Origin of the sequence: Bradyrhizobium sp. 26S5, from assembly GCF_036923295.1 — a bacterium.
Taxonomy (GTDB): Bacteria; Pseudomonadota; Alphaproteobacteria; order Rhizobiales; family Xanthobacteraceae; genus Bradyrhizobium; species Bradyrhizobium septentrionale.
Window position 1 is genome coordinate 9,199,923 of the sequence record NZ_CP145948.1, and the last position, 228,875, is coordinate 9,428,797.

General features: G+C 63.3%; 201 protein-coding genes, 2 tRNA genes and 6 pseudogenes (2 of these 209 cut by a window edge). 121 read left to right on the forward strand and 88 right to left on the reverse strand.

Annotation, left to right across the window (positions count from 1 at the left end; translation table 11 throughout):
* The 10 genes from V5279_RS43370 to V5279_RS43415 form a co-directional block, all read left to right on the forward strand.
* On the forward strand, positions 1-61 hold the final stretch of the coding sequence (locus V5279_RS43370) for an AAA domain-containing protein (protein ID WP_338693210.1). The gene continues 6,191 nt to the left of window position 1, outside the view; only the last 61 of its 6,252 coding nucleotides appear in the window; the start codon falls outside the window, past its left edge; it ends in the stop codon at positions 59-61.
* The gene (locus tag V5279_RS43375; protein WP_338693212.1) at positions 58-1,410 is read left to right on the forward strand and encodes a hypothetical protein; all 1,353 of its coding nucleotides are present in this window, start codon (positions 58-60) and stop codon (positions 1,408-1,410) included. Before V5279_RS43370 ends, V5279_RS43375 begins: the two co-directional genes overlap by 4 nt.
* An 800-nt stretch (positions 1,411-2,210) precedes the next feature.
* Positions 2,211-2,558 carry a helix-turn-helix transcriptional regulator gene (locus V5279_RS43380; RefSeq protein ID WP_338693214.1) on the forward strand — a complete coding sequence of 116 codons (348 nt, stop codon included), beginning with the start codon at positions 2,211-2,213 and terminating at the stop codon, positions 2,556-2,558.
* A complete protein-coding gene (locus tag V5279_RS43385; protein WP_338693216.1) occupies positions 2,555-3,490 on the forward strand; it encodes a PD-(D/E)XK nuclease family protein in 936 nt (311 codons plus the stop codon). Before V5279_RS43380 ends, V5279_RS43385 begins: the two co-directional genes overlap by 4 nt.
* 5 nt (positions 3,491-3,495) lie before the next feature.
* On the forward strand, positions 3,496-5,859 hold the full coding sequence (locus V5279_RS43390) for a hypothetical protein (RefSeq protein ID WP_338693218.1): 2,364 nt from the start codon (positions 3,496-3,498) through the stop codon (positions 5,857-5,859).
* On the forward strand, positions 5,856-6,200 hold the full coding sequence (locus V5279_RS43395) for a hypothetical protein (RefSeq protein ID WP_338693220.1): 345 nt from the start codon (positions 5,856-5,858) through the stop codon (positions 6,198-6,200). Before V5279_RS43390 ends, V5279_RS43395 begins: the two co-directional genes overlap by 4 nt.
* On the forward strand, positions 6,181-7,317 hold the full coding sequence (locus tag V5279_RS43400; RefSeq protein WP_338693222.1) for a hypothetical protein: 1,137 nt from the start codon (positions 6,181-6,183) through the stop codon (positions 7,315-7,317). Before V5279_RS43395 ends, V5279_RS43400 begins: the two co-directional genes overlap by 20 nt.
* Positions 7,318-7,477: 160 nt before the next feature.
* Positions 7,478-8,137, forward strand: coding sequence for a hypothetical protein (locus V5279_RS43405; protein WP_338693224.1), 660 nt, complete (start codon positions 7,478-7,480; stop codon positions 8,135-8,137).
* Positions 8,116-9,096, forward strand: a complete 981-nt coding sequence (locus V5279_RS43410) for a DNA-processing protein DprA (RefSeq protein ID WP_338693226.1) — start codon at positions 8,116-8,118, stop codon at positions 9,094-9,096. Before V5279_RS43405 ends, V5279_RS43410 begins: the two co-directional genes overlap by 22 nt.
* A gap of 1 nt (position 9,097) precedes the next feature.
* Positions 9,098-9,604 carry an HAD-IA family hydrolase gene (locus V5279_RS43415; RefSeq protein ID WP_338693228.1) on the forward strand — a complete coding sequence of 169 codons (507 nt, stop codon included), beginning with the start codon at positions 9,098-9,100 and terminating at the stop codon, positions 9,602-9,604.
* Between the two features lie 57 nt (positions 9,605-9,661).
* Here V5279_RS43415 and V5279_RS43420 read toward each other — a convergent pair whose 3' ends face one another.
* From V5279_RS43420 to V5279_RS43435, 4 genes are read right to left on the reverse strand one after another with little or no spacing between them, the layout of a single operon-like run.
* Complete coding sequence (locus tag V5279_RS43420) at positions 9,662-10,990, reverse strand: hypothetical protein (protein WP_338693230.1); 1,329 nt, start codon at positions 10,988-10,990, stop codon at positions 9,662-9,664.
* Positions 10,987-11,430, reverse strand: a complete 444-nt coding sequence (locus tag V5279_RS43425) for a Mov34/MPN/PAD-1 family protein (RefSeq protein WP_338693232.1) — start codon at positions 11,428-11,430, stop codon at positions 10,987-10,989. The genes V5279_RS43420 and V5279_RS43425 overlap by 4 nt, the downstream gene beginning before the upstream one ends.
* Positions 11,399-11,914, reverse strand: a complete 516-nt coding sequence (locus V5279_RS43430) for a DUF7665 family protein (RefSeq protein WP_338693234.1) — start codon at positions 11,912-11,914, stop codon at positions 11,399-11,401. The genes V5279_RS43425 and V5279_RS43430 overlap by 32 nt, the downstream gene beginning before the upstream one ends.
* 2 nt (positions 11,915-11,916) lie before the next feature.
* The gene (locus tag V5279_RS43435) at positions 11,917-12,420 is read right to left on the reverse strand and encodes a hypothetical protein (protein WP_338693236.1); all 504 of its coding nucleotides are present in this window, start codon (positions 12,418-12,420) and stop codon (positions 11,917-11,919) included.
* 162 nt (positions 12,421-12,582) lie between these two features.
* Between V5279_RS43435 and V5279_RS43440 the strand changes: the two genes are divergently transcribed.
* The 4 genes from V5279_RS43440 to V5279_RS43455 are packed head-to-tail and all read left to right on the forward strand — an operon-like array spanning position 12,583 to position 14,887.
* Positions 12,583-12,795 carry a ribbon-helix-helix protein, CopG family gene (locus tag V5279_RS43440; protein ID WP_338693238.1) on the forward strand — a complete coding sequence of 71 codons (213 nt, stop codon included), beginning with the start codon at positions 12,583-12,585 and terminating at the stop codon, positions 12,793-12,795.
* Entirely contained in the window at positions 12,792-13,433 is a 642-nt protein-coding gene (locus V5279_RS43445; protein ID WP_338693240.1) for a hypothetical protein, read from the forward strand. Before V5279_RS43440 ends, V5279_RS43445 begins: the two co-directional genes overlap by 4 nt.
* A 1-nt stretch (position 13,434) precedes the next feature.
* Positions 13,435-13,974 (forward strand): hypothetical protein, encoded by a 540-nt coding sequence (locus V5279_RS43450; RefSeq protein WP_338693242.1) that lies wholly within the window; start codon positions 13,435-13,437, stop codon positions 13,972-13,974.
* Positions 13,943-14,887, forward strand: a complete 945-nt coding sequence (locus tag V5279_RS43455) for a hypothetical protein (RefSeq protein WP_338693244.1) — start codon at positions 13,943-13,945, stop codon at positions 14,885-14,887. Before V5279_RS43450 ends, V5279_RS43455 begins: the two co-directional genes overlap by 32 nt.
* A gap of 15 nt (positions 14,888-14,902) precedes the next feature.
* Here V5279_RS43455 and V5279_RS43460 read toward each other — a convergent pair whose 3' ends face one another.
* Entirely contained in the window at positions 14,903-15,385 is a 483-nt protein-coding gene (locus V5279_RS43460) for a hypothetical protein (RefSeq protein WP_338693246.1), read from the reverse strand.
* Between the two features lie 287 nt (positions 15,386-15,672).
* Here V5279_RS43460 and V5279_RS43465 point away from each other — a divergent pair, with 287 nt between their 5' ends.
* The 6 genes and pseudogenes from V5279_RS43465 to V5279_RS43490 all read left to right on the forward strand — a co-directional run bounded on the left by V5279_RS43465 (position 15,673) and on the right by V5279_RS43490 (position 22,222).
* Positions 15,673-16,284, forward strand: a complete 612-nt coding sequence (locus V5279_RS43465; RefSeq protein WP_338693248.1) for a hypothetical protein — start codon at positions 15,673-15,675, stop codon at positions 16,282-16,284.
* 105 nt (positions 16,285-16,389) lie between these two features.
* Positions 16,390-16,653, forward strand: a pseudogene (locus V5279_RS43470) (IS21 family transposase); the annotation flags it as partial.
* 30 nt (positions 16,654-16,683) lie between these two features.
* Positions 16,684-16,824: pseudogene (locus V5279_RS43475) on the forward strand (IS21-like element helper ATPase IstB); the annotation flags it as partial.
* Positions 16,825-17,050: 226 nt separating this feature from the next.
* Positions 17,051-18,835, forward strand: a complete 1,785-nt coding sequence (locus tag V5279_RS43480) for a hypothetical protein (protein WP_338693250.1) — start codon at positions 17,051-17,053, stop codon at positions 18,833-18,835.
* Entirely contained in the window at positions 18,835-19,596 is a 762-nt protein-coding gene (locus V5279_RS43485) for a hypothetical protein (protein ID WP_338693252.1), read from the forward strand. Before V5279_RS43480 ends, V5279_RS43485 begins: the two co-directional genes overlap by 1 nt.
* A gap of 118 nt (positions 19,597-19,714) precedes the next feature.
* Entirely contained in the window at positions 19,715-22,222 is a 2,508-nt protein-coding gene (locus V5279_RS43490; RefSeq protein ID WP_338693254.1) for a hypothetical protein, read from the forward strand.
* 123 nt (positions 22,223-22,345) lie between these two features.
* On the opposite strand, the gene V5279_RS43495 is transcribed toward V5279_RS43490, so the two are convergent.
* Genes V5279_RS43495 through V5279_RS43505 form a run of 3 tightly spaced genes read right to left on the reverse strand, consistent with a single transcriptional unit; the run spans position 22,346 to position 28,860 of the window.
* A complete protein-coding gene (locus V5279_RS43495; RefSeq protein WP_338693256.1) occupies positions 22,346-23,890 on the reverse strand; it encodes a flavin monoamine oxidase family protein in 1,545 nt (514 codons plus the stop codon).
* 31 nt (positions 23,891-23,921) lie between these two features.
* Positions 23,922-27,467, reverse strand: coding sequence for a hypothetical protein (locus V5279_RS43500; RefSeq protein ID WP_338693258.1), 3,546 nt, complete (start codon positions 27,465-27,467; stop codon positions 23,922-23,924).
* Positions 27,460-28,860: a hypothetical protein gene (locus tag V5279_RS43505; protein WP_338693260.1), complete on the reverse strand. Its 1,401-nt coding sequence runs from the start codon at positions 28,858-28,860 to the stop codon at positions 27,460-27,462. Before V5279_RS43505 ends, V5279_RS43500 begins: the two co-directional genes overlap by 8 nt.
* Positions 28,861-29,422: 562 nt before the next feature.
* On the opposite strand from V5279_RS43505, the gene V5279_RS43510 reads away from it, so the two are divergent.
* From V5279_RS43510 to V5279_RS43520, 3 genes are read left to right on the forward strand one after another with little or no spacing between them, the layout of a single operon-like run.
* Positions 29,423-30,733, forward strand: a complete 1,311-nt coding sequence (locus V5279_RS43510; protein ID WP_338693262.1) for a radical SAM/SPASM domain-containing protein — start codon at positions 29,423-29,425, stop codon at positions 30,731-30,733.
* Positions 30,726-31,451, forward strand: a complete 726-nt coding sequence (locus V5279_RS43515) for an arginase family protein (protein ID WP_338693264.1) — start codon at positions 30,726-30,728, stop codon at positions 31,449-31,451. The genes V5279_RS43510 and V5279_RS43515 overlap by 8 nt, the downstream gene beginning before the upstream one ends.
* Entirely contained in the window at positions 31,448-32,383 is a 936-nt protein-coding gene (locus V5279_RS43520) for a hypothetical protein (RefSeq protein WP_338693266.1), read from the forward strand. The genes V5279_RS43515 and V5279_RS43520 overlap by 4 nt, the downstream gene beginning before the upstream one ends.
* Here the strand turns inward: V5279_RS43520 and V5279_RS43525 are convergent.
* The 3 genes from V5279_RS43525 to V5279_RS43535 form a co-directional block, all read right to left on the reverse strand.
* Entirely contained in the window at positions 32,356-32,970 is a 615-nt protein-coding gene (locus tag V5279_RS43525) for a class I SAM-dependent methyltransferase (protein WP_338693268.1), read from the reverse strand. The genes V5279_RS43520 and V5279_RS43525 overlap by 28 nt on opposite strands.
* Before the next feature lie 237 nt (positions 32,971-33,207).
* Complete coding sequence (locus V5279_RS43530; RefSeq protein WP_338693270.1) at positions 33,208-33,798, reverse strand: hypothetical protein; 591 nt, start codon at positions 33,796-33,798, stop codon at positions 33,208-33,210.
* A gap of 26 nt (positions 33,799-33,824) precedes the next feature.
* Positions 33,825-34,358 carry an aspartyl/asparaginyl beta-hydroxylase domain-containing protein gene (locus tag V5279_RS43535; protein WP_338693272.1) on the reverse strand — a complete coding sequence of 178 codons (534 nt, stop codon included), beginning with the start codon at positions 34,356-34,358 and terminating at the stop codon, positions 33,825-33,827.
* Positions 34,359-34,591: 233 nt separating this feature from the next.
* Between V5279_RS43535 and V5279_RS43540 the strand changes: the two genes are divergently transcribed.
* From V5279_RS43540 to V5279_RS43555, 4 genes are all read left to right on the forward strand, one after another.
* Entirely contained in the window at positions 34,592-35,452 is an 861-nt protein-coding gene (locus V5279_RS43540) for a hypothetical protein (protein ID WP_338693275.1), read from the forward strand.
* Between the two features lie 208 nt (positions 35,453-35,660).
* Positions 35,661-35,945 (forward strand): hypothetical protein, encoded by a 285-nt coding sequence (locus V5279_RS43545; protein ID WP_338693277.1) that lies wholly within the window; start codon positions 35,661-35,663, stop codon positions 35,943-35,945.
* A gap of 36 nt (positions 35,946-35,981) precedes the next feature.
* Positions 35,982-37,877 carry a LodA/GoxA family CTQ-dependent oxidase gene (locus V5279_RS43550; protein ID WP_338693279.1) on the forward strand — a complete coding sequence of 632 codons (1,896 nt, stop codon included), beginning with the start codon at positions 35,982-35,984 and terminating at the stop codon, positions 37,875-37,877.
* Complete coding sequence (locus V5279_RS43555; RefSeq protein ID WP_338693281.1) at positions 37,874-38,986, forward strand: NAD(P)/FAD-dependent oxidoreductase; 1,113 nt, start codon at positions 37,874-37,876, stop codon at positions 38,984-38,986. The genes V5279_RS43550 and V5279_RS43555 overlap by 4 nt, the downstream gene beginning before the upstream one ends.
* 132 nt (positions 38,987-39,118) lie before the next feature.
* On the opposite strand, the gene V5279_RS47145 is transcribed toward V5279_RS43555, so the two are convergent.
* The 7 genes and pseudogenes from V5279_RS47145 to V5279_RS43585 all read right to left on the reverse strand — a co-directional run bounded on the left by V5279_RS47145 (position 39,119) and on the right by V5279_RS43585 (position 48,505).
* Complete coding sequence (locus V5279_RS47145; RefSeq protein ID WP_414645879.1) at positions 39,119-39,232, reverse strand: FAD-dependent oxidoreductase; 114 nt, start codon at positions 39,230-39,232, stop codon at positions 39,119-39,121.
* A 1,205-nt stretch (positions 39,233-40,437) separates the two neighbouring features.
* Complete coding sequence (locus V5279_RS43560) at positions 40,438-40,761, reverse strand: DUF3240 family protein (RefSeq protein WP_338693283.1); 324 nt, start codon at positions 40,759-40,761, stop codon at positions 40,438-40,440.
* Positions 40,758-43,834, reverse strand: a pseudogene (locus V5279_RS43565) (efflux RND transporter permease subunit). Before V5279_RS43565 ends, V5279_RS43560 begins: the two are co-directional and overlap by 4 nt.
* Before the next feature lie 2 nt (positions 43,835-43,836).
* On the reverse strand, positions 43,837-44,961 hold the full coding sequence (locus V5279_RS43570) for an efflux RND transporter periplasmic adaptor subunit (RefSeq protein WP_338693285.1): 1,125 nt from the start codon (positions 44,959-44,961) through the stop codon (positions 43,837-43,839).
* A gap of 1,185 nt (positions 44,962-46,146) precedes the next feature.
* Entirely contained in the window at positions 46,147-47,565 is a 1,419-nt protein-coding gene (locus V5279_RS43575; RefSeq protein WP_338693287.1) for a HAMP domain-containing sensor histidine kinase, read from the reverse strand.
* The gene (locus V5279_RS43580; RefSeq protein ID WP_338693289.1) at positions 47,562-48,227 is read right to left on the reverse strand and encodes a response regulator transcription factor; all 666 of its coding nucleotides are present in this window, start codon (positions 48,225-48,227) and stop codon (positions 47,562-47,564) included. Before V5279_RS43580 ends, V5279_RS43575 begins: the two co-directional genes overlap by 4 nt.
* Entirely contained in the window at positions 48,227-48,505 is a 279-nt protein-coding gene (locus V5279_RS43585) for a PepSY domain-containing protein (RefSeq protein WP_338693291.1), read from the reverse strand. The genes V5279_RS43580 and V5279_RS43585 overlap by 1 nt, the downstream gene beginning before the upstream one ends.
* 182 nt (positions 48,506-48,687) lie before the next feature.
* Between V5279_RS43585 and V5279_RS43590 the strand changes: the two genes are divergently transcribed.
* From V5279_RS43590 to V5279_RS43600, 3 genes are read left to right on the forward strand one after another with little or no spacing between them, the layout of a single operon-like run.
* A complete protein-coding gene (locus tag V5279_RS43590; protein WP_338693293.1) occupies positions 48,688-48,960 on the forward strand; it encodes a PepSY domain-containing protein in 273 nt (90 codons plus the stop codon).
* 10 nt (positions 48,961-48,970) lie between these two features.
* Positions 48,971-49,537 carry a cytochrome b/b6 domain-containing protein gene (locus tag V5279_RS43595; RefSeq protein WP_338693295.1) on the forward strand — a complete coding sequence of 189 codons (567 nt, stop codon included), beginning with the start codon at positions 48,971-48,973 and terminating at the stop codon, positions 49,535-49,537.
* Between the two features lie 40 nt (positions 49,538-49,577).
* Positions 49,578-50,273: a VIT1/CCC1 transporter family protein gene (locus V5279_RS43600; protein ID WP_338693297.1), complete on the forward strand. Its 696-nt coding sequence runs from the start codon at positions 49,578-49,580 to the stop codon at positions 50,271-50,273.
* A gap of 323 nt (positions 50,274-50,596) precedes the next feature.
* Here the strand turns inward: V5279_RS43600 and V5279_RS43605 are convergent, their stop codons facing one another.
* Positions 50,597-53,191: a cation-transporting P-type ATPase gene (locus tag V5279_RS43605; RefSeq protein ID WP_338693299.1), complete on the reverse strand. Its 2,595-nt coding sequence runs from the start codon at positions 53,189-53,191 to the stop codon at positions 50,597-50,599.
* A 197-nt stretch (positions 53,192-53,388) separates the two neighbouring features.
* Here V5279_RS43605 and V5279_RS43610 point away from each other — a divergent pair, with 197 nt between their 5' ends.
* On the forward strand, positions 53,389-53,976 hold the full coding sequence (locus V5279_RS43610) for a hypothetical protein (protein WP_338701711.1): 588 nt from the start codon (positions 53,389-53,391) through the stop codon (positions 53,974-53,976).
* 26 nt (positions 53,977-54,002) lie between these two features.
* On the opposite strand, the gene V5279_RS43615 is transcribed toward V5279_RS43610, so the two are convergent.
* The 6 genes from V5279_RS43615 to V5279_RS43640 all read right to left on the reverse strand — a co-directional run bounded on the left by V5279_RS43615 (position 54,003) and on the right by V5279_RS43640 (position 62,952).
* On the reverse strand, positions 54,003-56,288 hold the full coding sequence (locus tag V5279_RS43615; protein ID WP_338693301.1) for a heavy metal translocating P-type ATPase: 2,286 nt from the start codon (positions 56,286-56,288) through the stop codon (positions 54,003-54,005).
* A gap of 498 nt (positions 56,289-56,786) precedes the next feature.
* Positions 56,787-57,986, reverse strand: a complete 1,200-nt coding sequence (locus V5279_RS43620; RefSeq protein WP_166106109.1) for an efflux RND transporter periplasmic adaptor subunit — start codon at positions 57,984-57,986, stop codon at positions 56,787-56,789.
* 2 nt (positions 57,987-57,988) lie between these two features.
* Positions 57,989-60,310, reverse strand: a complete 2,322-nt coding sequence (locus V5279_RS43625) for an ABC transporter permease (RefSeq protein ID WP_338701714.1) — start codon at positions 60,308-60,310, stop codon at positions 57,989-57,991.
* A gap of 38 nt (positions 60,311-60,348) precedes the next feature.
* Entirely contained in the window at positions 60,349-61,086 is a 738-nt protein-coding gene (locus V5279_RS43630; RefSeq protein WP_338693306.1) for an ABC transporter ATP-binding protein, read from the reverse strand.
* Positions 61,087-61,146: 60 nt separating this feature from the next.
* Positions 61,147-61,983: a universal stress protein gene (locus V5279_RS43635; RefSeq protein ID WP_338693307.1), complete on the reverse strand. Its 837-nt coding sequence runs from the start codon at positions 61,981-61,983 to the stop codon at positions 61,147-61,149.
* A 147-nt stretch (positions 61,984-62,130) separates the two neighbouring features.
* On the reverse strand, positions 62,131-62,952 hold the full coding sequence (locus tag V5279_RS43640; protein ID WP_338693309.1) for a universal stress protein: 822 nt from the start codon (positions 62,950-62,952) through the stop codon (positions 62,131-62,133).
* A 322-nt stretch (positions 62,953-63,274) separates the two neighbouring features.
* Between V5279_RS43640 and V5279_RS43645 the strand changes: the two genes are divergently transcribed.
* The 4 genes from V5279_RS43645 (at position 63,275) to V5279_RS43660 (ending at position 67,666) form a co-directional block, all read left to right on the forward strand.
* Positions 63,275-64,297, forward strand: a complete 1,023-nt coding sequence (locus tag V5279_RS43645) for an APC family permease (protein ID WP_338693311.1) — start codon at positions 63,275-63,277, stop codon at positions 64,295-64,297.
* A 37-nt stretch (positions 64,298-64,334) separates the two neighbouring features.
* Positions 64,335-65,441: an AI-2E family transporter gene (locus tag V5279_RS43650; RefSeq protein ID WP_338693313.1), complete on the forward strand. Its 1,107-nt coding sequence runs from the start codon at positions 64,335-64,337 to the stop codon at positions 65,439-65,441.
* Complete coding sequence (locus V5279_RS43655) at positions 65,438-66,697, forward strand: MgtC/SapB family protein (RefSeq protein WP_338693315.1); 1,260 nt, start codon at positions 65,438-65,440, stop codon at positions 66,695-66,697. Before V5279_RS43650 ends, V5279_RS43655 begins: the two co-directional genes overlap by 4 nt.
* A gap of 390 nt (positions 66,698-67,087) precedes the next feature.
* Positions 67,088-67,666, forward strand: a complete 579-nt coding sequence (locus V5279_RS43660; protein WP_338693317.1) for a hypothetical protein — start codon at positions 67,088-67,090, stop codon at positions 67,664-67,666.
* Positions 67,667-68,815: 1,149 nt separating this feature from the next.
* On the opposite strand, the gene ppk2 is transcribed toward V5279_RS43660, so the two are convergent.
* The gene (gene ppk2, locus V5279_RS43665) at positions 68,816-69,652 is read right to left on the reverse strand and encodes a polyphosphate kinase 2 (RefSeq protein ID WP_338693319.1); all 837 of its coding nucleotides are present in this window, start codon (positions 69,650-69,652) and stop codon (positions 68,816-68,818) included.
* Positions 69,653-69,715: 63 nt separating this feature from the next.
* Between ppk2 and V5279_RS43670 the strand changes: the two genes are divergently transcribed.
* A complete protein-coding gene (locus tag V5279_RS43670; protein ID WP_338701716.1) occupies positions 69,716-70,600 on the forward strand; it encodes a transglutaminase family protein in 885 nt (294 codons plus the stop codon).
* Between the two features lie 27 nt (positions 70,601-70,627).
* Here V5279_RS43670 and V5279_RS43675 read toward each other — a convergent pair whose 3' ends face one another.
* Positions 70,628-70,810 carry a hypothetical protein gene (locus V5279_RS43675; RefSeq protein WP_338693321.1) on the reverse strand — a complete coding sequence of 61 codons (183 nt, stop codon included), beginning with the start codon at positions 70,808-70,810 and terminating at the stop codon, positions 70,628-70,630.
* Between the two features lie 256 nt (positions 70,811-71,066).
* Between V5279_RS43675 and V5279_RS43680 the strand changes: the two genes are divergently transcribed.
* From V5279_RS43680 to V5279_RS43705, 6 genes are all read left to right on the forward strand, one after another.
* A complete protein-coding gene (locus tag V5279_RS43680; RefSeq protein WP_338693323.1) occupies positions 71,067-71,480 on the forward strand; it encodes a BA14K family protein in 414 nt (137 codons plus the stop codon).
* 67 nt (positions 71,481-71,547) lie between these two features.
* Positions 71,548-71,913 carry a hypothetical protein gene (locus V5279_RS43685; RefSeq protein ID WP_338693325.1) on the forward strand — a complete coding sequence of 122 codons (366 nt, stop codon included), beginning with the start codon at positions 71,548-71,550 and terminating at the stop codon, positions 71,911-71,913.
* 173 nt (positions 71,914-72,086) lie between these two features.
* Entirely contained in the window at positions 72,087-72,464 is a 378-nt protein-coding gene (locus V5279_RS43690) for a hypothetical protein (protein WP_414645981.1), read from the forward strand.
* Positions 72,465-72,571: 107 nt separating this feature from the next.
* Positions 72,572-72,772, forward strand: a complete 201-nt coding sequence (locus V5279_RS43695; RefSeq protein WP_094973892.1) for a CsbD family protein — start codon at positions 72,572-72,574, stop codon at positions 72,770-72,772.
* Positions 72,773-72,861: 89 nt separating this feature from the next.
* Positions 72,862-73,311 (forward strand): Spy/CpxP family protein refolding chaperone, encoded by a 450-nt coding sequence (locus tag V5279_RS43700; RefSeq protein ID WP_338693332.1) that lies wholly within the window; start codon positions 72,862-72,864, stop codon positions 73,309-73,311.
* Between the two features lie 516 nt (positions 73,312-73,827).
* Positions 73,828-74,619 carry a sensor histidine kinase gene (locus V5279_RS43705; protein WP_338693334.1) on the forward strand — a complete coding sequence of 264 codons (792 nt, stop codon included), beginning with the start codon at positions 73,828-73,830 and terminating at the stop codon, positions 74,617-74,619.
* A gap of 74 nt (positions 74,620-74,693) precedes the next feature.
* On the opposite strand, the gene V5279_RS43710 is transcribed toward V5279_RS43705, so the two are convergent.
* The 3 genes from V5279_RS43710 to V5279_RS43720 all read right to left on the reverse strand — a co-directional run bounded on the left by V5279_RS43710 (position 74,694) and on the right by V5279_RS43720 (position 77,060).
* Positions 74,694-75,410: a Crp/Fnr family transcriptional regulator gene (locus V5279_RS43710; RefSeq protein ID WP_338693336.1), complete on the reverse strand. Its 717-nt coding sequence runs from the start codon at positions 75,408-75,410 to the stop codon at positions 74,694-74,696.
* A gap of 368 nt (positions 75,411-75,778) precedes the next feature.
* Positions 75,779-75,964 carry a hypothetical protein gene (locus V5279_RS43715; RefSeq protein ID WP_338693338.1) on the reverse strand — a complete coding sequence of 62 codons (186 nt, stop codon included), beginning with the start codon at positions 75,962-75,964 and terminating at the stop codon, positions 75,779-75,781.
* A gap of 418 nt (positions 75,965-76,382) precedes the next feature.
* Positions 76,383-77,060 (reverse strand): Crp/Fnr family transcriptional regulator, encoded by a 678-nt coding sequence (locus tag V5279_RS43720; RefSeq protein ID WP_338693340.1) that lies wholly within the window; start codon positions 77,058-77,060, stop codon positions 76,383-76,385.
* 403 nt (positions 77,061-77,463) lie between these two features.
* Here V5279_RS43720 and V5279_RS43725 point away from each other — a divergent pair, with 403 nt between their 5' ends.
* The 6 genes from V5279_RS43725 (at position 77,464) to V5279_RS43750 (ending at position 81,662) form a co-directional block, all read left to right on the forward strand.
* Positions 77,464-77,637 (forward strand): CsbD family protein, encoded by a 174-nt coding sequence (locus V5279_RS43725; protein WP_338693342.1) that lies wholly within the window; start codon positions 77,464-77,466, stop codon positions 77,635-77,637.
* Between the two features lie 67 nt (positions 77,638-77,704).
* Positions 77,705-78,064 (forward strand): septal ring lytic transglycosylase RlpA family protein, encoded by a 360-nt coding sequence (locus tag V5279_RS43730; protein WP_338693344.1) that lies wholly within the window; start codon positions 77,705-77,707, stop codon positions 78,062-78,064.
* A gap of 217 nt (positions 78,065-78,281) precedes the next feature.
* Entirely contained in the window at positions 78,282-80,234 is a 1,953-nt protein-coding gene (locus V5279_RS43735) for an ABC transporter ATP-binding protein/permease (RefSeq protein ID WP_338693346.1), read from the forward strand.
* Between the two features lie 287 nt (positions 80,235-80,521).
* A complete protein-coding gene (locus tag V5279_RS43740; protein ID WP_338693348.1) occupies positions 80,522-80,968 on the forward strand; it encodes an Hsp20/alpha crystallin family protein in 447 nt (148 codons plus the stop codon).
* Positions 80,969-81,092: 124 nt separating this feature from the next.
* Entirely contained in the window at positions 81,093-81,338 is a 246-nt protein-coding gene (locus V5279_RS43745; protein ID WP_338693350.1) for a hypothetical protein, read from the forward strand.
* Positions 81,339-81,368: 30 nt separating this feature from the next.
* Positions 81,369-81,662, forward strand: coding sequence for a hypothetical protein (locus V5279_RS43750; protein ID WP_338693352.1), 294 nt, complete (start codon positions 81,369-81,371; stop codon positions 81,660-81,662).
* Between the two features lie 90 nt (positions 81,663-81,752).
* Here the strand turns inward: V5279_RS43750 and V5279_RS43755 are convergent, their stop codons facing one another.
* A complete protein-coding gene (locus tag V5279_RS43755) occupies positions 81,753-81,977 on the reverse strand; it encodes a hypothetical protein (RefSeq protein ID WP_338693354.1) in 225 nt (74 codons plus the stop codon).
* A 203-nt stretch (positions 81,978-82,180) separates the two neighbouring features.
* On the opposite strand from V5279_RS43755, the gene V5279_RS43760 reads away from it, so the two are divergent.
* The 5 genes from V5279_RS43760 (at position 82,181) to V5279_RS43780 (ending at position 87,410) form a co-directional block, all read left to right on the forward strand.
* Positions 82,181-82,327: a hypothetical protein gene (locus V5279_RS43760; protein WP_338693356.1), complete on the forward strand. Its 147-nt coding sequence runs from the start codon at positions 82,181-82,183 to the stop codon at positions 82,325-82,327.
* 115 nt (positions 82,328-82,442) lie between these two features.
* Positions 82,443-82,607, forward strand: coding sequence for a DUF3309 family protein (locus V5279_RS43765; protein ID WP_338693358.1), 165 nt, complete (start codon positions 82,443-82,445; stop codon positions 82,605-82,607).
* A gap of 204 nt (positions 82,608-82,811) precedes the next feature.
* Positions 82,812-83,879, forward strand: coding sequence for an AI-2E family transporter (locus V5279_RS43770; RefSeq protein WP_338693360.1), 1,068 nt, complete (start codon positions 82,812-82,814; stop codon positions 83,877-83,879).
* Between the two features lie 131 nt (positions 83,880-84,010).
* Entirely contained in the window at positions 84,011-85,279 is a 1,269-nt protein-coding gene (locus V5279_RS43775) for an efflux RND transporter periplasmic adaptor subunit (protein ID WP_338693362.1), read from the forward strand.
* A 58-nt stretch (positions 85,280-85,337) separates the two neighbouring features.
* A complete protein-coding gene (locus V5279_RS43780; RefSeq protein ID WP_338693364.1) occupies positions 85,338-87,410 on the forward strand; it encodes an ABC transporter permease in 2,073 nt (690 codons plus the stop codon).
* Between the two features lie 402 nt (positions 87,411-87,812).
* Here the strand turns inward: V5279_RS43780 and V5279_RS43785 are convergent, their stop codons facing one another.
* A complete protein-coding gene (locus tag V5279_RS43785) occupies positions 87,813-88,115 on the reverse strand; it encodes a c-type cytochrome (RefSeq protein WP_338693366.1) in 303 nt (100 codons plus the stop codon).
* A 58-nt stretch (positions 88,116-88,173) separates the two neighbouring features.
* The gene (locus V5279_RS43790; RefSeq protein ID WP_338693367.1) at positions 88,174-88,869 is read right to left on the reverse strand and encodes a VIT family protein; all 696 of its coding nucleotides are present in this window, start codon (positions 88,867-88,869) and stop codon (positions 88,174-88,176) included.
* Between the two features lie 420 nt (positions 88,870-89,289).
* Between V5279_RS43790 and V5279_RS43795 the strand changes: the two genes are divergently transcribed.
* Positions 89,290-90,534: an APC family permease gene (locus tag V5279_RS43795; protein WP_338693369.1), complete on the forward strand. Its 1,245-nt coding sequence runs from the start codon at positions 89,290-89,292 to the stop codon at positions 90,532-90,534.
* 67 nt (positions 90,535-90,601) lie between these two features.
* On the forward strand, positions 90,602-92,230 hold the full coding sequence (locus tag V5279_RS43800; protein ID WP_338693371.1) for a hypothetical protein: 1,629 nt from the start codon (positions 90,602-90,604) through the stop codon (positions 92,228-92,230).
* An 863-nt stretch (positions 92,231-93,093) separates the two neighbouring features.
* Here V5279_RS43800 and V5279_RS43805 read toward each other — a convergent pair.
* A complete protein-coding gene (locus V5279_RS43805) occupies positions 93,094-93,726 on the reverse strand; it encodes a hypothetical protein (RefSeq protein ID WP_338693373.1) in 633 nt (210 codons plus the stop codon).
* Between the two features lie 129 nt (positions 93,727-93,855).
* On the opposite strand from V5279_RS43805, the gene V5279_RS43810 reads away from it, so the two are divergent.
* Positions 93,856-94,467, forward strand: coding sequence for a hypothetical protein (locus tag V5279_RS43810; RefSeq protein WP_338693375.1), 612 nt, complete (start codon positions 93,856-93,858; stop codon positions 94,465-94,467).
* 81 nt (positions 94,468-94,548) lie between these two features.
* Entirely contained in the window at positions 94,549-94,893 is a 345-nt protein-coding gene (locus tag V5279_RS43815; RefSeq protein WP_338693377.1) for a hypothetical protein, read from the forward strand.
* Between the two features lie 238 nt (positions 94,894-95,131).
* Here the strand turns inward: V5279_RS43815 and V5279_RS43820 are convergent.
* From V5279_RS43820 to V5279_RS43840, 5 genes are all read right to left on the reverse strand, one after another.
* Positions 95,132-95,221, reverse strand: a tRNA-Ser gene (locus tag V5279_RS43820).
* A gap of 1,052 nt (positions 95,222-96,273) precedes the next feature.
* Positions 96,274-97,725 (reverse strand): alpha,alpha-trehalose-phosphate synthase (UDP-forming), encoded by a 1,452-nt coding sequence (gene otsA, locus V5279_RS43825; protein ID WP_338693379.1) that lies wholly within the window; start codon positions 97,723-97,725, stop codon positions 96,274-96,276.
* 213 nt (positions 97,726-97,938) lie between these two features.
* Positions 97,939-98,775 (reverse strand): trehalose-phosphatase, encoded by an 837-nt coding sequence (gene otsB / locus V5279_RS43830; RefSeq protein ID WP_338693381.1) that lies wholly within the window; start codon positions 98,773-98,775, stop codon positions 97,939-97,941.
* Between the two features lie 6 nt (positions 98,776-98,781).
* On the reverse strand, positions 98,782-100,275 hold the full coding sequence (locus V5279_RS43835) for an MFS transporter (RefSeq protein WP_338693384.1): 1,494 nt from the start codon (positions 100,273-100,275) through the stop codon (positions 98,782-98,784).
* A gap of 314 nt (positions 100,276-100,589) precedes the next feature.
* Positions 100,590-102,623, reverse strand: coding sequence for a methyl-accepting chemotaxis protein (locus V5279_RS43840; protein WP_338693387.1), 2,034 nt, complete (start codon positions 102,621-102,623; stop codon positions 100,590-100,592).
* A 462-nt stretch (positions 102,624-103,085) separates the two neighbouring features.
* Between V5279_RS43840 and V5279_RS43845 the strand changes: the two genes are divergently transcribed.
* Both V5279_RS43845 and V5279_RS43850 read left to right on the forward strand, forming a co-directional pair.
* Positions 103,086-104,258 (forward strand): FIST N-terminal domain-containing protein, encoded by a 1,173-nt coding sequence (locus V5279_RS43845; protein ID WP_414645982.1) that lies wholly within the window; start codon positions 103,086-103,088, stop codon positions 104,256-104,258.
* A complete protein-coding gene (locus V5279_RS43850; RefSeq protein WP_338693389.1) occupies positions 104,255-105,628 on the forward strand; it encodes a hybrid sensor histidine kinase/response regulator in 1,374 nt (457 codons plus the stop codon). Before V5279_RS43845 ends, V5279_RS43850 begins: the two co-directional genes overlap by 4 nt.
* Here the strand turns inward: V5279_RS43850 and V5279_RS43855 are convergent.
* The 4 genes from V5279_RS43855 to V5279_RS43870 all read right to left on the reverse strand — a co-directional run bounded on the left by V5279_RS43855 (position 105,623) and on the right by V5279_RS43870 (position 110,204).
* Positions 105,623-106,405 (reverse strand): response regulator transcription factor, encoded by a 783-nt coding sequence (locus tag V5279_RS43855; protein WP_338693391.1) that lies wholly within the window; start codon positions 106,403-106,405, stop codon positions 105,623-105,625. The two genes, V5279_RS43850 and V5279_RS43855, sit on opposite strands and share 6 nt — an antisense overlap.
* 81 nt (positions 106,406-106,486) lie before the next feature.
* A complete protein-coding gene (locus V5279_RS43860) occupies positions 106,487-107,167 on the reverse strand; it encodes a response regulator transcription factor (protein WP_338693393.1) in 681 nt (226 codons plus the stop codon).
* Positions 107,168-107,305: 138 nt separating this feature from the next.
* Complete coding sequence (locus V5279_RS43865; protein ID WP_338701720.1) at positions 107,306-108,508, reverse strand: c-type cytochrome; 1,203 nt, start codon at positions 108,506-108,508, stop codon at positions 107,306-107,308.
* 28 nt (positions 108,509-108,536) lie between these two features.
* A complete protein-coding gene (locus tag V5279_RS43870) occupies positions 108,537-110,204 on the reverse strand; it encodes a PQQ-dependent dehydrogenase, methanol/ethanol family (protein WP_338693395.1) in 1,668 nt (555 codons plus the stop codon).
* On the opposite strand from V5279_RS43870, the gene V5279_RS43875 reads away from it, so the two are divergent.
* The 5 genes from V5279_RS43875 to V5279_RS43895 all read left to right on the forward strand — a co-directional run bounded on the left by V5279_RS43875 (position 110,188) and on the right by V5279_RS43895 (position 115,747).
* Complete coding sequence (locus V5279_RS43875) at positions 110,188-110,523, forward strand: hypothetical protein (RefSeq protein WP_338693397.1); 336 nt, start codon at positions 110,188-110,190, stop codon at positions 110,521-110,523. The genes V5279_RS43870 and V5279_RS43875 overlap by 17 nt on opposite strands.
* 133 nt (positions 110,524-110,656) lie before the next feature.
* Positions 110,657-111,142, forward strand: a complete 486-nt coding sequence (locus V5279_RS43880) for a (2Fe-2S)-binding protein (RefSeq protein ID WP_338693399.1) — start codon at positions 110,657-110,659, stop codon at positions 111,140-111,142.
* Between the two features lie 91 nt (positions 111,143-111,233).
* Positions 111,234-113,573 (forward strand): xanthine dehydrogenase family protein molybdopterin-binding subunit, encoded by a 2,340-nt coding sequence (locus V5279_RS43885; protein ID WP_338693401.1) that lies wholly within the window; start codon positions 111,234-111,236, stop codon positions 113,571-113,573.
* Between the two features lie 13 nt (positions 113,574-113,586).
* The gene (locus tag V5279_RS43890; protein WP_338693403.1) at positions 113,587-114,387 is read left to right on the forward strand and encodes a xanthine dehydrogenase family protein subunit M; all 801 of its coding nucleotides are present in this window, start codon (positions 113,587-113,589) and stop codon (positions 114,385-114,387) included.
* Positions 114,388-114,634: 247 nt separating this feature from the next.
* On the forward strand, positions 114,635-115,747 hold the full coding sequence (locus V5279_RS43895) for a CaiB/BaiF CoA-transferase family protein (protein ID WP_338693405.1): 1,113 nt from the start codon (positions 114,635-114,637) through the stop codon (positions 115,745-115,747).
* Positions 115,748-115,942: 195 nt separating this feature from the next.
* Here the strand turns inward: V5279_RS43895 and hppD are convergent, their stop codons facing one another.
* Positions 115,943-117,061: a 4-hydroxyphenylpyruvate dioxygenase gene (gene hppD / locus V5279_RS43900; protein WP_166299902.1), complete on the reverse strand. Its 1,119-nt coding sequence runs from the start codon at positions 117,059-117,061 to the stop codon at positions 115,943-115,945.
* A 122-nt stretch (positions 117,062-117,183) separates the two neighbouring features.
* Between hppD and V5279_RS43905 the strand changes: the two genes are divergently transcribed.
* Positions 117,184-117,660: an Lrp/AsnC family transcriptional regulator gene (locus V5279_RS43905; protein ID WP_166213366.1), complete on the forward strand. Its 477-nt coding sequence runs from the start codon at positions 117,184-117,186 to the stop codon at positions 117,658-117,660.
* Positions 117,661-117,744: 84 nt separating this feature from the next.
* Positions 117,745-118,058: pseudogene (locus tag V5279_RS43910) on the forward strand (DUF1272 domain-containing protein).
* Between the two features lie 161 nt (positions 118,059-118,219).
* On the opposite strand, the gene fahA reads toward V5279_RS43910, so the two are convergent.
* The 5 genes from fahA to V5279_RS43935 form a co-directional block, all read right to left on the reverse strand.
* Positions 118,220-119,491 carry a fumarylacetoacetase gene (gene fahA / locus V5279_RS43915; RefSeq protein WP_338693409.1) on the reverse strand — a complete coding sequence of 424 codons (1,272 nt, stop codon included), beginning with the start codon at positions 119,489-119,491 and terminating at the stop codon, positions 118,220-118,222.
* Positions 119,492-119,664: 173 nt separating this feature from the next.
* Positions 119,665-121,011 (reverse strand): homogentisate 1,2-dioxygenase, encoded by a 1,347-nt coding sequence (hmgA, locus tag V5279_RS43920; protein WP_338693411.1) that lies wholly within the window; start codon positions 121,009-121,011, stop codon positions 119,665-119,667.
* A gap of 2 nt (positions 121,012-121,013) precedes the next feature.
* Positions 121,014-121,970 carry an MBL fold metallo-hydrolase gene (locus V5279_RS43925; protein WP_338693413.1) on the reverse strand — a complete coding sequence of 319 codons (957 nt, stop codon included), beginning with the start codon at positions 121,968-121,970 and terminating at the stop codon, positions 121,014-121,016.
* 27 nt (positions 121,971-121,997) lie between these two features.
* Positions 121,998-122,225 carry a DUF2783 domain-containing protein gene (locus V5279_RS43930; RefSeq protein ID WP_338693415.1) on the reverse strand — a complete coding sequence of 76 codons (228 nt, stop codon included), beginning with the start codon at positions 122,223-122,225 and terminating at the stop codon, positions 121,998-122,000.
* 9 nt (positions 122,226-122,234) lie between these two features.
* Complete coding sequence (locus V5279_RS43935; RefSeq protein WP_338693417.1) at positions 122,235-123,863, reverse strand: FAD-dependent oxidoreductase; 1,629 nt, start codon at positions 123,861-123,863, stop codon at positions 122,235-122,237.
* Between the two features lie 168 nt (positions 123,864-124,031).
* Between V5279_RS43935 and V5279_RS43940 the strand changes: the two genes are divergently transcribed.
* Entirely contained in the window at positions 124,032-124,592 is a 561-nt protein-coding gene (locus V5279_RS43940; RefSeq protein ID WP_414645880.1) for a MarR family winged helix-turn-helix transcriptional regulator, read from the forward strand.
* A gap of 258 nt (positions 124,593-124,850) precedes the next feature.
* Here the strand turns inward: V5279_RS43940 and V5279_RS43945 are convergent, their stop codons facing one another.
* Entirely contained in the window at positions 124,851-125,732 is an 882-nt protein-coding gene (locus V5279_RS43945; protein WP_338693419.1) for an NAD(P)-dependent oxidoreductase, read from the reverse strand.
* A gap of 63 nt (positions 125,733-125,795) precedes the next feature.
* Entirely contained in the window at positions 125,796-126,602 is an 807-nt protein-coding gene (locus tag V5279_RS43950) for an N-acyl homoserine lactonase family protein (RefSeq protein WP_338693421.1), read from the reverse strand.
* Between the two features lie 497 nt (positions 126,603-127,099).
* Here V5279_RS43950 and V5279_RS43955 point away from each other — a divergent pair, with 497 nt between their 5' ends.
* The 4 genes and pseudogenes from V5279_RS43955 (at position 127,100) to V5279_RS43970 (ending at position 133,829) form a co-directional block, all read left to right on the forward strand.
* Positions 127,100-128,677, forward strand: a complete 1,578-nt coding sequence (locus V5279_RS43955; protein ID WP_338693423.1) for a caspase family protein — start codon at positions 127,100-127,102, stop codon at positions 128,675-128,677.
* 136 nt (positions 128,678-128,813) lie between these two features.
* Positions 128,814-129,466: pseudogene (locus V5279_RS43960) on the forward strand (OmpA family protein).
* 283 nt (positions 129,467-129,749) lie between these two features.
* The gene (locus tag V5279_RS43965; protein WP_338701724.1) at positions 129,750-130,667 is read left to right on the forward strand and encodes an efflux RND transporter periplasmic adaptor subunit; all 918 of its coding nucleotides are present in this window, start codon (positions 129,750-129,752) and stop codon (positions 130,665-130,667) included.
* Between the two features lie 12 nt (positions 130,668-130,679).
* Positions 130,680-133,829 (forward strand): efflux RND transporter permease subunit, encoded by a 3,150-nt coding sequence (locus V5279_RS43970; protein ID WP_338693425.1) that lies wholly within the window; start codon positions 130,680-130,682, stop codon positions 133,827-133,829.
* Positions 133,830-133,863: 34 nt separating this feature from the next.
* On the opposite strand, the gene V5279_RS43975 is transcribed toward V5279_RS43970, so the two are convergent.
* Both V5279_RS43975 and V5279_RS43980 read right to left on the reverse strand, forming a co-directional pair.
* A complete protein-coding gene (locus tag V5279_RS43975; RefSeq protein ID WP_338693427.1) occupies positions 133,864-134,499 on the reverse strand; it encodes a pyridoxamine 5'-phosphate oxidase family protein in 636 nt (211 codons plus the stop codon).
* 342 nt (positions 134,500-134,841) lie between these two features.
* Positions 134,842-135,516 carry a Crp/Fnr family transcriptional regulator gene (locus V5279_RS43980; RefSeq protein WP_166299930.1) on the reverse strand — a complete coding sequence of 225 codons (675 nt, stop codon included), beginning with the start codon at positions 135,514-135,516 and terminating at the stop codon, positions 134,842-134,844.
* 211 nt (positions 135,517-135,727) lie between these two features.
* Between V5279_RS43980 and V5279_RS43985 the strand changes: the two genes are divergently transcribed.
* The 6 genes from V5279_RS43985 (at position 135,728) to V5279_RS44010 (ending at position 144,497) form a co-directional block, all read left to right on the forward strand.
* The gene (locus V5279_RS43985) at positions 135,728-137,791 is read left to right on the forward strand and encodes an AsmA family protein (protein ID WP_338693430.1); all 2,064 of its coding nucleotides are present in this window, start codon (positions 135,728-135,730) and stop codon (positions 137,789-137,791) included.
* A gap of 133 nt (positions 137,792-137,924) precedes the next feature.
* Positions 137,925-140,360: an adenylate/guanylate cyclase domain-containing protein gene (locus tag V5279_RS43990; protein ID WP_338693432.1), complete on the forward strand. Its 2,436-nt coding sequence runs from the start codon at positions 137,925-137,927 to the stop codon at positions 140,358-140,360.
* Positions 140,361-140,755: 395 nt separating this feature from the next.
* Complete coding sequence (locus tag V5279_RS43995; RefSeq protein WP_029084280.1) at positions 140,756-140,965, forward strand: cold-shock protein; 210 nt, start codon at positions 140,756-140,758, stop codon at positions 140,963-140,965.
* Between the two features lie 254 nt (positions 140,966-141,219).
* Positions 141,220-141,465: a hypothetical protein gene (locus V5279_RS44000; protein ID WP_029084279.1), complete on the forward strand. Its 246-nt coding sequence runs from the start codon at positions 141,220-141,222 to the stop codon at positions 141,463-141,465.
* Positions 141,466-142,441: 976 nt separating this feature from the next.
* Positions 142,442-143,545 carry an alpha/beta fold hydrolase gene (locus V5279_RS44005; RefSeq protein ID WP_338693441.1) on the forward strand — a complete coding sequence of 368 codons (1,104 nt, stop codon included), beginning with the start codon at positions 142,442-142,444 and terminating at the stop codon, positions 143,543-143,545.
* Positions 143,546-143,645: 100 nt separating this feature from the next.
* On the forward strand, positions 143,646-144,497 hold the full coding sequence (locus V5279_RS44010; RefSeq protein ID WP_338701726.1) for an efflux RND transporter periplasmic adaptor subunit: 852 nt from the start codon (positions 143,646-143,648) through the stop codon (positions 144,495-144,497).
* 168 nt (positions 144,498-144,665) lie between these two features.
* Here V5279_RS44010 and V5279_RS44015 read toward each other — a convergent pair whose 3' ends face one another.
* Positions 144,666-145,517: a caspase family protein gene (locus V5279_RS44015; protein ID WP_338693443.1), complete on the reverse strand. Its 852-nt coding sequence runs from the start codon at positions 145,515-145,517 to the stop codon at positions 144,666-144,668.
* Between the two features lie 359 nt (positions 145,518-145,876).
* On the opposite strand from V5279_RS44015, the gene V5279_RS44020 reads away from it, so the two are divergent.
* The 10 genes from V5279_RS44020 to V5279_RS44065 all read left to right on the forward strand — a co-directional run bounded on the left by V5279_RS44020 (position 145,877) and on the right by V5279_RS44065 (position 158,031).
* Positions 145,877-147,604, forward strand: a complete 1,728-nt coding sequence (locus tag V5279_RS44020; protein ID WP_414645983.1) for a hypothetical protein — start codon at positions 145,877-145,879, stop codon at positions 147,602-147,604.
* A gap of 116 nt (positions 147,605-147,720) precedes the next feature.
* Positions 147,721-148,446: a thermonuclease family protein gene (locus V5279_RS44025; RefSeq protein ID WP_338693447.1), complete on the forward strand. Its 726-nt coding sequence runs from the start codon at positions 147,721-147,723 to the stop codon at positions 148,444-148,446.
* A 175-nt stretch (positions 148,447-148,621) separates the two neighbouring features.
* Positions 148,622-149,452: an LssY C-terminal domain-containing protein gene (locus tag V5279_RS44030; protein ID WP_338693449.1), complete on the forward strand. Its 831-nt coding sequence runs from the start codon at positions 148,622-148,624 to the stop codon at positions 149,450-149,452.
* A gap of 133 nt (positions 149,453-149,585) precedes the next feature.
* Positions 149,586-150,770: a pyridoxal-phosphate-dependent aminotransferase family protein gene (locus tag V5279_RS44035; RefSeq protein ID WP_338693451.1), complete on the forward strand. Its 1,185-nt coding sequence runs from the start codon at positions 149,586-149,588 to the stop codon at positions 150,768-150,770.
* A 282-nt stretch (positions 150,771-151,052) separates the two neighbouring features.
* The gene (locus tag V5279_RS44040) at positions 151,053-151,388 is read left to right on the forward strand and encodes a GIY-YIG nuclease family protein (protein WP_166300878.1); all 336 of its coding nucleotides are present in this window, start codon (positions 151,053-151,055) and stop codon (positions 151,386-151,388) included.
* A gap of 265 nt (positions 151,389-151,653) precedes the next feature.
* A complete protein-coding gene (locus tag V5279_RS44045; RefSeq protein WP_338701728.1) occupies positions 151,654-152,706 on the forward strand; it encodes an ABC transporter ATP-binding protein in 1,053 nt (350 codons plus the stop codon).
* Positions 152,707-152,729: 23 nt separating this feature from the next.
* A complete protein-coding gene (locus V5279_RS44050) occupies positions 152,730-153,794 on the forward strand; it encodes an ABC transporter substrate-binding protein (RefSeq protein WP_338693457.1) in 1,065 nt (354 codons plus the stop codon).
* Between the two features lie 245 nt (positions 153,795-154,039).
* The gene (locus V5279_RS44055) at positions 154,040-155,248 is read left to right on the forward strand and encodes an ABC transporter permease (protein ID WP_338693459.1); all 1,209 of its coding nucleotides are present in this window, start codon (positions 154,040-154,042) and stop codon (positions 155,246-155,248) included.
* The gene (locus V5279_RS44060) at positions 155,224-155,700 is read left to right on the forward strand and encodes an ABC transporter permease (RefSeq protein ID WP_338693461.1); all 477 of its coding nucleotides are present in this window, start codon (positions 155,224-155,226) and stop codon (positions 155,698-155,700) included. Before V5279_RS44055 ends, V5279_RS44060 begins: the two co-directional genes overlap by 25 nt.
* A gap of 213 nt (positions 155,701-155,913) precedes the next feature.
* Complete coding sequence (locus tag V5279_RS44065; protein WP_338693463.1) at positions 155,914-158,031, forward strand: S9 family peptidase; 2,118 nt, start codon at positions 155,914-155,916, stop codon at positions 158,029-158,031.
* Positions 158,032-158,321: 290 nt separating this feature from the next.
* Here the strand turns inward: V5279_RS44065 and V5279_RS44070 are convergent, their stop codons facing one another.
* From V5279_RS44070 to V5279_RS44080, 3 genes are all read right to left on the reverse strand, one after another.
* Positions 158,322-159,041, reverse strand: a complete 720-nt coding sequence (locus tag V5279_RS44070) for a ribonuclease activity regulator RraA (RefSeq protein WP_166300863.1) — start codon at positions 159,039-159,041, stop codon at positions 158,322-158,324.
* 117 nt (positions 159,042-159,158) lie between these two features.
* Positions 159,159-160,898, reverse strand: a complete 1,740-nt coding sequence (araD, locus tag V5279_RS44075) for an L-arabinonate dehydratase (RefSeq protein WP_338693465.1) — start codon at positions 160,896-160,898, stop codon at positions 159,159-159,161.
* A gap of 220 nt (positions 160,899-161,118) precedes the next feature.
* Positions 161,119-161,754 carry a response regulator transcription factor gene (locus V5279_RS44080; RefSeq protein WP_029084264.1) on the reverse strand — a complete coding sequence of 212 codons (636 nt, stop codon included), beginning with the start codon at positions 161,752-161,754 and terminating at the stop codon, positions 161,119-161,121.
* Between the two features lie 154 nt (positions 161,755-161,908).
* Between V5279_RS44080 and V5279_RS44085 the strand changes: the two genes are divergently transcribed.
* Positions 161,909-162,217: a hypothetical protein gene (locus V5279_RS44085; RefSeq protein ID WP_338693468.1), complete on the forward strand. Its 309-nt coding sequence runs from the start codon at positions 161,909-161,911 to the stop codon at positions 162,215-162,217.
* Between the two features lie 132 nt (positions 162,218-162,349).
* Here the strand turns inward: V5279_RS44085 and V5279_RS44090 are convergent, their stop codons facing one another.
* The 6 genes from V5279_RS44090 to V5279_RS44115 form a co-directional block, all read right to left on the reverse strand.
* Complete coding sequence (locus V5279_RS44090; RefSeq protein ID WP_166300857.1) at positions 162,350-162,667, reverse strand: PilZ domain-containing protein; 318 nt, start codon at positions 162,665-162,667, stop codon at positions 162,350-162,352.
* A gap of 3 nt (positions 162,668-162,670) precedes the next feature.
* Entirely contained in the window at positions 162,671-163,528 is an 858-nt protein-coding gene (locus tag V5279_RS44095) for a protein-glutamate O-methyltransferase CheR (protein WP_338693471.1), read from the reverse strand.
* A gap of 36 nt (positions 163,529-163,564) precedes the next feature.
* Complete coding sequence (locus V5279_RS44100; protein ID WP_338693473.1) at positions 163,565-163,954, reverse strand: response regulator; 390 nt, start codon at positions 163,952-163,954, stop codon at positions 163,565-163,567.
* 43 nt (positions 163,955-163,997) lie between these two features.
* Positions 163,998-164,471: a chemotaxis protein CheW gene (locus tag V5279_RS44105; RefSeq protein ID WP_338693475.1), complete on the reverse strand. Its 474-nt coding sequence runs from the start codon at positions 164,469-164,471 to the stop codon at positions 163,998-164,000.
* 12 nt (positions 164,472-164,483) lie between these two features.
* Complete coding sequence (locus tag V5279_RS44110; protein ID WP_338693477.1) at positions 164,484-167,228, reverse strand: hybrid sensor histidine kinase/response regulator; 2,745 nt, start codon at positions 167,226-167,228, stop codon at positions 164,484-164,486.
* Between the two features lie 391 nt (positions 167,229-167,619).
* Entirely contained in the window at positions 167,620-169,218 is a 1,599-nt protein-coding gene (locus V5279_RS44115; protein ID WP_166300851.1) for a flagellin, read from the reverse strand.
* 551 nt (positions 169,219-169,769) lie between these two features.
* Here V5279_RS44115 and V5279_RS44120 point away from each other — a divergent pair.
* The 3 genes from V5279_RS44120 to V5279_RS44130 all read left to right on the forward strand — a co-directional run bounded on the left by V5279_RS44120 (position 169,770) and on the right by V5279_RS44130 (position 171,817).
* Positions 169,770-170,480 carry a Crp/Fnr family transcriptional regulator gene (locus V5279_RS44120; protein WP_224741266.1) on the forward strand — a complete coding sequence of 237 codons (711 nt, stop codon included), beginning with the start codon at positions 169,770-169,772 and terminating at the stop codon, positions 170,478-170,480.
* Positions 170,481-170,660: 180 nt separating this feature from the next.
* On the forward strand, positions 170,661-171,380 hold the full coding sequence (locus V5279_RS44125; RefSeq protein WP_338693481.1) for a Crp/Fnr family transcriptional regulator: 720 nt from the start codon (positions 170,661-170,663) through the stop codon (positions 171,378-171,380).
* Positions 171,381-171,427: 47 nt separating this feature from the next.
* Entirely contained in the window at positions 171,428-171,817 is a 390-nt protein-coding gene (locus V5279_RS44130) for a hypothetical protein (RefSeq protein ID WP_338693483.1), read from the forward strand.
* Between the two features lie 14 nt (positions 171,818-171,831).
* Here the strand turns inward: V5279_RS44130 and V5279_RS44135 are convergent, their stop codons facing one another.
* The gene (locus V5279_RS44135; RefSeq protein ID WP_166300842.1) at positions 171,832-172,440 is read right to left on the reverse strand and encodes a helix-turn-helix domain-containing protein; all 609 of its coding nucleotides are present in this window, start codon (positions 172,438-172,440) and stop codon (positions 171,832-171,834) included.
* 580 nt (positions 172,441-173,020) lie between these two features.
* On the opposite strand from V5279_RS44135, the gene V5279_RS44140 reads away from it, so the two are divergent.
* Complete coding sequence (locus tag V5279_RS44140; RefSeq protein WP_338693486.1) at positions 173,021-173,416, forward strand: hypothetical protein; 396 nt, start codon at positions 173,021-173,023, stop codon at positions 173,414-173,416.
* A gap of 89 nt (positions 173,417-173,505) precedes the next feature.
* Here the strand turns inward: V5279_RS44140 and V5279_RS44145 are convergent, their stop codons facing one another.
* Both V5279_RS44145 and V5279_RS44150 read right to left on the reverse strand, forming a co-directional pair.
* A complete protein-coding gene (locus tag V5279_RS44145) occupies positions 173,506-173,688 on the reverse strand; it encodes a hypothetical protein (RefSeq protein WP_166300840.1) in 183 nt (60 codons plus the stop codon).
* Between the two features lie 96 nt (positions 173,689-173,784).
* Positions 173,785-174,786, reverse strand: coding sequence for a glycoside hydrolase family 3 N-terminal domain-containing protein (locus V5279_RS44150; protein WP_338693488.1), 1,002 nt, complete (start codon positions 174,784-174,786; stop codon positions 173,785-173,787).
* A 186-nt stretch (positions 174,787-174,972) separates the two neighbouring features.
* Here V5279_RS44150 and V5279_RS44155 point away from each other — a divergent pair, with 186 nt between their 5' ends.
* A complete protein-coding gene (locus V5279_RS44155; RefSeq protein WP_338693490.1) occupies positions 174,973-177,018 on the forward strand; it encodes an acetoacetate--CoA ligase in 2,046 nt (681 codons plus the stop codon).
* 10 nt (positions 177,019-177,028) lie between these two features.
* Here the strand turns inward: V5279_RS44155 and V5279_RS44160 are convergent, their stop codons facing one another.
* Positions 177,029-178,051, reverse strand: a complete 1,023-nt coding sequence (locus V5279_RS44160) for a LysR substrate-binding domain-containing protein (RefSeq protein WP_338693492.1) — start codon at positions 178,049-178,051, stop codon at positions 177,029-177,031.
* On the opposite strand from V5279_RS44160, the gene V5279_RS44165 reads away from it, so the two are divergent.
* Genes V5279_RS44165 through V5279_RS44175 form a run of 3 tightly spaced genes read left to right on the forward strand, consistent with a single transcriptional unit; the run spans position 178,024 to position 181,003 of the window.
* Positions 178,024-179,184 carry a DSD1 family PLP-dependent enzyme gene (locus V5279_RS44165; RefSeq protein ID WP_414645881.1) on the forward strand — a complete coding sequence of 387 codons (1,161 nt, stop codon included), beginning with the start codon at positions 178,024-178,026 and terminating at the stop codon, positions 179,182-179,184. The two genes, V5279_RS44160 and V5279_RS44165, sit on opposite strands and share 28 nt — an antisense overlap.
* A gap of 17 nt (positions 179,185-179,201) precedes the next feature.
* The gene (locus V5279_RS44170) at positions 179,202-179,858 is read left to right on the forward strand and encodes an HAD-IA family hydrolase (RefSeq protein WP_338693496.1); all 657 of its coding nucleotides are present in this window, start codon (positions 179,202-179,204) and stop codon (positions 179,856-179,858) included.
* Positions 179,859-179,869: 11 nt separating this feature from the next.
* The gene (locus tag V5279_RS44175) at positions 179,870-181,003 is read left to right on the forward strand and encodes a threonine synthase (protein ID WP_338693498.1); all 1,134 of its coding nucleotides are present in this window, start codon (positions 179,870-179,872) and stop codon (positions 181,001-181,003) included.
* 39 nt (positions 181,004-181,042) lie between these two features.
* Here V5279_RS44175 and V5279_RS44180 read toward each other — a convergent pair whose 3' ends face one another.
* Complete coding sequence (locus V5279_RS44180; RefSeq protein WP_338693501.1) at positions 181,043-182,236, reverse strand: serine hydrolase domain-containing protein; 1,194 nt, start codon at positions 182,234-182,236, stop codon at positions 181,043-181,045.
* 89 nt (positions 182,237-182,325) lie between these two features.
* A complete protein-coding gene (locus tag V5279_RS44185) occupies positions 182,326-183,966 on the reverse strand; it encodes an NAD(P)/FAD-dependent oxidoreductase (protein WP_338693503.1) in 1,641 nt (546 codons plus the stop codon).
* 310 nt (positions 183,967-184,276) lie between these two features.
* Here V5279_RS44185 and V5279_RS44190 point away from each other — a divergent pair, with 310 nt between their 5' ends.
* Positions 184,277-185,179, forward strand: a complete 903-nt coding sequence (locus V5279_RS44190) for a helix-turn-helix transcriptional regulator (RefSeq protein ID WP_166300817.1) — start codon at positions 184,277-184,279, stop codon at positions 185,177-185,179.
* Positions 185,180-185,212: 33 nt separating this feature from the next.
* On the opposite strand, the pseudogene V5279_RS44195 reads toward V5279_RS44190, so the two are convergent.
* Positions 185,213-185,302, reverse strand: a pseudogene (locus V5279_RS44195) (aldo/keto reductase); the annotation flags it as partial.
* Positions 185,299-186,474 carry an MFS transporter gene (locus V5279_RS44200; protein WP_338693506.1) on the reverse strand — a complete coding sequence of 392 codons (1,176 nt, stop codon included), beginning with the start codon at positions 186,472-186,474 and terminating at the stop codon, positions 185,299-185,301. The pseudogene V5279_RS44195 and the gene V5279_RS44200, both read right to left, overlap by 4 nt.
* A 98-nt stretch (positions 186,475-186,572) precedes the next feature.
* On the opposite strand from V5279_RS44200, the gene V5279_RS44205 reads away from it, so the two are divergent.
* Positions 186,573-187,529 (forward strand): LysR family transcriptional regulator, encoded by a 957-nt coding sequence (locus tag V5279_RS44205; RefSeq protein WP_338693508.1) that lies wholly within the window; start codon positions 186,573-186,575, stop codon positions 187,527-187,529.
* Positions 187,530-187,558: 29 nt separating this feature from the next.
* Here the strand turns inward: V5279_RS44205 and V5279_RS44210 are convergent, their stop codons facing one another.
* On the reverse strand, positions 187,559-188,308 hold the full coding sequence (locus V5279_RS44210) for a class I SAM-dependent methyltransferase (protein WP_338693510.1): 750 nt from the start codon (positions 188,306-188,308) through the stop codon (positions 187,559-187,561).
* Positions 188,309-188,555: 247 nt separating this feature from the next.
* Here V5279_RS44210 and V5279_RS44215 point away from each other — a divergent pair, with 247 nt between their 5' ends.
* The 3 genes from V5279_RS44215 to V5279_RS44225 all read left to right on the forward strand — a co-directional run bounded on the left by V5279_RS44215 (position 188,556) and on the right by V5279_RS44225 (position 192,257).
* Entirely contained in the window at positions 188,556-189,875 is a 1,320-nt protein-coding gene (locus tag V5279_RS44215) for an Hsp70 family protein (RefSeq protein ID WP_338693512.1), read from the forward strand.
* A gap of 138 nt (positions 189,876-190,013) precedes the next feature.
* Positions 190,014-191,606, forward strand: a complete 1,593-nt coding sequence (locus V5279_RS44220; protein ID WP_338693514.1) for an ABC-F family ATP-binding cassette domain-containing protein — start codon at positions 190,014-190,016, stop codon at positions 191,604-191,606.
* 261 nt (positions 191,607-191,867) lie between these two features.
* Positions 191,868-192,257, forward strand: a complete 390-nt coding sequence (locus V5279_RS44225; protein WP_338693516.1) for a hypothetical protein — start codon at positions 191,868-191,870, stop codon at positions 192,255-192,257.
* Positions 192,258-192,565: 308 nt separating this feature from the next.
* Here the strand turns inward: V5279_RS44225 and V5279_RS44230 are convergent.
* Positions 192,566-192,655: transfer RNA gene (locus tag V5279_RS44230), tRNA-Ser, on the reverse strand.
* A gap of 214 nt (positions 192,656-192,869) precedes the next feature.
* On the opposite strand from V5279_RS44230, the gene V5279_RS44235 reads away from it, so the two are divergent.
* Positions 192,870-193,733: an alpha/beta hydrolase gene (locus V5279_RS44235; RefSeq protein ID WP_338693518.1), complete on the forward strand. Its 864-nt coding sequence runs from the start codon at positions 192,870-192,872 to the stop codon at positions 193,731-193,733.
* Between the two features lie 215 nt (positions 193,734-193,948).
* Here V5279_RS44235 and V5279_RS44240 read toward each other — a convergent pair whose 3' ends face one another.
* Together V5279_RS44240 and V5279_RS44245 are read right to left on the reverse strand one after the other, a co-directional pair.
* Positions 193,949-195,106, reverse strand: coding sequence for an ROK family protein (locus tag V5279_RS44240; protein WP_338693520.1), 1,158 nt, complete (start codon positions 195,104-195,106; stop codon positions 193,949-193,951).
* Positions 195,107-195,208: 102 nt separating this feature from the next.
* Positions 195,209-196,012, reverse strand: coding sequence for an SDR family oxidoreductase (locus tag V5279_RS44245; RefSeq protein ID WP_338693522.1), 804 nt, complete (start codon positions 196,010-196,012; stop codon positions 195,209-195,211).
* A gap of 124 nt (positions 196,013-196,136) precedes the next feature.
* On the opposite strand from V5279_RS44245, the gene V5279_RS44250 reads away from it, so the two are divergent.
* The 4 genes from V5279_RS44250 to V5279_RS44265 all read left to right on the forward strand — a co-directional run bounded on the left by V5279_RS44250 (position 196,137) and on the right by V5279_RS44265 (position 198,952).
* On the forward strand, positions 196,137-197,087 hold the full coding sequence (locus tag V5279_RS44250) for a GlxA family transcriptional regulator (protein ID WP_338693524.1): 951 nt from the start codon (positions 196,137-196,139) through the stop codon (positions 197,085-197,087).
* A 256-nt stretch (positions 197,088-197,343) separates the two neighbouring features.
* Positions 197,344-197,814 (forward strand): 50S ribosomal protein L21, encoded by a 471-nt coding sequence (rplU, locus tag V5279_RS44255; protein ID WP_166213308.1) that lies wholly within the window; start codon positions 197,344-197,346, stop codon positions 197,812-197,814.
* Positions 197,815-197,916: 102 nt separating this feature from the next.
* The gene (rpmA, locus tag V5279_RS44260; RefSeq protein ID WP_166300640.1) at positions 197,917-198,186 is read left to right on the forward strand and encodes a 50S ribosomal protein L27; all 270 of its coding nucleotides are present in this window, start codon (positions 197,917-197,919) and stop codon (positions 198,184-198,186) included.
* A gap of 169 nt (positions 198,187-198,355) precedes the next feature.
* Positions 198,356-198,952: a GNAT family N-acetyltransferase gene (locus V5279_RS44265; RefSeq protein WP_166300638.1), complete on the forward strand. Its 597-nt coding sequence runs from the start codon at positions 198,356-198,358 to the stop codon at positions 198,950-198,952.
* 32 nt (positions 198,953-198,984) lie between these two features.
* On the opposite strand, the gene V5279_RS44270 is transcribed toward V5279_RS44265, so the two are convergent.
* The gene (locus tag V5279_RS44270; protein ID WP_166300636.1) at positions 198,985-199,899 is read right to left on the reverse strand and encodes a DMT family transporter; all 915 of its coding nucleotides are present in this window, start codon (positions 199,897-199,899) and stop codon (positions 198,985-198,987) included.
* 167 nt (positions 199,900-200,066) lie between these two features.
* Here V5279_RS44270 and V5279_RS44275 point away from each other — a divergent pair, with 167 nt between their 5' ends.
* The 12 genes from V5279_RS44275 to V5279_RS44330 all read left to right on the forward strand — a co-directional run bounded on the left by V5279_RS44275 (position 200,067) and on the right by V5279_RS44330 (position 211,461).
* Complete coding sequence (locus V5279_RS44275) at positions 200,067-200,570, forward strand: MaoC family dehydratase (RefSeq protein WP_338693532.1); 504 nt, start codon at positions 200,067-200,069, stop codon at positions 200,568-200,570.
* Positions 200,571-200,744: 174 nt separating this feature from the next.
* The gene (obgE, locus tag V5279_RS44280; RefSeq protein WP_338693534.1) at positions 200,745-201,794 is read left to right on the forward strand and encodes a GTPase ObgE; all 1,050 of its coding nucleotides are present in this window, start codon (positions 200,745-200,747) and stop codon (positions 201,792-201,794) included.
* 81 nt (positions 201,795-201,875) lie between these two features.
* On the forward strand, positions 201,876-203,018 hold the full coding sequence (gene proB, locus V5279_RS44285; RefSeq protein WP_166213303.1) for a glutamate 5-kinase: 1,143 nt from the start codon (positions 201,876-201,878) through the stop codon (positions 203,016-203,018).
* A gap of 112 nt (positions 203,019-203,130) precedes the next feature.
* A complete protein-coding gene (locus V5279_RS44290; RefSeq protein ID WP_338693537.1) occupies positions 203,131-204,423 on the forward strand; it encodes a glutamate-5-semialdehyde dehydrogenase in 1,293 nt (430 codons plus the stop codon).
* Positions 204,424-204,513: 90 nt separating this feature from the next.
* Positions 204,514-205,092, forward strand: coding sequence for a nicotinate-nucleotide adenylyltransferase (locus V5279_RS44295; RefSeq protein WP_234583960.1), 579 nt, complete (start codon positions 204,514-204,516; stop codon positions 205,090-205,092).
* 186 nt (positions 205,093-205,278) lie between these two features.
* Positions 205,279-205,647 (forward strand): ribosome silencing factor, encoded by a 369-nt coding sequence (gene rsfS, locus V5279_RS44300; protein WP_029081351.1) that lies wholly within the window; start codon positions 205,279-205,281, stop codon positions 205,645-205,647.
* A 50-nt stretch (positions 205,648-205,697) separates the two neighbouring features.
* On the forward strand, positions 205,698-206,180 hold the full coding sequence (gene rlmH, locus V5279_RS44305; protein ID WP_166300628.1) for a 23S rRNA (pseudouridine(1915)-N(3))-methyltransferase RlmH: 483 nt from the start codon (positions 205,698-205,700) through the stop codon (positions 206,178-206,180).
* Between the two features lie 40 nt (positions 206,181-206,220).
* Positions 206,221-207,627 (forward strand): murein hydrolase activator EnvC family protein, encoded by a 1,407-nt coding sequence (locus tag V5279_RS44310; RefSeq protein ID WP_338693541.1) that lies wholly within the window; start codon positions 206,221-206,223, stop codon positions 207,625-207,627.
* A complete protein-coding gene (locus V5279_RS44315; protein ID WP_029081348.1) occupies positions 207,624-208,994 on the forward strand; it encodes a S41 family peptidase in 1,371 nt (456 codons plus the stop codon). Before V5279_RS44310 ends, V5279_RS44315 begins: the two co-directional genes overlap by 4 nt.
* Positions 208,995-209,132: 138 nt before the next feature.
* Positions 209,133-210,350: a divergent polysaccharide deacetylase family protein gene (locus V5279_RS44320; RefSeq protein ID WP_338693544.1), complete on the forward strand. Its 1,218-nt coding sequence runs from the start codon at positions 209,133-209,135 to the stop codon at positions 210,348-210,350.
* Positions 210,351-210,431: 81 nt separating this feature from the next.
* Positions 210,432-210,938 (forward strand): RNA pyrophosphohydrolase, encoded by a 507-nt coding sequence (locus V5279_RS44325; protein ID WP_029081346.1) that lies wholly within the window; start codon positions 210,432-210,434, stop codon positions 210,936-210,938.
* Positions 210,939-210,960: 22 nt separating this feature from the next.
* Positions 210,961-211,461, forward strand: a complete 501-nt coding sequence (locus tag V5279_RS44330) for an RNA pyrophosphohydrolase (RefSeq protein ID WP_166300623.1) — start codon at positions 210,961-210,963, stop codon at positions 211,459-211,461.
* Here the strand turns inward: V5279_RS44330 and V5279_RS44335 are convergent.
* The 7 genes from V5279_RS44335 to V5279_RS44365 all read right to left on the reverse strand — a co-directional run bounded on the left by V5279_RS44335 (position 211,419) and on the right by V5279_RS44365 (position 219,483).
* Positions 211,419-212,414 (reverse strand): AraC family transcriptional regulator, encoded by a 996-nt coding sequence (locus V5279_RS44335; protein ID WP_338693550.1) that lies wholly within the window; start codon positions 212,412-212,414, stop codon positions 211,419-211,421. The two genes, V5279_RS44330 and V5279_RS44335, sit on opposite strands and share 43 nt — an antisense overlap.
* A gap of 125 nt (positions 212,415-212,539) precedes the next feature.
* Positions 212,540-214,228 (reverse strand): adenylate/guanylate cyclase domain-containing protein, encoded by a 1,689-nt coding sequence (locus tag V5279_RS44340; protein WP_338693552.1) that lies wholly within the window; start codon positions 214,226-214,228, stop codon positions 212,540-212,542.
* Between the two features lie 203 nt (positions 214,229-214,431).
* Positions 214,432-214,839 (reverse strand): F0F1 ATP synthase subunit epsilon, encoded by a 408-nt coding sequence (locus tag V5279_RS44345; RefSeq protein WP_166300619.1) that lies wholly within the window; start codon positions 214,837-214,839, stop codon positions 214,432-214,434.
* Positions 214,840-214,955: 116 nt separating this feature from the next.
* On the reverse strand, positions 214,956-216,398 hold the full coding sequence (gene atpD, locus V5279_RS44350) for a F0F1 ATP synthase subunit beta (RefSeq protein ID WP_029081341.1): 1,443 nt from the start codon (positions 216,396-216,398) through the stop codon (positions 214,956-214,958).
* A 25-nt stretch (positions 216,399-216,423) separates the two neighbouring features.
* Entirely contained in the window at positions 216,424-217,302 is an 879-nt protein-coding gene (locus V5279_RS44355; RefSeq protein WP_338693555.1) for a F0F1 ATP synthase subunit gamma, read from the reverse strand.
* Positions 217,303-217,393: 91 nt separating this feature from the next.
* Entirely contained in the window at positions 217,394-218,923 is a 1,530-nt protein-coding gene (atpA, locus tag V5279_RS44360) for a F0F1 ATP synthase subunit alpha (protein ID WP_338693557.1), read from the reverse strand.
* Entirely contained in the window at positions 218,923-219,483 is a 561-nt protein-coding gene (locus V5279_RS44365; RefSeq protein WP_166300615.1) for a F0F1 ATP synthase subunit delta, read from the reverse strand. Before V5279_RS44365 ends, atpA begins: the two co-directional genes overlap by 1 nt.
* A gap of 632 nt (positions 219,484-220,115) precedes the next feature.
* On the opposite strand from V5279_RS44365, the gene V5279_RS44370 reads away from it, so the two are divergent.
* Positions 220,116-220,607: a septal ring lytic transglycosylase RlpA family protein gene (locus V5279_RS44370; protein ID WP_166300613.1), complete on the forward strand. Its 492-nt coding sequence runs from the start codon at positions 220,116-220,118 to the stop codon at positions 220,605-220,607.
* Positions 220,608-220,708: 101 nt separating this feature from the next.
* Here V5279_RS44370 and V5279_RS44375 read toward each other — a convergent pair whose 3' ends face one another.
* Positions 220,709-222,919 carry a primosomal protein N' gene (locus V5279_RS44375; RefSeq protein ID WP_338693562.1) on the reverse strand — a complete coding sequence of 737 codons (2,211 nt, stop codon included), beginning with the start codon at positions 222,917-222,919 and terminating at the stop codon, positions 220,709-220,711.
* A gap of 249 nt (positions 222,920-223,168) precedes the next feature.
* On the opposite strand from V5279_RS44375, the gene V5279_RS44380 reads away from it, so the two are divergent.
* Together V5279_RS44380 and V5279_RS44385 are read left to right on the forward strand one after the other, a co-directional pair.
* Complete coding sequence (locus V5279_RS44380; protein WP_338701731.1) at positions 223,169-224,140, forward strand: tyrosine recombinase XerC; 972 nt, start codon at positions 223,169-223,171, stop codon at positions 224,138-224,140.
* Between the two features lie 160 nt (positions 224,141-224,300).
* Positions 224,301-224,891: a DUF4337 domain-containing protein gene (locus V5279_RS44385; RefSeq protein ID WP_029081334.1), complete on the forward strand. Its 591-nt coding sequence runs from the start codon at positions 224,301-224,303 to the stop codon at positions 224,889-224,891.
* Between the two features lie 145 nt (positions 224,892-225,036).
* Here the strand turns inward: V5279_RS44385 and V5279_RS44390 are convergent, their stop codons facing one another.
* The 4 genes from V5279_RS44390 to odhB all read right to left on the reverse strand — a co-directional run.
* The gene (locus tag V5279_RS44390; protein ID WP_166213288.1) at positions 225,037-225,576 is read right to left on the reverse strand and encodes a hypothetical protein; all 540 of its coding nucleotides are present in this window, start codon (positions 225,574-225,576) and stop codon (positions 225,037-225,039) included.
* A gap of 39 nt (positions 225,577-225,615) precedes the next feature.
* The gene (gene lpdA, locus V5279_RS44395) at positions 225,616-227,016 is read right to left on the reverse strand and encodes a dihydrolipoyl dehydrogenase (protein ID WP_166300608.1); all 1,401 of its coding nucleotides are present in this window, start codon (positions 227,014-227,016) and stop codon (positions 225,616-225,618) included.
* Positions 227,017-227,198: 182 nt separating this feature from the next.
* Positions 227,199-227,948, reverse strand: coding sequence for an SDR family oxidoreductase (locus tag V5279_RS44400; RefSeq protein WP_166300606.1), 750 nt, complete (start codon positions 227,946-227,948; stop codon positions 227,199-227,201).
* A 71-nt stretch (positions 227,949-228,019) separates the two neighbouring features.
* Positions 228,020-228,875 carry the 3' portion of a 2-oxoglutarate dehydrogenase complex dihydrolipoyllysine-residue succinyltransferase gene (gene odhB, locus V5279_RS44405; RefSeq protein WP_338693570.1) on the reverse strand. It continues 389 nt past the right edge of the window, so the window shows 856 of its 1,245 coding nt (coding positions 390-1,245); the start codon falls outside the window, past its right edge; its stop codon occupies positions 228,020-228,022.

Sequence of the window (228,875 nt, forward strand, 5' to 3'; positions counted from 1 at the left end):
GCGCCAACGCCTCAAGGAAGCTGTCGAGAATGCTCTTCACAACGGAGGAGGATACCAATGAGTGGTCCGAAAGCCTTCCGAATAGTCACTCGTGCGGAAATCATCTCAATTTGCCGCCGCAGCTTGGCGCGCTTGGATGCGGCCGTCGAATTTTGGACTTCGACCTGCCAACGCAACGGGACGGTCGATCAATCCGATGTCGACCGGGTCATCGCTCGACGCGACGAAATTCGCCGTATGCTGGACGCGGACAGGTTCACAGACCTTCAGAAGCAGGTCATAGCCGAGATCTCATATTTGAACGCCGATGCCGAGCTACGCGCGGAAAAGGCCGCAGAATCTGAAGCGAAGCGCAAGGGCGATCTGAGACGTGCCAAGTCTGCCGCCCAGGCACTGCTCGTGAAATTCGAAACTTCTCGCATCGAGATTCCGGTCGATCTTCGACGCGAGCTTACGACCCCGGCGACGTCCGCCGAGAGCCTCAACAAAGCTGTCAGCAAGGGGCTGATGCTGCTTCAGCCAACGGACCGCGCCGAAGGCATCTCCGAGCGTCAGCGGGCGCTCGCTGACCGGCTCGGTGCCGGCGACCGCCGTATCACTCTTGAGGAGTGGACTTCCCGGCAAACCGGCGCAAACGACGATCAGGCGCTTTTGAAGGTGGATAAACTCCTTGGCGAACTTGCTGGCCTAGGGATCGATCCTAGTCCCTTTTCCGCCCGCATCGCGGCTCTCGAGGCGGAGCCGCGCGCGCGGCAGGCGCTTGTTGCTGACAGCCTGCTACTCGATCTCACCTCTGCGATCAAGAGCGGACGCGAGCGCGCGCGCCTTGAACGGGATCTTGCTGAGCGGCATGCCGAACTGTCGGAAATGAAATCGGCCGAAGCGGCCGCGCTGCGCGTCGAGATCGAGAAGGCCATCGCGAGGTCCGGCGCCAATGATCAGGAACTCGTCAAACGTGCCGATTTATTGATCGAGGCCGAGGTCCGCTCCATGGCTGCGGAGGAGCGGCGACGCGCCGTCTTGGAAGGGCTCGCGAGCCTCGGTTATGAGGTCTCCGAGGGTATGATGACGGCTTGGGTCTCGGGCGGCCGGGTCGTTCTCCGAAAGCCAGCCAATCCAGGATATGGGGTCGAACTTTCTGCCGGATCGCAGGCGGACATTATGCAGGTGAGAGCGGTCGGCATTGGAGATCCCACCGAGGCTCGTGACGCCGGACGGGATCGGGACATGGAAACTATTTGGTGCAGCGAATTCGAACGCCTGCAGTCTCTGGTCGCGAAGGCGGGAGGAAGCGTCTCAATCGAAAGCGCCCGTCCAGTTGGTCAATTTCCACTCAAAGTAGTGGCCGAACTTGGTGTAGTTTCAGCCGGCGAAGAAATCGAAGTTGCTCGGTATCGTACGCGTCAATAGGTTCAAACCTTCTCGTGGATGCCCTGTCCGAACTTCGTTCCTATGTAGTACTTCGAATCGAACGACCGTTGCTCGGGCGGATACGTCGACTGGGAACATCGCCGAAAGACTTTGCGCGGCTCGCTCAACGCGGCCGCGCGCCGGGTCTTCAGACCACCAGCTTGGCTCTCTCCTTTTCGGGATCGGACAGCACCGTCCGACCGTCTATCTTCACCATCAAGCGTCCGCCTGACACGAGTTCTTCCACGTCGCGCAAGAACCGGCGAATGCGGAAGGTCCTGCCGACCTCAAATGTGTGCCACCGCCCTGCGGCCGCTGCGGCATCCGTGAAGCCGAGAAGCGCACGGAAGGAGGCGGGGCCCGTGCGACGGCGAATTGCGCCCTCCAGCGGGCATCCTCAGGCCGCAAGTGATCGAGAACACGGATTGACACATCGTGGCGCCGGCCCGTGCGAACTCGGACCGGCCGAAGAAACATGTCTGGAAATTTGAGAATTTTCGTCATCGTCTATCTCCACGGTCGTTGGGAGAGGGACGAGGGGCCGGAGACCGCATAGCCGACGACCTCGCCCACGGATACGTCGCTCCGTGAGTTCGGCCAGCGGCTGCTCGTTCGGCGAGCAATTCAGCCCGGGTTACCCCGGACGGCTCTTGTCGCATGTCTCGCGACGGCCCTGACAACTAGCACATAGGCATCGGCCTCCAGTGTTCCAGGCCCGTAGCCAACAATATTCCCGCGAAAGCCACTATTGCTTGACAAACTTAGCAGACGCTTGCTATCCATTGCAGAGAGTATTCCGCATGACTAAACTTGGCAAAGCGCTGACATCGGCGAGGGAGCGGGAGGGCCTGACACTCCGCGACGTCGAACGTGCGACCGGCGTCTCCAACGCCTATCTGTCGCAGCTCGAAAATGACCGAATCAAGTCGCCTTCTCCGAATGTTCTCCACACGCTCGCCCAACTATATGGAGTGCCATATTCGGCATTCATGATCGCGGCGGGTTATCCTGTGCCTGAGTCGGGCGCCATGCCGTCCGACGCTATCCGACTGGCAGCGCGCTTGGGTCCCACGAGCCCCGAAGAAGAAGACGCGCTGGCGGACTATCTGGAATTCATCAGAAAGAGAACATCCAGGACGCCACGATGAAGTGGTCGTATTCGAAATCGAAGACTTTCCGCCGCTGCCAGAGGCAGTGGTTCTACGCGAACTGCGTGGCCAGCGGTACCGCGAAGGATTCACTGCGACGGAAAGTCTACCTTCTTGGGAAACTTCAGACCATTGCGGGATGGCGAGGCTCGATCGTCGATCGCGTCATCGAGACCGACGTCATTCCTCTGCTGCAGAGGCGCCGATATCCCGATCCTGAAGCGCTGGTCGCACGAGCCCGACGACTCTACGACATGCAGCTTGCGACGGCGCTCGAACATCCGCTCAAGCAACCGGACCGGAGCGTGAAGTCCTTTGGAGAAGCGTACGCCGCCTTCCACTGCGTCGAATACGGCGAACCTCCCTCCCAGACCGAACTCGACGCGGCTTGGAGCGAGATAGAAGCGGCCCTGCGCAACCTGTGCTCCATGGGCGGTCTTCTGAAGCGGTTATGCGGTGCGGGACGGCTTATCGCCCAGCGCCCGCTCTCGTTCGAGCGCTTCGACGGCGTCAACGTGGTCGCGGTGCCAGATCTCATCGCCTTCTACCCCGACGAGCCGCCGGCCATCATCGACTGGAAGGCTCACGCGGTCGGTACGATGGACGCATCGACGCAACTGGGTATCTATTCGATCGCACTCGCCGGCACCGAACCGCACAAGGACTTTCCCACTTCCGTAAAGTGGCCCGCCGGCGAAATCCGGCTCGTCGAGGTTCAGCTGCTCCTGAACAGGACACGGCGACACGAACTCGACGATGCCGACCGTGCCTCAATCGAGGCATATATCGCCGAAAGCTCGAACTCCATGCTCATGGCGATGGGGGGACGGACGGGCACCGACCTCGATGTCGCCGATTTTCCGACCGCTTCCTACGACCGCGTCTGCGAGCGGTGTTCCTTTAGGAAGGCCTGCTGGGAGACGTTTCAATGAACCGCATGGAAGCCAACATCTTTCCGATCGCCAATCTCAAGGACTTGGCGACACGGTACCGCAGCTATCGGGTACGAGGCCTCAGTCCGTCGTCACCCGACTTCTTCAAGAACAGGGATTTCATCATCCGGCGGCTCTCGTCCTCGCTCAAAGCGCCGGTCGACATCTACGAGATGGGCGGCGATGTGTTTCTCGTAGTGCCCGAAGACGCACCGGATCTGCCGACCGATCTCATGATGGTACGCGCCGGCGTGCGCCTCGATCCGATCCCTGGCATCCAAATCCTTGATTACACGAACCGCAATCCCGACACCGATCGGATCTGCACCCGCTTCATCAATTTCCTCGTGCAGGGTCCGCTGCATTCCAAGCTGTCGCTGTGGCAGCCACACTCGGGCGGCGCATTCTTCGAAAAATCTCCTGCCGAGGTGATAAACGGAATCGGCAGGTACGAAGGCTTCACGGTCCGCGCCCTCATAATGGGCGACGGCGGCATCGGTCTCTGCGTCGACATGACGAGCTGCTTCGTGGACGAGAAGCCGCTGCCCGCGCGCATCGGCCGTCAGGAATTCCGCAAGTACAAGGGACGTCACGCGGTCTATCGGTTCGGGCACCAGTGGTACGACATCGCTCTGTTCGAACGGCACGACTTCAAGGTGAACGAATACAGCTTTCCCGACGAAGGGAAGATGGTTTCGCTCGCCGAATACATCGAAGCGAAGTCGCGGAAGCCGATCCCGCCGGAGTTGGCGCAGTTGGATCCCGAAGGCGCAGTGGTGGTCTATCTCGATAGGCAGAGCAATGAGCGCGGCGTACCCGCCGCCTTGTGCTATCTCACGCACGACACGGAATCCAAGGAGGTGCGCGATTCACATCGGCGCACCATCATGCGCCCGGACATCCGGCACGCGAAAATCACGGAGATGTGCAAGCGCCACCTCCAAGCGATCAAGTTGGGAAGCACGGCAATCCGACTCTCGCCGACGCCGGTCGAGATCCCGCGTCAGGTATTCCCGATGCCTGACCTGCTTTTCGGCAACGATGTTCGTCTCTCGGCGACAGGCACGAAGGGCGCACGCAACGTCTCGCTCCAGGATTTCGGCAAGGCGCGTGCGGACAGCCTGAGCGATCCGAATGCGGGCTTCTTCTCGCAGTCCCGTCTCGATCGCCAATATCTATTCCTACCGAAGACCGTCGCCGATAGCTGGGGCGCGCGGTTCATCGGAGACCTCGTGAACGCTGTCGAGGCGCTCTATCCCCATGGCGGCTATGAGCCGGACCCTGTTATTTACAACGACGTCGGTGTTGGCCGGACGTTTCCCGACCAGGCGAACGCGATCCTCGCCGCGGCCAGGGCGGCATGCTTGCAGCCGGGTTTCGCGACGGTCATGGTCCACGACGTGCAACGCCATGGACGCGGCGCCCATGACGAGCTCGAAGCGGCGGTGCTCCGCGAGTTCTGGAAGCTTACACCGGCGATCCGCGCCTCGGTGCTCCACACCAAGACGGGTACGGCATCCTACGAACAGTACGCGGACCGCTCGGGAGACCCGGCATATCGCGTCCGCGCCGACCGTCGCTCGAAGTTCTCGGGCTACATCCGCAACGTGGCTCTTTCCAAGGTGCTGCTCACGAACGAGAAATGGCCTTTCGTGCTTACCGACCCGCTTCACGCGGATCTGACCATCGGCATCGACGTGAAGAACCACACCGTAGGTTACGCTGTCGTTTCGGAAGGCGGCCGCACCGTTCGGCTGCATTGCGAAGCTTCGCGACAGCGCGAGAAGCTGTTGAGCTCCCAGATCAAGTCCCAACTGGAGCAAATCATCCGGGCCGAGTTCAACGACCTGGGCCGCTCGATCGGATCAATCGTGATCCACCGCGACGGCAGGGCCTTCCCCGAGGAGTGCGCCGGCGCCGCGGAAGCCATCGAGGCACTGCGCATCGAAGGCGTGCTGCGGGCAGACGCCACGCTGACGATCCTGAACATCTCGAAGACCGAACGTTCGATGCTGCGGATGTTCGACGTCAAGGATCATGGCGGCCGCGCAGCACGGATCGACAATCCTCCGGTCGGACAATACTACATCAGCGGCTCGGATGCCTACCTTTCGACAACAGGTCTCCCTTTCGCGCGGCCTGGGACTTCGAAGCCTCTGCACGTCGGCTACGTCCTTGGCGGAATTACCTTCAAGGATTGCCTCGAAGACGTCTACCGCCTGTCCGTTCTCGCCTGGGGCCGACCGGACGACTGCTCCCGGCTTCCCATCACGATCAAACTGGTGGATCGCGCACTGGGCGACGAAGCGACCGAATACGACGAGGACGCGCTCAAATACGGCACCTCGCCGGGAAGGGAACGCGCATGAGCGACATTGGGCTGCACGCGGGACTCTACGGAGAGATCAGGGAATTCGCGGAACTCGTCGACTCCGTCATTTCCGACATCGCGTCGGGGACGCGCGAGCCACAATGTCTGCACAAGCTTGTCGGCCGACTCGACGACATGGGATCGGCGGACTCCCGCGGCCTCGTGATGCGATATCTCGGCCCGACGGCCACGCATCATAATTGGGCCGAGCTGGCGAAGGCGCTTCGGACCGACCCGCGACCACAAGACACCATCGATCGGCTGGAGGCGCTCGCTCGGCTGCTCGACACCCGCCGTTCCGCGGCGCTCGCGAGAATTCATGGCATCGACGCTCGATGATTTCCTGGAGGTGACCGCAGGGCAGATGGCGGAACGCGGCCGCATCCTGCTGTCCAAGATTCCGCGCTCGCTCTCATCCGAATATCAGGGCCTCGTTGCAACGACCAGGGATCGCCTGAAAACGAACATCACGCGCTTCTCGGAATTCGCTGGCGGATCGGCCAGAAATTTTTCGGCCTCGGTGCGGCAGCGGCTGTTCCGGCGCCACGTCGACGACCTGGACCTGATCGAGTACATCGCCCTGCCTGCTCTGCACCGTGCGACCGAGGACGATCGACGGTTGACATCCCTAGTCGCGAGGATCTGCCGGGAGATATCCTACCCGCTGCCAGCGCCGGTCGTGACGGCACTATCCATGAGTTACTTCGGCATCGATCCGATGTTCCACGTCATGCGAGTGCCGCTGACGGAGGGAAATTTCCTGCTGCACCTACCGGACCTCTATCATGAGCTCGCGCACCCGCTTCTGGCCGACGAGCATGACCCGACCCTCGAACCGTTCAGAAAGAGATTCAGGCGGGTCATCGATGCTTCGACGCGGCATTTCGCGGGCGATGTATCCGCCGTGATGCGCGGCAAAATTCCTCCCGACCTTGCTAAGCTGTCCGTAACGGCCGAATACTGTTGGGCAGAGTCCTGGACGACTGAATTCTTCTGCGACGTATTCGCCGCCGCCACGCTCGGGCCGGCCTTCGCGTGGGCCCACTTGCACCTGCACTCCAAACGACCAAGACAGCCGTTTGGATTCCCGGGACTTGGGCCGACCTCTCACCCCGCCGACTCCGCGCGGATGACCGCGATCGCATTGACGCTGCGGAAGCTCGGCCACGAACAAGATGCAGTCGCGGTGGAGGCGCGCTGGACGGAGCTCGTCAACAGAGGGGCGGACCCTCAGTGTCCACCGGAATACCACCGGTGTTATCCGGAACAGTTGGTCGAGGCGTGCGTGACCGAGGCGTTCGAAGCAACCCGAGAGATCGGCTGCAGTCTGGCCGTTCCGGAAGCTGCCGGCACCGTGCGCGCCACGTTGAACCAGGCCTGGGTCGAAATGTGGCGCGAACCGGCTCGGTATCTGGACTGGGAAAGAGAAGCTGTCGGGCGCCTGCACGCGCCCTAACGCGGTCGGACGGGTTTAGACGAAACGGCTAATTGAAATCGATCTACCAATGGACGAGAGTTCCCCTAACTATAACCGAAGGTAGGGCCGGGCAAGGCGCGCGGGTTCAGCCGCGAAATGGGGGGAAGACATGCCAGGATGGACCGCGTGCGGAAAATGGATGCATTTCGCGCATCTCGATGGAGGCAACGATCTGGATGGGGCGTACACGTTCGGCTATCGTATCACGGACGACGGGTCCGATCCTTGGACGGCACGTTTCAACCGTTTCAAGGCTAAGGATGGAGCGGCGATTGCCGGCGGCGTCGTCGCGATCAAGGGATCGATGTCCGAACTGTTGGGAGCACTCGGAGTGAAGGCAGCCGATGCGACCTTCGTGCCGGCTCTTGGATCGAAAGAGACCAAGGCGGCTGCGGGTGGCCCGCTTGCCATTCTCGCTGGCGAAGCGGCCAAGGCGACCGGAGCGCAGTTCACCTGCGATGCGCTCAGCAAGAAAGTCCATCAGCCGATCCACGGGATATTCGATGCCAGCGCACGTGAAGCGGAATTGGACAAGGCCGAATACGTGTCGGGCAAGATCTCCACGAAGACCGTGTTCGTTTTCGACGATCTGATAACTCGAGGGAGCACTATCAACCGCATCGCGCGAGCCATCAAAGCCGCGAACCCCGGCACCAAGGTGTACGGCGTCGCGCTCGCAAAAACGGAGCGGCGTGCGTTTTGGGGAACGCTAACGAATGATCACGTGGCGGGCACCTGGAACGACGCATGGTCGAGAGGCGAGCAGAAGTTCCAAGAATGGCAGAAGGCGAAAAAATGAGCGAATCCAGCACGACGGCCACGGCGCTGGTGGCACTGATGAAGCTGCGCGGAGTAGGCAGAAGAGGTGCACTTCGTATCGTCGACGCGCGTTCCGAAGAAACGGACGTGCGCCGGTATCGCGACTTCATCGTCGCCCGTCTGGCGAAAGCCAAGCTCCCCGAGAATCAATTGGTGGATGCCTGGCAGAGCGCCGAGGAAGAGATACGGAAGGGAGATGAGGCCGGCATCCGCGCATACTCTCTTCATGACACAGACTACCCCGCTCGGCTCCGACGGATTCCCGATCCCCCAGCCGTCCTTTTCGTGAAGGGAAGCATCCAGGCGCTGCATCGGACGAAGGCTGTCGCGATCGTGGGCACACGCGAACCTACGAATTACGGAGAAAAGGTCGCTCGGCGCTCTGGCGAGACCGCTGCGAAGGAGAGCTTTGCGGTCGTGAGCGGTCTGGCTCACGGCTGCGATACGTTTGCGCACGAAGGCTGCCTCGATGCGGCCGGCGTCGGCGTGGCCGTCATGGCGCACGGGCTGGACAAGGTATATCCGGCCGCGAACCGCGATCTTGCCGCGCGCCTGCTAGATCACGGAGGTGCTCTCGTGAGCGAATATCCCGTGGGCACTGCAGCCGCACGGGCCGCCTTCGCCGAGCGGGATCGGATCCAGAGTGGTCTTTCGGACGGCGTGTTGGTCATCGAGACCGACGTGAAGGGCGGAACGATGCATACCGTGCGGTTCGCGCGCGAGCAGCGACGGGCGCTCGCCTGCATTTCTCATCCGGAGAAGTGGCTGATGGAAGACAAGACCAAGGGCAATCAGATGATGATAGCCGAGAAATGGGCGACGCCCATTTCCGACGGCGATGGTCTCCTCCGATTCCTGAACGATGTGGGCGGTGCCGCGCTTCCTCCGGACAGCGCCGACCGGCAGAAGCCGCCTTCGCAAGGCTCTCTGGCGCTTTGACATGCTGATCTTCGATTTCGACCAGACGCTCGTGGACACGAGTCCCGTAGAAGCGTTGCGGGCCGCCCGGCGCTGGAAGGATGTGATGGCGCGCGCGTCCGACCTGAAGGTCTACGATGGGGTGCACGGGTTGCTCGGCGAGTTGCACGAGCGCGGACAGAAGCTCGCCATCGTGACGAAGAGTCCCGACATGGTCCCGAGATCTTTCATTCGTGCTCACCGATGGCCTATCGATATCGTCGTCGGATATCATCATGTGAAGAAGCGCAAGCCGGATCCCGAGGGGCTGCTTCTGGCGATGTCGCAGGCTGGAGAAACGCCGAACAGCTGTTTCCACATCGGAGATCAGCCAGAGGATACCGAGGCATCGAGAGCGGCTGGAATGATGGCGATCGGAGCCGCATGGGGCCTCAACGACCCCGCCAGCCTCGAGGCGTCGAAGCCAGACATGATCTTCAAAACCGTAGCGGAATGCCGAAAATTCCTCTTTGAAAAGTTCGGTCGATAACAGCCTGCACCTCCAGGGCTAACCGCATGCGCGCCGACTTTCGGATTCCGGTCTCGTTCAGCGCTCCATCCTCGGCTGCACAAACGGCAGAATTCCGGGGCGCTCGAGTACCCGAAGCCGGCTGCTGACGCGCCGACAGTTCACGAGGGTGACGTCGACCATGTCCATGTACCCACCGTCGACAACGGCGCGGCATGCCTGAGCGACCTGAATGGCCGCCGCCGCCACTGCGGTCGACGGCACGCCGAGACTGCGGCCCGCGATCGTGACGGCGCCGCACCGGTCGATGCGGCCCGCCTCCACGAGCTCTCGAAGGATGGGATCCAGGGGCGCCTCCGCCTGACGCTCCGGCTCGGGCCACGCCTGATCCGGCGAGCGCGAGCCGGGAAACCCGTGGAGACGGATATCGAATATCTCCGTCGGAGTGGCACCGAGACCGGCGTCGAGCACGAGATCGAAGTTGGCGCCGGCCGCAGCGCGGCGCGCTTCGAGATTGTCCACGCCGACCAGCGCCAACCCGGGCTCTTCCGCCGAGCGCTTGTTGCCGACGTCGAAGCGACTCTCGACGATGCTGGTGCGGAAGCCGAGACCCTCGATCCAAGCGGCCGCGTTGCGGGCCTTCTTGCGGTCAAGCCAGCTTGGCTTGGTCAGAATCTGAATGGGCAGATTCCCGGCCTCCGACACATCGGTGTCCTGAAGGAAGAGGGATACCGCGCGAGGGTCGGCATAAGGAAGAAGTCCGATCGTCCAGAGCGCCGCCTGTCCGAGATTCCCGAGTCCGAGCAGCCAATAGGAGGCCGGGAGATAGCCGAGGTCCAGCTCGGCCGGCTCTTCAAGCCCGGGGGCCAGGGCCGAGAGTTTCGACGTCCTGCGGCAGGCGAGCTTGTCGCCGAGGACTGTGCTTCGAAAGACCTCACCGACGCCGAGCGCGCCGGCCAGCACGCCTCCGATCTCGTTTCCGGCGGACGGTGTCGCTGGAGCCTCGACGCCGACGAAACCGGTCCAACCGTTCGCCCAGCAGCGCGCTCCGCGATCTAGTTGACCACCTTCCACGCCGACGTGCAGTACGGCGGCATGGTCTGGCGCGGCGGTCGATCTGCAGCCGACCAGCTCGAGATGCCGACGCAGTGGCCACCTCCCGAACTGCCCGACGACGGTCGGCGCGCCGAAGCCGGCACCGAGAAATACTCCGCCGGGGAACATACGCACCGCGCACTCGGCCGCGGTCAGGAGTGCGGCCTGGATCCAAGGAGGCGATGCGTTCGCATCGGTCGTGAGCAGAAGAGCCGCGCGGTCGAGGCGGCGCCGGGCTTCGTCGTAGCCGGCATGCGCCTCTCCCCTCATGAGCAAATGCGCGAGACGATCGTCCTCAATGGATGGGTTCATGCGAATCTCCTCACGGCGAAGTAGCGCCCGCCATCGCGGCTGTGGTCGATCCACCGGCGCCGTCCTTGATATTCGTAGATGCCGATGTCTCCCGGAAAATACGGCCGGTCGGCGAAGTTCGGCACGATCAGCGCGACGTGACCGACCTCGGGGATCATGGGATTGTCGCGGTCTGTCTGGCTCTGTCCGGCACCGCCGGGATGCGTGTGGATGTCAGCGATCACCTCCAGGCCGTCCCGACGGCAGCGCTCCCACACGGTATCCATCCTCGAGCCATCGAACAGGATCGCGCCCGTCAACGAGTTCGGGTCGACGTCATCGTATGGCAGGAACGCTTCGACCGTCCTCGCCCCGTCAACGCGGCGGCCGAGCAGAAAACCACCGCTTTCGCGATGGCCGCGGCCGCGCTCACGCAGCAGCGCCAGCGTGTCGAGCCACAAACTCCGGCGGCAGTTCAAGTGCCTCGGCGGGAAGACGAGCTCCCGCATAGTCCGTAGAATCGAGAATGGCATGTACGGTCTCCAGAAGAAAAACGATCGTCTTGTCCGCTGTCCAGCACAGGTCCGGATGCTGACCGGGCCAGTGGTCCCGAGCCAAGCGATCGATTGGGTGGTAGAGGCACGCTCCCCACATGGCGAAGGCGACCAACGTGCCGCCCTGCTTGTTTTTCGGACGATGTTCGTCCGCGAGCGGCTGGTTGTTGCGGCCGTGCCAAAGCTGCGAGTTCGGTGCCGCTGCCGGATATCCGGAGAAGTCGGATCTCAGCAGGAAGCCGGTCGGACCGCCTAGCCGAACCGGCGCTGCGATGAAGAACATCGCGAGCGGAAACCTGACGCCGAGCGCAGCCCAGCGACCACGGCGTTCGCCGACCTTGAAGGTCGGCGACGCCAGATCGCGCAGAAGAGCGTTCTCATCGGGTTTCATGATCAGCCCTGCGGTTTGACCTTGAAGACGAGATCGAGAACGATCGACTTCTCTCCGTGGGCCGCCTGGCCCAGATGCGAATCCGGCGGTAGCACCTTTCCGTCGTGCTTGAGCTGGAAGTCGCTCGGGTCCTCGGTCGGAGCGAGCTCCTTGACGGCCCACTTCGTCACCTTGGCGATGCTCGCCGCCGGACGGAACGCGCGCTCGACGCGGCGGTCGCCCTGATAGCGGACCGTCGTCTCGATCTTGCCCGGCTTAGCGACGTGAAGCGGAGCGAACTCGATCGACAGTTGTTCGATCAGCACCAGGTCGTGGCGCAGCGGCTCCTCGGCGTCCTCGACGTAGACCTCAAGCAAGCCCTCGATGCCCGTCTTTGACACCGCGATGTCGATGAATTCCTTCACCGTGGTGCCGGAGCCGATGTCGACGTCGTGGTGTCCGGGCTGCCCCTCCACCGCGAAGACGACCTCGAGCCGCTCGGCGACAACTTCAACCTGTTCGTTCATTTTCAGACCTCGTCTGTTCGAAGGATCGGGCACCGGCCCGTCCGCCCATCGCAGCTCCATATTTAATAGCTATTTTTTAGCTAGTCAATAGCTGTTGGTTAGCCGTTTTTCATTGACATTTTGAGGATCGTGGCTAGATTTGGAGCCGATCAGGAGTATCCCGTGGCCGATAAGAAGACGATGACGCTGAATTTGAGCGAGCCGGAAATGGCCGCCCTCGAAACTCTTTGCGAGCGCAAGGGAATGTCGAAGACCACGCTGCTTCGTCAGGCGCTGCGGCTCTATCAGTCGATGGACGAGCGACTTGAGCGCGGTGAAAAGGTCTATTTCGAAGACCCGCGTAGCAAGGAAAAGGCGGAGCTCATGGTGTTATGAAGGCGCTGCTCGGCACGTACGATCTCCAGAACAGGCTCACGGGGCGCTTCGAGCCTGCGGGCCTGTTCGAAGGGATCGACGAGTCGAACTTGCGCTCGTACGAGCAGGACTGGAAGATCGCCTTCGAGACCCGCTTGCCGAGCGACGCGACGACCGCCGAACGCTTGGCCGCGAATGCGCAGGACGCGCGTTGGGATTGGCGCCGTTTGGCGGAGATCCGCGGAAATCCGCTGCTCTACCAGATGTACGCCGTCGAATGCGCGGGCCGAACCCAGGGCATCATGCTCGTGAAGAAGGGCGGCAGCTTCAGCCGCCATCCCGACCACCCGAAGGCGGACCTGATCTACGTCGACCGACTCGCGACCGCGCCCTGGAACAGGCGTGGTTTCGTGGGCGAACCGATCTACAAAGGCGTCGGTCAGCTGCTGCTTTCCGCCGCAGTGAACCTCGGCCTCGAGGAAGATCTCGACGGCCGCATCGGGCTGCATTCACTTTCGGGCGCCGACGCCTTCTACCGCGACATCATCGGAATGACCGATTTCGGTCCCGACGACGACAACTACGGAATGCGTTATTTCGAAATGTCATCCGAACAGGCACGAGCCTTCTTTGCGCAACAGGAAGGCGACGGAGCGTAACATGAAGATGCGATTCACAAACGAATGGCTGAGACGAAGGATCGAGCGGGACGCCGACCTCGACAGCGACGCGGGTCTGCCCATCACGAAGATCGACGTGTTGAAGGCGTTTCTACCGGAGGCTCCGGCCGTCCGCGCGCCCGTGGCGGCCGCCGCTCCGCAGGTGCGCCAGTCGGCCGCCGTACTCGGTCATCTCGTGCGCCAGTTGCGCCGCCGCGACAGACTCGAATTGGCGCGTCTCTCGGCCGAGGTTCGCGTACCCGAGCAGGAGCTTCGTGAGATCGAAGACGGCACAGTGACGGCGTTGCGTCCGCGCACGCTTCATCAACTCGCAACGTTCTTCAAGATCCCGGCCCAAGCTCTCGTCGCGCTCTCGCCCGCTGCCGTGCGCCGCGATCCCGAACTTGATCGGGCTGCGGTGAGGTTCGCCACCGACTCCGACGACATCTCCAAACTCTCTCCGGACGAGAGGAAGAGCCTGAACGACTTCGTGAAGTTCCTCAGCGATTATGGAGCGCGCGGCCCCGATGGGAAACGATGAAGGTGATGTCGGAGAACAGGAGGCGGCGGATATCCGCGCCCAGGTCGAGCGCGTTCTGCGTGACCTCGGCGACCCAGAGCCGCCGCTGAACCTGGATGTCGTGATCGAGCAGCTCAAGCTCGATTTCAAGTACTACAGCAGCACCGATCTCTCGACCTTCGACGAGATCGCGCACCGGATCAAGGTCGCCGGCAAGCTGATCATCCGCGAACCCGGCCGGATCATCGACGTCATCCGAAAGGCCAAGCTGAACGCGCTCTGGCTTCCCGACGGGCGCAAGATATTGATGGACGAGAGCGTGCCGACGCCGAAGCAGCGGCACATCAGCGCACACGAGATCGTCCACAGCATCATTCCCTGGCACAAGACCTTTCTGCTCGGCGACAACGAGCTCACTATACCGTACTGCCAGGCGATCATCGAGGCCGAGGCGAACTACGGCGCCGGCCAGCTGCTATTCCTTCAAGGCCGTTTCGTCGGTGATGCGAGGGACTGCGAACTGACCTGGAAAAACATCCAGGCATTGAAGGATCGCTACAAGAACACCCTGACGACCACGCTATGGCATGCAGTGGAGGAACGCGATTCAGACGCTCCTGTGCTCGGACTCATCAGTCGACACCCACGGCATCCGACGATCGGCGGAAGTTCCGATGGCGGCAACGTCAAACACTTTATCCGCTCGCGGGCGTTCAAGCGGTTCTTCCCTCACGTAACCGGCGACGACGTCTACGCGGTCATCCGCGGCTACATGAGCTTCGCGAAGCGAGGCCCTTGCGGCGAGGGCACGTACCCCCTGATTGACGCCAACGGCGACCGCTGGGAGTTCACGCTGAAGAGCTTCTGCAACAGCTACGATCTCCTCACCTTCGGAACGATCAAGCGTCGGATGCCCATCCTGCTCGTCGGGTGAAATCAGCGTTTCGCTTCACCCCGCATCGATCACCTCCGACTTGCCGCCGCCCGCTCCCGTCGATCGCAGGGCCTGCGATATTTCGCGCATCGCGTCTTGCCGGCAGCGACGAATCTGTTCGTTGCGAACCTCGTTTTTGCGTCCATAGGTCCACGTCTCCCAGAATTTGTTGCGCACGCCGACCGTGATGAACGCGTAATGCAGCGGGTACTCCACCTCGAACAGAACATGGAGTTCTGAATCGTACAGGTGAAATCTCCTGATGATCTCCTGTTCGTCGTCGAGGAATCTCAACACGACGGCGAGCGCTTCGATCACGTTGTGCTCTCGTCGAATGCCGGTATTGAAGGGGGCGATCCCGTTGCGCAGCATGCTGCCACGCAACCCCTGGAAATTCGCCTCGAGCTTTCGCATCGCTTCGACCGTCTTGACGCTGTCCTGCACGTTCTCGGATCCCAGTATCGCGCAGAGCAATGCGGCGGCGTCTTCGTGCGTCATGGTCGGAGCGTTCCGACCCCGCCCGCCGGCGCTCAATAGCGGCCCATCCTTCGAGCCTTTCGTTTCCCGTAGATTGCGTGCGTGCTGAAGGGTTGCCGTATAGGGACGGCCCAGCGAGCGGGCGACAACCTCCGAAAGTTGACGGGAATTAACCACCTATCGTCGTCCCGGTTGACTCTAACGAACTTAATTTAGTTCAGTAGAACACAGGAAGGGAGCAATCAAGCCCTTTCCGGTGAAAAGGAACAGGAAAAATGCCTACCGAAGCGAGTGAGATGAGGCGTCGGATGTACCAGACGGCGGAGTTTCGCGCCGAGATGGTGGAACGGCTGAATTTCGGAACCAACCGGGTCACGCTGCCTCTCGACGCGTTGCTCCAGGCCAACGTCATTCCGAGTGACCTTGACGATCATACGGAAGCGCTTGCCGTGGAAGGGACCAAGATCCTGCTCTCGATCTGCAGCCAGGTGCGCAAGTCGTCCGCGATGGCAATGGTCGCTGAGCGCATCGGCGCCATGACGCTGCAGACCGAGCTCGGTACGCCGAAGAAGCAATGGTCCACCGCCGGCTTCTTCGCGGCCGACGTGGCCAGGCTGCTCCAGAACTTCTGGGAAGTGGGGCGCACCGGCGCCGCGATCCCCACTGTCGGCATGAGCGTGTTCTGGAGCGACCCGCAGGGTCGCGTGCTGTTCGGCACGATCGACGAATGGCACCGGGGCAAGCGGCGGCAGAAGAAGATCTACTCTTCGGAGACGCTTCGCCTTCCGTCCGCGCCTGGCGGCGAGTGGGACTACATCCGGTTGCCGGCCGTGGGCGGCACGTCCGTTTCGCCGCTGCCGCTTCTGGGATTCAGCGAACTCCTCCGCGAGGGTGTCGAAGACACCGCCGCGGACCTGTAGCGTCGATGGGACTCTCCGTCGAGACGCGCGGCGATCGCAAGCCTGGCATCCGATCTGACAAACGCAACAAGGGAGAAGAGAATGAACTTCACTGATTTTAAGAGCGGCACCACGGTGATGGTGAAAGTCGCCCACGTCCGGCTCTGTCACAGCCGCATGCTGTTCGCGCGGGCCTATCCGCGGGAGACGCAGGAGATGGTGTTCGACGCCCACGTCCGGGCGTTCGCCCTGTTCAAGGGCACCTGCAGCCGCGGCATCTAGGACAACACGAAGACCGCGGTTGATACCATCTTCGTTGGTAAGGTTCGCCTCTACAATCGCCGCTTCTTGCAGATAGGCAGCCATTACCTAGTCGATCTCCGATTGTGCCCGTCACGACAGCCTCCGGAGGATCAACTGATGGAACGAACTCAAATCTTCGACCTCATGAGCTAACCCAAGCTCTACGGCATGAAGGCCGCCTTCGACGAGATCATGGCGACCGCTGTCACGCGAAAGCATGAACCTGAGCGCATCGTCGGCGACCTGCTCTCTGTCGAGAAGCGCGCGGTGACGCGCGTCCGGCCCCGGGCCCAGCAACCACCCCCTACGCATCGGGTTGCATTTCGTTCCGGCTTCAGAATATGCTTGCAACGCGCGCGCCGTTCAACCTAGAATTTCCAACCATTGATTATGACCTCCCTTTCTCCTCGTTTATATTTGCCAGCGCATATGGACCATTACCGAAAACGGCCGATTGGCTCCGCGGTCGAAAGGGTCACCCCTTATGGTTGACTCGATCGAAATCGCGCCGGAGATCGTCGAACTCATTCTGCGAACTTCACGTGTGAAGGGATGTAGCGAGGTCTACTCGCTCGCGCCGCGCGGACATCGAGTTGCCTTCTACTTCCAACAGCGTCGGGCGACGTTGCTCGCGGCCGCCATCACAAACCGCATCGGACGCGACGCTCTGAAGACCCGCAAAATCTGCATAATCGGCGGGGGAGCCTCGGGCCTCACGTTCCTTCTTGCCATAAGCAACGAGGGAGCAGAGAACGTGTCGTTGTACGAAGCCGGGAAAAAAATCGTCACGAGAGGGGCTCGCGCAAAACACAGGCTCGTACATCCGAACTACAACCGATGGCCCCTGCTCGGATCCATGGACGTCTTCACCAGCCTCCCTGTTTTGAACTGGTACGCCGAATCGGCCGAGCATGTCGTCAAACAACTTCAAGAGCGCATAGCGACGGATTACGACGATCTGATATCGAACAGCGTAAAGACGAAACACAAGGCAAAACGAGTCACTCAAGGCGACGCCTCTCTTGCACATCGACTGAATGTAACCTTCGACGTCGAAGGAAGCGAGGTCCGGGAAGATTTCCAGATCGTCGTGATTGCCGCCGGCTTCGGGGACGAGAACGGCATGGCCTGGGGTTTCAAGGATTATTGGACGAAAGAAGAGGACTTCGACGAGGACACTCACTCGCGCCCTTGCACCGTATACGGAGTCGGCGACGGCGCGCTCATCGACATCGTCCGCTGCTGCGCCAAAAAGCCCGACGACGCCTGGCGGATTCCCTTGGGAACGATCGCTAGGCTCCGACCGCAGCACGCGACCACCCTATTCCGGGACAATCGCGAGGTCAAAGTCAGACCACCGATATTCGAGCCCATGGAAAAGAAGATACAGGCTCATGAAGAAAGCATCCGCAGCGTCGCCTGGGCGATGTCGCGAAGCAGCGAAAAGACTTCCAACTCCTACGCGGAAGATGAAGAGAGCTTCTATCTCAGCTGCGTCTCCGACCTGCAAAGGGACAAGCGTACGCTCATCCGTTTTCTGGACGACAGTTTCAAGCCGATCGCGCCGGACCATCTCAAACCGGTCCTGGTCGGTACGCTTCAGAGCGCCTTCGAGCCGACCTCGGCGCCGATCAACAAGCTGCTGCTGGCCTATCTCATAGCCGCCAAGAGAATCATCTATTCCCCTCGAGACAGAGCTCAGCAGAGTTCCGAACTCGACCTATGGAAATCTGAAGATCCGACCGTTAAGCGGGAGAAGATCACTATCTGCAGATTCGGGGCCGCCAAGAACTTTCCCGCAAAGAAGCCCGGGAAAGGGCGCAAAACGAAGAGCAAGGCCGCATTTCCGGCGAAGGGCATCGAAGTAGCGATCGGTCCGAAGATTATCTTCGCCGAGACGGATACCGAAGCCAATCTGATCGACGCCCTCTCGGGGGTCACCGGCGGCGAGTATGTTCTCTTCGACGCGATGCCACATCGTCTAACTTTGGCTCGCTACGGAGAAGATAAAGACGAAGTCACCCGCGACACCATGGAGAAGAACAAACCTATTCTCATGAGTTTCGCGCGAGACAACCTTGATGCCGAAACCGTAACATTCCATCCGCGCAGCGACAAACAAAGCGCCAAGTGGGTCATCTTCACCGCCCTCACCGACGAGGAGGTCAGACAACGGCTCTTGCCCCTCGGAGGATTGGACGGCAACTTCTTCGGTGCTCCGATCGTCCTCAATTCGCCAGCTTTGCGAGACAAAGGAACGAGCTTCTGATGCTCAATTCGACGTCCCTACTGAAGATCAACGACGCAAACCATTCGGTTCGGCTTTCCTATGTCTTCGAGGACTACGGAGGGGCGAGAAAGGGGTTGACGACGGCTCAACTCGTCTCGACAAAAGACCCACTGTCGTTCAGCGCCGGCTGGCCGCTTCGTGAACGACGAAAAGTCTTCGTCCAAGAGGCCGATGTCGGCATACTGGACGCTTATCGCGATCTTGGCACGGACGATCTCGAAAGCCCGGACGTCCTGTGTGGGGGCGCACTCACGTGCGCCTTCACCGTGTCCGACAACGTAAGGGTCGATGCATCGGTCGGTTCACCGAACGTGCAGGTCGTGGAATGGGACGACTGTGCGGGACAGACTGCGTACGTCCTGGGAGAAGGCGCCGTGGGAACGCTGCTCGACGAGCTCACTCACCTGCGATGGGGCGGTCGAAACATCTACCCTTTGATCCAACTTCGGCGTTTTGATCAGGACATGCGCGAAAACCGTTCGATCCGCAACGGCGCCATGGTAACCACGGCCAACTCCTCACTCGTCGGCGTCATAGTCGCGATCTACGGCGAAGGGACGCGTTACGCCGTTGCTCCCATCACGGATATCCTGGATTGGCATCACTTTCGATTGCCTCAGGCTCCCGATGAGCTGGTCTCGCCGCCCGAAGAACCGACGACCAAACCGTCGACCTGGCGCTTCAAACAGAAGCTAGATCCCAAACTGGCGAACCTCATAGCCGCGGAAGAGCCCGGCTGAGATGGAGTATACCCCTCGACCGCGGCCTTCCGGAACGAACGAGCTAAAAGCAGAACTCGTTCGAAACGCCGCGTTCGTCGCCCACGAGGGGCGCAAGGCAAAGGAGCTCTCGAATTGGTTGGGCGCAGACAACAAGCGCCGCGTCCTATACGTCTTCGACACCGACGTGATCGTGGCGCATTGCGCTCCCTGGCGAAGCGGCCCCGCCGATGACGTCTTTCTTGGGCGAGGATACGGACAGGTTCTTCCACAAAAGCCCTACGAAAGCTACCCGCCCGGACGACGGCAAGCGGCTTTGTTCGAAGAGCGCCGCCGTGCCGAAGCAGTGTGCTGGTTGTTGGCCGACAAGGCTCTGCGCAACGCCCTTGAGCATCAACCGATATTGCAGATGGGTCCGCATTTCGCCGAGACGCTACGCGTCTACGAGGCCGTTAAATTGGACGCGAAGTCCGAACCTGCCTACGTACGCTCGACGGCCGAGGCGCGGCAGGATCACATCCTGAATCAGACTCTGCAGTTCATAAGAATCAACGTGCAATCCGAGAAATGGCCATTGGAAATCAATCCGGGCCATTTTTTGAGCAACGTTCTAAGCCGAATGCAGGTTCGCGACCTTCAAAGGACGAGCCCGTTCGTCAGAGAGTGGGACGGCTTTCTGGATCTGGTCCGGCGCGGAGGAGGAATCTTCGAACTGACGGAATTCCGTCCCAGGGACGCCTCCATGACGGAGCACCAAGCGGAAGCATGGACAAAGATCTGCTCGAGACTTAAGCGGCAGCGTAACTCGCCTGAATGGAACAACCTGTACCCCGTCTTTCAGGCTATCGTTGCGCCAGACCGATATCAGCGCTCCCGCGATAGATTGGAGGTGGATACTGAAACGCTCACGGACCTCGCTCTCGCAAACAAGTGGCTGTCGGAGACCGAGGACTCGCTGCGCATCGTATTCGTTACCGGCGACCGGAAAATGGTACTTGCTCTCGCGGCCGCCCGGGACATCTTGCGAGGCTCGGAGGGCGAAATGGCATCCCGCTTCGCCTTCGACCACGTCCATCATCTCTGGTCGCTCGTCGACAGCATCGGTGCGGATATCACTCTCCCATCCCGCAACGGCGGTCGCCGCTCGGAGCTGTTCTCGGGCTTCCTCGCATTCGACGAAAACGAACAGTCCGCGGCGGAGGTCGATCGCCTGGCCAGATACGCGATCAGAGCGGAGCCTGCGCTGACCTTTCGCTTGCTTCATCAAGACATCGAGCAAGCGTACGCCCGGTGGGACGATTTTTCCGAGGGCGCAGCCAATCTGCACCGCTATTTCCTGAGCGGTAACACGGAGGAAATATCCGAGATTCTCATCGAGAAGCTGAAGTTCGGCGACCCCAACTGGAACCTGGAGAAGCTTCGGGCAGTCGTGCAGGAGACGATGGCCAGGGCTCGCGACCGATCCAACGTGGAGTTTTCGGGCATCGGCGCGAATTCGATATTGGACGCGCACAGGCACGGAGTCCGAAATCCTCCCGATCTGATGTTCGACAGCCTGAAGGTGACTCATAGGATCTTCAAGGATCTCGCGCTTCCTAGACGGATCTTTCTCGATGCCGACGATTTCGCTCGTCGGTTCGAGCGCATCGTTGACGACTGCTACCAGCCTCCGCTCGGCAGCACCGTCGACGACGATCACCGGCAGGAATGCTATCTGAAGTATCTCGTGCTGGGCGCGCTCTTCGCCAGCGCGAATCGCTGGCTAGTGGCCGAGCAACACGCCGAGAGCGCAGCGAGGATCATAGAACGAGCAAAGGATCTAAGGGATCCGATACGTACGCGCTCGCCGCGAGACGAACTTCGATCCCACATGAGCGGACGCGAGGCTTACTATCTTCTGGCCGTGTCCACCCGCGTACGAGCCCGGGACGAACGGGGCTTCGACGAGTCCGAGCGGTGGTTGCGCGAGGCGCGGATCCGCCTGCAGGAAGACAGAAAAGAGCGAACCGGCCAGGGCGTACCCTACATCCGCTTCGATTGCGAGGCTCTCGCTCTCTCGCTTTCGCGTTACTATCACGCGCGATCGCAGTCGGGCGAGCCTCGAGCCGATCGCTTCGCGGACGCCGTCTTTCGTCAAGCACGGGCGGTGCTGAACGAAAGGGAGGCGATGGCTCGACGCAACGCAAGCACCGACGTACCGCCCGGCGACAAGCTCGACAACCTTCCGGCAAGCACGCGAGCGAGTATCGCGACGAATATCCTGCAGGTCGCGGCGATCACCTGCTTCCGCGATCGCAAGGAATATTGCGGCAACGAAACATCCCCCGTCGGAAGAGCGCTGATTTCCGACGAGTTGGGTACTCTAATCGACAGCACGAGTCTTTTAGCGGAACTCGAGCGGGTCTCCGTCGAAGAAGCGACCGGGCCGGCAACCGCCAGCGCGGAAATCATTTGTTCGCCGCTGATGATGCGCTACGCGGTCGTAGCGGCCATGATGATCGGCGACTCCCGCATCTGGCGTCCGCAAAACTTGCAGGAAGTCGATGAACTGTTCCAAAGCCGGGAAATCGTGGTGACGTCCTACGATCGCTGGCGGTTCGACATGCTACGAAACCTGGCGAGGGAATTGCTGTCGCAAGGTGGATAGCGTCGACGAAGGTCGACGGTCCGCCCCGGGCGACACTTGCTGGAACCGACATCCTTAGCGGCTGCAAGACCGCAGACGGCTACTTGCTTCCCGAGTAGGACGCTGCGAAAGTCCGACGCCCGATCAAACGAGGCCCTCGTTGCGGACGACGGCGGACGCCGCAGCCAATCCCGACTGTAGTGCGCCCTCCATGTAGCCGAAGAACGGAAGACAGCAGTGTTCACCCGCGAACACGAGTCGCTCGTTGAAGGGACGATTCAGGAATGGCCCGATCCGCGTGACTTCGCCGGGAGCCGGACAGGAATAGCCGGCCTTCGTCCATTGTTCGTCGGGCCAGGAGACGAACTTGGGGTCGCCGACCACATTGCCCGAGTATCCCGCGAAGAGCTTGTCCAATTCGCCGGCGTAGTATGCATTCAGTCGGCGCTCGTCGGACTTCTCCAGCAGTTCGATCGCGGCTTGCGCGGCATGCCCGCCCGCGAACAGACTGAGCTCCACGGTCTGATCAGCCAGTTGAATCTGGTTGTCCGTCCCGTCCCATGTCAATCCGATCGTCTCCGAGGTGCCGTTCGGAGATAGGCCGGCGCCGAACCAGAAGCGGCTTTTGAGTTCGCTCAGATACTTGATGGCGACGCCCATCGAGACGCGAAATTCGGGCGAAATGGGTGGATCGATCCTTATCTCTCCGGGAGAAGACGCATTCGGCCACAGGCTCGGCGGAATCGCGAGCACGACGTAGTCGAAGTCTGTTTCCCCGCCGACGGCGGACGTGAGGACGACCTTGTCCGCGCGGATGTCCACCAGCGAAATCGGCGTTTCAGTCGCAACCTTGCCGCCGGCCGCGACGATGCTCTCGGCCAATTTGATCGCAAGCGTCTGATTGCCCTGTTCGCACTTCACCGTTTCCGATTGGGTGAAGTAGTCGTCCGGCTTGCCGTGAAGTCCACCTCCGCGAATCGCCGCCAGATTGGCCAACAAGCTCTGCCGGTCGGTGGGCGCGCCGTTCGTATTGGCGAACTGAGCTTCCAGCGCCCGCTTCGCCAAATCGCTGCAATCCTGCCTTTTGATCCAGGCCGCCAAGCTCGTGTTATCGAGGTGGTGCGCGTTGGGCGCCTCCCAGCATTTGTAGGGATCCGACAGCTTCCTCGCTTCCGCGCAGATATTCGCGATCGCCGGCTCCATCTCGTCGTAGACTTGCTTCGTCTCCCTGGGCGACAGCAGCCTCCCGTCCAGCGACAACGGCATCTCCATATCCATCGACGTGAAGGCGTCCTCGGTCGTGAGCACCGTCAACCCCAGATCGAACTGCTTCGCGAGCATCAACCAGGTGGGATGGTTGTATCCGATCAATTCGGCGCCGGCTTCGATCGCGCGGTGCGTCGAAGCATGGAATTGGGTCCAAACTCTACCGCCCACGCGATCGCGCGCCTCGAAGACGTGAACCTCGCATGTCCGCGAAAGGTTATGACCGGCCATGAGGCCGGCGAGGCCCGCGCCGACGACGGCAACGCGCGTCTTCTTTTCCGCCCTTGCCGGGGCAAACATGATGTCCGCGTCGAATCGCTGGGAGAAGTTGGCGATACGGTTCTGGAGATCGCGCTGTCGTTGGAAGGCCGGCTGCTTGGTGCCGAACCGCTGGTCCAGACGCGCGTAGAGAGAACGAACCATGACGAGACCTCAGAAAACTCCGAATCAAGCGCTAGGGGACCGGATCAATTCGACGACGAGGATGGAACGCGGGCGCAGCCTCGATCGAGACGTCCGGACGGAGCGCGCGCAAGGATTCCAATCCGGCAGTCGAGAGTTCGTCGCCAAGCCGCAAGGCACGCAGCCTCGACATACCAGCCAGCGTGGGGACCGATTCATCGTTTATGCCCGTGTCTACCAGCGAAAGGTCACGGATCGGAACTCCCTCCAAACGGCGGAGCGTGGTGTTGTCGACTTGGTCGCCATAAAGGTACAGTTCCAGGAGCCGCGGATGGCGAGCGAGAGCGCCCGCGCTCGAGGCATCGACCTGGCTCGCATCCACCGCGAGCGATTGCAGATTTCTCGCATGCTCGACCAGCCCGGTGATGCCTATCGAAGTGACGCCCGTAAAAGGCAGATCTAAACAGTGAAGACGGGGCAATCGCCCCAGAGCGGCGATCGCCCGATCGTCCACCCGCGTGTGACGCAGTTCCAACGTGTGGATGAACTTGCCGTCGATGCCGTTCACGGCTTCTCCGACCGGATTGCCACTTATGTAAAGAGCCTCGATGCCCGCCGTCTTGAGTAGTCCGGAGAGTGCAGCGTCGTCCAGCTGCGCGTTTTCGGCCCGGAAATCCCGCAACGCCGGGAAACTTCCTTCGAAGCGCGCGCCGACCACGTCGCCGTCGATCGCGATCGAGTTCAGGGACGGCCCGGCCGCGAGTCTGCGCGCCGACGATTCATCGAGCCGACCGCGGCACCAAAGGGTACGCAGCCGTTCGGGAACGATTCCTTCCACTTCGGCCGGCGCCTCGAGATCGACGAGAGCAGCGATCTGCGACAGGCCGTCCCATTTGTCGACGGTGAGCTTCAGATCCCTTAGGTCGGGTGAAGCCGCCAACCGCCTCAACGCGTCGCCGTCGGTCGGCAGCCCCCGTAGATCGAGTTCGGCAACGCGGCAGGCCGCCAGCCGGCGGACGCCCGCCACGGAGATCCTCGTTCGCGCGACGTTCAGGCGGTCCAAGAACCGCACGGCGGTGATGGCGCTCGCCGTTTCGTCGGCGACCGTAGTTCGGGAAAGGTCGACATCCCTCAGCGCCCCGAGGCGCCTCACCACGTTTCCGAAGCCGTCGTCCACGGCCGTCCCCGCCAGATCCAATCTGACGATGCGTTCGTTCAGGCTACCCCCGAAGCAAGCCGTCGAAATCCGCGTTTCCGCGAGCGAGATGCTTGCTATCGCACCGGAGATCAAGGCCTTCGCGCCGACATCGGTGAGCAGCGTGCGATCGAGCTCGACTCTGCGCAACGTGGGCGAGCGCGCCAACCTGAGGGCGGTCGCATCGGAAATCTCGGTCTCGCCGAGATCGACCCGTTCCACCCGATCCCAGAGATCCGATCCGGCCGCTGCGGCGTCCGAGATCTTCGTTCCGCGGAGACCGATGCTGCGGAGCGCGGTAAAGGTTTCCAGACTTCTCAAGAGACCCGCGCCGATGCGTGGCGCGCCGAATCGGTGGCCGAGCCGAGCCGGCGCGAGGCCGACCGATATCTCTTGGATCGAAGGACGCGCATGCGCGATGGTCGCCACGTCGGCATCGTCGATGTCACATCCTGCGAGATCGAGGCTGGTGAGCCTGGCCAAGCTGCCGATCAACCTCGCGAGCGTCGCCCCGTCGAGCGTGATGCCGTCGACGGCAAGGCTACGCAGCTCCGGCAGTTCCGCCAACGACGCAGAGTCCTGCGCGGTCAACGCATCGACCGGAAAATGTTCTCCGGACAGGTCGAGAGATTCGATGGCTGCGCCACTGAGGCCGTCCGCCGCCGCGGCCATCATGGCTGTCGTGCGCCAAGCCGCATCGATCAGCACTTCTCGTCCGCCGACGCTACGTCTCGTCGTCACTCCGTCATGCGGCGCGATGCTGGCGCGCGCGGCGTCAAAGCTTACCGACAGCGTGTTGGCGACATGCCTTTCCAACGCGATGGCGCGAAGTTCGGAGGCCGAAGCGACGACAGGCGGGGCGGCAAGCGCCCGGATGAGGCTGAGAGAAGGTGCGAACAGATAGGCCCCTCCGGTCGGGGTAACCCATGTGGAGGGTACGGTCACCTCGCGCCCCGGTGCCGGAGAGGGAGACTTATATAGCGTAGCCGTCTTCGCGAGATAGACGCCCGTTTCCGGATCGACCCTTTGCCCGACAAGGAGGTCGAAACCGCCAGGGCCCGGACCCTTCTCGGTGTTCATCCAGTCGCGATTGAGTTGATCGAAGCCCAAGGAGATAGAGCGCTGATACGCCAGAAAAAGCAGCCCGCGCTGCTTGCCGTTGTCTGCGTTGCCGGGATTCGCCCGATCGTACCGCGGACCGAAAGGAAAGCCGCGCCGAAGCATCTGAAAGCTGCGCGTCCGCGCCGCATCGCCCTTATCGGTCGGCAGGTCCCTGGGATTGACCTTTCTGATGTGCGCAAACGCCGGACAGTTCAGCCCGCGCACGGGAGCCGCATCGGCGACCGCGCCGTCGACGTGCCCGTCCACGAGGTCCAGATCGGGCGAGGCGATGCCGAAATCGAAATAGTTGGCGGCGAGGGGTGGGTCACCGGATCCCGGGTCGTGCGCATGGCGCATCAGAGCCGCCCCGGACCGCCAGCGTCCGATGATCATCGCACGCAAGGACTCGGCGGCAACGGGCGTACCGGCGGCGGAAAGGGACTGTGAAAGTCGTTGAGTTTCCTCGTCGAACGCGCGCACGTCCTGCGCCAGGCGTCGAAACACCAGAAAGGCACCATTCTTGTATTTCGCCGGGGCCGGATCGACTTCGGTTTCGCCCGTGGGCGCGCCGACGAAGAATTGGCCTGGCCAGACCAGCACCTGACCCGGCCTGCCGAACTCCAGACCGTCCCGTGGAGGGACGCCGTAGCGGGTCGTCAAGAGACGTTCTTCGTCCCTGATTCTGACCACCCCACGGACGCCTACCTCGGAAATACCGTCTGCAAATCCGAAATGCTCCGAGTCGTTATCCAACCGAACGCCCGAATCCCGACGGATCTCGACGAGGCCCGCTGCCTCGACGCTTCTCAGCAGATCCTCGCCTCCCGCAGCATCCCAGTCATCGAAACCGAGAATAAGCAGCAAGTCGAGGGGATCCGATGGCCGGCCGATCACCCAATTGGCCGGGCAAGCTGGATTCGGGTTGCCGTGCGCATCGGTCACCTTCCACGGATCGCCGGTCCTGATGGGCCGCATTCCGACATCGAAAGCCTCGTCGAGCGCTCGAACGGCCTTCTCACCCAGCCGGTCCAACGCGCTCGCGCCCAAGGCGAGGTTGGTCCATAACTCGGGCATCTGAGGAGCCGGACCGCCGGCAATAAAGGCGTTCTTTCGTCCATCACGGTGGTCCAGGACGGGCGGCAGCGGGGTCACGCGCGGCGCGAGAACCGCCAATGCGGCTCGCAACTCATGCTCGGAGGGCGCGCGGTAGCCGACGAGCATGCGACCCTGACGTTGAAATCCCGGGAAGATGTTGCCCTGGATATCGTCGCCATCGAGCAGCGGATTCCTCGGGTCAGCCATCGCGCGTCATGGACTTACGGACGACGCCGCCAGCGAAGGAGGAAACGTGGAGAGCTTCCACGGCCGCGAGCGGCGCCCCTTGCGGCGCAGGGTAGAGGCCGGGATACGCTTCATCGATATCGAACGGTGGGTTTCCGACGGGCCCTTGCGCCCTGCAAGTCTGGTCCGCGCTGAAGCCCGGCAAGATGTTTACATTCGTCAGATCGGACACGTCCGTGCCGACAGGGACACATGCGCGAAGGAACGGCGGGTGAAGCGGCGACATCGGGGCACCAAGGTCGGCCGTCGCGGCGTATACGATCATCTGGATGTGTCGGGCAATCTGACCGCCGCTCGTGAGTTTCTTGCCGTCGACGAAGACATCTTCCAAGGTGCGAGCGTCGCCGGCCGGCGGCTCAAAGACGGCCATGAGGCCGTGCCCCTTGGCGCCGCGGACGAAGTTGAACCATCCGTTCAGCGGCTGATCGTCCTTGTCGGCTATGCTGTTTGGCGCGATCAAGTCGTCCATATAAAGTCCGACGGGATTGGCCAATGTAATCGAAAGCGGTTTATTGGACCCCGCCGGCACGGCGGTGATGTTCACCCCGTGTCCGATATTGGGGTCGCTGCTTCGATTTACGCTGCCGTAGCCGGAGGAGGCGATCAGGCGCCTCGAATCCGAGATCCTGGCGCCGGTCCCATCGCGACGAAGCACGGTTGCGCGCGCCGCGAGATTGATCTCCGCACCCAAGGTATTGGCGTAGTGAGTGAGATGCATCACTCCCTTATCGGTGTTCCACACGTTGAAGGGATCGTACGAACCGGCCTTCAGCACGCCTATGCCATCATATCGCATGTCCCGCTGAAGCCTCAGGTCGTCCTTCTTCACGTCGGGCGACACCCAGTGCTGATAGAGCTCGACTACCTTGTCGAAATCGTATGCAGCCAGTTTGATCCAGTATTCCGGGCCTTCCGCCGTGAAGACGATACGCGGACCGAGCGGACCGTCCTTGTAGAAATGCCATTCGCAGTATTCGTCCTGACGGCGATACTTGGGAGTCACCAACGGGGCGCCCTCGGGCGTGTAGGTATCGTCGGAGATCGCGTCCAACTCGTCGACCCAAGCGAGGCCCGCGTCCGGATTCTGTCGGTATTTGCGGCTTACCGCCAAGGGAAAACCGTTCCAAGGGACTCCCGCGGTGTCGCTCGATTGATGGTCGACTTCACAGAAGAAGAGCGGGTGCGGTACCGGGTGGTCTCGCCTTCCGTCTTTACCCTTGGGCGGATGCACGACTCCTTGAATCTCATCGCGTACGCGACCTTCGATCCAATTGTGCCAATCGTCGAGGAAATCCTTTTGGTTTTTGCGACCAGCAAGATCGTCGATATCGCCGGGTGGGCGGTACCTGAACATCGCAGCCTCCTCCGAAATTCTCCTTCGCCCAACTGAAAGATAATCTAAGGGTGCTGTCAATGGCTTCCGCAACCATATCGTGGCGCCGCGGCCGCTCGCTACGGTCGTCGTTGGGCGCCGCCCTCGCACAACTGCCGCCGTCATGGCGCACTCGCCCGAGAACGCGACCAACGACGACATCAAGGCCGTCGACGCGACGCACCCGGGTAGGATCTCACGCGACACCGACGTCGCTGCTCAAGCGGCAAGGGAAAGATGAAAGGCTCCGATGTCGGACGAACCTGACAACACTCTAACCTGAGTGCGCCGCTTTCATCAACGGGCGCCCAAATCCTCGAGACGTCATGAGTCATGCGCGATCATGACCACAACGCGCTTTACAGACCGGCAGCCAAACGACCATTCTGCGCGGACCCAACTTGTATCGGACGTCGGACACGTACCGTTTGCGTGGATACGCGATGCTCGCTAGACTATTGCAACCTTTAAGTGACGCAAGAATGTTTTCGCATATTTTCCGAGCCGGAGGTCTCTTCGGCGATACGCATTAGGCAGGGCAACCATGTCAGGCACCCATCGAATCGTCTGGAATAAGGACGAGGGCGTATGCTTCATCATGTGTTCGGGCGACGCCGGTAACGACGGCACAGTCGATGATGTGGCTGCCAGATGGCTTCTCGCAGTGCAGGAAGATAGATCCATCGCGAACAAGATGCGCTCGGAAGTGCCCGACTTCATGAGCAGGTGCCAGATGCTGGGTTGGCTCGATGCGGAAGGTCGGCCGCGGGGTCCCATTCATGTGATCCAGGGAACGCCTCACCTTAAGCGCGTCCAAATCGAGTTGACGACCAGATGCAATCTTCGTTGTGCCTACTGCTACTCGGAGTCGGGCCCGCTCAAGAGCAGCAAACTCGAGCTTCGACAGGTCATCGACGTACTAGACGAAGCGCACTCGCTCGGTTGCCTGTACGTCGACTTCACAGGGGGAGAATTCGTCCTTTACCCCAACTGGCGCGAAGCCTTGTCCCACGCGACCGACCTCGGATTGGCAGTCACCATCCACTCCAACGGCACTGGGCTGTCGGAAGCCAACTTGGCTTGTATCGAACGCAGTCGGGTCAGACGCTTGCAGATATCCTTCGATTCTCACGTCGCGGAGGTACATGATCGAATTCGCGGATTGGACGGCGCCTTCGACAAGAGTGTCCGAGCGGCTCGTCGAGCCCGCGAGTTGGGTATCAAGCTGCGCTGCAGCCTGATGGTGCATCGCGACAACAAGAACGACGTCGGAGACATGGTGCGCTGGTTCAGCAAGGAGATCGGCGGCCCGATCAATCTGGATCGCGTCGTTCTCGCCGGCGGCGAAAAGCTCGCTGGGATGGGAATTTCGGAACGCGAATTCTTCGAAGCCGTCGCGCCGCACATGTCTCGGCAAGTCGAGCAAGGGCGCATATGCGAAAGTCCGGACGTCGCGCGCAAGCTGAACCCGATCGAGCCGCACTGCGGTGTCGCGCAGAGCTTCGTCTACGTCACCGCGGACGGAGAGATGGCATTGTGCCCCACGATGACTTCGCGAGATCATCCCGACTTTCGCGGTCCAAATCTGTCGCAAATGGGACTGCGGTCCGCCTGGTTGGAAAGCGCTTATTTCAAACGTTTTCGTTTCGCGAATTGCGCGAACGTCACCACGTGCCCGAGCGGAACATCGTGCCGAGGCGGCTGCCGCTCGAATGCGTACGTAGCGACGGGGAAGATCGATTCTCCCGACTACGTCGCGTGTAACATGCACAAGAACGGCACGCAGAAGTTCATCGACTTCGCCGAGCGATATGCTTCAGGCAACTTCGCGCTACCGCACGCCTTCAATGCTTGACCCGGGCGATCTCACCGGCACGAGTTGGGAGGCAACCACCTTCCCGTTCGATGCGAACGCCCGGAACGGCGGCCCGGCCGACGTCACGTCGGCCTGGAAGCAGGTATTTCGAGGCGCGCGGACATTCGGGAGAGAAAGGGGAAACTTGCTTCCGCACCTCCTTGAGGACCAAGTGAGGCGACAACTGAGCGGGGGACGGCGCCCCTTGACCCTCGGAGGCGACCACAGTTTGACCTGGTACGCACTAAAGGCCCTAACTTCGCGATACGGCTCCCGGATTACGGTCGTACATTTCGATGCCCATCATGACGCCTATCCCGGCGCCGAACTGAACCACTACACCGTCATGAGGCACGTGCGCGAGCGGCTTCGCCTTCGGACGATCGGGCTGGGATACCGCCATGACGTCGATGAGAAGGCCGCAAGCGTGCTAGATCATCCTATAGACGGCCTCTTGTACCTCTCCATCGACGTCGACTATTTCGATCCGTCTCTAGTGCCTTCGGTTGGGCATTCCGTCGCTTGCACCAAGCAGGCCTTCTGCGATCTCGAGTCGTTCTCCGAGAGCTTGCGGCAAATCTCGCCGGCACAAGTGATTGGCCTCGATATCGTCGAGTGGTGCGGAAGCCGGGCTGGAGCGACAGAACGCCAGTTCGTGTCCCGGGTCGTTGCGTGTCTCGCAAGCCGATTTTCGATCGAAACATCGACGCAACCATGATCAGACGCATAGCCGTTGCCAATGGCAGGACCTTTCTGCTGGGTCCGACCACCAGCGCCTCGTGGCACGAGACGGCCTATCTTCTCGGAAATGAGGCAGGAAACGTACTGGTGGCCAGCGACTTCGAAGGTTCCGTTGCATATGCAGATGCCGCAGAACTAGTCCGCCTCGGCTATGGCACGATCGATCGCGAGGGCATTTTCAGCGACGCCCGCCTTGCCAAGGCCATCTTCAACTGGGATGCGACGAAGGAGATCGAAGGGTTGAGCGATCTTCTAAGCCCATTCCGAATGCGCCGAGGGTTGGATGTGGGCTGTGGTTACGGCAGGTTGTTCGTTCCGATGTTGGCGAACGGATTCATGCTCGATGGCCTCGACGAAAGCGGCGCATTGCTTTCCTCTTTGGCTCGGGAGATCGATCGTAGCGATTGCGCGCTCTTCGAAGGAGCGATGGAGAGCTTTCGTTCTCCGGGTCGATACGGATTCGCTTATGCTGCGATGAACTCGATGCGATACATCGAGACCGAGGTCGGGGTGCATCAGCATCTTCGTTCGATGGCCATCAACGTCGAGCCCGGGGGGCTTTACGCGTTCCAGATCACAATCGCTCCCGATCCGGAAATCGGCTATCGACGGTCCTGGCAATTCCCATGGTCCGGAAGCGCCCACGAAATACAGTGGACGCAGACCGCCTATTGTCACGTCAGACAGCTGATAATCGAAACAGTGACGATCCGGCGGATCGCCGACGGCAGGCTCGTGCATTCGGAAAAGCAGGCACAGCGCTTCTATTCGGCATCCTACTTGCGTGACCTGATCGCGCTCCATTCAGGCGACTGGGGGCTCACCGCGTGTTTCGATTCCAGCTTCTTTCCGGTCACTCCGTCGGACCACATCGCGGGCAACTATTGGTTCGTCCTCCGTCGCCTGTAATCACCGATCCTTCGCAGCACGAAGATCATCCTCCAAGAACTCCTGTCAAAAACGCTCTGCTCGCTGAAGTCACCCAGGACCGCAGCGACTTCAAACGCCTGCGTCCGCGACACGGCGTTCTGGATGGCGCGCTTCGACCACGATCTTAGAAGCATTTCTTCGAACACCACGACCTTGCGCGATCGCAGAGTACCGCTTATTTCCACTTGGCTGAGATATCTCGGCGGCGCCACGGCAGAACGCCGCGTCGACCGCCAGGCGACCGAAAGGTCGACACCCCGTCCATGGATCTTCCAACGTTCCTGAGTTTTGGATTGCGATTTCGGACTGGAAGGGTAGGCGAACTCCAAAATGTAGAGCCCCCCTCGTCTGACGTGAAAGGCCACGTTCTCGAGATGGCGGTCCATATCTTCGGACGTCAAAAGATGACTTCCGGAGTCCAACATCAAGATTGCGAGATCGAACCTCGTTCGGAGGCGGAACTGCCGAATATCCGAGACCGATGTGGAGATGTCGACGCCCTGTCGCATCGCGCGATCTTGCGCATAGGCGCACATCTCGGGTGATAGGTCGACCGCCCAAACCATTTTGTTCCGCTTAGCAAATTCGCGAGCGTGCGCGGCTGGGCCTGCGGCCAACTCCAGTACCGCTCTCGGCGTAACCCTGCGTTGTCCATTCCAGCGGCCGTACCATGAGAGCAGGACATCGACCTCACGCGAGATATCACGGTAGGAAAATGCCGCCTCATAGGCCTTCGGTGTCTCATATACCCCTCGATCGATGACCAGCGGAACCTCCGAATCAGCACCGATACGATTTCGGCTTCATTTGTCCTTATTTACAGGCCTGACGGATAGAATCCCGGGCTTCGGTCCCGTACCTGGAGCGGATTCCTCTTCCTCGCCGGGTGGACAACGTCCGGCCTCAACCGAAGCCCCTGGCTTGGGGGGACACCTTCCTGACTCAACTTCTCCCACAAACTCCTCTTCTTCGCCCGGAGGACAGCGACCAGCTTCCACCAATCCGCCCGGCTTCGGCGGACACCTGCCGGCCTCGACTTCCGCGACCAGCTCTTCCTCTGACGGCGGGCATCGGCCCGCTTCGACAAGGGCGGCGCCTGGCTTCGGTGGGCATCGACCGGATTCAAGCGAAGCAAATACCTCTTCCTCCTCGCTGGGGGGACAGCGCCCGGCCTCTACCGACATTTCAGCGGGCTCCCCGGACCTGCGGGTCGCCGCTGCTGCATTTGGATCCCCCGCAGCACCAACCAACTGATCCAAAAGATCACGCGCGATCCGGTCGCCAAGTTCGCTACCGATGAAGAACCCGAAGCGGCGGCCGATTTCCTCGCCGACGCTTCGACCGATCTTGGAACCGATATCCTTAACCTGCTTCTCGTCGAATGTTTTCGCCATTCTATCCTCCGCGCTGCGATGCAAAGTCAGTGAACCAAAAGAGCATCCAACTTTGGGTTTGGATCGACGTCGATCACAAGGTGCCAACGGTGATTGGTCCCGAGATTCGAAGCGCCGTGAGGCACCGTGCCGTCGAGATACCAGTATTCTCCGGGCCTCATATGGATCGATCGTCCTTCGGCCGGTTCGCCTTCGAAGTTGACGCAATCGTCGTTGGTGATGATCGCGACGTGAACCTTCCGGACCTCTCGCCAATCCCGCTCGACGTAGAACTCACCCGCATCGACATGCGTCTGAACGACATGGCCAGGAGACAGCCGAAACAGACGAACCGCGTGCTTCTTCCCGGGGATCTTCTCGATGATGGCATTTGCCTCAGGCAGATCGATCTTGGGTAGCGATGCCATCGACATCCTATAGCCGAGCACGAAGCCCCCTCGGACCAACTGCTCGCAGCCGTTGATGCACCAACCGGTCCAGCGTTCGCCGTGAAAATTGACGCGGCCATCACGAGATTCTGCCCAGCGCCGCTGAAGGATCGCGTTGGCGACAGGCCTCACGTCCGCCTCCGGAAGTCGAATTCGATAGTGCGCCCGATCAACAGACATGCTCGCAACGAATGTATTGCGGACGGGGCCCGCCAAATGAATAGTTCTCAAACTGACGACAAGTATGCCCTTTATGACGGACTACTACAAGTGGTACCAAGCGCGAAGGCGTCGGGGTCGTTCGAAGGCCTATCTGCGCCCGCGGCCATGCGCGCGCCGCTTCTCTCCGTCGAAGAAGATGGGACATGGGATACAATCTCGAAAAGCTCTGCGAAATCGGCATGCCGATAGCAATGATCGCGTTGGTCAATGCCGCCAGTCGACGCACACCCATAAACTACAAGGACATCGGAGAGATAATCGAAGGCCGGTTAAGGTGCACCATCGCCACCGAGCATATCGGAAGCGTCGTCGGCAGCATGATGGACGAGATCCTGGAGGTCGAACCCAAAGCTCCTCCGCTCAATGCCTTGTGCGTCAACAAGGCGACGAGGCTGCCCGGCGACGGGGCGCACGCCTACATCAAATGGCACGATCCCTCGATCGACTACAAGAATCTTACTCCATCCGAAAAGCGGGAGGTCCTCCTCCCCGTCTACGAGGATATCTTCAAGTTCGAAGGCTGGCCTCGCTTGGCCCGGCAGGTGTTCGGAATCACGCTCGCCAAGCCGGCTCCGCCCGTCGGCGGCGAGAACGACGGCAAAGCGCGGCGGCGCGGATACGGCGGCCCTGCCGAGAGCGAACAACATATCCGGCTGAAGAATTACGTCGCGCGCAATCCCAGACTCTTCGGGGCGCCAAGAGGTTGTAAACGGGGCGTGGTGGAGAGGCTGTTGAGAAGTCTCGACGAAATCGACGTCTGGTTCGTCGCCCCCGGCGAGCAACTGGCGATCGAAGTCAAGTCGAGGATTTCACTCGACGGGGACATCGAACGCGGTATCTACCAATGCATCAAATACAATGCGCTGCTGGAGGCCGAGAATAAGGTAGAGCAGATAAATTCCAGGGTACGAGCCTGCCTGGTGACTGAGCGCAAGCTCCCGGTCCACTTGACCAAATTGGCCAACGCGCTCGGGATCGAGGCGCGCTTGGCAAAGATCGACTAAGCGCGGATCAGAGGCGGCTCATATCGAAATGTCCGGCGCGGGATATTCGCGTCATTCCAGCGGGGTGCAATCGTCGTCGGTAATTGAAGTTTCGACGAGCAGCTAACCGAATCAAGCCGGTCTATTGACAAGAAGCCGGGCTTCAATGATCATCCTTCGCGCGATTATTTTTTTATTTCATCCCTGAGTTGATTGACGGAGTCCCCCGATGTTGAACCGGCGAGACTATCTGCTCGGCAGCGCCCTCCGCAAATTGCACGGCGGCGATTTGAAATTCGCCTTCTTGTCGCACGAATACAACGGCCTCAATCGCGGACCGACCGGCGACACGAGACCTCACGTCGAGCGCACTTTCCAAAGTTTCACCGACGCCGAAAAGGAAAACGGCCGCAGCCGGATTTGGCTCGGTTGGCAATTCGACGCCGACGCTGGCATCAAGCAGGGCAATTCCGTCGCCGACCACATCCTCGGCAACGCTCTTCAAAAGATCTGACGTCGCAACGGCGCCTCGCGGACGGAGAAGCTTCGCATGGCAAAAGCAGACAAGCTGCCCGCCGGGATCGTCCGCGTGGCGATCCATCCGTCGATCGGCATAGCGCGCGTCGGCAACAGCCACGACGGCAGCTTCTACGGACCGGAGGTCACGGACCCCGAGCCGCATCCCAAAGGCTTCTACCGCGACGGGACCGGAGCGTTGAAGCGGCAAGCCGCGCGCTTCCGCGTCTACGGCCTCGACGCGGACGGCAAACCGCTGGCCGAGTTGACGACCGGCAACGCGACCATCGACTGGACCGTCCACCTCGCCAACAAGAAGGCCTCCTGGTACGAATTCCAATTGGCGCAGGACATCCCGGAAGCGCTGTCGGCACCGGTGCAGATGCTGCGGAACATCACGGTCGGCGACCGTGCGAGCCTGTCGATCGACCCGGGTCCTCGCAGCATCCGCGGGCCGAACGTCGAGGGAGGGCCGAAACATACTTTCGATACCGGCAACTTCATGGGCACTCCGGTCTATCTGGGCGAGATACGCACCGACGAGGAGGGCCGTCTCGTCGTGCTCGGCGGCCGAGGCAAATCCGCCTCGCATACGGGCGCTCGCGCGGTCACATTCGCCAACAACGACGGTTGGTACGACGACGTGTCCGACGGACCGGTCACCGCGGAGGTGACGGTCGACGGCGTCAGGCTGCCGGTCGATCCGGCCTGGGTCGTCGTCGCGCCGCCGAACTACGCTCCGATGCAGAAATCCGTGCGCACCATGTGGGATCTGATGCGCGACGTCGCGAATTCCACTCCGCGTCTGAAACCTAAGGACGCGCCGCGCGCCTCGTTCGAGCGGGACATCCGCCCGCTGTTCGAGCGCCTCGCCGGGCTGCAATGGGTCAACGAAGGATTCGCCGCCTATTTCGGGTGGCGTTCGCCGAACTACCTCGTCTCCCCGGAAGGCCTGGCTCGGCTCAACAGCCGCGACGACGCGGAAATACAATCCCGCCAGATCATCGCCAACCAGTTTCGACGCACGGATCGAGACGCATGGTCGCCCGTGCCGTGGCCGTGGATGTACGGCGACGCCATGAACATCCCGACGCCGAAGACGTCGAATGCGTTCACGACCTTGACGCCGTTGCAACTCTCGATGCTGGACGATTGGGCCGGCGGTGATTTCGACTCGGACTACGATCCCGCACGCAAGCCGCCACGGGTCATCGAAGACGTTCCGCTGGCAGAACAGCCCGACATGCTGGATCGGGCGTCCCTGGAGTTCTGCCTCGCCGACGCCTTCCATCCCGGCTGCGAGATGACGTGGCCGATGCGGCAGCCGACGATGTACATGGCGCCTTTCCGCCTCCGCCACGCCGCCGACATGAACGCCGATCCATCCTACGGCGCGGCCTTCACGCCCGACATGGTGACGCTCCCCGATGGTCCACTCTATGGACAGTTACCGGGTGGAGTGACGCGTTGGATGGCGGTGCCGTGGCAGGCCGACACGGCCAGCTGCCGCTCCGGCTATCCGTACGATCCGCCGATCTACGCGCCTCACCTGCCCACGTTCTGGCCGGCGCGTGTCCCGAACCAGGTCCTCGAGTCGGCGAAGTACGACGTCGTGATGAAAGGCAAGTCGCTGGACGAGCGGTTGAAGGCGTTCGCCACGCGGTCGGACTGGCTGGCGCCGATCATGCACGGCGGGTATCTCGACCAGATCAACTCCTTCATCGGCAACATCAGCCAGATGGGCATCGTGGAAATGAGGGACGGACCGAAAGGCGACCCGGCCTTTCCGGCGACGATCGGCGTGCAGGACGTGCCGCCGCAGCCGGCTGCGGTCGCGGCGGCACGTCCTACAGCGCCGGCGACGAGGATGGAGCTCGCCCGGATCGATAAGGTAAGGCGCTTCCCGTTCGGGCTGAAAACACTGACGTGATCGAGGCCGATGTCATCGTCGTCGGCGCTGGGCCGGCCGGTTCGACGGTGGCACTCAATCTCGCACCGACCCGGCGCGTGATCATGATCGAGCGCTTGCCCGACATCCCGCCGCGGATCGGAGAATCGCTCGTGCCAGCGGCCCGCCGGCTGTTCGCCGACATGGGTTTGTGGCGCTCGTTCGAGGCGGAGCCTCATTCACCTTGCTATGGCAATCGATCCGTCTGGGGCAGCAACGAAGCCGTCGACAACGATTTCCTGCGCGATCTCGACGGTCACGGCTGGCATCTCGACCGCGGACGCTTCGATGCCTGGCTGCGGGTCGCCGCCGTCAGCCGCGGAGCGCGACTGTTCGCACCGGCGCAGTTGGCCGACATCGAACGATCCGGCGAAACCTGGCGTGTGTCGGTGACGACGCCGACGGGAATGGTCGGCATGACCGCCCGCTTCCTGATCGATGCCGGAGGCCGAGCAGCACCCATCGCGCGTCGTCTTGGTGCACGACGGCGCAGGCACGACCGTCTCGTATGCGGCTGGATCCACGGTGCGGCGTCCGGCAGCAAGGGCTTGACGTTCATCGAGGCGGTCGAAGACGGATGGTGGTACAGCGCTCCGCTGCCGAACGAGCGACGCGTCGTCGCCTTTCACACCGACGCGGATCTCGCGAGCGCGCATATCGCGCGCGACCGTCAAGAGATGCTTCGTCGCGCGACCTCCGCCGCCCATCTGAGCGAACTGCTGGAGTCGGTAGCGTTCGCGCCCGACCAGGTTTCCGGCTTCACCGCCGCACACAGTTCGCACCTTGCCCCTTGCATGGGCGACGGTTGGCTCGCAGCCGGCGACGCGGCGATAAACTTCGATCCGCTGTCGTCCCAGGGGTTGTTCAACGCCATGTATACCGGCCTCGCCGCAGCGGAAGCCGCCGACAGATATCTATCGGAATCGATCGACGGGCTGTCGGACTACGAGCGGTCGATCACCGGGATCCGAACCGCCTACGCCGAACGGCTCGCCTTCTGGTACGGCACCGAGACGAGGTGGAAGGAAGGCGCGTTCTGGCGCCGCCGCGTCGACGAAAGCGCACGCGCCACTCACGCTCCGCGACGATGAGCACGTCGAGCCGGCCGGACCCCGGTGCTGCGAGCGAGGCCACCGGACCACTCCGAGCTGCCCGCACGCCGAAACATCGCGATCAAAGCTGCTACCGCGGGGATGGTTGTAACCGATCAGTTCAGCGACGGCTTATATCGCGCGGTGCGACGACGCGTGAAATTGCGTCCACACTCTGCCGCCGACCCGATCGCGCGCCTCGAGCACGTGCACCTTGCACGTCCGTGAAAGGTTATGACCGGCCATGAGCCCCGCGAAGCCTGCAGGGCCTCGACGCGATCTGCGAGCTCTCAGGCGGGCCCAAGGATCGGTTCGTCCGGATGTATCTTCACGACAGCTGCTGGCTGTTCTTAGATCAGCTGTTCTATCTGTGCCGGCGCTCTTCGGATCTGCGCCGGTGCGATCGATCACGTTCGGGAGGCGACATTGATGGCCGAACTGGCGGCCTACGATCGGATGCGCAAGACCGCATGAAGAACGACCATCTCGACGTTTGAGCGCCGGATCCTACCGCCCCGCCTACACGGGTGAAGCCATGACGGCTTTCGTCACGGCTGCGAGCATCGAGAGCGTTTGCCGATATTCCAGTCGAGAAATGCGGACAGACATGATAAAAGGGGGTTCGCGAGTGCTCCACCGGAGTGCTCCACCACGCAAATGCCGCGGTTCGAGAAACGCTGATATTTGAAGGACTTCTGCGCGACCGGACAACGGTGGCGGAGAGAGTGGGCTTCGCACCCTCCTTCGAACGTTCCGACGTGTGCGCTAACACCCAGACAGCGAGCGCTCGCTACCCTACATGCACATTGATTGACTGCTTTGCGCCGCGTGTCGGCCGGTTTATTCCGGCCGGATCCCCGAGCCTGTGGATACCCACGACGACCTACGGATTAGGAAACCTTTTTCAGTTCAGCAACGTCAATAGCTTAAGTCCCCCGTGTTGCAAATGTGTTGCATCGGACGCCAGTTGGCCCCAGACCACGACCGGCTACTTTGCGCCAAAAAGCTGCCTTCGAGAATCTGTGCACAGCGCAACTGAGACCTCAGCCGCAGTCGTCCCGTCGAGCTTCGGAAACTAGCTCTTGGGGAGGGGCCTAGCGCGACGCTTCATGGCCTGCTTCAACCCGGCCCTCGACGATCTGCAGAGGTGAAGTGTTGCCATTGGGATCAGCACCGTGGCAGATTACACGCGCCCTCGGGGCTACACCGGCCAACCGGGCCGTGCAAAAAGTCCTTATTTTACGGGGCTTTCTCAAAGCCGTTTTATTATGGCGGAGAGGGAGGGATTCTCGCTAAAATTGACTAAATACGTTTAATACCAACAACTTATAAGCAGATACTCTCGCCCCCCGCCATTGGCAAAAGGGATACCGAAGTTCATGCTCGGGGCATTGGTCGATTTATCGCCGATGCAGTAAGCAACCCAGCTTAGATGCCGGCTTGGCGAAACCTCATCCGTTAGGGACATCGATCACGCCAAATTCCAAGACAGGCATGATCCAATAGACGATCCTGGATCCAGCGAAGGTCGCCTTCAGCCGTTCGAGCAACTGCGCGGCCTCTTGCACCCTAAGGATCGTCCGCACCATCAGTTCGTCGGCATGTCCTTTGACCCGCTCGGCCGATGTCTGCAATCGGACGTCGGGACCGTGTCCCGCGGCGTCCGAGGCCGTGAACCCGGAAACGAGATCGCGCTGTTCGCTGAGATAGTCAAACAATTCGTCGCGGAGCGATCGGCCGGCGATCAGCGTGAGGCAGACGAATTCGGCACTCATTTGGCCCCCTTCACTACGCCGCCAAAGCGGCGATAGAGGATCGGCAGAAGGATCAGCGTCAAAGCGGTCGAGGAGAGCAGGCCGCCAATCACCACGATGGCGAGCGGACGCTGTATCTCTGATCCTGGACCGGTCGCAAACAAGAGGGGGATCAAGCCCAAGGCTGTGATGCTCGCCGTCATCAGGACCGGTCTGAGCCTACGCTGGGCGCCGTCAACGACAATGCGCCCCTCCGGCACGCCGTGGGCGCGGAGCTGGTTGAAGTAGGTGACCAGTACGACACCATTGAGCACCGCGATTCCGAGCAGTGCAATGAATCCGACGGAGGCCGGAACCGAAAGGTATTCCCCGGTAAGAACCAGAGCAAAGACGCCGCCAATCACGGCGAACGGAATATTGACCAGGACCAACAGCGCTTGTCGGATCGAACCGAAGGTCGTGAACAGCAGCACAAAGATGAGTCCAATCGCCACTGGTACCACGATCGAGAGGCGCGCGGCCGCGCGTTGCTGATTTTCGAATTGGCCGCCCCAGGTTAGCCTGTAGCCTTCCGGCAAAGGCAACTCCGCGGCGACCTTCTGTCGAGCCGCCTCGACGTATCCGACCATGTCGCGGCCGCGGACGTTGGCGCGCACCACGCTCATCCGATTTCCGTTCTCGCGATTGACCACAACGGGACCGTCTACCCGTTGAATGCGGGCCACTTGCGAGAGCGCCACATGCTGCCCCGAGGCGAGAGTCAGCGGCAAGCTCGCGAGCAGTGTAGGAGCCTCGCGGGTCGTTTCGCCGCGCGAACGAGGATGGGCGTGCGGCGCCCTTCTTCGAGCACCGTACCGATCGTGCGGCCCTCGATCTGGGTGCGTAACGAATTGGAGATGGCGTCCACCGTCAGGCCGAGGCGTCCTGCCTCCATTCGGTTCACAGCAACCGTGTAATATTGCGCGCCCTCGTTGAGAGTGGTGTAGACGTCCTCGGCGCCGTCGATGCTCGACAAAATGGCGGAGAGCTTGCTCGCAATGTCATTGAGCTTGGCGATATCAGGTCCAAAGATCTTCACTGCGACATCGCCGCGTACGCCGCTGATCATTTCCTGGACGCGCATGTCGATCGGTTGTGTAAAGCTGAGCGATAGTCCCGGGAAGTTGCTGAGGACCTGCCGCAGCTCTTCAATCAGGGCAGGTTTGTCGACCGTCTTCCGCTCCTCTGCGGGCTTCAGAACCAGGAACGTATCGGTCTGGTTGGGTCCCATTGGGTCAAGCCCCAGCTCGTCGGAGCCAGTCCGGGCCACGATGCTTTTGATGTCGGGAACCTTCGCGAGGATGGCCGACTGGAGCCTGGCATTGATAGCGATCATTTCGTCAAGGTTGATTGATGGCAGTGCCTCAACGCTGACGATGATGTCGCCTTCGTCCATGGTCGGCATAAAAGTCTTGCCGAGCTGTGTGTAGGCATAGCCGGCAGCGACGAGGGCCGTAATTGCCGCGATGATCACCTTACGCTCGTTGTTCAGAGCCCAATCAAGTGCCGGTGCATAAAGCCGGGACGCAATTCGGATCAACCATGGTTCGTGGTGCGGCGTATTCTTGAGCAGAAACGAAGTTGCCGCGGGGATGACCGTGAGCGCCAAGAGCAGCGAGCCGCCGAGCGCGAATATGATCGCGAGTGCCACGGGGATGAATAACTTCCCTTCAAGCCCCTCCAGCGTCAACAGCGGCACGAATACGATCATGATGATCAGTACGCCTGATGCGACCGGCTGGAGCACCTCGCACACCGAGCGGTAGATGGTATGAACGAGCGGCGCAGCCTTCCCTTGTTCTTCCTTGCTGAGATTTCCTACGACGTTTTCGACCACTACCACCAGCGCGTCGATCAGCATGCCAATAGCGATGGCAAGGCCGCCCAGGCTCATCAGGTTTGCCGACATGCCGACGATGCGCATCACGATCAGCGCGATGACGATCGCGAGTGGCAGGCTCAGGGCGATCACCAGGGAGGCTCGCCAGTTGCCGAGAAACAGCAGGAGGAGCACGACCACCAGGACTGTTGCTTCGCCTAGCGCGCGAACAACGGTACCGACCGCGCGGTCAACCAGCCGGCCGCGGTCGTAAAAGACTTGGATACTGACGCTTCGAGGGAGCGATTGCTTGACCTCGTCCAGGCGAGCTTGGACGTCGGCCACGAGTTGGCGCGCATTGGCACCTCTCAAACCAAGGACAAGGCCTTCGACGGTTTCGCCGTGACCATCCGCGGTGACAGCGCCGTACCGCGTCAGCGAGCCCAACTGGACACGGGCAATATCCTTGACCCGGATCGGAACGCCGTCCTTGGTATCGACGACGATTTGCCTGATGTCGTCGATGGTTCGAATGCTGCCTTCGATGCGCACAAGAGCGCTGTCCTCGCCCTGATTGACACGACCGGCGCCGTCATTGCGGCTGTTCGTCTCGATGGCGCGACGAAACATCTCATAGGAAATGCCGCGCGCTGCAAGCGCATCGTTGAGCGGAACGATCTCAAACGCCCGAACATGGCCCCCGAGCGCGTTGACGTCGGCCACTCCTGGCACTGTCCGCAGCGCCGGGCGGATCACCCAATCAAGCAGACTTCGTCGCTCGGCCAGCGAGAGATCCGCACTTTCGATGGTGAACATGAACATTTCGCCGAGCGGACTCGTGATCGGCGCCAGTCCGCCGGCAACCCCTTCTGGCAGGTCGCGACTAATGTTGGCCAGGCGTTCGGACACTTGGTTGCGTGCCCAGTAGATGTCGGTGCCATCCTCAAAATCGACTGTGACGTCGGCGAGCGCGTATTTGGTGGTGGAGCGCAGGATTTTCTTGTTTGGCAACCCGAGAAGTTCGAGCTCGATCGGCACGGTGACTCGCTGTTCCACCTCCTCTGGCGTGAGACCCGGCGCCTTCATGATGACCTTGACTTGGACGGGCGAGACGTCCGGGAAAGCGTCGATCGGTAGGCTAGGCAACACAACCAGTCCGGCGCCGATCAATAGAAGCACGCCAAGAATAACGAACAGCCGCTGGGAAAGTGCAAATGCGACAAGGCGTTCGAGCATGACTAACCTGCGCCCAGCTTCAGCAAGATTCCGCGAAGCGCGGAGATTCCGCTGACCACCACTTCGTCCTTATCCGTGAGAGCGCCAGAGACCACGACATGGTCCTGGTCCTCCTCAAGCAGCGTGACCGGCATCAGACGGAAGCCGCCCTGAGTTGACACGAATACAGACGCTTGTTCACCACGCCGGATCAGCGCGCTGTAAGGGACTTCCCAAGCGCTTTCCCGTTTGGATGCGAAGGAGATTCGAGCGGCAGCGGTCTGGCCCGGTCGCAGGTCGCCGGAGTTCGGTACCTCTGCCCGGATCAATACGGTCTGTGTAGCCGGATCTGTTGTTTCAGACACCAGCACCACCTGGCCTGGCGTTTCGTAACCGTCGACCTCCACCTTCGCGCCTTGTCGAATCGCCCTGATGTTCGAGGCCGGAACTGCGATCTCGACCCATAGCGGAGAAAGCTGTGCGACCTTGATCAGTGGTGCCGATTGCTCCACGCGTTGGCCGGGAGAAACGGCAATATCGATGACAGTTGCCGGCCGCGGCGTGGCAACGGTAAGGGTCCCGCTAATCGCTGCCTCGCTGCTCAGTTTTGAGATTGCCTCATCGGAAAGGCCACTGAGGCGGAGCACCTGCCGGCGCTCCGCGACTGCAATGTTTGCCTGCCGCGCCTCCGCCTGGCTTGCCTCGAGAACGCGCTGTGCCACCGCATTGCCTTGGAACAGTTGGGTGTTGCGGTTGAGTTGTTGGGCAGCCAGGACTTCCTGCGCAACGGCATGCAGATATTCGCGCTGCTGCGACACGAAACTTGGGCTCTCCATCGTGGCGAGCGGCTGTCCAGCGACGACACGGTCACCCCGCGCCACCGAAAGATTGGTCACCATGCCGGCCACGGGAGCGCTAACGACCCACAATTGCGGAGTTGGGATGACGATCTGGGCGGGATAGGGCAGCGTCTTGTCGGTCGGGCTGGCGACGGGATGAACGACGCGGATTCCCATGCTCGTTGCCTGCTCAGGGCTGAGTTTTAATTGGTCCTCGGCCATCGATTTGGACGACAGGGCCAGGAACGCCAGTGCGATCAGGATGCGCGTCCAGTTCAGCCATGCGGGCGCTGGTGAACTCAGATACATGGCAAAGATCCCATTGCAGCGACCGAAACTGAGGATTTTGACGGATGTGGCCGATCAGTGCCGCTCCGCAGGTCAGAGGTTGTTGAAGCTAATCAATCCCTCACCCCTCTGACGCAGACGGGTGACACAGAGCAGAGCGCTGCTTCTCCGCACGGAATAATGATGCACCCTCGCTGACCGGAACCTGTTGATCCATGTCAGCCGTTTGTCAGGTCAGATCTGCGATGCTGTTAGTCGCGCCTGCACTGCTGCCGGCCAGAAGCCAAGGGAGGCACCGCGATGCTGCCGAAGCACTATGCTCTTGCAGCAGCCGCAATCGCTCTCTGCGTCATGGGTCTGCCTCAATCCGCGTCCTCGTACGGAGGAAGAGCCCACAACCCGTGGAATCCCGCGCACCTAATCAACCTACCCCCGGAGATGCGAACCCAGGCGGAAAAATGGGAGGCTGCCTGTGGCGCCCCGGTAGCCGCTGCGCAGCAATTTGCGCTCTACCTCACGACTCCCAGCGCTCAATTCGCTGCTCTTCACTTTGACGATTTTCAGTGCGTCAACAGAGGTGTCGTTTGCGACACATCAGGATGTCTGCACGAGGTGTACGTCAAAGCGGGAGGACGATACCGGAAGGTGCTTACTCTGCGCGCTCAGGATGTCCGCTTGGTGCGTGAGCAAGACGCCGCCTTTCTGGAGATACAGGACCGTTCGGGTGGAGTGCCACGGCTCCTGCGCTGGAATGGGTCGCGCTTCGTAGCCCAGGCTGGGGCTGAGAACCGGTGAGCTCGATTACCCATGCTCGGTGAAGTGGCTATGAAGCCGAAGTGGTACATCTCCTTTGAACCTGCCAGCCCAGGAAAAGACCGCATTTATCGACGCGAAACGAAGACCTTCCCTAACGAAGCTGAAGCGAAGGCATTTGCGCGGATGATCCTCGATCGTGCCCTTCGTATTTCCGCTGGGACAATAAATCCCGTTCAGCCAAAACAGGTGATTGGATCTAAGCGAGGACTTTCTGAGTGGCTTTCTCGGACTTGATCAAATCGCCGGTGCCGGTATGTGCGTATCTTGACCAGGGAGTTGACCGAAAAGCTACTTGCCGGTCTCTCGCTTTTGCGCCGCTGCGTCTACCGTACGCGCAGCCGATTCTCCGGCAGCGCTCTCGCGCCGCTGACGCCCGAGGTCTGCGAGGCGTCAGGCTCGCTGCGGCGAAGTCGAAGACGCGATCGATTCTTTTGCAGAAGGGCTCGGAAGCTTAGGGACCGCAGATCTCGGAGCGATTGTCGCCTTCAGCCCGCCGAGTTCCGACTTCGAGAGTTCCAGTTCCCACTCGTACGCATCCAGAACATCCTTGACAATGGCAAGACCCAGACCGGCCGCTCCTCCCCGCTCGTCCAAGCGGGTGCCGCGCTCGAGCACGCGTAACAGGTGGGTCGGTTCGATGCCTTCGCCGTCGTCTTCGACGACAAGGGATGGCCGATTTTCATCGGCGGTGATGCGGACGTATCCTGCGGCATGGCGCGCAGCGTTTTCGATCAGATTACCGAGGACTTCCGCAAGGTCGCTCCTGTCGAGCGAAACGCAGAGATCGTCGGCCACAAGGTTCTCGAAGCTGACTTGCGCGCCCTCGGGAGTGCGCGACAGAGTCGCGAGGATAGACCCCACGAGCGGCTTCACGGAAGCGGATGTTGCTGCGCCGCCTCTGGCGCGCCCGCGAACCCTGGCGCGCGCGAGTTCGCGGTCGACGTGGCGGCCCATGGCTTCGCCGACGGCCTCAATGTCCCGAGCGATGTCGCGCTCGCCCCGCTCCCGGAGGCGCGAGGCATCGGCCGCAAGGGCAGCAAGCGGCGTCTTCAGCCCATGTGCTAAGTCCGCAGCGCGACCGCGAGACCGTTCGATTTCATGTTCCTGCGCATCAATGAGTGCGTTGACTTCCTCGACGAGCGGGTGGACTTCGGTCGGCACCGAGGACGGCAGATATCTTGTTCGCCCCGCTCTGATATCGGCCACTCCGCGGCGAAGTGCGACCAGCGGGCGCAAGCCGACGCCGACCTGGATCCAGGTCGCAAGCGCCAATACACAGCCGAGAAGGACGAGCGCGATCGAGAGATCCTTGGCGAACGCCGAGCTCGCCTCCGACACCCTCGCCAGGTCCTCGGCGACAGCAAGGCGGACGGTCACCGGCTTCCCGTCCGCGGAAAGCATGACCGCGCGCTCGGCTACCAGCACGCGCTGGCCACCGGGGCCGGAAGCTTCGTGCTGGTGCGTTTCACCAGGGCTCAACCGATCCGCCGGGAGCTCCATGGCGGAATCCCAAAGGGAGCGCGAGCGAAGCAACTGCCCGTGATCATCGCCGACCTGCCAGTAGAGTCCGGAAAGAGGATCCGCGAACCGCGGATCGACGGGGATTTGCGTCAACACCAATTTACCATGAGGGTCGACGTCGATATTCGCGAGAAGCTGCTTCAGATGGACGTCGAGATCTTGAGCCAGGGTGCGCGAGACATGGCGCTCGAAGACGACGACGAGCGCGCCGCCGGCGATCCCAAGCGCGATCAGGATCGCGACGATGCCGCCGGCGACGAGTCGTAGTCTGAGCGAATGCCGTTTCATTCGGGGGCCTCCGGCATCAGATAGCCGAACCCGCGCCGCGTCTCGATTGCGTCGGCGCCCAGCTTCTTGCGCACGCGGCCGATCAGCACCTCAAGGGTGTTCGAGTCGTGCTCTTCGCCGTGGCCGTAAACGTTCTCATCGAGCTCATGCGAGGACACGACCCGCCCGCGGTTCCGGAGGAGATGGGCGACCAACCTGTACTCTAGCGGTGTGAGCGTGATCGGCACGCCGCGGCGGGTCACTTTCATCTGCCGCTCGTCAACCGTGATCTCACCCGCTGTGATGAGCGAGGAGCCGTGGCCCGCCGAACGCCGCACGATGGATCGCAGCCGGGCCAGCAGCTCCTCGATCCGGAACGGCTTCGGCAGGTAGTCGTCCGCGCCGGCATCGATGCCGTCCACGCGCTCGGCCCAGCTTCCCCTTGCGGTGAGGATGAGAACGGGCATGTGGCGGCCGTTGGCGCGCCAGCGCTTTAGGACCGCAAGACCATCCATGCCCGGCAGACCCAGGTCGAGAATGACGGCGCCGTAGTCCTCGGTGTCACCAAGGAACCAGGCGTCCTCGCCGTTCGCAACGGTTTCGACCACGTACCCGGACGCTTCGAGCGCGCGGGAGACATCCGACGCAATCCGCTGGTCGTCCTCGACAACAAGCAAGCGCATTACTTCTCCTTGGCCCGTTCGACTTCGCCGCTGCGGGCATCGATGTGGATCTCGAACAAACGACCCTTCTCGTCGACGACCCGGAATTCGTACAGCCAGGCACCGGCCTCTCGTTCGAGCTTGACGCCGACGACCTCGCCCGGAAGCTTGCCTTTGACCGTGTTCAAAATGTCGGCAAGCGGGCGTATCTCGCCGGCCTCCACGGCCCGTCGCGCGTCGTCATGATCGCGGGCGAGCGCGGGCGCGCCGCCCGCGATCAGTAGGGCGGCGGCAAGCATCAGGGCGCGAAATCGGTGCGGGCGTAAGTTCATGAAACAACTCGTCATCCGGAAGATATGGAATGCCAGATATCACCTGACAAATAGCTGACCTGGCTCAACAGGCGTCAGTCAGGCCACTTCTGACAGGTTGCCCCGCATCGCCGGCGCGTGGTGCGGCCGGCCACCGTCAGGAGATACCTATGCGCATGATCGTCATTCTTACCGTCGCCGCCGTCATTCTCGGAGCGGCGTCCGCCCAGGCCGGCAGCCTCGGCAAGCCGTGCACCTCGGCCCCCGAGGCCCAGTGGCTGCCGATGGCGCAGTTGCAGGCCAAGGTCGAGGCCCAGGGCTACAAGGTCCAGAAGGCCAAGCTCAAGAACGCCTGCGGCGAGCTCTACACGCTCGACAAGAACGGCAACCGGGTCGAGCTGTTCGTGGACCCGACCAACGGCCAGATCGTCGGCCAGATGTGACGGTGCGCAAATGAGACCTTCGAGCAACACGATTGGAGCCGGCGGCGCGATGCCGCCGGCCACGGTCAAGGTCTGGGATCCGTTCGTCCGGATCTTCCATTGGTCGCTGGTAGCCACCTTCGTGATCGCCTACGCGACCGGCGACGAGATCGAACGGGTGCACGTCGCGGCCGGCTACACGATCGCCGGCCTCCTCGCGATCCGCATGGTCTGGGGCTTCGTCGGCCCGCGACATGCGCGCTTTTCGAGCTTCGTCCGGCCGCCGCGCGAGGTGCTGGCCTATATCCGCGACGTCACGCTGCTCAGAGCTCCGCGCTACATCGGGCACAACCCGGCGGGCGGTGCCATGATCATCGCGCTCCTCGTCGCGCTGGCCGGCACGTGCGCTACGGGCTACATGATCACCACGAATGCCTACTGGGGCTCCAAGCTGATCGAACACGTCCACGAATTCCTGGCCAACCTGACCGTCGGCTTGGTCGTGGCGCATGTCCTCGGCGTGTTGATCGCGAGCTTCGAGCATCGCGAGAACCTGGTCGCGTCCATGATCTCCGGCCGCAAGAGGGCTGCTGACTAGGCCGCCCTCTTCGAACCTTAACCGCAAACAGGAGCGTCCTGTGCCCGCCACCCCACACGTCGAAAAGCACTTCACCTCCTCCGAAAGCGTCCGGGACGTCGTAATCGGGATGGCCGACGGCTTGACGGTCCCGTTCGCGCTGGCAGCCGGTCTTTCCGCGGCCGTCTCCAGCACGGACGTGATCGTCACCGCCGGGCTCGCCGAGGTCGTCGCCGGCGCCATCGCGATGGGACTCGGCGGATATCTCGCGGCGCGCACGGATGCGGAGCACTACGCCGCCAAAGAGCAGCGCGAGCATCACGAAATCGATCACCTGCGCGAAAGGGAGGTCGAAGAAGTGGAGCAGATCTTCCGCGAGTACGGCCTCGAAGGAGACGTGCTGAAGTCCGTCGTTGGTGCGATCGCTTCGAATAGGCAGCGATGGGTCGATTTCATGATGCGCTTCGAACTGGGATTGGAGCGTCCGGATCCGAAACGGGCGCCGATCAGCGCCGCGACGATCGGAGGCTCTTATGTGATCGGTGGTCTGATCCCACTCGTGCCCTACATGTTCACGAAAGACATCGGGACAGCCCTACAGATCTCCGTGGCTGCGACCGGCATGGCCCTGATCTGCTTCGGAGCCGTCAAAGGGCACTTCACAGGCGTCAACAAGATCAAGTCAGCGCTGCAAACGTTGCTGGTTGGCGGATTGGCAGCCGGGGCAGCGTATTGGCTCGCGCATTTGTTCGGATAAGGCGTGTGCCCATACCCCCCTCTCGGAGGTCAGTCATGCTGCGCCTCTGCACCTTATCAGTGGCTTATGAGCCAGAGGATAGCGCCGATGCAGATGATGCCAATGATGTAAGGCAGCATATATGTTAGTAACATCATCACCTCAACCTCCCCGACCGTTTCTGTTTTTGCCGCTTCGGCTGCCAACTGGCACGGGGGGCCGCATCAGGGTTAAACCTTGACCGTGCGGCCCCGCCTCAGTGGGATGCATGCGGCGAGGAATTGAACGCCTCCGAACGGCAGAAGAAGCTCCGAGAACAAGAAAGACAATAGCTGCCCTCGTCGTCATCGCACCCTCGCATGCCATACTCTGACGACAGCGCTGACTACCTGCGTGACGATGATCGGCGCCAAACTAAAGAGAAGGACGACTGACCACATGTCCGCGGTGGGGGGAGCAAGGTTCAATAGAAGCGCTGCCGGCGGCAGATAAGGCGGCACTGCGAGGAGTGTTGCACAAAGCAATAGCGCGCTCCAAAGCCATCCATTTCGAGTGATTTCGTTGACGATGAGCGGTGATTGCGAATCGCGCATGTTGAACGTGTGCCAGAGCTGCGCGAACCCAAGAGTGAGGAACGTGACAGTCACTGTTGCCTTGGCGTCGAGACCGAGCCAAGACGACGCAGCCAGCGCTCCGAACGTGCCGGCGGTCAACGCACCGGCATGCAGGATTATCGTGATCCATTGCCAACGGCCCAAAATGGGCTCTCTTGGATCGCGTGGCGGAAGCTTGAGGATACCGGCTTCACCTTCGCCCATTGCTAGTGCGAAGGCCGGAAACACGTCTGTCACAAGATTGAGATACAGAATTTGTAGCGGCAGGAGCGGCAAGGGGAGCGCCGACAAAACGGCTAATCCAACCACCATCACCTCGCTGAGATTGCAGGACAAGAGGTAGGCGACGAAACGGCGGATATTGGCGAAGATGATCCGGCCTTCGCGTATCGCCCCAACGATGGTTGGAAACGCGTCGTCAAGCAGGATCATGGCGGCCGCTTCGCGCGCGACATCTGTGCCCCGCAGGCCCATCGCCACGCCGATATCGGCCTGCCGCAGGGCGGGCGCGTCGTTGACCCCGTCCCCCGTCATGGCGACGATCTCGCCGGCGGCCTGATAGGCCCTGACGAGGGCAAGCTTCTCGTCGGGGTTCACTCTTGCGAAAATTCCGACGTCGCGGAGTGCAGGCTGCCCGGTCTCGATCACCTGCGCGATCCTCTTGCCCTCCACGACATTCGCAATGTTCTGACCGAGACCGACCGCGCGACCGATGCTTCGAGCGGTCACGACGTGGTCGCCCGTAACCATGACGACCCGAATTCCCGCCTTTTGGCAGTCCTGAATCGCCTGCGGCACGTCGGCACGCGCGGGGTCTTCCAGGCCAATGAGACCGACCAGAACCAATCCCTCGTATGGCTGGGCATCGGCCAGCTCGTCCATTTTCATCGCGCAGGCCAGCACGCGCAGTCCGCTATGGCCGAGCTGATTGGCCCGGCCCAGCCACTCCGCTCGCACCTGGTCGTCAAGGGCGATCTCGCCAAGCCCGGTTTTTGCGAGCGTCGCCACCGCCAGGACCGCCTCCGGCGCTCCCTTCACCGCCACCAGCACGGCGTCCCCCCATTCGTGAACCGTCGCCATCATCTTGGTGGCAGGATCGAAAGCGTGCTTGCGAACGATGCGGTGCCCATCCAGCAAGGCCGTCCGCCTCAAGCCCGCATGCAATCCGGCACGCAAGAGTGCGACTTCCATCGGGTCGCCGCTGCCGCCTTCGTCCGCGCGGTCGAGATGGGCGTCGTTGCAAAGAACGGCAATGCGGAGCAATTCGGCTGTCGGTCGGTCGCCGGCGAGCGGCAGACGCTTACCCTCCTTTGGAGCTTCCGTCTCGAGCGCGATCTCACCAAAGGCCGTGCAGAGCCGTCGCACCGTCATCCGGTTTTCGGTCAAGGTCCCGGTCTTATCGGTGAGGATGACAGTGGTGGCCCCGAGCGTCTCGACCGCGGAAAGACGCTCGATCAGCGCATTCTGCCGCGCCATGCGCCACATGCCACGGGCGAGTGCGAGCGTCGCGACGACCGGAAGGCCCTCGGGAATCGCGGCCACGGCGAGCGCGATAGCCGCCTCGACCATCACAAGGGGATCTTCACCTCCGATGAGGCCGGCGACGCCAATTGCAACGGCGACGGCGATGGTCGCCAGGACGAGCTGCGTCGACAGACGCCCGAGCTTGCGTTCGAGAGGCGAGCTGCCCGGGTCGGCTTCGAGAACGAGCCGCGTCACCCGGCCGAGTTGCGTGCCGAGGCCGGTCGCCACGACGACCCCGGTGCCCGTCCCCCGCGTGATGGCGGTGCCTTTGAACGCCATGGACGCGCGATCGCCGAGACGCGTGTCTGCGCTGACCGGGCGCGTCTGCTTGTCGACAGCGACCGATTCGCCGGTCAGCGTCGATTCGTCTGCGGACAGGCTGGACGTCTCGATGAGGCGGAGGTCGGCCGATACGGCGTCGCCGGCGTCCAGAATGACGATATCGCCCGGAACGAGTTCCTCGGCCGGCACGACACGAACGCGACCCTCGCGTCGGACGCGGGCGCTGCGCGTTCCGAGCGCTCGCAAAGCCTCAATTGATCGCGCCGCCTTCAGCTCGGTCACGAAGCCGATCATCGCGTTGATGGCGAGGACCGCAAGGATGGCGCTGCCTTCCTCCAGTTCGCCGAAATAGAACGCCAGCCCCGCTGCAAAACTCAAGAGATAGACGACCGAACTCTTGAACTGGTGCAATAGCAGGCTCATCACCCGGGTGGCACGGCGCGAGGTAATCGTGTTCGCACCGAAGCGCTTTCGGCGGGCATTGACCTCAGCATCGGAGAGACCCTCGAAAGCGGACACGTGCAACTGCTGAAGCAGCTCAGCAACAGGCAGGCCATGCGGAGTTTCCGGCAGGATTATCTGTTTGGCGACTGCGTGCCTTTCGATGGCGAGCCTCCTTTACGCCGGAAAACAGACTCTTAAGGTAGACGAGGCTCGATAACGGGTATTGACTTGGAACAAGCGAGGGTCACGAAACTCCGGAGCAATGAAAGTTGATGATTGCCCAAGCATCCGAAGAGACGATTGAGCTTCGGGTCGACGACATCGCCCAGCTCTTTCACACCCTCGACCCTTTCCCGTTTCGCGAGCGTGACCTCGACAGAGAGGCGGAAGAATACATTGTCGGCTGGGCGCGAGAACTCTCGGGCAGGCAAGCGATCCGGATTCGAGTTCATCATCCCGATACTGATGCGCAATCGAAGGCGGCACTGGTGCTCCGGGAAGCCTTTGGTCACTATTTTGCGGATCGAGCGAACGCAACTCAAAGAGATATCAACGAGCTGTTCAGGATCGGTCGCTGGTCGCTGGCCATCGGCCTCGCCATTCTGATCACGTGTCTGCTCTTTGCGCACATAGTTGTTGGCGCGCTATTCACCGACCCCTTGCGGCGTCTCCTGGAGGAGAGCCTCTTGATCTTAGGGTGGGTTGCAAACTGGCGCCCCTTGGAGATCTTTCTGTATGATTGGTGGCCGCTCGTTCGCCGGCGAGATCTGTATCGACGCCTTTCAAAGGCCGTCATCGAAACTCGGCCACATTCAGTAGTTCAGAGCGAAGCCGGCGTAGGAGCCTGCCTAGACAGATAGCCGGACGAAAATGCCCGAGCTGCTGCCTATGCAGCCACGGCTTCGTAGATATCCTCCTCCTGGGCTGTATGCATGCGCACCAGCGTTTCAATCGCTTCGATCACGCGCTGGGCGTCTCGTATGAGATAGCGGTCGACCTTCTCTGACGGCAGATCCTCCACGATCCGGGCGAGCAGCCGAGCAAGGTGCAGGATCTCCCGATGGGCACGGCTCATCGCAGAAAGGCCGTGGCGGTCGCGCAGCACCTCCGCAAGCTTCGGATAGACGCTGTCCTCATCCTCGCGCTCATGCATCACGACGCTACTTTGGACCAGGCTGTGGGCTTCCCCAATCAACCCTGCGGCGGATTCTGGCATCACGTCGTCCAGCGCATCGACGATCTTGCGCAAGCGGTCGAGGTCCTTGAAAAGGGCCTGATGATCGTGATGCAATGTCAGCCCCTGCTCTGCTGTGATGCGCGATCCGCTCCTGACGAGAGCCGGAGTAAGTGCCCGCAGCGAGTTCAGGATGACCGCGACATCGATCACCTCCTGCACGATGGCCGCCGGCACGGGATCAAGCCAACCGAGCATGGCAGCCACCATGGCGGCTAACGACAATCCCATGCCAACAATGATGCTTTGAAGGGCAATACGCCGCGCGCGCTGCGCAATTATGATCGCTTCGCCGACGCGATCAAGCCGATCGGTCAGGATCACCACATCGGCCGCTTCGGACGAGGCGCTGGCGCCGCGCGCGCCCAGCGCAACTCCGATATCGGCGACGGCCAACGCCGGAGCGTCATTGATGCCGTCGCCGACCATGATGGTGGGATGCAGCCGCTGTTCGGTGCGCACGGCCTCGACCTTGTCCGAAGGGACGCGGTCGGCCAGCACGGCGTCGAGGTCGAGCGCCGCTCCGATCGCCTGCGCCGCTGCGGCGCGATCGCCTGTGACCATCACCATTCGGGCGATGCCGGCATCGCGCAGCAGCCGGATCGCTCGCGGCGTATCGGCGCGCAACTCGTCGGCCAGCAACAAGGCGCCGATAGGCCGGCGTTCCACGGCGATGAACACGATCAGCGCCGAGCGCCATGAGGCTCGCCGGATCGCCCGCAGCTCCCACGACGACAGCTCGGCACGAGACAGAATCATCTCCCGCGAACCGGCGGTGACCTGGCGGCCATCGATCAGACCGCTCAGGCCAGAACCCATGGCCTCTTTGACATGTTCCGGCGGTTTCAGCTTGAGGCCGCGATCGATGGCTGCAGCGACGACTGCCTTCGCGAGCACGTGATGCGAAGCTTGCTCAAGAGAGGCCCCCAGCGTGAGGACCTCATCCGGGTCCTCTCCTGGAGCGACCTCAACCGAAAGCAACCGCGCCCCTCCCACCGTCAGGGTGCCGGTCTTGTCGAACAGCACGGTATGCGCCCGAGCCAACGCCTCTAGAGCTCCTCCGCCTTTGGCCAGAATCCCGCGGCGGGCCGCCTGCGCCACGCCGGCGATGAACGCGACGGGCGCGGCCAGGATCAGGGGACAAGGCGTCGCCGCCACCAGCACAGCGAGGCTACGGGTCAAATCACCGGAGATCCGCCACGCCACGAAGGCGACGACGAGCGTGACCGGCAGAAGGATCAGCGCAAAGCGGTCAGCCAGCCGCACGAAGGGAGCCTTCGCTGTTTGCGCCGCGGTCACCATGCGGACGATACCGGCATAGGTGCTCTCGCCGGCCGGCGCGGTCACGGTCAACTCGAAGGTCTCACCGGCATTCAGCGACCCGGAAAGAACTGCGCTGCCGCGCGACTTCTCGACCGGAATGGGTTCGCCGGTCACCGCGGACTCGTCGATGGTGGCCGAGGCCGATCCAACGATACCATCGACCGGCACGATCTCGCCGGCCCTGACCAGAAGCTCTTCGCCGACTGACACTGCCTCGATCGGAATCTCTTCTATCCGCTCGCCAGTCTTGCGATGTGCCCGCCGCGGTGCCCGATCAACCAGCGATCGCAGGTCACGCTCAGCTCGAGCGATCGCGATGTCCTCCAGTACATTGCCGCCGGAATACATCAACGCGACCACCGCCCCGGCAAGCGGTTGGCCAAGCGCCAACGCCGCGCTCATCGACAGCAGCGCAATCGCGTCCACTCCCAGGCGGCCGCTCAGAAGATCCCTGACGATCGAGACCGCCAGTCCTCCGATCACGGGCGCCGTGCCGAGCTCCCAAGCAAGATCGGCCAGATCAGGCCGGCCTGCGGCTCGCGCCAAAATGCCCGCCGTCAAGCCGGCGATCGCAATTAGAATAAGCGTCCATCGCAGGACCCGCTCAAACGACATGTTTGGTTCCACTGCTGCTTAGGCGTCACTGTCCTCCGAAATCAGCCTTGTTGTTTGAGCAAAATCAACGGCCGAGACGAAGACGCCGATCCAGAGGGGGTCCCTAGCCGCTATGACCTGGATCAATATCTTTCTGGCCATTGGGCGGATACTTGACCCGAAGGAGGCTGTCATGCGTGCTCTTGCTCAAGCCTTGACAGCGATTTTTCTGCTGTCATCCCTCATGCCATGCTTCGCCAAGGACGAGGGGAAGACCGAACACTCCTCGCCAGCTCTGACCACACAATCGCAGGAGCCTGGCGAAGGTCAGCCAAGGGTGACGAACCAACGGCGAAAGGACACTCATCGCCTAAACCATATGATGGACCAACGGGACTGGGATCACCGCAAAGCAGGCCGCGACTGGCGGATGCGGAGCAACAGCGAGAATCTAGGTCACTAAAGGACCGCAACGCCTAGGTTCTTCGGCATAGCGCACTGGACGAAATATTTGCGGTCTCAACGCGATCGTTGCGCAACCCGTATACCCGGCGCAACTCGGTCGCTGGGATAGATAATCACCTGTTCCCCGGGAGCGAGGCCGGAAGTGATGGCTGCAAGGCGGCCGGACCGGCGTAGGAGTTCGATCTGGCGCAATTCGGCACGTCCATCCTTAACGGCATAGACGTTCCAGCTTTCTTCGCGACGGAACAGCGCGCCGGCGGGAATGATATTTGTCTCGTCGCGCGCGAAGACCGTGATCTGCACGTCCACCTGATAAGCGTCACCAAGTCGCGCCCACTGCTCCGGTGGCGACAGGATGTCGACGAGAACATTGACCCTTTGCTCCTCGACGCCGAGCGTCGAGATCTTGGTGAAAGCTGCCGGCTCGACCCGGCGAACCCGGCCCTTCAGCTTTCCCTCCCCGCCCCAATGGTCGATCGTGACATCGGCTCCAGGACGGATCTCAACGGCGTCAGTGCTCAGGACGTCGACTACGATCTCGAGATCCCTGCCGTCGCCAATATCCAGTAGCGGTGTGCCCGGCTGGACGATCGTCTCGCTTTCCTGAGCGACCTTCAGCACCACACCTGCAACCGGCGCTGTGACACCCCAGCTTTCCGGTTGCCCGCTGCTGTCATTCCCGTATCGCGCCAACAGTGCGCGCAGTTGGCTGATCTCATGCTCGGCGGCGTGATCCTGAAACTCCGCCGCACGCAGGTCTCGGTCGGCAAGGCGCGCCGCAAGTTCCGCACGTTCAAGGGCCTGCGCCGTTGCGGCCCCCTGCTGGGCCAAGGTTCGAGTCCGCGCCAAGTCGGTGTTGGCCTGATCGTTCTGAGCCCGCGCCCGCTCGACGACCGCCTTGGCGCGCTCCAGATTGGCTTCGGCCGTTCCCAGGCTTTCCTCGAGTTCGCGGCGGGTCCGGAGGTCCATCAGCGGAGCCGGGGATGGGGTGATTGTCGCGACGGCATCGTCGACCTGGACTTGATCGCCGACCTTGGATCGGATTCGGCTCAGCCGGCCCGCAAGCGGCGAGGCGACCACGTATCGCTCGCGCACCCGGGTCTTGCCGTCCTCATCCACGCTGGCGACGAACTTTCCCTTCGTCACCGCGGCAGTCTCGACCGCCACCGGCGCCGGGATCAAGAGCCAGGCCACGATTCCCGCGCCTGCCAAAAGTCCCGCAGCAATTCCCAAGTGGCGGCCCGTGATTCGCATGCTCATTCCCTGGCCTTGAGAGCTGCGACCAGATCGAGTGCATCGACACGCCATTTGACGATGTACGCACTGGCTGCGGCAGCGGCCAGCACCACGCCGGCTGCGATGAAATAAGTTTGCGGCGCGATCACTGCAGGTATCTGAAAGCTCTCGTTCGAATGAAATCTAGCGATCAGCTCGATGACCGCGTGGGACAACGGCAGGCCAATTAGAATCCCCAACGCGATCTCGATGGCGAACTCGCCGAACAGGATGCCCGCAACCTCGCCGCGGGTAAAGCCCAGCACCCGCAGGCTGGCCAATTCCCATGCGCGCTCCTGCAGGCCGATGCGCGCACTATTGTAGACGACTCCGACCGTAATGATCGTAGCGAAGGCGGCGAGGATGCCGGCCGTTACGAAGACGAGACCAGCGATCTTTTCCATGAAGGACGAGAGCGTATACGCCTTCATCGTCACGGACTCGATGGTCGGGAGGTTCTTGAACTTTCGCCCCAAGGCCGGCATCGCTGTCGGCTCGACATACAGGCTCGCAGCCGAAATTACGGCTCCCTCGTCGGTGAAGCGGTTCAGGGTTTCGATCTCCATATAGGATGCCATTCCGATCGACTCGTCGACGATGGCGCTGACCGGGAGATCACGCTTCCGCCGGCGACCCTCCATCGCCTCGACCGCAATGACGTCGCCGGCCTCCACCTCGAGCCGTTCGGCAAGGCGCCGGCTAAGCGTGATCCCGTCGGGCGCGGCCGCTATTGGGCGCAGCCTTGCATCATGCGGCCTGCGCAACTCATCCCCGACGGAGAGGCCGATCACGGACGTCAAGTAGCTGCGCTGTCCGGCGCGAAGGCGCACCGGCACGATGCGTTGCCCTTCCGCCACCAGGACGCCAGGCTCGCGCGCCAGATCGCGCATGATCGAACGATCCATGGGGTGCGGAAACGTCACCGTCGTGTTGCCACGCTCCACCAGGTTGAACTGCAGGTCGATCATCTCGTTGATGGCGTCGCGCCAAAAGATCCCCAGCACCATCATTGGGACGGCGAAGGCTACCCCGGCCACGGTCAGCAACGAACGAAACGGACGTCCCGCGGTATTCCGAAGGATCATCATCCGGCGTGATCTCGCGGCATTGTGTGGCAGGAGCGCCTCGATCCAGGAGCGTCGAAAGCCGAGCGGCGCGGCCGGCCGCATCGCGACTGCAGGCGGTAAGCGGACGACCTGCCGCAATGCGGTTAAGACGCCGAGGGAGGCCGCGACGAGGCTGATCGCAATACCCAGCGCCGCCGACCAAGGCGTGAGTTGGAACGGCAGGTCGGGCAGACGAAAGAACCCTTGATAACTTGCGATCATCGCTTCTCCAAAGCCCCAGCCGGCCGCAATTCCCAGCGCCGACCCGATCAGCACGATGACGAGGATCAGCTTCAGATAGTGCAGGATCAGAGCCGCGGTTGGAAAGCCGAGCGCCTTCAACGCAGCAATCTGCTCGCGTTGGGCCGCTACCAGCCTGGCCAATGCGCTATTGAGCAAGAACGCCGCAACGCCGAAGAAGATGAACGGAATCGTGGTCGACATTACCTTTTGCTGGTTCAGCTCATCCTCGAGAAAGCGATTGGATGGCTGATCCCGCCGTTCGACAGCGCCGACCGATCCATACGGTTCAAGCAGACGATCCAGCTCGTTGATCACCGGTTTCGGATCGATGCCTGGCGCCAACGAAATGACGGCATCGTTGAAAGCCGCTTTCATGTCGAAGGCGGCTTCCGCCGCACTGCGGTCGACCCAGAGAATGGCATACAGCCGATCGTCCGGAATGGGCAGGCCCGGCTTGACGGCGTAGACATATTCCGGCGAGAGCGCGACACCGGACACGTGAAAGGCTTCCACCTTGCCGTTGAGCAGCACGCGGATGTCGTCACCGGGGCTCACGCCGTTGGCCTCGGCAAACGCCTCGTTGATCGCCGCGCTCCTTGCCGAGCCCGGCTCGGGCGCCCTACCGCGGCGCAGATGCAGGCGAGCGAGCCTTTCATCGCCCGCCTGGTTCAGCGACACCATGCGGGCCGAGACCGGCTGCGAAGCGGCCGGCCAGTCCACGATGACCTCGCGAACGATGCGCGGCTCGACCGTGGCAACGCCGGGAATTGCGTTGAGCTGCGGAACGATCGACAGCGGCGCACGTTTGAGCGCCACGAAAACCTGCGGAAATCGCGCAGTCGCGTAGAAGCGCTCCACGGCCGTGTTGAGCGAATCGTAGGTCGAGACCGAGCCGACGAAGACAGCGACGCCGGCGGCAACGAGCAAGGCGATCGTGAGCACTTGGCCTCGCATGGCCTTGATGTCGCGCAACAGTTTGCGATCAAGCAAACTCACCAATGCACCTCGTCTGCCGAGAGCCGATGTGCATTGCGCTCCTCGCTGACGATCCGTCCGCCACCGAGCCGCAGCACGCGGTCTGCCATGCCCGCAATCGCAGCATTGTGCGTGATGATGATCGTCGTGGTGCCGAGACGCTCATTGGCTCGCGCGATCGCTTCCAGCACCACCTTGCCGGTCTCGTAATCCAGCGCCCCGGTCGGCTCGTCGCACAAGAGCACATCCGGCGACTTGACGATGGCGCGGGCGACCGCGACGCGTTGCTGCTCGCCGCCGGATAGTTGCGAGGGGAAGTGGTCGATCCGCTTTTCGAGCCCGACGAGCGCGAGCACCTCCAATGGGTCGAGCGGCCTCTCGGCGATCTCGTTCACCAGCGCAACGTTCTCCAGAACCGTGAGGCTGGGGATGAGATTGTAGAACTGGAAGACAAAGCCCACGTGTTCGCGCCGGTATCGGGTCAGTTCTGCGTCTGTCGCGCCGACCAGGTTATGGTCCCGCCAATGAGCCTGGCCCGAAGTCGGGCTATCCAGGCCTCCCAAAATGTTCAGCAGGGTCGACTTGCCCGACCCCGACGGCCCGAGGAGGACGACGAACTCGCCTTCGAAGATGTCGAGATCGACGTCGCGAAGCGCATGCACGTCGATCTCTCCCATCCGATAGGTCTTCGAAAGCCCCCGGGCGTGAAACACCGGAGCTTTCGTACGATCCTCTTTCAGTGGATTGGCGTCCATGGGCTTAAGGGCGAAGTATGACGCGGCGCTTGCGGCCTGCCGTTGTCGGCCTCCCACCGTTCAGTGGGAGAACAACACGGGAATCGGTGGCTTCGTGAGGATGCTTCGGGTTGCACCTCCCAATATGAACTCACGGAGGCGCGAATGGCCATAGGCTCCCATGACAAGAAGATCTGCTCTGCGGGACTCGATCTGCGCTGCGAGAACGTCGCCGATGGCCCGTCCGGCGGCATCTACCTCCTCGATCACCACATCGATTCCATGCCGAGAAAGATTCTTGGCGAGTTCGGATGACGATCGCTTGCTTGGAATCGCTTTCTCGTTGGTCACCGTGAGGATGCACACCTCGCGCGCCTTCTCCATGATCGGAATGGCATCGGAAACCGCGCGTGCGGCCGCGCGGCTGAAGTCCCACGCGACGACCACCTTATTCAGGTCGACCGCCTTGGACGACGGAGCTTCCGGGACCACCAAGGTTGGTCGCCCCGACCCAAAGATGATGGCTTCGGCATACCATTGATCGTAGGATTCTGGCACCGGCACGACGGTGAGGTCGTGCAACCGCGCATATTCCACCAGCAGGTCCGGCACTTCAGACGTCAGACAACGCTCGAGAACAATCTCGTGCAGCACGCCGAATTTCTGAGCGGCCGCCTCAAACGCCGCCAGCAGGTCCTGCGCGTTCTTTCTGCTCTTGTGCGCCTCGCTGGCCACGATTGACCCGAGATTACCAGCGCCGCCCAGGAAGCTGCCGGGAACCTGCACATGAGCGTCGCATGAGATCGCCGCAATGTGGGCGCCGAAAGCTGAGGCCAGCGAGACGGCGCTATCAATCACTGAAACCGGCGTCGGATCCGGATAGCTGGTGAGCGCGAGCAAAACGTCCCTGATGGCCATCGGAGTCCTCCGGAGATGCGATTTCTTCCTCGAAGGTAGCCGCGAGAGGTCTGGACCACTTGATCTAGCTCATATCCCCGCCACCAGCGCTCCTACGGACGGAAACAGACGACAAACTGGCGAGCAACGCGCTCCCAACGTAGCATCCTAGTGCGACATCATCACGCAGACTGGCGCCTCGTTCAGCAGACCGCGAGTCATACCCCCGAACATCCACTCGCCGAGCCGACTGTGGCCATAGCCTCCGGTTACGATCAGATCAGCGCCCTCGTCCTTGGCCACGCGAACAAGCTGGTGCGCATCGGGCTCGGCCATGTGCACGCGCACATCGACCTGGCATTTAACGGCATGGGCCTGCAGATACTTCGCGACATCGCGGACACGCCGCCGCGCCGCGTCCTGTTCATTCGACGTACAGATCTCGACGACCGTGACCTGCGAAGCCTTCGAGAGGAACGGCAGCGCATCTCGCACAGCAATTCTTGCTTCGCGAGTGTCTTTCCATCCGACCAGAACGTGATCGGCATTCAGCGCCGGAACGTGGTCGGGCACCAGCAACGTCGGCCTTCCCATCCGCATCATCGCCTCGGCCGGATCGATGAAATGGAATTGGTCCATTTTTTCCTGAGTGCGCCTGATCACCACCAAGTCGGCTGATCGTGCTTCGTTGGTCAGGAAGGCGGTAGGGTAGTCTACGCTGCAGCGCCACTCAACCCGTTCTTTCGGCAGTCCGGCGACGCTGCGAAACCATTGCTCCTTGTCCGCGAGCGCCGACTTCATCCGCTTCAGGTCATCCGCAGTCGTTTCCTGAATTATGACGCCCTCCGCCACAAAGGGAGGCTCGACCGCGAAGGCGGAAATGCCGATCAGCGAAGCCCCGAACTTGTTTGCAGCATCCCGCGCGATGCGTACCTGACCTTCCGCCTGCTGTTCGGGATCAACGTAGACCATCACGGTCGCGATCGTCATCGGCATTGCTCCGCCAGTTGATATGCCTTCCTTTTTCGCACCTCTGACGTGCGCCCGATTGACCCAAATCAAGAGGCTGCGCGCCAGGCTTCCTGATATAAGCTCCAGGGTATTGGCGTCGCTTGTAATGATGAAGAATGGAAGCAGTGTCGCGAGACGAAATTGTGCCTCAGGCAGGCTTGCGACGGCGGCTTGGACTGCCGCTTCTCGTCCTCTATGGGACGGGGGTCACGGTGGGTGCCGGGATCTATGTCCTGATCGGCGCGTCGCGAGCCATGCGGGAGTCTATTCCTCGTGGGCGTTTGCCCAGGCGGCTGCTGTCATGGCTTTCACGGCCGCCTCGTATGCTGAGCTCGCGACCCGCTATCCCGTTAGCGCACGGGAAGCCGCCTACGTCGGAGCCGCATTCAACTCCCGATCTCTATCCCGGGCCGTTGGCTCATTAAGGCTCGCCATCGGCATCATCTCGGCTGCCGCGGTGACCCTTGGCGGTGCCGGCTACATAAGCCAGTTGGTCGCGCTGCCTATGCCACCGCTTGCCGTGGCGATCGTCACCACCTTGGGCATCGTCGCCGCCTTGGGGAATCTGGAATCGGTCATGCTCGCGGGATTTCTGACATTGATCGAGACGGGCGGACTGGTTTGGATCATCGTGTCCGCCGCTCATTCCGGGATATCGTTCAGCCCAGCGATATCTACGCCGCCTCCACTCGACGCCAGCATCCTCTCCGGAATCACCTTTGCCGGCCTGGTCGCATTCTTTGCTTTCGTCCGCTTCGAGGATCTTGCCAACGTGGTGGAAGAGGCCAAGAGCCCGCAACGGAATATCCCGTGGGCTATGGCGCTTGCACTGCTAATCACGACCGTGCTCTACGTCCTGATCGCCGCGATTTCCGTGAGCGCCGTGCCGCCGAGCGTGCTTGCGACGTCAACGGCGCCGCTCAGTCTGATTTTCGGCGCCGTGGCGGGCATAAGTCCGACCACCTTCAGCGTGATCGCGATCGTGTCGACGCTCAACACCATTCTCGCCCAGATGACCATGACGGCGCGCGTCGCCTACGGCATGGCACAGCAAGGTGACCTGCCGGCAATAGCGGGACGCGTCCACTCGCGAACCGGGACACCGCCGATCACCACGGGGTCGGTCGTGCTGGCGGTCGCGGCTCTCGCGCTAACGATCCCGCTGGAACCGTTGGCGGAAAGCACGTCTCTCGCGACGCTGGCGCTCTTTGTCTTCGCCAATCTCTCGCTGCTTCGAATTCGATCTCGAACACCCAAACCGATGCCGCGATCGTGCGCGTGCCGCTATGGATACCGTTACTTGGTCTCGTCACATGCGTGCTGATGATGGGCACCGCGCTTTTCACGCCATAGCAAGACCGATGGAAAAGAAATCACCTCAGCCAATGCTTCAACCTCCTCTACTTGCCGGTCGAAGGCTGGCTCCGACCGCTCTCGCCGCGGTCATCGTGTTGGGCGTCGCCATCTGCGCGTTTATGGCGAAGCCATTCCTGGGCGCTCTCGTTTGGTCAACGACGCTCGCAGTCTTGTTCGCACCGCTCGATTTGGTCATGAGCAGGCGTCTCGGGTCTCGTAGTCTTTCGGCGCTGACGACCGCCGTGATGACCGCCTGTATTGTGGTCGTCCCTGCCATCCTGGTAGCGGGGACGTTGCTCAACGAAGCCGTCCGGAGCGCGGCAGTTGTCGTGCCGATGTTCGACGCGGAGGACTGGACGCGCTTTGTGGGCGAGCATCCCTGGCTTGCCCCGGCGCTGCAATGGATCCATGACAAGGTGGATTTTCCGGATGTGATGCGAACGGCGACTTCGGCTCTTGGGACGTGGAGCGGCTCCGTCCTGCGCGCCTCCTTTTCCGGAGTAGCTAATCTGCTGCTGACCTTTTATTTCCTGTTTTACCTGCTGCGCGATCGGGAAAGGATAACGGAGGCCGCGCGGATGTCTCTGCCACTGTCGGAGCCGGAGTTCTCGCAGCTCGTCCGTCGGGTGACCGATACGATCTTCGCCACTGTCCTCGGGACCGTCGCAGTTGCGGCGCTGCAGGGTGGGCTCGGAGGCTTGATGTTCTGGTGGCTGGGGTTGCCCGCCCCTGTGTTCTGGGGCGTATTGATGGCTCTCCTCGCGGTCGTTCCGTTTCTCGGTGCTTTCGTGGTTTGGGCGCCGGCGGCTGCGTTTCTCGCCCTAAGCGGCGCCTATACGTCGGCGGTCGTGCTGGCGATCTGGGGCACTCTCGTCGTTGGCATAGTGGACAACGTGGTCTATCCGATCCTGGTCGGCAACAGGCTTCGAATGCATACGATGCTGTCGTTCATCGCTGTTGTCGGCGGCCTCGTTTTGATGGGCGCGCCGGGCGTGGTGCTTGGTCCATTGCTGCTCGCGGTCACCCTGACCTTGGTGCAAATCTGGCGGGATCGGGCAGCAGCCTCGATCGACGCACCGCCACAACAGCGTGACGCGGCGCAGTGTCCATGATGGATTTCTTGAACCCGAGCTGGGGCCCCGAGGTCATTGCCATCGTCGTTGCACTCGGCATCGGGCTCCTGATCGGCCTCGAGCGAGAACGCCGCAAGGGCGAGGGACCGAAGCGCTCGCCTGCAGGGCTGCGTACCTTTGCCGCCGCATCGCTCGCTGGCGCCATCAGCGTGATGGTCGGTGGCAAGGGCCTGCTGGCGCTCGTAACCGCTGGAACCATAATCCTGACTGCGATCGCCTATCTGCGGTCCAGGAACGACGACCCCGGTTTGACTTCGGAGACCGCACTCGTCCTGACGGTTCTACTAGGCGGACTCGCCACACAACGACCCGTTTTGGCCGCAGGCGTTGCCGTCGTCCTGGCCATTCTGCTTGCAGGACGTGCGGCATTGCACGACTTCGTCCGCTCCGTGCTCACAGAGAACGAGGTCAAGGACGGCCTGATCTTTGCCGCTGCTACGCTCGTCGTCTTACCTCTGCTTCCTGATCAGGCCATCGGCCCCCTTGGCGCGCTCAATCCACGCGCAATCTGGATCATCGTCATCCTGGTGATGGCGATTGGCGCCGCTGGGCATGTTTCAATACGGCTGCTCGGCGCAAGAGGCGGGCTCGCTTTCTCCGGCTTCGCCTCGGGTTTTGTCTCCAGTACAGCCACCATCGGAGCAATGGGTGCGCGTGCTCGCAAAGCACCGGAGCTGCTCGGAGCGGCGACCGCCGGCGCAACGCTCTCGACCGTCGCAACGATCCTTCAGCTTTTCGCGGTCCTCGCAGCAACAAGTCTGCCTACGCTGCGAAGTCTGCTGATTCCGTTACTTTGCGCTTGTGCGGCGGCGGCGATCTATGGCGCGATCTTCACGGTAAAGGGCGTGCGGGAGACGGGCGTAGCCGAGGTGCAGCTCGGACGCGCTTTCAGCTTACCGTCGGCGTTGTTGCTGGCCTTGACGCTGTCTGGAGTTCTCCTGCTCTCCGCCAGCTTGCGGGAGGCGCTTGGAGAGATCGGCTTGGTGGTGAGCGCGGCTGCGGCCGGCCTCGTCGACACGCATTCGCCCGCCGTGGCCGCAGCCACGCTCGCTGCCTCAGGCAAGATCAGCTCCGCGGATGCAGTGGCTCCGGTTCTGGCGGCGCTGTCGACAAATACGCTCAGCAAGATCGTCATTGGCTGGGTCAGCGGCGGGCGCTCCTTCGCGCTGCGGCTGATCCCCGGTCTCATTTTGGTCATCGCGGCGGCGTGGGCCGGCGCAATCCTGACCTGGTGAACGGCGCAGTCGGCCAGCTTCAACTGAACGCATCTGGACTCGGAAGATTCGGCGGACCGAGCCGTGCAACGCCATGCCATAAGCGTCTTCCCGCTGGGCAAACGAAGGTTGCCAGAGGGACTCTGCATGCCAAATAGGAAGTGCCGTGGGCTACACGAGAGAGCTCTGGCGTGCAGTAGGCTTCACGTCCGAGCCAGTCACTAAATGCTGCACCGATCCAGACTGGGACCAAGTCAATGGCGCCCGGTATGAGAACCGGATCGGCGACACCGCCTGGTAGCACGCCCCCGTTGCGGTCGACGCCCGATCGCCTTGCGTCAAATCAAGGCGCGTCAAGGTCCGGTCTTATATAAATCTTTCCCAGCGAGCCTCAGCTCAGGCATAAGAATTATGAAGAGCAGATTGCTTGGACGCGAAGTCCTGCCGTTTCTTGCTGCCTTTATTGCGTTGGTCGCTGCCGCACTCCTGCTCGATGCCTTCCTGCATTTGCTGGGCGCCGTGTGGGTCGGCCGCTACCTCGGTATTCCAGGCATCCTGCTGGTCATCGCGTCTTTCGGATACTCCCTGCGCAAGCGCCAATTGATCAAGATCGGTAAACCGCTCGTCCTGTTGCGCGTGCACGAGCGCATGGCTTGGTTCGGATCCCTTCTGGTTCTGATCCATGCTGGCGTCCACTTCACCGCGATCCTGGCGTGGCTTGCCACCATAGCGATGCTCGTCAATGTCGGAAGTGGCCTGACAGGCAAGTTCCTGCTGCAGCGGGGGCGCAAGCAACTTGAGGAATCCAGGCAAGACTTCCGTGAGCAGGGCTTGTCAGCAGCCGAGATCGACGATCTCATGTACTGGGACATTCTGACCTACACAGCGATCACAAACTGGCGCGTGGTTCACCGTCCGATCGCGCTCGTTTTTGCCGTTCTGGCCTCGGCTCACATCTTGAGCATCTTCCTGTTCTGGGCCTGGCGATGACCCGCTGGATCATGATCGCAGCAACCGCCCTATTGGCAGGGATCATGGTGCTCGTCGGTGTCTACCCGAGCACAATGATCAGCCCAGGCCCTCTGGTGACCGCTCATGCTGAGCTCACGGCAGACTGCTTCGCCTGCCATGCACCGTTCCGCGGGCCATCCGCCCAGCGCTGCATGGTTTGTCACGCTCCGGCCGACATAGGACGACGGACAACCAAAGGGTTTCCGATTACCTCAGCGAGCGGCAGGCCGCCATTCCACGCGGCTTTGACTTCGCAAAACTGTATGGCCTGTCATCGTGATCATCTCGAGCCCTTTTTCAGGGCTTCCGAAATGACTCGATTCGATCATTCGCTATTGACTTCCACCGTACGCAACGAATGCACAGCATGCCATGCGGCGCCTGAGGACGCGCTCCACCGCGCTCAGACGTCCACCTGCGCCCAATGCCACAATCAGGACCGCTGGAAACCCGCAACTTTCGACCACAGCAAGTTCTTCGTCCTGGACGAACACCACAATGCGAGCTGCACCACGTGCCACAGCGGCAGCAGATACAAGAAGTATACCTGCTTCGGGTGTCACGAGCACCAGCCGGATAAGATGGGTGAAAAACACCTGAGGGAAGGGATTCGAAACATCAACAACTGCATCTCATGCCATCGAGGCGCGCATGAAGGTGGTGGTGAAGGTAAGAGGGGCAGGAAGGAAGATGATTAGATCGGGCCCGCCAAAGGATTAAAAGGGCTGAAGAAGTGTCGTCTATAGAGCGCCGGGCTGCACGCCCTTTGAAAAAGGGCCTGCAATGGCTTGCGGGTTCGCGATCCTCGTTGCTGTTGTGCTGGCATATCATAATCTGCAAGGAAGCCGGACCATTTGTGTGGCAGTGCGACCAGCGCCGAGCACGAATTGGCAGTTCTCCAGCCCCGGGCGTTCTTTCCAGATCCCTGAATGTGAATAAGCCTCCAACATTGACCCCTCTGCCGTTAGTTGGATCATACATTAGCGTGCGAATCGGCGTTGAGACCCCGCGCCGATTTACAGCAGCGTTCTTGAGGCAGCGAAACGCAAACCTATGAGCGGCATCGCCGAGTCGACGAGTTTCCAACTGCTAAGATAAGACCTGCAGTTGCCCTGATGGTAGCACTGTCTAAGCCTCGATCAGGCCGCGCTCATACCAAGCCTTATCGTAAGGAAAAACGACCGCCGGATCCGGCCTGTGGAGGCGACGGTGCTTTCCCGAATAGTTCAGCCGCCACAGCATATCGCGAATAACATTGAGCCGCGCATGTTCCTTGTCGCCGGCCCGGACCACGGTCCACGGCGAGGTGACGGTGTGCGTCCGCTCCAGCATCTTGTCCCGTGCTTCGGAATAGGCCTTCCAATACTTCTGCGCCTTGGCGTCGATGGGGCTCAGCTTCCATTGCTTCAGGGGATCCCTTTGGCGGTCGGCGAGCCGTGCCTTCTGCTCCTGTTTCGAAATATCAAGGTAGTACTTGAGCAGGGTGATACCTGAACGCTCAATCATTGCCTCGAAAGCGGGCACGGTCTCGAGGAACTCCTCTGTTTCCTCCTTGGTGCAAAAGCCCATGACACGCTCGACTCCGGCCCGGTTGTACCAACTGCGATTGAACAGCACGATCTCCCCCGCCGCGGGCAAGTGTGAAACGTGACGCTGGAAGTACCATGAACACTGTTCCCGATTGCTTGGCGGCCCCAGCGCTACGACGCGGGTATCGCGCGGGCTTAGATGTTCGACAATCGACTTGATGGTGCCATCCTTGCCAGCGGCGTCACGACCTTCGACGATGACAAGGATGCGCTGACCACGCTCAATCACGCTGCGCTGCAGCTTCACGAGCTCGATCTGCAGCCGGACCAGCAGCGCGTGATACCTAGGGCGGCTCAAATGTTTCGGAAGCGGTGGCCGGTTCTTCATGGTGCGCTCCTCCTGGTCGCCTCGGGTTTCGATCATCTGGAGCGACATTTGCATGGGCTCGTCAACTCGGCCACACTTCCCGAAGGGGACCACCAGATACCTGGCCGGAGGCTGCCCCGATCGGAGCTTTCGTCGACTACGCTGAAAGTTCTTCACACGACGACGTATCGATTCAACGAACATGTGCGCCTGTTGCCGCACCGCTTGATGCTTCGCCCACGGGAAAGCCGCGAGCTTCGCTTGATTTCGTGCAACGTCACGGTGACGCCCCCTGCGGCCTTGACCTGGGCGCACGATGTGTTTGGCAATGCGATCGCGACGGCCACGTTTCAGACGACGGCCTCCAACCTGATGATCACCAGCGTCGCGGAGCTTCAGCTCGACGCGGTTGCATGGCCGGTGTTCGACATCGCCGTTTCCGCCATGTCTTACCCATTCCACTATTCTGACGACGATTGGACCGATCTCGGCGCCCTGGCCTTCCCCCAGTTCTCGGACACGGCGGGGGTCCTGCGAAATTGGGCACGAATGTTCGTTCGAGGCAGCCAGACTGACACGCTGTCGCTGCTAAAGGACCTCAGCGTCGGCGTTTCCGAAGCTGTCCGGTATCAGAGCCGTGAGGACGAGGGCACCCAAACGCCGGTAGAAACCCTAAATCGCGGCTGGGGGTCATGCCGGGATTTCGCGGTGTTATTCACGGAAGCAACACGCATGCTGGGGTTCGGAGCCAGAATCGTCTCCGGCTATCTTTACAATCCCGAACAACGGAGCATCGGGTCGAGCGGTGCGGGATCAACCCATGCGTGGGCGGAGGTCTTCGTACCTGGAGCCGGCTGGATCACATTCGACCCGACAAATCGCAGCCTCGGCGGCTTCAATCTGATCCCGGTCGCGGTCGCGTGCGATATCCGCCAAACGATCCCGGTGTCCGGCAGCTTCGTCGGCAGCACCAGCGCCTTCGCCGGGATGTCCGTAGAAGTGTTTGTCACGTCTTAGATCGACCTTCGGCGGATTGCCGGCCGGCTAAAGCCAATTGATACCCGCCAACGGCAGCAGCCGTTGAAGGATGGCCGCCAGGCAGATCAGCACGACCAACAATTTGAGAAGACTTGCCAGACGGGATTCGTTGACGAACCTGTCGATGGCCCAGAAGCAAAGTGCCCCGACGACGCAAATGATCAGGATCCCGATGATGAGCGAAAGCATGGAAGCCCCCCTGTGCTGCCGTGGCAGTGACGCGCGTGCGCGACTGCGGATGAAAGAAAGATCGCCCCTCGCTCGCGCGCAGGGCACTGCTTCGCGAATTTCTCCGATTGGCAAGACCAAGTCTGTCCAATCGATGCGCGCTCACGTTGCGCTAAATCAATTCAGGTAAGGCTTCCTGGATCATTATCGCGCATCCTTCCGAAGACGCGGGCTGCAGACCGCCGCGCTACCCGAAAACGCATCTGGAGATGATGTTATGAGCAAATCGTCCAAAACCACGCTTGTTGCGCTCATTGCCGCCACCACGCCGTGGCTGGTCGCGCCCGTCGCTGCGGCGCCGCTCACTTCGCCGCTGATGCTGCGCGGCGCAGTGGCACCATCGGTCGAGACGGTGCAATATCGCCGCGGCTGGCGCGGCGGCTATCATGGCGGTGCAGGAATTGGAATTGGTGCGGGCATCGCCGGCGCTCTGATCGGCGGAGCGATCATTGGCGCAACGCAACCCTACGGGTACTATGGCTATGGCCCCGGCTATTATGGGCCGGCCTACGTCGCTCCGCCTCCCTATGTTGACGGCGCGGTCGGCTATTGCGCACAACGCTTCAGGTCCTATGACCCGTATTCCGGAACCTATCTCGGCTATGATGGCCTGCGGCATCCCTGCCCGTAGGACGGCAACCTCGGTCTGGGCAGTCTGATATGCTAGTCGTGCTGCCCACAGACATTCGAAGCCGTCGTTGATCCACGTCAATTCGTTCGCGAAAAACAAATCCGCCATAGGCGGGAACGCCTGTCCGCCGCTTCTATTCGTTCTTTGTCCGATCCCGGACGAACAAGAATTGGTGGATTCCATGAAACGCACCCTATTGGCGACGGTCGCAGTCCTCGCATTCGCATCGCCGCTATTCGCGGCTGAAACCGGCAAGACCGTTGGGCAATCGCCCTCGTCGTTCTACTTGGCTCAGGATACTGCGACCATGAAGTGTCAGATCGTCGAGAGCCAGCCTGCCACCGGCAGCAACATGAAGGTTGTCGGCGCCGCCCACACCACAAAGGCTTCGGCGGAAGCGGCTTTGAAAGCCGACAAGGCTTGCGCCAAGTAATCGATCAAGTCACAGCGCGGGTACAGCGGCGGGTCTATCGCTTCGCGAGAACCCCCAGGCTTTAGACCTGCCATGGACCTTGAGAGCACTCTGCGTTGAGGCTCTTCGTCAGCCGCTGCAACAGGGGCAGCCACCAGGCCCACCTGGCGATACGCAGGCCACTGACGCATGAGATGCTCCAAATTCGAGAGGAAACAGTGATGAATATGCAGACAAGGACATCGGCGATTGCCGTCGCGCTCTTCGGTGCAGCGATGCTCGGCTCAGTACTCCCTTCGGGGGCAGCTCCGATTTCGCCGAGCACGGCTCTTCTGACACAAGCGGCGCCCTCGTCCGGAATGACGGAGGTCTACTACCGGCGCCACTACCGTGGTCGCGTCTATCGGGGTGCTCCCGGCGCCGCCATCGGTCTTGGAGTTCTGGGTGCCGCGGCCGGAGTAGCCGCCTATGGGGCCTACGGGCCCTCCTACTACGGCCCGGGCTACTATGCACCAGGCTACTACGGCGGCGGCCGCTATCCCTATCGCCGTCAATACTACGCTCCGTACTGAGGGCACGCTCGACGTTGTCTGGGCCTGGCAATCTCTGTCGGAGCCGCAACGGCTCAGCAACGGCGATAACGCGGTAGCTTGTTCACACTGAAATCTGGAGACACACGATGGACTGGAATCAAATTGAAGGAAACTGGAAAGAGCTCCGAGGCAAAGTGAAGGAGCAGTGGGGCAAGCTGACTGACGACGATCTCACCGCGATCAACGGCAAGCGCGACCAGCTCGAAGGTCGGCTTCAACAGCGATATGGCTTTGCAAAGGATCAGGTTCGCAAGGACATTGACAGTTGGTTCTCTGCCCTCAAGTAAGTTGTCGTCCTTGATCTCCGGGGGTGTTGCATGATGCGGCAGCGCGACCCGGTCCATTCTCGACTCACACATCCCCGGGAGGAGAATTCATGCGGAAGACCCTTATGCTCGTCACGACTGCGGTCTTGCTGACCGGCACTGCAATGACTGGATCGGCAGTCGCGCGGAACCGTTCGGACGCCATAGAGCTGACCGCGGGCCAAATCACAGATCAGGCGGCGGCGCGCGCTGCCCAGATGAAGGCTGACCTGCGTCTCACACCGGAGCAGGAGAAAAATTGGTCTGCTTTCGAAACCGCAGCGGTGGATATGTGGAAGAAGCAGACCGAACAACAGATTGCCTGGCGAAATGCCCACGCCAGGCAACGGGGCAGCGTCGATCTCATCGATCAGATGCGCAGCGATGCTGACCAGCAGATCGACGAGGCGAATGCCCGCAAGAAGCTCGCAGACGCCGCCCAACCGCTTTACAGCAGTCTCGACGATCAGCAGAAGCGCCGCTTTACGGACGCACTTTTTCGCAGGGATCGCGCTCGCTGAGCTCGTTGAAATAAGGCCGCCCGTTGAGGCGGCCTTATCATTGGCGGAGCGCCCCTATGCGCGCGTCACGATTTCGGGGGCGCCTTCTTTTCGAAGGCCGCAGTCACCTCTTCCTTATCGATGCGAGCGCGGGGTGTACCTGGTTGGTTGAGGTTTTGCTCTTCCGTGCCGTCTCCCATCATTCCCTTGTGCTTGGGCAGAGGCTGATGGCTTATTTGTCATTGGAAGTACTCCGTGCGCAGATGCGCGGTAGCTCAACGAACCCCTCGATCAAGGGTTCCGATCGCGGCCGGGCTCATCCAGGAACTCCGAAACGAAAGCTGTCGCCGAGGCGGCAATAAACGTTCGCCCACCCAGTAGCCGGATACCGAGCGCGACCGCATCGAACTGTGCAGGCGCAAAGAGATAATGTCGGGTGCCGGACATAATTGATTTGCGTCAATCAGGCCTCCTTTTGCGGCTCTAGCCTTATTCTCTGGTTGAATGCAGTGAGAGCGTCACACGGGGGCCGATAGCATGACTGATAAAGAATCGTCAGGCGCGTCCGACCCGCCTTCGGGCGTGATCTTTCAGAATCCGGATCAATGCCTGCCCGCCGCGGAACCGACGGATTACCGGCTCATTGCGGTTCGATTGCGAAAGGCGCTTGCGAAGAGCGATGCGCTCCTCCTTCAAAAGGATGAACTGATCCACAGACAGGCACTATTGAAGGCGGAATCCGACCATCGCCTGTTGAACGATCTGCAGATGACCATTAGCCTTCTTTCGCTGCAGAGCCGTAACTCGACCAATCCCGAAGCGACCTCACAATTGATCGCGGCGGCCAATCGCGTTTCCATGATTGCGCGCATCCACCATCGGCTCCATTCCTACGAGGGTGTGGCAACAATCGAGTTCAGAAAATTCCTTCAGGATTTTGGACGAGAATTTTCCGCGATGTCGTCGTCGGACGCCTCCACGGGGAAAATCAGCGTCGAAGGCAGTGAAATCAACTTGCCTGCCCTCATCGCCATTCCGCTCGGCTTCATTGCCAACGAGTTGATCACGAACGCGGCAAAGTACGGCAAGGGCCGGATCGCCATCAGGCTGGAGCCGGATCCGAAACATGGCTACGCACTGTCGGTTTCCAATGATGGCCCGGCTTTACCCGAGGGGTTCGACCCCGGCGCCAGCAAAGGGCTTGGGATGAGAATTGTGCGATCCTTTACCGACCAGATTGGCGGTGAATTGCGGATCGGCCCCGGCGCTGACGGCAAGGGCGCGCGATTCACCGTGCTGTTTTCTGCGCCGACCGGGTCAAGGGTTTAGACGCCCTCACCGCCCCGGACAGTTGACGTCCGTGGGACTCTAAACCGCCATGACCAGGAAGAAGGGCGCCGGCCCTAGCGGATAGGCGGCAACATTGCGGACTGATCCAACAGTGTTTGGAAACACTCGCACGATCGTTTCTCCAGACCTTTGCGATCCAGTATCGTGATTATGCCTCGGGTGTACGAAATGAGGCCCAGAGCCTGAATCTTGCTGGCAATTTCAGTTACTGAAGTGCGCCGCACGCCGAGCATTTCGGCCAGGAACTCCTGCGTCAGCCCAATCTTCTCGCCACCGGCTCTGTCGGCAGACTGCAACAGCCATCGACAAAAACGCGCCTCTATGGGGTGTAACGCATTGCAGGCCGCCGTTACCCGTGCCTGCGATAGCAACACCTCATTGTAGTTGACGCAAAGATCCCGAATGACGTCGCTTCTTTGCACGGCTCTTCTAAATCTGGCCGCGGCTATCTTGGTCGCGCTCATCGGAAGCTGAACGACGACTCGTACCATTGAGATGTACAGCCCCAATCCGGCCATTGCGCCTACTACGCCTTCGCGTCCCACGGTGGCCGTTTCAACCGCTTTCCCGTCTCGCATCACCGCGAGGAGCGAGAGCATCCCGTCATGTGGGAAAAGCACTTCCGAAATTTCGTCACCAGGCTCCGAAAGCGTAGCGCCCTGCGGTAAGGACAGGGCTTCCAAATGCGGCACGAGAAGCTCAAAATGGGCACGCGGCAGCGCCGCCAACAGCTTGTTATCCAACGAACGATTCTGATGCGGAATTTTCACTGCGGTTTTCCTGCCCGGTCGGTCGGGCCGCTTTCCGCAGGGGGTGGTATGACGCTCCGAGTGGGCGTCCAACGGTACCCCTTATATAGGCTTGATCGGGATATCTTGTCAGTCCGCTACCCGTCACAGCGGTGATGGGACGGAAACCTTCTCATCGCTGGCGCAAATTGGCCGGCACCTGGGTAGGCTTGTGAGGAAGAGGCGACATCACTCGACTGCTTGCAATGAAAGTCGCCGCCGACCGCAGCTGCCAATAAGTGACCCCGCCCAGTAAGGGGGATACTGAGCGGGGCGCTTACACTGAGCTTCGGAGGGGCTCCGGGGGCATCGCCCAATGTAATCGGCTTGGAGATCGAGCCTGTACGTATTCATTGCTCCTTGAGCGGCGGTTGCTGATGCAAGCAGAGCGGCTTACGAATGTCTTTCGGCGGAAAGACTCTCGCCTCCTCGTCTATCAGCAGCTTTAAGAGGACTTCCCGCTCCGCATCTGAGTGCGGCTCCTCGAGACACTTCTTGAACAGTGCCAGGTTTTGTTCGTGAATGTACTTTTCCATGAGTAGATCCCCGATTGTGCAAAGGCTATTTTTGCGGGCGGGGAACGCCTGCAATCCAACCATTCCAAACCAACGACTTCATGGGATCTTGCGAGCTTCCTGCCGTCCCGAAGGAGTGCATCGCATTGGGGCATCCGTTGCACCCGGGCAACTCGAACGCGCATAAATCATCGCCCGGATGCGCGGCTGCTGCGGTCAACGCGAATCGGCACCGCAAACTGCAGGGCTGATGCTGGACAGGCTGAATTTCGGGCACGTGATGTATCCCCGCTTTAGTCAGGCGGGAGCAGGACACTCTCTGTCACCGATGGATGCCCAGAATAACGCGGTGATGGCAGTATTCTGCCGCAGCAAAACGCGAGCTAACGGTCAAAATAGCTCACATTCATGAAAATTTAGAGAGGCGGGATTTTGCCCGTCACTCGTCAGTTCGCAATGCTGGCTTGTCGTGCAGAACCGCATTCAGCAGCGAGTTGTGGACATGTATCTTGCCATTGTAGCTGATGAAACCCAATTTTCGAAACTTGTTCATGAAAAAGCTGACGCGAGAGCGGGTCGTCCCGATCATCTCCGCCAGCGTCGCCTGACTGATTTCAATATCGATGGGTTGGGGAACGCCTTCCTTGCCGAAATGGGCAAGAAGCAACAGAAGTCGCGCAAGCCGTCGCTCGCTGGAATTGAACAACTGATCGATCAGATCCTCTTCCACGCGACTGGTACGATGTATCAGATAAGTGACGAAACGCTGCGCGAAGTTCGGCTCATCCTTGAGCGCTTGACGCATGGCATGTTTCGATATCCCGACTATTTTGCTGTCTCCTAGCGATACCGCGGTCGCAACCCGAGCAGTATCGCCGTTGAGGCATCCCTCGCCAAAAAACTGGCCAGCTTCCATGAGAGCCACCACGGCTTCCTTGCCCTGGTCGGACACGACATGGAGCTTTACCCGTCCCCTCTGAATATAGAAAATTGTTTCAGCGGGATCGCCTTGCGAAAAAATGAGGGCGTTCTTTTTAAAGCTAAGGATCGCTTTCCCTGCGCCAGGTGTCGCAAAGTACGCCTCGAAGCCCGATAGCGAGTGCTTCGGTTCTTTCATAAGTCCTCAAACCGGACTGTAAACGGATCGTCGACGAGCGCCGTTGTGTCCGGTTTCAGACATATACACCCATTCTGGAGTCGAATGATAAACTTATGGGCCAATTGCCGCCGCCTCCGGGGTCGTGCTTCTGGCCTCCGGCAGCAACATCACTGGCTGCGCTTCATCCAGAGCCAATGTGAGGGCAACTGCGGCCCCCCGGCAGCCATTCTGACCAACCCGGACTCCGGTGGGCATCGCACACGGCTCAGATCCTCTGCATCTCGACAACTGGTCTAGCGATGAAACTGCGCTGTCATTCATGTCCATCCGAAGGTTATCGGCGACGTATTGTTGACCCAAATCAACAACGATCGTTCGCACCGCAGCTTACGTCCCGCAACCAAGCATCGGAGGACGCCCCATGGACAAGGATCGGGTCATCGGATCGGCGAAGCAAATCAAGGGCACCGTCAAGCAGGCGGTAGGCAAGGCCGTCGGCGACGCCAAGCTGGAGGCAGAAGGCAGTGCGGACAAGATCGAAGGGCAGGTTCAGAATGCCGTGGGCGGTCTCAGGGACACGCTCAAAGGAAAATAGGCCGGGAGCCCAAATTTGTTCGCTTCGCGAGCCCTTCGCGAAGCGAGCAACCGTTGCAAGGTCGCGCGTGATTGCGGCTGCGTTTCTGCAAATGGCTGCTTTCGAACCAACGCGTGCAGACGATGCAAAACCGGACGAGTGCGGTATTGCCTCGGTCTATTCAACCCTGAGCGAAGAGACGGCAAGCGGACAGGACACCAGCGTCAACGATCGAACCGCCGCGCATCGGTCACTGCCGTTTGGGACGCTCGTCCGCGTCAACAATCAGGAAAACGGGAAATCGGTGCTGGTACGAGTCACCGATCGCGGCCCTTTCGTCAGCGGAAGAATAATCGATCTATCACAAATCGCCGCACATGAGCTTGGCTTCGCCGATTTGTCGAAGGTGTGCCTCAAGATCCTGTCGACTTCGGAAAGTCCACCATAGGCGGCTTTGTCACTCAATCGGCACGAGCGCCTTATCGACCCTCGCGGCGGAGGTGATCACGGTTCTGCACGCTTCTTCCTGAAACAAGCGCTTCCATGATAGCATTTTGATTGTGACGCCGGGGGACCGTCATTGCGATGCGTCAATATCCCGATCGCCCGGTCCTGCTTAGATAATGCGGTGATTCCTGCTGATGAAACAGGGTTGATGCGGACGTATGAAGGCTGACGTTGCATCACCTGCGGCTCCCCAGGCCGTCCCCCCTCCGCTCGAGGCAATTGCGAAGCTGCCGCAGCCCGCACATCCTCTGCTGCCGACCATGCCGGACGCGGGCGCCAGACCTTCTCTCGCAAACGCGCTCATCAAAGCTGCGCCAGTACACGATTTCAATCTTGCCCGGGACCTGAGCTTGTTCGCGCGCGTGCTTCGGCAGGCTGAAGGTGGGCGACGGGTTGTGGCCATCTTCATTGCTTCGACTGTCATCACCATTGCCAATGTGTTTGGACAAGTCCAGCTCAATGACTGGAACGGCCGGTTCTTCGACGCCGTCGGCCGCAAGGACCTGTCGGGCTTCCTCCATGACCTCTGGACGTTCGCTATCATCGTCGTGATTTTGCTGGCGCTCACGGTCGCAAACACCTTTCTCCAGGAACGCCTGAAGTTTCGGCTGCGGGAATGGATTACCCGTCACCTCCTGGCCGAGTGGCTCAAGCCGTTGCGCGTCTATCAGCTCGGCTTCGCCGGCGAATATGGATACAACCCGGACCAGCGCATCCAGGAGGATACGCGCCTCTTGGGCGACTACACCGCCGACCTCGGATGCGGCATCGTCTATTCCCTGCTTCAGCTCATCGCATTCGTCGGCATGCTTTGGACCCTATCGGCGCAAGTCACGTTTCAGGTCGCGGGCTACGACATCGCCATTCCCGGTTACATGGTCTGGTGTGCGCTCGCTTACGCCTTGACCGGGTCCGCACTGACCTGGATCGTAGGGCGGCCGCTGATTGTCCTGAACGGCGAGCGATATGCGCGTGAGGCAGAATTCCGCTTCGCGCTCGTTCGGGTCAACGAATCCGGCGAGAGCATTGCGTTGCATGGCGGGGAAACGGACGAACGACGGCATCTCGAGGCCGCGCTCGCGGCCGTCGTGGACACGATGCGACGGATATCCTCCTCGCTCGCTCACCTGACGTGGATCACATCGGGCATCGGCTGGCTGTCGTTGGTCGTTCCGATACTGGTGGCAGCACCGGCCTATTTCGGCGGCAGCCTGACGCTTGGCGGCCTGATCATGGTGGCGGGAGCGTTCACCCAGGTACAGCTCGCGTTGCGATGGTTCGTCGACAATTTCTCGCGCCTTGCCGATTGGCGCGCGGCGGTCCATCGGGTCGCGCGCTTTCGCGAAGCGCTCGACAATCTCCCTGCGGTCGAACAGGGCGCGGAGGAGATCAAACGCGCTCTGCATCCGGAGGGACATCTCGCTTTCGAGGCCGTCCGCATCCTCTTGCCGGACGGACATATCGTCATCGATGACGCGACGGTGCATATCACCCCTGGCGAGCGGGTCCTGATTGTCGGCGACACCGGAAGAGGAAAATCGACACTGTTTCGCGCCGTGGCAGGTCTTTGGCCATGGGGTTCCGGGATAATCCTCACGCCTCCGCTCGAGTCGATGGCATTCCTGCCGCAACGCCCTTATCTGCCGCTGGGTACGTTGCGCAACGCCCTCAGCTATCCGAGCCCCGTCGACGCCTTCCCCGAAGCGAATGTTCGCCAAGCACTTGCCCGCTGCGATCTCGGCGTTCTCGTTCCCAAGCTCGACACGATCGAGCGCTGGGACAAGGAGCTTTCGCTCGGCGAGCAGGAGCGCCTCGCTTTTGCGCGCCTTCTCCTGCACAAGCCGGCATGGGTCTTTCTGGACGAAGCGACGGCCGCGCTCGACGAAGACAGCCAGCACCGCGTCATGGCTCTATTCGACGATGAGCTGAAGCAGACCACCGTGTTGAGCATCGGTCATCGGCCGGATCTGGCCGTCTATCACACGCGAACGCTTCAGCTTGTTCATGGCCATGACGGAGATCGCCTCAAGCTCAAGCCGCCCCCTGCCCCACCTCCACCTCGGCGCTGGCTGCAGCGGCTCGACGACTGGCTGCTGACTATCCGGCCATGATCGGGATGCGGAACCCACATCTATTCGGCCTGTCTGCCGGCTTTCGATGCAACGATGCAATCTCGTTGGGCGACACAAGGTCAACTTGGTTGACCCACTCTCATCATGGCCGCTGTTTCCGCTTCAAAATACCTGGCCAATTTGCGCTACATCAACGCCGCTATGACCGCGAAGAGCAGGCTATTTTATGTCTTCTTCTGCCAGTGGAGAGTGAGATGAGCCTTCCGAGATTGTGGACTACTAGCCCGGAGCTTGCATTCGACCCTCTTAGGGCCATGCGACGTGAAATGGAAAGCGCGCTGCGCGCTTTCGATCAGAGTTCGACTTCTCCAAGTATTGGGGCGGGCGCACCGGCAATCAGTGTGGCGGAAACCAAGGATGCTTTCGAAGTGTCAGCCGAGCTTCCCGGCGTGAACGAGAAGGATATCAACGTCAGCCTCGACGGCAACCAGTTGGTGATCTCCGGCGAGAAAAAGGCGGAGAGCACGAAAGATGAAAAGGACTGGCACGTCGAGGAGCGCAGCTACGGCTCGTTCTATCGATCGATGTCACTGCCTTTCGAGCCGGAAGAGGGAGCCGTCGAAGCTCATTTCGACAAGGGCGTGCTGCATCTCGCCATCAAGAAGCCCGCCAAGGCCGTGAAGACCACCAAGACAATCGATATCAAGACGGGCGCTCCTCCAAGCGCGAGCCCCGTACCGAACAAGGCCGCCGCACCTGGTAAAGCTGCCTAGTCGCGTGCAGTTCGTCGTAGAAATCCGGGGGCCCCAGCCAGATATGCTGGTTGCGGTCTCCAGATTTCGTCGTCGCCTGTTCGGATGTGATCGAATGAGATAGAGGTTAAGCTCCTGCGATACGATGAGAACTCCGACGAAAAAGCCAGTTCGCGCAACTGAAGAGCCTGAGCCGAAGACGCCACGTGCCGACAGGCCGCCGTCTGAAGGATTCGTGGTGGTTGTCGACGGGCACTTCAAGTCGGAGTTCGAGACGGCCGAAGCGGCTGAATCGGCGGGTCACGAGCTGAAATCGACCTATCCGATGCTCAAGATCGAGATCTACGACGCCGCCACGAGAGTCCGAACTTTATTGAGCTCGGAAGCGTAACTGTCGCACAGTCCTCATCGGGAGCGGAAAATGGCCTTCCTGAAAAGAGAGCTATATCGTCAGGTGAGAGGCCCCGAAATCACGCACGAGGATCGTTCTTTCCTTGCCTTCGATACTGACACCAAGAGCTTGTATGTCGAGCGAGAGGTGGCGCATCTGGAGACTGGCATTGGGGGCACAGTCGAATTCCAAACGGCGACAATGGATATTGCGGATTATCTGACGCTGGGCGGCCAAACCACTGGTCACCGCGAACTTTGGCGTTTGCTGAGAGCGCTCTTCAAGGAGGACAGCGACGTTACCGGCTCCTCTCGTGACACATGACTTCGCCGCGCCTCTTCACGACCATCATCTGACGAACTGCGTATCCAACTGACTGACCCGGCGGCGCGCGCACGGCGACGTGTGGCGGCGTCATGTCAGGCTTTGCTTCTCTTTTACAATTTGCGCCAACAGCTTGCGTACCCGCTCATCGTGAAACGCCATTCCGAAAAGGGCCAGAACGACCTGGCCGGGCGGCAGTTCCTCGTCACTCTTCGCCTGCCGGATGAACATTTCCATCTCACCATTTTCACGAACGACGATAGCCGCGTCGTTGGACCGGAGTTCAATGCGAGTTGGCCGTTTCAGCCCGAACATTCTCAGCTCCTGTGTGCACTTTCCGTCAACTGAAGGACCCCGATCAAAACTGATTGAGCGGCACCTCTTCTTGATTGATCCCAGCCGAACTCTCGCTTGAGTCCGTTGATTTGCATCAAAATGATCTGGTGACGGCCTAATAAGCTTCGATCGGCCACATCGTGGTTTCGGGAGCGACGCAGACAAATCAGGATTCCCGGACAATGTCTCGCAATATTCTTTACCTCGTCATCGGCGGGCTGGCCGTGGTCGCGGCAATACTCGGCTATCAGGTCTACCGGGATCGACAGAAGACTACTGGCGTCGACATCACCATCGGCGAGCGTGGCATTTCAATCGAAAAGAAGTAGCACTGGTTCCCCAACAATGCCGTCGACAGCCGTCGTCGCAGCTTGAAGATCGGGCACACAAGTCGGGCTGCCAAAAGACCCAATATCCAGAAGGTCCCACCATAGGAGTCGGACAATGTCGATCGGACTTATCCTCGTGATCATCCTCATCGTCTTCCTGCTCGGTGGCTTCAGCGGCCGCTTTGGCGGCTACGGTTACGGCTTCGGCCACGGTGGAATGGGTGTCATTGGTATCATCTTGGTCATCCTGCTCGTATTGCTGCTACTGGGCCGGCTCTGATCCTGTCGATGTCGACTGCGTCGACCGCGCCCGATCCCCGAACATCCTGTCATCAGCGTAACGGGTCCCGGTCAGCCCCGACCAGACATCTGGTCGTGGCGCTCCGTCCACTGTCCTCATGTGTGGTTGGAGTTTTTCAGGGCAGCCGCATGGCGGAGCACGGGACTGGCTTGGACGGCTCCGCTTACCCGATGGAATGGCGGCATGCGTACCATTGAAAACAACTCGTTTTTGCTGCTGACGATTGGGATATCGCTGGCGTTCGCGTGGATCTTGCTGCCGTTTTACGGAGCGGTTCTCTGGGGAACCGTCACAGCCGTATTGTTTGCGCCATTGCATCGATGGCTGTTGAAATCAATGGGGCAGCGGCGCTCCCTTGCCGCCCTGTCTACTGTCATGATCATCATAGCGATCGTGATCCTGCCAATGACGCTGATCGCCGCGGCATTGACGCAGGAAGCGTTGGGCTTCTATGGAAAAGTCCAGTCGGGCGAGCTAGATCTCGGTCGATTCTTTCAGCAGGTCCATGACATCTTGCCCGCATGGACAATCAATCTCCTGGACCGCTTCGGCCTGGCGAGCCTCGGCGCGGTGCAGCAAAAGCTTTCCGCCGCCCTCATGGCCGGCAGCCAGTACATCGCCGCACAGGCTCTCAACATTGGTCAGAGCACGTTCGACTTCATCGCGAACCTGTTCGTCATGCTGTATCTATTGTTCTTCCTGCTCCGTGACGAGGACGCGCTGTCCAAACGGATCAGAGATGCTATTCCGCTACGCGCCGAACAGCAGAGCGCCTTCGTCCTCAAATTCGCAATCGTCATCCGCGCCACGGTCAAGGGCGACATGCTTGTGGCCCTGCTGCAGGGAGCGCTCGGCGGCCTAATATTCTGGTTACTTGGGATCAACGCCCCACTGCTCTGGGCTGTTGTGATGGCCGTCTTTTCATTGTTGCCGGCGATAGGCGCCGGCCTCATCTGGATCCCGGTCGCGGTCTATCTTCTCGTGACCGGTGCAATGTGGCAGGGCATTGTCTTGATCGCCTTCGGCGCGCTCATCATCGGACTCGTGGATAATTTCTTGCGCCCTATCCTGGTGGGCAACGACACGAAGATGCCCGACTATGTCGTTCTCATCTCCACGCTGGGCGGAATCGCCACTTTCGGTCTCAACGGATTTGTCATCGGTCCGGTGATCGCGGCCATGTTCATCGCTGCCTGGGATATCTTCTCGGCATCGAGGCAAGTCGCCGAGAAGGACGGCACCATTCGTTAGTGGTCACCGCCCGTCGGGCGAGCGCGTGAATGGCTTGCCAGGCTCCCAGACCTTGATCCCAATCAACCATTCGGCCCAGCGGTAGCCTATGGTGGCAACAGCCATCATCCGACGCCTGGAGCCAAGGCGAAATGAACCCGCATCTCGGCATTGGTGCCGCGGCCGAAAACAGGGACGCTCTGCCTTACGTGCCGCCGCCGGCCGGGCGCCCGGTCAGAGAGCCGCTCGCGCAGCCGCGATTTGCGACGAAGTACCGGATTGCCGCGACGATCGCCCTGCTGCTCTCCGCTGCATCTCTGGGCATCTGGTGGTCTCTCAGCGGCGACGCGTCGGTCCGATATGAGACGGCGCCTGTTGCGATCGGTGACGTCGCGCGCGACGTAAATGCCACGGGCTCTGTCAATCCGGAATTGACGATCATTGTCGGGACCTATGTATCCGGCGTGATCCAGGAATTGAGTTGCGACTACAACACGCAGGTCAAGCGCGGACAAACCTGCGCCAGGATTGATCCCCGCCCCTATCAGAGCATCGTCGATCAGGCGAAGGCCAGTCTCGCCATCGCGAAAGCGCAGCTGGATAAGGACAAGGCGTCGCTCATCTATGCCAAGGCCAACCTCGAGCGCCTCGCCACGCTCGTCAAGACAAGCGCCGTGTCGGAGGACGCCTATGACAATGCGAAGAACGTGTACGATCAGGCTCTGGCGCAAATCACGTTTGACGAAGCCACCATCCAGCACCGCGAAGCCGTGCTCGCCGCGGCGCAGGTCAATCTCGACTATACCAACATCATCTCGCCGGTCGATGGCACGGTCGTTTCGCGCGCCGTCACCATGGGACAGACGGTGGCGGCGAGTTTCCAAACTCCCACGCTGTTCCTGATCGCGACCGACCTCACCAGGATGCAGGTGGACGCCAATGTCAGCGAGAGCGATATCGGCGGCATCAAGAATGGCGACAAGGCGACGTTCACGGTCGACGCATATCCGAAACGTCTGTTCGAGGGAACGGTGACCCAGGTCCGCCAGTCCCCGCAAACCGTGCAGAACGTCATCACTTACGATGTCGTCGTCAGCGTCAACAACCCCGATCTGGCGCTCAAACCCGGCCTGACGGCGGCGACAAGGATCATCATCGATCGGCGCAGCGGCGTGCTCCGCGTTCCGAACCAGGCGTTGCGTTATGTCCCGACCGGGACCGCCCTTGGCAACACGAAACAAGCGCGCGTTTGGGTGTTGCGGGACGGATCGCCGGTGCCGGTTCAGGTTGCGGTCGGGCTCGATGACGACGAGTTTACGGAGATCGTACAAGGCGACCTGAAAGTCAACGACAGGGTGATCGTCGCGGAGGCGCGGAATTCAGCGAAGGCACGTTCCGGCGTGCCGCCGCCACGACTCTGATCGCAACAGCCGCAACGATTGAAGGCACATGGCGGAGCCGGTCATCAGGATCGAGGGAGTGTCGCGGACATATCATGTCGGCGACATCGACGTTCGCGCGCTTTCGGACGTCAGCCTGGTCGTCGAACACGGCGAGTTCATCGCCATCATGGGCGCATCCGGATCGGGCAAGTCGACGCTGATGTCGATCCTTGGTTGCCTCGACCGGCCGACCGCCGGTCATTACTGGTTCGACGGCATCGACGTCGCGCAGCTTGCGGAGCCGGATCTTGCCGGCCTTCGCAGCGAGCGGCTTGGATTCGTATTCCAGAGCTTCAATCTGTTGCCGCGTACCAGCGCCATCGACAATGTCGCCCTGCCGCTTCTGTACGCGATGTCCGGCCAGAGCCATGCGAGCGCGCGCTTCGAGCGGGCGCGCGCGGTTCTGGACAAGCTCGGGCTGCGCGACCGGGAGCGCAACACGCCGGGCCAACTGTCAGGCGGGCAGCAGCAGCGGGTTGCGATCGCGCGGGCCCTGATCAATCAACCGAGCCTGCTGCTGGCGGATGAGCCGACCGGCAATCTCGATACCCGCAACTCCAACGAGATCATGCAGACGCTCAGCTCGCTCAATCGCGAGCAAGGCGTCACCATCATCGTGGTGACCCACGAGCCGGATGTCGCGGCCTTTGCGGATCGCGTGCTGACCATGCGCGACGGCCAGATCATCACGGATGTGAAGAAGACGCAGCGCGCCAAGGCGCCCCGGCCGGCAGGCGGCGCGGCGGACAAATTGGTCCAGCCCCGGGAACGGTCGGCCTACGTCGCCATGTCGGGCGCATCATGGCCCTTTGCCTGGATGGTGATGACGGCAGCCGCCGAGGCGATCTGGCGCAACAAGATGCGTTCGGCGCTGACGATGCTCGGGGTCTTCATCGGCGTCGCCGCATTGATCGTCATGGTGTCGGTCGGCCAGGGCGCCAACGAGGCTGTCCGAAAGGAGATCGCAAGGCTCGGAACGAACCTCGTGGTCATCCTGCCGGGTGCAGCCACGAGCGGCGGCGCGCGCGGCGGCTCCGGAAGCGCATCGACGCTGACCGTGGCCGACGTCCGGGCAATCCGGCAGGAGGCGCCTGCCGCCGGAGCCGTGAGCTATCTGATCCGCCAGCCGGGACTGATCCGCTTTGCGAACCAGAACTGGACCACCGGCATTCAGGGCGTAAGCGCCAACTATCCTCCGATGACAAACTGGCAGATCGCCGCAGGGCGGGCGATCACTCCGGAGGACGAGCGAAGCTCGGCGCTGGTCGCGGTCCTCGGCGAGACCGTGCGCCGGCAACTCTTCGGCTCCTCCCAGAATCCGATCGGGGCGACGGTGCAGGCCAAGGGTGTGTCGTTGCGGGTCGTCGGAATTCTTGACCAGAAGGGACAGACGTCCTTTGGACAGGACCAGGACGATCTGATCATGGTTCCGTTCACGACGGCCGAGCGCAAGATCATCGGCGTCGCGGCGCCAAGCCAGCAGCAAACGGCCATCAACTGGATCTATCCGACGCCGCCGAATCCGTATGGGCTTCAGCCGCGGATGACCGGATATGTGAATCAGATCTACGTGCAGGCGGTGGATCAGACCGGCATCCAGGCGGCGATTGGTCAGGCCACCGAAATCCTGGCGCGGCGTCACCACATCAGGCCAGGCACGACCAACGATTTTTCCGTGCGAAACCTCAGTCAGATCGCAGAGACCGCAGAAGGCAGCAGCCGCATCATGGCGCTCCTCCTGGCCGCGGTGGCGTCCATTTCGCTTGTGGTCGGCGGCATCGGCATCATGAACATCCTGCTCGTCTCGGTGACGGAGCGAACGCGGGAGATCGGACTCCGGATGGCGATTGGCGCCCGAAGACTACACGTGCTGCTGCAGTTTCTTGCCGAAGCGATCTTCATCAGCGTCAGCGGCGGCATCGTGGGAATTGTCATCGGCGCGGTGTTTTCCGTCGCCATCTCCGCCCTCACCGGCTGGCCGGCGCCGATATCCCTGGCCGCGATCGCCGGCGGGTTCCTGTTCTCGGCAGCCGTCGGCATCTTCTTCGGCTACTACCCCGCGCGAAAGGCCGCCCGCCTCGATCCGATCGAAGCGCTGCGCTATGAATAGGCAACGTTGGCCAGGCGGCTCGGCTTGAGGTAACCTCGAAAGCACAGAGGGAATCCGCTTGAGCCGCTTGGTGGTCGTCTCCAACCGTGTCGCCTTGTCGGAAGAACCGGCGTAGCGCAGCGGCGGGCTTGTGACCGGCCTCGTCGACGCTCTGCATCAGGCTGGAGGCTTATGGTTCGGGTGGAGAAAGCTAAGAGAAACGACGCCGGAGCCGAATGACGTACGTTTACGCCGTCGCGCTGCATTCCGGCGGCCGGCACGAGGAAGCCACGACCGTCTTTAACGAAACCCTGTGCAACCGTCTCGCGACATTTCAGGCGTTCGCCTCGTTCAGCCGGATGGCAGGAGATGCCGTTGCGGCGCTCGCGGGCCCAGGTTCGGGCGAAACTGGTTGCGGTGGCTCTACCGGGTGCGGCCTGACCGCAGTGTTGAAATATAGGCCGCGATATCTGCCGCCTCCCTGCGAGTAAGCTGCAAGTTCGGCATCTTCGGATGCGGATCAAGCAGGAAGAAAGCCAACTTTGCTTCGTCGAAACCGGTTCGTTTTGCGATCGTCGCAAAGGGGGTTGCTTCGGTGATAGAGCCTTTCTGACCACGCTCGACCAAGTGGCAGTTCGAACACCAACGGTTTACGACGTCATGGCCGTTGTTTGGATCCGCGGCCCGCGCCGTATTGGCGCCGATAATCATCAAGGCCACCGACATGTACTCAACGAGCCTATTTCCCTTCCCTCAACCCTTCACTTGATACTTTCTTGGAGGGCTAGACCACCTTTCCGAAGACAGCGCCGATACCGGCCGTCAAGCCCATCGCAAACGCACCCCAAAACGTCACTCGGACCGTCGGCTTCAATAAACCAGCGCCTCCGGCTCTTGCGCCCACCGCACCGAGAATGGCCAGGAAAAACAGCGATCCCACAGCGACACCCGGGATCAACACGCCAGATGGCGAGACAAGAACAAGCACAAGAGGAGCGGCGGCCCCGACCGAGAATGTCGCGGCCGATGCGAGTGCCGCTTGAACCGGACGGGCGGTGCTGATGGATGAGATGCCAAGTTCGTCACGGGCGTGGGCGGCTAGTGCATCCTTCGCCATCAACTGCTTCGCAACCTCGCGGGCAAGACCAACCTCCACGCCTCTGGCCAGATAGAGCTGCGTCAGTTCTTCCCTTTCAAAGGCCGGATCATCCGCCAATTCGCGCTTCTCCCGCGCAAGGTCCGCGTGCTCGGTATCGGCCTGCGAACTCACCGACACATATTCGCCAGCCGCCATCGACATTGCGCCAGCCACAAGGCCGGCAACGCCTGTGAGCAAGATATCGGTTTGCGACGCGGCGGCGGAGGCTACACCCAGGATCAGGCTCGCCGTGGATATGATCCCATCGTTCGCGCCGAGCACGGCCGCTCTCAACCACCCGATCCGCTCGACAAGGTGGCTCTCGGTGTGGAGGCGGCTCATTTATCCAAATCTCTGTTCTCTGAATTTTCTCGCATCACCTGTCTTCCGGCGGGCGATTGAGGAGCTTGGTCCCGGTAAACATGGCCGAGATAATGCTTCCACCAGGTTGTGATTAGTTATGTCCGCTTGTTCAGGAATTCGAAGCCAAGCTCATTGGCACACTATACGCGGTCGTAGAATGGTTTCCTCGAACTCGAGTTGCGCCCGCCCATCGGTCAATTGCGCCCTAGCACCTTCCGCCTCGGCAACAAGCTTATTGCGTCAAATGAAAGTGAGTTTGAGCTGGATCAACTTGAAGGAAGTGCAGATGCCGGAGTGGACTTCTTGACGCGCAGCGTCGGTCTTGCCCTGAACCATGCGATACTTTAGCTGCTATCATCCATGAGGCAGCACCGGCTGGACCCACCGCGGAGAACCTTGATGTCTGTCCAGTCTGGTGCAACGCAGGACGCCTCCCCGCGCCTTGTTCGCTCGCTCACGCTGACACACGCCGTGCTCTATGGACTTGGCGTAACCATCGGAGCCGGCATCTATGTTCTTGTTGGTCTCGCCGCGGGGCGCAGCGGCATGCATGCGCCGCTTGCCTTCGTGGGTGCGGCTCTCGTCATGGCTTTCAGTGCGGCATCGTTTGCTGAGTTGGGAACTCGGATGCCGGTAAGCGCCAGCGAAGCGGCCTATGTCCAAGCCGCGTTCGGGTTTGATTGGCTCAGTCTCGGTGTCGGCCTTCTCGTGGTCACGACGGCAACAGTCTCGGCCGCGACGATCAGCGTCGGCAGTGCAGGCTATGTTGCGGTGTTTCTACCCCTCCCCGCCCCGTGGATAATTTCCATGGTAGTTCTTGCCATGGGGGTCGTGGCATGTCTCGCGACGGTTCAGTCCGTCACCTTCGCCGGTGTCATGACGCTCATCGAAGTGGGCGGCCTTGTGCTGATCATTGTTGCCGGCCTAGGTCACGGGACCGACGTTGTCACCCGCCTTCCAGAGATTTGGCCTTCTGCCGGCGATACAACGGCCTGGATCGGCATTGCCGGGACGGCGCTCACAGCGGTCTTTGCCTTCATTGGCTTCGAGCATCTCGTAAACGTTGCCGAAGAGATGAAGGAACCAAGTCGTACCCTGCCGCGCGCGTTGTTCCTGACGCTCGGACTCACCGCGCTTATATACGGGGTGGTTGTGTGGGTCGCGGTCACGGCGGTGCCTCCGCAAGAGCTCGCCCGGTCTTCGGCACCCCTTGCGCTTGTCTTCGAGCGGCTCACGGGCCTGCCGCTCATCACCATGAGTGCAATCGCCATTGTAGCGACGCTTAACGGCGTCATCGTGCACATGATCATGATTGCCCGGGTGATCTATGGGCTGGCCGATCAAGGCAACCTGCCGAAGGCTCTTACACGGCTGAATCCGGTGACGCACACGCCTCTTCTGGCAACCGCTATCGGGGTCAGCGCGATCCTCGTGCTGGCGCTGGCCGTTCCACTCGCGGGCCTCGCCGATCTGACCGCGGGCTTCACGCTTGTGATTTTCGCAATTATAAATGTTGCGCTAATCCGGATTAAAAGCAGAAATGAAGCTCCGCCGTTGGGAACGTTTATTTGTCCGCGATGGGTACCATTTGCAGGCCTTGTTTCAAGCGTCCTGCTTCTCCTGGTCGACCTGATCGTATCATGAACAGGACGAAGTAGATTGCAGCGTGTTCAATCGGGCACCTGATACTTCGGCAGAAGGCCCGTAAAGCATGCTTCCATCGGCGGAAGAGTGGCTCAAGCGAACTTTCGTTGATATCTTTCGGCAACTGCGCTGGTCGTTTCTGCCTCCGCTGATGATCTATTTCGCGGCGGGGATTTCCGGATTGACCGCCATCGTCGGCACATTTTTTGTCAAGGAGTACCTCGGGCTTTCGGCTGCATTTTTGGCCGCGCTCGCCTTTTGGGCTGGGCTGCCCTGGGCGTTGAAAATGCCACTTGGCCACCTAGTCGATCTGGTTTGGCGCTGGAAGGCGCTCTTGGTCTATCTGGGCGCCGCGCTGATCGCCGCGAGCCTCGTCATCATGTACGCACTCATCATGCACATGGACGGAATGCGTCAATTCCTCAGTGTGGAAACCTGGTTCGTGGTGAGCAGCCTACTGGCGCCAGCCGGCTATGTAATCCAGGACACGGTTGCCGATGCCATGTCGGTTGAAGCCGTGCCGCGCGTCCGCGCGGACGGCAAACCGCTGTTCGAAGAGGAGACCAAGTCGCTCCATACCACGATGCAGACCCTTGGGCGCATCGCGCTTATAAGCGGACTGGTGTTCGTCGCGCTGCTCAATATCGTGATGTTTGCCGGTGTGGAGAGCCTGGAACAAAGCCAGAAAGCGAACGTCTACGCCCGCATCTACATGATGGCGCTTGCTATCCCTCTAGTATCAGTCAGCGGGGTGATGCTGTCGCAGGCAATACTTGCCGCACGGGCTAGGCAACTTCGGAAGCAGGGCTTAAAGCCGGACGAGGCCGACCAACTGGTCTATTCGCCAGGTCAAACAACGGAGCCCAACTACTGGATGTTCGTTGGCGGCGCCGCGTTCGTGGTTCTAACGCTGGCAATCGGCATCAGCGATATACCGATGGCACAGGAGATCGTGTTCTGCGGATCGATGGCGATCATCACCGTGCTTATTTACCAGCTGGTCCAGAAATTGCCCCGCGCGAAGGCGCGGGCGTTGATCGGCACCGCGCTCATCATATTCGTGTTTCGTGCGGTTCCGCTGCCAGGCGCAGGGGCTACGTGGTTCATGATTGATCAACTCCACTTCGACCAGCAGTTCCTGTCCGTGCTTTCGCTGATTTCATCTTGCCTTACGCTCATAGGCATGGTGCTGCTGCGACCGCTGATGGCAAGCCGGTCCATCGCGTATATTGTTGTTCTGTTGACACTCGCCTCGGGTGTTCTGGCGCTGCCGAACATCGGGCTTTACTATGGTATTCAAGAGTGGACTGCGCGCCTCACTGGCGGCGTCGTGGATGCGCATTTCATCGCGATTATCGAAACCACGCTCGAGTCTCCCCTCGGCCAGGTCGCGATGATTCCTCTGTTGACCTGGATCGCGCGCAATGCACCGGCCGACCTCAAGGCAACGTTCTTTGCGGTGATGGCCTCATTCACCAATATGGCACTGACGGCCAGCAGTTTGCTTACGAAATATCTGAACCAGATCTTTCTGGTGACTCGCGAGGTTAAAGACCCAGCGACCGGCGCAGTTCAATCACCCGCCGACTACAGCCAGCTCGGCTGGCTGTTAATCACAGTATCGTTGATCGGGGTACTGGCGCCGTTGTTCACTGTGCTTTTGGTGCAGAGGTCACGGCTTCAGACCCACGATTGAGATAGAATCGCAGGGCCATCGCTCAATGTGAGCTAGTTGATTCCCTTACTTTGCACTGGTGCGACGACGACGATCTATGGCGCTATCTTCACGGTCAAGGGCATGCGGGGAGACGGGCACAGCCGCCCTGCAGCTCGGACGTGCTTTCAGCCTCCCGTCGGCCTTATTGCTGGCTTTGACGCTCACTGGAGTTCTCCCGATCTCCGCCAGCTTGCGGAAGGCGTTTGGTGAGCGCGGCCGTAGCCGGTTCTCGTCTACACGCATTCGGCCGCCGTGGCCGCAGGCACGCTCGCAGCCACATGCAAGATCAACTCCGCCGACGTGGTCGGTCCGGTTCTGGCGGCGCTTTCGACAAATACTCTCCGTAAGATCGTCGTTGGCTGGATCAGCGGCGGGCGCTCCTTCGCGCTGCGGCTAATCCCCGGCCTCCTTTTTCCTCACGGCGGCGTGGGCCGACGCAATCCTGATCTGGTGAACGGCGCAGTCGGCCCAGCTTCAACTGAACGCTTCCGGACTCGGAAGATTGGCTGACCAAGGCGTGCGACGCCATGCCATGAAGCGTCGTCCGGCTAGGCGAACGAAGGTTGCGAGAGGGACCTCTGCATGCCAAATAGGGAGTGCCGTGGGGCTACACCCTGGGGCTACACCAGAGAGCTCTGGCGTGCATTAAGGCCTTGTTTTACGGGGCTTTCTCGAAGCCGTTTTATTATGGCGGAGAGGGAGGGATTCTCTTCCCGTTTGAAGATTCAAAACAGCACTGCAAAATGAGGATTCGGCTGAGGGCCGACGCGTCCGTCAGCTGCGCGCCGGTCCAAACGTAGGCGCTGACGCATTCGAATTCACTCAGCGTTTCGATTTACCCCTCATCGATCCCCCTCCAACTTGGCGCCGTCTGCTCCCGTCGATCGCAGCGCATGCGAGATTTCGCGCATCGCGTCTTGCCGGCAGCGGCGAAGCTGTTCGTTACGAACCTCTTTCTTGCGTCCATAGGTCCACGTCTCCCAGAACTTTTTGCGCACGCCGACCGTGATGAATGCGTAGTGCAGCGGATACTCCACCTCGAACAGAACGTGGAGTTCCTCATCGTACGGGTGAAATCTCCTGACGATCTCCTGTTCGCCGTCGAAGAAGCGCAGCACGGCGGCAAGCGCTTCGATCACGTTGTGCTCTCGCCGAATGCCGGTATCGAAGGGGACGATCCCGTTCCGCAGCATGCTTCCACGCTGCCCCTGGAAATTCGCCTCGAGCTCTCGCATCGCTTCGACCGTCTTGACGCTGTCCTGCACGTTCTCGGAGCCGAGGATCGCGCAGAGCAATGCGGCGGCGTCTTCGTGCGTCATGGCCGGAGCGTTCCGACCCCGCCCGCCGGCGCTCAATAGCGGCCCATCCTTCGAGCCTTTTGTTTCCCGCAGATTGCGTGCGTGCTGCAGGGTGGCCGTATAGGGACGGCCCAGCGAACTGGCGACAACCTCCGAAAGTTGACGGGAATTAACCATTCATCGCCAAGCCAATTGACTCTACCGAACTTAATTTCGTTCAGTAGAACACGGGAAGGATGCGATCAAGCCCCTTCCAGTGAAAGGAACAGAAAAATGCCTACCGAAGCGAGTGAAGTGAGGCGTCGGATGTACCAGACGGCGGAGTTTCGCGCCGAGATGGTGGAACGGCTGAATTTCGGAACCGACCGGGTCACATTGCCTCTCGACGCGTTGCTCCAGGCCAACGTCATTCCGAGTGACCTTGACGATCATACGGAAGCGCTTGCCGTGGAAGGGACGAAGATCCTGCTCTCGATCTGCAGCCAGGTGCGCAAGTCGTCCGCGATGGCAATGGTCGCCGAGCGCATCGGCGCCATGACGTTGCAGACCGAGCTGGGTACGCCGAGGAAGAAGTGGTCCACGGCGGGCTTTTTCGCAGCCGACGTAGCAAGGCTGCTCCAGAACTTCTGGGAAGTGGGGCGCACCGGCGCCGCGATCCCCACGGTCGGCGTGAGCGTGTTGTGGAGCGACCCGCAGGGTCGCGTGCTGTTCGGCACGATCGACGAATGGCACCGGGGCAAGCGGCGGCCGAAGAAGATCTACTCTTCGGAGACGCTTCGCTTTCCCTCCGCACCTGGCGGCGAATGGGACTACATCCAGTTGCCGGCGGTGGGCGGCACGTCCGTTTCGCCGCTGCCGCTGCTGGGATTTAGCGAGCTCCTCCGCGAGGGCGTTAAGGACACCGCCGCCGACCTGTAGTGCCCACGGCACTTTCCGCGGAGACGCACGGCGATCGTAAGCCGGACATCCGCTCTGACAAACCCAACAAGGGAGAAGAGAATGAACTTCACTGAATTCAAGAATGGCCCCGCCGGCAGCGTGTTCGCCGGCTTGGGCAAGGAATGGGCCGACCTGCTGCAAAGCACCGGTTGCTTCGAAGATCTCCGCCGCGCGGTCGTCATCCGCAACACCAAGGACATCGGACTGTTCGTCATGGCGGCGCGACGTTACGCGGGGACGTGTTCGGGCGGCGAATTCAGGTTACTGCTCGCGATCTGCACGCTCGTCGACTTCGGGCACCTGGCCGACGATCTCGCAGACGGCAAGGCCTGGCAGGACCTTGTCATGGGATGCGACCGGCGATTCCGCGCCGCTATCGCGGCGTGCGTGATGGAGGCACCGTAAGGAATGCCGGAGCGCAAAAGAAGAAAGGCAGCTGCGTAACGCTGACGAGATGGCGGACCGAGCGACTGACACATCGCTTCGCCAAGCAGACCACGGACAGCGACTTTTTGAATCGAGATCGTCGTCCAAACGTGGTAAACAAGAGGTTAAAAGTGCTACACTGTAGTGCTACACCGCTCCAAACCGGCGGTTCAGGAAACACCTGATTTTGAAGGACTTTCTCGCTGCTACAAATCAGTGGCGGAGAGAGTGGGATTCGAACCCACGGTACGGTTTCCCGCACACACGCTTTCCAAGCGTGCGCCTTAAGCCACTCGGCCATCTCTCCGGGAGGCCCTCTCTTGAAGGGCCGGGGCGGATTTTGCAAGGGAGCGCGGGGCCGGAGCGCGAAATTTCCCCAATGGATTGAAAAGATTGGGTAAATTTGCGGTGACGGCAGCCGCGAGCCGCGACCTCGCTTGCCTCTGCGAGAGATTTTGGCCGGCTGCGGGTCAAAGACCGGCGCAAATCAATTGATACAGCCGACCGATCCGTCCTCCGTCATTCCGGGGCATGCGAAGCATGAGACTGGAATCTATTTCGCCGCTTGTTCCGTGCTCCGATGGATTCCGGGCTCAACCCTGCGGGCTGCCCTCAGATGCGCAATTGCGCGCCCGGGAATGACGGGTCGATAGAGCCGCAGCCCCCTGCCACTGAGTTGCCCGACGGCGCAAACCCTTCGCGTAAAAATATTTCGCTTTATCAGAACTGTAACTCAGTGTATGAATCTCCCGTCTCACCCGATCGAGGGGCGCTGCGCATCGTCACGGGTGTTGCGGTGAGATGCGGTGGACGCCGAGCGCGCAGTCGACGAATGCGCGTGAAGCGGACGGTGAAGTCGTGTGGTCCTGACGCCCTAGCGGCCGGTGTCCCCCGCGAGATGCGAAGCATCTTCGCGAGGCGGTGACAAACAAGCCCAGTCTCGCCGGGGAGAGCGCGAAATAAGCCGTAACCCATCGCGCAGGGAAAGCCGGATTGCTCCGGTTACACCTGTGGTCCTACCCCTGTGCTTTTTTGTTGCACAGGGCCCATGGGTGCAATCGGCACCCGGCTTTCCCTGCGCCCTCTGCTCAACGAGAGGGCGGAACGAAATGCAAAGCTCGGGCGGATCATGTCGCGAGAACGTGAAGCTGCGTCCCCACCACAGCTGTCATCGCCCGGCTTGACCGGGCGATCCAGTACGCCGCGACCTCTCGGTTCAAGCACCCCTGTCTCTGGAATACTGGATCATCCGCATGCGCGGGTGATGACACCGAACATGCTGTTTGACAGTTGAATCGGACGACGACGATGCACGAGGACGGGCAAGCGCAAACGTGCCCATCCTGCTATGCGATGCGACTAGTGATATCGCGCGGCAAGATCCGCCGTGCGGCGCGGCCACAGGCTTGGTGGCTCAGGCAGCGCCGCGTTTCCCGCACTGTGCGTATCCTGCAGCGCCTCGATGAAATCCGCGAACCATTGCTGGATGGTGCCGCTGTTGAGCTTCTCCATCATGGCTTCCCAGCGCATCCGCCGCTCGGTCAGCGGCATCGCGAGCGCCGTCGCCAAGGTGCGCGCCATGCCGTCGATGTCGTGCGGATTGACCAGCAGCGCAGCGTCGAGTTCGTTCGCCGCGCCGGCGAATTTCGACAGCACCAGCACGCCGGGATCCGCCGGATTTTGGGCTGCGACATATTCCTTGGCGACGAGGTTCATGCCGTCCTGCAGCGGCGTCACCACACCGACCTGCGCGGTGCGGTAGAGGCCTGCGAGCACGCCCTGGCCAAAGCCCTTGTTGAGGTAGCGGATCGGGGTCCAGTCGACCTCACCATGCTCGCCATTGACGTCGGTGACGAGCTTCGCCACCTCGCTCTGCAGATTGCCGTAAGCCTCGATCGCGCCGCGCGAGGGCGTTGCGATCTGCAGCAGCGACACCGAGCGCTTCAGCGCCGGGTGCAGCGTCCACATCTTGTCGAACGCCTTGATGCGGTTGACGAGACCCTTGGAATAGTCGAGCCGGTCGACGCCGATCGCGAGCTTCTCGCCGTTGAGGCTGCGCCGCAGCCGCGTCACGTCGGGATGCATCATCGCCTTGGTCGCCTGCTGCGCGAATTTGCCGGGATCGATGCCGATCGGAAACACCGCGGCGCGGGTGTGGCCGAACGACGAGTTGATGACGCCGTCACGCACCTCGAACGCAAGCTCGTGCTGCACGTAGCTCAGGAAGTTCTCGCAGTCCTCGTCGGTCTGGAAGCCGATCAAATCGTAGGACAGCATCGCTTCGATCAGCGCGCGATGGTTGGGCACGCCTGCGATCACCGCGCGCGCCGGCCATGGCGTGTGCAGGAAGAAGCCGATCGGCTGCGTGACACCGAGATCGCGCAGCTCGGCGCCGAGCGTGAGGAAATGATAGTCCTGGATCCAGAACACGGAATCGGGCTTGCGGAAGCGCAACAGCGCGCGCGCCATGAACGCGTTCACTTCGCGATAGCTCGTGTAGTCCTCGTGCGAGGCGCGAATCAGATCGGCGCGCGAATGCATCGCGGGCCACAGCGCCGAATTGGCAAAGCCTTCGTAATAGCCGCCATAGTGCGCGGCCGGCAGATCGAGCATCGCCAGCGCGCCCGCACCGAGAGCTTCGACTTCTGCGAAAGGTTCCTTGTGGTTCCCGTCGCGGACACGTCCGCTGGAACCGACCCATATTGCCCCTGTCTTTTCCACCACCGGCAACAATGCCGCAGCCAGCCCCCCCGTCATGGGTTCATTGGGTTTTCCGCGCGAGACGCGGTTCGATACGACGACGAGGTTCACCAGGTCCCCTCCTGTTGGTCAACTCGCGTATTAACAACCATTCATCAAGATGGTTCCTGATCAAGGAATCTCCCAATTGAAACCAAATTCTGGCGAACGCGCACGGAACTCGCGGGAACTCGCGAAAAGAAAAATCAATGCGAGATGCACGTCACGACGCAAAACAACCGCATTCAGGAGTGCGCGACGCGACGTGCGATGCAGATGATTTGGTTAGGACAGGCTGACGTCCCTATCGTCGTCGAGCAGACGCGCGAGGAATTCACGCACATCGCTCGGCCGGTCGAAATGTCCGGCGACGCCGGTTGCGCGGCGGCCGACGGAGAATGCGAGACCATTGAAATCGGGCATGATGCCGAACACGGTCTCATCGGTAACGTCGTCGCCGATAAAGAACGGGCGGCGTCCCCTGAACGGCTCATGCGTCATCAGCTCGAGCACACCGGTCGCCTTGGTGAAGCCGGAATTCTTGATCTCGCAGACACTGTTGCCCGGCAGCACCTCGATCGGCGCATTCGGCAGCTCGGCGCGGATCAGCGACACCGCTTCATAGATCGCCTTCTCCGCATGCGGCGCCAGCCGATAGTGCAGCGCCAGCGAATAGCCCTTGTCCTCGAGCAGAATGCCGGGGCTGAGCTTGGCGATCGCGGCGAGACGGCGCTTCAATTCCTTGTCCAGCGGCGGCGCGTGCGCGGCGACCGCCTCGCTGTCTGGCTGCAACCGCATCTCGGCGCCATGGCCGCCGATCGCGGGAAACTGGTCGGGCGCGAAGATCAGGTCGATGTCGTTGAGCGAGCGGCCGCTGACCAGCGCCAGCGCGCCGTTGGTGCGCTCATGCAATCGCTTCAGCGTCGTCGACAACTCCGGCGGTACCCAGACCTCGCGCGGCGTCGGCGCGAAATCGAGCAGCGTGCCGTCGATATCGAGCAGCACCGCGGTCTGTCGCAGCGGCGGGATCAGCGACGCCGGCGCCGGCGCCGGCACGCTGTCGGTCGCGTGGTCAGGGGTGATATCATCATCCACAGGCATTTCGGCCAAATCATGCTTCATCCTAGTCTACTCCACAAATGCCAGTGGTCGCGCGACAGATTCGAGCGATTTTCGCTCGGCCGCGACGGCATAGCGCCACGCGACGGCTGCGGCGACCATCATGAGTGCCGACCCCAGGAGGTAGCCGGCGAACACGCTGCTGCGCGATCCGGTGTCGATCAGCGCGCCGAACAGCGCCGGCCCGATCACGCCGCCGATGCCGGTGCCAACGGCATAGAAGACGGCGATCGCGAGCGCGCGGACCTCCAGCGGAAACGTCTCGCTGACGGTGAGATAGGCGGCGCTCGCCGCCGGCGACGCAAAGAAGAAGATCACCATCCAGGCGATGGTCTGGGTCTGCGCGCTCAACACGCCGATCGAGAACAGATAGCCGGACAACGCAAGCAGCACGCCGGAGATGCCATAGGTCAGCGTGATCATGGTGCGGCGGCCCACCGTATCGAACAGGCGGCCGAGCAGCAGCGGGCCGAGGAAGTTGCCGGCAGCGAAGGGCAGGATGTACCAGCCGACATGGCTGGCGGCGATTCCGAAGAAATCGGTCAGGATCAGTGCGAAAGTGAAGAAGATCGCATTGTAGAAGAAGGCCTGCGCGGCCATCAGCGTCAGCCCGACCAGCGAGCGCTGCCGATAGGTATAGAACAGCGTCACCGCGACCTCGCGCAACGGCGTGTGATCGCGCATCCGAAGCTTGATTTTCTCGAAGCCTTCGCTCGGCTGCTCGTGACCGAGCACGGAGGTCTCGATATCGGCCACGATCCTGTGAGCTTCTTCCGGGCGGCCATGGATCATCAGCCAGCGCGGGCTTTCTGGAATCCACATCCGCATCAGCAGCACGAAGAGGCCAAGCACCGCGCCGGTGAAATAGGCGATCCGCCAGCCGTGGTCCGGCGCAAGCAATGCGGGATCGAGCAGGACGATCGCGCTCAGCGCGCCGATCGCGGCGCCGATCCAGAAGCTGCCGTTGATGACGAGATCGGTCCAGCCGCGATAGCGCGCCGGCACCAGTTCCTGGATGGTCGAGTTGATCGCGGTGTATTCACCGCCGATGCCGGCACCGGTGAGGAAGCGAAACAGTGCGTAGCTCGCGACGTTCCACGACAGCGCGGTTGCAGCGGTCGCCGAGAGGTAAACCGCGAGCGTGATGAAGAACAGCTTCTTGCGCCCGATCCGGTCGGTGAGCCAGCCGAAGCCGAGCGCGCCGAGCACGGCGCCGGCGAGATAGGCGCTGCTGGCAAGGCCGACATCGGCGTTGGTGAAGTGCATCGCCGGGCTGTCCTTCAGCGCGCCCGACAGCGCACCGGCCAGTGTCACTTCGAGCCCGTCGAGAATCCAGGTGATGCCGAGCGCCAGCACGACGCGGGTGTGGAAGCCGCTCCAGCTGAGATTGTCGAGCCGAAGCGGGATCGAGGTCTCGATGACGCGATCGTCGCTCTGTGCAACTGGCGACGCAGTCCCGTCCGTCGTTTTCGCAGAGCTCAATTGTGTCCGCTGCAAGTTCATCAGATTGGACCAATGAGAAAAACCCCGGAACGATGTGTTCCAAGGTTCACTCTCCCAGGATTGCGGCAAACGGTGTGCCCGCCACGCGACGTCAACGCCGCAGGCCGGCCAGGGTTCCCGCAATGCGGAAAAGCAAGGAAAACAGCCGTATCACAGAGAACAGTTGGAGCGGGATCGGTTTTGTCGTCCCGGCGAAGGCCGGGACCCGCGGCCATGGCAATGGGCGCGCGGCGAATTGCACGTACAACAATAATGAGTGGTGGTTATGGGTCCCGGCCTGCGCCGGGACGACGATAATTGATAGGCCAGCGCGCTTACGCCGCGCGGATATTCGCCATGAAACGGTCGAGCTCCTCGCGCAGCCGCGAGCTTTCGACCGACAGCGAGCGTGCCGAGTTCAGCACCTCTTCGGAGGCCGCTCCCGTCTCGGTGGCGCCGCGGTTGACCTGGGTGACGCTCGATGCGGTTTCCTGGGTGCCCTGTGCGACGTTCTGCACGCTGCGCGCGATCTCCTGCGTTGCCGCGCTCTGCTGCTCGACCGAGCTCGCGATGTTGGTCGCGATCCCGGAGATCTGCCCGATGGTGCCGCCGATCTCCTTGATCGCGACGACGGATTCCTGCGTCGCGGCCTGCATGCCCGCGATGTGGCTGGAGATCTCGTCGGTGGCCCTGGCGGTCTGGCTCGCCAGCGATTTCACCTCGGAGGCGACCACCGCGAAGCCGCGGCCCGCATCGCCCGCGCGGGCGGCCTCGATGGTGGCGTTCAGCGCCAGCAAATTGGTCTGCTCGGCGATCGCCGTGATCAGCTTGACCACGTCGCCGATCTCCTGCGCGGCACGCGAGAGCTTGCCTATCCGCGCATCGGTCTGCTCGGCCTGACGCACGGCGGAATCGGCGATCTGGCTGGATTCCTTGGCGCGGCGGCCGATCTCGTCGACGGATGCGGACAATTCCTCGGTCGCCGAAGCCACCGACTGCATGTTGCTGGAGGCCTCCTCGGAGGAGCCGGCGACCTGGCTGGACAGGTTCTGCGTGGTCTCCGCAGTCCGGGTCAGCGTGCCAGCGGCCGACTCGAGCTGCACGGCGGAAGCCGACACGTTGGAAACGATCGCGCCGACGGCGGATTCGAATTCGTCGGCAAAACGAATCAGCTCGGTGCGCCGCGCCGCGGCGCTCGCCTTGTTCTGCGCTTCCTGGGTCGCGGCATCGCGCTCGGCCTTGGCGACCGCCTGAACCTTGAATTCCTCCACGGCGCCGGCCATCTCGCCGAGCTCGTCACGGCGGCCGAGGCCGGGCAGCACGACATCGAAATTGCCCGCCGCAAGTTCGCGCATCGCCGCACACATCGCCGCGATCGGCCGCGAAATGCCCTTGCCGAGCAGGAACGCCCAGACCAGCCCGAGCACGAAGCTGCCGGCGGCGAGCATCAGGATCAGCTGCTCGGTGTCGCCGATCATCGTGTGCGATTCACTTTCAAGCCGCTTCTGGTCGGCAAATAGATCGGACTTCATCGCCGCCGCGCCCTGGCTGATCGCGGCCGCGGATTCCGTCATCTCGACGGTCAATTCGTCGATCGCCTTCGCATTGGCGATCAGCTTGGCGAGCGCCTCGCGATATTCTTCGAGCAGCGCAGTGATTTCCTTCACCCCTTGGGTGATCCGCTCGTTCTGCGAGGTGATCCCCTTCACCAGATTGTCGGCGAATTTCAGCCGGGCCAGCGCGCTGGAGGCGACGGTCTTGTCGCCGTTGACGACGAAGGTGTTGACCGCCCCGGTGATCGACTGCAGTTGGTCGGCCACCTTCTTGGCGCCGAACTGGATCGACTGCAGCTCGGAATCATCGGCATTGCTCGGGAGGTCGTCGAGCTTGTAGCGCATCGAGGTGGCGCTGCGGACCAGCCTGTTCTGCGCGGTCTGCGCGCTCTCGTCCTTGATCCGGACGATCTCGGCAAAGATCTTGGTGAAGGCGCGGAATTCACGCTCCAGCTTGGTGATCTGGTCGAGCCGGGCCGGGTTGGTGGTGCCCTTCATCGACGCCATGATGGCGTCCTTCAGGCTGGCTTCGGCGGCGAGCGCCGCTTTGGCGTCGTCCTCCTTGCCGGTCGCGACGTAGTAGCGTGCCAGCGAGCGGTAGGAGATCAGTTCGCGGTCGATGTTGCGGGCGAGATCGGCTTCCGCGACGCTCTGGCGATAGGAGCCGACGCCGGCGGAGACCCGCTCGAAGCCCATATAGGCGAAGCCCATGGTGGCGGCCGAGAGCGCCAGCGTGACGGCAAAGCCGAGCATGATCTTGGCGCGGAATCTGAGGGTTGGGAACCTGATCGAGAGCGATCGCTTGAGTCCCGGCATTCCACCCCCCGTCTTCATTCTGAAAACCACGCGGGGTCCGGCAGCAACCCGCCCCAGACCCCGGAGGGCAAAACTAAGGCAGAATCGATAAGGCCCGGTAAATGGGCAACAAGTTCGCCTGAATCGGCACGCTACTACCTTGGTCGGGCCAGGAGGGTGGGCTTGGTGATTGACGCGCGGGACCGGCCCGATAGTTTAGAACCGATCAAACCTGTCCCTGCCCGGGCCAGGAGAACACATCGGGAGGTGTCCCATGTCATCGCGTCGACCGGCGCCGTTGGCGCTTGCGGCGAGCGAAGCTGCCGGCAAAGTCCGGCCAATGACATTCCCCCTCACGACCTAGAATTTATCGGCGGGCCTGACCGCAACCAATCGCGGCATGGCCCGTATGCCCTTACGACCCGCGCTGCCTCAACCGGCCGCGCCAAGAAAAACAAAAAATTCTGCTCAGGGAGAACGCCTTTGGCGAAGGAGAACGGCAGCGCCACCGACAGCATTGTCGTGGTGCAGGCAAAGACCGACGGGCCGCTGCAAGCAGCCGACGAGATCGCGCGCCAATTGGCGTCAGCTGATCTCGCGATGCTCGTGGTGTTCGTGTCGCCGTTCTATGACCCTCAGGAATTCATTGCCGAACTGTCCCGCCGGATGCCCGACGTTCCGATCTTCGGCTGCACCACAGCCGGCGAATTGTCGCCCGGTGGCTGGGACGAGGACAGCGTCGTCGCGATGGGCTTCAACGCAGCCGATTTCGTCATCGCGGCGCGGCCGCTGTTCGACCTCGCGACCTTCAGGGTCGATCATGGCCGCTCGATCTGCACCGAGTTGCAGAACGAATTCGCGCAGCGCACCGAGCACTGCGACCACACCGAGGATTCCTTCGGGCTGCTCTTCATCGACGGCATGTGCCAGCGCGAAGAGACCATTATGTCGGCGATCTATGCAGCGCTCGGCGACATTCCGGTGGTCGGCGGCTCGGCCGGCGACGGTCTGCGCTTCGAGAAGTCCTGGGTATTCCATGGCGGCGAGGCCCATACCGACGCCGCCGTCCTGATCCTGATCCGGACCCGGCTGCCGTTCCGCCTGTTCAAGTGCGACCATTTCGAGCCGACCTCGACCAAGATGGTGGTGACCGAGGCTGATACCGAGCACCGTATCGTCAAGGAATTGAATGCCGAGCCGGCCGCGCTGGAATATTCCCGCGCCGTCGGCCTCAGCGACAGCAAGCTCGAATTGTTCTCCTTCGCCGCGCATCCGGTCCTGGTCCGCGTCGGCGGCGCCTATTACGCGCGGTCGATCCAGCGCACCAATCCGGACGGATCGCTGCAATTCTTCTGCGCCATCGACGAGGGCATGGTGCTGACGGTGGCGCGCGAGCGCGATCCGATCGACGTGACCAGCCGCCTGCTCGAGGAGCTGACCGAGGATCTTGGCGAGGTTTCGATGTTCATCGGCTTCGAATGCGTGCTGCGCCGGCTCGATGTCGAGCAGCGCCAGCTGTCGCGAGAGATGTCGGAGCTCTATCGCCGCAACAAAGTGATTGGCTTTCAGACCTATGGCGAGCAGTATCGCTCCATGCATGTCAACCAGACGCTGACCGGCATCGCCATCGGCAAGCGGGCTGTCGCGCCGCAATGACCGACACCAAGACCACGCGAATTGCGACGCTCGAACGCGAGGCCGAGAAGCTGCGCAAGATCAACGCGGCGCTGATGTCGCGCGTCGAACGCTCGACCGATCAGCAGCTCAACGCGTTCTCGCTGTTCGAGACCGCGATTGCGCTCGATCAGCAGGTCCGCGACCGCACCAAGCAGCTCAAGCAGGCGCTGCAATCGCTGGAAAAGACCAATGGACGCCTGCTGCAGGCCAAGCAGCAGGCCGAGGCGGCAAGCTCGCTGAAATCATCGGTGCTGATTTCGGTGACGCACGACCTGCTGCAGCCGCTGAACGCGGCAAGGCTGACGCTGTCTGCGCTGACCGAAATGGCGCCCGAGCCCAAGAGCGTCGCGCTGACCGACCAGATCGACCGTTCGCTGGCGACGCTCGAGGACATGCTGCGGACGCTGCTCGACATCTCGAAGCTCGATGCGGGCGTGCTCCGGCCCGAGTTCGGCCCGGTCGCGATCGCCTCGCTGTTCGAGCCGCTGGAGCAGGAATTCGTGGCGACCGCCGCCAAGCGCAACCTCGGCTTCAAGATCATGCCGTCATCCGCGGTGGTGCGCTCCGATCCGCTGATGCTGCGCCGGATCCTGCAGAACCTTGTGGCCAACGCGCTGCGCTACACCCAGCGCGGCACCGTGCTGATGGGATGCCGTCTCAAGGGCGAGGATATCTGCATCGAGGTGCACGACACCGGGCCGGGCATCCCGGAAGCCCAGCGCGAGGCCATCTTCGTCGAGTTTCAGCGCGGCGAAGCCAGTGCCGGCGACAAGGCGGGTATCGGGCTCGGCCTTTCGATCGTGCGGCGGTTTGCCGACCTGCTCGGCCATGACATCAGGCTGAACTCGCGCGCCGGCAAGGGCTCGGTGTTCTCGGTCACCGTGCCGCGCACCCTCGATCCGGTTGCGATCCCGGTGCGCGAGCAGGCCAGCGTCGACTATCGCTATGGCGGCATGGAGGGCGCAAAAATCCTGCTGATCGAGAACGACCTCTCGAGCGCCGAGGGTCTCGCCCACCTGCTGGAGAAATGGGGCTGCGACGTCGCGGTGACGATCTCCAAGACCGAGGCGCTGGAGCGCATCCACGCGCTCGACGGCATTCCCGACGCCATCATCGCCGATCTGCACCTCGACAATGGCGAGACCGGCATCCAGGCCGTCGACGTGATCCGCGGCGAGATCAACGCCAAGGTTCCGGCGATCATCGTGACCGCCGACTACTCGGCCAAGGCCGCCTCCGACGTGTCGGCCTACGGCCATGAGCTGTTGAAGAAGCCGATCAAGCCCGCCGAGATGCGCTCGCTGCTGTCGTTCCTGCTGGCGGCGGAACAGTCAGCCGCGCGGCTATGAGGAGGCGCCGCGTGACGGCGACGCCGTCACCGGCGCGTGGTCGTGCTTGCCGAAGTCGAGCTTCGACATCGCGATGATCGCCTCGGTCCGGCTTCGCACGCCGAGCTTCCGCAGGATCTCCGAGACATGCACCTTCACGGTGGTCACCGAGATATCGAGCTCATAGGCAATGTGCTTGTTCTGCAGCCCGCGGCAGATCATGTCCAGCACGCGAAGCTGCTGCGCGGTGAACTGGCCGAGATGCTGCATCAGTTCGCGCGTCTCGGCCTGGCCCTTCCGCGCGGCGGCGGTGTCGCGGAAGCGGGTTGGCAGGCACACCGCGCCTTCGAGGATGCCGCGCAACAGCCGCGCCAGCTCGACCTTCGGCGTCGACTTCGGGATGAAGCCGGAAATGCCGAGCGAGATCGCCCCGCCGATGATCCGGGAATCGTCATGCGCCGACACGATCACCAGCGCACTGCGCGGCGCTGCGGCACGCACCCGGTAGGCGCCGAGCAGGCCCGTGGTCCCGGGCATCGACAGATCGAGCAGGATCAAATCGAGGCCGTCGCGCGCGGCAATCACATCCAGCGCACCGTCGATCGAGGTCGCCTGCAGCACCTCGGCATCGGGAAACTCGGCCCCGATCACGCCGATCAGGGCGGCACGGAACAGCGGGTGATCCTCGACGATCAGCAGTCGAGGGGCACCCGCCTTGCCGAGCGGCGGCTCGTCCGCTAGGGGCGCGGTCGTGGTCAATGCTGCGCCGTCCTCCCTCGGATCGCTGATGACAGCCATTGTGCGCACGAGGTTATCCCAAAGCCGACCGGCAGCCTATAGGGGCGACCTTCAATGCGCGTGCCTCGCAGTGCAGCAAGCCTAGGGCGCCTTCTCCGCCTTCGTGCCCACGCAGGTGTCGGGGACGGGAAGCGGGATCTTGCCGAGCTCGATGATCGCCTTGTTGCGGCTGAACAGCTTCAGCTTGCGCAGGATCTCGGTCACATGCGCCTTCACGGTGGATTCCGCGAGCTTGAGCTCGGAGGCGATCTCGCGGTTCTGCAGGCCGCGGATGATCAGATGCAGCACACGGATTTGCTGCGGCGTCAGCTTCTGGATCCGCTCGCGCAGCGTCCGCGCCGTCTCGGATTGGTCCAGCGCGCCGACCGCGACGAAATCCCGCGGCGCCGAGACCGACCCGCTCAGCACCCGCGCGATCGCCTGCGAGAGCTCGCCGAGCGAGGTCGACTTCGGCAGATAGCCGACCGCGCCCATCTCCAGGGCCTCGCGGATGGTGTGCTTGTCCTCCTCGCTCGAGACGATGGCGATCGGCAGCCGCGGATAGCGATCCCGAATCTTCTGGAAGCCCGAGAAGCCGACCACATCGGGCAACAGCAGATCGAGCAGCGCCAGATCGATATTCGGCTCGCTGGCGAGGATGCCGAGCGCCCCCTTGATCGAGGTCGCCTCATAGATTCGGGCATCCGGGTGCGAGATGCGGATGGCATTGCCAAGCGCCTCGCCAAACAGAGGGTGATCGTCGATGATCAGGAACCCCATCATGAGGACCCTCGCACTGCTAGAGCCATTTCCGTTCCGATTACATCGGAACGGGGCTCTCGATTCATGTTCTGACGCGTTTTCTTCACGCGAACCGGTATCCACTTCGCTCGAAAACGCTCCAATCGCCGATGGCCGCGGCTAGTTCGATCCGCCGGTATCCTGCACGCTCTGCAGATAGGCATATACGTTTCTGAGCTCGTCGTCGCTGAAGACATCCTTCCAGGCCGGCATGCCCTTGGCTGGCCGCCCGTCATGGACCGTCTTCCAGTAGGTCGATTCCATGTCGTCAGCATAGCGCTTCTTCAGCAGCCTGAGATCGATCTTCCGCTCGGCCTGCACCGCGTCCGGGCCATGGCAATGGGCGCAGGTGCCGTTGAAGACCTCCCGCCCCGCCATGGCATCCCCCTTGGCATCCCCGGTCGCCGCCGCGGTCTGAACCGGTTTCTCGGGCGCGACCGCCTGCCCGACCGTGACGGGTTCGCCTGCCCCGACGGACGACGTCGTCGCCGGGGCCGCCTGGCCGAACTTCACCGGCGCGCCGTTCGGCACACCATATTTGGCGAACAGGGCGGAAATGTCCGCCCGCAGCGACGGAAGCACGGCGTCGACTTCATCGCGCAGGGCGCCGGACGCCTTGGCGAAGCCGATCGCGGTCGCCCACAGCAAGCCGTCGCCCTCGGTCGACACGATCTGATACTTGTCACCATAGTTGGTCTTGTTCAGCCAGCCCGCCACCGGCGCCCAGATGAAGGCGATGTCCACCTTGCCCTGATCGAGCGCCGCCATGCCCTCCTCGGGGCTCAGCACGGTGACCTTCTGGATCTCGTCACGCAGCGCCAGCAGGTTCTGCGGCGTCGACTGATACTGCACCGCAACCCGCAATCCCTTGAGGTCGTCGACGCCGGCAAGCTTGCGATCTTTGGCGCCGACCAGCGCATAGCCTTCATGGGCGATCGGCTTCGAGAAGATCACGGCCGGACCCATGAAATCGTCGATCAGCGGCAGGCCGACCATGGCGTCGCACTGCTTGCTGAGCAGCGTCTCCCGCACGGTGCGCTTGCCGAAATAGGACTTGTACCAATTGGTGCTCACCGTGCGGCCGAGCCTTTGCGCCACCGCCTGGCCGATCTCGAGATAGAGGCCGGGCTTGCCCGGATCGTCGCTCGAGAACGGCAGGTTGGTCGGGTCGGCGCAGAGCCGCAGCGGCGGCTTGGCCTCGTCCGCGCCGGCCGACAGGGCCGGCGCGAGCAGCGCGGTGGAGAGCAGCACGGCCCGGATCGCCCTTCCCAACTGGGCGCCGCGCGCACATTTGGACACTTCGTTCCGGTTGATGCAGGACACGGACAATGCTGCCTCCTTGGACGATGCATTACTGCAGGGCGAACACGAACAGCGAGCCGCCTTCGGGCGCCGCGGCAACCATCTTCTTGCCGATGTCACCGAGGAAGGCCGGCAGCGCCGCGGTGCGTCCGACCACGATCGCGACATACTGCTTGCCGTCGACCGAATAGGTCACCGGACCGGCGCCGATGCCGCTGCCGAGGTTCTTGCTCCACACGACCTTGCCGTTCTTGGCATCGATAGCGCGGAAGTCACCGTGCAGATTGCCGGAGAAGACGAGATTGCCGCCCGTCGTCAGCGTGCCGCCGTTGAAGGGCAGGTCTTCCTTGATGCCCCACACCTTCTTGTTGGCGACGGGATCCCAGGCCACCAGCTCGCCGAGGAAGCCGCCGGGGCCTTCCTTGGTCGGGAATTCGGCGCCGAGATAGAACACGCCACGCTTGTAGTTCACGTCGCTGACCGACCAGTCCATGCAGACATTGTTGGTCGGGATATAGACCAAGCCAGTCTCCGGGTTGAACGACATCGGCTGCCAGTTCTTGCCGCCGATCAGGTTCGGGCAGATGTCCTTGGCGGGATGGCCGGGGCCCGGACGCTTGTCCGGATCCTCTTCCGCCCGCATCGTGTTGATGTCCCACTTCTTGGCCCAGTTGGCGAAGACATACTTCTCGGCCGAGATCATCTTGCCGGTTTCGCGGTTGGCCACGAAGAAGAAGCCGTTGCGGTCCGCCTTCATCAGAACGGGCGTTTCACTGCCCTTGATCTTCAGGTCGGCGAGCAGCAGCTCGTTGACGCCGTCATAGTCCCAGGCGTCGGCCGGCGTGCCCTGGATGTGCCACTTGATCTTGCCGGTGTTGGGATCGATCGCCAGCGTCGAGGCGGTGTAGAGGTTGGTCAGCTTGCCGAAATTGCCGTCGCCGGTGGAGCGCACCGCGGTATTCCACGGTCCCGGATTGCTGGTACCCCAGTAGACCGTGTCGGACTTGGCGTCGTAGGAGCCGACCAGCCAGGCGGCGCCGCCGCCATGCAGCCCGGTGTCGCCCTTCCAGGTGTCGCTGCCGGGTTCGCCGGGCGCCGGCACCGTGTAGGTCTGCCAGAGCAGCTTGCCGTCCTTGAGCGAGAACGCCTGCAACGAGCCGCGGACGCCGTATTCGCCGCCGCCGAATCCGGTGATCACCTTGTCGCGAACCACGAGCGGCGGCGAGGTGATGACCGAGCCCTGCTTGTAGTCGACCACCGTCGAGGTCCAGAGCTCCTTGCCGGTCTCGGCGTCGAGCGCGGTCAGCTTGCCGTCGAGCCGGCCGACAAAAATCTTGCCGTCGGCGTAGGACACGCCGCGGCTGTTGACGTCGCAGCAGGCGTATTGAAGCACGTCATCGGGAATATCGGGCTGCCAGGTCCATTTGCGCGCGCCGGTCGCTGCATCGATCGCATAGACGTATTTCGGACCCCACGAGGTCGACACGTACAGTGTCCTGCCGATCACGACCGGCGAAGACTCGTTGGATCGCAGCGAAGCCAGCGACAGCGAGTAGACCAGCTGCAGCTTGCCGGCATTCTCGGAATTGATCTGCTTCAGCGGGCTGAAGCGCGTATTGCCGTAGTCGTGGCCTGCGATCGCCCATCCGTTGGGATCGGACGCCGCCTTCACGACGGAATCATTGGCTCTCGACGCACCAATGCCTGCCATCACCATGGCGACCAGTGACACACCGGCAAAGAAAATCCCGCTCCTCAGCTTCATTGGCTTCCTCCAATATGGTTTCGTTGCCGCGATGGATGCATCGCGCGCGCGGATCGCTACCCAATTTCATGAACCAGCGATCTCTGTCGCTGCGTCGGCGATGAAAATGACAGCAACGCTTTTGCGCCGTTATAGGCGGAAGGTAGTAGCAATCACGGCGACGATTTTCGGCACGTTGCGAGCACCGTCAGCCTGCCGAGAATCGCTTGCGCCGCAGCGCAATTTGATCGCGCCGGAGCACGTCGCTGCCAGCTTGCAAATTGCTCATTGAACGGCCGCCTGCTAGGATCGGAAACACAGCCCGGCGCCTTCATGACAGGGCCGCGACTACGACTTTGATCGCGGTTACGCCCCACATGAAGCGTGATCTACTGGGCCCATAACGAAGCTATTGGGAGAAACGCGTGTCTACAGTCAAATTGACGGTAAACGGCAAGGCGGTCTCGGTCGACGTTGAGGACCGAACCCTCCTCGTGCACCTCTTGCGCGAAAATCTGAACCTCACCGGCACCCATGTCGGCTGCGATACCAGCCAGTGCGGCGCCTGCGTCGTCCATGTCGATGGACGGGCGGTCAAATCCTGCACCATGCTGGCCGGCCAGGCCGCGGGCTCCAACGTCACCACGATCGAAGGCCTCGCCAAGGGCGACGAACTGCACCCGATGCAGGCGGCGTTCCGCGACAATCACGGCCTGCAGTGCGGCTATTGCACCCCCGGCATGATCATGTCCGCGGTCGATATCGTGCACCGCCATGGTGGCAAGCTCGACGAGGAAACGGTTCGCCACGAGCTAGAAGGCAACATCTGCCGCTGCACCGGCTACCACAACATCGTCAAGTCGGTGCTCGATGCAGCCGGCCGCATGAAGGTCGCGCAGGCCGCCGAATAGCCGGCCCACGCAGCACACACGATCAAGCTCATCACCGCCAGTCTCGATGGAAACGGCGGCAAAACGAATCTCCGGTCGGGAGGACCAGACCATGGGTGTTGAAGGTATTGGCGCACGCGTCGTGCGCAAGGAAGATCGCCGGTTCATTACCGGCCAGGGTCGTTACGTCGACGACGTCAAGATGGTGGGCATGAGCTACGCTCACTTCATCCGCAGCCCGCATGCACATGCCAAGGTCAAGGGCATCGATTCAACCGAGGCCATGAAGATGCCCGGCGTGATCGCGGTGCTGACCGGGCAACAGATCGTCGACGACAAGGTCGGCAATCTGATCTGCGGCTGGGCAATCACCTCGAAGGACGGTTCGCCGATGAAAATGGGCGCGTGGCCGGCGATGGCGCCGGAGACCGTGCGCTTTGTCGGACAGGCGGTCGCGGTCGTGATCGCCGAGACCAAGAACCAGGCCAAAGACGCCGCCGAAGCTGTCGTCGTCAATTATGAAGAGCTTCCCGCCGCAGCCGACATCAAGGCCGCGATCAAGCCGGGCGCACCCCAACTGCATCCCGAAGCCCCCGGCAATATCATCTATGACTGGCACATCGGTGACGAAGCCGCGGTCGGCGACGCCTTCAGCAAGGCGGCCAATGTGGTGACGCTGGAACTCACCAACAACCGCCTGGTGCCGAACGCGATGGAGCCCCGCGCGGCGGTCGCGCATTACGATCAGGCCGAAGAGCACTACACGCTCTACACCACGTCCCAGAACCCGCACGTCGCCCGCCTCGTGCTGTCGGCGTTCTACAACATCGCACCGGAACACAAGCTGCGCGTGATCGCCCCCGACGTCGGCGGCGGCTTCGGCTCCAAGATCTACATCTATCCGGAAGAAATGGTGGCGCTGTGGGCCTCGAAGAAGGTCAACCGCCCGGTGAAGTGGACCGGCGACCGCTCCGAAGCCTTCCTCACCGACGCGCATGGCCGCGACCATGTCTCGAAGGCAGAGATGGCGTTCGACAAGGACAACAAGATCCTTGGCCTGCGGGTGAAGACCCATGCCAATTTCGGCGCCTATATGTCGCTGTTCTCTTCGGCGGTCCCGACCTATCTCTACGCGACGCTGCTGTCGGGCCAGTATGTGATTCCGGCGATTTACGCTGAGGTGATCGCCGTCTACACCAATACCACACCGGTCGACGCCTATCGCGGCGCAGGCCGCCCCGAGGCGAGCTTTCTGGTCGAGCGGATGATGGAGACTGCGGCGCGGCAGTTGAAGGTCGATCCGACCGAGTTGCGCAAGAAGAACTTCATCACCACGTTCCCGTATCAGACGCCCGTCATCATGGCGTATGACATCGGCGACTTCCACGCCTCGATCGATGCCGCAATGAAGGCGATCGACTATGCCGGCTTCCCGGCCCGCAAGGCCAAGGCGAAAGCCAGTGGCAAGCTGCGCGGCATCGGCGTCTCCTGCTACATCGAGGCCTGCGGCATCGCGCCGTCAAAGGCGGTCGGCAGTCTCGGCGCCGGCGTCGGTCTCTGGGAATCGGCGGAAATCCGCGTCAATCCGGTCGGCACCATCGAGGTGCTCACCGGCTCGCACAGCCACGGCCAGGGCCACGAAACGACGTTCGCGCAGTTGATTTCAGAACGCCTGGGCGTTCCGATCAGCCAGGTCTCGATCGTCCATGGCGACACCGACAAGGTGCAGTTCGGCATGGGCACCTACGGCTCGCGCTCGCTCGCGGTCGGCGGTACGGCGATCGTGAAGGCGATGGAGAAGGTCGAGGCCAAAGCCAAGAAGATCGCGGCGCATGCGCTCGAGGCGTCCGAGAGCGACATCGTGATCGAGAATGGCGAGTTCAAGGTCACCGGCACCGACAAGTCGATCGCGCTGCCGATGGTCGCACTCGCCGCCTACACCGCGCACAATCTGCCTGACGGCATGGAGCCCGGCCTGAAGGAGACGGCGTTCTACGACCCGACCAACTTCACCTTCCCGGCCGGCGCCTATATCTGCGAGCTCGAGGTCGATCCGGGCACCGGCAAGACCTCCTTCGTCGACTTCGTCGCAGCCGACGACTTCGGCCGGCTGATCAACCCGATGATCGTCGAAGGCCAGGTCCATGGCGGCCTCGCACAGGGCATCGGCCAGGCGCTGCTCGAAGGCGCGGTCTATGACGACACCGGTCAGCTCGTGACCGCGTCGTTCATGGATTACACCATGCCGCGCGCCGACGACCTGCCGTCGTTCCAGCTCTCCCACACCACGACGCTGTGTCCGGGCAACCCGCTCGGCGTCAAGGGCTGCGGCGAAGCCGGCGCGATCGGCGCCTCGGCTGCCGTGATCAACGCGATCACGGACGCCATCGGCAACAACAAGCTTGAAATGCCGGCGACGCCCGATCGCGTCTGGCACGCCATCCACGGTTGAGGGAGGAAGAGCCATGTACGAGACAAATTATCACCGCGCTTCCTCGGTCGCTGACGCCGCAGCCACGTTCGCCAAGGGCACGGAATCAAAATTCCTTGCCGGCGGACAAACCCTGCTCCCCGTGATGAAGCAGCGTCTCGCCGCCCCTTCCGACGTGATCGACCTCTCCAAGGTGCAGGAGATGATCGGCATCGAGGTTTCGGGCGACACTGTCACCATTAAGGCCGCGACGCCGCATTACGACGTGGCGCAGAGCGACGCCGTGCAGAAGGCGATCCCCGCGCTCGCCAATCTGGCGTCGATGATCGGCGATCCCGCCGTGCGCTATCGCGGCACGATCGGCGGCTCGCTCGCCAACAACGACCCGGCGGCGGATTATCCGGCGGCGGTGCTGGCGCTCGGCGCGACGGTCAAGACCAACAAGCGGTCGATATCGGCGGAAGACTTCTTCAAGGGCCTGTTCACGACGGCGCTCGAGGATGGCGAGATCATTACCGCGGTGTCGTTCCCGGTCCCGGCCAAGGCCGGCTATGCCAAGTTTCCGAACCCGGCCTCGCGCTTTGCGCTGACCGGCGTGTTCGTCGCCAAGACCAAGTCGGGTGACGTCCGGGCCACGGCAACCGGTGCGTCGCAAAGCGGCGTCATGCGTGTGGCGCCGATCGAGCAGGCGCTGAAGGCGAACTGGGCGGCCTCGGCGCTCGACAGCGTCAAGATCCCGGCGAACGGACTGCTCGCCGACATCCACGGGTCGGCAGACTATCGCGCGAACCTGATCAAGGTGATGGGACAGCGGGCAGTGACCGCGGCCGGTTGATAGCGCCTAAACACAAGTCTGCAACGGCGCGCAGCGATGCGCGCCGTTCGCGTTTGCCGGCGCTCCGTTTTACCGGCGCCCGGCGGCAAAAGACGCTTGCCACATCCCGCATTAGGCGAGACAATTTAGCTAATCAGCTAATTAAAAATACCGTCCCACGGACGGCTGGGAGAATGCATGAACTGCGGCACCAAGCCCGCCGCAACAGCTCAGCCGCTTAACGCCCCACAACCAACGGAACAGCAACGTGCTCGATAAACCTGCCTCCCAGACCGCCGCTCGCGCCTCGGGCCCGCTCGCCGGCTTCCGAATCGTCGAATTCGCCGGCATCGGCCCCGGCCCGTTTGCCTGCATGCTGCTCGCCGACATGGGCGCCGAGGTCATCACGCTCGACCGGGTCGGCGCGGGCAAGAATTTGAAGGCGGTGGCCACCCGCGGCCGCAAGGTGATCGAGCTCGATCTGAAGAACAAGGCCGCCATCGCCGAAGCGCTCGACCTGCTCGGCCATGCCGACGCGCTGATCGAAGGCTTCCGCCCCGGCGTGATGGAGCGCCTCGGCCTCGGTCCCGATGTCGTGCTCGCGCGCAATCCAAAGCTGGTCTATGGCCGCATGACCGGCTGGGGCCAGGAAGGCCCGCTGGCGAACGCCGCCGGCCACGACATCAACTACATCTCGATAACAGGCGCGCTGGCTGCGATCGGCACCAAGGAGAAGCCGGTGCCGCCGCTCAACCTGGTCGGCGATTTCGGCGGCGGCGCGCTCTACCTCGTGGTCGGCGTGCTCGCGGCACTGCTGGAAGCGCAGAAGTCCGGCAAGGGCCAGGTGGTCGATACCGCGATGTGCGACGGCGCGGCGTCGCTGATGTCGATGTTCTACGACATGGCCGCGCAGGGCCGCTGGAGCGGCGGCCGCGACCAGAATTTCCTCGACGGCGGCGCGCATTTCTACGGCGTCTACGAATGCTCCTGCGGCAACTTCATCTCGATCGGCTCGATCGAGCCGCAGTTCTACGCGCTGCTGCGCAAGCATGCCGATCTCTCCGACGCCGACTTCGACGCCCAGATGGACCGCAAGGCCTGGCCGGCGCTAAAGGAGAAGCTGGAAAAGGTGTTCAAGAGCAAATCGCGCGCCGACTGGTGCACGATCATGGAAGGCACCGACATCTGCTTCGCGCCGATCCTGACCATGGAGGAAGCCCCGAAGCATCCGCACATGGCGGCGCGCCAGGTTTTCGTCGAGCGCCACGGCGTCACCCAGCCCGCCCCCGCGCCGCGCTTCTCGCGCACGCCGTCCGCAATCCGCGAGCCGGAATTGGCGAGCATTGGGGATGTGACGGCGGCCTGGAAGGCGGGGAAATAATCTCGCTGTCGTCCCGGACAAGCGAGCGTAGCGAGCGCGGATCCGGGACCCATAACCCCGGAACGTCGTTGTGGCGCACGACCGCTCCGCGGGACTGCCATCCGGCATACGCGATCAATTCCGCGGCATGGGTCCCGGCATGCGCCGGGACGACACCTGTTGGCTGTGCGCTAGCGTGGCACGCTAACGCTGTACCTACGCGGCGTGATCGACCTTCAGCACGCCGCGGCGGATCTGGTCTTCCTCGATCGACTCGAACAGCGCCTTGAAGTTGCCTTCGCCGAATCCGTCGTCGCCCTTGCGCTGGATGAATTCGAAGAAGATCGGCCCAATCGCGTTCGCCGAGAAGATCTGCAGCAGCACCTTGGTCTGGCCGCCTTCGACCACGCCCTCGCCGTCGATCAGGATGCCGTTGGTCTTTAGCCGCGCGAGGTCCTCGCCATGTTTCGGCAGGCGGGCGTCGATCCGCTCGAAATAGGTCTCGGGCGGCGACGGCATGAACGGCAAGCCGGACGAACGCAGCGTCTCGACCGTCGCATGGATATCGCGCGCGCCGCAGGCGATGTGCTGGATGCCCTCGCCGCGGTAGACGTTGAGATACTCCTCGATCTGCCCGGAATCGCCGGCGTCCTCGTTGATCGGAATCCGGATCTTGCCGTCCGGGCTGGTCAGCGCGCGGGAGAACAGGCCGGACGCGCGGCCCTCGATGTCGAAGAAGCGGATCTGGCGGAAGTTGAACAGCTTGGCATAGAAGCCGGTCCAGACATCCATGCGGCCGCGATGGACGTTGTGGGTGAGATGATCGACATAATAGAGACCGGAGCCCGCGGGGCGCGGGTTGGCGGCCCCTAACCATTCGAACTCGGCATCATAGGCCGAGCCCTTGGCGCCGTAGCGATCGACGAAATAGAGCAGGCTGCCACCGATGCCCTTGATCGCGGGCACATCGAGCGTCTTCTCTGCGGATGAAACATCCGCCGGCTCCGCGCCGAGCGTAATCGCGCGCTCATAGGCCTGCTTCGCATCGACCACGCGGAACGCCATCGACGGCGCGCAGGGGCCGTGCGCGGCGACGAAGTTGAAGCCGTGGGTGCCCGGCTCCTCATTGACGAGATAGTTGATGTCGCCCTGGCGATAGACCGTGATCCTCTTGGTCCGGTGGCGAGCCACCGCGACAAAGCCCATCAGCTTGAACAGGGCGTGCAGCTCGCCGGGAATGGGGTGGGCATATTCGACGAACTCGAAGCCGTCGGTGCCCATCGGATTGTCGGCGCTGATCTCGGCCGGCGGCGCATCGTGCGGAAACGGACCCATGACGGTACTCCCTGATTTTTCTGGAGATCAGTTTCCGTCATCTGCTGTGCAACGTGCGTGCAAAATGACCTTCGTTTTGCTAGGATCGCGCACGATCTGTGCATGAATTGGACATTTCACGCATGCCTGAAGTCGACGCCTTCGACCTCAAAATGCTCGCCGCGCTGCAAGATGACGGCCGGCTGACCAACCAGCAGCTCGCCGACCTGGTCGGGCTCTCAGCCTCGCAATGCTCGCGGCGCCGGATGCGGCTGGAGGAGGAGAAGGTCATCGCTGGCTACCATGCCGACCTCGCCGGCGAGGCGCTCGGCTTCGGCCTGATCGCCTTCATCCACATCACGCTCGCGACCCATTCGCCCGACAATGCCAAGCGGTTTCGCGAGCTGGTCAACCGCGTCGACGACATCCAGGAGGCCTACGCGCTGACCGGCGATGCCGACTACGTGCTCAAGGTGATGCTGCGCGACCTGAAGAGCCTGTCCGACATCGTCAACAACGTGCTGATGCCGCACCAGAGCGTCGCGCATGTGCGCTCCTCGATCGTGCTCGACCGGTTGAAGGAGAGCACGAAGCTGCCGCTCAAATCGCTACAGACGTGATGGCGCAAATCGAGGGAAATACGCCGTTCGCTTCTGTGGCGCGACTTGCGATTATTCCTTCAAAATTGAGCAAGAGAGACGATCATGGCGCTGCAGCTGCGACCGAACTGCGAATATTGCGACAAGGACTTGCCGCCGAGCGCTGTGGACGCGCGGATCTGCTCCTATGAATGCACGTTCTGTGCGGACTGTGCCGAGACCAAGCTCGGCAATGTCTGCCCGAACTGCGGCGGCGGTTTTTTGCGCCGCGGCCGATCCGCCCCGCCAAGCCGTGGCGGCCAGGCGTTTGCACGGTGAACCAGCCGCCGTCGGACAAGCGGGTGCACCTGAAATACAGCCTCGAGGATGTCGCGGAGAATACTTCACGGTTGAGGGATATCAGGCCCGAGGAGCGGTAAGGCTTACTCCGCTGCCTGGCTCCCTCCCCCTAAAAGGGGGAGGGCGGGGTGGGGGTCAAGCCGCGGGCGCTGGCATTAGTGGAGAGAGCGGATCCCCACCCGGTTTGCTGCGCAAACCGACCTCCCCTTTTCAAGGGGAGGTGAAGAAGCGCCCGCGCGAGTTACTCCGCCGCGACGATCGTTCCCTCGACCTCGCCAAAGCCGACGCGATAGCCGTCGCCCTGGCACCAGCCGCGCATGACAAGCGAATCGCCGTTTTCGAGGAACGAGCGCGTGACGCCGCTGGCGAGTTCGACCGGCTCGGTGCCGTTCCAGCTGATTTCCAAGAGACTGCCGCGCTGATGCTTTTCGGGGCCGGAGATCGTGCCGCTGCCTAGGAGATCGCCGACATTCATCGCGCAGCCGCTGGAGGCATGATGCACCAGCTGCTGCACCGACGACCAGTACATGTATTTGAAGTTGGTGCTGCAGATCGTCTTCGCCTCGTTCATGGCGCCGGCGCGCAGCGCGACGTCGAGCTGCATGTCGTAGTTATTCGGCTGGGTCTGCTTCAGGTAAGCCAGCGGCTCCGGCTGCTGTGCCGGGCCCTGCATGCGGAACGGCTCCAGCGCCTCGCGCGTCACCACCCACGGGCTGATCGAGGTCGCGAACGCCTTGGCCTGGAACGGCCCGAGCGGCACATACTCCCATTGCTGAATGTCGCGCGCGCTCCAGTCGTTGAGGATGACGAAGCCGAAGATCATCTCCTCGGCCTGCTTCTCGGTCAGCATCTCGCCCATCGGCGATGCCTGCCCGACCACCACGCCCATCTCCAGCTCGAAGTCGAGCCGCTTGCACGCGCCGAAGCTCGGCACCTCAGCGGTCGGCGGCTTCAGCTGGCCGCGAGGGCGCCGGACCTTCGTGCCACTCACCACCACCGTCGAGGCGCGGCCGTTGTAGCCGATCGGTATGTGCAGCCAGTTGGGCTGCAGCGCATTGTCCTTGCCGCGGAACATGACGCCGACATTGGTGGCGTGCTCCTTCGACGAATAGAAATCGGTGTAGCCCGAGACGGCAAACGGCATGTACAGCCTGACGTCGGCCATCGGCACCAGCGCCCGCGCCCGCAACTCCCTGTTGTCGCGCAGCTCCGGATGGTCCGAGCGCAACAGCTCGCTGATCCGCGCCCGGGTCGCCGACCACACCTTTGGCCCGAGCGCCATGAAGGCGTTGAGCGAGGGCTGCGAGAACACGCCGAGCGGCCCGACATCGAGCCGGGAATCCTGCTCGAGCTCCCAGAGGTCGAGCACGAAGTCGCCGATCGCGACACCGACGCGCGGCGCGAGGCCGTCCTTCGACGAGAACACGCCGTAAGGCAGGTTCTGGATCGGGAAGTCCGAGGTGGGTGCGACGTCGATGAAGGAGCGGAGTTTTGGGTCGTTGGGGTGGGGCATCGCTTAGGCTCGTCCTTTCTTCCTTCTCCCCTTGTGGGAGAAGGTGGCGAAATCGACCGGAGGGAGATTGCGCCGGATGAGGGGTTTGTATCCGCGGAGACAGACCCCTCACCCGTCTCGAATTCGCTGCGCTCATTCGAGCCACCCTCTCCCACAAGGGGAGAGGGCAAGCATCACGGCTTGTTCGGGTCGAACTTCTTCTCCAACCCCTTCCAGCAATCCGAGTAATCATCCTGCAGCGTCGCCGACGTCGCGGCGTGCTGCGTCACGCGCTGCGGGAAGCGGGTTTCGAACATGAAGGCCATCGTGCCGGTCAGCTTCACCGGCTTCAACTCGCCGTTGCTGGCGTGTTCGAAGGCTTCGCGGTCGGGGCCGTGCGGCAGCATCATGTTATGCAGGCTAATGCCGCCGGGCACGAAGCCTTGCGGCTTGGCGTCGTAGACGCCGTAGATCAGGCCCATGAACTCGGACATGATGTTCATGTGGTACCACGGCGGGCGGAAGGTGTTGTCGGCCACCATCCAGCGCTCCGGGAAGATCACGAAGTCGATATTCGCGGTGCCCGCAGTCTCCGACGGCGAGGTCAGCACCGTGAAGATCGAGGGATCGGGATGATCGAACGCGATCGCGCCGACCGGCGAGAAGGTGCGCAGGTCGTATTTGTAGGGCGCGTAATTGCCGTGCCAGGCGACCACGTCGATCGGCGAATGCGGCAGCGTGGTCTTGAACAGCGCGCCGCCCCACTTCACGTAGAGCTCGGTCGGCGTGTCCTTGTCCTCGTAGCTCGCGACCGGCGTCAGGAAGTCGCGTGAATTGGCCAGGCAGTTGGCGCCGATCGGGCCGCGCTCCGGCAGCGTGAACGCGCCGCCGTAATTCTCGCAGAGATAGCCGCGTGCCGGGCCATTGGGAATCTCGACGCGGAATTTCACGCCGCGCGGGATCACCACGATCTCGCCCGGCTCGGCATCGATGCGGCCGAATTCGGTGACGAGGCGCAGATTGCCCTGCTGCAGCACGAACATCATCTCGCCATCGGCATTGTAGAAATGCTGATCGACCATCGATTTGGTGATGAGGTAGATGTGCGCCGCCATGCCGGCCTGGGTGTTGGCATCGCCTGCCGTGGTCATGGTCTGCACGCCTTGCAGGAAGGTCATGTCCTCCTTCGGGATCGGCGCCGGATCCCAACGCAGTTGCGCGATCGGCATGTCGTATTCGTGGCACGGCGCGGTGCGCCACAGCCCGGCATCAGCCTTGGCGAAGCGGCCGGAATGCCGCACCGACGGGCGGATACGGTACAGCCAGGAGCGCTCATTGGTGCCGCGCGGCGCCGTGAACGGCGAGCCGGACAGTTGCTCGGCATAGAGCCCGTAGGCGCAGCGCTGCGGCGAGTTGCGCCCCATCGGCAGCGCGCCGGGCAATGCCTCGGTCTCAAAACTGTTGCCGAAGCCGGACATGTAGCCCGGCGTCACTTGCCCCGAGCTGCGAACGATCTGATCAGGCGAGGTATTGATGTTCATTTCTATCCTCCTCCTTGCAGGGCGGCCCACATTTCCTGGTCGCGTTTGTCGGTCCAGATCACGGGATCGTCGATCCCGGATGCCTCGTCATAGGCGCGCGAAACGTTGAACGGCAGGCAGTGCTCATAGATCGCAAACTTCGAGAATTTCGGATCCATCACCTCGCGCGTCGCGGCCATGGATTCCTTCAGCGTGCGGCCCTTGGCGACGGACGATTCGGCGGCGCCATACAGCGTGGTGACGAAATCGCGGGTCATCGCAATCGCATCGCGTCCGGTCTCAAGGCCCTTCAGCGCGTCGCCGCGGCCCGGCGCGATCGCCTTCGGATTGAAGGCGCGGATCTCGTTCAAGGTCATCGGCCATTCGCGCAGATGCGCATCGCCGCAATAGCAGGCCGAGTGGTATTCGATCAGGTCGCCGGAGAACATCACCTCGGCGTCCGGCACCCAGGCGACGATGTCCCCCGAAGTGTGGCCGGCGCCGAGCTGCATCAGCCGCACCTCGCGCTTGCCGAGATAGATCGACATCTCGCCTTCGAAGGTCAGCGTCGGCCAGGTCAGGCCGGGAATGCTCGCGGCATCCTGGAACAGCCGCGGAAAGCGGCCGTATTCGGAATCCCAATCCTGCTGGCCGCGCTCCTGGATCAGCCGGTAGGTCTCCTGCGAGGCCACGATGCCCTGCGCGTGATAGGCCGACGCGCCGAGCACGCGCACCGCGTGATAATGCGACAGCACGACATATTTGATCGGCTTGTCGGTCACGGTCTTGACCCGCTCGATCACCTTGTTGGCCATCGCCGGCGTTGCCTGCGCGTCGAACACCAGGCAGCCGTCCTCGCCAACAATGACGGCGGTGTTGGGATCGCCCTCGGCGGTGAAAGCGTAGAGATCGGTGCCGATCTCCGAGAAGGTGACCTTCTTTTCCGCGAGATCCGTGGTCGATGCAAAACCTTTGGCCATCAGTTCAATCCTGTCCGTTTGATCAGTCTATTGTTGTTGCTGTTGTTGCTGCTGGCTCGCGTCCAGCATCCGCCGCTTCGCCAGCGCGATCGCTTCATGCAGCACGTCGAGATCGCCGATATGGTTGGCGAGCACCAGAACCAGCGCGGCATCGAGATCGGCGCTCTGCGCCTCGGTGAGGCCGCGATGCGCCTCGACGATGGCGCGAAAGGCGTCATCGGGCTTTGTGAAATTCGAACTGGTCGACAGCGCCATGACCGCTCCTCAGTTCAGGCCGGCGGCGCGCGCCAGCGCCGCATCGAGCGCCGGCCGCGCCGCGTTGCGGAAGCGCGCCGCGACGTAGCCGTCCGGGCGCAGCAGATAGGCGGTGCCGGGCTCGGCATCGTAGCGCTTGCCGGCGAGGCCCTGCGTGTCGACAAGGCCGCCCTCACCGCCGATCCGGATGCTGCCGACGCCATCGGGGACATCGGCTGCCGCGCCATTGCCAAACTCCAGCAGCGTGAAACGCGTTCCCTGCCTGATGAAAACGTCGGTCAGATAGGTGGAACCGCCGCCCTGCTCGGTCACCGGCGCGTCCAGCATCGAGGCGCCCGGCCGCGGACCGCCGCGCCAGTCGTCGCGATCGCCGCTCGACAGCGGCGTGTCATAGACCGACGGCACCGACAGCCGGCCGCCATTGACCATGCGCTTGCCGAACTCGGTATCCTCTGCGAGCGACAGCACCGCCTGGCGCAGCCGCGCCTCCTGTTTCGTCGCCGGCGCCATGAAATCGGTCGAGCGGGTCGACTCACGGATGTTCTCGTCCGCCGCCGCGCTGCGCTCGATATGATAGCTCTCCAGCAAGCGTTCCGACGAAAGCCGGCGCAGCACGCGGTCGAGCTTCCACGCCAGATTCTCGGCGTCCTCGAGCCCGGAATTGGCGCCGCGCGCGCCGAACGGCGAGACCTGGTGTGCGGAATCGCCGGCGAAGATCACCCGCCCGTGGATGAATTTTGCCATCCGACGGCACTGGAACTTGTAGAGCGAGATCCATTCGAACTCGAACTTGTCATGCCCCAGCATGCGCTCGATCCGCGGCCGGACATTCTCGGGCTGCTTCTCGGCCACCGGATCGGCATCCGGATTGAGCTGGAGATCGATCCGCCAGATGTCGTCGGGCTGCTTGTGCAGCAGCGCCGAACGTCCGGCATGGAACGGCGGATCGAACCAGAACCAGCGCTCGGTCGGGAACGCCGCGGTCATCTTGACGTCGGCGATCAGGAACTGGTCCTCGAACACCTGCCCCGTAAAGTCCGCACCGACCATCTGCCGCAGCGCGGAGCGGGCGCCGTCGCAGGCGACGACGAAGGAAGCATGAACCTGGTACGAGCCTTCAGGAGTGGCGATGGTCAGCGCGACGCCATCATTGCGGCTCTCCAGCGCGATCACCTTGTTGCGCCAGCGCAGATCGATCCCAGGCAGCTGCTCGACCCGGTCGACCAGATAGGCCTCGGCGTAGAACTGCTGCAGGTTGATGAAGGCGGGCCGCTTGTGCCCCTCTTCGGGAAGCAGGTTGAATTGATAAAGCTGCGAGGCGCCGTGAAAGATCTTGCCGACGCTCCACACCACGCCCTTCGCGACCATGCGGTCGCCGACGCCGAGGCGGTCCCAGAACTCCAGCGAGCGCTTCGAGAAGCAGATCGCGCGCGAGCCTTCGCCGATCCGGTCGGCATCGTCGAGCAGCACCACGCGCTGGCCGCGCTGCGCGAGGTCGATCGCGAGCGACAGCCCCACCGGTCCGGCACCGACCACGACGACGGGATGCTCTGCGATGTTGGCGCCCGACCGCTCCTGGTCGGGGTGGCGGCGATAGCCGAACTGGGTTTTGGCCTGTGCCGTATTGGCGTTTGCCATTGTATGACCCTGGATGTTCCCTTGCGCCGCGGCCCTTGGCTGCGGTTCTGTGTGACTGGCTTGCGACCAGGACCTTGCGGGTCGGCCGCGACCTTGCTAAATTAGTCTCACTTGCAACTATCTTAAACCCCCAGTCGGGGCCGCCGTCAACCCAAATTGGAGGGATTTTTGGCCAGGACCTCTGCAAGCCAGCCTCCAGCCCGGCCGCGCAGCGCCGTGGACGGGGACGTGCGCGACAATGCCGCGCCAGGAAAGAAGCGCCTCGACCTCTTCCACTTCATGCCGTTCCGCCTCAACCGGCTGGCGGCCGAGGTGAACTCGGCGCTATCGAGCGAATATCAGGCGCGCTACGGCCTCGACATTCCGGAATGGCGCGTGCTCGCCACGCTGGGCTTCCGCAGCGATCCCTGCAGCGCGCAATACATCGCGCATTGCACCCGCACGCATAAGTCCACCATCAGCCGCGCGGTGTCGGCGCTGATGGAGCGCGAGATCGTCGAGCGCGTCGAGAACGCCGACGATCGCCGCGAATTCCGCCTGCAGCTGACCAAAAAGGGCCAGGCGCTGTACGAAGAGCTGATCCCGCGCCTGCTGCGCAAGGAGCAGGAGATCATCTCCTGCCTGTCCGCGCAGGAACGCCGTGATCTCGGACGCCTGCTCGGCAAGATCGAGACCAGCCTCGAGCTGGTGCAGACCAGCGAAGAGGCCGACGCGAAGGATGTGTATTAGGCCGGCGCGACGCGCACGCCTACAAACCCGTCATCCTGAGGTGCGAGCGGAGCGAGCCTCGAAGGATGAATCGGCCCAGCTGGCGGCCGTCGACCCTTCGAGACGCGCGCAAGAGCGCGCTCCTCAGGGTGACGGTGATGGAATGTCTGTGCGCGGCTCCCTCCAGCGTCATTGCAAGCGAAGCGAAGCAATCCATACATCCGAGCATGCGGGACGATGGATTGCTTCGTCGCTACGCTCCTCGCAATGACGGAGCCGTCACGCCCTGTCGATATGCTTGGCGATCACAGGGAAGTAATTGTCCTTCGATCCCTTGTCGATCGCCTCTTGCAACACCGTGCCGATCAGCTCCGCGCCACGGATATTGATGCCGGCGTCGGCCGCCAGCTCCAGCGCGTAGGACAAATCCTTCAGCGCATATTCGGTCGAGAACGCGCGCTCGGGAAACACGCCCGGCACGATCGCCTTCATGCCGTGGTTACGCAGCGCGAAGCTGTCCGCCGAGCCCTTCGACAGGGTATCGAGCAGCAGCTTCGGATCGACGCCATTGTGCTTCGCCACCGCGACGGCCTCGGCCAGCGCGTTCACGGTCTCGAACAGCACCATGTTGTTGAGGATTTTTGTCACCTGCCCGGCGCCGACCTCGCCGCAATGGGTGACGTCGGTGGCGAAACAGCGGATCAGCGGCTCGATCGCCGCATAGAGCGCGGGCACCGCGCCGACCATCACGCTGAGCGTGCCGTCCTGCGCCGCCTGCCGCGTGCGCGCGATCGGCGCGTCCGCCCAGGCCGCGCCTTTGGCCCGCAACTGCCCGGCAAAATCGCGGGTTTGGCTGACCGACGACGTGCCGAGATCGACCACCACCTGGCCGCTCCTCGCATTCTTCAGGATGCCGTCGCCCTCGAACACCGCGCGCACATGTTTGGCGCTCGGCAGGCAGAGGAACAGCACCTCACTCTGCCTGATGACATCAGCGACCGTTTCAGCCACCTCGGCGCCGTCAGCGCGCAGCCGCTGCAGTGGTTCGGCCGACAGGTCGAACACGACGACGCGCTTGCCGCTCTTCCTGACCAGGTTGCGGCAAATCGGCTCACCCATCACGCCGAGGCCGATGAACCCGAGAGTCTTATAGTCAGTCATATCGCTTCTTCTTTTTGACGTTTCTTGAGGTGATGTGGATGCACCCCGCCCAAACCGGCGGGGCTATTTCGCGAACGATCGCGACGGCGCCAGGTGCAGCGCGAACGCATCGACCTTGTCGCTGGCGCGCGGATAGATCTCGCTGACGATCGGATCGTGGCCGGGGATGAAGCGGTCCGGATGCCCGGCGAGCCGCTCGACGGTCTCCCAGCCCTGCGCCATATCGCCGACATTGTAGACGATCGGGAACGGGCTGCGCTTGGGCAGGTTGGCATAGTAATGCGCGGCGTCGGATGCCAGCACGACCGGGCCGCGCGCGGTCTCGACCCGCACCACCTGCAGGCCGTCGGAATGGCCGCCGACACGATGCACAGTGACGCCGGGCGCGATCTCGCCGTCGCCGGAATGGAAGGTGACGCGCTCGCCATAGACATGGCGCACCATCTGCGTGACATGTTCAATGGAGAACGGATGACGCAGCATGCCGTTGCACATGCAGCGGCCGGTTGCGTAGCTCATCTCGCGTTCCTGCAGATGGAATCTGGCGTTAGGGAAGCGGTCGAGATTGCCGGCGTGGTCATAATGCAGATGAGTGACGATGACGTCGCGGATTGCGTCGGCACTGACGCCGAAGCCGGCCAGCGCATCGACCGGATTGAGCGTCAGCTTGCGGGCGCGCGCCTTGGCCTCCTCTGCATTGAAGCCGGTGTCGACCAGAATGTCGCGGCCGTGGCCGCGGATCAGCCAGACGAAATAATCAAGATCCTGCGCGGTGGTGTCGTGCGGATCGTGCACCAGGAAGTTGAGGTGAGGGGTGCGCGGCGACATCGTCGCATAGCGCAGGGCGTAGATTTCGTAGGCGTTTCCCATCGGTTTCGCTCTTGTTTGCGTGGCTTGTTATGCACGGCTTGCCGTCCCGGACACAAAGCCATCGCCTCGCGCAAAGGTCAAACCGCGCGAAGTGCGACGAGCGCATGACAGGGGGCGAGCACCTCTGTGAGTGCAATCACATTATCCGGTCGCAGGAACCCGCACCATGCCACGACGGCGATGGCGGCCATGACTGCGGCTGTTGCACTGCGGCCTCGCCATCACCGCCGCGATTAGCGATGGCGCCGCAAGCCGTTGACGGGAGTTTAGCCGTGGCTTGATAATGGGTTTTCGCCAGTGCGTTTTCGAGCGAAGCCTGTCCCGCACTTGATGCGGGATGGCCACCGGTTCGCGTGAAGAAAACGCGTCAAAACAAGAATCTAGAGCCCCGTTCCGATTTCCATCGGAACGGAAATGGCTCTAGAGTAAGGTCCCCGAGGCGCAGGCTCGAAGCGGCGCCATTTCATTGGAAGCCGCGATCTGGATTTGCCGCGATTATGAGAATCCGCCTTGCCTTGCTCGCCACGCTGATTTTTTCAATCGCGTCGCCGACCCTGTCCTTCGCCGCCGGCGACCGCTTCGCGCTGGTAATCGGCAACGCCAAATATCCCGACGCCGACGCGCCGCTGAAGGAGCCGATCAACGACGCGCGTGACGTCGCCGACGAGCTCAAGCGCGACGGCTTCACCGTCGAGGTCGGCGAGAACCTGACCGGCGACGGCATGCGCCGCGCCTTCGAAAGGCTCTATGGCAGGATCAAGCCGGGCTCGGTCGCCCTGATCTTCTTCTCGGGCTACGGCATCCAGTCGAACCGGCAGAGCTACATGATCCCGGTCGATGCCCAGATCTGGGCCGAAGCCGACGTTCGCCGCGACGGTTTCAGCCTCGAGACCGTGCTCGGCGAGATCAACAGCCGCGGCGCCGGGGTGAAGATCGCCCTGGTCGACGCCTCGAGGCGCAACCCGTTCGAGCGCCGCTTCCGCAGCTTCTCGGCGGGGCTCGCCCCGGTGATCGCGCCCAACGGTACGCTGGTGATGTATTCGGCGGCACTGTCGTCCGTCATCTCGGACAATGGCAGCGACCACAGCCTGTTCGTGCGGGAACTCTTGAAGGAGATCCGCACCCCGGACCTGATGGCGGAGGAAACGCTGAACCGCACCCGCGTCGGCGTCACCCGGGCCTCGCGCCAGGAACAGGTGCCGTGGATCTCGTCGTCACTCGCCGAGGATTTCTCTTTCATTCCAGGCGGCGCAGCCATCCCAGGCGGCGCAGCCAGCCCGAGCGGCGCGGCGGGGCCGTCGACCGCTGCACCGGCTCCCGCGCCTGCCGCATCGCCGTCGCCCGAGGTGGCAGCCGCACCGCCGGTTTCACCTCCGCCTGCGCCGCCTCCGGCGACCACGCCGACGCCACCCGTGGCAGCCGCGCCGACGCCAGCGCCGCCGAAGCCGCCCGTCGCGACCGCGCCGACGTCGACGCCGCCCCCGCCAAAGGCGCCCGAGATCGCCCTGCCGCCGCCTGCGCCTCCCCCGCCGGTGGTGATCCAGCCGACGCCGGCGCCGAGCAGTTCGCCTGTGCTTGCCGACGATCCGACGATCAAGAGCCTCAGCGAAAAACTGGACAAGAACCCCGATGATGCGGCCGCGCTGTACCGCCGCGGCCAGGTCTATGCCAGCAAGGGTGCCTACGACCTCGCGGTGAAGGATTTCACCAATTCGCTGCGGCTGAACCCGAAGGACGTCGAGGCCTATAACAACCGCTGCTGGGTTCGCACCGTCATCGGCGACCTGCAGGCGGCGCTGAAGGACTGCAACGAGGCGCTGCGGCTGCGCCCGAATTTCGTCGATGCGCTCGACAGCCGCGGGCTGATGAACCTGAAGGGCGGCCAGAACAAGAACGCGATCGCCGATTTCGACGCTGCGCTGAAGATCAACCCGCGGCTGACCTCGTCGCTGTACGGGCGCGGCCTTGCCAAAAAGCGCAACGGCGCGGTCGCGGAAGGCGATCTCGACATCGCCAACGCCAGGGCGATGGATCCGAATATCGTCAAGGAATTCGCCGACTACGGCGTGCAATGACCAATCGAACGAGGCCTGCCCGCGACTCGAACCGCTGATGGAATTGCACGACTAATCAGAGGGTGCGTGCCGGCCACCGCTGCCGGCAATCGATAATTGCCTGGAACCGCGCCAACTCGCGCAGGGGGGGACCGAAATGTTCAAGCCGTCGGCAAAGGCCGCGATCCTTTCAATCATGACCGCCGGCGTCGTGCTGTCGTTCGGCATGACCGCCGTCCGCGCCGGTGACAACGTCACCGAGGACCAGATCATCAAGGCGCTGACGCCCGAGAAGAAATCGCTGACCCCGGCCTGTCGGCCGGCCCGCAGACCACCTCGCCCGAGCTGAACGCCGACCAGGCCAAATTCGTGCAGAGCGTCCGCGGCCGCGCCACCCGCTCGCTGTCCTCGGCCGAACGCGAGGAAATCGCGACCATCGTCCAGGACAAGCCCAAGATCGATCTCGAGATCAACTTCGACTACAACTCCGCCGACATCAGCGCGAAATCGCTGACGTCGGTGCAGGCACTCGGCCGCGCCCTGACCAATCAGGATCTGAAGGGCTCGACCTTCGTGGTCGCCGGCCACACCGACGCCGCCGGCGGCGAGGAGTACAATCAGGGCCTCTCGGAGCGCCGCGCCGACGCCATCAAGCGCTATCTCGTCGACAAATACGGCATCAACGGCACCGATCTCGTCACCGTCGGCTATGGCAAGAGCAAGCTGAAGGACCCAGGCCACCCGATGGCGGACGTGAACCGGCGCGTGCAGGTCGTGAATATGGAAAACAAGGCCACCGCCTCCAAGTGACCTCCAAGTGATCTGGAAGCGATGGGCGTGGCGGACCGCCTTTTTGCGGTTACAATGCGTCCCGCACCCCGGCGGGGCGCATTTGCTTTTGGGTCAATGCTTTGGACCGAGGTCCAAAGCGGCCCACACGTGACCCGCCTCACATGACGTCAGGGCATGATCCCCAACAATGGACACCGGCCTTTCGCAGGCTCAGGCAATATGATGGCGAGCGGGATGAGACTTCGACGAATACCCATGGCGCGACACGTTCTGGCGCGACAAGTTCTGGATTGATCCGGTGATGAATTTTTCCCAGTACCTCAAGCCCGCGCTCGGCACGCTGTTTGTCATCATCCTCGCTGTCGCCTATTACGCGTTCGAGCACCGCTCCCATCCGGAGGAGAAGGAGACGCCGGGCCAGGCGCTGGTGGTGGTGACGAAGTCGACCAATGCCTGCTTCTCCGACATGGTCCGCGTCACCGGCTTCATCGTGCCGCGCCGCGAGGCGCAGGTGAATGTCGACCAGGAAGGCTCCAAGGTCACCGACGTGCTGGTCCGCGAGGGCGATACCGTGACCGAGAACCAGGAACTGGCGCGGCTGACCCCGCCGCCGCAGCAGACCGCTCAGGGCAACGCCAAGCCGATCGTGTTGCGCGCGCCGGCGGCCGGCCTCGTCACCGAGGTGCGGACCGCGCCCGGCGCGCCGGCCTCGCCGCAGGCGCCGCCGATGTTCAAGATCTCGATCAACAACGAGATCGAGCTCGACGCCGAGGTGCCGGGCTTCCAGCTGCTGAAGCTCAATCCCGGCGCCAATGTGCGGATCAGCCGCGACGATGCGCCCGACATGGTCGGCAAGGTCCGACTGATCTCGCCGCAGATCGACCGCACCACCCAGCTCGGGCACGTCCGCATCACCATCAACAACAATCCGACGCTGAAGGTCGGCATGTTCGCGCGCGCCAATATCGACGCCAAGCGCTCCTGCGGCGTCGCGGTGCCGCGCACCGCGATCGACCGCCTGACCCTGCAGGTCGTCAAGGGCAACACGGTCGAGACCCGCAGGGTGCGCGTCGGGCTGACCTCGGACACCTCGACCGAAATTCTTGAAGGCCTCGACGTCGGCGAAATCGTCGTGGCCGATGCTGGCACCTCGCTGCATGACGGCGACCAGATCAAGACCATGTTCGCCGACGAACTCGATCGCACTCGGACACGGTAATCGGGCACGCTAATGGCTTTGAACATCTCGGCATGGTCGATCCGGAACCCGCTTCCCTCGATCGTCTTCTCGATCATCCTGCTCGTGCTGGGCTATGTCTCCTTCACCAAGCTCGCGGTGACGCGGCTGCCGAGCGCCGACATTCCGGTGATCTCGGTCGCGGTCTCGCAATTCGGCGCCGCGCCGTCCGAACTTGAGTCGCAGGTCACCAAGACGATCGAAGACGGCGTCTCCGGCGTCGAGGGCGTGCGCCACATCTCCTCATCGATCACCGACGGCCTGTCGGTGACCACGATCCAGTTCGCGCTGGAGACCAACACCGACCGCGCGCTGAACGACGTCAAGGACGCGGTGACGCGGGTCCGCGCCAACCTGCCGCAGAACGTCACCGAGCCCTTGATCCAGCGCGTCGACGTGATCGGCCTGCCGATCGTGACCTATGCCGCGATCTCACCCGGCAAGACGCCGGAGCAGCTCTCCTATTTCGTCGACGACGTGGTCAAGCGCGCGCTGCAGGGCGTCCGCGGCGTCGCCCAGGTCGAGCGCATCGGCGGTGTCGAGCGCGAGATCCTGGTCTCGCTCGATCCCGACAAGCTGCAGGCGGTGGGGCTCACCGCGGTCAATGTCAGCCAGATCCTGCGCGGCACCAATGTCGACGTCGCCGGCGGCCGCGCCGAGATCGGCAAGAACGACCAGGCGATCCGGACGCTGGCCGGTGCCAAGACGCTGAACGAGCTTGCCGGCACGATGATTCCGCTGTTCGGCGGTGGCGAGATCCGGCTCGACGACCTCGGCACCGTCACCGACACCATCGCCGACCGGCGCACCTTCGCCCGCTTCAACGGCGAGCCGGTGGTCGCGCTCGGCATCAAGCGCTCCAAGGGCGCCAGCGACGTGGTGGTCGCGGCCGCGGTGCAGAAGCGGATCGACGCGCTCAAGGTTGCCTATCCCGACGTCGACCTCAAGCTGATCGACACCTCGGTCGAGTTCACCAAGGGCAATTACGAAGCCGCGATCTCGACCTTGTTCGAGGGCGCGATCCTCGCCGTCATCATCGTGCTGCTGTTCCTGCGTGATATCAGGGCCACCATCATCGCGGCGGTCTCGCTGCCGCTGTCGATCTTCCCGGCATTCTGGGCGATGGACCTGCTCGGCTTCTCGCTCAACCTGGTCTCCTTCCTCGCCATCACGTTGTCGACCGGTATTCTGGTCGACGACGCCATCGTCGAGATCGAGAACATCGTCCGCCACATGCGAATGGGCAAGTCGCCCTATCGTGCCGCGCTTGAAGCGGCCGACGAGATCGGCCTTGCGGTGATCGCGATCTCGCTCACCATCATCGCGATCTTCGCGCCGGCGAGCTTCATGTCGGGGATCGCCGGACAGTTCTTCAAGCAGTTCGGCATCACCGTATCGGTGCAGGTGTTCTTCTCGCTGCTCGCCGCGCGCTTCGTGACGCCGGTGCTGGCCGCCTATTTCCTCAAGCACCATGACCACGACGACCCGCCGCCCGGCCCCATCCTGCGCGGCTATCACAGCCTCGTCGCCTGGTCGGTGAAGCACCATTACATCACCGTGCTGATCGGCTTTGCGGTCTTTGCCGCGTCGATCTGGAGCATCACGCTATTGCCGCAGGGCTTCCTGCCGGCGCAGGACACCGCGCGCTCGCTGCTCGCGATGGAGCTGCCGCCCGGCTCGCAGCTCGCCTACACCGAGAAGGTGACCGAGGAGATCGTGGCGCGCTTGCGCAAGCGGCCCGAGGTGAGGAGCATCTTCGTCGACGGCGGCCGCGTGCCACCGGGCACGCAAGAAGTGCGTCGCGCCGCGCTGATCATCAACTACACGCCGAAGGCGGACCGCAAGATCACCCAGCGCGAGCTCGAGCTTGCGATCGGCAAGGAGCTCGAGAACGTTCCTGACATCAGGTTCTGGTTCCTCGACGAGAACGGCCTGCGCGCCATCTCGCTCGTCGTCACCGGCACCGACAGCAACATCGTCAACAATGTCGCGAGCGAACTGGCGACGCAGATGAAGCGGATCCCGATCATCGCCAACGTTATCTCGGAGACCGCGCTCGACCGGCCCGAGCTGCGCATCCGTCCGCGCGCCGAGCTCGCCGCGCGGCTCGGCGTCTCGACCGAGAGCCTGTCGCAGACCATCCGCGTCGCCACCATCGGCGATGTCGGCCCGGCGCTGGCCAAGTTCGACGCCGGCGACCGCCAGGTGCCGATCCGCGTCCAGCTCGAGGACAATGCGCGCAGCGACCTGCAGATGCTGGAGCAGCTGCGCGTGCCGCTCGGCCAGCGCGGCGAACGCGGCGGCGTGCCGCTCTCCGTCGTCGCCGACATCCAGCTCGACCAGGGCCCGACCAGCATCAACCGCTACGACCGCGAGCGGCAGGCCACCGTCGCCGCCGACCTGGTCGGCAACGCCGCACTCGGCGATGCTACCAAGCTGATCTACGACCTGCCGGTCATGAAGAGCCTGCCGAAGGGCGTGAAGGTCAGCCCGTCCGGCGACGCCGAGAGCCTCGCCGAGCTGTCCGACGGCTTCGCCACCGCGATCACCGCCGGCCTGATGATGGTCTATGCCGTGCTGGTGCTGCTGTTCGGCACCTTCCTGCAGCCGATCACCATCCTGTTCTCGCTGCCGCTCTCGATCGGCGGCGCGATCGGCGCGCTGCTGCTGACCGGCAAGCAGCTCACCACACCGGTGTGGATCGGCATCCTGATGCTGATGGGCATCGTCACCAAGAACGCCATCATGCTGGTGGAGTTCGCGGTGGAGGCGATCCGCGACGGCAAGGTGCGCGAAGACGCCATGATCGACGCCGGCATGAAGCGCGCCCGCCCGATCGTGATGACCACGATCGCGATGGCCGCCGGCATGATGCCGTCGGCCCTTGCGTTCGGCGCCGGCGGCGAATTTCGCTCGCCGATGGCGCTCGCGGTGATCGGCGGCCTGATCTTCTCGACCGTGCTGTCGCTGGTGTTCGTGCCGGCGATGTTCATGGTGATGGACGATATCGGCAGCCTGATCTGGCGCTTCGGCAAGCGGCTCGTCGTCTCCCACGCCGACCACGAGCTGACCCCGAGCGAGCATCCGGCCGACGAGGCCAAGAAGCCCGGCCCGCCGAGCATGATCTCACCCGCCGCGGAGTGAGCGCGCTGACGTTCTAACCCAACTTCATCGCGGTCTAGTAGAGCCTTGTGCGATAGGCTTCTTCCATCGCCTTCTCGGCGGCCTCGACCTCGACGGCGGCGGTCTGCTCGGCGATGATCCGGCCCAGCGTCGGGAAGCTGTGACGCTCGACCTGCGTGGTGGGATTCCAAAGCTTTGAGCGCATCAGCGCCTTGCCGCAATGGAAGTAGGTCTCATCGACATGCACCTTCACGCCGATGATCGGCGTGACGTTCTGCACCGTCAGCGGGGTCAGCAGATCCGGCTCCTGCGAGATCTCCGCCCGCCCGTTGACGCGCAGCGTCTCGTTGATGCCGGGCACCAGGAAGATCAGCCCGACCCCGGGCGAAGCGATGATGTTGCCGAACGTATCGACCCGGTTGTTGCCGCGCCGGTCCGGGATCAGCAGCGTCTTGTCGTCGAGCACGGAGACGAAGCCCGGCGCATCACCGCGCGGGCTGGCGTCGGCATGGCCCTTGCCGTCGCTGGTGGCGATGACGAGGAACGGCGACAGTGCGATGAAGTCGCGGCAGAACTTGTCGAGATGATTGAGGACCTTCTTCTCCGCGAGCGGGCTCACTTGCCCGAAATGCGCGCGCAGATCCTCCTGCGACTTGACCGGCGGCTTGCCGTCCGTGTTCTGGCTGTCCATGACCGACTCCCTCTGGTCGGTCTATACCACGTCGATGCCTGAATTGATGCCCGCTGCGGCGCATGCGGGCTTCCGCCGCAGCGCTTTTCTCGACGATCTGCCGTTCTGCAGGACGATGACGCGGTCGCGCCGATGGCCAGGAACGCAAAACCCCTGCGGTCACGGGAAGAGACCGCAGGGGTTGCTGGTGGATGGCGTGAGGCCAGCAAGGCTGGGTGTCACCCCAAGGACCGGCTGCAATGAAAGCGACTCCGGCCTGTTCCCGCAAGCAAGTCTTTTGGGCAGGAGAAGCAGCGCGCGCGAGACATTCGCGGTCCTCGCGCGCACATTGCAGGCATCCGCTTAGTCGTTGCGCGCGACCGCCGTCAGCTTGGTCATGTTGTGCAGCATGATCCGGCCGCGCTGCAGGTCGACGATCCCGTCCTTGCGCCAGGTCTGCAGCTGCCGGTTGACGCTTTCGCGCGCGGCGCCGACGAAGATGCCGAGCTGTTCCTGCGAGATGTGTACCTCGGAGCCGAAATCCTCGGCAAGTGCGCACAGCCGGCGTGCGAGGCGGACCGGCAACGGCTGCAGCACGGATTCTTCCATCCGCTCGCTCTGCCAGCGGATGCGCTGGCACAGCAATTCGATCAGCCTGACCGCGACCTTCGGCTCGCGCTCGAGGAAGCTGAGGAAATCCTCGCGCCGAAGCACGAACAATTCGCTGGCTTCGCCCGCGGTGGCGTCCGCGGTGCGGTCCTGACCATCGAGCACGGCGACTTCGCCGAACAGATCGCCGGATCCCATGAAGTTCAGCGTGAGCCGGCTGCCGTCGGAGGCCCCGGTCTCGATCCGGATCTGGCCGCGGCGGACCCCAAACAGGGCGTCGCCGGGATCGCCTTTCTGGAACAACACCTCGCCGGCCGAGAGCTGCTGGGTGTGGCAGAGGCCCGAAAGCCGCTGCAACTCGTCCGCACCGAGATCGGCGAACATCGGGTTCATCTTTAGAATGACCGCAAATTCGGCCTGTTTGTTCATTGTACTGCCTTCCAAATCGATCCAAGCAGTCCCCGACGCTCGGTTAGCAAAAATCACCCTCATGGGAGTGTGTGAGAGGTCACATAAGTTCATGCTGGTAACGGATTATTTTTCGCCTCATTGGAGCGAGGTCCCGTTTGCGGGATAATCTCATGCGATCGGCCGTGCTTTTCCGCGGCGGAACCCCGCTTGCCCGGCCTGGAACGACGACATGAGAGCACTGAGATTTGCCGGGGCCGCCATTGCTGCCGTGATTGTGATCATCGCGCTGGTGGCGGCGGTCGGGATTCCGACCACCTTCCTCACCTCTGGTATCACCGAGCGGGTCGAGCGCGAGACCGGCTACAAGCTCGCGATCAATGGCGGCGCCAAGATTGGCCTCTGGCCGACCGTCAATGTGACGCTGAGCGACGTCGTGTTGCAGGACCCGCGGGAGCGCGAGGTCAATAACCGGTTCGCCGCTGCCAGCGTCGAAGTCGAGATGACGCTGTCGAGCCTGTGGTCGGGCCAGCCCGATATCACCGACCTCGTCATCGCCAAGCCCGTGATCAACCTGCCGCTGCAGCGCGAGCGCACCCGCGACCATAATCCGCCGGCGAAGTCTGCTGCGTCCGACAATGGCGGCATCACGATCCGGCATGTCAGCGTCAGCGGCGCCACCATCGTGTTTTCCAATGTGCGCGATCGGATCGAGAACCGGATCGAGATGCTCAACGCCGACGCGACCATCGGCGCCGACCGCAAGATCGTGGTCACGGGTGACGCGCGCGCGAGCGACAAGCCGCTGAAGTTCGAGATCCGCGCGACCACACCGCAAGCGCCGCTCGAGCGTCAGAACGTGCCGGCCGAGTTCAACATCGATGCGCCGGGCCTGTTGCCCGCGGCGATCAAGGCGAATGCCGAGCTGAGGTTGAACGGCACGGTCGTGATGTTCAACGGCGTGTCCGGCACGCTCGGCGACGGCGGCTTCACCGGCTGGGCCTCGGTCGACTTCGCCAGCAACAAGCCGCTGGTGAAGCTCGATCTCGACTTCCAGCGCATTGCGATTGCGCTGACGCCGAGCCAGTCCGGCACATCGCAGCCATTGGGCACGAACAGCTGGAGCAACGCCTCGATCGACCTTGGCGGGCTCAACTATGTCGACGCGCAGGCGCGCATCTCGGCGGGCGAGCTCATGATCGGCGACGGCCGCTTCGCGCCGGCGGCGATCGATGCGTCGGTCGACAGCGGCGTGCTGAAGGGGCGGCTCACCAATCTCGGCGCCTATGAGGGCACCGCCAATGGCGATCTCACCATCGACGCGAGGGGCGAGAATCCAAGCTACGCGCTGCGGCTCGATCTCGCCGGGGTGCGCGCACTGCCGGTGCTGAAGAGCCTCGCCGAGTTCGACAAGCTCGACGGACGCATGCAGGCCAAGATCGCGCTCACCTCGCAGGGCGGAAGCGAGCGCGCCATCGTCGGCAATCTCGGCGGCACGGCCTTCGTCGTATTCCAGGACGGCAAGATCCTCGGCCTCAACATCGCGCAGATGATCCGCAGCCTCACCGCCAGCACCTTGTCGGGCTGGCAGGAAAGCCAGGAGCTTTCGACCGACCTCAGCCAGCTCTCGGCGTCGTTCAAGATCGACAAGGGCCAGGCCGTCACCACCGATCTCAATCTGATCGGCCCGCTGGTGAAGATGACCGGGGTCGGCACCATCGACCTCAACACAAGGCAGATCGGGTTCCGCGTCGAGCCGCAGCTCGTGATGACCACCGAAGGCCAGGGCCGCGCCGGCAATCCGGTCGGCCTCGGCATTCCCGTGATGGTCGAGGGCCCCTGGGTCAGCCCGCGGATCTATCCGGAGATGCAGGGCATCCTCGACAACCCTGAGGCCGCCTATGCCAAGCTCAAGGAGATGGGCAAGGGCCTGTTCGGCGCGAATGGCCAAGGTCTGACCGAGGGCCTCAGCGGGCTGAGCAATCTCCTCAACGGCGCGCAGGGCGGCGGAACCGGCGCACAGCCCGGCACCAGCCAACCTCCAGGCGGCGCCGGCCAGAGCAACCCGCTCGGCGGCCAGCTTGGCGAGACCATCGGCAACCTGCTGCAGCAGGGCCTCTCCACAATGAACCAGGGCAACGCCTCCCGCCCGAGCCGCAACTTGGCCCCATCCGCGCCCGACGCACCGCCGGCCGCCGACCAACCCCCGCCACCCAATCCCCCGCCCGGCGCGACCGCCGAGCAGCACGACAATCCGGCGATGAACGACGTGCTGCGCCAGCTGTTCAATCGCTGATTATTCCCGGATATCCCCTGCCAATATCCGGGGCTAACCATGCGGCGGGAGGCTCCGCCCTGCCCCGCCGATCCGTGCTAAACAGCGCCGGATGATGCGGCGCACCCGATTGCGAGGGGGCGGACGAGGCTGGATGAACGGGGTGACGGACAAGGGCAAGATCTGGTTCCTGCGCGGCGGCCTGTTCGCCAAATACGTCCTCGCGCTGGTCGGGCTCGTCGTGTTCGTGCTGGCGGTCAACGGCGCGCTCGAGACCTGGATCAGCTACCGCGGCATCAGGAGCACGCTCACCGATGCCATGAGCGAGAAGGCGGACGCCACCGCCAAGCGCATCGAGCAGGCGATCTCCGACCTCGAGCGCCAGATCTCCTGGGTGACCCGCGCCTCCTCCAACACCATCGAGCTGCGCCGCGCCGACTATGCCCAGCTGCTCGGCCAGGTGCCGGCGGTGAGCCAGCTCACGCTGATCAACGGCCAGGGCCGCGAGCTGCTGCGGCTGTCGCGCCAGACCGTCACGGTGAACTCCAACGCCGACTTGTCCCGCGACCTCCGCTTCATCGAGGCAGTGAGCCGCGGCACCGCCTACGCGCCAGCCACTTTCCGCGACGGGCGGCCCTTCATGTCGATCGGCGAGCAGCATTCCGGCTTCAATGCCGGCGTCACAGTGGCCGAGATCGATTTGCGCTTCCTCAACGACTATTTCGGCGATTCCCAGGTCGGCCGCCTGGCCTTCGCCTATGTCGTCGACGCCAAGGGCCGCGTGCTGGCGAGCTCGTCGAAGGGCCCGGAGGTCGGCAAGGATCTCGCCGCGCTGCCGCAGGTCGCCGCGGTGCTGTCGCCCGCCGGCAAGCGGCTCGCCTCCGGCACGGACATCAACGGCAACGCGGTGCTGACCACGGCGAGCGCCGCACCGAATCTCGGCTGGCACGTGTTTGTCGAGCAGCCGACGTCGCAGGCGCTCTCCCCGATCCGCGACCAGCTGGTGCGCATCGCGCTGCTGATCGCGCTCGGCCTCCTGGTCGCAATCATCGCCGGCACGATTTTGGCGCGCCGCATGCTGGTGCCGATCACAGCCCTTCGTGCCGGCGCGCGGCGGCTCGGCGCCGGCGACTTCGGCCATCGCATCGAGGTCAAGACCGCGGACGAACTGGAGGAGCTCGCCGGGCAGTTCAACAGCATGGCCTCGCAGCTTGCGGAAACCTATTCCGACCTCGAATGGAAGGTGAAGGAGCGCACCCGCGACCTCGCGCAATCGATCAACGAGCTGAAGGTGCTCGAGGAGGTCGGCCGCGCGGTGGCGTCCTCGCTCGATCTCAACGCGGTGCTGCCGACGGTCGCCGCCCGCGCGCTCGAGATCACCCATGCCGACGCCGTGCTGATCTATGGCCATGACGCCGCGCACCGCAGCTTCAACCTGACGCAATCGATCGGCATCGACGCTGAGGCCGAGGGGCGCCATCGCGCCATCGATGCGGCGAACAGCCCCCTTGCTGAAGCCGCGGCCAATGGCGAGCCGCTGGCTTTCCCCGATCTCACAGGCGAGGGCGATCATCCGCTGCGCGACGTCGTGGTCGGCGCCGGCTTCCACTCCGTGCTGGTGGTACCGCTGGTCGACCAGCAGGGCGTGCTCGGCTCGCTGGTGGTGCTGCGCAAGGCGGCCGGCGATTTCCCCGCGAGCCTGATCGGCCTGATGAAGACCTTTGCGCACCAAGCGGTGCTGGCGATGCGCAACGCGCGGCTGTTCACTGAAGTGGACCAGAAGAGCCACGCGCTGGAGCAGGCCCATTCCACCGTGCGCGAGCAGGCAGACAAGCTCCGCGAGCAGACCGAGGAGCTCAAGGACTGGAACAAGTCGCTGGAGGCCCGCGTCGAGACCCAGCTTTCCGAGATCGAGCGCATCCGCAAGCTCGAACGTTTCCTGGCGCCGCAGGTGGCGCAGCTGATCGCCTCCTCCGAGAGTCCCGAGGGGCTGCTCGCCAGCCACCGCCGCGAAGTCACCGTGGTGTTCTGCGATCTGCGCGGCTTCACCGCCTTCACCGAAGCGACCGAGCCGGAAGAGGCGATGAACGTACTGCGCGAGTATCACGCGGCGCTCGGCACGCTGATCTTCAAGTACGAAGGCACGCTCGACAAATATGCCGGCGACGGCGTGATGATCCTGTTCAACGCGCCGATCCTGCTCGCAGACCACACGCTGCGCGCGGTGAAGATGGCGATAGAGATGCGCGACACCATCGGCCCGCTGACCGAGCGCTGGCGCAACCGCGGGCATAGCCTGGGGTTCGGCATCGGCATCGCCGTCGGCTACGCCACGCTCGGCCAGGTCGGCTTCGAGCAACGGCTGGAATATGCCGCGATCGGCAGCGTCACCAACCTCGCCTCCCGCCTGTGCGGCGAGGCCAAGGCCGGCCAGATCGTGGTGAGCCGCCGCGTCTACGGCATCGTCGAACCCAATGTCGAAGGCCGCGCCATCGATGACCTCGTGCTGAAGGGATTCAATCACCCGATCCTCGCCGCGGAGATTTTGAGCTGGAAGGGCGAGCCGTCAGCGGAAGCGGCGGCGGAGTAGCCGGCGCGCACATCACTCCTCACCGGACGCATCCACCCAATCCCGTCATGCTGAGGTGCGAGCGGAGCGAGCCTCGAAGCATGCACGGCCCCGCTCGTGCCCGTCGACCCTTCGAGACGCGCTTCGCGCTCCTCAGGGTGACGGTTTGAGAGTTCGTGCCGCTACCGCGCCGTCCTAATTGCGAGGAGAGACCCGTCGGCCGCATCCGCCAGCGGGAACCCGCTACCGCCGAAACCTTGCATTCGCGGGGAAAGTGTGTATATTAGGGCCATTCGATTAGCCGTTGTGCCTTGTTGAATGGCCAGAACGGCCCTCCTCCAAAGACATCGCCAGTTGAATGGATGTGACGCGCAGTATTGCGCAAAAACGCGCTTACGCGCTTTGGAGAAGAGAAGATGGCGACAGGTACTGTGAAGTGGTTCAACGGCCAGAAGGGCTTTGGTTTCATCGAGCCGAGCGACGGCAGCAAGGATGTGTTCGTTCACATCAGCGCGGTCGAGCGTGCCGGTCTGACTGGCCTCGCTGAAGGACAGAAGGTCTCGTTCGAACTGAAGACCGACAAGATGCGCGGCAAGACCAGCGCCGAGAATCTTCAGATCGTCTGAGATTCCTGCTTGGGCATGGTTTCAGCGGAAAGCGCGACGCGCTTTCCGCGAACATGCCGGTTCGTCATTCCACGGATGTACTGGAATGACGTTGCTGCCCGCTCGATCCACCCGGATTGGGCGGGTTTTAGCATGTGCTTTTGCGCGTGATCCCTGAGAACGCGACGTCGCGCCGTTTGGCGAGACAGAAGCGCCGCAGGACACAGACGCGACGCGCTTGCGCGGGGGAATCATGCCCTTGAGAGAGGATGCCGATGAACGCCAGGAAGCCCGCTCCATCGCCCGCAAGCCTTGCGAGAGCCGACCGCCAGCGGATGGCGGCCGAGGAAGGCGCCCGCGCCATCGCCGAGGTCGAGCGCGACGCCGCCGCGATCCGCAAGAACATGGAGCGGCTGCGCGCGCTACGCGAAGCGCGCGAGGCCCAGGCCGCCGCCGAGGCCGAACTGGCGCCAGCCCCCATCGCCAAGAAGAAGGCGCGCGTGAAACGCATCGTGCGCTGACGCTGCGCTGTGGCTGCTCAGTCTTGAACGTGGCGACAACCGAATGAGCCGCCAGCATCTTCCCGTCATTGCGAGCGAAGCGAAGCAATCCATTAGTTCAGCATACGCGGAGCTATGGATTGCTTCGTCGCTTACGCTCCTCGCAATGACAGTCTCAATCCCGTCATCCTGAGGTGCGAGCGGAGCGAGCCTCGAAGGATGCACGGCCACCAGCCGGGCCGTCGACCCTTCGAGACGCGCGCAAAAGCGCGCTCATCAGGGTGACGGCGCGCCGAGTTTAGTCCCGGATCAACATTGTCAAACAGCTGATGCGTTCGCGGTCTCGCGGCGCGTTGCGCCCGAGTCATGCGATCAACCCACCCTCATTCTTAAGGAGAGGGCGCAGGGAGGGCCGGGCGCCGATTGCACCCGCGGGTCCCGTGCAACAAAAAGCACGGGAGGTAGGACCACAGGTGAAACCGGAACATCCGGCCTTCCCTGCGCAATGGGTTACGGCTTACTTCGTGCTCTTCCCGGTGAGACCGGGCTTGCTTGTCACCGCCGTCGCAAAAACGCTTGCGCGTTTTGCTAGGGGGCACCTGCCACTGGGGCGCCAGAACCACACGACTTCACCGTCCGCCGGCTAACGCGCTTCGTCTCGCCCGCCGCCAACGTCCATCGCATCCCGCCGCACGTTCGTGACGATCGCGATACGCCCCTCTTGCCGGGCGGGACGGGGGAAGTTGTAGAGCTGAGTTGGGGGTAGAGCCAAGACAAATTCCGAATACCAGAATTGACCGTGGAAAGCAAAACGCCTCCTCTTCAGTCGTTGTGTCCGATCATTCGCGCGCTGATCAACATCCAGTGAATCTGACTGCGTCCGTGATCACGATCACGACCCTTCCCGCCCGTCCCAGGAATAACCCATCCCCCGCGTCGTTCGCGTCATGACGCGACGCGCGCGTCGCTGAGAACAAGAACAAGCAGGATGGGTTTGATGACGGGTTTGGACGGGATGCCTGAGGCGGCGTCGGTGGTGGCGCTGCACTGCTCGCTGGGATCGGGACGGCAATGGACGAAGCTTGCGGCGGCGCTCGGCGGTTACAGGTTCATGGCGCCGGATATTTCCGGCTATGGCGTTGCTGCCATTGGGCGCGACTGGCCGCGGACGCTGGATGGCGAGATCGCGCTGCTCGAGCCCTGGCTCGCAAAGGCCGAGGGGCCGATCCATCTGATCGGGCATTCCTATGGCGGGGCGATCGCGTTCCGGATGGCGACGGCATCGCCGCATGCGCAGCGGATCCGCAGCCTGACGCTGATCGAGCCGGTATTGCCGACGCTGTTGCGTGACGAGTCGTCACGCAAGAGCTCTTTGTTTGAGCATGATCCGGTCGGAAAACCGCTGCACACTTTTCCGGATCATGCTGTGCGTGAAGCGTCGTCACGCAGCAATTCTTTGTTTGAGCATGATCCCCGCGCAAACGCGCCCCGCGCTTGTCGCGAGGGACAACCGCCGCGCCCTTTTCCGGATCATACGCTGCTCGACTCGCCGGCCGACGCGCGGCTCTACGAGCGCTTCGCGCGCACGGCGCACATCGTGTCGCAGGATATTTTCGACGGCGCGGTCATGGAGGCGGTCGAGGCGTTCACTGCGTTCTGGGCCGGCTCCGGCCCGCGCGAGCAGTTCTCGCCGAGCGGGCGGCTGCGGATGATCGAGCAGGCCGACAAGCTGCCTTACGATTTCAACGCCGCGCTCGATCTGGACGGGGTGGCGGCCGCCGCCCGCGGTCTGGGGGTGCCGACGCTGCTGCTGTCGGGCGGGCTGTCGCCCTATGTGACGCAGCGCATTGTCGCAAAGCTGGCCCTGCTGATTGATGGCGCCGAGCTGCGGCATCTGCCGGCCGCCGGCCACATGCTGCCGGTGACGCATGCCGAACGGGTCAACCCGGAGATTCTGCGCCACATCTGGCGCGCCGAGGAATTGGCGAAGCTGCAGCTGGCCGCGGATGCCGGCGCCGCCAACGCGGCGGCCGGCACGGTGCAGCCGGCTGGCCCGGCCAGGCCGCATCTGGTATTCAGGAGGCCCTCATTTTGGGAATGAATTGCCGATGATTTTGCGCCTCAAGCAATTGATGGGTTTCGCTTCCGCCTTCGCTCTTCGAGCTACGGCGGACAAGCCGCTCTACCCATCCTACGCAGCGATGACGGCCCTCGCCGCGCTGGTCCTGCTCGCCGTCTCGCCTGCGTCTGCAGCGGGCGAAACGGACGCGGCACCGAAGGGCGCGGCGGTGACGGTGCTGAAGGCCTCAAAATTCTGCTTCGGCAATATCGTCGAGGTGTCCGGCATCGTGCTGCCGCGCGACGAACAGCAGGTCCGCCCCGAACGGTTCGGGCTGAAGGTGGCGGAAGTGAATGCCGATCCCGGCGACACCGTCACCGCGGGCCAGGTGCTGGCGAAGCTGACCGACGGCACCAACTCGACCAACATCACGGCCCCGGTGGCGGGCACGATCTCGGCGTCGTCGGCGATCGTCGGCGCGCCGGCCTCCGGCAAGGACGCGCTGTTCTCGATCATCGCCAAGAGCGAATACGATCTGGTCGGCATGGTGCCGACCCGCGATATCGCCAAGCTGAAGGCCGAGCAGACCGCGCGGCTGAAGATCATCGGCGCCGGCGATGTCGACGGCAAGGTGCGGCGGATCGCGCCGACCATCGAGCCGAACAGCCAGCTCGGCCAGGTGTTCATCGCCATCAGCGCCAACAAGCGGCTGCTGGTGAATTCGAGCGGACGGGCGCAGATCAAGACCGGGCAGAGCTGCGGCGTCGCGGTGCCGCTGACCGCGATCCTCTATTCCACCGCCGGCACCGTGGTGCAGGTGATCCGCGGCGGCCGGGTCGAGACGCGGCGGGTTGAGACCGGGTTGATGTCGGCCGGCCAGGTCGAGATCCGCGACGGCATCCAGGAAGGCGACATCGTCGTCGCCCGCGCCGGCGCGCTGCTGCGCGAAGGCGATCCGGTGCGGCCGGTGGGCGCGAGCGCGGACGCGAAGTAGACGGCGCTGCACCCACAGCGTCGTCCAGGGCAAGCGAAGCGCGACCCGGGACCCATAACCACCGATCTTTGCGATGAACGCGGCTGCGGCCCCAGCATCGCACCACAACGCACATTCGTGGTTATGGGTCCCGGCTTTCGCCGGGACGACGTGCGGGAAGACTTGGGCTCAGCCGCCGAGCTTGATGTCTTCCAGCAGCGAGGACGACACGCTCGGCACCTGCTCGCCTTCGCTCGCGCGCGAGATCGCGACGCGGGTCTTGTTGAAGGCGGTTTCGGCGCCGGCCTGGGCGTTGAGGTTGTTGATCAGCTCGGAGACCAGCACGCTGTTCGGCGCCCTGGAATCGTCGGCGACCTTGCCCGGCGTCGCCGAGGTCAGCACCAGCGTGTTCTCCGGCGGCGAGATCGGCGCCAGGCCGTGCGAGAAGGCGCGGAAACGGCGCTCATAGGGATTGCGGCGCGAGGCATCGAGCACCACGAGCTTGGCTTTCGCGCCGCGCTCCTTCATCGCATCGAGCACGGACTCGACGCTGACACCGGTGCGCTTGACGTCGGCTTCCTTCCAGATCGTGGCATCGACCGGGATCATGTAGCTCTCGCGGCCGACCTGCACGCCGTAGCCGCCGAAGAACAGCATCACGACGGTGTCGGGGCGGATCTTGGCCTTCATGCGCTCGACCGCGCGGACCATGTCGTCGCGCGTCGCGTCCTCGACCACATCGACGTCAAAGCCCTCGCGGCGCAGCGCCGACGACAAAGTGCGGGCATCGTTGATCGGCTGGGCGAGCGGGGCCGCTGCATCCGGGTAATGGCCGTTGCCGATGATCAGCGCGAGGCGAGACGTGCCGGCCGGGATGCTGCCGGTGGTGTCGGTGGCGACAGCCCCGACGGTCCCTTTGGCGACATCCATCGTCCGCTTGTTGAGCGCGGCATGGGCGCCGATCGCCAGCGACACCGTGCCGGCCACCGCCACAGCAAAGGCGATGGTGCGGCGGGAAATATGAGGCTGCCTAAGGTTCATAGCGTTCCTAGTCCCAATCTTTATCCCGATCGCGCTCACACGAGATCGCGCCAGTTAGTCGCGTCAGAGACATTCAGGTTTAATGGGGTTGAAGCCTGTGTGCCGTCGATTGAGCTCAATTTGCGGCGCTGCAACAAACATTCCATTAACCCGACCGGGCGGCCGGAGCAACCCGGTTTGCCGCATGCTGCCGCCCGGCAGAGGCCATTGACGCCGTTAAGATCCCGTTACGTGACCTCGGTCACATTTGTATTTTGCAGGGATTCATATAGCTTTCCAACGACTTGCGGGAATCCGGGGCGGAGCGCGGGAAATACTGCCTGATGGCAGCGTTAACCGGTTCCAACAGAAAGAGTTTCATGGGCTTTCACGAGATCGCAGGCGCCGTGTGCCGGTCACTGACCGCAGCCAAGGACGGCCCGTCGCTGTACGACGTATGCGACCCCGTGCTGCAGTCCTATCGCGGCGGCGATGCCCATCTCGGGAAGTTCTACCGGACCGCGCTCGGCAATCCGCCGCTGCGCGCGCTGCTCCGCCGCACCGGCCTGCCCGCGCTGAACGACCCCGACCGGCTCGGCGGCCTGCGCGCCGCGCTGACGCAGGCGCGCGACGCCGAGGCGCCGGACTGGGCCGCGATCGGCGCGCCCGTCGCCGCGCTGATGGACGATATCGGCGTCCGCCACCCGGCCCCGCCGGCAGCGCCGGCGCCGGGGCGGATGCCCGAGATGGCAGAGATCGACCGCGTGATCCGCCTGACCGGCGCGCATCTGCTGCGCGCGTTCGGCAAAAACGGCTTCATCCCGACCTATGCCGCCTTCAATCTGATCGGCGACCCCGACGTCGGCGGCCGCGAGATGCTGATGGCGCTGACCGGGCTCAACGCGCGCGGCTACAAGAACTCGACCCTGCTGTTCAGCCTGGCACGTATCTTCATCGCCCATTCGCCGGCGCGGGTGCTGATCAATCCGGCCTGGCGCGGCATCGCCGAGCCGATGTGGGAACCGGTGCAGATCCGCCACCGCTCGGCCTATTACGACGCGTTCTTCATCGAGGCACTGCTCGGCTTTGTCGAGACCGGGCTGGCATCGCCGGATGAGACAAGCGCGGCGCGGCGCGCGATCTCTGACATGGTCGAGTTCTGCCTGAAGACCAGCGCCGAGGAGGTGCCGTCGTATGACGGCTCCATCGTGAAAGTCGTCACCGCGCTGGCGCCGGGCCGGCATCCGCGCTTCTCGCGGTTCTTCGCCCAGATCAAGCAGGACCTCGGCTTCGGCATCTATGTGCCCGACTGCGACACCACCGCCTGCTCGTTCTCTGCCGCGACACAGGCCGGCTCCGACGATCCGATCCTCGCGCAGCCGCTGCTCGACTTCTACCGCGGCTACCAGGTGCGCGCGGGCGCCAACGAGCCGCGCGTCACGGTGCCGCTCAACGACAACATCGATTATGAAGGCGGCGTCGTCACCTGGATCGACAATCTCGCGGGCGAGCGGCCCTACGGCAACGACCTCGATCCGACGCTGAACCTTGACATTCTCGAGGTCTCGTTCCGCAACCTCACCCGCTGGAAGATCATCGAGACGCCGCAGCGGCTGGAGACGGTGCATCGCATCATCGCCTTCCAGAGGACTCTGGTCGAAAGCGGCGCGTTCAAGAATCCGCGCTCGCATATCTATTATCTGCCGGAGCTCTATTCGGCCTATTTCGGCCGCTGCTACGCCGCCTTCGTCGCGCTGCCGCTGGCAGCGCAGCGCGTCATCGATCCGGGCAACGTGTTCGCGCTGATCCGCGCCCGGGTGCTCGGCTACGTCACGAACGAGCTGATCGCCCACGAGATGAACCCGTTCGACGCCGCACTGGCGCTGATGGCGCTGGCGCATCTTGGCGCCGCGGTCTCGACCTTCACGCCGGCGCTGCACTGCATCGTGCAGGGCCTCGGCGAGGGCGGCCGCAAGGGGCCCTACAAGGCCTATGAATGGAATAAGATGAAGACCCCGTCCCGCATCCTGGTCGGCGGGCCCGAGGTGACGTCGGCCTTCGTGCTGATGGGCCTCGCGCTGGCGAAGAAGCGGATGACGCGAAGTTGAAACTGGCGGAAACACTCCAGCACTGGCACGGTTGCCCAATTGCCCGCACAATCCTTGGGCACTGACGTCGAGACGCTCAAGCCCTTTGAACGACAAGAATCTGGCCGGGAATGCCGATGTTCAAGACGCTGCTCACTGCTGGCCTGCTGCTCGCGCTGCCGACCTTGGCTGTCGCCGCCGACATCACCGGCGTGCCGAAGATCCGCGATGGCGACCAGATCCAGATCGGCAGCGCCCGCATCCGGCTCGGCGGTGTCGACGCGCCATCGACCGACCAGCTCTGCCTCAACACCAAGGGCGAACGCTGGACCTGCGGCGTCGCCGCGCGCGACGAGCTGATCAAGCATGCCGGCAACAAGAGCTGGACCTGCCATCCCCGCTCGGTCGATCGCCGCGGCCGCACCATCGCGCGCTGCGAGGTCGACGGCGAGGACATCCAGAAATGGCTGGTCAGCAATGGCTGGGCGCTGGCCTACACCCGCGTCTCGCATGATTACGAGCCGGACGAAAAGGCGGCGCGCGAGGCCAAGGCCGGGATGTGGCAAGGCGCGTTCATCGCGCCGTGGGACTGGCGCGTGCGCAACAAGAAGACAAATGTGCTCGGCGCGGTGAAGCCGCCGGATGGCGCCAGCTCGATCCTGCTCGCCTCGGCCTCGGGCCCCGTCGCGCCCTCGCCCGACTGCACCATCAAGGGCAACGTCAACCGCTCCGGCGAATGCATCTTTCATCAGCCGACCAGCCGCTGGTACGCCAAGATCGAGATGAAGATCAGCAAGGGCACGCGCTGGTTCTGCTCGGTCGAGGAAGCCGAGGCCGCCGGCTGCCGCGAGACGCGGCGTTAGGCAGAGGTGAGATTGAATCGTTCCGCATCGTCAGTGCACCCCCTCTCCCGCTTGCGGGGGAGGGTCGGGGTGGGGGCTCTCTCCACGAGTCATATTGCGGAAATAGCCCCCACCCGGATTGCATCTTCGATGCAATCCGACCTCCCCCGCAAGCGGGAGAGGTAAGGAGGCCGCTGTGACCAACGTCGAGATCAATCCGCCCGTGGCGCGCCGGCGCAAACGCCTGCGCTATCTGCAGCTGTTTCTGTTCGCCCTCTTCATCTACCTGATCGCGGCCTATCTGCTGCTGCCCGCACTGTGGACCCATTACGAACACCAGAAGGGCCTTGCCAACCTGCCGATGGTGACGCGCACCGCGCAGGGCATTCCCGGCGATCCGATGAATGTCGGGCTGATCGGCGACACCAGGGACGTGGTCTGCGCGATGCACGAAGCCGGCTGGTATCCGGCCGATCCGGTCACGCTGAAATCCTCGATCGAAATCGTAGGCTCCGTGCTGCTCGATCGTCCCTACAAGGATGCGCCGGTGAGCAACCTGTTCTATCTCGATCGCCGCGAAGACCTTGCCTTCGAGAAACCGGTTGGAACGAGCGCGGACCGCCGCAACCATGTCCGCTTCTGGAAGGTGCTCGATCAGGGCGAGGAGAAGCGCCCGGTGTGGCTTGGCGCTGCGACGCTCGACCGCGGCGTCGGCGTCAGCCACTACACCGGCGCGGTGACCCATCATATCGCGGCCGATCTCGACGCCGAACGTGCGCTGCTCGCCACCGATCTCGAGTCCGCCGGCATGGTCACCGCGAAATATCAGGTGACCGGGATCGGCCCGACCCTCGCCGGCCGCAACGGCGGCGGCGACCTCTATTACACCGACGGCGAAATCTGGGTGCTGCGGTTGGTCGAGGCCTGCCGCAAGAACCACGGCACGGTCGAGCAGATCCCAAGCCCCGCCGCGACCGAATTCAAGGACCAGGTCTGGCGCGCGGTGGTCGAATCAATCGGCAAATGAGGGCTGTGTCCCGCGCTTTTGGAAACGCTGGATTGCTTCGTGTGGCTCGCAATCGGAGCCACGATGGAATATCCTCGGCACTTGACCCCTCACACGCATGATTTGCGTTGCTTTACCCATAAGGAACAGGACGATGACCGTTCGCGCGGGCCGGGAATTTCTGGCCATCCCCGGGCCCACCACGATGCCCGATCAGGTGCTGCAGGCGATGCATCGCCCGGCGCTCGACATCTACTCCGCCGAGATGGTCGAACTGACCGAAAGCCTGCTGCGCGATCTCTCGAAGCTGTTCGCCACCACGGGCAAATCCTACATCTACATCGCCAATGGCCACGGCGCCTGGGAGGCGACGCTCTCCAACGTGCTGTCGCGCGGCGACAAGGTGCTGGTGCTGGAGAGCGGGCGCTTTGCGATCGGCTGGGGCCAGGCGGCGGCCGCGATGGGCGCCGAGGTCGAGGTGCTGAAGGGCGACTGGCGCCGCGCGATCCGCCCCGCGGAGGTCGAAGAGCGGCTGCGCCGCGACAAGGAGCACAAGATCAAGGCGATCCTCGCCGTGCAGGTCGACACCGCGTCGGGCGCCTACAACGACATCGAGGCGATCGGCAGGGCGATCAAGGCCGCCGGCCATCCCGCGCTGTTCATGGTCGACACTGTCGCCTCGCTCGGCTGCATGCCGTTCGAGATGGACAAATGGTATGTCGACGTTGCGATGTCCGGTTCGCAGAAGGGCCTGATGACGCCGCCCGGCCTCGGCTTCGTCGCCGCCAATGACCGCGCCTGGGACGCGCACAAGAAGGCCGACCTGCGCACGCCCTATTGGGACTGGACCGAGCGCGAAGGCAGCGAGCACTACCGCAAATATGCCGGCACCGCGCCGGTGCATCTGTTGTTCGCTTTGCGCGAGGCGATCAACATGCTGCATGCCGAAGGCCTGGAGAATGCCTTCGAACGGCACCGGCTGCTCGGCGAAGCCGTGCGCCGCGCGGTTGCCACCTGGGCCGAGGGCCAGGTGCTCGGCTTCAACATCACTGAAGCCGCCGAGCGCTCCAACACGGTGACAACCGTGACCGTGAAGGGCGCCGATCCCGCCGCGATCCAGCGCTACGCCAAGGAGAAATGCGGCGTCGTGCTCGGCACCGGCATCGGCGATTTGCAGGGCCAGGCGTTCCGTATCGCGCATATGGGCCACGTCAACGCGCCGATGATCCTCGGCACGCTCGGCGTCGTCGAGGTCGCGCTCACCGCGCTGAAGATTCCACACGGCAAGGCCGGCGCCGACGCCGCGATCCAGTGGCTCGGCGAGAACGTGAAGGCGTAGGCTTTCCCAGCGCGTCCTACGTCCCGGACGCACATGCTTGACCCGTCATCCTGAGGAGCCGCGCTTTGCGCGGCGTCTCGAAGGATCGACGGCCGCGCAGTCTCCGACGGTGCACCAGACCGCTGAGATATCGGGGCCGTGCATCCTTCGAGGCTCGCTCCGCTCGCACCTCAGGATGACGGGACCGAGTGTTTGGGGGATGATGCACTAGCACTTGCGCGTTGACCGTGACTAAGTTTGCTTCATGATCGGGCCGTGCGCTACGCGCACGGGTCTGGCGACATGGGCATCTACATCTACATGCTTCGCTGCGCAGACAACTCGTACTATGTCGGCAGCGCTACCGGCGACGATCTCCGGCCGCGCATCGAACAGCACAATGCAGGTACCTTCCCCGGCTACACCTACAATCGCCGACCCGTCGTCCTCGTCTGGTCGGAGTATTTCGATCGCGTCACTGACGGTATCGCTGCGGAACGGCAGATCAAGGGCTGGGGCCGGGCGAAGAAAGAGGCACTCATCAAATCGGATTGGAAAACCGTCAGCCGATTGGCGCGTCGTCGCGGTGGCGCACCGCGAGCTAGATCCGTGGCCGATGATCCCTCCCCGTCATCCTGAGGTGCGAGCTCTTGCGAGCCTCGAAGGATCGACGGCCACGCTGCCGCCGCGGGTGAATCGGAGCGCGCGGAAATATCCGGGCCGTGCATCCTTCGAGACGCGCGCAAGAGCGCGCTCCTCAGGATGACGGGGAAGGGATTGCGCGCGACGCATTACTGAGCGAGCAGCGGCACTTTCCGTCGTCATCATTTTCCGCTTTACTGCCGGCAACAGCCGGGCACGGATCCCTGCGAGACAACAAAATGGAGGGGATCGCTTGGCATCGGTGGAATTGCGCGGCCTGGTCAAGCGGTTTGGATCGTTCGTCGCGGTTGATGATGTCTCGCTGACGATCGACCACGGCCAGCTGGTCTGCCTGCTTGGGCCGTCCGGCTGCGGCAAGACCACGACGCTGCGGCTGATTGCCGGCTTCCTCGAACCATCCGACGGCGAGATCCGCGTCGGCGACCGCGTGGTGTCGTCGAAAGCCCGCACGCTGCCGCCCGAGCAGCGCAACATGTCGATGATCTTCCAGAGCTACGCGCTGTGGCCGCACATGACGGTGGCCGAGAACATCGTCTACGGCCTGCGCTTGCGCAAAATGGATCGCGACACCATCGCCAAGAAGCTCGGCGCGATCCTGGCGACGACCAAGCTGGAGCCGCTGGCGCAGCGCTATCCGGGCGAGCTGTCCGGCGGCCAGCAGCAGCGCGTCGCGCTGGCGCGGGCGCTGATCGTCGGCCCCGAGACGCTGCTGCTCGACGAGCCGCTGTCCAACCTCGACGCCAATCTGCGCGAGGAGATGCGGTTCGAAATCCGCCGGCTGCACGATGAATATCGCTACACCACGGTCTACGTCACCCACGATCAGTCCGAGGCGATGACGACGGCCGATCTGATCGCGGTGATGAACGCCGGCAAGATCGACCAGCTCGGCGCGCCCGAGGACATCTATGCGCGGCCGGAATCCGAATTCGTCGCGCGCTTCATCGGCGCCGCCAACATCATCAAGGGCACCGCGCGCGATCCGAACCACGTGGAATTCGCCGGCGCGACGCTCGAGGTGGTCGGCGCGAAACTCACAGCCGGCCAGAGCGCACCGGTCGCGATCCGCCAGCACGAGATCCAGCTCTCGACACAGGCACCCGCCACAGCGCAGAACACGCTCAAGGCCATCGTGACGCGGCAGGTCTATCTCGGCATGAATCGCGACTACATGGTGGAAACCTCCGACGGCACCTCATTGCGGGTGACCACGCCGACGGAAACTGCGGTCGAGAAAGGCAGCGAGGTCTGGCTGACCTTGCCGGCGGAACGCTGCCGGGCACTCAGCCGCTGACCAACAAGAAACGGAAGCACGCGATGCGGAAACCAATTTCCAGACGCGATGTCCTGCAAGGCGCTGCGGCGCTTGCAGCCGGCACGGTGTTCGCATCGCCCGCGCGCGCCGCGGCGCCCGAGCCGACCGCGATCACGCCCGACCTCGTCGCCGCCGCGAAGAAGGAAGGCAGGCTCGTGTTCTACTCTTCGATGGACCTGCCGGTCGGCGAGAAGCTCGGAAAGGCGTTCGAGGCCGCGTATCCCGGCATCACGGTGCAGATCGAGCGCTCCGGCTCGGAGCGCCTGTTCCAGCGCGTGGCGCAGGAATTCGACGCCAACATCCACGCCGCCGACGTCGTCAACAGCGCCGACGCCTCGCATTTCATTCCCTGGAAGAAGAGCGGCTGGCTGATGCCATTCGTGCCCGAGGACGTCGCGAAGTATTTTCCCGGCAATTATCGCGACCCGGGCGGGATGGCCGTGACGACGCGGCTGTGGCTGTCCTCGATCGCCTACAACACCAATCTGGTGAAGGCGGAGGACGCGCCGAAAAGCTTGGCCGACCTGCTCGACCCGAAATGGGCCGGCAAGATGGTGAAGGGCCATCCGGCCTATAGCGGCACCATCATGACCACGACGTTCCAGATCGTGCGCGAGCTCGGCTGGCCTTACCTCGAGAAGCTTGCCAAACAGCGCGTGATGCAGGTGCAGTCCTCGACCGATCCGCCGAAAAAGCTCTCGCTCGGCGAACGCGCCGTGATGGCCGACGGCAATGAATACGGCATCGTGCTGTTGAAGGAGGCCGGACAGCCGGTCGAGCCGGTCTATCCGACCGAGGGCACGCCGACAATCTCGGGACCGACGGCCATCTTCGCCGGCGCGCCGCATCCGAACGCCGCAAAGCTGTTCCAGGCCTGGCTGCACACCCGCGAGACCCAGCAATTCTTCGTCGACTTCACCGGCCAATATTCGGTGCACGCCCAGGTGCAGCCGAGGGCCGGCCGGCACAGGCTCGCCGACATCAAGCTGATGAAGGAGGATCCGGCGGGGGTGGAAGCGATGACCGAAGAGATCAAGACGCGCTATGCGCGGTTGTTTCGGGTGTAACCGATGAAAGCTGCGGCGCGCGCTCCCTGGCCTCGCCCCGCTTGCGGGGAGAGGCCAACGCGCATCGCAAGATGCGCGACGGGTGAGGGGGCCCTCCACGCGCCGTGCTCGCTGAAACAGCCCCTCACCCCAACCCTCTCTCCGCAAGAGCGGGGCGAGGGAGCCGAGACAGTTCACCGCGGGTCAACATGACAACAATCACCAGCTCCCCAGCACCCCGCCCCCGCATCGACTGGACGCGACCGGTGCTCTGGCTGTTCGCGGCCGTGCTCATCCTGCTGATCCTGCTGCCGCTGTCGTGGCTTGCGGTGTTTGCCTTCACCGACAAGAATCGCCATCCGACGCTGCAGAACTTCGTCACGCTGTTCAGCAATCCCGATTTCCTCGATCCGCTGCTGACAACGGCGATCATCGCGACGACGTCGGCGGTGATCTGCTGCATCGTCGCGGCGCCGCTCAGCTGGCTGGTGTCGCGCACCGACATGCCAGGCCGCCAGACCATCCGTGCGTTGGTGACGGCGTCGTTCGTGACACCGCCGTTCCTCGGCGCGGTCGCCTGGGAATTGCTGGCGGCGCCGAATTCTGGGCTGTTGAACCAGTTCTACCGGCTGTTCGCGGGCGAGGACGCCGACGCGCTGTTCAACATCTATTCGATGACCGGGATCATCTTCGTGATCTCCTGCTACACTTTCCCGTTCGTGTTCGTGCTGGTGGCGAATGCGCTCGACACCATGCCGGGCGAGCTCGAGGACGCCTCCGCGATCCTTGGCGGCAATGCCTGGACCACGGCGCGTCGGGTGACGATCCCGCTCGCCATGCCCGCGCTGGTCGCGGGCGCCCTGATCGCCTTCCTGCAGGCGATGACGCTGTTCGGCTCGCCCGCGATCCTGGCGCTGCCGGCCGGCTTCCACACCATGACGACGAAAATCTGGAGCCTGTTCCAGTATCCGCCGAAGCTCGAACTGGCGGCCGCCGCCGCCGTGCCGCTGCTGGTGCTGACCATCCTGCTGCTGCAGGGCCAGAAGGCGCTGCTCGGCAGGCGCGGCTATTCGGTGATCGGCGGCAAGTATGGCGCGCCGCGCCGGGTGGAGCTGAAAGCATGGCGCTGGGCCGCGCTGGGTTTCTGCCTGCTGGTGCTGCTCAACCCGGTGTTCCTGCCCTACTTCGCGCTGCTCAACGCCGCGTTCTCGCCGAATGCGACCACGCTGGTGACGCCGTCGACGGCAACGCTGCACAACATCGTCTTCGTGTTCACCGAGCTGTCGTCGACGCAACTGGCGCTGAAGAACACCGTGATCCTGGGCGCCGCGACCGCCACCATCGGTACCATCCTGGCGCTCGTCATCGCCTATGTGACGACACGGAAGGTGATCGCGGGCCATCGCGTGCTCGGCTTCCTTGCCACTGCGCCGGTCGCCGTTCCCGCATCGTGCTCGGCGTCGGCCTGTTCCTGAGCTATACGCGGCCACCCTTCGTGCTCTACGGCACGCTGTGGATCCTGCTGCTGGCCTTCCTCACCATCAATTTGCCGTCGGCCTATCAGCAATTGCAGGCGGCATTCGCGACCATCCATCCCGAGCTCGAGGAAGCCAGCCGCATCCTCGGTGCGACGCGGCTGCAGGCGCTGCGCCAGATCACCGCGCCGCTGCTGCGCACCGGGGTGATCGCGACATGGTGCTTCATCTTCATCGGCGTGATGCGGGAACTGTCGGCCGCGATTGTGCTGTTCACCTCGCAGACCAAGGTGCTGTCGGTCCTGATCTACGATCTCAACGAAGGCGGCGACCTCGCCGCGATCGCGGTGCTCGGCATCGCGATGCTGGTGATTACATTTGCCGTGGTACTGGCGGTGAACCAGATCCCGATGTCCGGCGGCAATGCCGGCGCGAAGCTGCGGAACGGGTAGTTCGATCTCCTGTCCCGGACGCGCTGCAGCGTGACAACGCTGCTGCGCGGAGCCGGGACCCGGCAAACATGGGCCCCGGCTCAGCAGTGCATCGCTGCGCGCTGCACTGCGTCCGGGGCAGGACATGCGAGCCGGCGCACCTCATGCATCAGATCATCTGGCAATCGCCACATTCATCCCGATATAAGGCGGAACCCCGCATATGAGGATCGTGTGACCAAATCCACCACCAAGAATTCGCCCCCTGTCGCGCCGCGCCGGCCGCATTCGTTCACCACCCATGGCATCACGGTGACGGACGACTATGCCTGGATCAAGGATCCGAACTGGCAGGAGGTGCTGCGCGATCCCTCGATCCTCGATCCCGATATCCGGACCTATCTCGAAGCCGAAAACGGCTACACCGACAGCCTGCTCGGCCACACCGACGGCTTGCAGAAGCAGCTCGTCAAGGAGATGCGCGGGCGGATCAAGGAGGACGATTCCAGCGTGCCGTCGCCGGACGGCCCGTTCGCCTATTTCCGCAAGTTCCGCGAGGGCGGCCAGCACGAGCTGTTCTGCCGCACGCCGCGCGACGGCGGCGATGCGCATGTCGTGCTCGATGGCGATGCGCTGGCCAAGGACCACAAATATTTCAAGTTCGGCGGTAGCCGGCATTCCAACGATCACCGACTGCACGCCTGGAGCGCCGACACCAAGGGCTCGGAATACTTTTCCATTCGGGTGCGCGACTGGGCCGATGGCGGCGATCTCGAGGATCTCGTCGAGGAGACCGATGGCGGCGTGGTCTGGGCCGCGGATTCGAAGAGCTTCTTCTACGTCAAGCTCGACGACAATCACCGCCCGATGCAGGTGTGGCGGCACAAGCTCGGCACCAAGCAGGCCGACGACATCCTGATCTATGAAGAGCAGGATCCCGGCTGGTTCACCCATCTGCACGAGAGCGCCAGCGGCCGCTTCTGTGTGATCGCCGGCGGCGACCACGAGACCTCCGAACAGCGGCTGATCGATCTCGCCAATCCCGACGCACCGCCGCGGCTGGTCGCGGCGCGCGAGGAAGGCGTGCAATACTCGATCGCCGACCGCGGCGACGAGCTCTTCATCCTGACCAATGCCGACGACGCCATCGACTTCAAGGTCGCGACCGCGCCCCTTGCGTCGCCCGAGCGCGCCTACTGGCGCGATTTGATTCCGTATCGCGAGGGCGTCTATGTGCTCGACGTCGAGCTCTATGCCGGCCACATGGTGCGGCTGGAGCGCGCCAACGCGCTGCCGGCGATCGTCATCCGCGACCTCAAGACGGGCGAGGAGCACGCGATCGCCTTCGACGAGGCCGCCTATTCGCTCGACACCATGGGCGGTTACGAGTTCGAGACCACCAATCTACGTTTTGCCTATTCGTCGATGACGACGCCGTCGGAAGTCTATGACTACGACATGGCGAAGCGGACGCGGGTGTTGCGCAAACGCCAGGAGATTCCGTCCAGCCACAACCCGGCCGATTACGTCACCACGCGCATCATGGCGACGTCGCATGACGGCGCGCAGGTGCCGGTGTCGATCCTGCATCGCAAGGACTTTGTCCGCGACGGCAAGGCGCCGCTGCTGCTCTATGGTTACGGCTCCTACGGCATGGCAATGCCGGCGTCGTTTGCGGCGAACCGGCTGTCGCTGGTCGACCGCGGCTTCGTCTATGCGATCGCGCATATCCGCGGCGGCGCCGACAAGGGCTGGGGCTGGTATCTCGACGGCAAGCGCGAGAAGAAGACCAACACCTTTGACGATTTCGCCGCTGCCGGCCGAGCGCTGATCGACGCCAAGTACACGGGTGCAAAACGCATCGTCGGCCATGGCGGCTCGGCGGGCGGCATGCTGATGGGCGCGGTCGCCAACCGCGCCGGCGAGCTGTTCGCCAGCATCGTCGCCGAAGTGCCATTCGTCGACGTGCTCAACACCATGCTCGACGACACCTTGCCGCTGACGCCGCCGGAATGGCCGGAATGGGGCAACCCGATCGAAAGCGAGAAGGATTTTCGCACCATCCTGTCCTATTCGCCCTACGACAATGTCGCGGCGAAGGACTATCCGGCGATCCTCGCAATGGGTGGGCTGACCGACCCGCGCGTCACCTATTGGGAGCCGGCGAAATGGATCGCGCGGCTGCGCGCCACCATGCGCGGCGGCGGCCCGGTACTGTTGCGCACCAACATGGGCGCCGGCCACGGCGGCGCCTCCGGCCGCTTCAACCGGCTCGACGAAGTCGCGATCGTCTACGCGTTCGCGCTGTGGGCAGTCGGGATGGCGGAGAGGGCGGAGGTGGAGCTTTCGTAGCCCGGATGAAGCGCAGCGAAATCCGGGCAGTCCCTCCACCTGCAAGAGCCCCGGATTGCGCTTCGCTCCATCCGGGCTACGAGATGCCATTTATCTTGCGCTGATCTCACCGCGCCGTCGTCCCGGCGAAGGCCGGGACCCATACCGCGTGATCTATCCGTCGCGGAAGTAGCTGTACCAAGGCGTGCAACGCAACTGCCAGCCTTCGCCAAACTCCTCCCTGTGGTTATGGGTCCCGGCTCCCGTGCGCAATTGCGCACTAGGCCGGGACGACGGCGGAGAGTGAGGCGTCACCGCCCCTTCGCCGTCCGCCACGCTGCAAAATCCTTCAGCGTCTGCTCGTCGGTCGCGGGATAGAGGCCGAAGATGCCGCGGCCGTTCTGAACCTGCTCGGTGACGAAATCCTCGAACGCGGTCATCTCGAAGGTCTCATTGGCGATCTCGTCAGCGAGATGCGCCGGGATCACGATGACGCCGTCGCTGTCGCCGAGGATCACGTCGCCAGGAAACACCGGCGCGTCGCCACAGCCGATCGGAACGTTGATCTCGATCGCCTGATGCAGCGTCAGATTGGTCGGCGCGCTCGGGCGGTGATGGAAGGCCGGGAAGCCGAGCCGCGCGATCTCGATAGAATCGCGGAAGCCGCCATCGGTGACGACGCCGGCGCAGCCGCGCTTCATCAGCCGCGTCACCAGGATGGCGCCGGCAGACGCGGCGCGCGCGTCCTTGCGGCTGTCCATCACCAGCACGCTGCCTGCGGGACATTCCTCGATCGCCTTGCGCTGTGGATGGGCGCGATCGCGGAATACCTCGATCGTGTTGAGGTCCTCGCGCGCCGGCATGTAGCGCAGCGTGAAGGCCTCACCGACCATGGTCGGCTGATCGGGGCTTAGGGGGTGAACATCCTGGATCATCTGGATGCGGAAGCCGCGTTTGAACAGTGCGGTCGCGACGGTTGCGGTGGAAACGGATTTCAGTTTGTTGCGGGTGGCGTCGCTGAGTTTTGACATGTGGTTTTTCCGATTGTCATTCCGGGGCGATGCGTCAGCATCGAACCTCAGGGGCGCAATTGCGCCCCGGGGAATCTCGAGGTTCCGGGTTCGCTTCGCGCCCCGGAACGACAGGGGTCAATAAATCGAAGGCTCTCCCACCGGCTTGCCAAAACCGGTCTCGAGGAAATCGAAATCGCAGCCTTCATTGGCCTGCTTGATGTGTTTCGAGAACATCCAGCCATAGCCGCGCTCGAAGCGCTTCTCGGGCTGCTTCCATTCGGCGCGGCGCCTGGCCAGCTCCGCCTCCGGCACATCGAGATTGATGGTGCGCGCGGCGACATCGAGCGTAATACGGTCGCCGTTCCTCACCAGCGCCAGCGGACCGCCGATATAGGATTCCGGCGAGACATGCAGGATGCAGGCGCCGTAGCTGGTGCCGCTCATCCGCGCGTCCGACAGCCGCACCATGTCGCGCACGCCCTGCTTCACGAGCTTGGTCGGGATCGGCAGCATGCCCCATTCCGGCATGCCCGGCCCGCCCTGCGGCCCGGCATTGCGCAGGATCAGCACGTGATCGGCCGTGACATCGAGATCGGGATCGTCGACCGCCTTCTTCATCGACGGATAATCGTCGAACACCAGCGCAGGTCCGGTGTGCTTGAGGAAGCGCGGATCGCAGGCACTCGGCTTGATGACGCAGCCGTCGGGCGCGAGATTACCCTTCAACACCGCAAGCGCGCCCTCCTTGTAGATCGGGTCGTCGACGGTGCGGATGACGTCGTCATTATGGACTTCGGCGCCTGCAATGTTCTCGCCCAGCGTCTTGCCTGACACGGTCATGCAATCGAGATGCAGATGCTGCTTGATCCGGTTCATCAGGCCGGGCAGCCCGCCGGCATAGAAGAAATCCTCCATCAGATAGTGGTCGCCGCTCGGCCGCACATTGGCGATCACAGGCACCTTGCGGCTCGCCGTCTCGAAATCATCAAGTGAAATGTCCTGGCCGGCGCGGCGCGCCTGCGCGATCAGATGGATGATCGCGTTGGTCGAGCAGCCCATCGCCATCGCGACCGTGATCGCGTTCTCGAACGCCTTGCGGGTCTGGATCTTCTGCGGCGTGAGATCCTCCCACACCATCTCGACGATGCGGCGGCCGGCCTCCGAGCTCATGCGGATGTGGTTGGCGTCGGCCGCGGGGATCGACGAGGCGCCGGGCAAGGTCATGCCGATCGCCTCCGCGATTGCGGTCATCGTCGAGGCCGTGCCCATGGTCATGCAGGTGCCGTAGCTGCGGGCGATGCCGGCCTCCATGTCGACCCAGTCCTTGTCGGAGATCTTCCCCGCACGCCGCTCGTCCCAGTATTTCCAGGCGTCCGAGCCGGAGCCCAGCGTCCTGCCCTTCCAGTTGCCGCGCAGCATCGGCCCCGCCGGCAGATAGATCGCCGGCAGATTCATGCTGGTGGCGCCGAGCAGCAGCCCGGGCGTGGTCTTGTCGCAGCCGCCCATCAGCACCACGCCGTCGACCGGATGGCCGCGCAACAGCTCCTCGGCATCCATCGCCAGCATGTTGCGGTAGAGCATCGTGGTCGGCTTCAAGAGCGATTCCGACAGCGACAGCGCCGGCAGCTCGAGCGGAAAGCCGCCAGCCATCAGCACGCCGCGCTTGACGTCGTCGACCCGGCTCTTGAAGTGCATGTGGCAGGGCTGTGCGTCCGACCAGGTGTTGATGATCGCGATCACCGGCCGGTCGCGCCACTCCTCCGGCGCGTAGCCCATCTGCATCGCGCGTGAGCGATGGCCGAATGCTCTGAGATCGTCGGGCGCAAACCAGCGCGCGCTGCGCAATTGATCGGGGGTCTTGTTCTTCTTCGTCATCTTCGATGCGCCATGTGCTCGATATTGCGTGCTTCGATATTGCGTGTCTCGAGATTGCCTGCACGCGCGTCGTCTCGGCGCATGCCCTGCGCAACGCATATACTCGATTTCCAGGCGTGTCGTCCCGCGCACGGCGCAGACGTGCCGTTCGCCGTTGGTGTGCCGGGCGTGCGGCGCACAAACTCCGCAATCTGGAAATCAGCGCGGAAACCAGCCTTTACTAGCTCTGGCGCTGCGCCGTCATCACGATGCGGACGAGATCGGCGGCGTTGCGCGCGCCGAGCTTCTTCATGATGTTGGCGCGGTGATCCTCGATCGTGCGCGGGCTGATGCCGAGATGACGCCCGGCCTCCTTGTTGGAGGCTCCCGCGGTGAATTGCTCGAGCACCTCGCGCTCGCGGCGGGTCAACGGCTCGCGCCCCGGGAAGTGCAGCGCGGCGATGCGCGACGCCGAGGTCTCGGCCTGGCGCCGCGTGTAGGCGTCGATCGCTTCATTGAGGCGGCTGACGATCTCGTTGCCGCGGAACGGCTTCTCGATGAAATCGAGCGCACCGTTCTTGATGGCGCTGACCGCCATCTGGATGTCGCCCTGACCGGAGATCATGAAGATCGGCGCCGGATAATCCTCGCCGTGAAGCTCGCGCAGGATATCGAGGCCGGATTTGCCTGGAATATGCACGTCGAGCAGGATGCAGGCCGGCGTCCTGCTGCGCGCCACCGAGAGCAGCGCCGCACCATCCGCAAAGCAGATCACCTTGTAACCAGCGGTCGACAGGACCACGGAAAGCGTCTCGCGGACGGCGGGCTCGTCGTCGACCACGAAAATTTCTCCGCGAGGAGCGCCATTCTCAACCATTTGCATCGTCCATCAGTGGTGAAGCGTGCTGACCTGACCGCACAAGAAGTAACTCGACCATCTCGATCAATGGACCCGTATTTGTACGGGACGTCCGCTTAACGCACAAGTAGCACCGCGTTCCCTAAAAGCGGGGACGGTGGAGAAAACATGCATGGTAAATGCAGCGGCGGACGGCGTTGCAGGGCGTTTGGACGAGGGCAACGATCCCTACAACCTGATCGTGACGGACCTCGTCGCGCTGATCGGCCATGTCCGGGCGAGCCTGCGACTGATCGAAGCGGCGATTGCGCGCGAGGCATTGCTGGCCGAGCAGGACGCCGCCGCCAACATCGCCGTGCTTGACGACGTCACCCCACGCTACGAGGCCGCGTCCACGGCCCTGAGAGCCTGCGACGCCGGCCTCGGCGCGGCACTCGATCGGATACGCGATTCTGAGGCACCGGCGCGCCTCCTGAATTGACCCACTGGGCCGGCAGCCCCGGGTGGGCGCCATCACGCAGATCGTCCGACGACGCCCGACACGCCCCAACCCTTGGGGCAACCATCCGTTCCACGCATTCGGATTGGCCGGGTCAGGCCAAGTCAGATCAGGTCAGGCTCTGGCCCGCTCTTCGTCGGCGGCCGCCCGGCGCTTGCTCGGCTTGCCCTTCAGGAAGCTGATGTCCATTTCGGTGCCGTTGACGCGGACCAGCTCGCAACGACGATAGGCGAGCCCGGTCGAGGACAATAGCAGGAAAAACTCCTTCAGGTTGAGCCCCTGAATGGAACCCTCGACCGTCAGCGACGCATCATTGTCCGAGATGGCGTTGAGCTGGCAGTCGCGCCGCCAGGTGCCGTCGATGGCCATGATGCAGACATCGACGCCCCGGCTGAACGTGACCCGCTCAACGGATTTGCCATCTTCGGTCATCGCTCAATATCCGACCGCCATGGCGGCCCTCGGCATGGCGAGCGCTGGCCGCACCCCGCTCGGCCGGTACAGGCCACGGCGGTCGGGAAGTGGCTTGAACGTGTCGGTCAGACCGACCACGGTCTCGGCGGCGCCCAGCACCAGGAAGCCGTCGGTCTCCATCGAGCGGGCGAGGCGGTTGAAGATGTTGATCTTGGTGTCCTGATCGAAATAGATCAGCACGTTGCGGCAGAACACCACATCGAAAGCGCCGAGCGCGGAGAAATCGTGCAGCAGGTTGAGCTGGCGGTGCTGCACCATCGAGCGCAACTCGGGATTGATCTGCCAGAGTTCACCCGACTGCTTGAAGTACTTGACCAGCATCTGGATCGGCAGCCCGCGCTGCACTTCGAACTGGCTGTAGATGCCGGCCTTCGCCTTCTCCAGCACCTCCTGCGACAGATCGGTCGCGATGATCTCGACTCGCCATCCCGCAAGCGCCGCGCCCATTTCCTTCAGGCTCATCGCCAGCGAATAGGGCTCCTGCCCGGTCGAGCCGGCGGCGCACCAGATCCGGACGCTGCGGCGCGCGGCCCGCGCCTTCAGCACCTCCGGCATGATGGTGTCGCGGAAATGCTCGAACGGCACCTTGTCGCGGAAGAAGAAGGTCTCGTTGGTGGTCATGGCCTCGACCACCTGGACGGTGTGCGCGGACGAGCCGGCCCTGATCTTCGCCACCAGGTCGGGGATGCCGGACAGGCCGCTTTTGCGCGCCAGCGGCAACAGGCGGCTCTCGATCAGATACTGCTTGTCCGCAGACAGATCGAGACCGGAATGGTCCTTCAGGAGCTTACGCAGATACTCGTAGTCGGGGGGCGTCACGGGAGCCTCGCAAGGACAAAAGGGTGAAATTGGGTGTCAGGCTTCGGCCGACGCATCGAGCGCCAGCAGGCCCACTTCTTGGAATTTCGCGATCACGATGTCCTTGTCGAACGGCTTCATGATGTACTCGTTGGCGCCGGCATGCAGGGCCCGCGAGATGTGGTCGATGCCGTTTTCGGTGGTGCAGAACACGACCTTGGGCTGATCGCCGCCGGGCATGCGGCGGAGCTGCACGAGGAATTCGAAGCCGTCCATGACCGGCATATTCCAGTCGAGCAGCACCGCGTCGGGCATCGCCCGCTTGCAGGCTTCGAGCGCCACGGCGCCGTCCTCGGCCTCGATGACGGTGAACTGCATTCCTTCGAGGATGCGGCGCGCGATCTTTCGCACCACACCGGAATCGTCGACGACGAGACATGTCTTCATGTGTTGGCCTCCTTGTAGAATCCGCCGTCTACGCGACGGAGCGTTACGCTGCAGCAGCTATCTTTGGCACCAGTTCGAGCACGCGATCGATATCGAGGACGACCATGAGCTGGCCGTCGAGGCGGTAGACGCCGCCGGCGAGCTTGGCCATGCGGGGATCGAGGTTGACCGGGTTGTCCTGGCGGCTGTCGTCGGGCAGCCGCAAGACCTCGCCGATCTGGTCGATCAGGAGGCCATAGGATTCGCCGCGCTGGTCGACCCCGACCGCCATCGGCGGCTGGCCGTCAGCGGCCTTCGGCAGCCCGAGCCGGGCGCGCATGTCGACCACGGTGACGATGCGGCCGCGCAAATTGAGCACGCCGGCGATCTCCGTCGACGACAGCGGCACCCGCGTCAACCGCTCCGGCATGAACACGTCCTGCACCCGCGAGATCGGCAGCCCGAACAGCTGCCCGCCGATCACCGCCGTGACGTATTCGGCCATCGCGCCTTCACTGGTCTCGGTCTTGCTGGTCATCGATCCCATCCCTTAAGCGGCCCGGCGCAGTTCGGCGGTCTGCTCTTTCAGCGCCGCGATCAGTCCGGGACGGTCAAACTTGGCGACATAGTCGTGGAAGCCGGCCTGCCGGCCGCGCTCGATCGCCGCCGGCGACACCATCGCCGACAGCGCGATGATCGGCAGCCCGATCAGATTGTGGTCGCTCCGGATGTTCTCGGCGAACTCGAAGCCGTTCATCTCGGGCATCTCGATGTCGGTCAGCACCACGTCGAAGGCCTGCCCCGAGCGCAGCGCGGCGAGCCCTTCCTGGGCGTTCGGCGCGGTCCGCACCTTGTAGCCGGCGGCTTTCAAGACCGGCGCCAGCATGTTGCGAAAGAACGCGCTATCATCGACCAGCAGCACCGACTGCGCTGACGCCGACGGCCGCATCTCCTTGCGCGAGAACCAGTCGGCAAACGCCATCGGCAGGAAGTGGCCGACGTCGATCACCTCGGTGGCCTGGCCCTTGATCACGGCCGAGCCGAGGATGCCGTCCTGGCTGCCTGCGACCTCGATGTTGAGCCGCTCCTCGACGATGTCGATGATCTCGTCGACCACGAGCCCCATCGAGCGGCCGTCGTCGGCGAACACCAGGATCGGCTGCGCGCCTTGCGTCTGCACCTCGACGCCGGCCATCTGCACCAGCGGCATCAGCTGCTCACGGTACTGCACCATGTAGCGGCCGTTACTGAGCTCGATCTTGTCGGTTGCGATCTCTTCCAGCCGGGTGACGAGGCCGAGCGGCACCGCCTTGGGCTGGCTCGAGCCGGCGCGGAACACCAGCAGCGAGGTCAGCTGCTCGCCGCTCGAGGCGTGCGCCGCGGCATTGTCTTCGGCCATGTCATGGGCCGAGGAGCCGGAGGCGCCGAGCGCCTTGGCGATGCCGTTGGGATCGATGATCATGATCACCGCGCCATCGCCCAGGATGGTGTTGCCGGAGAACATGTCGATGTGACGCAGTTTCGTGGACATCGGCTTGACCACGATCTCCTCGGTGTGGAACACGCCGTCGACCACGATGCCAAAGGTCTGGCTGCCGACTTGCGTCACCACAATAAAACCGTTCTCGGCGTCGGTGGTGGTCGCGCCGTCGTCGATCTTCAGCAGCTTCTTGAGATGGATCAGCGGCAGCAGCTTGTTGCGCAGCCGCAAGACCGCGGTGTCCTTGATCCGCTCGATGCGGTGCTCGGAGTTGGCGCGGGCCCGCACCAGCTCGACGACGGACAATTGCGGGATCGCAAAGCGGTCGCCGCCGGCTTCGACGATCAGGGCGGAGACGATCGCCAGGGTCAGCGGGATCTTGATGGTGACGGAAGCGCCCTCGCCGGCCACGCTCTTGATGTCGATGGTACCGCCGATCTGGTCGATATTGGTGCGCACCACGTCCATGCCGACGCCGCGGCCGGACACCGAGGTCACCTGCGCCGCGGTCGAGAAGCCCGGCGCGAAGATGAACTTGTGGATCTGGGATTCGGTCATCTTCTCCAGTTCAGCCTCGGTGACGAGGCCGTTCTGGAGCGCCTTGGCCTTGATCCGCTCGGTGTTGAGCCCGCGGCCATTGTCGGCGATGCAGATGATGATGTGGCCGCCCTCGTGATAGGCGGACAGGCGGATGGTGCCCTGCTCCGGCTTACCGGCTGCGACGCGCTCAGCGGTGGTCTCCAGCCCGTGGTCGGCGGAGTTGCGCACCATGTGCGTCAACGGATCCTTGATCAGGTCGAGCACCTGGCGGTCGAGCTCGGTGTCGGCGCCGTGCATCTCGAGCTCGATCTGCTTGCCGAGTTCGCCGGAGAGGTCGCGGACGATGCGGGGCAGCTTCTGCCAGGCATTGCCGATCGGCTGCATGCGCGTCTTCATGACGCCTTCCTGCAGCTCGGCGGTGACGTTGGAGAGCCGCTGCAGCGGCACCTTGAACTCGGTGTCCTCGTTGCGCCTGCTAATCTCGAGGAGCTGGTTGCGGGTCAGCACCAGCTCGGAGACCATGGTCATGAGGTGTTCGAGGGTGTCGACATTGACCCGGATCGACTGGTTGGCGATCTTGTCGCCTTCCTGGACGTCCTCACCGGCGGCCTTGCGGGCCGGCTTCTTCGCGGGCTCGGCGGCTTCGGCCGCAGGCGCTGCGGGAGCAGTGGCGACGAGCTTCACGACAGGTGCGGGTGCGGCCACTTCGGTCGCGGTCTCGCGGAAGGCGCGCTCGAGCTCGTCGAGCGAGACCTCGCCCGGGCGCAGCGGACGCTCCAGCGTCTGCACCACCAGCGTGCCCTCAGTCATCGCTTGGGTCATGTCAGCCTGCACGGACGGCGCTTCGACGATAGGCATGGCGTCGTCAGCAACATTCTCACCAGCGGCCATTGCGGCCATGCCGCGCTCGACCATCGCTTCCAGCTGATCGATCAGATCGCGGTCGTTGCCCTCAGGCTCGGCCTCGGTGGCTTCCAACCCTGCAAGAATCTCCTTGATGCGGTCGATCGAGGACAGGATCAGCGTCACGGCTTCCGCCTTCACCGGCATGCCGTCGCGGAATTTGCCCATCAAGGTCTCGCCGGCATGCGCCAGCGCTTCCAGCCGCGGCAGCCCGAGGAAGCCGCAGGTGCCCTTGATCGTGTGCACCAGGCGGAAAACATTATCCAGGATCTTCGCGTTGTTCGGGTCCTGCTCGAACTGCACCAGCTGGTTGTCGACCGTATCCAGGCTCTCGCTGCTCTCCGTCAGGAACTCACGCAACAGATCGTCCATGAATCGGTCCCCTCAAGGTGCTACAGAACGCTCGCCTCGCATCGATAACTGGCCGGCTTCACGGCGACGTTAATTTTGCCGTCCGTGCAACTACGGACGATGAAGCTCTTCAAGCCGTCGAACGATGCATCACGACATCACGGACAGTCTCACCAGGACAGGCCCTTACCACCCGGACGGGAAAGAGGCCGTTCCAACGGTCATCGCAATTTGAACCAAATGAGCGCGAAGGACCGTTAAGCCCTGCGAAACATTCGCGGTCATGACGTCGGCCTGCATCAGGGCGCGATCGCCCATTGGTTGAAGCCGGCGGGGTGATCAACGCACGCAAAAGCAAAGGCGGCGGAGTTTCCTCCGCCGCCTCGCTATTCGATGTCTGTCGCGGCTACGCTTAGCGGAGCAGCTGCAGAACGCTCTGCTGCGACTGGTTGGCCAGAGCCAGCGCGGACACCGCGATCGACTGGCGGGTCGACAGCGCCTGGCTGTTGGCCGCTTCCTCGTTGGTGTCGGCCAGCGTCAGGTTGGACGAGCCGGTCTGCAACACGTTGATCAGGTTCTTCGAGAAGTCCTGGCGGATCTGCACGATCGACAGGTTCGAACCGAGGGTCGACGCCTGAGTCCGCAGCAGACCGCTCGCCGAGTTGAGCGTCTTCAGCGTCGCGTTGGCCGAGGCGTTGTCGATGAAGTCCGTGCCGGCCACCAGCTTGGTGAGGTTGAGGCCGGAGGCATCGAAGGTCACGCCCTGGATCTTCAAGGTCGAGGAGCCCGTCTCGTTGAAGGTCAGCTTGAGCTGATCGCCATTGAGCAGGTTGATGCCGTTGTACGACGCGTCCTGGGCCGTCGTGGTGATCTGATCCAGGATGTTGTTGTACTGGTTAACCAGGTTGGAGCGGTTCGCCAGCCCGTTCGGATCCTGTACCGGGGCGCTGCCCGCCAGGCCGTTGAACAGCTTGCCGGAAGCGGCTGCGGTGCCACCGATCGTACCGATGGTCGCGGATGCAGCATCGTTGGTGGTGCTGATGGTGAGTGCACCGGTCGCGCTGAGCGACGCCTGCAGGTTGTTGGCCGACAGTGCGGCGTTCAGGTCGTTGAGCGACTTCACCTTGCCCGTGCCGCTGCCGAAGGTGATGTTGGTGGCTGTGCCGTTGCCGGTCGCGCCGATCGTCAGCGTCAGACCATCCAGCGGTGAAGGCGTTGCCACGGTGCGTGCCGTGGTTCCGGTCGTAAGGCCGAAAGCGGCCAGCGCCGAGCCGGAGAGGTTGAGATCCTGGTTGATGCCGGTGCTGATCTGGAGCGCGCCAGCCGACACGGTGGAGGCGGTGGTTGCGCCGGTGATGCCGTCGATCGCCGTGAGCAGGTCGCCGACCGTCAGCGTGCTGCCCGCGCCGGTGCCGAGGGTCACGTTGCCGGCCGAATCGGTCGTCGAAGTGGTCTGCGCGGTCGAGAACGTGATCGTCTTGCCGTTGACGCTGATCGTGCCAGACGGGGTCGTCGCCAGGGTATCAGCGTTGGTCGCGCTGACGAGCTTGGTGGCGGCCGTGATCGCAGCGGGCGTCGTGAGATTGTTGTTGACGACCGAACCAGCGAGCACCGTATTGCTGTAGGTGGCGGTGCCGCGGATATCGTCGGTGGTCGCGCCGGTGACAACTGCGGTCGTCACCTGCGATTTCTGAGAATAGCCGACTGCAGCCTGCAGGGCCTGGTTGGCGACCGACTTGGCGCTGTCGACGAGCTTCTGCAGCGAGGTGATGCCGGTGTTGGCGGCCTGCAGCACCTGCACGCCGTTGCCGATGCCGTCCAGCAGATTGTTGATGTCGCTGGCGCGGTTGTCGAGCGACTGCGCCGTGAAGAAGTTGGTCGGATTGTCGAGCGCAGTGTTGACCTTCTTGCCGGTGGACAAGCGGTTCTGCGTGGTGGCGAGCAGGTCGGCCGTGGACTGCAGCGAAAGCAGATTTTGACGGACCGATGCCGAAAGAACGATGCCGGACATACTGATACCCTTCTGGATGAACACGATTGACGCGACGCCGCAAGTTTCACACGGCGACCCGTGCCACACTGGTCTGTCCGCGCTACCCGTTCGTTAAAGGGCTGGTCCGTACAAATACCCAGAATGGCATCGCCGGTGGTTTACGGGCCACGCGGCGCAGCCGTTCGGCGCGGCCGCGCAAGGCCGGCAACGCGCGGTTGTCGCGGCGGCGAATTCGTCCCGCATTTGCAGGACTTGCCGCATCCTGGCGCTGCCGACCTGACAGCCGGAATCACGGCTACATCGACGCGCGGTCTGCACTGATCAGAGTTAATGGAAATCAATAAATGCGCGCCAAAGCCGCAACCTTTGGTCGCGCAATGCTTGTCGCTCGAATCGATCCCGATGGCCGCGCAGGCCGATGCGGCGCGGACCGTCTGCCCCCTAGAGGGTATAGAGTTCGCACCACAACCCTTGTGCAATTGGACAGGCAAGCTATGTTCGCGTTCATTCCACACGCCAAGAGTAGGTGATGCGAGACCGTAGTGCTCCCGCCCTCGGCAGGAGCTCCAATGTCCGCGCTATCGCGCCCGCCCAATCGTCTGTTGCAAGCACTTCCCTCCACGGAGTACGCGCAGCTCCATCCGCTTCTGGAAACCGTCGACCTGACCAAGGAAACGGTGCTCGCCGATGCCGGCGCACCGGTGCAGCGGGTCTACTTTCCGCACAGCGGCGTGGTCTCGATGATGGTCAATCTGTCCGACGGGCAATCAGTCGAGATTGCAACCGTTGGTCGCGACGGCATCGTTGGTGCGTCAGCCGCGCTGCACGAGCGGCCGCCGCTTGCCGACGCGATCGTCGTGGTGCCGGGTACGGCTTCGATGCTGCGGGCGGAGGAGTTCCGCGAGGCAGCAAATCGCAGCGCGGATTTCCGGACCCTGGTCGCGCTCTATGAGCAGGCGCTGATGGCGCAGACGCAGCAATCCGTCGCCTGCAACGTTTCGCATCCGGTGGAGGCACGGCTGTCACGATGGCTGCTGCGGGCGCGCGATCTGTGCGGCAGCGAAGCATTGCCGCTGACCCAGGAGATGCTGGCGCAGATGATCGGTGTCCGCCGCAACGCGGTTTCGATCGTCGCGCACGGGTTTCAGCAGGCCGGCATCCTCCGCTACAGCCGCGGTCATATCGAAATCACCGACATCGACGGCCTGCGGAAGGCGGCGTGTGAATGTTATGCGACCGTCAAGGCGCACGCCGAACAATTGATTGGGCCGGAAGATTGACTGGCGCCGGCCGGCCGGAGCACGCAAACCGCATCATGCGGCGATAGGTCTATTCCTATTGGAACCAAGACGTGTTCCCATTGGAACCAACACGCGCCAGAATAGGTTGCAAGAACGTCCAGCTGCACGCGTCAGCCCTGGTGCCCAGAGACAAAGCTTGCCAGAAGGCAGGAGGTTGCTTTGGATACGGTTCCGCGATCGCCCAACGGATTCCTGTCGTCGCTCTCGGAGAGCGATTTTGAGCTGATCCGGCCGCATCTGCGGACGGTCGACCTCACCGCCGATTCGGTCCTGATCGAGACCGACGAGATGCTCAAGCGGACATACATGCCGCACAAGGGCGTGATCTCGCTGGTGGTCAAGCTGGCAAGAGGCGAGCGCGTCCAGGTCGCGATGGTCGGTCGCGACAGCATCTATGGCGCTTTCGCCCCGCTCGTCGAAGGACAGACGTTGAACAACGCGATGGTGCTGGTGCCGGGCGTCGCATCGACGATCGAGCTCGAGCCGTTGCGGGCAGCTGCCGGCCAGAGCCCGACGCTTCGCGCGATGTTGATCCGGCATGGGCTCGCCGTCTATGCCCAGATCCAGCAGACGGCCGGCTGCAACGCCGCCCACACCGTGGAGTCGCGGCTGGCACGATGCCTGCTGCAGATGCGCGATCTCTCCGGCAGCAACAAGATCATCCTGACCCAGGAGGCGATGGCGCAGATGATCGGCGCGCGCCGCAACAGCGTTTCGCTGGTCGCGCACACCCTGCAACAGGCGAACTTCATCCACTACAGCCGTGGTCACATCGAGATCACCAATGCGGATGGACTGATCAGGACCGCGTGCGAATGCTACGCCACGGTCAAGGCGCAGTATGCGCGACTGCTGAGTTGCCAGGAGACCGGCAGCTAGAGCCTTTCCGTTCCGATGGAATCGGAACGGGGCTCTAGATTCTTGTTTTGACGCGTTTTCTCTACGCGAACCGGTACCCACTTCGCTCGAAAACGCTCCAGAGCGCCAAGCCGTACTTCTACGGTTTACGATTTTCACCGTCGGATAACGCTGAATCCCCAGAATTGCGTGGACGCACGGGGGAGCTGATGTTCACGTACCAGACGACCGATCGCAAGGAGGCCCGCCGCTTCCGCATGGCCCAGTTCAACGGCCGGCCCGCCACGGTCCGGTCCGCCGGCGCGACCGTGACGGGACGCGTGCGCGCGATTGTCGAAAGCAGGTCCGGCACGACGGCAGCCTGGGTGGTCACGATCGTTCCGGACGAACCGAAGGCCGCTGCCCCGGCAGCGCGGCCCGCGCCGCGTCTGTGCTTTGCCGCGGAAGAGGATTTCTGAGAGCTGCCCCCCGCTCAGGCGGAGTGCAGCAGAGCCTTGCGGACGAGATCGGCGGTGTTGCGCGCACCGAGTTTGCGCATGGCCTCGGCGCGATGGCTCTCGAACGTGCGCGGGCTGATGTTCATTCGCAGCGCGCCCTGCTTGTTGGAGTAGCCGTCGCTGATCAGGCTGAGCACCTCACGCTCGCGCTTGGTCAACGGCTTGCGGCCGGCCTCCGGCGCGAACATGATTTCGGGCGACCTTGAACCCGCCGGCTTGTCGTCCCCCGGCGGCTTGAGATCGGCGGCCGGAATGGCGCTCGGATAGAGATCGGAAATCTGCTTCAGCATCGCGGACACCCGCTCGGTCTGCTCGAGCGCGTTCTCGATCACCTGGCGCAGATAGACGCCGTTGCCGGGGGCGTGCGCGAACTGATGGCTGTGCTGCTTGAGCTCATTCATATAGAGCAGCAGCGCCGTCACGGGTCCGTTGAACTGGCGGACGATCGCGGCGCCGGCGTCCGTGGTTACCTGCGCCCGCGGGGCGGCGGCCTCCGGAAGCTCAAGCGGCGGCGTTTCGAGCGTTGCGGTTCCACCCACCCAGGTCGGAAGGCGCGCCTCGGCCCGATTGTCATGTTGCGTCATAAGTATGGTTTACCAAAGGTGAACTTGTGGCCGCGTTAACGCGGGACTCCGTAAAACTACGGGTGACGCAACTGTGACCTCGGGCCCCGACCCGCCAAGCAGGCGCAGATTACCGCTGATTTGGCAACGAAAGTCGCATATTCGAGTCGAATGACAGTATTCTTACGGGAATACCGGGCCGGCTTCGTCCCGGCCGCTTCACGGTCAGGCGTCTACCTTCGGCGGTTCAGCCGCTCGCCTCTCAACCCCCGCTTTGGGTTGCACTGGGCTACACCAGCGCCGCTGGCTCGGCCCTCAGGGGCGCCGGGACCGAAGGAACTTCCGCAGGAATCGTCCCGAAAGAACGAACCTGAACCACCAATACGCCATCCGCTGGGTCGACATCGATCATCCCTCTGGGCATTGGAATGGCATCGGCATACAGCACGTCGGCGCGTACGCGTGTGAGGCAGTTCACATCGGCCCGACGCGACCGGTCAGGCGAATGTCAATTTACAGCCCCGGCAGGCGCCGCGATGATCGTCGCCTCTCAAACAACAACAAGGGCGCGGCAATGCAGCGAGGGCGGAACGGATCCTGGATGACAATGGCGGCGCTGGCCGTAGCACTGCTGGTCGGCGCCGCCGCGCGGGCCCAGACCCCGCCGACCAGCGATGCAGCGCCGACGGCGGACAACGCCGTAATGCTCACGATCTTCTTCAAGCATGATCAGTCGCGGCCGCTCAGCGAGCTGAATGCGCAGCTGGAGCGGCAGGGCTTCTACAAGGCGTTTCCGCCCGAAGGTGTCGAGGTCGTCAGCTGGTACGTGATGATGGGTGTCGGCCAGGTGGTGACGCTGCGGCTGCCGGCATCGCGGTTGCGCGAGATCAACCGCATCATCGAGAACAGCGCGTGGGGCGCCTATCACACCGAGTTCTACCCGACCTATGACTACAAGGCGATCGGGATCGGCAATCACGAAAAGGCAAAGCAGTAGCTGATCGCATCAGGCGTTGGAGCCGCGGCCGCGCGCCGGGCTTGCCGGTTCTGCTGAAAATCGGCCCACGACTGGATTTGTCCCGCTATCTACGCGTGGGCCCGCGAGCGTTGGCTCAGCCGCTTTGCCAGGATCCGCAGATCTTCGCTGCGCCCGCTGCAAAGCAGGCGGGTGAATTCGTCTGGATCGATAGAGGCAGGCGGAAGATCGGCGGGGTTGCGGGCGGCGCGGCGCAGCCAGGTCAATCGGAAGAGACGCTTGAGCATCTTCATGGTTGTTAGCCCCGATGAGCGTCAGTGTTAAATCGCGGTCATGAAATTTGGTTCCGCCCCTTGTGGTCGCTCGGCGCAAAATTTGGTTCAACGCCATCAGGAGAGCAATGCCTTGCGCTTTTGCACGCGCGCAATGGATCGCTGCACCGCGGCTTGATCCAGCGCCCCGTCCTGCACCGCACGCGCGACCGCCGCGGCGATGCCGGCCATCTCCTGCTCCTGGTCGAACAGATTGTTGCCGATGCAGATCATATCCATGCCGGCGGCGATCGCCTGCAGGCTGGCCGCGCCGGTGCCCAGCGCCTTCTGCAGCCCCTGCATCTGCATGTCGTCGGTGATCAGCAGCGTCTTCGGCAAGCGGCCGCGGAGCCGGCCGCTCCCTTTCGATGACAACGTCATCGGATGCTGCGCGTCCCACTGGCGGACAATGGCGTGGCTGACCAGCACCGCATCGCCGAAGGTGTGCGGCGCCAGTGCATAGAACAACTCCTCCTGCTCCGGCCGCAACGCATCGGAAATGTCCATGAACTCCAGATGTGAATCGACGTGCGCGCCGCCGATGCCCGGAAAATGCTTGAGGCAAAGCCCGACGCCTGCCTGGCGCGCCGCGGCGTCGACCAGACGGGCATTGGCCTCGACCTCGCCGATATCGGCCGAATAGGACCGCTTGACCCTGCCGATATTGGGATTGTCAGGGTTATAGTCGACGTCGATGACAGGCGCGAAATTGTAGCGGATGCCGAGCCGGCGCAGCTCGCGATAGCTTGCTCGCAGGATGGCCTGCTTCTCGGGGGTGGCGAGCAGATTGAAGTCCTTCGCGCTCGGCAGCGGCTGAAAGCCAAGGCCATCCTTGAGCCGGCGCACCAGACCGCCCTCCTGGTCGATGAAGACCAGCGGCCGCGACGGCAGCGCCGCGATCTCGGCGCAGAGCGACTGCACCTGTGCGGGCGACGCGACGTTGTTGTCGTATTGCCGGGTCTGGCAGGAATAATCGAACAGGATCACCCCGCCGAGCCCGAATTGCGCGGCAAATTCGCTCAGCCAGGGCGGGACGACCTTGCCGTAGAAGCCTAGGATGAAGAGTTCGCCGATGGACATCGCAGCTCTCTATCGGATGCGCACGGAATCAACCTTGCGCCCGACGGCATAGCACGCTGCGGCGGCGGTAAGAATATGACGCAAGCCGTGGCTCGACTGCGTTCCCCGTGCCTGCGTCACCATGTTAAGACAGCGCCCGCACGCGATCTGCGCGCACGCCACGACAAGAAAATCCGGAAACCGCCCATGACTGCACCTTACGTCCCGCAAATGGCCCTTTACCGCCAATGGCTGAAGCAGACGCGCGGCCTCGCGTTTGCTGACTTCGAGGCGATGCGGCGGTGGTCGGTCACCGATATCGACGCCTTCTGGCAGAGCGTCTGGGATTATTTCGATCTGCGCTCGCCGACGCCGCATTCGGCGGTGCTGGCCGAGCGCAAGATGCCGGGCGCGGTGTGGTTTCCCGGCGCTTCGGTGAACTATGCGCACCAGGTCTTCCGTCATGTCGCGCCGGCGCACGCGGCAGGCCTGCCGGCGCTGATCGCGAGCGGCGAGGACGGCAGGCTTTCGGAAACGAGCTGGCCCGAACTGCGGCGCAAATCGGCGGCGCTGGCGCTGCATCTGAAGGCCAACGGCGTACGCCGGGGCGATCGCGTCGCCGCCTATCTGCCGAACATCCCCGAGACCATCATCGCGTTTCTCGCGACCGCGAACCTGGGTGCGATCTGGAGCGTCTGCGCGCCCGACATGGCGGCGCCCGCGGTGATCGACCGCTTCAAGCAGATCGAGCCGAAGGTACTGATCGCCTGCGACGCCGTGACCTATGCCGGCCGGCGCCATGACCGGCAAGGCGTGATCGAGGAGCTGCGGCGCGCGCTGCCGACGGTGCAGCACGTCATCCTGCACAGCGACGCCGCGCCCGCCGAGACGCGGCTGTCGTCCATCCTCGCGGGCGAGAGTGCGGAGATCGACGCCTTCGAGCCGGAATGGCTGCCGTTCGATCACCCGCTCTGGATCGTCTATTCCTCAGGCACCACGGGATTGCCGAAGCCGATCCTGCACAGCCATGGCGGCATCATCGTGGTGGCGCTGCCGCTCTCGACGCTGCACAACGACATCGGCTGCAGCTATCAGCCGAACTCGTTCGGCGAACGCTTTCATTGGTACTCGTCGACCGGCTGGATCATGTGGAATTGCCAGGCCAATGGCCTGCTCAACGGCACGACCTGCTGCATCTTCGACGGCAGTCCCGGCGGCAGCAAGGACAAGCCGGACTGGACCACGCTATGGCGCTTCGTCGCCGATGCCAAGGCGACCTTCTTCGGCGCGGGCGCGGCATTCTTCGCCAATTGCACCAAGGCAGAGATTGATCTCGCCGCTGTCGGCGACCTCTCTGGCCTGCGTACGCTCGGCTCGACCGGCTCACCGCTCAGCGCCGATACGCAAGCCTGGTTCAACCAGCGCTTCGCCGCGCTTTCGAAGCGCAACGGCAACGCCGCGCAGGCCGATATGTGGTGGGCCAATATTTCCGGCGGCACCGATTTCGCCGGCGCCTTCATCGGCGGCAATCGCGAACTGCCGCAGACGCCGGGCATCATGCAATGCCGCCTGCTCGGCTGCGCGGTGGAGGCCTTCGACGAGCAGGGCCGCGCCGTGATCGACGAGGTCGGCGAGCTCGTCTGCACCGAGCCGCTGCCCTCGATGCCGCTGCGGTTCTGGAACGATCCCGGCGACGCGCGCTATCTGGCGAGCTATTTCGAGACCTACCCCGACAATTTCGACGGCTCCGGCCGCGGCCCGGTGTGGCGGCATGGCGACTGGCTCAAGATCAACCCCGACGGCTCCTGCGTGATCTACGGCCGCAGCGACGCCACCATCAATCGCCACGGCTTGCGGATGGGCACCAGCGAGCTCTATTCGGCGATTGAGGCGCTGCCCGAGGTGCTGGATTCGATGGTCGTCGACCTCGAATATCTCGGACGTGACAGCTACATGCCGCTGTTCGTGGTGCTGCGCGAGGGCGTTGCCCTCGATGCCGCGATGAAGGCGAAGATCAACAAGGCGGTCGAGGCCGGGCTGTCGCGCCGCTTCCTGCCCAACGACATCTTCGTCGTCGCGGAAATTCCGCGCACGCTGTCCGGCAAGAAGCAGGAACTGCCGGTCAAGAAGCTGTTGCTCGGCCATCCCGTCGAGAAGGTCATCAACCGCGATGCGATGGCCAATCCCGGCTGCCTCGACTGGTATCTCGACTTTGCAAAAGGCTATCTGAACAAGCAGGCCGGCGCGGCGTAGGCGATCGCAGTCATCGCTGCCTGCCGCGCCACGGCGGCGGCGAGAGGCCGGCGCGCAGGTGCTCCACGAAGGCCTGCGTGCGCCGGGCCCGGCCACTGCGGCCGGGGTTGAGCAGCGCAACGATGTCGGCCGGCGGCAGACGGTGGTTCGGCAGGACACGCACCAGCCGGCCGCAGGCGAGGTCCTCGGCGACATCCCATTCCGACCTGACGATCAGGCCGTGATCGGCCAGCGCCCAGGCCTTCACCACCTCACCGTCATTGCTCGACAGCATCGGCTCGATCCTGATGACATCAGGCGCCGCCGCGGCGCGCCGGCGCGAGAACCGCCAGAGCGTCACGTCCTCCTCGTTCTCGCGCAGCGCGATGCAATCATGCCCACGCAGATCCTGCGGGCTCGCCGGCGTTCCACGGCGCTTCAGATAGGCCGGCGAGGCGCAGAGATAGCGCTCGTTCGGCGCGAGACGCAGCAAGCGAAGCGTGGAATCCGTCAAGGCGCCGATGTGGATCATGACGTCCCACGCACCGGCAGCGGCACGCGCCGGCCGATCGGACAGTTCGAGCTCGACCGATACGTCGGGGTGGCGGGACCGGAAGGCAGCAACGACCGGAGCGATGTAACGCCGCCCGAAGCCGAGCGGCGCGAGGATCTTCAGATGGCCCGAGATGGTTCCGCGACGCGCCTGCAGCGCTTCGGTCAACTCGGTCGCCTCGTCGAGCAGCGCGCCGCCGCGCAGCACCAAAAGCTCGCCCTCATCGGTCAGCGTCAGCCGCCGGGCCGAACGGCTGACCAGTTGAACGCCCAGCCGCTGCTCGAGGCTCTGCAGCCGCTGCGAGACCGCCGATGCTGTCACGTCGAGCGCCCGCGCGGCAGCCGCCAGCGACCGAGCCGTGGCGATCGCTGTGAAAAAGCGGATGTCGTCGGTCGAGATCATTAAGTCCAAACTTAATATAGGAATGACATTCGGTAAATTGCGCTTAGCATGGAAACGGCTAGTCTCGCCGCATGTCATCCGCTCCTGTTTCGACGACAACGCATCCCCTCGCCGGGATCGAGACGCCCTGCCTGGTCCTCGACGAAGATCGGATGCTGCACAACATCGCGCGCCTGAAGACGCGGCTGGCGCGGCTCGGGGTGCCGCTGCGCCCGCATCTGAAGACCGCGAAATCAATTCTGGCGGCGCGTGCCGTGATGGACGGCCCAGGCGGCCCGGCCGCGGTCTCGACCCTGCAGGAGGCCGAGGTGTTTGCCGCGGCGGGCGTGAAGGACATCCTCTATGCCGTCGGCGTCGCGCCACAGAAGCTCGATCGCGTGGCCGCGCTGCGCCGGCAGGGCGTGAACCTGTCCGTGGTGCTCGACAGCCTGGAGCAGGCGGCCGCCGTCACCGCAATGGCGCGCATGACCAACGACCGTATTCCCGTGCTGATCGAGATCGACTGCGACGGCCACCGCGCCGGGGTCGGCGCGAGCGACCCGCTGCTGGTCGAGATCGGCCGCGCACTGCATCAAGGCGATGCCGAACTGCGCGGCGTCATGGCCCACGCCGGCGAATCCTATTCCTGCCGCAGCGTGGCGGCGCTCGAGCAAGCCGCCGAAGAGGAGCGCGCCGCCGCGGTGGCCTGCGCCGAGGTGCTGCGTTCGGCCGGACTGCCGTGCCCCGTGGTCAGCGTCGGCTCGACACCGACAGCGCATTTCGCACGCCGGCTCGATGGCGTCACCGAAGTGCGCGCCGGCGTCTTCGTGATGTTCGATCTGGTGATGGCCGGAATCGGGGTCTGCGCGGTCGCGGATATTGCGCTGTCGGTGCTCGCGACGGTGATCGGCCATCGCGCCGATCGCCGCTGGACCTTCATCGACGCGGGCTGGATGGCACTGTCGCGCGATCGCGGCACCGCGAAACAGCCAATCGACCAAGGCTACGGCATCGTCTGCGACATCGATGGACGGCCCTATCCCGATTTGATCGTGACCGAAACCAATCAGGAGCACGGCATCATCGCCGTCCGCCCCGGCAGCACCGCGCCGCAGGTTACGCTGCCGGTCGGCACCAGGGTGCGGATCCTGCCGAACCATGCCTGCGCGACCGGCGCCCAGCACGACCGCTATCACGTCATTGCCGCCGGCTCCGACGCCGTCAGGCAATGGGAACGGTTTCGCGGATGGTAGGAGACGGAGCTCAGCCCATGATTCGAGCCTATGACGCCGTTCTGTTCGATCTGCTGACGGCACTGCTTGACAGCTGGACGCTCTGGAACAAGGTCGCGGGATCCGAAGAAGCCGGGCTGCGCTGGCGGGCCGAGTACCTCAAGAACACCTATGCGACCGGACGCTATCGGCCCTATGAGGATCTGGTGGGCGAGGCCGCGCGCAATGTCGGGCTCCCCTTCGAACTTGCCGAGGAGCTTGGCGCGCGCTACGCGGAACTCGATCCCTGGCCCGAGGTTCGCGAGGTGCTGCAGACGCTGCACGAGGCCGGCGTCGCGCTCGGCGTCGTGACCAACTGCTCGGAGCGGCTCGGCCGCATCGCAGCCGAGCGCATCGGCGTTCCTCTCGCTGTCTTCGTGACGGCCGAGCGCGCCGGCTATTACAAGCCGCAGCCACAACCCTACCAGCTCGCGCTCGACGAACTGCCGGTCCCGGCCAACCGATGCCTGTTTGTCGCGGGATCGGCGTATGATCTGTTCGGCACGGCACGTGTGCACTTGCCGACCTGGTGGCATAATCGGGCCCGAATGAACCTGCCGGACGGGGCGCCCGCCCCGATCATGGCTCATGACAGGCTTGCGACCCTGCCGGCTTTCGTGCTCGGTCGCGACGTGTCCGGCCAGCCCGCGACTTGAGGACTGAATTGATGCCATCACCCAGCTACATCGACCCGCTCAACGGAAAGCTTTATCCGCTGGATGTCCCGCGCTGGTGCTCCGACGAGGGCAAGCCACTGCTGGTCACACCGCTGCCGGGCATTTCCCGCGACGACATCGATCGCGGGACGCGGTCGCTGTGGCGCTATCGCGCGGCGCTGCCGGTCGAGATCAGGCAGCCGATCACGATGGGTGAAGGCTGCACGCCTGTCGTCGAGAAGCCGTGGGATGAGCTACGGCCGCACTTCAAGCTCGAATGGTTCAATCCGACCTCGAGCTTCAAGGATCGCGGCACCACGGTGATGCTCTCCTTGCTGCGCCAGCTCGGCGTCGATGCGGTGCTGGAGGACTCCTCCGGCAATGGCGGCGCCTCCGTTTCGGCCTATGGCGCGGCCGGCGGCATGCGGGTCCGAATTCTCGCGCCGGCCACGACATCGCCGATGAAGGTCGCGCAGATGCACGCCTTCGGCGCCGAGGTGCAGCTTGTGGAAGGACCGCGCGAGGAATCCGAGGCCGAGGCGATCCGCCAGTCGAAGCAGATTTTCTATTCCAGCCACAACTGGCAGCCGTTCTTCCTGCAGGGCACCAAGTCCTTGGCCTACGAGATCTGGGAGGATTTCGGCTTCACCGCGCCCGACAACGTCATCATGCCGGTCGGCGCCGGCAGCAGCCTGCTCGGCTGCTACATCGGCTTCAAGGAGCTGCTGGCGGCCGGACAGATCGCGCGGCTGCCGCGCCTGTTTGCCGCGCAGCCGCTGAACTGCTCGCCGGTCGATGCCAGTTTTGCCGCCGGCCTCGACACGCCGGTCGATCGCGCGGTCCGCAAGACCATCGCCGAGGGCACCGCGATCAAGCATCCGCTGCGGCTCAAGCAGATGATCGCGGCGCTGAAGGAGAGCGGCGGCGGCACCGTCGCGATCCCCGAAGACGGCATCGTCGCCGCCTTGAAGCGGCTCGCGCACACCGACCTGTTCGTCGAGCCGACCTCGGCCTCGGCCGCCGCCGCGCTCGACGTCCTGAAGCAACGCGGCGCGATCCGTCCGGCGGAGCGCACCGTCGTCATCATCAGCGGCACCGGCATCAAGGCGGCGTCGCTGATCACGGAGTTGCTCGCAAACGGCTGAAACGTCCTCAGCCGTGCGCGTGAGAGGCTGCGGGTTTCTCTAACCCGCCTTGCGCATCTTCAGGGCTTCGTAGAACGCCGTCTCGAAATTCATGTAGCCGATGAAGGATGTCGGGTCGCCGAACGGCAGGATCTGCGTCGCCCAGAATCCGCCGAAGCCGTTCTGCCGGTCGATCCAGTAGAACAGGTTGGCGAGACCGGCCCAGCCGAGCGCGCCGGCGGGGCGGCCGGTCGGGGCCTGCTCGTCATTGATCATGAAGCTCAGCGCCCAGGACTTCGATTGGCCGGGGAAGAACTCGGCGTCGTTGGCGAGCGCGGTGATCACGCCGGTAATGGCGGTGACCTTGTTGTTGCCGAGATGGTTCTTTTCCGCCATCCGCACGGTCTCCGCCTTCAGGACTCGGCCATGTTCGCCTGCCCCGTCATTCAGCCACACCCGGATGAAGCGCATGTAGTCGCCGATGGTGCCGTAAAGCCCGTGGCCGCCCATGTGGATTTCCGGATTGGCCGGCAGCTCGAAATCCATCGGCGTGAGCGAACCGTCGGCATTGCGGGCGTGAATGCCGGCGAGCCGGCGGCGCATCGCGTCGGTGAGCTCGAACGTCGTATCCTGGATTCCAAGCGGCTCGAAGATCCGCGTCCTGAAAACCTCGCCGAGCCGGCGGCCGGTGATCGCTTCGACGATCTGGCCGCACCAATCCATGTTGGTGCCGTATTCCCATCGCTCACCCGGATCGAACAGCAGCGGGGTCATCAGCGACGCTTTCGACGCGGTGATGACGCTGGGCTGCCCCTTCTCCTGCGCGAGCCGGTTATAGGTGTGGTTGATGAAGTCGTAGCTCAGGCCTGCGCTATGGACCATCAGCATGCGGGTGGTGATGTCGCGCTTCGGCGCACGGAGCTTTGGCTCGCCCTTGTCGTCAAAACCTTCGACGACCTGGAGCTTGCCGATGTCGGGCGCGTAGGTCCTGGCCGGCGCGTCAAGATCGAGCTTGCCCTCCTCGACGAGTTGCAGCACGGCCGTCCCCGTGATCGCCTTGGTGGTCGAGAAGATCGCGAACACGCTGTCGGTCGTCATGTCCGCCGCCTGGTCGAGGCGGCGCTTGCCGGCGGCGCCCTCATAGATGTTGCGATGGCGGTCGGTCACCATGGCAACGACGCCGGGAACGCGCGGGCTGGATGTCACGACGCCGTCGAGAATCGCATCTGCTGCCGCACTGAAATTCGTGCTCATTGTCTTCCTCCCATATTTGTCTGATGTGGTCGATCAGGAGCGGTGCCGCCGGTCAGCAACGACCGCGGCGCCGGATCGCGATCGCGGCTCTACTGCATGACAAATCCGAGATAGCCGCTTGCGGCGACCTCGTCGCATTTCTGGCGGTAGGTGCCGACGCCGCCGCAGTAGGACAGCACCCGGCGCGGCTTGCCCTCGACGTTCGAGCCGAGGTACCAGGAGTTGGTCTTCGCGATCAGCGTTGCGTTGGCGGTCTCGTCGTGATGCGCCACCCACTGATCCTCGGTGTCCCTGGTCGGCTCGATGACGTTGAGGTTCTTGCCGCGCAAATACTTGATGCAATCGTTGATCCACTCGACCTGCTGCTGCAGGCAGGTGGTCATGTTGCAGAGCGCGGCCGAGGGCGCGAGCGGCACCGCGGTCGTGAACAGGTTCGGATAGCCGTGGACCTGCAGCCCCATCGTGGTGCGGATGTCCCGACCCCAATCCTCCTTCAACGACCGGCCGTCGCGACCGCGGATGTCGATGCGCGTCAATGCACCCGTGCCGGCGTCGAACCCAGTCGCCAGGATGATGACGTCGAGCTCGTGAACAGTGCCGTCGGCGGTCTGGATGCCCTCAGGCGTGATGCGCGCGATCGGATTGTCCTTGACGCTGACGATCTCGACATTGGGCCGGAGGAAGGCTTCGAGGAAATTGCTCTCCAGCGGCACGCGGTGCGTGCCAAAGCCGTAATCCGACGGAATCAGCAACTCGCACAGCTTGGGATCCTTGATCCGCTCGCGCATCTTCTCGCGCACGAATTCGGTGATCTCGGCGTTGATGGATTCGTCGAAGAACAGTTCGGCGAAGGATGCCACCCACAATTTCAGGGATCCGTCGTTCCAGCAATCCTCGATCACCTGGCGACGCTGCTGCGGCGTCAGGTCGGCCCAGACGTGCTCGAAGTCGAATTCGAATCCGGTGAACGTCTTCGGCAGCCGTTCGGTAAGGAACTTGAATTTCGACTTGTATGCTTCGGCATCCGACGCATCCCATTTTGGGTTCTTCATCGGGATGCTGTATTGCGGCGTTCGGATGAACACCTTGAGATGACCGGACTCTGCCGCGATCGTCTGGATCACCTGGATTCCGGTCGCGCCGTTGCCGACCACGCCGACGCGTTTGCCGGCGAGCTCGATCGGCCCCTTGGGCCAGCGCGCAGTGTGGAACAGCTTGCCCTTGAATGTCTCCTGTCCCGGGAAGGACACGTGCGGGGCCGAGAGCATGCCGCAGCAGGTGACCAGGAACTGGGTGTCGATCACATCGCCCTGGTCGGTCGTCACCAGCCAGCGTTGCGTCGCCTCGTTGAAGTGCGCGCTCTTGACCGTGGTGCCGAACTGGATGTCCTTCTTGAGGTCGAGGCGGTCGGCGACGTAGTTCAGCCAGCGCTCGATTTCCGGCTGCCCCGGGAACCGCTCGCTCCAGCTCCAGCCTTTGTAGAGATCCTCGGAAAACAGGTACTGATAGGTGTGGCCTTCGGAATCGAAGCGCGCGCCGGGATAGCGGTTCCAGTACCAGGTGCCGCCGACGCTTGATCCGGCATCGATCGCCCGGACGTTCAGTCCCTGCTCCCGCAGGCGGAACAGCTGATAGAGACCGGCGACGCCGGCGCCGACGACAACGGCGTCGAGCTTGGTCGTGGCACGCGCACCATTGCTTCCATTGGACCTTGTGACGGCCTCGGTCATCGTTTCCTCCTGTGTTTTGCTTCACACACGCTCCCACCCCGCCTGTCGCCGGATGATGGTGCGTTGCGCCAATTGGGTCTCGGCCGCACGCACTGTGCCGAAACGAAGGGCAGGCTACGGGCCGTTCGACCTGACGGCTTGGATGAAACCGACAATCTCTTGAACGCCGCCGTTCAATCGAACCACCGGCCATTGGTCGGCTTGGCAACCGGCGAAAGTGGCCTATTCTGCGCCAAGCCATCCGGCCAAGAAGCAGCGGTCAACTGCGCCAGGGATTCCAGGGACAGACTCCAAGGAGGAGGCTCGCGCGATGGGCCAGTTGATCACGGTCGAGGAGCTGCCGCGCTACGCTCCCGGTGAGCTGAAGCTGGATAGTGCGGCGGTCGGGCGGAACGATTTCCGGCTGCGGATTTTCCGTTATGCGCCGTCGGACATCTGGGTTCCGCCGTCGGCCAACTTCCTCCTCGTGCTCTATCGCGACGGCGTGACGTCGATGAACCGCCGCGTCACCGGCGCGTGGAAGCAGGATCACGTCGGTCGCGGCGTCACGTCATTGCTGACCCGCGCGGAGCCATCGAGCTGGCATTGGAAGAATGACATCGAGGTCACGCATTTCTATATCGCTCCCGCCCTCATGATGAAGACCGCGAGCGATGCCTTCGACCGCGATGCCGAGACGATCGAACTGCACGATTTGCTCAAGGCCGAAGATCCGATGCTGACCTGGATCAACGACCAGATGGTTCAGGAGGTTGCCGCAGGTGGTCCGGGCGGACGCCTGTGCTATGACGCGCTGGCGCTGCAGGCGAGCGTGCACATCCTGCGGAAATATGCGGCGATCGAATTCAAGATGCCGTGCGCGCAGGGACGTTTCAGGCCGGCGCATGCAAGGCTGATCGAGGACTATATCGAGCAGAACATCTTCCGGAACATCACGCTGGAGGAGCTGGCGAACATCTGCAATTGCACGCCGATCCAGTTCGCCCGCAAATTCCGCGTGCATTACGGCACGCGGCCACATGCCTATGTCCTGCGGCGCAAGGTGGAGCATGCCTGCCAGCATCTGCGCAAGGACCGCGTCGCGCTGAAGGAGATCGCGCTGCTGGCCGGCTTCGCCGACCAAAGCCACCTCAATCGCGTGTTCCGGCAGCACATGAACGTGACGCCGGCGGAATACCGCAGGCAAGTCTGCGAGCACAGCGCCGAGGCGTGAGAGAGCGACGCCGGCGAACCTGCGACGGACTCACACCTTGTCGCGGCGGCCCTTGATCGCGGCGCCGAGAATCTCCTCCGACGCGCCGTTGCAATAGACGTTGGCGGTGTCGATGCGATTCACTCGGCCGGGCACTGCGTGGCGAGGACGACCGGTCGATCGAGACGCAGGCTCCACAGTGCGAGCAACAGCCCGATCGCGGTGATCAGCGCCGCCACCAGCGGCAGCGCGCCGAGGCCGCGATCGATGGTGACGCCGCCGGCCCAGGCGCCGAGCGCATTGCCGAGATTGAAGGCGGCGATGTTCAGGCTCGACGCCAGCGTCCGCCCTTCGACACCGGCGGCTTCGAGCACGCGAAGCTGCAGCGGCGCGACCGTTGCGAACGCCGCGATGCCGAGAATGAACAGCAGCGCCACCGCCAGTGCCTTGATCGAGACCACGGCAGCAAGCGCCACGAGGACGGCAGCGAGGCCACCGAGCGACACGAGCAGGGCCCGCGCAAGTCCCTTGTCGGCGAGCCTTCCGCCCGCGACATTGCCGATCGCGAGTCCAGCGCCGAACACCAGCAGGATCGGCGACACCGCGGCGTCGGAGAATCCGGTCAGCCGGGTCAGGATCGGCTGCACGTAGGTAAAGACCGCGAACAACCCACCGAAGCCGAACACCGTCATCGCAAGCCCGAGCAGCACCTGCGGGCGGCCGAGCACGGCGAGTTCATCGCGCAGCAGCGCCGGCTTGTCCTTGGCGCCGACATGGCCGGGCACCAGCACCGCCAGCACGATGAAGGCGACCACGCCGATCGCAGCCACCGCCCAGAACGCCGCGCGCCAGCCGAGCATCAGGCCGAACCAGGCGCCGAACGGCACGCCGAGCAGGGTCGCGACCGTGAGACCGATGAACATCGTGGCGATCGCCGAGGCGCGCTTGTCTTCCGGAACGAGACTTGTCGCCACGACCGAGCCGACGCCGAAGAAGGTGCCGTGCGCCAGCGAGGTCAGAATGCGCGCGGCCATCAGCAGTTCGTAGTTCGGCGCCAGCGCGCAGGCGGCATTGCCGAGCGTGAAGATCGCCATCAGTGCCAGCAGCACCGCCTTGCGCGGCATCCGTCGCGTTGCCAGCGTCAGGATCGGAGCGCCGACGAATACGCCGAGTGCGTAGCCGGAGATCAACAGCCCCGCTGCGGACACGGATACCTGCATGTCCGCGGCGACCTGCAGCAGCAGTCCCATGATGAGGAATTCGGTGGTGCCGATGCCAAAGGCACCGGCGGTCAAGGCAAGGACTGCAGCAGGCATGTGTCGCTCCGGATGAGGATTCCGCAATGCGACATAGCGAGGCCGCGCCAGAAGGATTAGAATGGCGTCAATCCAATCATTTGTGACGTGAATTCAAGATGGCCCGATCAGACACCAATCGCTCCGGCGAGATGGACGTGTTCGTCCGTGTCGTCGATCTCGGCGGCTTCACGGCTGCCGCGAACAGCCTGCGCCAGACGCCGTCGGGCGTCAGCAAGCTGGTCTCCCGGCTCGAGACGCGGCTCGGCACGCGGCTGGTCAACCGCACCACGCGCAAGCTGCAGCTCACCGAGGAGGGGCAGGCCTTCTATCAGCGCGCCCAGCGCATCCTCGCCGACATCGATGAGGCCGAACGCGAGGCCGCCTCCTACGTGCCGCGCGGCCATCTCACCGTGAACAGCAATATCCCGTTCGGCATGCTGCATGTGATGCCGCTGCTGCCGCGCTTCATGCGCGAGCATACCGACATCACGCTCGACATCGTGCTGACCGATACGCTGGTCGATCTGATGCAGGAGCGCGCCGACGTCGCGATCCGCGTCGGCCCGCTCGGCGCCTCGCGGCTGATTGCGCGCAAGCTCGGCACCAGCCGCATGGTGGTGGTCGCCGCGCCGTCCTATCTCGCCCGCTTCGGCACGCCGAAGACGCCGGCCGACCTCGCCGCGCATCGCGGCATCGGCTGGACCTTTCCACGCAGCATCCGCGGCTGGCCGTTCCGCCGGGCCGAGCGGATCGAGGAAGCACTGCCGCCGCCGGTCGCCCGCGTCAGCGACGGCGAGGCGGCACGCCAACTCACGCTCGGCGGGATCGGGCTGGGACGGCTGGCGCTGTTCCACATCGGTCCTGATATCGAGGCCGGCCGTCTGGTGCCGGTGTTGCAAAACCTCAATCCCGGCGACCGCGAGGACATCCACGCGGTCTATGTCGGCCATGCCGGTCCGCTGCCGGCGCGGGTGCGCGCCTTCATCGATTTTCTCGCACAACACATCCGCATCGGCGACCCGGCGCTACGCCGTGGTGCCGATGGACAATGGAAGATCGTGACCGGCAAGTGAGGCATCGCGCGGCGATGTCGTGAACGGACCTAGACCCGCTTCAGCAAATAGAGCTGCGTGACATAGGGAAACACCACCTCGTCAGCTTGGCCGAGACCAGCCTCACGCAGGACGTCGTCGACCTTGTCATGAAGGACCGCCTTTTCGGCGTCGGGAAGGTTGGCGACATAGCTCGTCGACACGACGCGCTCATAGACGCCCTGTCGCGGCATCCGATGCGGATGGTCCTGCACGATTTCCCTCTCGAGCACGAAGCGGGGATCGTTCAGGATCCAGCGCCAACGCCCCGAGCGTTGCCGTGGCGTATCTCCCGCATACTGCTCAATCATGACGGACAACGCGTCGACCCACGGCGCGCGGTCATCCCTGTTGTTCCAGACCAGCGCCAGCGTCCCGCCGGGGCGCAACAGTCGCGCGATCTCGGCGACGGACGGTTCGTTGTCGAACCAATGGAACGCCTGGGCGCAGGTGACGAGATCGACACTGCCGGTTGCAAGATCGATCGCATCGGCGCGCGTGTTGATCACCTCGATCCTGGCTTCGTTCGCCAGCCTGGCCGACATCTCCGCAACGGGCTCGACCGCGACGAGACGGGCGGTCGGGGACAAATGCGGAAGCAGCAGCCGGGTGAACTTGCCGGTTCCGGCGCCGAGATCGACGACACAGCGCGCGGCCTGAAGCGGCAGCGCGGCGACAATATCGGCGGGATAGCTGGGACGGCCGGCCTCGTAAGCAGCGACCGCGACACGATAATTTTTTGCCGTGGGGTTGAGTGTCATCCGCTTCTCCTGCGCGCCATGCCGTGTGCCGTGAACCCTGTCCGGCGGTATAGAGCAGCGGGCGCGCAGGACGGGAAGTGCGGATCGATTCACGTTTCGCTGAACATCGTCATCTTGGCGTCACAGCCTGTTCCCTGGGCTGCGTCATGCCCTGGCGGCGTGCGCGCACGCGCGCCAGAAAGGGTTGGCAAGTCCGGCCAAAGCCGCTAAAGGTCCGCCCCCTTCACATCACAGATCCGAGCATAAAATGACGAGCGCTCCGCCCGCCGTCTCGATTGGCGTCGATTTTGGCACCAGCAACACCGTGGTCGCGCTGTCCGATGCCGACGGCCGGGTCGAGGCTGTCAGATTCGACCATGGCGGCCGCACGCATAGTGTCTATGTGTCCGCGCTGTGCTTCTGGGAGGATCGGCCCGGCGCCGGGCTGCATCCGCGCGCCGAGGGCGGCCCATGGGCGATCGAGCAGTTCCTCGAGGGCCGTACGATCCATCGCTTCATCCAGTCGTTCAAATCGTTTGCGGCGAGCTCGGCCTTCAACACCACCCAGATCTTCCGGCAGCGCTACAAGTTCGAGGACCTGCTTGCGGCGTTCCTGCGCACGCTGACGCGGCATGCCGGCGACGGTTTCGACCTCGGCGCGCCGACCATCATGGTCGGCCGCCCGGTGCGCTTTGCCGGCGGCAATCCCAATGACGAGCTCGCGATGCAGCGCTACCGCGCCGCGTTCGAGCGGCTTGGCGCCGGCCACGCGCGCTATGTCTACGAGCCGGTCGGCGCCGCGTTCTCCTTTGCCCGCAGCCTCGACCACGATGCCACGGTGCTGGTCGCCGATTTCGGCGGCGGCACCAGCGACTTCTCGGTGATGCGATTCTCGCGCAAGGGCGGCGCGCTGCGCGCCGAGCCGCTCGGACATGCCGGCATCGGCATTGCCGGCGACACTTTCGACTACCGCATCGTCGACCACATCGTCTCGCCGCGGCTCGGCAAGGGCACCAACTACCGCTCGTTCGACAAGGTGCTGCCGATCCCCAACCATTATTATTCGAGCCTCGCCCGCTGGCATCAGCTCGCGATGATGAGGGGCAATGGCGATTTGCGCGAATTGCAGCAGCTCGCGCGCACCGCGCTCGATCCGGCGCCGCTGCACGACTTCATCACCATCGTCGACCACGATCTCGGCTTTGCGCTCTACCGCGCCGTATCCGACACCAAGGTCGCGCTGTCGAGCCGCGACCGCGTCGAGTTCCGGTTTGCCCGCGAAGGCATCGATATCGGCGCGACCGTGACGCGCGACGATTTTGAATCCTGGATCGCCGACGACATCGAACGGCTGGGTGCGACGGTCGACGAGGCGCTGGCAAAGTCCGGCATCACCGCGCGCGACGTCGAGAAGGTGTTTTTGACCGGCGGCACCTCGTTCGTGCCGGCTGTGCAGCGCCTGTTCGCCGAGCGCTTTGGCGCGGCGCGGCTGACCTCGGCAGACCAGTTCGAATCGATCGCCTATGGCCTCGCCTTGATCGGCCACACGCCCGATCCCGATCGCTGGACCTTCGCCGTGGCGGCGTGACAACGCGCGTCGCGCCTTGATCCCGGCTTAATACGCGACTACATCACCGCAATCATCAATCCGAGAGGATGCCGACAGCCATGGATTTCACCCTGACCGCAACGCCCATCAGCCTTGCCCACGGGGATATCCATCACCATGCCTGCATCGATCACGCTCTCGCATCTGACCCTGTCCGCGCCTGACGGCCGGGTTCTCCTTTCCAATATCGATCTCAGTTTCGGCCCTGAACGCACCGGCCTTGTCGGCAGGAACGGCGTCGGCAAGACGACGCTACTCGACCTGATCGCGGGCCGGCGCACGCCGCAATCCGGCACGGTCTCGGTTCAGGGACGCGTCGCCATGCTGCGTCAGACGGTTCAGCTGACACCGGACCAATGCGTTATCGATCTGTTCGGCGCGCGCCATACACTGGCCACTCTGCGCCGGGCCGAACAGGGCCATGCGAGCGCTGACGAGCTTGCGGATGTCGACTGGACGCTCGACACTCGCATCGCGTCTGCACTCGAGCGCGTCGGACTGAACGATGTGCTCGACGCACTGCTGACAACGCTGTCCGGCGGACAGGCCACCAGGGCGCGCCTCGCCGCGCTGACTTTTGCAGAGCCCGACTTTCTGCTGCTCGACGAGCCCACCAACAATCTCGATCGCGCGGGGCGCAAGGCGGTGATCGACCTGCTCGCCGACTGGCGCCATGGCGCCATCATCGTCAGCCACGACCGTGAGCTCTTGGAGAGCATGGATGCGATCGTCGAACTGACCTCGCTGGAGGCCAGACGCTATGGCGGCAATTGGAGCGCGTACCGCGCGCGCAGGGCCGTCGAGCTTTCGGCAGCAAGACACGATCTGGCCGATGCCGAGAAGCGCGTCGCCGAGATCGACCGCAAGGCGAGGGAAACGTCCGAGCGCAAGGCCCGCAAGGACGGCGCCGGCGCGAAGAAGCGCGCCAAGAGTGACATGCCGCGCATCGCCGCCGGACTGCGCAAGGATCGCGCCGAAGATAGCGGCGGCGAGAACGCCCGCCTCGCCGAGCGCAGGCGGACGCACGCGCTCGAACTTGCATCCACGGCACGGCAGCGCATCGAGGTGCTGCAACCGTTCTCGGTGCAATTGCCGTCGACGCAGCTGCCGGCGAGCAGGATGGTGCTGCGGATCGAAGCCGCGGATGTCGGCTACACACCGGAAGCGCCGATCCTGCGCGGTCTGACCTTCTCGATCTCGGGGCCGGAGCGCGTCGCGATCACAGGCCCCAACGGCGCCGGCAAGACGACGTTGCTCAAGCTCGTCAGCGGCGAGCTGTCGCCGTCGCGCGGCACTGTCGAGGTGATGACCCGTTTTGCGATGTTCGATCAGACGGTCAGCCTGCTCGATGCGTCCGCCTCCATCTTGGATAATTTCCGGCGTATCAATCCGAATGCCGGCGAGAACGCCTGTCGCGCGGCGCTGGCTCGCTTCATGTTTCGCGCCGATGCAGCCTTACAGATCGTCTCCAGCCTGAGCGGCGGCCAGTTACTCCGCGCCGGCCTCGCCTGTGTCCTGGGCGGCGTGACGCCGCCACCGCTCCTGATCCTCGACGAGCCGACCAACCATCTCGACATCTCTTCCATGGAAGCGGTCGAGGCCGGACTGCGTGCCTATGACGGCGCGCTGCTGGTCGTCAGCCACGACGAGGCTTTCCTCGAGGCGATCGCGATCGGGCGCAGGTTGGACCTCGCTGCATATACCCGCTAGCGATAGAGGGGATTGTCCGGGTCCTCCCTCGGCACGGATCTGATTGCAGCCTGGTGGCCACGGCTCCCACCAAAATATCGAAAACAACCCCATGCAAAGTAGCCAGCGGCAATTGCTTTCACGCAATCAATAATTCGAACGATGCGGCTGATCAGAGAGTGAACAGCCGAGCACGCGTCGCCTTGGGGTAGGTGGAAGGCGCGGTGCTCGGCTGTCAGGCCGCGCGGCGGTGCGGCCATTCCGCCAGCCTCGCTCATCCCCATGAACGAGGCCGTCGGAGTTCAATCTCGCCTGTTGCTAGATCCGCGCCCTCGAATGGAGCGCGTTTCTCCAAAGGGCAAATGCGATGAAGCTGGCCAGCAACAAAGAAACGGCACCGACCGCGATCAAGAAATGCGCGAAGGCCATCTTGGAAAATCCCGATTGATAAGCGTTACGTTATGCGGCGCGAGATGCACCGCAGCCTGGCAATCAAATGCACTTCAGGAATTGATTTGCCCTGCCGGCCGCCGCCGCACAGCCCGAAAGGTGGCTGGCACTGCGCTCTGCCCACCCTTCGATTTCAGAGAGGTTGTCAAGCCACTCGGCTCTTCGCTGCCTCTCATCGCGCGGCTCGTCACGCCGCTCAACTGTCACCAGGATAATCGATAAAACTTTATCGACAATCGAAAGGAAAAATTAAGGTTACCGAGGCACGGCCGCACCAACACGCTGCGTTCGAAGTCGGCATACCCGCGCCGGCAATGCCGCGGGCTTTTATCCGATCGAGGCCGCGCAACGGCCGCCGCGTCTGAGCTGTGCGCGCCCGGTAGCCCGCGACAACGGTTGCGCGGGTCGCGCGCTCAAATCCATCCGTGTCATGTTGAGGAGCCGGTGAGTCGGCGCGAAGTTTCGGGAGACACTCTTGGCCCTGGTCCGGCAGGGGTGGCCTGCAACCCAAAGCCAGACAGAACGAAGAATGGCGGAGAGGGAGGGATTCGAACCCCCGATAGGCTTGCACCTATGCCGCATTTCGAGTGCGGTGCATTCAACCACTCTGCCACCTCTCCGATGGCCCGGGTGATTTGCGTCACCCGCGGTCGGGGCGTGTTCTAGGCGAGGATGGCGGGCCAGACAAGGCGCTGCAATAATATTTCCGTCGCCCGTGCCCCGCCTCGGCGAAGCACCGGGGGTGATGCAAGAAAGCGCACGGAAACAAAGCGCTAGCGGGACGGTTGTGGTTCGATCGGCGCGCGGGCGAAGCAAAAGAAGCAGGAGCCGACGATGGAGCATGTGACGATTCGGGCCAATGGCGCGGCGTTCCACGTCGCACGGACCGGGAGCGGCAGGCCGCTGCTGCTGTTGCACGGCTGGCCGGAATTCTGGCTGACCTGGAAGCCGGTGATGGCCCGCCTGGCCGACCGCTACACCCTGATCGCCCCCGACCTGCGCGGCTTCGGCGACAGCGACAAGCCGCAAGGCTCGTTTGGCCCCGATCAGCATACCGACGACATGCTGGCGCTGCTGGACGCGCTTCAGATTGAAAAGGCCGGCGTGGTCGGTCACGACGTCGGCGGCGCGGTGATGCAGCCGCTGGCCCGCAAGGCGCCCGAGCGAATCGCCGGGCTGTTTTTCTTCGATTTCGTCTATCCCGGCATCGGCCCGCGGATGGCGGCGCCCGACCGGCTGAACCACATCTGGTACCAGTCGTTCCACCAGATGGAGATGGCGCCCGCGCTGGTCGGCGCCAGCCGCGAGAGCTGCCGCACCTACATCGGCCATTTCCTGCACGACTGGGCGCATCGCAAGGCTGCATTCGACGATGTGATCGAGGATTTCGCCGACAACTTCTTCAAGCCCGGCAACCTCGCCGGCGGCTTTGCGCATTATCGCGCTTCGCACGCGGGGCGCGTGAAGATGATGCAGGGCGAAGCCCCCGCACTGCCGCCGATCGCCGTGCCGAGCTGCATCCGCTGGGCCGAGCACGATCCGCTGTTTCCCTATGGCTGGACCGACCGGCTCGGCGAGACCTTCACAAATCTGGACCTGAAGATGTTTCACGATGTCGGGCATTTCCCGCATCGCGAGGACCCCGACCGCGCGGCCGCCGAGATCGCCGGCTTCTTCGAGCGGATCAATTGGAGGTAGAAAGTGGTGGGACCGCCAGGACGCGACAAAAACTGGCGGTCCCGTGCCGCTTCTCAAAAATGCTGGCCGGGAAGTGCGGCTTCGCCGGTCGGCGGGAGTGACACGGGTCACGGTAGCGGCCGACGCCGAAACGGCAACGCGAACCCGATCTTAACCTAACCGATCAACCTTACCGCGCGATCGGCTCACACAGGCGAGGCTCAGGCGTCCGAGGCTCAGGCGTCGGCCTTTTTGGCTTTCTTGGCCTTTTTCTCGCTCTTGTCGCCCTCGTCGTCCTTGTCCTTTTTCTCGGCCTTCTTGTCGTCCTTGCCGTTGTCTTTCTTGCGATTGGTGTAGCGGGCGTTGCCGAGCCCGGTTCCGATCGTCAGCACGCCCCAGCGCGCGACATCCTGCATGAACGGGACCTCGGCCAGCCCCTGCGCCACGCCGTCATTATGCATCACGATCGCGGTGTCATGATCGCCGATCTGCGGGATCGCCTCGACCAGGCTCGCCGGCAGGTTGAACTTGCTGCTTTCCCAATTGCCCGGCAGATTCTGCGCGCCTTTCTCAATAGAGCCGTCCTCCTTGATGACGCCGGGGCAGGAGATGCCGATGAACGGCGCGAGCTTGAGATTCTCCTTCTCGGCCTCGGCGATCAGATCCTTCAGCATCTTCACCAGCCGCTTCACCGCGCCTTCGCGCGTCGGCTCGTCGTCGGCATGGCGCCACAGCTCCGATTTCCAGACCGTCGCCTTGGAGAGATCCGGCGCCTTCTTCCACCGCGTCTCGACGACGCCGCAGCGAATATTGGTGCCGCCGATATCGACCGCGAGCATGCCGTCATGGGCCTCGAAGATCCACGATGGTGCCAGATGCAGCGTGCCGATCAGGCCGGCGTCATCGGGGTGAAAGCGGATCGGAACCAGATCGACCTTGAGACCTTCCGACTTCAGGATGATGTCGGTGCGCGCGATGGCGAGCTCGCCGAGCCGGCTGTCGCGAAAACCGCCGCCGACCACGATGCGCTCGGTCCTGGCCCAGGCCTTGGTGTTGAGGAAGCGCCGCGTCACATAGGCGAGCTCCTGCGCGAACTCCTCGATGGCGCTGTGCACAACCGCGGAGGCCTCGGTGTCGTCGCCGACCAGCAACTCATCGAGCTTCTTCTTGCTGATCTTGTCCGACGGCTCGTCGCCGAACGGATCTTCGTCCGACTTGCGCAGCGGCTTGCGCCAGCGGTCCAGAATCTTGCGGAATGCGCCCTTGGAGGCGCGATCGCCAATGAAGCCCTCGTCGTCCTTCAGCTCGATGTTGAAGCTGTCGATGTCGACAGATGGTAGCCGCGCGGCACCGTGGTGCGCGATGCCCGTGGTCAATCCCGTGTCTTCGGCCATTCGCCCTTGCCCGCTTGAGGTTCCCACCACTAACAGCGGGGAACCCAAATGGTTGCTTCCCGCGCGTCGCTTTGGCCGGCGCGGGAGGCAATTCGCAAGGCGTCAGGCGGCCTTCACGCCGTAGCGCGCCGCAGGCGCGCTGCGGGACAGGTTCGGCATCAGCTTCTGGCGGGCGCTCTCATAAGCCTGCCAATCGGCGGCATCCGGCAATGACGGCACGGTTATGACTTCGCCTTGATCGAGCCCGGCAAGCGCGGCATCGACCATGTCCTCCGCCTTCATCACAATCTGGCTGGGCAGGTGCTCGACCGGCGTGCCGGCCAGACCCCAGAACTCGGTTGCCGTGGCGCCCGGCAGCACCGCCTGGACCCGGATGTTCTTGTCCTTCAGCTCATGCTGCAGCGACTGGGTCAGCGCGAGCACAAAGGCCTTGCTGCCGCCGTAGACGCCGTTGAGCATTTCCGGCGCGACGCCGACGACCGAGGCGATGTTGACGATGGTGCCGCCGCCGCGCGCGACAAGTCCCGGCACCGCCGCATAGGTCAGGCGCATCAGCGCGTCGACATTGAGCGCGATCATGTCGCTCATCTTGTCGACATCGGATGCGAGCAGCGGCGCCGTCGCACCGACGCCGGCATTGTTCACCAGCACGCTGATGCCGGCGTTATCGCGCAGGATGGATTCAATCCGTGCAACGTCGCCGCGCTTGGCGAGGTCGGCGGCAACGATCTCGATCGATCGGCCTGTCTCCGCCGACAGACGCCTGGCGAGCCCATCGAGGCGCTCACGGTTGCGTGCGACGAGGATCAGATCGTAGCCACGCCGTGCGAGCCGGTCCGCATAGATGGCACCGATTCCGGACGACGCACCGGTAACGAGCGCCGTTCCCTTGGCTGACTTGGTCATGTTGGTCTCCTGTTTGACCTGGACGGCCGGACTTGGCCGCTGGTCAGGTTCTACAGGCCCCCTTGCATGTCTCAAATGTCATATATACACCTTTTTAGGACATAGATTCTCGTCGGAGGGTTCCATGCAGGAGATCGGCTTCGTCGTCTTCCCGGAGTTTCAGGTGATGGGCTTTGCCGCCGTCACCGCCTTCGAGGTTGCCAATTTGATCGCAGGCGAGCGCTTCTATGAGGTCACGCTGCTGTCGGAGCACGGTGGGCCGGTGCGATCCTCCGCCGGCTTCAATGTCGAAACCGAAGCCTTTGGCGATCGCAGCTTCGACACGCTGTTCATTGGCGCCGGCCACGAGCTTCATCCGGCGTCGCCAAAATTGACCGACTACATTCGCCACGCCATGACGACATCGCAGCGTATCGCCGCGCCCTGCATCGGCGCTTTTTCGCTGGCTGAGGCAGGCCTGCTCGATGGCCGGCGCGTTTCCACGCACTGGCAATTTGCCGCGGAATTGCAGGCGCGATTTCCCAGGCTCAAGGTCGAGCAGGACCGCATCTACATCGTCGACGGACCGATCTGGACCTCGGCCGGCATGACCGCGACGATCGATCTGGCGCTCGCGATGGTCGAGCATGACCTCGGCATCGAGGTCGCCCGTTCGGTGGCGCGCAAGCTTGTGGTCTATCACCGCCGCACCGGCGGCCAGTCGCAGTTTTCAGCGCTGCTCGAGCTCGAGCCGAAATCCGACCGCATCCAGAACGCGCTGAACTATGCCAAGGCTCACCTGCGTAACGAACTGTCGGTGGAGGAGCTCGCCGAGATCGCGCGGCTCAGCCCGCGCCAGTTCAGCCGCGCCTTCCGCGCCGAGACCGGCCAGTCGCCGGCCAAGGCGATCGAGCAGCTCCGGGTCGAGGCTGCCAGAGAATTGATCGGCGACGGCCGCCATTCGATGGACGAGATTGCCGGCGAGACCGGCTTTGCCGACCGCGAACGGATGCGGCGGGCATTCCTGCGGGTGCTGGGCCAGCCGCCGCAAACCATCCGCCGGCACGCACGGGCCGCCGCGCAGGCCGCAGCTTGAGGGGAAATCCGGGCGAAAGTCACGCCAAACCCTTCATTTTTGGCCGGTTTTTGCCCCGCTTTACCTTGACTCCCCGTCGTTTGCGGCTATAAGTCGGCCCATCCGGCGCGGGGATTTTCTCGCGCCGATCGTTTTTGTGCGATCCAGTTTGGGAATTCATTCCCTTCGCGCGAAACACATAACCCATAGCGACTGAACAAAAAGCCGACCCGGGCTAACCGTCCGAGGCCGGAACCGAACACGAAGGAATCAAACGATGTTCGCAGTCATCAAAACCGGCGGCCGGCAGTACCGTGTCGTTCCGAATGATGTACTCGAGATTGGCAAGATCGCCGGCGATGTCGGCACGATCGTGCAGCTAGGCGAAGTTCTGGTGCTCGGCGGTGACACGCCGGTGCTGGGAACGCCCACCGTGGCAGGCGCCACCGTTGCGGCCGAAGTGCTGCAGCACAAGCGCGGCGCCAAGGTGATCGCGTTCAAGAAGCGTCGCCGCAAGAATTCACGCCGCAAGCGCGGCTATCGCGACGAGCTCACGGTGCTTCGCATCACCGAGATCCTCGCCGATAACGCCCAGCCGACCGTCGGCCCGCGGCCGAAGAAGGAAAAGGTCGCAGCGCCCGCCGATGATGGCGAGGACGCAGCACCGAAGGCGGCCAAGAAGAAGGCGCCCGCAAAGGCGCCGGCCGCAAAGAAGGCTCCGGCCAAGAAGGCCGCGGCCAAGAGCTAACAAGAAGTGATCGTCGCGCTTTCGGATTTGAAGCGTGACAAAACGTGAAATGATTCCGTCAAGGAATTGATCTAGAGATCAAAGCGAAGTCGGAGACGAGCTATGGCTCATAAAAAAGCAGGCGGTTCATCGCGTAACGGACGTGATTCCAAGGGCAAGCGCCTTGGCGTCAAGGCGTTCGGTGGCGAGCGCGTGATCCCCGGAAACATCATCGCGCGTCAGCGCGGCACCACCTGGCATCCTGGCCTTAATGTCGGCATGGGCACCGACCATACTCTCTTCGCCAAGGTCGAGGGTCATGTCGAGTTCCGTGCCAAAGCCAACGGCCGCACATTCGTATCGGTTATTCCGATGGCGGAGGCGGCCGAGTAGACGGTGGACACACATGAGTCCGCCGGGTCCTGTTGAACCGGCGGAGTCGCAAAGGGCTCCAAGGGGAGGCGGGATGACCGGCCTCCCCTTTTCGTTGCGCGCGTTCCGGTTCGACCGCGCGTGACGTTCCAAGCGTTGCGTACCGATTGTCGCATCACAGGAGCTCGACATGTTGCAGGACATCCCGACGCCGATCTTGCGCGAGGCAAGAGCTTGCGTCCTCGAGACCGAACGGCTGACATTGCGCAAGCCGACGCTCGCGGACGTAAAAGCCATTGCGCGGCTCGCCGATGACCGCCGCATCGCGGAGAACACCCGCCGCCTGCCGCATCCCTATACGCAGGACGACGCCATCGACTTCGTGCGCGCACTCGGCGCGGGCGGACGTGAGACCGTCTTTCTGATCGAGAACAATCACACGCCGATCGGCATGGTCGGCATCGACTGGCGCGAGGAGACCGCGGCCGAACTCGGCTACTGGCTCGGCGTCGACCATTGGGGCCAGGGCTTTGGCACCGAGGCCGCGCGCGCGGTGATCGACTACTTCTTCGAGGAATTCGATCTCGACCAGCTGATCGCGGGCGCCCGCGTCGTCAACCCGTCGTCGCGCAACATCCTCGAGAAGTGCGGCTTCCAGTGGAGCGGCGTCGAGCTGCACCGCTTCGAGGCGCTGGGCTCATCGAGCCCGGTGGATGCCTTCCGGCTGTCGCGCGGCGTCTGGGCTTCGCTGAAGAGCTGGAACAACTCGACCCGGCGGCAGAGCTGATTCTTCACCCTCCCCCATGGGGAGGGTGAACATCACGCCGGCGGATTCACCGAGGAGTCTCCGCGTCCGAGCTGCTGCTCGCGCACGAAGATGTAGAGGCCGGCCGCGATGATAATCGCGGCGCCAACGATGGTGGCCCAGGACGGCACGTCGCCGAACACCACGAAGCCGAAGATCACCGCCCAGACGATCATCGAATATTGGTAAGGCACCACCACGCTCGCCGGCGCGAGTTTTAGCGAACGATTGACGCACAATAGCGCCGCAACCGAAATGATGCCGGCGGTGAAGAACAGCACGAGACTGCCGGCGCTCGGCGTCACCCAGCCGAACGGCGAGAGCACAAGGCCCAGGATGAACGTGCCGCCGAATTGCGATGTCGCCAGCACGATATCGGGCGTTGCCCGCAGCGAGCGCGTGATCAGCATCAGCACCGCAAACGACAGGCTGCCGCCAAGCGCGATCATCGCCGGCCAGCTGATCGTCTGCGCCGACGGCCGCAGCGCGATCAACACCCCGCAAAAGCCGACCAGGATCGCGGTCCAGCGCCGCCAGCCGATATGCTCGCCGAGCACGAGGCCGGACATCGCGGTGACGAAGATCGGCCCGGCCAGATAGTAGGTGATGACGTCGGCGAGCGGCAGATAGACGGTCGCCAGGAAGAAGGCGGCGACCTCAAGCGTCGACAGCGTGACCCGCAGCAATTGCAGCCACGGCCGCTCCAGATGCAGGAAATCAGCCCGCCGCTGCCAGACGATCGGCAGCAGCACGAGCAGCGCCGCGCAGGCGCGCAGCCACAGCAATTGCCCGACCGAATAGGTGGCGACGATGAATTTGCCCATCGCATCGCCGAACGAAAACATGAAGATCGACAGCAGCATCAATCCGATGCCGGCGAGCCGCGCCGATCGATCGTCATAGGAGGACAGTTTTGCGAACAGGCTCATTGTTGTCTTGTTGCCGCCGCGCGTGAATCGGGCCGGTCTTGCTGCCGGTTTTACCGACGTGGCGATGCAGGACAACCCCACCGAGGGCATATCGAACCAATTGTCGCAGTGCGGCGGCTGCGCTACCGCTAGGCCAGCCCTTCAAGAACGAGAGCAGGAAACGCCGCATGAGCGAATTCGACCCCACCCAGCATCGCATGGTCCCCGCGCAGCGCTGGTTCGAGGATTTCGTGCTCGGCGAGCGCTTCGTGATTCCGAGCCGGACCCAGACCTCGGCGGTGTTCGCGGCGTTCCAGACCGCGAGCGGCGACACCCATCCGATCCATTACGACGTCGAATATTGCCGCACGCGCGGCATGCCCGACCTGCTCGCCCATGGCTTCCAGACCCTGGTGCACACCGCGCCCGGCGCGGGGCTGTTCCCCTATGTCGTCGAGGAGTCGCTGATCGGCTTCCTGGAACAGTCGAGCAAGTTCCTGAAGCCGGTCTACGCCGGCGATACCATTTACCCCGCGCTGGAGGTGATCGAGCTTGTTCCGGGCCGGACTACGGGCGTCGTGACGCTGCGCTCGACCGTGCATAACCAGCGCCGCGAGCTGGTGCTTGAAGGAATGCAGAAATTCCTGGTCCGGCGCCGGCCAACAGGGGCCGCAAAAAGGCCCGACAATTAAGGCTTTTCGCCGAAGTCAGGGCCTTTCCGGGTTGCCGCAGCGGCCACCCTGCCCTAACTAGAGCACACCGGTCCTGATGAAATCAGAACCGGTGCGCTCTCGATTCTCGTTTTGACGCGTTTTCTTCACGCGAACCGGCGACCACTTCGCTTGAAAACGCTATAGTTGAACATCATGAAATTCCTCGATGAAGCAAAAGTCTATATTCGCTCGGGCGACGGCGGCAACGGCTGCGTCGCGTTCCGGCGCGAGAAGTTCATCGAGTTCGGCGGTCCCTCCGGCGGCAATGGCGGCCGCGGCGGCGACGTCATCATCGAGGCCGTCGACGGGCTGAACACGCTGATCGACTACCGCTACCAGCAGCACTTCAAGGCGCCAAAAGGCATCAATGGCATGGGCAAGGACCGCCATGGCGCCAACGGCAAGTCGATCGTGCTGAAAGTGCCTGTCGGCACCCAGGTGTTCGACGAAGACCGCGAAACGCTGCTGCACGACTTCACCGAGCTCGGCGAAAAATTCGTGCTGGCTGAAGGTGGCAATGGCGGCTTCGGCAACGCGCATTTCAAGTCGTCCACCAACCGCACGCCGCGCAACGCCAATCCCGGTGCGCCGGGCGAGGAACGCTGGATCTGGCTGCGGCTGAAACTGATCGCCGATGCCGGCCTGGTCGGCCTGCCCAACGCCGGCAAATCGACCTTCCTGTCGGTGGTAAGCGCGGCGCGGCCGAAGATCGCCGACTATCCCTTCACCACACTGCATCCGCAGCTCGGTGTGGTGAACTATGGCGGCCGTGAATTCGTGCTCGCCGACATCCCTGGCCTGATCGAAGGCGCGCACGAGGGCGCGGGCCTCGGCGACCGCTTCCTCGGCCATGTCGAGCGCTGCCGCGTGCTGTTGCATCTGGTCGATGCAACCTGCGAGCATGCCGGCAAGGCCTACAAGACGGTACGCACCGAGCTCGAAGCCTATGATGGCCAGCTCGCCGACAAGATCGAGATCGTCGCGCTCAACAAGATCGATGCGGTCGCGCCCGACGAGCTGAAGAAGCAGAAGGACCGCCTCAAGCGGGCGGCGAAGAAGACGCCGTTGTTGCTCTCAGGCGTGACCGGCGAAGGCGTGCAGGACGCCCTGCGCACGCTGGTCGAGGTGATCGGCGAGGCGCCGGTATCCAACAAGGCCAAGGCTCAGGCGGAGCCGTGGGCGACGCCGCTGCCGCAGGGTTGAACGGCAACGCCGAACAACACCTGTACTTCCCAAGCCACCTTGTGGCGCGTATTGCTTCCACCTTCCTGCCAGACCGAACCCATGAAACGCCCCGCGCTCAAGAACTTTCGCCGCATCGTCGTCAAGGTCGGCTCCTCGCTGCTGGTCGACTCGCAGGCCGGTGAGGTGCGCGCGTCCTGGCTCGCCGCGCTGGTCGACGACATCGCCAAGCTGCACAAGGGCGGCCGCGAAATCATGGTGGTGTCGTCGGGCTCGATCGCGCTCGGCCGCAGCCGCCTGAAGCTGCCACGCGGACCGCTGAAGCTCGAGGAGAGCCAGGCTGCCGCGGCGGTCGGCCAGATCGCGCTGGCGCGGATCTGGTCGGAGGTGCTCGGCCATCACGATATCGGCGCCGGGCAGATTCTCGTGACGCTGCAGGACACCGAGGAGCGCCGCCGTTATCTCAATGCGCGCTCGACCATCGCAAAGCTGCTCGAATGGCGCGCGGTGCCCGTGATCAACGAGAACGACACGGTCGCGACCACCGAAATCCGCTACGGCGACAATGACCGGCTTGCCGCCCGCGTCGCCACCATGACCAGCGCCGATCTGTTGATCCTGCTGTCCGACATCGACGGCCTCTACACCGCGCCGCCGGCGGTCGATCCCGACGCGAAGCTGATCCCGGTGGTCGAGAGCATCACCTCGGAGATCGAGGCGATGGCCGGCTCGGCCGGGTCGGAACTGTCGCGCGGCGGCATGACCACCAAGATCGAAGCCGCGAAGATCGCGACCACTGCCGGCACCCATATGCTGATCGCCTCCGGCAAGATCGAGCACCCGTTGCAGGCGATCGCCGATGGCGGTCGCTGCACCTGGTTTCTGACCCCGGCCAATCCGGTCACCGCGCGCAAGCGCTGGATCGCGGGCTCGCTCGAGCCGAAGGGCACGCTGACCATCGATGCCGGCGCGGTCGCAGCGCTGCGCGCCGGCAAGAGCCTGCTGCCGGCCGGCGTGATCAGGGTCGACGGCCAGTTTGCCCGCGGCGATGCCGTGGTGGTGCGCGGGCCCGACACCCATGAGATCGGCCGCGGCCTGGTCGCCTACGACGCCGAGAACGCCGAGAAGATCAAGGGCCGCTCCTCGCCGGACGTGATGGCCATTCTGGGCATCAGTGGCCGGTCCGAGATGATCCATCGCGACGATCTGGTGATCGGCCCGGCCGGGGCGATCCCGGCCAAGTAGGCCATTGGACGACAAGCCCGGCCTGCCGCCCACCTGCCATGCCGGTTCCGCGCCTCGCCAACACATCAATTGCCATGCTAGAACATGGCCTTAATCCAAAGCTGGGACTTCCATGAGCGCGCCCCTGAAGGCGATCGACGGCAACGCCGATCTCTCCGCCCTGATGACCGACCTCGCTGCCAAGGCGCGCGCTGCCGCGCGTGTGCTGGCACTGGCGCCGCCGGAGCAGAAGGACCGGGCGCTCGCCGCGATCGAACGCGCGATCCGCGCCAACGCGCCGGCAATTCTCGCCGCCAACGCCGAGGACGTCGCCGAGGCGCGGGCTGCCGGCATGACCTCTGCCTTCGTTGACCGGCTGACACTGACGCAGGCGCGCGTCGCCGGCATGGCCGACGGCGTAGCCACCGTGCGCGAGATTGTTGATCCGGTCGGCGCCGTCACCGAAAGCTGGCAGCGTCCGAACGGCATGACCATCGAGCGCGTCCGCGTGCCGATCGGCGTGATCGGCGTGATCTTCGAGAGCCGCCCCAACGTCGCCGCCGACGCCGGCGTGCTTTGCCTGAAGTCCGGTAACGCCGTGATCCTGCGCGGCGGCTCCGACAGTTTCCGCTCCTGCCGCGCGATCCATGATTGTCTGGTGCAGGGCCTGCGTGAAGCCGGCCTGCCTGAGGCCGCGATTACCTTGGTGCCGACCCGTGACCGTGCGGCCGTCGGCCTGATGCTGACGGGATTGAACGGTGGCATCGACGTGATCGTGCCGCGCGGCGGCAAGAGCCTGGTCGCACGCGTCGAGGCGGAAGCACGCGTTCCGGTGTTCGCGCATCTCGAGGGCGTCAACCACATTTATGTCGATGCCAGCGCCAGGCTCGATATGGCCAAGGCGGTCGTCCTGAACGCCAAGATGCGGCGTCCGGGCGTCTGCGGCGCCGTCGAAACCCTGCTGGTCGATCGCAAGGCTGCCGCGACGAAGCTGAAGCCGCTGGTCGAGTTGTTGATCGATGCCGGTTGCGAGGTGCGCGGCGACGCCTCCGTGCAAAGCGCCGATGCCAGGGTGAAACCCGCATCCGAGGAGGACTGGGACACCGAATATGAGGACGCGATCATCTCTGCGAAGATCGTCGACGGCCTCGATGAAGCGATTGCGCATATTCAGAATCACGGCTCGCATCACACCGATGCGATCGTGACGGAGGATACCGCTGCCGCGCAAAAATTTCTCAACGAAGTCGATTCGGCGATCGTGCTGCACAACGCCTCGACCCAGTTCGCCGACGGCGGCGAGTTCGGCTTCGGCGCGGAGATCGGAATTGCCACCGGCAAATTCCACGCCCGCGGCCCGGTCGGCGCCGAGCAGTTGACGAGCTTCAAGTATCGTGTCCACGGCACCGGGCAGACACGGCCGTGACCATTGTCGCACGCGCACGGTAGACCATTGCAGCAACCCTCGACCGTGCCGCACTCCGCAGCCCAGGCGCTTCCGTTCTATACCAACGGCATGCGCATCGGGCTGCTCGGCGGCTCGTTCAATCCGCCGCACGCCGCGCATCGCGCCATCAGTCAGTTCGCGCTCAAGCGATTGCAGCTCGACCGCGTGTGGTGGCTGCTGACACCGGGCAATCCGCTGAAGAACCATGATGGATTGCACGCGCTCGCCGAGCGAGCCGCGGCCGCACGCCGCGTCGCCGACGATCCGCGCATCGACATCAGCTGTCTCGAAGCTGTCATCGGTGTCCGCTACACTGTCGACACGATCATCCACTTGCGCCGCCGCGTCTCCGGCGTGCACTTCGTCTGGATCATGGGCGCTGACAATCTCGCGCAATTTCATCGCTGGAAAGATTGGCGGCGCATCGCCTCCGACGTGCCGATTGCCGTGATCGACCGACCGCCCCAGAGCTTCCGCGCCCTTGCCGCACCGGCGGCGCAGGCGCTCATGCGCTATCGCTTGCCCGAAAATCAGGCGACCCGGCTGGCCGATCAGCAGGCCCCGGCCTGGGTGTTCCTGACAGGAATGAAATCCAATCTGTCTTCGACCGGACTGCGGAACCCGGACGGGAGCTGGAGAACGGCGTGAAGCGCAAAAGGGTTACTGGAATATTGAAACCATTAACCCCACATGCGTAATATGGTGCGTGGGGCCGAGGATTCGGCACCCGCGATACAGTGAAAGGAATGGTCCCTGGCCACATCTGTATTGTCCAAGTCTGTTTTACCCAAGGTTCCAAAGACTGCGCGTAAAACATCGACGAAAACCGCGGCCTTGCAGGCGCAACCGGATGCCGACAAACCGGATGCCAACAAGACGCTGAGCCTGATCCTCTCCCGCCTCGAGGATATGAAGGCGGAAGAGACGGTCACCATCGACCTTCGCGGCAAATCCGCATATTCCGACTACATGATCGTCACCACCGGCCGGGTGAACCGGCACGTCGGTGCGATCGCGGAAAATGTGACGAAGGGCCTGAAGGAAAACGGGGTCAAGAGCATCCATGTCGAGGGCATGCCCAATTGCGACTGGGTGCTGATCGATTCCGGCGACGTGATCGTGCACGTGTTCAGACCCGAGGTACGTGAGTTCTACAATCTCGAGCGGTTGTGGACTCAAAACCCGGCGGTCGCGGCGGTCTAAGGGGTATCGAAGCCGATGCGAATCGGCTGCAGCGCAGCTAGTCTGCGTTGATGCGCCTCGTCGTCATCTGCATCGGCCGCCTGAAACAGGGCCCGGAACGGGAGCTCGCCGAGCGTTATCGCGAGCGCTTCGAGGATATCGGCCGCAAGCTCGGCTTTCGCGGCCTCGACATTCATGAGATCGCGGAGAGCCGCGCGCGCGACACCGGTGCGCGCATCGCCGAAGAGGCCACGGCGATCTCGGCTTTGCTGCCCGACAAGCACGCGCTGGTGGCGCTCGATGAACGCGGCAAGAGCATCGACAGCGCAGGCTTTGCCCAGCAGCTCGGCCGCTGGCGCGACGAGGGATTGGCGCATACTGTCTTCGTGATCGGCGGCGCGGACGGACTTTCGCCCGAATTGCAGCGCAAGGCTTCGTTGCGTATTGCATTCGGCTCCGCGACCTGGCCGCACCAAATGGTCCGCGTCATGCTTCTGGAACAGATTTATCGGGCCGCAACCATTTTGGCCGGCCACCCCTATCACCGCGCCTGAGGCGCGGCGACGGACAGTCGAAAGCGCTGAACGCACTCGGATGCAGCACAAGCGGGACAGAGCTTCGTATTTGGCTTCGTATCTCGGCACCGCGCGCCGCTTCTGGTTGCCGGCGTCGCTGCCGTTGTCGATCGCCATGTTCGCTGCGTATCCGCTGACAGCGGCGCACGCGCAAGCGACACCTCCAGCGCAACAATCCGCGCCGCCGGCGCAGCAGGCCACCGCGGCGGAGACATCGCCCGATGCCATCAAACAGCGCGAGCAGGAGCTCGAGGCCGCACGCGAACAGCAGCGCAAGGCGACCGAGCTGCAGGAGAAGCTGAAAGCCGACATCGCCGCGATCGGCCAGGACCGCAGCAAGCTGAACCAGCAGCTGATCGACATTGCCGGTCAGGTGCGCGGCGTCGAGACGCGGATCGCGGACGCCGAGGCACGCTTGCAGGCGCTCGACGGCCGAGAGCGTGAAATCCGCGGCTCGCTGGATTCACGCCGGTCCGAGGTGATCGAGGTGCTGGCCGCGCTGCAGCGCGCCGGGCGGCGCACGCCGCCGGCGCTGCTGGTGCGGCCCGAGGATGCGCTGCAATCGCTGCGCACCGCGATGCTGCTCGGCGCCGTGGTGCCGGAGTTGCGCGTTCGCGCGGAGAAGCTTGCCGCCGACCTCGGCGAACTGGTGGCGCTGCGCAAGACGATCTCGACCGAGCGCGACGCGCTGGCGGGCGACCGCGACAAGCTCAGGGAAGATCAGACCCACCTTGCGGCGCTGGTCGACGAACGGCAGCGGCAGCAGAGCGCGGCCGAAAAGGACATGGAGGCGGAAGGCGCCCGCGCCATTACGCTGTCCAAGCAGGCCGACAATTTGCAGAGCCTGATCGCCAAGATGGAGCAGGATCTCAAGAGCGCGGCCAAGGCGGCGGCCACGGCCAGCCTCCAGGGGGCGCCCGCCACGGTTAACGGCAAGCCCAATCTGGGGGCCCTGAAGGACCCCGCCCGCCTCAGCCCGGCGGTCGCCTTTGCCTCGGCCAAAGGCCTGTTCTCCTATCCCGTGAATGGCACCAAGATTCGCGAATTTGGCGGTTCCGACGGCGCTGGCGGCGTACAAAAAGGCATTTCTTTGGCAGCCAAGCCGGGCGCGCAGGTCACAACCCCGTGTGACGGCTGGGTTGTTTACGCGGGTCCCTTCCGCAGCTATGGACAACTCTTGATCCTCAATGCCGGGGGCGGGTATCATGTCCTGATCGCCGGGATGGAGCGTATTTCGGTAAACATCGGCCAGTTTGTACTTACGGGGGAGCCGGTTGCGACCATGGGGTCGACGTCCCAAGTTGCATCCATTCTCGCGACCAATGCGAGCCAGCCAGTGCTCTATGTCGAGTTCCGGAAAGACGGCACTCCAATCGATCCAGGTCCATGGTGGGCCGCAAATGAAGGCGAAAAGGTTCGCGGATGATGCGCAAGACTTCGGTAATTCTCCTTAGCGCCGCCACCGGCGCGGCCCTGACGCTTTTCGTCACGCAGCCCCGCGCGGTGCTGATGGGATCGAGCGCGCGCGCCGCGACGTCGGACACCTACCGCCAGCTCAATTTGTTCGGCGACGTGTTCGAGCGGGTGCGCAGCGACTATGTCGAGAAGCCCGATGACTCCAAGCTGGTCGAATCCGCGATCTCTGGCATGCTGTCCGGCCTCGATCCGCACTCGAGCTACATGGATGCCAAGAGCTTCCGCGACATGCAGGTGCAGACCCGCGGCGAGTTCGGCGGCCTCGGCATCGAAGTCACGATGGAAGACGGGTTGATCAAGGTCGTCTCGCCGATCGACGACACCCCGGCCTCGAAGGCCGGCATCATGGCCAACGACATCATCACCAATCTCGACGACGAGGCCGTGCAGGGCCTGACGCTGAACCAGGCCGTCGAGAAGATGCGCGGTCCGGTCAACACCAAGATCAAGCTCAAGATCATCCGCAAGGGCCAGGACAATCCGATCGACGTCACGCTGGTGCGCGACAACATCCGCGTCCGCTCGGTGCGCGCGCGCGTCGAGGCCGACGACATCGCCTATATCCGCATCACCACCTTCAACGAGCAGACCACCGAAGGCCTGAAGAAGGAGGTCGCCAATCTGCAGGGCCAGATCGGTGACAAGCTGAAGGGCTACATCATCGACCTCAGAAACAACCCCGGCGGCCTGCTCGAGGAAGCGGTCACGGTGTCCGATTCCTTCCTGGAGCGTGGCGAGATCGTCTCGACCCGCGGCCGCAATGCCGAGGAAACCCAGCGCCGCGCCGCCCATCCGGGCGACCTGACCAAGGGCAAGCCGGTGATCGTGCTGATCAACGGCGGCTCGGCTTCGGCCTCCGAAATCGTTGCCGGCGCGCTGCAGGACCACAAGCGGGCGACGCTGGTCGGCACCCGCTCGTTCGGCAAGGGCTCGGTGCAGACCATCATCCCGCTCGGCTCGGGCAACGGCGCGCTGCGCCTGACCACCGCGCGCTACTACACGCCGTCGGGCAAGTCGATCCAGGCCAAGGGCATCGTGCCCGACATCGAGGTGCTGCAGGACGTGCCGGAAGAGCTGAAGGCGCGCACCGACACCAAGGGCGAGGCTTCGCTGCGCGGCCACCTGAAGAACGATGGCGACGAGAAGACCGGCTCGCAGTCCTATGTGCCGCCGGATGCCAAGGACGACAAGGCGCTGAAGATGGCCGACGACCTGCTGCACGGCATCAAGTCGACCTCCAGCGCGACGACGCCGGCGCCTGAGGCCGCGCGCGACAAGGCCGCGGTCGACAAGCCCGGCAACAAGGCCGCGAACTGATCCATCCAATCGATCTGGCGCAAAGGGCGGCCCTCGGGCCGCCCTTTCTGCTTTCTGCACCTGTGCTTGGACGGGAGGCCGGGGCGCGGGAATGCACCGCATCGTGCTATCGTTCGCCCTGTTGATTCGGGGAGGGTCATGGCAGAGGCGGCCGACGAACTGAGCACGCCGCTTGGGCAGACGACCAAGGGCAGGAGGCGCCGCGTCCGCCTGCCATTCACGGCGATGCAGGCGCTTGCCGTGCTGCTGGGGCTCGTGCTGGTCGGTTTCGGCGGCGTCGCGCTGTTCAACGACAATCCGCTCGGCGGCGAACCGATGGCCCGTATCGCGCTTCGCACGCCCCCGCCCGCAGTTGCCGACGACAAGCACGCCCCGGCCGGCCAGGCCGAACCGGTGGCCAAATCCCCCGCCAAGACACCGGCCGCAGCCAGCGACGCCAAAGACGCGAAGACCGTCACCATCATCGACGGTTCCAGCGGCAAGCGCCAGGACGTGGTGATCGGCGCCGCCGATCCCGCCGACAAGGGCGATGGCGACGCGCCGGCGCTCGCGATGACCGGCATCGACCCCCGCCTTTTGGAAAAGTCGCGCTATGGCATGATCCCGGTGGTCGCCGACGGCCTGAAGCCGTTCACGGTCTATGCGGCCGACGCCGACCGCGCCAAGGCGGGCCGGATGCCGGTGGTCGCCATTGTGGTCGCCGGCCTCGGCGTCGGTGCCGCCAAGACCACTGATGCCATCATGAAGCTGCCGCCGGCCGTGACGCTGGCCTTCACGCCCTATGGCGCCGATCCCGGCAAGCTTGCGGAACGGGCCCGGACCCAGCGCCACGAGATCCTGCTGCAGATTCCGATGGAGCCGTTCGACTATCCCGACAACGATCCGGGGCCGCAGACCTTGCTGACGACGCTCGGCAGCGAGCAGAATCTCGACCGCTTTTATTGGCACCTGAGCCGCCTGCAGGGCTATGCCGGGATCGCCAATTTCATGGGTGCCCGGTTCGTCGCAACCGATCTCGTGATGCAGCCCATCGTCCGCGAAGCGGCCAAGCGCGGCCTGAGCTATTTCGATGACGGTTCCACCCCGCGCAGCGTCGCGCAGAGCCTCGCCGCCGGTCAGGCGCTGCCGTTCGCCAGGGCCGATTTCGCCATCGACGCGGTGCCGACGTCGGCGGAAATCGACCGCGCGCTGGTCAAGCTGGAGACGATCGCCAAGGAACGCGGCACCGCCGTGGGCGTCGCCTCGGCGCTGCCGGTCTCGATCGAACGGCTCGGCGCCTGGCTCAAGACACTGGACTCCAAGGGCATCATGCTTGTGCCATTGACAACGGCGATGCTGAAATCAAAATCGGGCTAAAGATCAATCCGTTGGTGCAGCTTGAGACCTTGGCGGGGGGCCGGGTCGGCGGCTCCGGAAACTGTACGAGGTAGCGGCAGCATGGCACGTTATGAAGACCTGCCCTATCGAACCTGCGTCGGCATCATGCTGCTGAACACCGCGGGGCTGGTCTTCATCGGACGCCGCGCCGGCGGCATCGAGCATGTCGATGACGCTCATGTCTGGCAGATGCCGCAAGGCGGCGTCGATCCCGGCGAGGATACGTTTCAAGCCGCGAGGCGCGAACTCTATGAAGAGACCAGCGTCAAATCAGTGGAAAAGCTCGGCGAGGTCCCGGACTGGCTGATCTATGACATCCCGCGCACCGTCGCGGGGCGCGCCTGGAAAGGCCGCTATCGCGGCCAGCGGCAAAAATGGTTCGCCTTGCGCTTCACCGGCGAGGAGAAGGAGATCAACGTCTCCAATCCCGGTGGCGGTGGCCACAAGGCCGAGTTCATGTCCTGGCGCTGGGAGCCGATGAAGAATCTGCCGGAGCTGATTGTGCCGTTCAAGCGCCCGGTCTATGAGCGCGTCGTGAAGGAATTCGCCGGTTTGGCGGCCAAATAGACCCACGACGTACGCAACCGAGATGTCATCAGATAAGCCCTATCGCCCCAATGTGGGCATTGCGCTGTTCAACGCCGCTGGACGCGTGCTGATCGGCCACCGGATCAAGGACGATGGTCCGGAGATCGTATTGCCCGGCCTCGAATGGCAGATGCCGCAAGGCGGCATCGACGCGGGCGAGGATCCGCGCCAAGCCGTGATGCGCGAATTGTGGGAAGAGACCGGGGCCGTCAACGCCGACTATCTCGGCGAGACCGACTGGATGACCTACGAATTTCCGTCCCATCATGTGCCGGAAACACACCGTCTGGCACGATTTCGTGGCCAGCGGCAAAAGTGGTTCGCGCTGCGCTTCACCGGGCGCGACGACGAGATCGATCCGTTGACGCCGCGCAACAACCAGCCCGCGGAATTCGATCAATGGCGCTGGGAGCGCCTCGAACGCGTCGCCGATCTCGTGGTGCCGTTCCGGCGCGACGTCTATCGCGCGGTCGCGACCCGGTTTACGGAATTCGCCGGCTGATCTGCAGGCCCAACGCGCCGTGCGTCGCCCGGCGTCATGCCATAGGTCGCGCGGAACACGCGATAGAAGGTCGCGATGCTGTCGAAGCCGCATGAGAACGCGATCTCGTCAATGCCCCGCTCCTGCATGAGGTAGAGAGACCGCCTCGCCTCCTTCAGCCTTGCCGCCGTCAGCGTCCGCGCAAACGACAGGCCGGTCGGCTCGAACAGCGCATGCAATTGCCGCAGTGAAATGCAAAGCTCAGTGGCCACCGCGGCCGGCGTGAGCGACTGCCGATGCAGGTCGCGGAGCAGGATCTCGCGCGCGGCGTGGAGGTAACCCGCATGCAGCGCGGCACGGATTTCATCCTGGCGCGGCCGCACGCGCCCGCGCGCAAGCAGCGCCAGGCGCACCATATGCGTGACGTCGCCGGCGAACTCCCCGGCCTGCGTGGGATCACGCGTCATTGCGCGGAACATGGCGCCGACAAGCCGGGTCAGCCCGGCATCCCGCGACAGCATCACCGGCGGCACGTCCTCGATCCGCGCATCGAGCACAAGCTCGCTGGTGACGGGAATCTTGAGGCTGTAGAAATGAAAGCCGTCGGTGCGTTCGGGCTTCGAGGCAAACGGAAGATTGGAGTGGCCGAACACCAGATCTCCATTGCGCACGTACTGGACGCGATCGCGGCCAATATCCATGTGACCGGGCCCGCGCACCTGCCACGCGAGATGCAGGCTGTTGCTCGGGACGCGTGCGATGTCGGACGAGGTCCGGCTGACGCGATAGGAGGACGCGAACATTTCCGCCAGCACGGCGCCGCCCACCGGCGTTGCGGAGAACCGTCCACGGAAATCGGGCCGCTTGTCACGGTCGAGCTCGATCGTGACCCCGAACAGGCTTTTGCCGCGTACGTCGCACCAGTGCTCGAAACGGTCTTGCGGGCGGAGAGCATCGGTGGAGAAAGTCAGCACTGCATCTTGTCCGTTACATCAGGGATGAAATCGCGATGCGATCGGGCCAATTCGTCATCGCGCCGCAACTTGTCATTTGTGCACGATTCTCGCTGTAAACTGCTTCACAGTTTCCGGATCATGCTTTAGTTCGGGCCGACCGCGAACGGACTGATTGCGATGACACGACAGTCGCTGTCGCGCTTGACGCACTCGCCGAGCGCCGAATTCACCGCGGTCTGTTCGTTGGCAGCCTTCAATCCGAGCCCCGGCCGTCCCTGCGCGCCGACCGCGATCGCATTCCAACCCGCCGTCGCATCGGCGAGCTTCCGTGCAACTTCATTGCGTTCGCCCGGCGCGATGACCGAGCTGTCCGCGGCCTTGAAGAAGCCCGTGACACGCAACGTGGTCGGAATCGGCACCACGAAGACATCGTCGACCACGACGATCGTGCAGGGCACGCCCGCGACCGCGCCGCAGGCTTGCAGGTTGCGGCGCGCCGATTCCTCCAGCGAATCGATGCCTGAATTGAAGAAGAAATGCCCGCCCGGACCGAGCGCGATGGTCCGCGTCTTCCGCCCCGGCACGAACAGGTTGTCGAGCCGGGCCCTGGCCGGGTCGCGCAACAGCGGAACGTCCTTGGTGGCGTACGGCTTCTCGACCAGCGCATCGCGCTTCACCCATGGCAAGGGCGGCAGCGGAGGCTGGCCATGGGCATACACGACGGTGTTGCCGACGGCATACAGTTCGCACTTGCGCGGCGAGTTGGCATTGTCGGCGCGCTTCTGGCACAGCTCGAGTGCCGCCGTCTTCGCCGCGTCCTCGCTCGGCTGCGCCACGCTCCATCCGACGAAGCCGTTGATGTTGAGGGCCACCGCCTTGGAATCGCCTGCGGGCAAATATTCGGCCACGAGCGCGCTACGGGTGCGGTCGCTGACGAAGGGCGTGCTGTCGGCGACGAACCTATCGCCCGATGAAATCGAAGGTGGCGGTGACGGCGGCACCGGAGAGGCCGGCGCGGCCAGATTCGGCGCAGGCGCAGGTTTCGCCGGGGCAGGCGGCGCCGTCGATGCTGATGGCGACGGTGCGGCCGACGGCGCCGGTGATGCGGATGCCGCGGGCGCGGATGTCGGAGTGGAGCTCGCCACGGAAGCGGGCTTCGTCGCCGACGTTACCAGCTTGGCGTAGGTGAGGAAGCCGCCGACGCCGATCGCCGCCAAGAGCACCAGGGTGATGGCGGCGGGCCACATCCAGGCCGGCGCACCCGCAGGGGCGGCCTTGACCGGCTTCTTGACCTGCGGCGTCGCGTAGCTGCCGTCCTCGCGCCGCATCGCCACCATATAGGCGTGCACTGGGGTCGGGATGTTCTTCACTTCCTGCGCGCCGATGTCGGCGAACTGTACCGACAGCTTGTTGGCGACCTGTTCGTGCACCGCGCGCGATATGCAGATGCCGCCGACCTCGGCGAGGCCTTCGAGCCGCGCGGCGATATTGACGCCATCGCCGAGCAGATCGCCATCGCGCTCGACGACGTCGCCGATGGTGATGCCGATTCGAAACGCCATCTGCCGGCTTGGCGGATACGCCATGTTGCGCGTGCGCAGGCTTTCCTGGATGTCGATCGCGCAGCGCACGGCTTCAACGGCGCTGGGAAATTCCGCAAGCACCGCATCGCCCGCGGTGTTGAAGATGCGGCCGCCGCATTTCGCAATGAAATCGTCGGTGACCTGCCGGTAGGAGGCGAGCCGCCGCAGCGTCTCTTCCTCATCCTCGGCAACCAATCGACTATAGCCTGCAATATCGGCCGCAAAGATCGCCGCGATCTTGCGCTTCATGAGCACCAGCCCCGGAACCCAAATATAGCGGGCAGAATGCCGCCAGACGCTCGCAGGCGCAATAAGCATTCGGCGCCCGCCAGGATGCGGCGAGCGTTGAATTGTTCAAGTTTCGTGGCCGATGACTGGAAATGTGAGCGATTTCACAAGGAGGTCCGGCTCACCCGGACGCAACGGCGCGATCGCGACTAGGCAATCGCGCCTTAGTGCATAGCCGTCGCGTTGAGCTCGTGCTGGATGCCCTTGAAGTGATCGAGCCGCTCGATCGCGTGGTCGAGTTCGGTCCCCTCGTGCTCGGAGAGCTTTTCCTCCATCTCGGCGATCGTCTCGGCAAACTTCGCACGATCGAGATCCGCAATCGCGGTCGCGACGTCGGCGAGCACGGTGAGGCCCTTGTCCGACACCTCGGCAAGGCCGCCGAGCACGATCACCTTCTCGCGCTTGCCGGCGGCCGTGATCGTCAGGATCCCCGGACGAACCGTGGCGACGACCGGCGCATGGCCGGCGAGCACACCGAAATCACCCTCCACGCCGGGGACGTCGACCTGATCGACCTCGCCGGAGAAGGCGAGCTTTTCGGGAGAGACGAGATCGAAGTGGAAGGTGGCCATGGTCTTTCCGTTCTTTGCGCTGTCACCCGCGGGCTCGACCCGCGGGTCCATCAGTCAAAATGCTTCTGGTGCGATGGATCGCCGGATCACGTCCGGCGATGACGACATCCCAAAGCTTAGGCTGCTTCGGCGGCGAGCTTCTTGCCCTTCTCGACGGCTTCTTCGATGGTGCCGACCATGTAGAACGCCGCTTCCGGCAGATGGTCGTACTTGCCCTGGCAGAGATCGCGGAAACCCTTGATGGTGTCGGCGAGGTCGACGAACTTGCCCGGCGAGCCGGTGAAGACTTCGGCGACGTGGAACGGCTGCGACAGGAAGCGCTCGACCTTGCGGGCGCGGGCGACCGTCAGCTTGTCCTCTTCCGACAGTTCGTCCATGCCGAGAATGGCGATGATGTCCTGCAGCGACTTGTAGCGCTGGAGGATCTGCTGGACCATGCGCGCGGTGTTGTAGTGCTCGTCGCCGACGACGAGCGCCGACAGCATGCGCGAGGTCGAGTCGAGCGGATCCACCGCCGGATAGATGCCCTTTTCCGAGATCGCGCGCGACAGCACCGTGGTGGCGTCCAAGTGCGCGAACGAGGTGGCGGGCGCCGGGTCGGTCAAGTCGTCGGCCGGCACGTAGATCGCCTGCACCGAAGTGATCGAGCCCTTCTGGGTGGTGGTGATGCGCTCCTGCAGCGCGCCCATGTCGGTCGCGAGCGTCGGCTGATAGCCCACCGCCGAAGGAATACGGCCGAGCAGCGCCGACACTTCCGAGCCCGCCTGGGTGAAGCGGAAGATGTTGTCGACGAAAAACAGCACGTCCTGGCCCTGGTCGCGGAAGTGCTCGGCAACCGTCAGACCGGTCAGGCCGACGCGGGCGCGGGCGCCCGGCGGCTCGTTCATCTGGCCGAACACCAGCGCGCACTTCGACTTCACGCTCGGATCCGGATTGTGCGGATCGGCGTTGACCTTCGATTCGATGAACTCGTGATAGAGGTCGTTGCCTTCACGGGTCCGCTCGCCGACGCCGGCGAACACGGAATAACCACCGTGCGCCTTCGCGACGTTGTTGATCAGTTCCTGAATCAGCACGGTCTTGCCGACGCCGGCGCCGCCGAACAGGCCGATCTTGCCACCCTTCGCGTACGGAGCAAGAAGATCGACGACCTTGATGCCGGTGACGAGGATTTCGGCTTCGGTCGACTGGTCGGTGTAGGTCGGCGCTTCCTGATGGATGGCGCGCAGGCCTTCGGACTTGATCGGACCGGCTTCGTCGATCGGCTCGCCGATCACGTTGATGATGCGGCCGAGCGTGCCTTCGCCGACCGGCACCCGGATCGGCTCGCCGGTGTCGGTCACTTCCTGACCGCGGACCAGACCCTCGGTGATATCCATCGCGATGGTGCGCACCGTCGACTCGCCGAGATGCTGCGCGACTTCGAGCACCAGGCGATTGCCGCCATTCTTGGTCTCAAGCGCATTCAGAATCGCCGGAAGGTGGCCTTCGAACTGCACGTCGACCACGGCGCCCGTGACCTGGGTGACGCGACCGTTCTGGTTGGCTGCTGTAGCCATGGACTGTTCTCCTTCGAAATCTGCCTTAGACCGCCTCAGCGCCGGAGATGATTTCAATCAGCTCCTTCGTGATCTGGGCCTGGCGGGTCCGGTTGTAAATCAGGGTTTGCTTGCGGATCATTTCGCCTGCGTTGCGCGTCGCGCTGTCCATCGCGCTCATCTGCGCGCCGTAGAACGAGGCGTTGTTCTCCAGCAGCGCGCGGAAGATCTGCACCGCGAGGTTGCGCGGCAACAGGCTGCCGAGAATCTCGTCTTCTTCAGGCTCGTATTCGTAGGACGTGGCGGGGGCCGCGCTGGCCGCGGGCGCAGCCACCTCGAGCGGGATGATCTGCTGCGCGGTCGGGATCTGCGCGATCACCGACTGGAAGCGCGAGTAGAACAGCGTGCAGACATCGAACTCGCCGGCGTCGAACCGCGCCAGCACCTTCTGGGCAATGTCCTCGGCATTGACGAAGCCGATCTGGCGCACCGAACGCAGGTCGAGATGCTCGACGATGCGCTTCTCGAAGGTCCGCCGCAGTTGCTCGTAGCCTTTCCGGCCGACGCAGAAGAATTTGACTTCCTTGCCCTGCGCGAGCAGCGACTGTGCCCGCTCGCGCGCCAGCCGCACGATGGCGGAGTTGAATGCGCCGGACAGGCCGCGCTCGCCGGTGCAGACCAGCAGCAGGTGCACGTCGTTCTTGCCGGTGCCCGCGAGCAGCGCCGGGGCGCCGGGCGAGCCATTGGCCGCGGCGGCGATGTTGGAAATCACCGCATCCATCTTGGTGGCATAAGGCCGCGCCGCTTCGGCAGCGTTCTGCGCGCGGCGCAGCTTCGAGGCTGCGACCATCTGCATGGCCTTGGTGATCTTCTGCGTCGCCTTGGTCGAGGCGATGCGGACCCGCATGTCTTTTAGTGACGCCATTCTTCGTTCACCCCGGCGATCCGACCACAACGGTCAGACCGCAAGCCTCCGTTCGTCACGCCCGGCGGCGAGCCGGGCGACGTCCCATTCGTTATGCAAACGTCTTGGCGAAGCCTTCGACGGCCGTCTTGAGCTTGGCGGCGGTGTCGTCGGACAGATCGCGGCTGGTGCGGATCGCATCGAGGATGTCGGCATTCTTGCCGCGCAGCAGCGACAGCAGGCCGTCCTCGAACGCCTTCACCTTGTTGAGCGGCAGCGGATCGAGATAGCCGTTGGTGCCGGCCCAGATCACGCAGACCTGCTCTTCCATCTTCAGCGGCGAGAACTGCGGCTGCTTCAGGAGTTCGGTCAGGCGCGAGCCACGGTTGAGCAGGCGCTGCGTCGAGGCGTCGAGGTCCGAGCCGAACTGCGCGAACGCCGCCATTTCGCGGTACTGCGCGAGTTCGCCCTTGATCTTGCCGGCGACCTTCTTGGTCGCCTTGGTTTGCGCCGACGAACCGACGCGCGACACCGACAGACCGACGTTCACGGCAGGGCGGATGCCCTGGAAGAACAGGTCGGTTTCCAGGAAGATCTGGCCGTCGGTGATCGAAATCACGTTGGTCGGAATGTAGGCCGACACGTCGTTGGCCTGAGTTTCGATGACCGGCAGCGCCGTCAGCGAGCCCAAGCCATGCTCCTTGTTGAGCTTGGCGGCGCGCTCGAGCAGGCGGGAATGCAGATAGAACACGTCGCCCGGATAGGCCTCGCGGCCCGGCGGACGGCGCAGCAGCAGCGACATCTGGCGATAGGCGACGGCCTGCTTGGACAAGTCGTCATAGATGATCACGGCGTGCATGCCGTTGTCGCGGAAGTATTCGCCCATGGTGCAGGCGGTGAACGGCGCGATGTACTGCATCGGGGCCGGATCGGACGCGGTGGCCGCGACGATGATCGAGTATTCCAGCGCGCCCTGCTCTTCGAGCACCTTGACGAACTGCGCGACGGTGGAGCGCTTCTGGCCGATCGCGACGTAGACGCAATACAGCTTGAGGCTCTCGTCCGGCTGGGCGTTGAGCGGCTTCTGGTTCAGGATGGTGTCGAGCGCGATCGCGGTCTTGCCGGTCTGACGGTCACCGATGATCAGCTCGCGCTGGCCGCGGCCGATCGGAATCAGCGCATCGATCGCCTTCAGGCCGGTGGCCATCGGCTCGTTCACCGACTTGCGCGGAATGATGCCGGGCGCCTTGACGTCGACGCGCTTGCGTTCGGTCGCCTGGATCGGACCCTTGCCGTCGATCGGGTTGCCGAGCGCATCGACGACGCGGCCGAGCAGGCCCTTGCCGATCGGCGCGTCCACGATCGCGCGGGTGCGCTTGACGGTCTGGCCTTCCTTGATTTCGCGGTCGGCGCCGAAGATCACGATACCAACGTTGTCGGTTTCGAGGTTGAGCGCCATGCCGCGCGTGCCGTTCTCGAACTCGACCATTTCACCGGCCTGAACGTTGTCGAGACCGTAGACGCGGGCAATACCGTCACCGACCGACAGCACCTGGCCCACTTCGGTGACTTCGGCTTCCTGGCCGAAATTCTTGATCTGGTCCTTGAGGATCGCAGAAATTTCTGCGGCGCGGATGTCCATCAGCCTGCCTCTTTCATCGCGTTCTTGATCGAATTGAGTTTGGTGCGAAGCGAACTATCCACCATGCGGCTGCCAAGCTTGACCACGAGGCCACCGATAATGGAGGGATCGACCTTCACGTTAAGCGCGACGTCCTTGCCCGTCACTGATTTCAGTGCGGCCTTCAGCGCGTCGAGATTCTTGTCATTGAGCTGCTCGGCGACGGTGACTTCCGCAGTCGCCTCGCCCTTGAACTTCGCCACCAGCGCGCGATAGGCGCGGATCACATCGGCAATTGCGAACAGCCGGCGATTGGCGGTGAGCACCTTGAGGAATTTGGCCGACGTGCCGGAGATACCGGCCTTGTCGAGCACCGCGGTCAGCGCCTTCAGCTGGGCATCCGCGGAAAACACCGGGCTGCGAACGAGACGCTTGAGATCGGCGCTCTCGCTGAGCATGGCCTCGAATTTATCGAGGTCGGCCCTGACTTGATCGACGGATTGCTCGTCGCGCGCCAACTCGAACAGGGCCGTTGCGTAACGACCGGACACTCCCGAAACGGACGGATCTTCAGCAGCCACGAGCTCGCTCTTTTTTGCTGTCAAATTCGCAAGGGAAAAACCGTCGCCACCAAAGCAGCGCCTAGCGATCCAAGCCCTTGGAATTCAAGCGGGACTTCGATTTTCGACCGGCACAGGACGTGCCGGGACCGTTAAAATCGCGGCTTTGCTAACATAGCAATCGCGCAGGTGCAACATGACGGCATCGCGCGAGCCGCCTTGTCGCATGCGCTTTTTGACGACCGCAGCGAGCCGCCGAATCATGAAAATTCGGCGCGCGGAAATCCGTCCCGCCGACACCGATTCAGGTCACCGCAGATTTGTTCCATCGAAAATCTGCATGGGCCCATGGTTCCTAGCGCAGGGAACCCAAAACGGGCGTCCGCTTCATTTGGCGATTACTTACCGAAAACTTACCAGCGCCCCTCTAATCAGTATTCATGAGTATAGTTAGCGTTAAAAATTGGTTAACGGGCAAAGATTACGGAACCTCGTTCGAATACCCCGAAGCGGTAACAAGATATTTCAACACGAGACAATCAGGATTTACTGCCCAATTCGTGCCTCATTGCGAAACCAAACGGCATTGGTCAACGAAGGGACGGGGGTTCCACTTGCCGTGTTAGCGGCAATACTGTCTGAGGGTCTTATCAATGCTGAATATCAAGAAGGCGGCGGGCAATAGTACCCGCTCGCGTACGGCGCTTGCTTTTGTAGCCGCAACTCTACTGGTCGGGGGCAGCGTGACGGAGGCGTCCGCGAAGTCCAGGCACCACCATCATCGCCACCACCATCATCACCACGCCCGCGCCGAAGGCTCGTCCTGGCGCGACGCCAATGCATCGATCCAGCCGTCCGGCGGCCACTCGTTCTCGGGGATGGCTTCCTTCTACGGCAATGAATCCGGCAGCCGCACCGCTTCCGGCCAGCGCTTCAATCAGAACGCCATGACCGCGGCCCACCGCTCGCTGCCGTTCGGCACCAAGCTCCGCGTCACCCATGGCGGCCGCAGCGTCGTCGTCACCATCAACGATCGTGGCCCGTTCATCCGCGGCCGCGTGCTCGACCTCTCGACCGGCGCAGCGCGCGCCATTGGCCTGACCGGTGCCGGCGTCGGCCGCGTCACTGCCGAGGTCGTCTCGTAACGCGTTCAGTAAGCGTTGCGTTGCGTAACGGCCGCGAGGCCTGCTTCGCGCCAAAGGCCTGCCGTCGCGAATGACGGCAGGCTTTTTCTTTGCAGGCAGCTTTACAGGAAACTCTGCGGATCGACGTCGACCTCGAGCTTCAGATTGCCCTTGGTCTTCGGACCCGCCTCAAGCCACTCGCGCAGATATTGCGACAGGTCGACATTGCGCAGCGACTTCACCAGCAGGCGGAAGCGGTAGCGGCCCTTGATGACCGCCAGCGGCGCCTCGGCGGGGCCGAGCACCTGGATCCGCTCATCGAGCGGCGCGACCGCGGCGAGCTTGCGCGCAAAGCCTTCCGCCGTCGGACGATCCCCGGCGGAGACGATCAGGCTCGCCAGCCGGCCGAACGGCGGATAGCCGGTGCGCTCGCGAATCTCGATCTCACTGGCGTAGAACGCCTCGCGGTCATTGGCGATCAAGGCCTTGATGACGGGATGCTCGGGCTGGTGCGTCTGCAGATAGCCGACGCCACGGCCCTGGTCGCGGCCGGCACGGCCGACCACCTGGTTTAACAGCTGGAACGTCCGCTCGGCGGCGCGCGGATCGCCATTGCTCAAGCCGAGATCGGCGTCGATGACGCCGACCAGATTGAGCCGGGGGAAATTGTGCCCCTTCGCCACCAGCTGTGTTCCGATGATGATGTCGACGCGGCCCTCGGCGATCTCATTCAGCTCGCTGCGCATGGTTTCGATCGAGGTGATGAGATCGCTCGAGAGCACCATGGTGCGGGCCTCGGGGAAGATACTTGCGGCCTCTTCCTGCAGGCGCTCGACGCCGGGGCCGACCGCGACCAGCGATTCCTCGGCCGCGCAATGCGGACAGATGTTCGGGCGCGGCATCGAGAAGCCGCAGTGATGGCAGACCAGCCGCTGGCGGAATCTGTGATCGACCAACCATGCATCACAGATCGTGCAGGCGAAGCGGTGACCGCAGGCGCGGCATAGCGTCAGCGGCGCATAGCCGCGGCGGTTGAGGAACAATAGCGCCTGCTCGCGGCGCTCGATCGCATGGCGAATCTGCTCGGCCAGCACCGGCGAGATGAAACGCCCGCGCGGCGGCGGCGCGCGGCGCATGTCGATCGCCTCGATATGCGGCATGTGCTGGCCGCCGAACCGCGACGGCAGCGCGACGCGCTGATAACGCCCCTTGCGCGCATTGACCTCGCTCTCGACCGAGGGCGTCGCCGACGCCAGCACGATCGGGATCTTGGCGATATGGGCGCGGACCACCGCCATGTCGCGCGCGTGATAATGCGCGCCCTCGTCCTGCTTGTAGGCCTGGTCGTGCTCCTCATCGACGATGATGAGGCCGAGATCGGCATAGGGCAGGAACAGCGCGGAGCGGGCGCCGACCACGACCGGCGCCTTGCCCTCGGAGATCGCAGCCCAGTTGCGCGCCCGCGTGCGCGGCGTGAGCTCCGAATGCCATTCCAGCGGCCGCACGCCGAAGCGCTGCGCAAAGCGGTCGAGGAACTGGCCGGTCAGCGCGATTTCCGGCATCAGGATCAAGGTCTGCTTGCCGCGGCGGATGTTCTCGGCGATCGCCTCGAAATAGACCTCGGTCTTGCCGGAACCGGTGACGCCGTCGAGCAGCGCGACGTGAAAGCTGCCGCTCGCAGCCAGCGTCCGCATCACGTCGACCGCGCTGCGCTGCTCGCGCGAAAAATCCGGCTGCGCATAAAAGGGATCCGGAACAGGTGGCGCTGCCGGCGGCGGCATGGCCTCGACCGTCAGCGTGCCTTCGTCGACCAGGCCGTCGATCACTCCGGAACTGACGCCGGCCTCCCGCGCCGCCTCCGACTTGCCGTGCAGCAACCGGTCCGACAGCACCTCGATCACCCGCCGGCGCGCCGGTGTCAGGCGCCGCGGCGGCTCGCCGACCAGGCGCACCCCGAGGCGCATCCGCTCGGGCCCGAGATTTTCGCCCATCCGCAGCGTCATCCGCAGCACCATGCCGCGCGCCGACAGTGTGTAATTGGAGACCCAGTCGACGAGCTGGCGCAGCTCCGCCTTCAGCGACGGAACATCGAGCTTCTCGCTGACGTCCTTGAGCCGGTTGTGCAGCCGAGGATCGGGCCTGGCGTTCTCGGCCCACACCACCGCGACGACCTCGCGCGGCCCGAGCGGAACGCAGATCACGTCGCCGGGCGCAAGCTCCATGCCGCGCGGCACGCGGTAGGAATAGGTCTGGTTCAGCGCGACAGGCACCAGCACGTCGACGACGCCTGTCGTCGATGCAGAGGCTGGGCCGGGGCGCGTGGTGTGGTCCATTGAATCAGAACTTTGAAAACCCGATCGGGCTAGAGCATTTTCGGTTCTGATTGAATCAGAACCGAAGCTCTAGCTTCTTGTTTTGACGCGTTTTCTCCACGCGAACCGGTGCCCACTTCGCTCGAAAACGCTCTATCACCGCTGCGCCGCTTTAGCGAACGGTAAACGAAGGCAGTGCGATATAATCAGGAGAATCGCAGCGCCAATAGCCCTCAGGACATGGCCGTTCAAGACATGGCCGCTCAAGACATGGCCCGAACCGACCAGCCCATCCAGCCGCTCGAGCTCGACTGCGCCGACGCATCAGTCACGCAGGAGATGACGCGCTGGCTGTCGCATCTGCGCGCGGAGCGGCGGCTATCGCCGAAGACGCTCGAGGCCTACGCCCGCGATGTGCGCCAATGCCTGACCTTCCTGGCCGGGCACTGGGGCGCGCGCGTGACGCTCAAGGCATTTTCCGCGCTCGAGGCGAGCGATGTCCGCGCCTTCATGGCGATGCGCCGCGCAGACGAGATCGGGGGGCGATCGCTGATGCGGGCGCTGGCGGGCCTGCGCTCGTTCGGACGTTTCCTGGAACGCGAAGGCAAGGGCAAGGTCGGCGCGCTCTCGGCGATTCGCGCGCCCAAGGTGGCGAAGAGCCTGCCGAAGCCGATCCATATCGAGGCGGCGAAGCGCCTTGCCGACGCCGACGAGCGCGCTGATGAAACCCGCGAGACCTGGATTCTGGTGCGTGACGCCGCTGTGATGGCGCTGCTCTACGGTTCGGGCCTGCGCATCTCCGAGGCGCTCGGCCTGAAGCGCCGCGACGTGCCGAAGCCGGGCGAAGGCGACGTGCTTGTCGTAACCGGCAAGGGCAACAAGACCCGCATGGTGCCGGTGCTGCAGAACGTGCTGCAATTGATCGCGGACTATGCGGCGATCTGCCCGCACCAGCTCAGCCCGACCGGGCCGATGTTCGTAGGCGCCCGCGGCGGCCCCCTCAGCCCGCGCATCATCCAGCTCACCATGGAGCGGCTGCGCGGCGCGCTCGGCCTGCCCGACAGCGCGACGCCGCATGGGTTGCGGCACTCCTTTGCCACCCATCTGCTCAGCCGCGGCGGCGATTTGCGTGCGATCCAGGAATTGCTCGGCCACGCATCGCTGTCGACCACGCAGATCTACACCGGCATCGACAGCGAGCGCCTGCTCGAAGTCTATCGCTCCGCGCACCCGCGCGGCTGAACGCCCGGATCTGAGTTCAGAACACGGCGCGGGCTTCGCTCCCATCAATGCGCCGTTCATCATGCGCCGTTCATATTCTTAGGACTGCTACAAACCGCCCGCCCCTTGCCTTGTGCGCCGCATTCGGCAATCGTGGCGCGGTCTCATCCGGAGGGGAATCATGAGCGCACATGAAAGTATGGAGCACGCGGAGCATGCCGAGCATGCGTCGGGTGAGAACAAGAAGATCGCACTCCTGATCGCCGTGATCGCGCTCTGCCTGGCGCTGTCGGAGACGCTCGGCAAGGGCGCCCAGACCGAATCTATCAGCAAGAACGTCGAGGCGTCCAACCTCTGGGCCTTCTTCCAGGCCAAGAGCATCCGTCGCACCACCGTGCAGATCGCGGCCGAACAGGGCAAGCTGAACCTCGCGACCACCACCGACGAGGCGACGAAGGCTGCGTTGCAGAAGCAGATCGACGACTGGCAGAAGACCGCGGCGCGCTATCGTTCGGAGCCGGAGACCGGCGAGGGTTCAGAGCAACTCGCCGAACGCGCCAAGCACGCCGAGCATGAGCGCGACGAGGCCACCGCGAAGTATCATCACTTCGAGCTGGCCTCCGCCGCCTTCCAGATCGCTATCGTGCTGGCGTCAGCGACGATCATCACGGGCATCATCGCGCTGGCCTGGGTGTCGGGTCTGGTGACGCTGGCCGGCATCGTGATGACGCTGCTCGGCCTGTTCCAACCGCATTTGCTGCATCTGCATTGAAGGGCTGGGCTACGCTCTGTGACCGTCATCCTGAGGAGCGCGCCCTTGCGCGCGTCTCGAAGGATCGACGGCCGCCGGCCGGGCCGTGCATCCTTCGAGACGGCCGCGCTGCGGCCTCCTCAGGATGACGGGGTAAAAGCGTTGCTTAGAGAACCTTGCTGGTCTCGTGCACGCTTTTGCGGAAGCGCGCGATCAGGCGTAGCGTGCGCGCCGACCAGCCGTCGCCGTCGCCGCGGATCATCTCGAGGATGCGCCGCTTGATCGGTTCGACCAGCGCGGTGGCCTTGGCCCGCAGCCCCATGACGAAATTATAGAGTGCCTCGAACCAGGGCATCTCCAGCAGCTTCGGCCGCGTCACGTCGAACAGGAACGCCGTCACGCCAACGCCGACGATCTTGGCGAACAGGATCAGCGAGACTGCGCTGAGCCAGTATTGGTTCGCCAACAGCCAGAGCCCGACCAGCTTCAGCGGAAACAGCGGGATGACCGGCACGACGAAGACGATCAGCGTCATCGCCGGCGACAGCGAATCGACCCGGTCGGCAAGCCATTGCTTGAGCGCGCGCAGCGGAATCCACGCGACCACCCGCGCCACGATCGGTTCGACGTGGTCCCATAGCCAGGCCTCGATCAGGAAGATGATCGCAAGCAGGACCCAGAACGGCTGAAGCAGGCGGCGCAGCATCGCTATGATCTCTACCCGGCTCGCATGCCGGATGTTCGATCACATATGGATGGCGCGCTTGCCGACCGCAAGCGCGGCTTCCTTGATCGCCTCGGAGCGGGTCGGATGCGCGTGGCAGGTGCGGGCCAGATCTTCCGCCGATCCGCCGAATTCCATCAGAACGCAGGCTTCATGGATCATTTCGCCGGCTTCCCGGCCGACGATGTGCACGCCGAGCACCCGATCCGTCTTCGCATCTGCGAGAACCTTCACGAAGCCGTCGGTGGTCTGGTTGACCTTGGAGCGGCCGTTTGCGGTGAACGGGAATTTGCCGACGGTATACGCGACGCCGGCCTGCTTGAGGTCTTCCTCGGTCTTGCCGACCGACGACACTTCCGGCGTGGTATACACAACACCTGGGATGACGTCGTAGTTCACGTGGCCGGCCTGGCCCGCGATGATCTCGGCACAGGCTACGCCTTCGTCTTCCGCCTTGTGCGCAAGCATCGGCCCGGCCACGACGTCGCCGATGGCGTAGATGCCCTTCACATTGGTCGAGAAGTGCGCGTCGATCTCGACCCGGCCGCGATTGTCGAGCGCAACGCCGGCTTCCTTCAGCCCGAGGCCCTCGGTGTAGGGCACGCGGCCGATACAGACGAGCACGACGTCGGCCTCGATGGTTTCGGCGGCACCGCCCGCGGCCGGCTCAATCTTGGCCTGCAGCGTCTTGCCCGAGGTGTCGACCGAGGTGACCTTGGCACCGAGCTTGAAGACAAAACCCTGCTTTTCCAGCATGCGCTGGAATTGCTTGGCCACTTCGCCGTCCATGCCGGGCAGGATGCGGTCGAGGAATTCCACGACGGTGACCTTGGCACCGAGGCGATGCCAGACCGAGCCGAGTTCGAGCCCGATCACGCCGGCGCCGACGATCAGGAGACTTGACGGCACCTTCTCCAGCGACAGCGCGCCGGTCGAGGACACGACGCGCTTCTCGTCGATCTCGATGCCCTTCAGCCGCGCAATATCGGAGCCGGTGGCGATCACGATGTTCTTGGTCTCGACGGTCTCGGACTTGCCGTCGCCGGAGACCTCGACCTTGCCGGCGCCGAGGATCTTGCCGGTGCCCTTGAGCACGTCGATCTTGTTCTTCTTCATCAAGAACTCGACGCCCTTGACGTTGCCGTCGATGCCCTGCTGCTTGAAATTCATCATCGCCGGCAGATCGAGCTTCGGCGCCGGAACGCTGACGCCCATCTTGGCGAAGGAGTGCGCGGCCTCCTCGAACATCTCGGAGGCGTGCAGCAGCGCCTTCGACGGCATGCAGCCGACATTGAGGCAGGTGCCGCCCAGCGTCGCATTCTTCTCGACGACGGCAACCTTCATGCCGAGCTGCGCCGCGCGGATCGCGCAGACGTAACCGCCGGGGCCAGTGCCGATGACGACGAGATCGTAAGAAGCCATGATTGAGGTCCTGTAGCTAAACTCTGTGACAGTTGGGCGGGCGCGATTCGATCGGAAGACCGCTTCCCGCTTCTTGATCGTGTTCTAGAGCCCCGTTCCGATTGAATCGGAACGGGGCTCCAGGCGCTTGTCTTGACGCGTTTTCTTCACGCGAACCGGTAGCCACTTCGCGCGAAAACGCTCTAGCGACCGCCCGACACGTCGAGGATCGCGCTGGTGACGTAGGAGGCCTCGTCCGAGATCAGCCAGACGATGGCGTTGGCGATCTCGTCGGCGGTGCCGACGCGCTTCATCGGCACCATATGGGCAAGCCGATGGGCGCGATCGGGCTCGCCGCCCGCGGCGTGGATGTCGGTATCGATCAGCCCGGGCCGGATTCCGGCGACGCGGATGCCTTCACCCGCGACCTCGTAGCCGAGGCCGACCGTGAAGGAATCGATCGCCCCCTTGGAGGCGGCATAGTCGACATAGGTGTTGGGCGCGCCGAGCCGCGCCGCGACCGAGGAGAGGTTGACGATGACGCCGCCCTCGCCGCCGTGCTTGGTCGACATCCGCTTCACCGCCTCGCGCGCGCACAGAATGCTGCCGGTGACGTTGACCGCCATCATCTGCTGGATGCGCTCGGCCGACATCTCGTCGACACGCACACCGCTCTTGCCGACGATGCCGGCATTGTTGACGAGCGCGCCGAGCGTTCCGAAGCTGTCTGCGGCCTTGAACAGCGCCAGGATGTCCTGCTCGCTGCCGACGTCGCATTTCACTGCGATCGCCTTGCCGTTCTTGGCCTCGATCGCCGCGACGACCTCATTGGCCGCCGCCTGATTGGACGCATAGCCGACCACGATGCGATAGCCGCGCGCGGCAGCAGCGAGCGCGGTGGCGCGGCCGATGCCGCGGCTACCGCCGGTGATGACAACGACCTTATCCGTCACATTGATCCCCAAATGTAAGCACCCAACAGAACGCGACGCCCGAGGTAATCGGGTGTCGCGCGCGAATGACCTTACAGGTCCAGCACCAGGCGGGCCGGATCCTCCAGGCTCTCCTTGACGCGCACCAGGAAGGTGACCGCTTCCTTGCCGTCGATCACGCGGTGATCGTAGGACAGCGCCAGATACATCATCGGCCGCACCTCGATCTTGCCGCCGACCACCATCGGCCGCTCCTGAATCTTGTGCATGCCGAGGATGCCGGACTGCGGCGCGTTGAGGATCGGCGTCGACATCAGCGAGCCGTAGATGCCGCCATTGGTGATGGTGAAGGTGCCGCCCTGCATCTCGTCGATCTTGAGCTGACCGTCGCGGGCGCGGCGGCCGAAATCGGCGATTCCCTTCTCGATCTCGGCGATCGACTTGTGGTCGCAGTCGCGCACCACCGGCACCACCAGGCCGCGGTCGGTGCCGACCGCAACGCCGATGTGATAGTAGTTCTTGTAGATCAGGTCGGAGCCGTCGATCTCGGCGTTGACGGCGGGAATGTCCTTCAAGCCCTGCACGACCGCCTTGGTGAAGAAGCCCATGAAGCCGAGCTTCGAGCCGTGCTTCTTCTCGAACGTGTCCTTGTAGAGGGCGCGCAGCTTCATCACCTCGGTCATGTCGACCTCGTTGAAGGTCGTCAGCATCGCGGCGGTGTTCTGCACGTCCTTCAGGCGGCGCGCGATAGTCTGGCGCAGCCGGGTCATCTTCACCCGTTCCTCGCGCGCGGCGTCGTCGGCCGGCGAGGGCGCACGGACCTGCACCGCGGCAGCCGGCTGATTGACCGGGGTCGGCGCCGAGGCGGCCTTCTCGATCGCGGCCAGCATGTCGCCCTTGGTGACGCGGCCGTCCTTGCCCGAACCGGGGACCGTGGAGGCATCGACG

What these genes read in the sequence shown, in the direction of transcription:
- V5279_RS43375 (WP_338693212.1), top strand. Translation starts at nt 58, where the DNA reads ATGAGTGGTCCGAAAGCCTTCCGAATAGTCACTCGTGCGGAAATCATC.
- V5279_RS43380 (WP_338693214.1), top strand. Translation starts at nt 2,211, where the DNA reads ATGACTAAACTTGGCAAAGCGCTGACATCGGCGAGGGAGCGGGAGGGC.
- V5279_RS43385 (WP_338693216.1), top strand. Translation starts at nt 2,555, where the DNA reads ATGAAGTGGTCGTATTCGAAATCGAAGACTTTCCGCCGCTGCCAGAGG.
- V5279_RS43390 (WP_338693218.1), top strand. Translation starts at nt 3,496, where the DNA reads ATGGAAGCCAACATCTTTCCGATCGCCAATCTCAAGGACTTGGCGACA.
- V5279_RS43395 (WP_338693220.1), top strand. Translation starts at nt 5,856, where the DNA reads ATGAGCGACATTGGGCTGCACGCGGGACTCTACGGAGAGATCAGGGAA.
- V5279_RS43400 (WP_338693222.1), top strand. Translation starts at nt 6,181, where the DNA reads ATGGCATCGACGCTCGATGATTTCCTGGAGGTGACCGCAGGGCAGATG.
- V5279_RS43405 (WP_338693224.1), top strand. Translation starts at nt 7,478, where the DNA reads ATGCATTTCGCGCATCTCGATGGAGGCAACGATCTGGATGGGGCGTAC.
- V5279_RS43410 (WP_338693226.1), top strand. Translation starts at nt 8,116, where the DNA reads ATGGCAGAAGGCGAAAAAATGAGCGAATCCAGCACGACGGCCACGGCG.
- V5279_RS43415 (WP_338693228.1), top strand. Translation starts at nt 9,098, where the DNA reads ATGCTGATCTTCGATTTCGACCAGACGCTCGTGGACACGAGTCCCGTA.
- V5279_RS43420 (WP_338693230.1), bottom strand. Translation starts at nt 10,990, where the DNA reads ATGAACCCATCCATTGAGGACGATCGTCTCGCGCATTTGCTCATGAGG.
- V5279_RS43430 (WP_338693234.1), bottom strand. Translation starts at nt 11,914, where the DNA reads ATGAAACCCGATGAGAACGCTCTTCTGCGCGATCTGGCGTCGCCGACC.
- V5279_RS43435 (WP_338693236.1), bottom strand. Translation starts at nt 12,420, where the DNA reads ATGAACGAACAGGTTGAAGTTGTCGCCGAGCGGCTCGAGGTCGTCTTC.
- V5279_RS43445 (WP_338693240.1), top strand. Translation starts at nt 12,792, where the DNA reads ATGAAGGCGCTGCTCGGCACGTACGATCTCCAGAACAGGCTCACGGGG.
- V5279_RS43450 (WP_338693242.1), top strand. Translation starts at nt 13,435, where the DNA reads ATGAAGATGCGATTCACAAACGAATGGCTGAGACGAAGGATCGAGCGG.
- V5279_RS43455 (WP_338693244.1), top strand. Translation starts at nt 13,943, where the DNA reads ATGGAGCGCGCGGCCCCGATGGGAAACGATGAAGGTGATGTCGGAGAA.
- V5279_RS43460 (WP_338693246.1), bottom strand. Translation starts at nt 15,385, where the DNA reads ATGACGCACGAAGACGCCGCCGCATTGCTCTGCGCGATACTGGGATCC.
- V5279_RS43465 (WP_338693248.1), top strand. Translation starts at nt 15,673, where the DNA reads ATGTACCAGACGGCGGAGTTTCGCGCCGAGATGGTGGAACGGCTGAAT.
- V5279_RS43480 (WP_338693250.1), top strand. Translation starts at nt 17,051, where the DNA reads ATGGTTGACTCGATCGAAATCGCGCCGGAGATCGTCGAACTCATTCTG.
- V5279_RS43485 (WP_338693252.1), top strand. Translation starts at nt 18,835, where the DNA reads ATGCTCAATTCGACGTCCCTACTGAAGATCAACGACGCAAACCATTCG.
- V5279_RS43495 (WP_338693256.1), bottom strand. Translation starts at nt 23,890, where the DNA reads ATGGTTCGTTCTCTCTACGCGCGTCTGGACCAGCGGTTCGGCACCAAG.
- V5279_RS43500 (WP_338693258.1), bottom strand. Translation starts at nt 27,467, where the DNA reads ATGGCTGACCCGAGGAATCCGCTGCTCGATGGCGACGATATCCAGGGC.
- V5279_RS43505 (WP_338693260.1), bottom strand. Translation starts at nt 28,860, where the DNA reads ATGTTCAGGTACCGCCCACCCGGCGATATCGACGATCTTGCTGGTCGC.
- V5279_RS43510 (WP_338693262.1), top strand. Translation starts at nt 29,423, where the DNA reads ATGTCAGGCACCCATCGAATCGTCTGGAATAAGGACGAGGGCGTATGC.
- V5279_RS43515 (WP_338693264.1), top strand. Translation starts at nt 30,726, where the DNA reads ATGCTTGACCCGGGCGATCTCACCGGCACGAGTTGGGAGGCAACCACC.
- V5279_RS43520 (WP_338693266.1), top strand. Translation starts at nt 31,448, where the DNA reads ATGATCAGACGCATAGCCGTTGCCAATGGCAGGACCTTTCTGCTGGGT.
- V5279_RS43525 (WP_338693268.1), bottom strand. Translation starts at nt 32,970, where the DNA reads ATGGTTTGGGCGGTCGACCTATCACCCGAGATGTGCGCCTATGCGCAA.
- V5279_RS43530 (WP_338693270.1), bottom strand. Translation starts at nt 33,798, where the DNA reads ATGGCGAAAACATTCGACGAGAAGCAGGTTAAGGATATCGGTTCCAAG.
- V5279_RS43540 (WP_338693275.1), top strand. Translation starts at nt 34,592, where the DNA reads ATGGGATACAATCTCGAAAAGCTCTGCGAAATCGGCATGCCGATAGCA.
- V5279_RS43545 (WP_338693277.1), top strand. Translation starts at nt 35,661, where the DNA reads ATGTTGAACCGGCGAGACTATCTGCTCGGCAGCGCCCTCCGCAAATTG.
- V5279_RS43550 (WP_338693279.1), top strand. Translation starts at nt 35,982, where the DNA reads ATGGCAAAAGCAGACAAGCTGCCCGCCGGGATCGTCCGCGTGGCGATC.
- V5279_RS47145 (WP_414645879.1), bottom strand. Translation starts at nt 39,232, where the DNA reads ATGGCCGGTCATAACCTTTCACGGACGTGCAAGGTGCACGTGCTCGAG.
- V5279_RS43560 (WP_338693283.1), bottom strand. Translation starts at nt 40,761, where the DNA reads ATGAGTGCCGAATTCGTCTGCCTCACGCTGATCGCCGGCCGATCGCTC.
- V5279_RS43570 (WP_338693285.1), bottom strand. Translation starts at nt 44,961, where the DNA reads ATGTATCTGAGTTCACCAGCGCCCGCATGGCTGAACTGGACGCGCATC.
- V5279_RS43575 (WP_338693287.1), bottom strand. Translation starts at nt 47,565, where the DNA reads ATGAAACGGCATTCGCTCAGACTACGACTCGTCGCCGGCGGCATCGTC.
- V5279_RS43580 (WP_338693289.1), bottom strand. Translation starts at nt 48,227, where the DNA reads ATGCGCTTGCTTGTTGTCGAGGACGACCAGCGGATTGCGTCGGATGTC.
- V5279_RS43585 (WP_338693291.1), bottom strand. Translation starts at nt 48,505, where the DNA reads ATGCTTGCCGCCGCCCTACTGATCGCGGGCGGCGCGCCCGCGCTCGCC.
- V5279_RS43590 (WP_338693293.1), top strand. Translation starts at nt 48,688, where the DNA reads ATGCGCATGATCGTCATTCTTACCGTCGCCGCCGTCATTCTCGGAGCG.
- V5279_RS43595 (WP_338693295.1), top strand. Translation starts at nt 48,971, where the DNA reads ATGAGACCTTCGAGCAACACGATTGGAGCCGGCGGCGCGATGCCGCCG.
- V5279_RS43610 (WP_338701711.1), top strand. Translation starts at nt 53,389, where the DNA reads ATGATTGCCCAAGCATCCGAAGAGACGATTGAGCTTCGGGTCGACGAC.
- V5279_RS43615 (WP_338693301.1), bottom strand. Translation starts at nt 56,288, where the DNA reads ATGTCGTTTGAGCGGGTCCTGCGATGGACGCTTATTCTAATTGCGATC.
- V5279_RS43620 (WP_166106109.1), bottom strand. Translation starts at nt 57,986, where the DNA reads ATGCGAATCACGGGCCGCCACTTGGGAATTGCTGCGGGACTTTTGGCA.
- V5279_RS43625 (WP_338701714.1), bottom strand. Translation starts at nt 60,310, where the DNA reads ATGCGAGGCCAAGTGCTCACGATCGCCTTGCTCGTTGCCGCCGGCGTC.
- V5279_RS43630 (WP_338693306.1), bottom strand. Translation starts at nt 61,086, where the DNA reads ATGGACGCCAATCCACTGAAAGAGGATCGTACGAAAGCTCCGGTGTTT.
- V5279_RS43635 (WP_338693307.1), bottom strand. Translation starts at nt 61,983, where the DNA reads ATGGCCATCAGGGACGTTTTGCTCGCGCTCACCAGCTATCCGGATCCG.
- V5279_RS43640 (WP_338693309.1), bottom strand. Translation starts at nt 62,952, where the DNA reads ATGACGATCGCGACCGTGATGGTCTACGTTGATCCCGAACAGCAGGCG.
- V5279_RS43645 (WP_338693311.1), top strand. Translation starts at nt 63,275, where the DNA reads ATGGCTTTCACGGCCGCCTCGTATGCTGAGCTCGCGACCCGCTATCCC.
- V5279_RS43650 (WP_338693313.1), top strand. Translation starts at nt 64,335, where the DNA reads ATGGAAAAGAAATCACCTCAGCCAATGCTTCAACCTCCTCTACTTGCC.
- V5279_RS43655 (WP_338693315.1), top strand. Translation starts at nt 65,438, where the DNA reads ATGATGGATTTCTTGAACCCGAGCTGGGGCCCCGAGGTCATTGCCATC.
- V5279_RS43660 (WP_338693317.1), top strand. Translation starts at nt 67,088, where the DNA reads ATGAAGAGCAGATTGCTTGGACGCGAAGTCCTGCCGTTTCTTGCTGCC.
- ppk2 (WP_338693319.1), bottom strand. Translation starts at nt 69,652, where the DNA reads ATGTCGCTCCAGATGATCGAAACCCGAGGCGACCAGGAGGAGCGCACC.
- V5279_RS43675 (WP_338693321.1), bottom strand. Translation starts at nt 70,810, where the DNA reads ATGCTTTCGCTCATCATCGGGATCCTGATCATTTGCGTCGTCGGGGCA.
- V5279_RS43680 (WP_338693323.1), top strand. Translation starts at nt 71,067, where the DNA reads ATGAGCAAATCGTCCAAAACCACGCTTGTTGCGCTCATTGCCGCCACC.
- V5279_RS43690 (WP_414645981.1), top strand. Translation starts at nt 72,087, where the DNA reads ATGCTCCAAATTCGAGAGGAAACAGTGATGAATATGCAGACAAGGACA.
- V5279_RS43695 (WP_094973892.1), top strand. Translation starts at nt 72,572, where the DNA reads ATGGACTGGAATCAAATTGAAGGAAACTGGAAAGAGCTCCGAGGCAAA.
- V5279_RS43700 (WP_338693332.1), top strand. Translation starts at nt 72,862, where the DNA reads ATGCGGAAGACCCTTATGCTCGTCACGACTGCGGTCTTGCTGACCGGC.
- V5279_RS43705 (WP_338693334.1), top strand. Translation starts at nt 73,828, where the DNA reads ATGACTGATAAAGAATCGTCAGGCGCGTCCGACCCGCCTTCGGGCGTG.
- V5279_RS43715 (WP_338693338.1), bottom strand. Translation starts at nt 75,964, where the DNA reads ATGGAAAAGTACATTCACGAACAAAACCTGGCACTGTTCAAGAAGTGT.
- V5279_RS43720 (WP_338693340.1), bottom strand. Translation starts at nt 77,060, where the DNA reads ATGAAAGAACCGAAGCACTCGCTATCGGGCTTCGAGGCGTACTTTGCG.
- V5279_RS43725 (WP_338693342.1), top strand. Translation starts at nt 77,464, where the DNA reads ATGGACAAGGATCGGGTCATCGGATCGGCGAAGCAAATCAAGGGCACC.
- V5279_RS43735 (WP_338693346.1), top strand. Translation starts at nt 78,282, where the DNA reads ATGAAGGCTGACGTTGCATCACCTGCGGCTCCCCAGGCCGTCCCCCCT.
- V5279_RS43740 (WP_338693348.1), top strand. Translation starts at nt 80,522, where the DNA reads ATGGAAAGCGCGCTGCGCGCTTTCGATCAGAGTTCGACTTCTCCAAGT.
- V5279_RS43745 (WP_338693350.1), top strand. Translation starts at nt 81,093, where the DNA reads ATGAGAACTCCGACGAAAAAGCCAGTTCGCGCAACTGAAGAGCCTGAG.
- V5279_RS43750 (WP_338693352.1), top strand. Translation starts at nt 81,369, where the DNA reads ATGGCCTTCCTGAAAAGAGAGCTATATCGTCAGGTGAGAGGCCCCGAA.
- V5279_RS43755 (WP_338693354.1), bottom strand. Translation starts at nt 81,977, where the DNA reads ATGTTCGGGCTGAAACGGCCAACTCGCATTGAACTCCGGTCCAACGAC.
- V5279_RS43760 (WP_338693356.1), top strand. Translation starts at nt 82,181, where the DNA reads ATGTCTCGCAATATTCTTTACCTCGTCATCGGCGGGCTGGCCGTGGTC.
- V5279_RS43765 (WP_338693358.1), top strand. Translation starts at nt 82,443, where the DNA reads ATGTCGATCGGACTTATCCTCGTGATCATCCTCATCGTCTTCCTGCTC.
- V5279_RS43770 (WP_338693360.1), top strand. Translation starts at nt 82,812, where the DNA reads ATGCGTACCATTGAAAACAACTCGTTTTTGCTGCTGACGATTGGGATA.
- V5279_RS43775 (WP_338693362.1), top strand. Translation starts at nt 84,011, where the DNA reads ATGAACCCGCATCTCGGCATTGGTGCCGCGGCCGAAAACAGGGACGCT.
- V5279_RS43785 (WP_338693366.1), bottom strand. Translation starts at nt 88,115, where the DNA reads ATGTCGGTGGCCTTGATGATTATCGGCGCCAATACGGCGCGGGCCGCG.
- V5279_RS43790 (WP_338693367.1), bottom strand. Translation starts at nt 88,869, where the DNA reads ATGAGCCGCCTCCACACCGAGAGCCACCTTGTCGAGCGGATCGGGTGG.
- V5279_RS43795 (WP_338693369.1), top strand. Translation starts at nt 89,290, where the DNA reads ATGTCTGTCCAGTCTGGTGCAACGCAGGACGCCTCCCCGCGCCTTGTT.
- V5279_RS43800 (WP_338693371.1), top strand. Translation starts at nt 90,602, where the DNA reads ATGCTTCCATCGGCGGAAGAGTGGCTCAAGCGAACTTTCGTTGATATC.
- V5279_RS43805 (WP_338693373.1), bottom strand. Translation starts at nt 93,726, where the DNA reads ATGGTTAATTCCCGTCAACTTTCGGAGGTTGTCGCCAGTTCGCTGGGC.
- V5279_RS43810 (WP_338693375.1), top strand. Translation starts at nt 93,856, where the DNA reads ATGTACCAGACGGCGGAGTTTCGCGCCGAGATGGTGGAACGGCTGAAT.
- V5279_RS43815 (WP_338693377.1), top strand. Translation starts at nt 94,549, where the DNA reads ATGAACTTCACTGAATTCAAGAATGGCCCCGCCGGCAGCGTGTTCGCC.
- otsB (WP_338693381.1), bottom strand. Translation starts at nt 98,775, where the DNA reads ATGAAGCATGATTTGGCCGAAATGCCTGTGGATGATGATATCACCCCT.
- V5279_RS43835 (WP_338693384.1), bottom strand. Translation starts at nt 100,275, where the DNA reads ATGAACTTGCAGCGGACACAATTGAGCTCTGCGAAAACGACGGACGGG.
- V5279_RS43840 (WP_338693387.1), bottom strand. Translation starts at nt 102,623, where the DNA reads ATGCCGGGACTCAAGCGATCGCTCTCGATCAGGTTCCCAACCCTCAGA.
- V5279_RS43850 (WP_338693389.1), top strand. Translation starts at nt 104,255, where the DNA reads ATGACCGACACCAAGACCACGCGAATTGCGACGCTCGAACGCGAGGCC.
- V5279_RS43855 (WP_338693391.1), bottom strand. Translation starts at nt 106,405, where the DNA reads ATGGCTGTCATCAGCGATCCGAGGGAGGACGGCGCAGCATTGACCACG.
- V5279_RS43860 (WP_338693393.1), bottom strand. Translation starts at nt 107,167, where the DNA reads ATGATGGGGTTCCTGATCATCGACGATCACCCTCTGTTTGGCGAGGCG.
- V5279_RS43875 (WP_338693397.1), top strand. Translation starts at nt 110,188, where the DNA reads ATGCCTGCCATCACCATGGCGACCAGTGACACACCGGCAAAGAAAATC.
- V5279_RS43870 (WP_338693395.1), bottom strand. Translation starts at nt 110,204, where the DNA reads ATGGTGATGGCAGGCATTGGTGCGTCGAGAGCCAATGATTCCGTCGTG.
- V5279_RS43885 (WP_338693401.1), top strand. Translation starts at nt 111,234, where the DNA reads ATGGGTGTTGAAGGTATTGGCGCACGCGTCGTGCGCAAGGAAGATCGC.
- V5279_RS43890 (WP_338693403.1), top strand. Translation starts at nt 113,587, where the DNA reads ATGTACGAGACAAATTATCACCGCGCTTCCTCGGTCGCTGACGCCGCA.
- hppD (WP_166299902.1), bottom strand. Translation starts at nt 117,061, where the DNA reads ATGGGTCCGTTTCCGCACGATGCGCCGCCGGCCGAGATCAGCGCCGAC.
- V5279_RS43905 (WP_166213366.1), top strand. Translation starts at nt 117,184, where the DNA reads ATGCCTGAAGTCGACGCCTTCGACCTCAAAATGCTCGCCGCGCTGCAA.
- fahA (WP_338693409.1), bottom strand. Translation starts at nt 119,491, where the DNA reads ATGCCCCACCCCAACGACCCAAAACTCCGCTCCTTCATCGACGTCGCA.
- hmgA (WP_338693411.1), bottom strand. Translation starts at nt 121,011, where the DNA reads ATGAACATCAATACCTCGCCTGATCAGATCGTTCGCAGCTCGGGGCAA.
- V5279_RS43925 (WP_338693413.1), bottom strand. Translation starts at nt 121,970, where the DNA reads ATGGCCAAAGGTTTTGCATCGACCACGGATCTCGCGGAAAAGAAGGTC.
- V5279_RS43930 (WP_338693415.1), bottom strand. Translation starts at nt 122,225, where the DNA reads ATGGCGCTGTCGACCAGTTCGAATTTCACAAAGCCCGATGACGCCTTT.
- V5279_RS43935 (WP_338693417.1), bottom strand. Translation starts at nt 123,863, where the DNA reads ATGGCAAACGCCAATACGGCACAGGCCAAAACCCAGTTCGGCTATCGC.
- V5279_RS43945 (WP_338693419.1), bottom strand. Translation starts at nt 125,732, where the DNA reads ATGACTGACTATAAGACTCTCGGGTTCATCGGCCTCGGCGTGATGGGT.
- V5279_RS43950 (WP_338693421.1), bottom strand. Translation starts at nt 126,602, where the DNA reads ATGGGAAACGCCTACGAAATCTACGCCCTGCGCTATGCGACGATGTCG.
- V5279_RS43955 (WP_338693423.1), top strand. Translation starts at nt 127,100, where the DNA reads ATGAGAATCCGCCTTGCCTTGCTCGCCACGCTGATTTTTTCAATCGCG.
- V5279_RS43965 (WP_338701724.1), top strand. Translation starts at nt 129,750, where the DNA reads ATGAATTTTTCCCAGTACCTCAAGCCCGCGCTCGGCACGCTGTTTGTC.
- V5279_RS43970 (WP_338693425.1), top strand. Translation starts at nt 130,680, where the DNA reads ATGGCTTTGAACATCTCGGCATGGTCGATCCGGAACCCGCTTCCCTCG.
- V5279_RS43975 (WP_338693427.1), bottom strand. Translation starts at nt 134,499, where the DNA reads ATGGACAGCCAGAACACGGACGGCAAGCCGCCGGTCAAGTCGCAGGAG.
- V5279_RS43980 (WP_166299930.1), bottom strand. Translation starts at nt 135,516, where the DNA reads ATGAACAAACAGGCCGAATTTGCGGTCATTCTAAAGATGAACCCGATG.
- V5279_RS43985 (WP_338693430.1), top strand. Translation starts at nt 135,728, where the DNA reads ATGAGAGCACTGAGATTTGCCGGGGCCGCCATTGCTGCCGTGATTGTG.
- V5279_RS43990 (WP_338693432.1), top strand. Translation starts at nt 137,925, where the DNA reads ATGAACGGGGTGACGGACAAGGGCAAGATCTGGTTCCTGCGCGGCGGC.
- V5279_RS43995 (WP_029084280.1), top strand. Translation starts at nt 140,756, where the DNA reads ATGGCGACAGGTACTGTGAAGTGGTTCAACGGCCAGAAGGGCTTTGGT.
- V5279_RS44000 (WP_029084279.1), top strand. Translation starts at nt 141,220, where the DNA reads ATGAACGCCAGGAAGCCCGCTCCATCGCCCGCAAGCCTTGCGAGAGCC.
- V5279_RS44005 (WP_338693441.1), top strand. Translation starts at nt 142,442, where the DNA reads ATGACGGGTTTGGACGGGATGCCTGAGGCGGCGTCGGTGGTGGCGCTG.
- V5279_RS44010 (WP_338701726.1), top strand. Translation starts at nt 143,646, where the DNA reads ATGACGGCCCTCGCCGCGCTGGTCCTGCTCGCCGTCTCGCCTGCGTCT.
- V5279_RS44015 (WP_338693443.1), bottom strand. Translation starts at nt 145,517, where the DNA reads ATGAACCTTAGGCAGCCTCATATTTCCCGCCGCACCATCGCCTTTGCT.
- V5279_RS44020 (WP_414645983.1), top strand. Translation starts at nt 145,877, where the DNA reads ATGGGCTTTCACGAGATCGCAGGCGCCGTGTGCCGGTCACTGACCGCA.
- V5279_RS44025 (WP_338693447.1), top strand. Translation starts at nt 147,721, where the DNA reads ATGTTCAAGACGCTGCTCACTGCTGGCCTGCTGCTCGCGCTGCCGACC.
- V5279_RS44035 (WP_338693451.1), top strand. Translation starts at nt 149,586, where the DNA reads ATGACCGTTCGCGCGGGCCGGGAATTTCTGGCCATCCCCGGGCCCACC.
- V5279_RS44040 (WP_166300878.1), top strand. Translation starts at nt 151,053, where the DNA reads ATGGGCATCTACATCTACATGCTTCGCTGCGCAGACAACTCGTACTAT.
- V5279_RS44050 (WP_338693457.1), top strand. Translation starts at nt 152,730, where the DNA reads ATGCGGAAACCAATTTCCAGACGCGATGTCCTGCAAGGCGCTGCGGCG.
- V5279_RS44070 (WP_166300863.1), bottom strand. Translation starts at nt 159,041, where the DNA reads ATGTCAAAACTCAGCGACGCCACCCGCAACAAACTGAAATCCGTTTCC.
- araD (WP_338693465.1), bottom strand. Translation starts at nt 160,898, where the DNA reads ATGACGAAGAAGAACAAGACCCCCGATCAATTGCGCAGCGCGCGCTGG.
- V5279_RS44080 (WP_029084264.1), bottom strand. Translation starts at nt 161,754, where the DNA reads ATGGTTGAGAATGGCGCTCCTCGCGGAGAAATTTTCGTGGTCGACGAC.
- V5279_RS44085 (WP_338693468.1), top strand. Translation starts at nt 161,909, where the DNA reads ATGGTAAATGCAGCGGCGGACGGCGTTGCAGGGCGTTTGGACGAGGGC.
- V5279_RS44090 (WP_166300857.1), bottom strand. Translation starts at nt 162,667, where the DNA reads ATGACCGAAGATGGCAAATCCGTTGAGCGGGTCACGTTCAGCCGGGGC.
- V5279_RS44100 (WP_338693473.1), bottom strand. Translation starts at nt 163,954, where the DNA reads ATGAAGACATGTCTCGTCGTCGACGATTCCGGTGTGGTGCGAAAGATC.
- V5279_RS44105 (WP_338693475.1), bottom strand. Translation starts at nt 164,471, where the DNA reads ATGACCAGCAAGACCGAGACCAGTGAAGGCGCGATGGCCGAATACGTC.
- V5279_RS44110 (WP_338693477.1), bottom strand. Translation starts at nt 167,228, where the DNA reads ATGGACGATCTGTTGCGTGAGTTCCTGACGGAGAGCAGCGAGAGCCTG.
- V5279_RS44115 (WP_166300851.1), bottom strand. Translation starts at nt 169,218, where the DNA reads ATGTCCGGCATCGTTCTTTCGGCATCGGTCCGTCAAAATCTGCTTTCG.
- V5279_RS44120 (WP_224741266.1), top strand. Translation starts at nt 169,770, where the DNA reads ATGTCCGCGCTATCGCGCCCGCCCAATCGTCTGTTGCAAGCACTTCCC.
- V5279_RS44135 (WP_166300842.1), bottom strand. Translation starts at nt 172,440, where the DNA reads ATGACGCAACATGACAATCGGGCCGAGGCGCGCCTTCCGACCTGGGTG.
- V5279_RS44140 (WP_338693486.1), top strand. Translation starts at nt 173,021, where the DNA reads ATGACAATGGCGGCGCTGGCCGTAGCACTGCTGGTCGGCGCCGCCGCG.
- V5279_RS44145 (WP_166300840.1), bottom strand. Translation starts at nt 173,688, where the DNA reads ATGAAGATGCTCAAGCGTCTCTTCCGATTGACCTGGCTGCGCCGCGCC.
- V5279_RS44150 (WP_338693488.1), bottom strand. Translation starts at nt 174,786, where the DNA reads ATGTCCATCGGCGAACTCTTCATCCTAGGCTTCTACGGCAAGGTCGTC.
- V5279_RS44155 (WP_338693490.1), top strand. Translation starts at nt 174,973, where the DNA reads ATGACTGCACCTTACGTCCCGCAAATGGCCCTTTACCGCCAATGGCTG.
- V5279_RS44165 (WP_414645881.1), top strand. Translation starts at nt 178,024, where the DNA reads ATGTCATCCGCTCCTGTTTCGACGACAACGCATCCCCTCGCCGGGATC.
- V5279_RS44170 (WP_338693496.1), top strand. Translation starts at nt 179,202, where the DNA reads ATGATTCGAGCCTATGACGCCGTTCTGTTCGATCTGCTGACGGCACTG.
- V5279_RS44175 (WP_338693498.1), top strand. Translation starts at nt 179,870, where the DNA reads ATGCCATCACCCAGCTACATCGACCCGCTCAACGGAAAGCTTTATCCG.
- V5279_RS44180 (WP_338693501.1), bottom strand. Translation starts at nt 182,236, where the DNA reads ATGAGCACGAATTTCAGTGCGGCAGCAGATGCGATTCTCGACGGCGTC.
- V5279_RS44185 (WP_338693503.1), bottom strand. Translation starts at nt 183,966, where the DNA reads ATGACCGAGGCCGTCACAAGGTCCAATGGAAGCAATGGTGCGCGTGCC.
- V5279_RS44190 (WP_166300817.1), top strand. Translation starts at nt 184,277, where the DNA reads ATGGGCCAGTTGATCACGGTCGAGGAGCTGCCGCGCTACGCTCCCGGT.
- V5279_RS44200 (WP_338693506.1), bottom strand. Translation starts at nt 186,474, where the DNA reads ATGCCTGCTGCAGTCCTTGCCTTGACCGCCGGTGCCTTTGGCATCGGC.
- V5279_RS44205 (WP_338693508.1), top strand. Translation starts at nt 186,573, where the DNA reads ATGGCCCGATCAGACACCAATCGCTCCGGCGAGATGGACGTGTTCGTC.
- V5279_RS44210 (WP_338693510.1), bottom strand. Translation starts at nt 188,308, where the DNA reads ATGACACTCAACCCCACGGCAAAAAATTATCGTGTCGCGGTCGCTGCT.
- V5279_RS44215 (WP_338693512.1), top strand. Translation starts at nt 188,556, where the DNA reads ATGACGAGCGCTCCGCCCGCCGTCTCGATTGGCGTCGATTTTGGCACC.
- V5279_RS44220 (WP_338693514.1), top strand. Translation starts at nt 190,014, where the DNA reads ATGCCTGCATCGATCACGCTCTCGCATCTGACCCTGTCCGCGCCTGAC.
- V5279_RS44225 (WP_338693516.1), top strand. Translation starts at nt 191,868, where the DNA reads ATGAACGAGGCCGTCGGAGTTCAATCTCGCCTGTTGCTAGATCCGCGC.
- V5279_RS44235 (WP_338693518.1), top strand. Translation starts at nt 192,870, where the DNA reads ATGGAGCATGTGACGATTCGGGCCAATGGCGCGGCGTTCCACGTCGCA.
- V5279_RS44240 (WP_338693520.1), bottom strand. Translation starts at nt 195,106, where the DNA reads ATGGCCGAAGACACGGGATTGACCACGGGCATCGCGCACCACGGTGCC.
- V5279_RS44245 (WP_338693522.1), bottom strand. Translation starts at nt 196,012, where the DNA reads ATGACCAAGTCAGCCAAGGGAACGGCGCTCGTTACCGGTGCGTCGTCC.
- V5279_RS44250 (WP_338693524.1), top strand. Translation starts at nt 196,137, where the DNA reads ATGCAGGAGATCGGCTTCGTCGTCTTCCCGGAGTTTCAGGTGATGGGC.
- rplU (WP_166213308.1), top strand. Translation starts at nt 197,344, where the DNA reads ATGTTCGCAGTCATCAAAACCGGCGGCCGGCAGTACCGTGTCGTTCCG.
- rpmA (WP_166300640.1), top strand. Translation starts at nt 197,917, where the DNA reads ATGGCTCATAAAAAAGCAGGCGGTTCATCGCGTAACGGACGTGATTCC.
- V5279_RS44265 (WP_166300638.1), top strand. Translation starts at nt 198,356, where the DNA reads ATGTTGCAGGACATCCCGACGCCGATCTTGCGCGAGGCAAGAGCTTGC.
- V5279_RS44270 (WP_166300636.1), bottom strand. Translation starts at nt 199,899, where the DNA reads ATGAGCCTGTTCGCAAAACTGTCCTCCTATGACGATCGATCGGCGCGG.
- V5279_RS44275 (WP_338693532.1), top strand. Translation starts at nt 200,067, where the DNA reads ATGAGCGAATTCGACCCCACCCAGCATCGCATGGTCCCCGCGCAGCGC.
- obgE (WP_338693534.1), top strand. Translation starts at nt 200,745, where the DNA reads ATGAAATTCCTCGATGAAGCAAAAGTCTATATTCGCTCGGGCGACGGC.
- proB (WP_166213303.1), top strand. Translation starts at nt 201,876, where the DNA reads ATGAAACGCCCCGCGCTCAAGAACTTTCGCCGCATCGTCGTCAAGGTC.
- V5279_RS44290 (WP_338693537.1), top strand. Translation starts at nt 203,131, where the DNA reads ATGAGCGCGCCCCTGAAGGCGATCGACGGCAACGCCGATCTCTCCGCC.
- V5279_RS44295 (WP_234583960.1), top strand. Translation starts at nt 204,514, where the DNA reads ATGCGCATCGGGCTGCTCGGCGGCTCGTTCAATCCGCCGCACGCCGCG.
- rlmH (WP_166300628.1), top strand. Translation starts at nt 205,698, where the DNA reads ATGCGCCTCGTCGTCATCTGCATCGGCCGCCTGAAACAGGGCCCGGAA.
- V5279_RS44310 (WP_338693541.1), top strand. Translation starts at nt 206,221, where the DNA reads ATGCAGCACAAGCGGGACAGAGCTTCGTATTTGGCTTCGTATCTCGGC.
- V5279_RS44315 (WP_029081348.1), top strand. Translation starts at nt 207,624, where the DNA reads ATGATGCGCAAGACTTCGGTAATTCTCCTTAGCGCCGCCACCGGCGCG.
- V5279_RS44320 (WP_338693544.1), top strand. Translation starts at nt 209,133, where the DNA reads ATGGCAGAGGCGGCCGACGAACTGAGCACGCCGCTTGGGCAGACGACC.
- V5279_RS44325 (WP_029081346.1), top strand. Translation starts at nt 210,432, where the DNA reads ATGGCACGTTATGAAGACCTGCCCTATCGAACCTGCGTCGGCATCATG.
- V5279_RS44330 (WP_166300623.1), top strand. Translation starts at nt 210,961, where the DNA reads ATGTCATCAGATAAGCCCTATCGCCCCAATGTGGGCATTGCGCTGTTC.
- V5279_RS44340 (WP_338693552.1), bottom strand. Translation starts at nt 214,228, where the DNA reads ATGAAGCGCAAGATCGCGGCGATCTTTGCGGCCGATATTGCAGGCTAT.
- V5279_RS44345 (WP_166300619.1), bottom strand. Translation starts at nt 214,839, where the DNA reads ATGGCCACCTTCCACTTCGATCTCGTCTCTCCCGAAAAGCTCGCCTTC.
- atpD (WP_029081341.1), bottom strand. Translation starts at nt 216,398, where the DNA reads ATGGCTACAGCAGCCAACCAGAACGGTCGCGTCACCCAGGTCACGGGC.
- V5279_RS44355 (WP_338693555.1), bottom strand. Translation starts at nt 217,302, where the DNA reads ATGGCGTCACTAAAAGACATGCGGGTCCGCATCGCCTCGACCAAGGCG.
- atpA (WP_338693557.1), bottom strand. Translation starts at nt 218,923, where the DNA reads ATGGACATCCGCGCCGCAGAAATTTCTGCGATCCTCAAGGACCAGATC.
- V5279_RS44370 (WP_166300613.1), top strand. Translation starts at nt 220,116, where the DNA reads ATGCTGAATATCAAGAAGGCGGCGGGCAATAGTACCCGCTCGCGTACG.
- V5279_RS44375 (WP_338693562.1), bottom strand. Translation starts at nt 222,919, where the DNA reads ATGGACCACACCACGCGCCCCGGCCCAGCCTCTGCATCGACGACAGGC.
- V5279_RS44380 (WP_338701731.1), top strand. Translation starts at nt 223,169, where the DNA reads ATGGCCCGAACCGACCAGCCCATCCAGCCGCTCGAGCTCGACTGCGCC.
- V5279_RS44385 (WP_029081334.1), top strand. Translation starts at nt 224,301, where the DNA reads ATGAGCGCACATGAAAGTATGGAGCACGCGGAGCATGCCGAGCATGCG.
- V5279_RS44390 (WP_166213288.1), bottom strand. Translation starts at nt 225,576, where the DNA reads ATGCTGCGCCGCCTGCTTCAGCCGTTCTGGGTCCTGCTTGCGATCATC.
- lpdA (WP_166300608.1), bottom strand. Translation starts at nt 227,016, where the DNA reads ATGGCTTCTTACGATCTCGTCGTCATCGGCACTGGCCCCGGCGGTTAC.